Origin of the sequence: Bradyrhizobium roseum (assembly GCF_030413175.1) — a bacterium.
Classification (GTDB): Bacteria; Pseudomonadota; Alphaproteobacteria; order Rhizobiales; family Xanthobacteraceae; genus Bradyrhizobium; species Bradyrhizobium roseum.
Map to the genome: position 1 here is coordinate 6,289,171 of NZ_CP129212.1, position 225,103 is coordinate 6,514,273.

The window sequence follows — 225,103 nt, forward strand, 5'->3', positions numbered from 1 at the left end:
AGGTTGAAGCCGGTATCCGCGAATTCGTTCGCAACGACATCGCCTATCTGCGCCGGCCTTCGGTCCCTGCGGAGACCCCGGCGCTCGACGCCAACGCGGAAGCCACCGTCAACAACGTCAACTCGCTGATCCAGCGCGTCGCCGGCACCTCGCTGGCGGAAATCGAGAAGCTGATTTCCGAACTCGAGAGCCTGCGCGACCTGCTGCATGCCGAAGGCCAGCGCGTGCAGCGCGAGATCTCGGGCTACGCCCAGCTCAGCCAGGCCGCGATGAAGTCGACGCGCATGATCGCCGACAACGTCACGCAGTGGAAGCGCGCCGCCGACGGACTGCGCAACAGCTAAGTCCCATCGTTGCAAAAATCTGACACTCCGCCGCGTTCCGTACCGGAGCGCGGCGGTTTCGTTTGGCACGATTCAATCTGAACTTTATAAACACGGTCGCATCCGTGGACGGATGTCGTCACGTGACGGCAGGCACCTTTTGGGGACTCGAGCGGCGATGCAAAACGTTCAGCCAGACAACATGGATTCCATCCCGCTGCGGCAATCGTCGCACAGCATGGGAACGCTCGTCATCCGCTTCGTCGGATTGCTGACGCTCGCCGTCGTGGCCATGACTCTTATCTGGAGTCGCTGATCCGCGATTGGCGATCCGGATCGCCGCGGGTCATCTTCCGAGCTTGGGTTTGGTCTGCAGCTATTCGCGGACGAACGCGGTATCTTCGATCGTGTAGACGCCGTCGGCGTAGGACTTCACCACCATGCCGGCGGTCAGCATGACGGCCACGGTGACGGTTGCGAAGATAAAGCCGACGAATTTCAGGCTGCTGCGATCTGCCACGATCAATCCCCTCGGTATTCCCCTAATGACGCTTATGGCAGGCCAAAAGTTCAAAATCCGTTAGCAAAAAATCCGTTCCGCGAAGCCATGGATTGCGCGGAACCAACGGCACACTTCGTTAACCATTTGCTCCCGCGTTCCGCCGCGGCACGAAGGCGGTGGCGAGGAACGAGAAAACCACCTCGTTGCGCTGGTTGGTGCCGGTATTGCGGGCCTGCAGGATGCCCCATTCCGGGCGCTTCTCCGACGTCCGCTTGGTTTCGACCTGATTGGAATAGCGGATGGTGTCGCCGGCCAGCACCGGCCTGATCCAGCGCAGTTCACGAAAGCCCGGCGACGGCCCCCACACCGCGACCTGCTCGCCGCGCGCCGCGGCCTCCGCCGACAGGCGCTTGCCGTCGGCGACCAGAAGCTTCATGCAGACCGCGGCGACGTGCCAGCCGGAAGCGGCCAGTCCCCCGAACAGGGAGTTGCGGCCCGCCTCCTCGTCGAGGTGGAAGCGCTGCGGATCGAACTGTGTGGCAAACCTCTTGATGTCGTCGGCGGTAAAGGTGAAAGACCCGAGGTCGCGCCGCGCCCCGATCTCGATATCCTCGAAGAAACGCATCGCTACTTCGCCTCCGCGTGGTCGCGCCGGCGCACGATGATCGGCGATTCCATTTCGCACAGCACCGTACCGGCCGCGTTGCGGATCGTGCCCTTGAAGGTCACGATGCCGGTTTCGGGGCGGCTTTTCGAAACACGGGCCTCCGTGACGTCGACATCGAGCGTCAGGTCGTCGCCCGGGCGCAGCGGCGCCATCCAGCGCATCTCGTTGACGCCCGGCGAGCCGAGCGAAGCGGTTCGGCCGATGAAGCCGTCGAACAGCATTCGCATCATCAGCGAGCCGAGGTGCCAGCCCGAGCCGGACAGCCCTTTCAGCATCGACGCGTTGGCGGCAACCTCGTCCAGATGCATCGGCTGCGGGTCGTATTCAGCGGCGAACGCCAGAATCTCCTCGCGTGTGACGTGCCGCGGTCCGAACGTGCCGAAATGGCCGGGCGTAAAATCTTCGAAGGTCAGCGATGTCATCTATCCGGAATCTGGCTTGAGGATTTGCGGCGGGCAAGCCTGAATGTGGCCGTTATTTGCGGCAATCTCAACCCGTCCACCCGCATGGCTCGTTCGCTGCGGGCGAGCACCGCCTCTGGCGTTCGCCCCTGACTTGCCCGAAGCAGTTTTCGGGGCTAGCCCTGTGCGGTCTGGAACAAGGTTTGTGACTCGCCGGAGAAACCATCGATGTTCGATTTTCAGGATCTGTTTCAGTGGGACCGCTTCATCACGCCCACGATCATCAAGACGTTCTACTGGCTGGTCATCGGCTTGATCGTACTGTTCGGCCTGTCCGGAATCTTTTCCGCGCTGGGCACCATGGCGATCAGCCCGTTCGGCGGATTCATTATGCTGCTGTCCTCGATCGCCGGCGTCATCGTCGGCGTGGTGTTCTCGCGCATCGCCGCGGAATTCATCCTGATCGTCTTCCGCATCAACGAACATCTCGGCGCGATCCGCGACCAGGGCGGGATGCGGTAAGTGGTCTTGCAGCCATAGGTTGGGCAAAGCGCGGCGTACCCACCATTCCGCTCGCACTGGCTGAAAGATCGTGGGCACGACGTGTTGCGCCCTTGCCCACCCACAGGGTCCGCATCCGCGGCACCGATGATCTCAATTATTGAACCTGAAATGCATCACGTCGCCGTCGGCGACGACGTATTCCTTGCCCTCCAGCCGGAGCTTGCCGGCGTCGCGGGCGCCGGCTTCGCCGCCGAGCGTGACATAGTCGCCATAGGCGATGGTCTCGGCTCGAATAAAGCCTTTCTCGAAATCGGTATGGATAACGCCGGCCGCCGCGGGCGCCTTGGTGCCGCGGTGGATCGTCCAGGCACGGGCCTCCTTCGGGCCCACGGTGAAATAGGTGATGAGGTCGAGCAGCTGGTAGCCGGCCCGGATCAAACGGTCGAGGCCGGCCTCTTCCAGGCCCAGCGTCTCGAGAAAATCGGCGCGCTCCTCGCGCGACAGCGTCGCGATCTCGGATTCGATCTTGGCCGAGATCACCACCGCGACCGCGCCTTCCTTCTTGGCGTGCTCGAACACCTGTTTTGAAAAGCTGTTGCCGTCCTTGGCCGAGCCTTCCTCGACGTTGCAGACATAGAGCACCGGCTTCGACGTCAGCAGGCCCAGCATATTGAACGCGCGCTCCTCCTCCGGCTTGCGCTCGAGAAATCGCGCCGGCTTGCCCTCGCGCAGCAGCACCAGCGCGCGATTGACGAGGTCGAGCGCCTCCTTGGCGTCCTTGTCGTTGCCCTTGGCCTTCTTGGCGAGGTTGTCGACGCGCTTTTCCAGGCTGTCGAGGTCGGCCAGCATCAACTCGGTTTCGATGGTCTCGATATCGGCCAATGGCGCGATCTTGCCCTCGACATGGGTGATGTCGGAATCTTCGAAGCACCGCACCACATGCGCCACCGCATCGACTTCGCGGATGGTGGCGAGAAACTGGTTGCCAAGGCCTTCGCCCTTGGAGGCGCCGCGGACCAGACCCGCGATATCGACGAAGGTCAGTCGCGTCGGGATGATCTGCGCGGAGCCTGCGATCGCCGACAACTTGTCGAGCCGGGGATCAGGCACGGCGACCTCGCCGACATTCGGCTCGATGGTGCAGAAGGGATAATTCGCCGCCTGCGCCGCCGCCGTCTCGGTCAGCGCGTTGAACAGCGTCGACTTGCCGACATTGGGCAGGCCGACGATTCCGCATTTGAATCCCATCTTGGCTTCCGATCTTTTGGCGCGAACCCGCCGCTCGTGAATTGATTGAGGTCGTCATACGCGGGCAGAAGGCGCGCGGCGCCGTCTTCCCCATCTAACGCCCCGCGTATCCATCTTCCTTTGAGAGGATGGATCGCCGGATCAAGTCCGGCGATGACGATCGAGCTTATGGCCCGCCGTCTTCCTTCTCGAAAAATCCCTTGGACTGCAGCGCCAGATGCACCTTGTTCTGGAACGTCGAGTCCTTGCCCGTCGCCAATAGCCCGGCATTGTCGGCCACCGCCTCGCACAGCGCTTCCACCCACGGCCGGTCGCTCTTGGCGAAATCCGACAGCACGTGGCTGTGCACCAGTTCCTTGACGCCGGGATGACCGATCCCGAGCCGCACCCGGCGATAGTCGTTGCCGATATGCGAGGAGATCGAACGCAGCCCGTTGTGGCCGGCAATACCGCCGCCGATCTTCACGCGCACTTTCGCCGGCGGCAGTTCGAGTTCGTCCTGAAACACGGTGACGTCGGAGACGGCGAGCTTGAAGAAGTTCGCCGCTTCCTGAACCGCGCGCCCGGACTCGTTCATGTAGGTGGTCGGCCGCAGCAGCACGACCTTTTCGCGATCGAGCGTGCCCTCGGACGTCTCGCCCTGAAAACGGCGGCGCCATGGTGCAAAACCATGACGCCGCTGGATCTCATCGACGACCATGAACCCGATATTGTGCCGGTTATCGGCGTATTTCGAACCGGGATTACCGAGACCGACAAACAGGCGCATGACGCGGCATCCCGCCGCCCGTTACTTCTTCTTGTCGCCACCAGCCGGCGCCTTCGCGCCAGCCGCCGCAGCCGCGGGAGCGGCAGCCGCCGGAGCAGCGGCACCCGCCGCAGGCGCAGCGGCGCCACCGGCCGCAGCCGCCGCAGCCGCCTTCTGTTCTTCGGCGTAGCCGGACGGCGGCACGATAGTCACCAGGGTCGCGTCTTCACGCGACAGCGACTTCACGCCGGTCGGCAGCTTGATCTCGGACAGATGCAGCGAGTGGCTGATTTCCAGCGTGCCGACATCGGCCTCGATGTACGGCGGAATATTGTCGACCGAGCACTCGAGTTCGATGGTGTGGGTGACGATGTTGACGGTGCCGCCGCGCTTGACGCCGGGCGAAACTTCACCGTTCACGACGTGAAGCGGGACGCTGACGCGGATGGTGGCGCCTTCGCCGAGCCGCATGAAATCGACATGCAGCGGGAAATCACGCACCGGATCGAGGTGGAAGTCACGCGGAATCACGCGGTGCTTCTTGCCCTCGAGATCGATGTCGAAAAGCGTGGTCAGGAAGCGGCCGGCCAGGATGCGCTGGCGCAGTTCCTTGTCGTCGACCGAAATGGTCACGGGGGGCTTGTTGTCACCATAGATCACTCCGGGCACTCTCCCGGCGCGACGCTCTGCCCGGGCGGCCCCCTTGCCGCTCTGCGGACGCGCGGTCGCCTTCAATTCCTTGACGGTCGCCATCGTGTTAAGTCCTTGTTTTCTAAAAAGTTAAAGGCCGCATCGCGGCCCGTTGCCGTCCCACAGCAAGCCTCCAGGGGTGCGGGGGCTGCGGACGTGGCGGGCTTTTAGCCTCAAAGGGGCGAAATGACAAGGAAATGAAGGGGTCTTTTGGCGGTTTTGACCGGTTTCAGCCGATGGCGGCCCTCAGCCGTCATGCCCGGCCCCAAGCAGCCCAAGGGTGCTCCGGACCGGGCATCCACGTCCTTGCCGCCGCGACGAAGGACATGGATGGCCGGGACATCCGCGCGAAGACGCGCGTTTGCCCAGCCATGACGATGGGTGAATCCTTATCCGCCGGTGTTCGCGCCACCGGCGTCGGGGGCGGCCGTCGAGATGCCGAGCTTGGCCTCCAGCGCCGCAATCCGGCCCTTGAGCGCCTCGTTCTCCTCCCGGGCCAGGCGGGCCATGTCCTTGACCGCGTCGAACTCCTCGCGCTTGACGAGGTCGAGGTCGCGCAGGATGCGCTCGGCCTGATTGCGCATGACCGTATCGACCTCACGCTTGACGCCCTGGGCGGCGCCGGCGGCATCGTTCATCAAACGGCCGATCTCGTCGAAAAACCGGTTGTTGGTCTGGGTCATCTCAAAACGCTCCGGTCGGTGATCGTTACCGCATGACAATGGCGAGCCCAACGTAAAGGTTCAAGGCAAAGGTGCAAGTGCGCCCTGGAGCATGATCCGGAAAAGTGGGAACCGGTTTTCCGAAAAGATCATGCTCAAACAATGAGATGAGAGCATGATGTGATTTCTTGAAATCGCATCATGATCTCGAGATGCCGGCGCGGCACCCTGCCTTGTCATGCCCCGGTTTCCTTGCAATCGTATCAAGCGCTTGAGCCGAAACCGGAATCACAACCCAAAAATCACAACCAAGAAGAAACGCCCATGATCGACCAGCAGATCGATATTGCGACCAAGGACGGCAAGACCACGACCTTCATCACCCACCCCGAACGCGGCGGACCGTTCCCGGTCATCATCTTCTACATGGACGCGCCGGCGATCCGCGAGGAACTGCGCGACATGGCGCGGCGGCTCGGTACGTCCGGCTATTATGTGATGCTGCCCAACATGTACTACCGGTCCGGCGTCATGGAACTGGGGCCGATCCCGCCGGATCCGGAGGCGCCCGAGCGCAAGCGGATGTTCGGCTTTATGAACTCCATCAACATCCCCATGGTGATGGACGACACCAAGGCGCTGCTCGCCTTCGCCGAGACGCAGCCGGCCGCGAACACAAAAATCGTCGGCACCGTCGGCTACTGCATGAGCGGTCGCTACGCGGTCAACGCCGCGACGCATTTCCCGGATCGGGTCAAGGCCGCGGCCTCGATCTACGGCACCCATCTGGCGACTGACCAGCCCGACAGCCCGCATCTGGCGGCCAGCAAGACCAAAGCCGAGCTCTATTTCGCCTGCGCCGAGACCGACATCTATGCGCCGCAGGAAATCATCGACAAGGTCGCATCCGGCATGAAGGGATCGAACAACGAGGTCGAGGTCTATCCCGGCACCCATCACGGCTTTGCCTTCCCGAAACGTCCGGTCTACCACCGCGACGCCGCCGAACGGCACTGGGAGCGGCTGCTGGCGCTCTATCGCCGCAACCTCGTGCCGTGATCGCGAAACGGCGATGACAGAAATCCGGCTCAGGGATTACCAGAATGCGGACGCGGAAGATCTGAACCGGCTTGCGGTCTCGGCCTTTGAACAGTTCCGGGACCATTACGGCGACTGGCCGGCGATGCTTGCCGGCCTGTCAAAAACGTCGGCACTCAGCGTGGGCGGAGAAGTCATCATTGCCGAGCTCCAGGGCAAACTCGCAGGCGCTGTTGCCTATTTCCGGCCGGACAGTCGAAAAGCCGCGTTCTTCGATCAACGCTGGCCCATCATTCGTATGCTGGTCGTCGACCCCGCGTTTCGCGTAAAAGGAGTTGGGCGAGCCTTGAGCGATGAATGTATTGCCAGAGCCAGCCGCGACGGGTCGCCGATCATCGCGCTCCATACCAGCCCGATCATGTCGGTCGCCCTGCCGATGTATCTGAGGATGGGGTTTGCCAAAGCCTATGACGCTCCGCCGATCTTCGGCGCAGCCTACGCGGTCTACACCAAAGCCCTGTGAGCCAGATGCAATTCCTCACCATCGCCTTTCCGGCAATCGACCCCGTCGCCATCTCAATCGGACCGTTCGCGATCCGATGGTATGCGCTGGCCTATATCTCCGGCATCGTGATCGGGTGGATCTATGCGCGGGCGCTGATTAAAAGCGAGAAATTATGGGCCGGGCCGGCGCCGATCGCGCCCGTACAGCTCGACGACTTTATTCTCTGGGTCACCCTCGGCATCATCCTCGGCGGCCGCACCGGCTATGTGCTGTTCTACAATCTTCCCCTGTTCATCGAGCATCCCCTCGCCATTTTCAAACTATGGGAAGGCGGCATGTCCTTTCATGGCGGCTTCCTTGGCTGCGTCGCCGCGGTGATGTTGTTTGCGCTGAAGAACAATATCTCCATCCTGTCGCTCGGCGACATCACCACTGCGGTCGCGCCGATCGGAATTTTCCTCGGCCGCATTGCCAACTTCATCAAGGGCGAGCTGTGGGGGCGCGAGGCGGATGCCAGCGTGCCCTGGCGGATGATCTTTCCCGACGACGCGAAGCAGCTTTTCCGTCATCCAAGCCAGCTCTACGAAGCGGCCCTCGAAGGCATCCTGCTGTTCGCGATCCTGGCGGTCATGGTCCGGATGGGGGCCTTGAAGCGGCCCGGCCTGATCCTCGGCAGCTTCATCGCGATCTATGGTCTGGCACGTATCACCAGCGAGTTTTTCCGTGAACCGGACCCGCAACTCGGATTTTTGTGGGGCGGGCTGACCATGGGTATGCTGTTGTCGGTGCCGATGATCATCGTCGGCGCCATCCTGATCGTGAGGGCATGGCGCGGCGGGACGCCAGCGCCTATACAGAAGTCGACTTAAGGCGGGCCGTGACCGAACTTTCACCGTTGCAGGCAGAGATCCAAAAGCTGATCCGATCGTCGGGACCGATGCCGGTCTGGCGCTACATGAAGCTGTGCCTGACGCATCCCGAACACGGCTATTACGTATCGCGCGATCCGTTGGGCCGCGAGGGCGATTTCACCACCGCGCCCGAGGTCAGCCAGATGTTCGGCGAGTTGCTCGGCCTGTGGACGGCATCGGTGTGGAAGTCGATCGGCTCGCCCTCGAAGCTGCGGCTGATCGAGCTCGGCCCGGGCCGCGGCACCATGATGGCAGATGCGCTCCGCGCCATCCGCGTGCTGCCGCCACTTTACGAATCGATCGATATCCATCTCGTCGAGATCAACCCGGTGCTGCGCGAGAGACAGCGCGCGACGCTGTCGGGAGCGCGCAACATCAGCTGGCATGACAGCCTCGATGACGTGCCTGATGGCCCCGCGGTCATTCTGGCCAACGAATATTTCGACGTGCTGCCGGTTCATCAGGCGGTTCGACGCGAGACCGGCTGGCACGAGCGTGTCGTCAATCTCGACGACGACGGCAAACTGTCATTCGGCGCTGCGGAAGAACCGATACCTCGCTTCGAGGTGCTGCTGCCGCCGCTGGTGCGCGCAGCCCCGATCGGCGCCGTTTTCGAGTGGCGGCCGGACAGCGAGATGATGAAGATCGCCACGCGGGTACGCGACCAGGGCGGCGCGATGCTGGTCATCGACTACGGCCACATGCGCAGCGACGCCGGCGATACGTTTCAGGCGATCGCCCGCCACAGCTTCGCTGATCCCCTGAAGCATCCGGGCCAGGCCGACGTCACCGCCCATGTCGATTTCCAGGCGCTGGCGCGCGCGGCGGAAGACGTCGGCGCGCGCGTGCATGGCCCTGTGACGCAGGGCGACTTTCTCAAGCGGCTCGGCATCGAGACGCGGGCGATCACGTTGATGGGCAAGGCCACGCCGGAAGTTTCCGACGATATTTCCGCCGCGCTGAAACGGCTGACCGACAGCGGCCGCGGCGGCATGGGATCGATGTTCAAGGTGCTTGCGGTCACCGAGCCCAACCTCGCCATGGTCGCGGGCCTCAGCGACGAACCATCAGCGCCGGCGCCGGGAGACGCAGCAGAATGATGTTCGGATCGTCGCTGCTTGCAGCCATTCCCGGGCTGCGCCACGCGTTCTTCACCCGCGAGGGCGGGGTGTCCAATGGAATCTATCAGGGGCTCAACGGCGGGCTCGGCTCCAGCGACGACCCGGCCCACGTCGCGGAGAACCGCCGACGCATGGCCGAACGGATCGGCGTGACGCCCACGAATTTTGTCAGCGTGCACCAGATCCACTCGCCCGACGTCGTGGTAGCGACCGGACCCTGGCCGGGCGACAGGCCGCGCGCCGACGCGATCGTCACCCGCACCGAAGGCATCGCCATCGGCGTCACCGCCGCCGATTGCGGCCCGATCTTGTTCGCCGACGCCGGCGCGCGCGTGATCGGCGCGGCGCATGCCGGCTGGAAGGGTGCGCTGACCGGCGTGCTGGAATCCACCATCGACGCCATGGAGAAACTCGGCGCCGACCGCTCCTGCATCGTCGCCGCCATCGGTCCCCTGATCCGCCAGCCCTCCTATGAAGTCGGCAGCGAATTCGTCGAGCGCTTTCTGGATGCCGACGCCGAGAACGGCGTATTCTTCATCCCCGCCGATCGCGCGGGCCACGCGATGTTCGACCTCGCCGGCTACATCCGGATGCGGCTGGAAAATGCCGGCATCCTGATGATCGACGATGCCGGCGTCGACACCTATTCCGACGAGCGCTTCTTCAGCTACCGCCGCTCGGTGCACCGCAAGGAGCCGGACTACGGCCGCCACGTCCACGCCATCGCGCTGGAAAGCGAGTAGCTACTTCACCTTCAACACCACCTTGCCCCGCGCCCGGCCGGCTTCGAGATAGCTCAGCGCGTCGGGCAACTGCTCGAAGGCGAATTCGCGATCGATCACCGGCTTGATCGCGCCGCGATCGACAAGGTCCGCGATCTCGCGCAATTGCTCGCCGCTCGGCTCGGTGAAGAACCAGCAATAGGATGCCCCGGCTTGCGCGCTCGCCGCATAGACACTGCGGCTCATCAGCCAGATCGCCGCGCGAACCACAAACCCCTTGCCCTCGCGCCGGGCGAAATCGCGATCGGGCGGACCGCTCAGCGAGATCACGGTGCCGCCCCGCTTCACCACCTTGAAGGCGTCGACGGTGAAGGCGCCGCCCAGCGTGTCGTAGACGATGTCGTAGCCGCCGCCGACATCGAGATAGTTTTCGCGGTCATAAGCAATAACCCTGTCGGCGCCGAGCGATTTGACGAAGTCGACATTTTTCGAGCTCGTGGTCGTCGTCACCTCGAGCCCAAGATGCTTCGCATATTGAATCGCGAAGGTGCCGATCCCGCCGGAGCCGGCGTGGATCAGAATGCGCTGGCCGGCGTGGGCCTTGACGCGCGAAAATCCCTGCAGGGTCGTCAGTCCCACCAGCGGCAGCGCCGCAGCTTGCGCATACGAGACGGCAGCGGGCTTCAGCGCCACGAATTTCTCCGACAGCGCGATCTTCTCGGCAAAGGTGCCGATGGCCTCGCGCGGGGCGCGCGCGTAGACCGCGTCGCCCGGCTTGAAGCGGGCCGCGCGCGCGCCTGCGGCCAGCACGATTCCAGAAGCATCGAAACCGAACGGGCGCGGCAACCGGTAATTCGAGACGCGCTTGAGATCGCCATGCACGATCTTGAAGTCGATCGGATTGAGGCTGGCGGCATGGATGTCGATCAGGACGTCGTCAGAGCCCGGCATGGGTTCGGCAATCTCAGCCAGACGGACGTGATCGGCGATCGCACCATAGCCATCGAGAAGGAAGGCTCGCATCGGTCATCCTGCAGGCGAAGGATTCGGGCGACAACAAGGAGAGCGGGGACAGGCCGGCCGCAATCTTTTTGGCGGGCCGGGACGCCGGCCGCCCTAGACCTTAACAGGTTTTAACGATATCGGAGGGAACCATGAGCGTCCCTGTCCCTGCTTCGTGCCTGCCGGCTTCCCGCGCCCTCATCGCGGCGGCGCTTATTGCCGTCGCGGCCGCCCTGGGTGGCTGCGCCACCAACGGCGGCGCAACAGGCAGCACGTCCAATGCGATGGCTGCCGTGGGCGGCGGCCAGACCGTGACGTTCGAATCGATCGACGGCCCGCCGCCGCAAGTCTTCGACCGCATGGTCAGCGTGCTCGACAGCGAATCGAAGCTGCGCAATTTGTCGATCGTCTCCCGCGAGGGCCGCGCGTCCTATCGCGTGCGCAGTTATCTGTCGGCGCAGGTGGTGCGCGGCAAGGCCGTGATCGCCTGGGTGTGGGACGTCTACGACAACAACCAGCAGCGGACGCTGCGGCTGTCCGGCGAGGAAGCCACCGGCAAGGCCGGACGCGATGCCTGGGCCGCCGCCGACGACCTCGTGTTGCGCAAGATAGCGCAGGCCGGCCTCAGCGGCCTGTCGGGTATGATTAACGGAACGCCTGATGCACCTGTCCCGGCTCCCGAGCGCCGCGGCCCAGCGGTGGCGAGCATGGAAAATGCCGTACCCGCCCAGGATGCGTCCGCGGTCGCCGTGCTCGCCTTTAGCGCCCAGTAACCGATCCCGTAAAAGTCACGAATCGGCCGTTTTTTGACCGGGAAAACCGGGCCGACGGGTTGCCAGCCGAGCCCCCTGCCTGATATCTCCTCGCCCATCGAAACGCGCCGGTTTCCCGAGGATTTCTCGATATGCTGAACGTCGTATCCAGCAAGGCGCGAGGAGAAGCGTCCATGTCGGCCAAGAACGGCTCGATCAAGCTGGTCGCCGGCAATTCCAATCCGGTTCTGGCGCAGGCCATCGCCCAAGGGCTGGACCTGCCGCTGACCAAGGCCAGCGTCCGCCGGTTTGCCGACAACGAGATTTTCGTCGAGGTCCTCGAGAACGTGCGCGGCTCGGATGCCTTCATCATCCAGTCGACGTCGTATCCGGCCAACGACCATCTGATGGAACTCCTCATCATCACCGATGCGTTGCGCCGCTCGTCCGCGCGCCGCATCACCGCTGTGATCCCCTATTTCGGCTACGCCCGGCAGGACCGCAAGGTCGGCTCGCGTGCGCCGATATCTGCCAAGCTGGTGGCCAACCTGATCACCCATGCCGGCGTCGACCGCGTCATGACGCTCGATCTCCACGCCGGCCAGATCCAGGGCTTCTTCGACATCCCGACCGACAATCTCTACGCCTCGCCGCTGATGGTGCGCGATATCAAGGAACGCTTCGACCTCGCCAACGTGATGGTGGTGTCGCCTGACGTCGGCGGCGTGGTCCGCGCCCGCGGCCTCTCCAAGCGCATCAACGCCCCGCTGGCGATCATCGACAAGCGCCGCGAACGCGCCGGCGAATCCGAAGTCATGAACGTGATCGGCGACTGCGCCGGCTACACCTGCATCCTGATCGACGACATCGTCGATTCCGGCGGCACGCTGGTGAACGCGGCCGATGCGCTGCTCGCCAATGGCGCCAAGGACGTCTACGCCTACATCTCCCACGGCGTGCTGTCCGGTGGCGCCGCCGCGCGTATCGCAGGTTCGCGGCTGAAGGAGCTCGTCATCACGGACTCCATTCTGCCGACTGAGGCCGTCGTCAAGGCGCCCAACATCCGCACGCTCTCGATCGCGCCTTTGATCGCCGAAGCGATCAGCCGCACGGCCGCGGAAGAATCGGTATCGAGCCTGTTCGACTGAGTATCAGACCTCATCCCGAGGAGCGCCTCTTCGCGCGTCTCGAAGGATGAATGGCACCAGCCGGGCCACATGGTTCGAGACGCGCGCACGCGCGCGCTCCTCACCATGAGGATTTGACAGTCACTCAAATCCCGGCCGCGGCACCAGGTTCATCAGCATGTTCGCATAGCCGCCGTCGACCATGATCTCGTCGCCGTTGACGTAGGACGCCCGGTCGCTGGCGAGGAACAGGATGGCATCGGCCATGTCCTGCGGCATGCCGACCCGCCGCATCGGCACCACCGCCGAGCGCCGCTCGGTCACCCCGGGCGTATCGTAGAATGCCTGGCTCATCGGCGTGATCACCATGCCGGGGCTGACGACGTTGCTGCGGATGCCGTGCGGACCCCACTCGTTGGCGAGCTGCCGCGACAGCATGATCACGCCGGCCTTGCTGACGCTGTAGGCGCCGCTCTGCCCTTGCGCGTTGCTGCCGGCAATTGAGGCCACATGAACCAGGCTGCCGCGGCCGAGCCCGCGCATCTGCCGGCCGAACGCCTGCGCGCAGATGAAATAGCCGGTCAGGTTGACGGCGAGCACGCTGTTCCATTCGGCAAGCGACAAGGTGTCGAGCGCGCCGGGGCGCAGAATGGCCGCGGTGTTGACCAGCACGCCGCACGGCCCGAGCGACTTTTCGATTCTCTCGGACGCGGCGGTGACGCTCTCGGTGCTTGTCGTGTCGCAGCCGACGACGAGATGCCCGTCGCCGAGCTTGCGCAGCTCGGCCAGCGTCGCTTCAAGCCCGCCTTCGTCGCGATCGATCGCCGCTACGCGGGCGCCCGCTTTGGCAAAACTGACCGCCGTGGCGCGGCCGATGCCGCCGCCCCCGCCGGTCACGACGCAAACGCGGCCCGACAGGCCGAGCCAATCCGACGAATCCATCCCTGCCATGTTCGATCACTCTTGGTTGGTGAACTGATGAGAGCAGCATAGCCGAAAGCACGGGTGCACCAAGCAAGTTGTCAGTGACCCGGGATTGCGTCCTCATAACATGATCGTCTCAGCATGCCCGTCTGCACGGGCATGCCTCTCCCACCGCCGAGTCGATAGACGCGGCGGTGGGAGACAATCAGCCGATCGCGAGAAGCTTACCCCACGATCCCTTTAACCCACGATCCCCGCCGCGACCTGCCCGCGCAGCCTTTCCAGGCTGTGCAGCGTACTGGCGCAGGCTTGCGCGACCTCGATGCCCTTGATGACGAAATGCTTGCGGAAGAACTCGTGGTGCACGGCGCTGTCATGGAACTGCTGCGGCGTCAGCACCGCCGAGAACACCGGCACCTCGGTCTTCAGCTGCACGTCCATCAGCGCCTTGATCACGGTATCGGCGACGAATTCGTGGCGGTAGATGCCGCCATCGACCACGAGGCCGGCCGCTACAATGGCCGTGTAGCGTCGCGTCTTGGCGAGCAGTTGCGCGTGCAGCGGTATCTCGAACGAGCCCGGCACTTCGAACAGATCGACCTGCGCCCGCGAGATATGCCGCGCCTCGATCTCCTCGAGGAACGCGATGCGGCATTCTTCGACGACGTCGCGGTGCCAGGACGCCTGCACGAAGGCGATGCGCTGCGGCTTGACGAAACGCGGATGCACCGGACGCTCGGGCACATCGGGCGTGCCATTGGCCTCCGTGGTCTGCGGTGGGGATTGGACTTCAGGTTCTAGCAACATCTGATTCATGGCTTTCCTCTTTCAGGACCAGAATCAGGGCACACGGAACGACGTCAGCCCGCGCGCAAACGCACGAGGGCCGCCGCAAACCGTTCTCTTTCATCCGGACTGTAACCGTCGGCTTCGGAATCACACCGAATCTGCTGACCCTTCCTCTCGGGAGAGAAGAAGGCGCTCGCGGGCTTGGGCGACGTCACCCTTACCGCCGGTGGGGATTTTCACCCCGCCCTGAGAACATCGGCCGCCCGGAATGGACGACCTGAACAAACAATATGACCAAGGCCGGGGCGTCAGCAAGCACCTTGATATGGGCAACCGTCATGTCTCCATGCCGCCGGGACAGGACGCGCGGACGCCCTTACTTAAAGCGCGGCAATTGGAATAGGCTTGCTGCTAACAGGGGGACGCTCGACATGAATTTTTGGCTTCGCCGCAATATTCTCACGCTCGCCGGCGCACTGCTCGCCATCGCCGTCTCGCCGCAACCGGCCTCCGCGCTCGATTATCCGACGCGGCCAGCGAAAATCGTCGCGGGCTTTTCCGCCGGCGGCGGCGTCGACATCACCGCGCGCCTGATCGGGCAGTGGCTGGCCGACCGTTTCGGGCAGCCCTTCGTGGTCGAGAACCGCACCGGCGCCGCCGGCAATATCGGCACCGAGGCGGTGGTGAACGCCGCGCCGGACGGCTACACGCTGCTGCTGGCGACGGTGCCGAACGCGGTCAACGCTTCGCTCTACGAAAAGCTCAATTTCAATTTCGTCCGCGACATCGCGCCGGTCGCCGGCGTCATCCGCGTGCCGATGGTGGTGCTGGTCAACCCCGCGGTGCCGGCGCAGACGCTTGCCGAATTCATCGCCTACGCCAAGGCCAATCCCGGCAAGGTCAACATGGCCTCGGCCGGCAGCGGCAGCGCGCCGCACATGGCGGGCGAACTGTTCAAGATGATGACCGGCGTCGACATGGTGCACGTGCCCTATCGCGGCCAGGGGCCGGCGCTGACCGACCTGCTCGGCGGCCAGGTGCAGATCCTGTTTGCGGCGGCGCCGGGCACCGCCGACCACGTCAAGACCGGCAAGCTGCGTGCGCTCGCGGTGACCACGGCCACGCGCATGCCGGACCTCCCCAACGTTCCGACGGTCGCGGATACCGTGGCGGGCTATGAAGCGAGTCAGTGGTACGGTTTCGCCGCGCCGAAAAACACGCCGGCCGAGATCGTCGACAAACTCAACAAGGAGATCAACGCCGCGATCGCCGATCCCGGCATGAAGGCAAAACTCGCCGCGATCGGCGGCGATCCGATGCCGGGCCCGCCGGCCGATTTCGGCAAACTGATCGCCGACGAAACCGAGAAGTGGGGCAAGGTGGTGCGCGCCGGCGGCCTCAAGCCGGAATGAGCCTGCGTCGCCTCGACGTCTAACATTCTATTAATTGCATCGCGTTCGATCGACGGCGCGCCCCGCGGCAGCACCGGAATGGACTCGCTTGCGACTCAGAAATTGATGAACAATTAACGCGCCTGATCGATGATTGCCGGCAGAAAAGTCGAACCAAACCCATTGCCGGACGGGCTGCCATTCCAATGCAAATCCAGGACGCGATGCCGCGCCCCGCCAGAATGTTTCTGTCGATCGTTGTGCCCTGCTGCAACGAGGCGGAAGGCCTACGCGAATTCCACCGGCAGATGACGGAAGCGGCGCGCGCGCTGTGCGGGCAGCGCTACGAACTGATCATGATCGACGACGGCTCCACCGACGGCACCTGGAAGCTGATCAACGAACTCTCGGCGGAAGACCGCAACGTCGTTGCCGTCCGGCTCGCCCGTAACCACGGCCATCAGCTGGCGCTGACCGCGGGGCTCTCCACCGTCCGCGGCGACGTAGTGCTCGTCATCGATGCCGACCTGCAGGATCCGCCGGAGCTGCTGACGCCGATGTACGACATGATGGTGCGCGAGAGCGCCGATGTCGTCTACGGCCTGCGCCGCAGCCGCGCTGGTGAAACCCGCTTCAAGAAAAAATCCGCCGAGGCGTTTTATCGCCTGCTCGCGCGCATCACGCGCGTTCACATCCCCGTCGATACCGGCGACTTCCGCCTGATGAGCCGGCGCATCTCCGACCAGCTCGTGCAGATGCCCGAGCACGACCGCTTCATCCGCGGCATGGTCGCATGGCTCGGCTACAAGCAGGTCGCCTATGAATACGACCGCAACCCGCGCTACGCCGGCAGCACAAAGTATCCGCTGGCGAAGATGATCGGCTTTGCGCTCGACGCGCTGATCAGCTTCTCAATGGTGCCGCTGCGGATCGCGACCTATGTCGGCGCGCTGCTGACGACCGGGCTCACGCTGATCGGCGTCTACGCGGTGATCGTCTGGATTCTTTCCGGCGCCGTGCCGGGATGGACCAGCTTGACGCTGCTGGTCGTGATGATTTCCTCGGTCCAGCTTCTCGTGCTCGGCCTGATCGGGGAATATGTCGGCCGCATCTATATTCAATCGAAGAACCGGCCGCTGTTCGTGATCTCGCATATTCACCGGCGCGGACGGCTGCCGCACGCGGCCGCGGACGGACGGGACAATCTCGAACAGGCGCCGCTGATGACGTTGCTGGCCCAGTCGGAATCCGGCATGCGCAGCGAAATCTACGAGGCTTCCTGATGAAGGCGATGATCCTGAGCCACCCCGCGCTCTACCAGGCCTATCAAAGCGCCGGAGGATTCTTCGGCGCCCGCATCAAGGCGATCGCGGATTACCTCACCATGCGGCCGGGCATGCGGGTGATCGATATCGGATGCGGGCCGGGCCACATCGTACAATATCTGCCCGAAGGCACGATCTATGACGGCTTCGACATCGACGAGACCTACATCGCCTATGCCAGGCGTTCGTTCGGCCACCTCGGCACGTTTCATTGCCGCTATTTCGATGCCGCCGCCGCCCGTGAATTCGCCGGCGCCGACCTCGTGATGATGAATGGCGTCCTGCACCACATCGGCGACGACGACCTGAAGGCCACGCTCGCCAATATCCGCGACGTCCTGAAGGACGACGGTGTCCTGTTCACCACCGACCCCTGCTACCGCAACGGCCAGTCGCCGATCGCGAAATGGCTGCTCGACAACGACCGCGGCGAATTCATCCGCAATGAAGACGGCTACAACAGGGTGCTCGGCAGTGCGTTTGCCAAGGTGAAGCTCGCCATTCGAGAGGACCTGGCGCGGCTGCCCTACACGTTTGCGATCGGCGTGATGCAGAAATGACGCCGGCGCGGATCAATCCGCCCGTTTCAGGATGTCGACGCCTTCGACCGAACGTACCAGCGCATACGGCTTGAACAGCTCCGTCAGTTCGGCGTCGGCGCGCACCCAATCGCCCCATCCGTCGCGCAGATTATCGACCAGGATGATGTCGGGCGGCAGCTTCTTGAAATCCTCGATCAGCCATTGGCGCTCCAGCGCCAGATAGCCGTTCAGCCTTGCATCGGTCGCGGCGTCCACGACGGTCTTTTCGCGGGTCAGCCGCGTGAACACCCGGAGCCACAGATTCTCCTGCCGGGAAACCCACACCCCGCCGACGTCGCGCACCAGCGGATGCCCGAGCGCGGCCTCGCCGCTCAGCATCAGGATGCGGGGATTCGGTTTGAGGCCCGCGATGGCTTGCTTGATCGGGCCGACATGGATCTGGATGTTGAACCAGAGCATGCCGAACGCCAAGATTGCTGCCATCACGAGGCCCGATGCCGCCGCAAAAAGGCGCGAGCGCATCGCCGCGCCGTCGGCCGCCGTCAGGACGTAGCCCATCGCCAGCAACGCCACCGCGACCATCGGGTAGGAGTGATAGGCCCAGCCGCGCCGCTGCAGGAAGAACGAGACGGCAAATCCGGCGGAGGCGAGCAGCGCTATCGTCAACGCCGGATCCGGCTTTGATTTCTGCCGCGCCAGCAGCACCGTTACGAGCGCAATGGCCGCTATCAGCGTCGCGTCGTTCAGGAAGATGATCTTGGCCGGCATCGACCACGACAGATAGGTATCGCGAACCAGCGGATAGGTGATCGTAAAATACTCGGAATAGAGGACATACGTTCCGAGACTGACCGACGCCACGATGGCGCCCGCGATGATGTTTTCCGGCGCAAACAGCACGCGCCAGGATCGCGAACGGATGGCGGCAAACAGGATGCACAGCGCCACCGGCACGACGAAGAACGGTTTGAAGGCGAGCGTGATGCCGGCCCCGCCGCCGGCGATCAGGATCGCCCACAGCGGCAACGGTTCGCGGTTGCTGCGCAGCGCATAAACCGCCAGCGCGGGCAGGAGGGTGAGCAATGCGATATGTTCGCGCTGCGCGAAGACGTGCATCGGCAGGATCGTCACGACGGCCGCGGCCCAGACCGCGAACATGCCCGATAGCGACGGCGCCGTTGCCGGCGAGCGCCGCAGGATGCGCGACGCCGCGAACAGCGAACCTGCCGCCAGCAGCAGAAGCTGCGCATCGATCACATGCCGCGGGTCGACGCCGAGAAGTCGCGCCAGCGCCACGCCCGGCAGATAGGCGAACGGCGCCATCGGTGGATTGATCTCGACGATATCGCGAAACAGCCGCTGCCCGTCCAGCATGCGTTCGCCGATGACGAGCAGCCAGCTCACGTCGGTGTTGAGCGGAACGACCTGCCGGAGCCCGATGGCGATGACGAAGACGGCGCAGATCGGCAGCCACGGCATCGGCGCCAGCCCTTCCCGCCCCGCGGCACCTGCCGGCGAGCGAAGCGAAGCGGCTGAGAATTCCGTGGTCATGGGTCCATCCTGCCTGGAAGCTTTCGCGACGCTAGCCAAGGAGCGTTAACGCACGATTTGCGAACGATCCGCGACGCATCGGCGCAGGCCGAACCATTCACGAATCCTTAAAGCCGGCATCCTAGTGGTATCTATCGCGCCCCATTTCAGATCGCCCGCGCGACGCACAGGAAACATGCGTGACAGACGCCGCTGAGGTTGCCGGAGCGGATGCAGCAGGGCCCGCGCCGCGGACCTGGCGGACGCCTCTCGTTCAAACCAGCGTTTTGGCGCCGATCGCCATCGCGCTCGGTGCGCTGCTGGCAGGCGCGATCTACACCTGGTTCGTTGGCGAAGACGTCAACTGGGACTGGATGAACTACCACGAATACAATGTCTGGGCGGTCATCAACGACCGCTACGGCATCGACGCGATGCCGGCGGGCTTCCAGACCTATTTCAATCCGATCGTCTATTTCCCGATCTATTATCTGCGCCATGTGCTGCCGCTGCCCTACGGCATGATGATCATGGGCGCGGTGCACGGCCTCAATCTGCTCCTGATCTATTTTCTCGTCCGCGTCCTGTTGCGCGAAGCGGCAGCCGCGAGCGCGATCGGTGCGGCGATCCTGATCGCCGCGGTCGGGCCGATGACGCTGTCGGAGGTCGGCACCAGCTTCTCCGACATTCTCACCGCGCTGCCCATTCTCGCCGGCTGCGTTTTGATCCTGTCGGCACGTGAATCGAATCAGGGGCGCTACGTTCTCGCCGGCCTCCTGATCGGCGCGGCCGTCGGGCTGAAGCTGACCAATGCCGTCTACGCCTTCGGCGCCGCCGCGGCCGTGCTCGCCGCCGGCCGGCCGGTGCGGGCGACGATCTGCCTTGGCATCGGCGGCGCAGCCGGTGCGCTCTTAACCGGCGGCGCCTGGAGCCTGATGCTGTGGCGCGAGTTCGGCAATCCCGTCTTCCCGATGTTCAATGCCGTGTTCCGCTCGCCCGAATTGATGGCGGCCAACATCATGGACTGGCAGTTCCTGCCGCGGGGCCTGCTCGATGCGCTCGCCTATCCCTTCTACTGGCTGGTCGGCGACAACAGGAGCTCGGAATATCCGTTCCGCGACGCGCGCTTTGCGGTCGCCACCGTCCTGATCGTGCTCGGCATCGGCCGCGGCCTCGTCACGCGCACGGATATCTTCACGCGGCGCGACACCCAGTTCCTGCTGTTCTTCGGCGTCTCCTACGCGGCATGGCTCGGCGTGTTCGCGATCCAGCGCTACGCGGTGGCGCTGGAGCTGTTGTGCGCGCCGCTGATCGTGCTCTTGATCGCGCGAGTCTTGGCCGGCAGCACGGCCCGCCTGTCTCCGCTGCGCCTGAATGCGGCGTTGCTGGCGGTGGCCGTGGCCATCGCGCTGTGGTCGCAACCGGGCGACTGGTTCCGCCGCCCCTGGTCCAGTCCGTACCAGCCGGCGATTTCGAAATCGCTCGAACGGCCCGCGAACTATCTGCTGCTCGACAAGCCGCTGGCCTATATCGCCCCGCGGCTGCCGCCGCAGTCGCGGTTCTATCAGATCGCCGACATCGCCCTGCCGATCATGCAAGGCGGCAGGTTCGACCGCCGCATTCGCGCCGCGTTGCAGGACCCGCCGCCGGGCGGCACATGGGGACTGCACACGCGCGACAAGCCGATCCGCGAACCGCTGCTGGAACGCTATGGTCTGCGCGTCGACGCGTCCCGCCCCTGCGTCGAAATCGAGGGTGCGTGGCTGGGGACGGCCATGCAGGCGTGTCCGCTGGTAGCGCGCGACAAATAGCCCACATCGGGTCGGGACAGGATCCTGTAGCGTCGGGGGCGCCGGCCGGCCAAATGAGGCCGGTCCGCCATAATAGTTAAGAGATCGTTAATTTCGCCGGGATATGACCCCACGACGCTGAAAATCGATTCCGGTTTGTTCTCACAAACCTAATCATCGCCGCGATCTGCTGTGGACGACGGCGCTTTGCCCTGTGGACGGACTCCCGGGTCAGTTGCGCGGATTCCGCAAATCACATCAGTTGAGCTTCGGCAGCCCCGGGAGGATCAGCGATCGGGGGGATTGCAGCCGGCGGCGGCGCACGGTTCTACGGCGCGCCGTGCTCCGTGTGCGTATCAGAAGAATTCAAAAACAAGGTCGAGACGGCATGTCCCTCCTCGAAGGCATTATCGATTCACGGAACAACCCGCTCGCGGCAGTCGAGGACATTGCCGCCGAGAACAACTGGCCGTTCGAGCGTTCCGGCGAAGACGAGGTCACCATCGTCTCCAAAGGCGACTGGACCGACTATCAGCTCTCCTTCACCTGGATGGGCGAGATCGAGGCGCTGCATCTGGCCTCCGCCTTCGACATGAAGATTCCCCCCGCCCGCCGCGCCGAGGTGCAGCGGCTGATCGCCGCCATCAACGAGCAACTATGGGTCGGCCATTTCGACATCTGGACCCATACCGGCATGATCATGTACCGGCAGGCGCTGGTGCTGCCGGGCGGGCTGACCGCCTCGACCGCGCAATGCGAGGCCATGCTGGCCGGCGCCATCCATGCCTGCGAGCGCTATTACCCCGCCTTCCAGTTCGTGGTGTGGGCCGGCAAAACCGCGCCGGAAGCGATGAGCGCGGCGATGTTCGATACCGCGGGCGAGGCGTAGTTAGTTCGCTGCAGCGCTTCTACACCCTCGCCGTCGTTCCTGCGAACGCAGGAACCCATACGCCGCGGCCTATCGGCTTAGGCAAAATGCTTGTAGCCCCTTCCTCGCTTCACTAAAACGCCTGTGGTTATGGGTCTCTGCGTTCGCAGGGACGACAGCAGGCGTATGGTGGTAGCTGTGAGCAACAACACCCTTCAATCCCTCCACGGCACCCTCGCGCTGGCCGGCGCCGGCAAGATGGGCGGCGCGATGCTGACCGGCTGGCTGGCCGGCGGCCTCGATCCGAAGCGCGTCGTGGTGATCGAGCCGCAGCCCGCCCCCGAGATCGCCGCGCTGGCGGCGCAAGGCATCCGGCTCAATCCCACAGCAAAAGAGACCGGCGAGGTCGACACGCTGGTGGTCGCCGTCAAACCGCAGTCGTTCCGCGAGGCCGGCGCCGCCTTCAAGCCGTTCGCCGGGGCGTCGACGCTGGTGGTCTCGATCATGGCCGGTACGCCGATCGCCGTGCTCGAAGCGGTCTGCGGCGGCAGCGTGGTGCGCGCCATGCCGAACACGCCCGCCGCGATCGGCCGCGGCATCACGGTGGCGGTGGCGGCAAAAAGCGTCAGCGCCGCGCAGCGCGCGCTGGCCGACGCGCTGCTGCGCGCCACCGGTTCGGTGGAATGGGTCGACCAGGAAAGCCTGATGGACGCCGTGACCGCGGTCTCCGGCTCCGGCCCGGCCTATGTGTTCCTGCTTGCCGAAGAACTCGCGCGCGCCGGTGTCGCCGCCGGCCTGCCGGCGGAACTGGCCGGGCGGCTGGCCCGCGAAACCGTCGCCGGCTCCGGCGAGCTCTTGCATCGCTCAGAGCTCGCGCCCGCCACGCTGCGCCAGAACGTCACCTCGCCCGGCGGCACCACAGCCGCCGCGCTCGATGTGCTGATGGGCCCGAACGGCCTGCAGCCGCTTCTGACGCGCGCGGTCGCCGCGGCCACGCAGCGCTCCAAAGAGCTGGCGAAGTAGATCTCTCTCGCATGTCATTGCCGGGCTTGGCCCGGCAATCCATCGAGAGAAAATTTTCGTCGTCATGCGCGGGTCAAGCCCGCGCATGACGACCGTTCAAAATCGTCCGGTTACGTCCCCGCCAGCCGTTTCGTAAACGTCTCGGCATTGACCAGCCCGCGCGCGTGACGGCCGTCGCCGATCTTCCGCTCGCCCTCGAAAGCCTCGACCTCAAAACGGATCACGCGGCGCTCCACCGCAACAACCTTGCCGGTGACACGCACCGCAGCCCCCACCAGCGCCGCGCCGAGATGGCGGATATCGACCTCGGTCCCGACCGTGATCCAGCCTGGCTGCAGATGCGGCCGGATCGCATCGCTGGAGGCCATCTCCATTTCCAGGATCATCATCGGCGTCGCAAACACCAGCGGCATGCCGGGCACGAAATGCCCGACCGTGCGCTCCGCCGGCACCACCAGCGTGCGTTCGGCGCTCATGCCGATGGTGATAAAGTCGCGTGCGTCCATGGGACTGCTCTTTATCCTCCCCTGGAGGGGGAGGATCGGTTCGCAAGCAATGCGAACCGAGGTGGGGTGACGGTCTCTCCACGTCCAACAGTGCTCGAGTGGAGAGATCACCCCACCCCGTCACGCATCTTGCGATGCGTGCCGACCCGCCCCCTCAAGGGGCGGGTAAGCGAGAAAGAGCCCTACTTCTTCGCCGCCGCCGCGCGCTCCACGAAGGTCTTGCCGCCCTTCATCTTGTGGGCCAGCGGCGCTTCGTTGATCTGGATCACCACCGCATCGGCATCGACGCCGAGGTTCTTGACCAGCGCCTGGGTGATGTCGCGCATCATGCCGGCCTTCTGTTCGTCGGTGCGGCCGAAGGCCATGCTCACGGTAATCTCAGGCATTGTGGTCTCTCCCTTTGCTCTTGCTCACATCGTCATCGCCGGGCTTGACCCGGCGATCCATCATTTTGAAAATGGATACGCGGGTCAAGCCCGCGTATGACAACTTCAATTGCTCCACGTCACGTCATGGCGCGCCAGCACTTCGCGCACGGCATCGACGAGCCTGGCTTGATCGACCTCGTACTGGGCCTCGGCCTGCTTCTTCAAATACTCTTCGCGGTCCTTGATCTCGGTAAGGCCGGCGCCAAGGATGAGGTCCTTGATCTGGATCTTGCCGTTCGCGCGCTCATCCGAGCCCTGGACGATCGCGCACGGCGCGTTTCGCCGGTCGGCATATTTCATCTGCTGGCCAATGCTGTGTTTTGGATTTCCAAGATACAGCTCGGCGCGGATATTCGCGTTGCGAAGCGTCGCGACCATCTTCTGATAATCAGCGATTTCTCCGCCGAATACCGTGACGATCACCGGGCCGAATGCCGGCTTGGTGTCGAGCTTGCCGAGCATCGTCAGCGCCGCCTGCAACCGCGACACGCCGATGGAGAAACCGGTGGCCGGCACCGGCTCGCCGCGGAAGCGCGAGACAAGGCCGTCATAGCGGCCACCGCCGCCGACCGAGCCGAAGCGAACGGGCCGGCCCTTTTCGTCCTTGGTTTCGAGGGTGAGTTCGACCTCGTAGACCGGGCCGGTGTAATATTCGAGGCCGCGCACGACGGAGGGATCGATGACGATCCGATCCGACCCGTAGCCCGATGCGGTGACGAGCCTGCTGATCGCGTCGAGTTCGTCGCGACCCTCTTGCCCGATCTTGCTGTCGCGCAGCCGCGCGTCGATCTGGGCGCCCGGTTCGATCGCACCGACGACCAACGCGATATCGTCAGGCTTCAGGCCGGCGCCCTTGGTGAAATCACCCGAATCGTCCTTACGGCCCTCGCCCAGCAATTGCTGCACGCCGGAAATGCCGAGACGGTCGAGCTTGTCGATCGCGCGCATCACGGTCAGCCACTGCCCGTCATCGGCTATGCCGAGCGCATCGCGCACCCCATCGAGCACCTTGCGGTTATTCACCTTCACCACATAAGAGCCGCGCGGAACGCCGAGCGCCTCCATCGTGTCCGCCGCCATCATGCACATCTCGGCATCGGCCGCCGGCGACCCGGAGCCCACGGTGTCGGCATCGAACTGCATGAACTGGCGGAAGCGGCCAGGGCCCGGCTTCTCGTTGCGGAACACGTAGCCGAAACGATAGCTGCGATACGGCTTTGGCAGCGCGTCGAAATTCTCCGCCACGTAGCGCGCCAATGGCGCGGTCAGGTCGTAGCGCAGCGAGATCCACTGCTCGTCGTCGTCCTGGAACGAGAACACGCCCTCGTTCGGCCGGTCCTGGTCGGGCAAAAATTTACCGAGCGCATCGGTGAACTCCATCGCCGGCGTTTCCACCGGCTCGAAGCCGTAGCGCTCGTAGACCTCGCGGATTTTCTCGACCATCCGGCGTGTGGCGGCAATCGCTGCCGGGCCACGATCTTCCAGCCCGCGCGGCAGGCGGGCGCGGAGTTTCTGGGGTTTTTTCGGTTTCTCGGTCATTTTCGGTCCACAACGCCTGGGGCGCGTTGGTACCAGCCAAGGCCCGGACGGGCAACCGTGGCTTCTTCCCTTCCCCCTCATGTCCGCCAAGGCCTTGGCGCAGGCGGATGTCGGAGAAGGTGGCGCGAGGCCGTTTAAGGCGTTTCCATTCTCGCCCGAAGCGCGTCGGCGTCGGCCTTCGGCATTAATTTGAGCATTGGCCTGATGGTCTCGCCGCCGACGATCTTGCCGTTCCGCGTGAACATCCAGTCCGAGATATCGGCCTGCTTGAACTCGGCGACGTCCCCCGCCCGCTTGCCGGGCAGATCGCGCGGCTGATTGGCGAATTTTCCCGAATAGCGGCCGTCCGCGATCTTCATTACATCGGCGACCCAGATGTGCTCGCCGCCACTCGTCGGCTTCGGGAAACGCACCTTGAGGGAGTGGCCGGTCTCCGATGGTCTCGAAGCGTCGTAGGAGGCCCAGAACGCCGGTAGCGTACGACGCGCCTTTGCGATCGCGGCATTCATCTCCGCGTCGCCGCTGTTGACGTCGATTACCGAAGAGCGACCTTCGGCCGTGGCGGCGGCCGGGAGAGCGTTGAGACCCGCGAGAGCCGCCACGACGGCGGCCACCATGATACGTCTGGAATATATTGAGAGGGCTGAAGTCATCGTCGCCATTTCCCGCGTTGAAATTCGCAATTCGGGGAATTGGTCGCATAAAGCCATCAACCAGTTCACGACTTCATCCCGCCCTGCGGGCGCCCTCGCCGCGCGGCCCGGTACTTGAACGGAAGTCGCCTGTCGTGAAAGCGGCGAAAAATTCCGCCGTTAAAGGCCGGTCCTGATTTGATCAGAACCGGGCTTTAGCTTCTTGTTCTGACGCGTTTTATTCAGCGAACCGGTGCCCGCTTCGCTCTAAAACTCCCCTCACAGGACCTTCCTGATCCACTCGTGCGGGTCTTCGGCGCGGCCGTACTGGATGTCGACCAGCTGCTTGCGCAGACCCATCGCGACCGGGCCGGCGGCGCCGCCACTGATTTCGAAATCGCCGCTCGCCGAACGCACCTTGCCGATCGGCGAGATGACGGCCGCGGTGCCGCAGGCGAAAGCTTCCTTCAGCCTGCCGCTGGCGGCATCCTTGCGCCACTGCTCGATCGTATACGGCTCCTCGCGCACCACCTTGCCGGCATCCCTGGCCAGCGCGATGATGGAGTCGCGGGTGATGCCGGGCAAAATAGTGCCGAGCGGCGGCGTCGAGAGCGAGCCGTCGTCGAACACGAAGAACACGTTCATGCCGCCGAGCTCCTCGATGTAGCGGCGCTCGATCGCATCGAGGAACACCACCTGGTCGCAACCATGCTCGATCGCTTCCGCCTGCGCGCGCAGGCTGGCGGCATAGTTGCCGCCGCACTTGACGGCGCCGGTGCCGCCGACCGCAGCGCGCGTGTAATTCTCCGACACCCAGATCGACACCGGCGCGGGGCCGCCCTTGAAGTAGGAGCCGACCGGCGAGGCGATGACGGCAAAGATGTATTCCGCCGACGGCTTGACGCCGAGGAAGATCTCGCTCGCGATCATGAAGGGCCGCAGATAGAGGCTGCCCTCGCCGCCCGGAATCCAGGCGCTGTCGATCCGCACGAGCTGTTCGACCGCCTCGATGAACACATCCTCGGGCAGCGGCGCCATCGCCATGCGATCGGCCGAATTCCTGAACCGCCGTGCATTGGCGTCGGGCCGGAACAGGTTGACGCCGTTGTCGCGCTTGTAGGCCTTGAGGCCCTCGAAGATCTCCTGCGCGTAGTGCAGGACCGCCGTGGCCGGATCGAGCGGGAAATTGGCGCGGGATTCGACCCGCGCGTCGTGCCAGCCCTTGGCCTGGTTGTATCGGACGATCGCCATGTGATCGGTGAAGATCCGTCCGAACCCGGGGTCCGCGAGCTTGGCCGTGCGGTCCTTCTCGGGCGTCGGGTTGGCCGCCGGCTGAATGTCGAATTTCAAACTCATCGTCGTCGCTTCCTGCCCTTGGCTTTCCCTTGGCTTTCGCCCTTGATCTTTCGCCGCCGGAACCGGCGCGATGGCGTCGCCGGCCTGCCTTTTCCGGGCCGGCCTGCTCAATAGGTCTGGACTTCACAGCGCTCCGGACTTCATCATCGCCAGCCTTGCGGCCGGCTTCCGTTGCCGTCATGTCGGGTGAGGACATGCTTTTGCGGGATGCCGAAGTCCAGTATGTTTGCCGAAATGCCGCTCGACAATCGCACGGTAGTCCATTTGCGGCCGTTGCCGCCATCGCTGGCTTTTCCCGGCTGCCTGACACGTCACCATGTTCGAAACGACTTAAAGTTTCGTCGTGGCTGGCAGTTTTGTAACATTGAACCCAAGATATGTCAACATGACTGACATAAATTTCTCACGGGATCCCTCCACCCCTGATTCGCAGGCGGCATCCGGCACAACCCCTGCCCCGCGGGCCGGTGAATTGCGCTGGGATATCATCGAGCTCCTGTTCTTCGCCTACCGCGACTTCGTGGGCGATGCCGACCAGGAGCTGGAGGCATTCGGCTTCGGCCGCGCCCATCACCGGGTGATGCATTTCGTCTACCGCTATCCCGGCCTCAAGGTCGCCGATCTCCTGGACGTGTTGCGGATCACCAAGCAGTCGCTCGGCCGGGTGCTCAAGCAATTGCTCGATGAGGACTACATCATCCAGAAGACCGGCAATAACGACCGCCGGCAGCGCCTTCTTTACGCCACCCCCAAGGGCGAAGCCTTGGTGGTGAAGCTCGCAGGGCTGCAGACCGATCGCATCACCCGCGCGCTCCGGGACATCAGTCCCGAGGGCGTCGCCGCGATCAGCCAGTTCCTGCGCGCGATGATCGATCGCGATGACCCCGACAAGGTGTTGGAAGCGATCTTCGGAACCGGCGCCAGGAAGCCGCGGGAGTGACCGTGGCGCAAGGAGCAACCATGGCTACAGCCGCCGCGCGCGCCCCCCAACAACTGGCCGATGACGCCCCGCATCTGCTGCTGGTCGACGACGACCGCCGCATCCGCGACCTGTTGTCGCGGTTTCTGTCCGGCGAGGGTTATCGCGTCACCACCGCCTCGAGCGCCAGCGACGCCCGCGCAAAGCTGCTCGGCCTGCATTTCGATCTGCTGATCCTCGACGTCATGATGCCCGGAGAAACCGGTTTTGATCTCGCGCGATTCATCCGCACCTCGTCCTCGGTGCCGATCATCATGCTGACCGCGCGGCACGAGGCGGAGGCGCGGATCGAGGGCCTGCAGATCGGCGCCGACGACTACGTCGCCAAACCGTTCGAGCCGCGCGAACTGATCCTGCGCATCGGCAACATCCTCAAGCGCTCCGCGCCGCCGCCGGTGGAGGCGCTGGAGCAGATCGCGTTCGGCCCTTACCTGTTTCATCTCGAGCGCGGCGAACTGCGCCAGGGCGAGGAGATCATTCATCTGACCGATCGCGAGCGCGAAATGTTGCGCATCCTCGCGGTCGCGCCCGGCGACACCGTGCCGCGCGCGGCGCTGACCGGCGGCGGCACGGTGAACGAGCGCGCGGTCGACGTGCAGATCAACCGCCTGCGCCGCAAGATCGAGCGCGATCCCGCCAATCCGCTGTTCCTGCAGGCCGTGCGCGGCATCGGCTATCGCCTGGTCGCGTCGCCCTGAGCCGACATGAACTTCGCGCCATGAGCACGCTCGACACCGGCCTGACGATCATCCGCAACGCGTCGCAGCGCGTGTCGAAGGCCAACGGCTGGATGGGCAACGCGTTCAAGGGCTGGATGCCGACCGGCCTCTACGCCCGCGCGCTCTTGATCATGATCGTGCCGATGGTGATGCTGCAGACGGTGGTCGCCTTCGTGTTCATGGAGCGGCACTGGAACACGGTGACACGGCATCTGTCGGCCGCCGTGGTAGCGGATATCGCGGGCCTGATCGACATCTACAAGACCTTTCCGCAGGACAAGGATCGCACGCAACTCAAGCGCATCGCGCAGCAGCGGCTTGGGCTCGTGATCGATTTCCTTCCGCCGGGCGACATGCCCTCGCCGGGACCAAAGCCGTTCTTCTCACTGCTCGACCAGTCGCTCTCCGGGCAGATCAGCCGCCAGGTCAGCCGTCCGTTCTGGATCGACACCGTCGGCAAGTCCAACCTGGTCGAGATCCGCATCCAGCTCGACGATGCCGTGATGCGGGTGTTCGCGCAGCGAAGCCGGGCCTACGCGTCGCAATCGGAGATCTTCATCTTCTGGATGCTCGGCACCTCCTCGATCCTGCTGATCGTCGCGGTATTGTTCCTGCGCAACCAGATCAAGCCGATCCTGCGGCTGGCGGACGCCGCCGAAAGTTTCGGCAAGGGCCGCGAGGAGCCGAATTTTCGCCCACGCGGCGCGCGCGAGGTGCGTCGCGCGGCGCAGGCATTTCTGGAGATGAAGGCCCGCGTCGAGCGCTCGATCGAACAGCGCACCGCCATGCTGGCCGGCGTCAGCCACGATCTGCGCACCATCCTGACCCGCTTCAAGCTCGAACTCGCACTGATCGGCGACAGTCCCGAGGTCGACGGCATGCGCAAGGATGTCGACGAGATGTCCGGCATGCTGGAGGCCTATCTCGCGTTTGCGCGCGGCGACAGCGGCGAGGTCGCGCAGCCGACCGACATGGCGATGGCGCTGGAGGAATTGCGCAGCGATGCGGAACGCCATGGCCATGTCGCGACGGTGACCTTCCACGGCCTGCCTGTGGTGACGGTGAAGCCGGCCGCGTTCAAGCGCTGCATCGCCAACCTCGTCACCAACGCCGCGCGTTATGCGAAAACGGTCGCCATCACCGGCCACCGCGATCACCGCTATCTGACCGTCACGATCGACGACGACGGGCCGGGCATTCCCGCCGACATGCGCGAGGAAGTGTTCAAGCCGTTCCTGCGGCTCGACGACGCCCGCAACCAGGACGAAGGCGGCACCGGCCTGGGGCTCGCCATCGCCCGCGACATCGCCCGCTCGCACGGCGGCGACATCACGCTGAGCGACAGCCCGATGGGCGGCCTGCGGGCAGCGGTCAGGGTGCCGGTGTAGCCCCCCTCTCCCCGTTCTTCACGGGGAGAGGGTCGGGGTGAGGGGCTGCCTCAGCAAATTCGATAGACGTGAGTACGCGGAGCCTCCCCTCACCCGGCGCTATGCGCCGACCTCTCCCCGCAAGAGCGGGGCGAGGTTGAAGACACCGCGGGACCGCTACGCGCCGTTCCAATCCTACTGTGCATGGGGTTGTTTTCGATATTTTGCATTCGGGCGCCTGCAGCGCCCTACTTCGCCGCCTTCGGGATCAGCGCCTTCAGCTTGTCCATGTCCTTGATGTTTATCTTCATGCCGCCGGGCATCATGATGTCGCCGGCCTTCTGGTCACCCTTGCAGGCGCCGAGCCACTTCGCTTCAATCGTCGTCGCGTTGTCGCGCCCGGTGCCGGCCATGCCGCCTTCGCTGTGCGAGGTCGACTTCACCGTGTAGGCCGAATTGAAATCGCCGATGATCTCGGCACGCGACTTGATCGTCATCCCGGCGACGCCGCAGACGGAATCGCTGACATAGCCGGTCGCGGTCTTCTGGATGTCCTGCTTGGAGCAGATCTCCTTGGCCATCGGCGAGAACGACGTGCTCATGTCCTTGTCGGTGGTCTCGTCGGTGCATTGCTGCATCGTCATCTCGGGCTTCGACGCGCCCGCGCTCTGCACCTTCATCTCCCAGAGCCCGGCCTTGCGTACCGGCAGTTCCACCGCGCCGGCGCTGAGCGGGGCCAGCAGGCCGGCGGCAGAAAGGGACCAAACAAAAAATCGTCTCATGGGCGGGCTCCCGCTAAATCTTCAATGACATATCCTCGCGCGACGTGAACACACGCCTCGCGTGGCAAAAACATGTCAGCTCGGAAAATCAGGGCCGGCAGCGCTCAATACAGCGCGCGCAGCGGCCGCTCGGCGGCGCCATAGGGCACCCAGCGGCAGGCAAAGGAGACGTAGCCGCCATAATTTGCCTGCACGCCGAGGAACTTCACCACCTTGCCATAGCGGGCGCAGTGGTCGACGGCGATCTGGCGGGCATCGGCCTGCATCGCGAGCGGATAGGCGATGATCCCGCCGGTGTCATTGCCCTTGACCGGCGGTACGGTGTCGATATCGAGCCAGAACGCCTGCGCTGGCGCACCCGCCATCACGACCAGGGACATCGCGACCAGACACGCCGCCATAATTTTTCGCATCGCAGACTCCGTTTCGCTCAACCCTCACCATAGTGTGCGCCGATGGCCGTGAAAAGAATGGTTGAAGCACGAGGCGGAGTTGGCCGTCAGGTGTTGCCGTGCTGCACTTGACCTCATCAGGGCTTCGCGGCACCGTCTCGCGCGTTGGCTTACCGGCGGATTCCCCATGCGCAACCCATTCACATTCTTGCGATCATTCGGCCTGATGGCGGCAGCTTTCGCCGTGCTGGCCTGCAGCCCCGCCGCGCAGGCCGCCAACCCGCTGGAGCTCAATTTCGGGCTGTTCGGCCCGAAATATGACGGTCGCGTCGGCGAATGCGAGCGGGCACTGCCGACGATCGCTTCGCAGTTCCAGGAAAAGGAAGGCAAGTTCTGGAATTCGTCGCTCGTCATCACCGGCTTCGGACGGGTCCGTGAGACCGCGTTCCGACCCTGGCAGTCCGACAACATCCCGCGCCGCTATTGCAGCGGTGACGTGATGCTGAGCGACGGCAAGATGCGCGCGGTGCACTTCTCGATCGTCGAGGATGGCGGGTTCGCCGGTTTTGGACAGGGCGTCGATTGGTGCGTGGCCGGGCTCGACCGCAACTGGGCCTACGGCCCCGGCTGCCGGGCTGCGAAGCCCTGATTTCCGGCGGCCAGTCGAATTTTGTTCTTGAAATGTTCCTGTTCTCTGCTAGGCTACCGGTAGTCGGGTAGAGGGCCGTCCAATGTATCGATTCCTCGTTATTTCGCGGATTGTGATTTCCCTGGCGCTTTTTGTCGTGTTCGCCGACATGGCGCGGGCGCAGGACCGCCGGCAGAACGCGCCGGGCGAGTTCGATTTTTACGTCCTTGCCCTGTCCTGGTCGCCCTCGTTCTGCGAGGCGGCGGCCGAGCGCGGCAACAGCGGGCGCGCGCAGGTGCAGTGCGAACGGCCCTACTCGTTCGTGGTCCACGGGCTGTGGCCGCAATATGAGCGCGGCTTTCCTGAATATTGCCAGCGCCCGTCGCCGCGGCTCGACCGCAACATCATGACTTCGATGCTGGACCTGATGCCGGCGCCCGGGCTGATCTTCAACGAGTGGGACAAGCACGGCACCTGTTCCGGCCTCGGCGCGCGGGCCTATTTCGAGAGCGTCCGCAAGGCGCGCGCCGCGGTGAAGATCCCGGAGGAATTTCTGCAATTGGCGACGCAGAAGACCATCGCGCCGGACGATCTCGAAGAGGCCTTCATCAAGATCAACCCGGGACTCAGCCGTTCGGCGATTTCAGTGATGTGCCCCAGCCGCCGCCTCAGCGAGGTGCGGATCTGCATGAGCAAGGACATGCAATTCCGCGCCTGCGAGGAAACCGACCGCCGCGCCTGCCGCCGCGACGAGGTGGTGATGCCGCCGGTGCGAGGCGGCTGAATTTCCCTTCCGCCATGCCGATGCGTGGCGGCCTGTTCTACGCAGACAGCCTTCGGGCATCTGCGGTCCCGGTCATCCACGGCCTTATCGTCGTCTGCAGGGCACGTGGATGGCCGGGCCTTATCTCCGCCAAAGCCTGTCAGGCCTTGATATCCACGCTGCCGCCAGCGAAGCTGAGTCGTACCGACCCAGCACCGCCGAGATCGAACGTCAGTGAATCGCCGGAGCCTTTGAAGTTCACGACGGCCTGGCCATTCTGCTGCGTGAGGACGACGTCGTTCAGCGAATAGCCGCTGATCGCGAGATCGACATTGTGGCCATTGACGTCAATGACGTCGTTGCCGTCACCATTGGCGAAATGGACCGTGGTGCCTTCGCCCGTGACGCTGATGCTGTCGTTACCGGCGCCACCGGTCACCGTGGAAGAACTGCGGACCTGGATCGCATCGTCGCCGGCGCCGGCGTCGACAACGGAATGATCATCGGTCGCCACCCGGTCATTGCCATCGCCGGCCGACACCGTTGCATATGAGTAGGTTCTGACGACGTCATTGCCGGAGCCGGCATCGACATCGGCATGGTTGTAGGCTTCGATGAGGTCATTGCCGGCGCCGCCGGTCAGGCTGGCGTTGTCATAGGCGCTGAGGCTGTCGTCGCCGTCGCCACCGTCGAGCGTGGCATTGTCGTAGGCGCTGAGCTTGTCGTCGCCCGCACCCCCGCTCAGAAGCGAATTGGCATAGGCGCTGAGAACGTCGTCGCCTGCGCCCCCGTACAGGACGGAGTCACCATAGGTGGCGATCTTGTCGTTTCCGTTGCCGCCCGAAACGCTGGCATGGTCGTAGGTATTGATGAGATCGTTGCCATCGCCGCCTTCGACGGTCGAATGACCATAGGTGCTCACAGTATCATCACCCGCGCCGGCGGAGACAACGGCCTGGCCGTATGTGTCGATCAGATCGTTACCGGCGCCGGCTTCGATCGCGACCGGCCTAGCACCGGTCCTGATGATGTCGTCCCCGCTACCACCGATGATCTTGAAGAAGTCCAGGCTGGCGGACGCTCCGGCCTCACGGCCGCGGCGCGCGCCCGACCTGTCGGCAAGAAGGGCGTCGATCTGTGCCTGCAGCCGATCGACCACGGGCCGTTCCGCCGATGCCCGGGCGTACAGCTGCTTGGCTCGGTGAGAGATGGTGACGTTGGTGACCGACACGGACACCGATGAAGACGAGAGTGACGATGCGGTGCTTGCGGCAACGCCCTTGCTGGTACCTGCATCCGCCGCGGCGGTGCTGGTTTGGGAAATCGAAAAGGCCGTATAGGACAAATAGGCGGCTGCAATCGTACTCATAAGCAACTTCCCTCGTCTGTTCTGGACGGAACCGGAGAATACGCTCGAGACCGAAATGATCGGTTAAGGCTAGCGATCGACGGCCTCCGGCAATCTACTGACTTCCGTTACGGACACGTCGTCCCGCCGCGCGCGGCTTTAACGACACGGGTTACTTTTCGCGCCGCAATGTCGTAACTGCTTAACAATGAACTACCGACACGCCTTCCACGCCGGCGGCTTTGCCGACGTCATCAAGCACATCGTGCTGGTGCGGATGCTGACCTACCTCCAGGAGAAGCCGGCGCCGTTTCGCGTCATCGACACCCATGCCGGCGCCGGCCGCTACGATCTGACCAGCGATGAAGCGCGCCGCGGCGGCGAATGGCTCACCGGTATCGCACGGGTCATGCAGGCGCGGTTTTCGGAAAGCGCGCTGCCGCTGCTGACCCCTTATCTGGATATCGTCCGGGCGTTCAACGCACCGGGCAAGCTCGAGGCCTATCCCGGATCGCCCCTGATCGCCCGGGCGCTGCTGCGACCGCAGGACCGCCTCACGGCTTGCGAGATCGAGCCAAATGCCCGCCGGCAGCTGATCGACGCGCTGCGCCGCGACGCCCAGGCGCGGGTGGTCGATCTCGACGGCTGGACGGCGTTGCCGGCCTTCGTGCCGCCCAACGAACGGCGCGGCCTGGTGCTGATCGATCCCTCGTTCGAGCAAAAAGACGAGTTCGAAACGCTCGCCGACGGCTTCGCCGAGGCCTACGCGAAATGGCCGACCGGCAGCTATCTGATCTGGTATCCAGTGAAAAGCCGCCGCGCCACCGATACCCTCGCACGGCTCGTCGCGGCCGCAGCCGGCGCCAGCAAGCCGCCCGGCAAGTGCCTGCGGCTCGAATTCAGCGTCGCACCGCAGGCGGCCGGCGGGCCCCTCACCTCCACGGGGCTTTTGATCGTCAACCCGCCATGGACGCTGGCGGCCGAGTTGAAAACCATCCTGCCCGAACTCGAAAAGCCGCTCGGCCAGGGCGGCGCCGGCAGGTTCAGGCTGGAGACGCCCAAGCCCTGAAGACCCCGCCGGTCACGCGAAAAGTGCTATTCGCCATATAGGCAATTCGCGCAAACCCGTATTATGCTCAGACCGTTGGGACTGGCTTTACGTTCCGCTTCCGCGAATGGTTGCGGCGGAGTGATCAAGGCCGAAATAAAATCCAGGTCGGTCGGGGACGTGATTCCGGCCGGCTCAGGTGGCCACAGCTTCCGGCAGCGAATGTCCGGTCGGCGGTTACGCGAATTGCGCGTAGCGGCGGAGCAATACGGGGGAGGAGTTTCCCGATGGCCATGACTGGAACAGTCAAGTTCTTCAATGGAGAACGCGGCTACGGCTTCATCAAGCCCGATGATGGCGGCCGCGATGTGTTCGTTCACATCACCGCCGTCGAGCGGGCCGGACTGAAGGATCTGGCGGAAGGACAGCGCATTACGTTCGAGGTCGAACCGGACAAGAAGGGCAAAGGCCCCAAGGCGGTCAACCTGATGATTTCATCGTAAACGCCGCTTGCTTGGACGCGGACTGATTTGGCTTCGAATGTTTCGCTGGGCACGGCATGGCCACCCAGAGCGTTGCGCCATGCGACGCGCGCACGGCTGACCCAGCCTGCAGACAAAAAAATCCCGGCGGCTTGCGGCCGCCGGGAGTCGATAGAAGGCCGTTTCTTTGTTCTCAGAACCGATAATTCACGCCGGCGCGAACCACACCGAACCGATAGCCATTTGACGCGCCTGTAATGACGAAGTTGCTGTTGGCCAGATCGACATAGAGGTATTCGATCTTGGCGCTCCAGTTCGGGGCAAAACCCATCTCGGCGCCGGCACCGAGCGTCCAGCCCGCATTGGTGTGGGATTCCGACAGGCCGAAGGTGGTGGCGCGCAATTCGCCGAAAGCAAGACCGCCGGTGCCGAAGAACATGATGTTGTTGAAGGCATAGCCGGCGCGGCCGCGGACCGTACCGAACCAGGGGTTGGAGAATTTCCAAGGCGCAAAGGTTTCCTCGGCGCCGGTGGCCTGAATGTCGCCTTCGAGACCGAACACAAAGCCGCCGTTCTGCCAGTTGTAGCCGGCCTGGACACCGCCGACGAAGCCGGACGGCTTGGTCGGATTGTTGGCGACCGAACCCCAGGCATAGCCGAGGTTGCCGCCGAGATAGGGACCGGCCCAGCTATAGGCGTTGAGCGGCTGGTTGACGGTATAGGGTGCGCGCGATCCGTAGAAGTCGGCCGCCCCTGCGGGCATAGTCCAGCAAGCGGCGGTCAGCGCCAGTGCGCCAAATACAGACCTTTTCATCACGCAACTCCACGCAACCGCCGCGAACCAGGCCAGGCAAGACACCGGCGTGGTTACGGAACTCCATGCTTTTCGTGTAAGATTTATCGAGAGTTTTAAGTTAAAGGCTTGTTAAGCCGGGTTACCGCCCGCTCATCATTCTTAACAATGGGTTACCGACGCATTCGCAGGTTCGACGCGAGCGCTGGCGATGCCGCCCCTCAGCGCTTAATTTAGGCCCATGGATCACGATTCGACCGACCGACCGGAGCCCCCGCGCAAGGCGCGGCGGGGTTCTCAGCCGGATCTTCCGCCGCAGGAACTGACCGCCGCCGACGTCGACCCCGCGACGACAGTCGCCGAGGAGGACGACGAGGCGCGGCTGCCGGAAACGGCTGAAGATGCCGGCGATGAAGCGGCTGAGGCGATGGCCGAAGGCACGCTGGCGGTCGGACACGCCGCCATCGAGAACGCGGTGCGGCTGGCGCCGACCTCGCCCGGCGTCTACCGCATGCTCAATGCCGCCAGCGACGTGCTGTATGTCGGCAAGGCCAAAAACGTACGCAAGCGGCTCTCGTCCTACGCGCGCGTCAACGCGCCGCTGCCGGCGCGCATCCTGCGGATGATCGCCGCGACCGTGACGGTGGAGATCATCTCCACGACGACAGAGACCGAAGCGCTGCTGCTGGAAGCCAATCTGATCAAGCAGTTGCGGCCGCGCTTCAATGTGCAGCTGCGCGACGACAAGTCGTTCCCCTACATTCTGATCACGGGCGACCATTGGGCGCCGCAGATCCTCAAACATCGCGGCGCGCAATCGCGACCCGGGCGTTATTTCGGACCGTTCGCAAACGCCGGCGCCGTCAACCGCACCATCACGGCGCTGCAGCGCGCCTTCCTGATCCGCTCCTGCACCGACGGCTTTTTCGAAAGCCGCACCCGGCCCTGCCTGCTCTATCAGATCCGCCGTTGCTCCGGCCCCTGCACGCGCGAAATCGACTTCCCCGGCTACGGCGAGCTGGTGCGCGAGGCGAGCGACTTTCTGTCCGGCCGCAGCCATGCCGTGAAGCAGTTGCTCGCCGGTGAGATGGAGAAGGCGTCCACCGAGCTCGAATTCGAGACCGCGGCGCTGTATCGCGATCGCCTCGCCGCACTGTCGGCGATCCAGTCGCAGCAAGGCATCAACCCGCGCACCGTGGAAGAAGCCGACGTGTTCGCGATCCATCAGGAGGGCGGCTATTCCTGCGTGGAAGTGTTCTTCTTCCGCACCGGCCAGAACTGGGGAAACCGGGCCTATTTCCCGAAGGCCGAGAAATCGTTCACGCCGGAGGAGGTGCTGGGCGCATTCCTCGCGCAATTCTACGACGACAAGCCGCCGCCGAAGCTGATCCTGCTGTCGCACGAGATCGAGGAAAGCGCGCTGCTGGCGGACGCACTCTCGGTCAAGGCCGGCTTCAAGGTGGAAGTCTCGACACCGAAGCGCGGTGAGAAGAAGGAACTGATCGCCCACGCCCTGACCAATGCGCGCGAGGCGCTCGGCCGCAAGCTCAGCGATACCGCGACCCAAAGCCGGCTGCTGCAGGGCATGGCGACCACGCTCGGGCTGCCGCAGGTGCCGAAGCGCATAGAGGTCTATGACAACAGCCACATCCAGGGCACCAATGCCGTCGGCGCAATGATCGTGGCCGGACCGGACGGCTTCATCAAGAACCAGTACCGCAAGTTCAACATCAAGTCCGAGGGACTGACGCCCGGCGACGACTACGCGATGATGCGCGAAGTCCTGGAACGGCGCTTCAAGCGGCTGTTGAAGCCGCCGGAGGGCGACGCTGCAACGGCCAAGGCCGACGATGATTCATTTCCACAATGGCCCGATCTCGTCATCATCGACGGCGGCCGCGGCCAGCTCAATGCCGTGCGGGAGATTTTCGAGGGCCTCGGACTTGCCCGGGTCTCGCTGATGGCCGTGGCAAAAGGCCCGGAACGCGATGCCGGGCGGGAGACGCTGTTCATGCCGGACCGTGAGGCGATCAAGCTGGAGCCGCGCGACCCGGTGCTGTATTTCATCCAGCGGCTGCGCGACGAGGCGCACCGCTTCGTGATCGGCTCGCACCGCAAGCTGCGGAAAAAGGACATCCGGGAGGCGGGCCTGCAGGAAATTCCGGGCATCGGCCCGTCACGGAAACGTGCCTTGCTGCATCATTTTGGAACGCTGAAGGAGATCGAACGGGCATCGATTGCGGACCTTGGCAAGGTTCCCGGCGTCAGCGCCGAGAGTGCCCGCAAGATTTTCGAGTTTTTCCATGCACAGCCGGGTTAAATGGAGTGCGGGTTTCACATGGGCGTCTCCTGCGACAGATGAATTAGGCCCGCACGGTTGACCTTCACGCTCCAGCGGTATTGGTAAGACGGATGAACATTGCGACCACCAGGGGACAAACCAAGAGTCTGTCCCTGCCGAATATCCTGACCTACGCGCGCATCGCCGCCATTCCGGTGGTGGTCGGCTGCATCTATTGGCAATCCATCATGGATGGCCCACTGTGGCTGCGCTGGGTGGCGCTGGCAGTCTTTCTCGCCGCGGCAGTCACCGACTATCTCGATGGCTATTATGCACGAATCTGGGACCAGCAATCGGCCTTCGGCCGGATGCTCGATCCGATCGCCGACAAGCTGTTGGTAGCATCCTGCCTCCTGATGCTTGCGGCCGACGGCAGCATCAATCGCTGGACGCTGTGGGCGGCGTTCGTGATCCTGTGCCGCGAAATCCTGGTTTCGGGTCTGCGCGAGTACCTCGCCGCGTTGCGCGTCAGCGTACCCGTGACCCAGCTTGCGAAGTGGAAGACCACGGTGCAACTGGTGGCGATCGGCTTCCTGATCGCCGGCGAGGCCGGCGAAGCGATACTGCCCTGGACCACGCTGATCGGCATCATCCTGCTGTGGATCTCGGCGCTTGTCACGATCTACACCGGCTGGGATTATTTCCGCGCCGGCATCCATCACCTCATCGAGGAGGATGAGGGATGAGGGTGAAATATTTCGCCTGGGTGCGCGAACGGGTCGGCGTGGCCGAGGAAACCGTCCAGCCCCCTGCCGACGTGCGCACGGTAACCGACTTGATTGGCTGGCTCTCCAGCCGCGGCGAAGCCTATGCCTACGCGTTTGAGAAGCCGAAGGTGATCCGCGCCGCGATCGACCATGCGCATGTCAAGCCGGACGCGGCGATCGCGGGCGCGCGCGAGATTGCGTTTTTCCCGCCGATGACCGGCGGCTGAACCCCAGCCATGTCCGTCACCGCGACCATCCGAATCCAGGAAGCCGATTTCGACGTCGCGCAGGAGATCGCGGCGCTGAGCAAGGGCCGCACCGACGTGGGCGCTATTGTTACCTTCAGCGGCGTCTGCCGCGGCAGCGAAAACGGCGAACCGATCGCCGCGCTGACGCTGGAGCACTATCCCGGAATGGCCGAGGCCGAGATCGGGCGCCACGCCGACGAGGCGCTGGCGCGCTGGCCCTTGCAGGGCCTCACCATCATACACCGCTTCGGCCGCATCGCGCCGGGCGAGAACATCGTGCTGGTCGTGACGGCGTCGTCGCATCGGCAGGCAGCGTTCGAGGCGGCGGACTTCCTGATGGACTACCTCAAGACCAACGCGCCGTTCTGGAAGCGCGAGGAAAGCGAAAAAGGCACGAGCTGGATCGAAGCGCGCGACCATGACGATGCCGCCGCCGCGCGCTGGACCAAACCCTGATGGCCAAACGCACCAAGCCCCCGGCAAAGCGCGGCCCGGCCGTTTCGAAACTCCCAAAGGTCGGTGCGGGCGAATTGCTGACGTTGCTCGATTTCGTCCGCTACGCCGCCAGCCGCTTCCTCGAAGCCAGGCTGGTGTTTGCGCATGGCACCACCGATCCGGTCGCGGAAGCCGCCTTCATCGTTTGCGAGGCGCTGCATCTGCACCCCGACCAGTTCGAGAGTTTTGCGATGGCACGGGTCACCGCGACCGAGGGCAGAAAGATCCTCGACCTGATCGCGCGCCGCGTCACGACGCGAAAACCCGCAGCCTACCTCGTCAACAAGATCTACATGCGCGGCCTGCCGTTCTATGTCGACGAGCGCACCATCGTGCCGCGCTCGTTCATCGGCGAATTGCTGGAGGATCATTTCGGCGGCAGCGACGACGAGGATGCCGGCTCGCTGATCTCGGACCCGGGGAGCGTGGAAAGCGTGCTCGACCTCTGCACCGGCTCGGGCTGCCTTGCCATTCTGGCGGCGCGGAATTTTCCCAATGCCGAAATCGACGCGGTGGATATTTCAAAGGGTGCCATGGAAGTCGCCGCACGCAATGTCCGGGATTACGGGCTGGAGCACCGGCTGACGCTGCACCGCGGCGATCTGTTCGAGCCGCTGGACGGCAAGCGCTACAATTTGATCATTTCCAATCCGCCCTATGTCGATGCGGAAGGCATGGCCGATCTGCCCCGCGAGTGCCGTGCCGAGCCAAAACTTGCCTTCGACGGCGGGGCTGACGGGCTCGACATCGTCAGGCGCATCCTCGGCCAGGCCAAAGCGCATCTGACGCCGCAGGGCGGGCTGTTATGCGAGATCGGCCGCTGCCGCCCGCAACTCGAAGACGCCTATCCGCATCTGCCGCTGCTCTGGCTCGACACCGAGGATTCCGAGGGCGAAGTGTTCTGGATCGCCGCCGCCGACCTCTGATCCGGCGGATTGCGCGGAAATATCACGGCCCGTTGGCGTTCCGGTTTGGCGGCGAAACTGGTAGCTTGGCGGCAATCCGCCCCCAAACTGAAAAGAGGCCGCCATGCTGGACAAGAGCCCCCGCCCCGCCGGTGTCAGCGTTCCGAACGACCTCGCCGCGCATTGGATGCCGTTCACCGCGAACCGCGCCTTCAAGAAGAACCCGCGGTTGCTCGCCGGCGCGAAAGGCATGCACTACATCACGGTCGACGGCCGCAAAATCATCGACGGCGCCTCGGGCATGTGGTGCACCAATGCCGGTCATGGCCGCACCGAGATTGCATCCGCCATCGCCAAGCAGGCCGAGGCGCTCGACTATGCGCCGCCGTTCCAGTTCGGCATCCCGCAGGCGTTCGAACTCGCCAGCCGCATCGCGGAGCTCGCGCCCGATGGCCTCGACCATGTCTTCTTCTGCAACTCCGGCTCGGAAGCCGCTGACACGGCGCTGAAAATCGCGCTGGCCTATCACCAGATCAACGGCCAGGGCAGCCGCATCCGCCTGATCGGCCGCGAGCGCGGCTATCATGGCGTCGGTTTCGGCGGCACGTCGGTCGGCGGCATCGTCGGCAACCGAAAGATGTTCGGCTCGCTGCTGACCGGCGTCGACCATTTGCCGGCAACCTATGACCGCGACAAGCAGGCGTTCAGCAAGGGCGAGCCCGAGTATGGCGCGCATTTCGCCGACGAGCTGGAACGCATCGTCAATTTGCACGGCGCCAACACCATTGCGGCCGTCATCGTCGAGCCGATGGCGGGATCCACCGGCGTGCTGCCGGCGCCGAAGGGCTATCTCAAGCGGCTGCGCGAGATCACCCAGAAGCACGGCATCCTGCTCATCTTCGACGAGGTCATCACCGGCTATGGCCGGCTTGGCTTCGCCTTTGCCGCCGAACGCTATGGCGTGACGCCCGACATGCTGACCTTCGCCAAGGGCATCACCAACGGCGCCGCGCCGATGGGCGGCGTGCTGGTGCGCGACACCATTCATGACGCCTTCATGAGCGGACCGGAACACGTCGCCGAACTGGCGCATGGCTACACCTATTCGGCGCATCCGCTGGCCTGCGCTGCGGGCCTGGCCACACTCGACATCTATCGCGACGAAAAGCTGTTCGAGCGCGCCAACAAGCTTGAGCCGAAATTCGCCGACGCGGTGATGTCGTTGCGCAATGAGCCCGGTGTCGTGGATATCCGCACCGTCGGCCTGACCGCCGGCATCGATCTCGCAGCCGTGGCGGACGCGCCCGGCAAGCGCGGTTTCGCCGGACTGAACAGCGCCTTTCATGACAATGATCTGATGGTGCGAGTCGCCGGCGATACACTGGTGCTGACCCCGCCCTTGATCATGACCGAAGACCAGATCGGCGAGATCGTCGAAAAGGTCACCAAGGTGATCCGCGCGACCGCGTAGGCGCGGGCGGGAACCTTCGAAACCACCCGGCGTTCATCCCGGCGGCAGAGGCGATCATGCCTCCCGCCGCTGGAGGATGACGGAAGATGCTTGCGCTCTCGGGTAACCTGCTGCGCGCCGGGATCGGACTGAAACTCAGCCAGATCAAGATAGCGACGCGATCCTATTTTCGCGACCGGACCAGCCAGGCTACCGGGACCATGACATCGTATGCGGTAGCTGCGGGACTGTTTGCTGCGGCCGGCGTTTTCCTGATCGCCGCCAGCCTCGTCGGCACCATCGCGCTATATCGCTGGATCGCTATCCATTACGGGCAATTTTGGGCTTTCGGTGCGATCGGCGGCTTGCTGGTGATACTGGCTGCCATCTGCGCCGGTGTGGCCGCGGCCCGACTGAAACGACCCCCGCCGCACTTTCCCTCCCTCACCAGCCGGCTTCGGGTGGCGATCAAGTCCAATCCACTCAAACCCGACCAGATCGAAGCCGCGCGCGACAGCGCCGCTGCGGTCGCGTTCGCGCCCTCGGCGCCACCATCCGGCACGCGCGCATCGACCAGCGCACCGCAATCAAAGCCGGCGCTCAGCAACAGGAACATTCAGGCCGGCCTCATCGTGGCGGCGACGTTGTTGGGCTGGGCGGCCACGCGAAGGCGAGCGCAGGCACGGCAAACGGGCGTTTGATGCCACGCGCGCGGCATGAGGATAATCGTCTGCTGCTGATGGCGGCGACCGCCATCCTCGTCCTGACCGCACAGCGCTATTTTCGGGCCGGATCGCGCGGCCAGTCGACGGATTTGTCGATTGTGCCTGCCGGCGCCCTGCCTCGCGAACAACTTGTGCAGGCCCGCAACCCGCCCGCGGCGGGGCGCGCGCGTTGGAAAGCGATCCTGTGGCGCCTGTACGAACGCTCCAATGATGACCGTCTGCTCGCCACCGCGGCGGGCGTGGTGTTCTACGGACTGCTGGCGGTGTTTCCGGCCGTGACGGCGCTGGTGTCCTCCTATGGCCTGTTCGCCGATCCCGCCACCATCGGGTCCAACCTGCAAACGCTGGCGCTGATGCTGCCCGAGGGCTCTTTCCAGATCGTGCAGGACCAGATTGCCCGGGTGCTTGCCAAGGGGCCGGCGGCGCTCGGCGGAACGTTCCTGTTCGGCCTCGCGCTTGCCCTCTGGAGCGCCAATGCCGGGGTCAAGGCGATCATCGACGCGCTCAACGTCGCGCATTCGGTGCGCGAAACGCGCAGCTTCATCCGGCTCAATTTGCTGTCGCTTGCGCTGACGGCCGGCGCCATCACGGCCTTGCTGCTGATGGTCGGCGCGGTGGTGGCGTTTCCGCTGGCGTTCGATCGCGTCGGCCTTGGGCCGGTCGGCGGATTCATCCTCAGCCTGGCCCGCTGGCCATTGCTATTCGCGGTGCTGCTCGTCGCGTTGAGCGTCCTCTACCGGTTTGGGCCGGACAGAGCTGCGGCGCGGTGGGAGTGGATGGAAGCCGGCACGCTCGCGGCGGCTGTGCTGTGGATCGTCGGCTCCTCAGCGTTGTCCTGGTATCTTTCGAATTTCGGCGACTACGACGCCACCTACGGCTCGCTTGGCGCCGCCATCGGCCTGATGGTGTGGATGTGGATGTCGACCACCATCGTGCTGTTCGGGGCGGAGCTCAATTCGGAGATCGAGCGTCAGTCCGCTTGATGCTGCAGCCGCCAGTTCCGGCCGTGTCAAAAGAACACTAGCTCTGCGAATCAACATTGATGCTAAGGTTGCCTGCGCTCGGGGAGCGCAGGGCGAACCATGTTCGAAACTTCCGTGTTTTCCCGGGCAACTAAAGTTCGGACCTGAGAGCGTAGCGCGCGCATGATTCGCATTTCGACGATTTTCATCGCCATCTGCATGGTGCTGGTTGCAGCTTCCCTCGGCCTGGTCCTGCACGCGGTAGCCGGCTTCAACGGCACGGAATCGGCGATCGTGGCGCTCACCGCGCTGACCTTCCTGATCCTCTACAACGCCGTGTCGATGCGGCTGCGCGACCGTTCCGACGTCGGCGGCCAGATCGCGGATCTTTCCCGCGGTACCGCCGACCTCGCCCGGCAGGTCGCCGAATTCGGCCGCCGGCTCGCCGCGATCGAGGGCCGGGTGGTATCGGCGAACTCCACCAACTCCGACCGCATCCAGGCCGTGCTCGGCGAGATCAACGAACTCGGCGGGCTGGTCAAGCAACTGGCCATCTCGGTGGCGAGCCATGAGGATCTGATTGCCAGCGCGGCGGCCGCTCCCCCCGCCCCATCTGTCAGGCCGCATCCCGAGCCGGCGGAACAACCGGCGCTTGCCGAGCGGGCATCGCTCCATGCCAGGCCCGTGCCGGTCGCCCCCGTCAAGCCGCCCGCTTCGGTGGTTGCCGTGGAAGCTGCGCCCTCGCGCAGCCAGCCGCAGCTGTTGGCCGCGGTGAAGAACGCCGTCGAGGAAAACCGGCTCGACATCTACCTGCAGCCGATGGTGACGCTGCCGCAGCGCAAGGTTCGGTTCTACGAGGCGGTGACGCGGCTGCGTGACGACAAGGAGCAGATTCTCGCCGCCGACGATTTCATCTCGGTGGCCGAGGCCGGCGGGCTGATCGGCAAGATCGATCACATGGTGATGCTGCGCTGTGTCCAGGTGTTGCGTCGCCTGATGGTGCGCAACAAGGACGTCGGCGTGTTCTGCAACGTCTCGGCGGCCACGCTCGGCAATCCCGCCAATTTCTCCCAATGCCTCGACTTCCTCGAGGCCAACCGGGCGCTGGCGCCGTCCTTCATTCTCGAATTCAGGCAGGCCACCTTCCGTCAGCTCGGCCCGATCGAAATCGAGAATCTCGCGGCCTTGTCGCAGCGCGGCTACCGCTTCTCGATCGACCACGTCACCGATTTGCGGATCGAGCCGCGCGACCTCGCCGACCGCGGCGTCCGTTTCATCAAGGTACCGGCCGCATTGTTGCTCGACCCCAAGCAAGCCTCGACCGCGGACATCCACCCGTCCGACCTTTCCGACCTGCTCGGCCGCTTTGGCATCGACCTGATCGCAGAAAAGATCGAGGGCGAGCGCGCGGTAGTGGACCTGCTGGACTACGACGTCAGGTTTGGCCAGGGCTTTCTATTTGCGCCGCCGCGGCCGTTGCGGCCCGAAGGGGCATCTGCTACCGGCGGGGCGCCCGCAACCAAGGAATCCGGCGCGTCCAATGGCTCCAGCAACACCGTTCCCATGCCCGGCCCGGCCGCCGAGCCCCCGATGCGGGCGACCGGCAATGCCGCACTGGCACGCCGCGCCGCGGGACCGGGCTAACGGGCTTTCAAACCCATGACCTCATTGCGTTTCGTGGAGCGGCTGAGCGACCTCGTGGACGGCGTGGAGGTCATCCTCTCCGACATCTGGGGCGTGGTGCATAACGGGCTGGAGTCGTTTCCCGAGGCCTGCGCGGCACTGCATACCTATCGTCAGCGCGGCGGCACCGTCATCCTGATCACCAACGCGCCGCGGCCGGCGGATTCCGTGCAGCGCCAGTTGCGCAAGCTCGGCATCGCCGACGAAACGTATGACGCCATCGTCTCTTCCGGCGACCTGACGCGGAATTTCGTTGCCGACCATCCCGGCAAGAAAATTTTCTGGATCGGTCCGGAGCGCGACTCGTCGATCCATCGCGGGCTCGACGCCGTCATGGCGCCGCTGGAGCAGGCCGACTACATCGTCTGCACCGGCCTGTTCGATGACGAGACGGAGTCGGCGGAAGACTATCGCGGCATGATGCTGCAGGCGCGCGAGCACAAGCTGCCGCTGATCTGCGCCAACCCCGACATCGTGGTCGAACGCGGCGACCGCCTGATCTATTGCGCCGGCGCGATCGCCGAGCTGTACCGCGAACTGGGCGGCGAGGCGATCTTTTACGGCAAGCCGCACCGGCCGATCTATGAACGCGCCATGGCGCTCGCCGCCGAACGGCGGGGCAAACCGACCCCGCTCGACCGGGTGCTGGCGATCGGCGATTCGGTGCGGACCGACCTCACCGGCGCGCTCGGCTTCGGGATCGATTGCCTCTTCCTCACCCGCGGCATCCATTCCGAGGAGTTCGAGGGCATCGACCAGCTCGATCCGGCCTCGGTGAAGGAGTTGTTCGGCCATCCGCCCCGGGCGCTGATGCGCGAGCTCAAATGGTAGCGAGCGGCGGCTAGCGCTGCGTCGTCATGGCCGGGCTTGTCCCGGCCATCCACGTCTTCTCAGGTTGCGGCAGCAAAAACGTTGATGCCCGGGACAAGCCCGGGCATGACGGAAATTCTTGCTGATGAAGCGGAGTGTTCGCGGCGTCTTACGCCGTCGCCATGTCCGGGAAGACCGCTTCGATCTTGGTCTTCAGCGTCGCCGCGTTGAACGGCTTGACGATGTAGTTGTTCACGCCGGCCTTCTTGGCGGCGATCACGTTCTCGGTCTTGGATTCCGCCGTGATCATGATGAAGGGCGTGGTGGCCAGGTTGGGATCGGCACGGACCTCCTTGAGCAGGTCGTAGCCGGTCATGGGCTCCATGTTCCAATCGGAGATCACGAGGCCATACTTCTTGCCGCGCATCTTGTTCAGCGCCGCCGAACCGTCGCTGGCATCGTCGATGTTGTCGAAGCCGAGCTGCTTCAGAAGATTTCGGATGATGCGGATCATGGTGCTGTAGTCATCGACCACCAGAACCGGCATGGACAAATCAACCGCCATCTTTTCCCCCACTCAACGCTAACGCCACAATCTATCGATAGCCCTGCGCGACCCGCAGTCCTCTCCCAAGCTGTAACATCAGCCGTTAAACAGCGCGTTAATCGGGGAACGGCGGATTGCATTCGTTTTAGCTCGATTTGCCCGGCTTGACTTCGAAGGGCCCCCCGCGCCACGGTCCGACCGTGCGCCCCCGAGATCCCAAATCCCCTAAAGAATCCTTGAAATGACGACTGAATTCACCGTTATCCGAGACACCACGCCTGCCGCCGCGATTCCCCGGGGGGCCGTGGTCGCCATGGGCAATTTCGACGGCGTCCATCTGGGGCACCGGGCCGTGATCGACGCGGCCCTGCGGATGGGCCGGGCCGGCGGCAAGCCGGCCTTTGCCGTGACCTTCGAGCCGCATCCGCGCAGCTTTTTCAGCCCGAACAGCCCGCAGTTCCGCCTCTCCGACGAGGCCAGCAAGCTGCGGCTGCTGGCCGGGACCGGGCTGGACGGGGCCGTGGTGATGACCTTCGACAAGACCCGCGCCGGGACCTCGGCGCAAGATTTCATTCACCATGATCTGATCCAGCGCCTCGGCGTCAGCGGCATCGCGGTCGGCTACGACTTTCATTTCGGCAAGGGCCGCGCCGGCTCGCCGAGCCTTCTGGTCAGCGAGGGGCCGCGGCTCGGTATCGAGGTCGACGTCCAGGCCCATATCGACATCGAGGAGCGGCCGGTATCGTCCAGCGCGATCCGGATGGCGCTGGCGGAGGGCCAGATCGACGAGGCCACCGCCATGCTGGGCGGGCCGTGGTTCGTCAGCGGCGAGGTGATCCATGGCGAGAAGCGTGGCCGCGATCTCGGCTACCCCACCGCCAATATCCGCCTCGACAAGAATTGCAGCCTCAAGCACGGCATCTATGCGGTGCGGGTCGGTCGCGGTTCCGAGCGCATCGACGGCGTGGCGAGCTTCGGCCGCCGCCCCACTTTTGATAATGGTGCGCCGCTGCTCGAGGTGTTCCTGTTCGACTTCAAGGGCGACCTTTACGGAACCGCGCTCGACGTCGCCTTCATCGCCTTCATCCGTGACGAGCTGAAATTCGACACCATCGAAGCGTTGATACGCCAGATGGATGACGACAGCGCGAAGGCGCGCGCGGCACTGGCCGCGGCGCCGGACGCCTTTCCCCGGCTGGGAGCGATCGGTTGACCAAAACCGAAAAGCAGAAAATGCTCGCGGGCGAACTCTATCGCACGGACGAGGAACTCGGCGCCGAACAGGCTGCGGCCAAGACATGGATGGTGCGCTACAACGCGGCGTTGGCGGCACCGGTTTCCGAGCGGCACGCCTTGCTCAGCGAGCGTCTCGGCCGCGTGGGCAAGGACGCCGTTATCCGTCCGCCCTTCCACTGCGACTACGGCTACAACATCCATCTCGGCGATGGCGTCTTCCTCAACTTCAACTGCGTCATCCTGGACGTCGTCGAAGTCACGATCGGCGACCGCACCCAGATCGGACCGGCCGTGCAGATCTATGCCGCCGACCACCCGCGCGACGCCGAAACCCGAAAGACCGGCCTCGAGTTCGGCCGCCCGGTGCGAATCGGCAGCGACGTCTGGATCGGCGGCGGCGCCATCATTCTGCCGGGCGTCACGATTGGCGATGGAGCGGTGATCGGCGCCGGCAGCGTGGTCACCCGGGATGTCGGCCCGGGCGTCACAGTTGCTGGAAACCCGGCCCGGCCGCGGCAGACCTGATACGGCGCCTGGCCGCTCGCCCTTTGCGCTTCGGCCCTCCCCCTGCTATGGAAAGCCCCCATGTTTGCGCGGCGCATCATCAGCATTAGCGGCCCGGCTTCCGCCTGAGCGTTCAGCTCGGCGCAAGACCGGGATTTTGCTGTTCACCGCTTTCCCAGCGCCTTTCGCGCCGTCTTCGAGCCAAACCAGAGCTTTCATGTCCCAGAATCCGCAAAAGTCCGACGCCGCTGACTATTCCAAGACGCTGTTCCTGCCGCAGACGGAATTCCCGATGCGGGCCGGCCTGCCGCAGCGCGAGCCTGAAATCCTCAACTACTGGAACGAGATCGACCTCTACGAAAAGCTGCGGAAGGACGCTGCCGGCCGCGCCAAATTCGTGCTGCATGACGGCCCCCCCTACGCCAACGGCAACATCCATATCGGCCACGCGCTCAACAAGATCCTCAAGGACGTCGTCACCAAGAGCCAGCAGATGCTGGGCTTCGATTCCAACTACGTGCCGGGCTGGGACTGTCACGGCCTGCCGATCGAATGGAAGATCGAGGAAGAGAACTACCGCTCCAAGGGCAAGCAGAAGCCGGATTTTCGCGACTCCACCGCGATGGTGGCGTTCCGCAAGGAGTGCCGCGCCTATGCCACGCACTGGCTCAACGTGCAGCGCGAGGAATTCAAGCGGCTCGGCATCATCGGCGACTGGGACCATCCCTACGCCACCATGAGCTATCCGGCCGAAGCGCAGATCGCGCGCGAGCTGATGAAGTTCGCCGCCAACGGCACGCTCTATCGCGGCTCCAAGCCGGTGATGTGGAGCGTGGTCGAGAAGACCGCGCTGGCCGAAGCCGAGGTCGAATACGAGGACTACACCTCCGACATGGTGTGGGTGAAATTTCCGGTGACCTCGCCGGCGCATGGCGCGCTGGCCGAAGCGTCGGTGGTGATCTGGACCACGACGCCGTGGACGCTGCCCGGCAACCGCGCCATCTCGTTCTCGCCAAAGATCGCCTACGGTCTCTACAAGGTCACCGAGGCGCCCGCTGACAACTGGGCGAAGACCGGTGATCTCCTTATCCTGGCCGATGCGCTGGCGGAAGAAGTCTTCAAGCAGGCGCGCGTCACGGCGTACGACAAGGTGCGTGACATTCCGGGCGACACGCTCGACGCGGTGGAATGCGCGCATCCGTTGAAAGGTGTCGGCGGAGGCTACGAATTCACGGTGCCGTTATTGCCCGGCGACCACGTCACCGACGACACCGGCACCGGCTTTGTCCATACCGCGCCGGGTCACGGCCGCGAAGACTTCGACGTCTGGATGGCGAACGCGCGCGAGCTCGATGCACGCGGCATCAACACCACCATCCCCTACACCGTCGACGAGAACGGCGCCTATACCGACCACGCGCCGGGCTTCGAAGGTAGGCGTGTGATCAACGACAAGGGCGAGAAGGGCGACGCCAACGAGGCCGTGATCAAGGCGCTGGTCGAGGGTGGCAAGCTTCTCGCGCGCGGCCGGCTCAAGCATCAATACCCGCATTCGTGGCGCTCCAAGAAGCCGGTGATCTTCCGCAATACGCCGCAATGGTTCATTGCGATGGACAAGGACATCGCGGTGGATGGCAGGGCGAAACCCGGCGACACGCTGCGCGCCCGCGCGCTGCATGCGATCTCGGTGACCCAATGGGTGCCGCCCGCCGGACAGAACCGCATCAACGGCATGATCGCCGGCCGGCCGGACTGGGTGATCTCGCGCCAGCGCGCCTGGGGCGTGCCGATCGCGGTGTTCGTGCGCGAGAACGGCGACGGCTCGGCGGAAATCCTGCAGGACGAAATCGTCAACCAGCGCATCGTCGAAGCCTTCATGGAGGAAGGCGCCGACGCCTGGTACACCGACGGCGCGCGCGAGCGCTTTCTCGGGGAACGCGCGGCCGAGGAGTGGAAGAAGGTCGACGACATCTGCGACGTCTGGTTCGATTCCGGTTCGACGCACGCCTTCGTGCTGGAGGACCGCCAGAACTTTCCCAATCTCGGCAATATCGTTCGCAAGATCGACGGCGGCGACGATACTGTGATGTATCTTGAAGGCTCGGACCAGCATCGCGGCTGGTTTCATTCCTCGCTGCTGGAGAGCTGCGGCACCCGCGGCCGCGCGCCGTATGACGTAGTGCTGACCCACGGCTTCACGCTCGATGAGAACGGCCGCAAGATGTCAAAATCGCTCGGCAACACCGTCGAGCCGCAGAAGGTGATGAAGGATTCGGGTGCGGATATCCTCCGCCTCTGGGTCTGCGCCACCGACTATGCCGACGACCAGCGCATCGGTCCGGAGATCCTCAAGAACACCATCGAGACCTATCGCAAGCTGCGCAACTCGATCCGCTGGATGCTCGGCACGCTGCATCATTTCAATCCGGCCGACGCGGTCGCGCATGGCGAGATGCCCGAGCTGGAACGGCTGATGCTGCACGAGCTGGCCAAGCGCGCCGTCATCGTGCGCACGGCTTATGCCGAGTTCGACTACAAGACGGTGGTCGCGACGCTGGCGGCGTTCATGAACACCGAATTGTCGGCGTTCTATTTCGACGTCCGCAAGGACGCGCTGTATTGCGATCCGCCGTCCTCGGTCACCCGCAAGGCGGCGCTGACCACGATCGACATCATCTGCGATGCGATCCTGCGCTGGCTGGCGCCGGTGCTCAGCTTCACCTGCGAAGAGGCGTGGCGGATGTACCGGCCGGACGCCGAGCCCTCGGTGCACCTGACGCTGTTCCCGGAAGGCTTTGACGACTTCCGCGACGATGCGCTTGCCATGAGATGGGAAACCATCCGCAATGTCCGCCGCGTCGTCACCGGCGCGCTTGAGCTCGAACGCGCCGCCAAGAACATCGGTTCGTCGCTGGAGGCGTCGCCGCTGGTCTATGTGTCGGATGCGAGCATCTTCAACACGCTGTTCGATCTCGATCTGGCCGAAGTCTGCATCACCTCGAACGCGATGGCGACCAACGACGAAGCGCCGGCCGGCGCGTTCACCCTGCCCGACGTTCCCGGCGTTGCCGTGGTGGTCGAAAAGGCCGTCGGCACCAAATGCGCCCGTTCCTGGAAGATCCTGCCGACCGTCGGCGAAGACGCCGAGTATCCCGACGTCTCGCCGCGCGATGCGCAGGCCCTGCGCGAATGGAAGGCGCTGGCCGGGGGCGAGAAGCCGGCTGATGCCGAGGAAGCACCCGCCGCGCCGGTCCAGTTGGTTGAGACGCAGCCCGTCGAACCGGAGCAGCCGTCAACCGAAACGCCTGAGCAAGCCGTGCCGGAAGCCGTAACGGCTGCCAAGCCGACGAAGATCCGGCCGAAGAAGGCTCCGGATAGCACGGAAGCCGTCAAGGCCGAGACACCGGCCAAGGTCACCAAGGCCGCGGCGGCCAAAAAGGTCGTCGAGGCCGAGGAGCCCAAGGCCAAAAAGACCAAAGCCAAAACGCCGAAGGCTCAAAAAGCAAAAGCCAAGAAGTCGGCCAAGAAAAACGTAGCCAAGAAAGCCAAGGCCAAGAAGGCGACTAAATCCAAAAAGGCGCCTTCGGCAACGAAGGGGGCCAAGAAGGCAGCCACAAAGAAGGCGGCTGCAAAGGGCACGGCGAAGAAGGCGAGCAAGAAAAAGGCCATCAAAAAGCCGGGCAAGAAGCCGCCGGCGCCCAAGGCAAAGAAGAAAAAGAAGGCCAGGTAAGTGTCTGGCCTCGAACAGCCGCGAACGTCTCACCTTCGCGCCGGCATCTTGGCCGCCGTCATTGCGCTGGCGCTCGACCAGGCCTCGAAGCTATGGCTGCTCTACGTGTTCGACCTCGGCAATCGCGGCGCGGTCAGGGTCACGCCGTTCTTCGACCTGGTGCTGGCCTGGAACGTCGGGATCAGCTTTGGCTGGTTCCAGACCGACAACCAGCTCGCCCAGGTCGCCCTGATGGGCATCAAGGCGGTCGCGGTGATCGTGCTGGGGGTCTGGATGGCACGCGCCGGCACCCTCGTAGCGACGCTGGCACTAGGCCTGATCATCGGGGGGGCCATTGGGAACGGCATCGACCGCTTCCTGCATGGCGCGGTGGTCGATTTCGCCCTGCTCCATATCGAAATCGGCGGAAAAACCTTTAACTGGTATGTGTTCAATCTGGCCGATGTGGCCATTGTTGCCGGGGTAGCGGGCCTGTTGTATGACTCGTTCCTGGGGGTACCCGCCGCAAAAGCGCCCTGATCCCGGCGGATACGGATCGTTGCGGTATGGAGCCACAATGCGTCCCCAAGCCGGCCCCCGCGTATTGCAGAAATGATGAATGGGAACAGCGCGATGCTCGATATCGATGCCCGCTTCCGGATGCTGCCGAACACCTCGCTGAGCCGGGTCCTGCGGCTGGCCGCCATAGCCCTCGGCGTCGGCCTCGTGATGGCCGCCGGTCCGGTGCGCGCAGCCGATGACGATGACGAGGACGACAAGACCTTCGAGGAGAAGATCATCGAAGGCATCATGCGCGGCATCGGCGGCACCAACATGGAAAACCGCGGCATCGAGTACCGCGAGCGCTCGCCTCTGGTCGTTCCCCCCAAGCTGGACCTGCCGCCGCCGGCCGCGACCGCGGCCGAAATCAAGGCGCCGAACTGGCCGAAGGATCCCGACGAGCAGCGCCGCAAGGCGGCCGTCGCCGCGCGCAAGAAAGAGAACAAGGACCCGCGCGAGCAGGCCCGCATCCTGACGCCGGCCGAACTCGCCGTGGGCAAGACCGCCGCAACGGCGCGCAAGGACAACGATCCGGTGCAGCCAGGCACCTCGAATAACAATCCGATCCTGAGCCCGTCCCAGCTCGGTTACAGTGGCGGCTTCAGCGGCCTGTTCGGCGGCAGCAAGACCGAGACGGCGACCTTCAAGGAAGAGCCGACGCGAGACTCGCTGACCCAGCCGCCGCCGGGCTACCAGACACCGTCGCCGAACTACGCCTACGGCACCGGGCCGAAGGAATCGCTCAATAAGGAATACAACCCCTCGAAGGGCAAGTATGGCGAATAAAGCGTTTTGAGGTGAAGACCGGTTCTCAGAGAAACCCGATCTTCCATCAGAACCGAAAAGGCTCCGGTTAAGTATGGCGATTAGTTAAGCTGATCTCTCGCCTTCGTGACGATTATTGGTGCCGGCTGCGGTGTACGATGCCGCGGCTTGATCCCGGGCTGTTGTGTCGGGTTACTTCTAACGTTCGCGCGAATTCCTGCCGCGGGGCCGGTCACCGGTTTTGCGGCACGCGCGCCAGATAGGTCATGATGTCCTTACAGCGATTTGCCGCCTTTCTCGTTGCGGCCTCGACATTTGCATTTTCCGCCGGCAGCGCCTTCGCCCAGACCACGGTCACCTCGGAACGGCCCGCCAGTTTCACGCTGGACAATGGCCTGCAGGTCGTCGTGATCCCGGATCGCCGCACGCCGGTCGTCACCCAGATGATCTGGTACAAGGTCGGCTCCGCTGACGAGACGCCCGGCAAATCCGGGCTGGCGCACTTCCTCGAACATCTGATGTTCAAGGGCACGGCGAAACATCCTGCCGGTGAATTCTCCCAAACCGTGCTGCGGATCGGCGGCAACGAAAACGCCTTCACCTCGCTCGACTACACCGGCTATTTCCAACGCGTGCCGCGCGAGCATCTGGCGAAGATGATGGAGTTCGAGGCCGACCGCATGACCGGCCTCATCCTCAAGGATGAGAACGTGCTTCCCGAGCGCGACGTCGTGCTGGAAGAGTTCAACATGCGCGTCGCCAACAATCCGGATGCGCGGTTGTCCGAACAGATCATGGCGGCGCTCTATCTCAACCATCCCTATGGCCGCCCCATCATTGGCTGGCGCCAGGAGATCGAGAAGCTCGATCGCGAAGACGCGCTGGCGTTCTACAAGCGCTTCTATGCGCCGAACAACGCGATCCTGGTGATCGCGGGCGACGTCGACGCCAAGGAAGTCCGCCCGATGGTGGAAAAGGCCTATGGCGGCATTCCGGCGCAGCCGGCAATCTCGGCGCATCGCGTCCGTCCGCAGGAGCCGGTGCCGGCCGCGCCGCGCACGGTGACGCTATCCGATCCGCGCGTCGAGCAGACCAGCCTGCGACGCTCTTATCTCGTCCCCTCCTCCACCACGGCGGCCGCCGGCGAAGGCCCCGCGCTCGACGTGCTCGCGCAGTTGATGGGAGGCGGCTCCAACTCCTATCTCTACCGCACACTGGTGGTCGACCGTCCGCTCGCGGTCAACGCCGGCGCAGGTTACCAGGGCACCTCGCTGGATCCCTCGCAGTTCTCGATCTCCGTTTCGCCCAAGCCCGGCGTGGAATTTTCGCAAGTCGAGCAGGCGATCGACGGCGTGATTGCCGATGTGATCCAGAATCCCGCCCGCGCCGAGGATCTCGAGCGGGTCAAGACCCAGCTGATTGCGGAGGCGATCTACGCCCAGGACAATCAGGCCACGCTGGCGCGCTGGTATGGCGGCGCGCTGACGACGGGGCTTTCGATCGACGACATCAGGAGCTGGCCGGACCGGATTCGCGCCGTCACCGCCGAACAGGTGCGCGGCGCTGCGCAGAAATGGCTCGAAAAGAACCGCTCGGTGACCGGCTATCTCATCAAGGACACCACGCCGAAACGCGAGGAGAAGCGCTCGTGATCCGTTTTTCGATTGGCGCACAGCGCCTCACGTCCGCCCTGTTTGCCGGCGCCGTGCTGTTGTCGCTGGCAGCGACGCCGTCGTACGCCGCGGCAAAAATCCAGCGGCTGGTCTCGCCCGGCGGCATCGAGGCGTGGTTCGTGCAGGACGCCACCGTGCCGCTGATCGCGATGGAATATGCCTTCGGCGGCGGCGCCGCCCAGGACCCGGCCGGCAAGTCCGGCGTCGGCAGCATGGTGGCCGGCCTGCTCGACGAGGGCTCCGGCGATCTCGATTCCAAGACCTTTCACGAGCGCCTTGAGCGACGCGCCATCGAGCTGAGCTTCTCCTCGACCCGCGACACCTTCCGCGGTTCACTCCGCATGCTCAAGGACAACAAGGACGAGGCGTTCGACCTGTTGCATCTGGCGCTGACTTCGCCGCGTTTTGAGGCTACCGATGTCGAACGCATTCGCGCGCAGGTGCTCTCCGGGTTGCGCCGCGAAACGACCAACCCGACCTCGCTGGCAAGCCGCAAATTCCTGGAACTGGCGTTCGGCGATCATCCCTATGGCCGGCAGTCGAACGGCACGCTGGACAGCGTGCCGAAGATCGACGTCGCCGACATGAAGGACTACGTCCGCCGTGTGATCGCCAAGGATACCCTGCGCATCGCCGTGGTCGGCGATGTCGACGCCGACACGCTCGGCAAGCTCCTGGACAAGACATTTGGTGCGCTGCCGGCCAAGGCCAGCCTGACGCCGGTCGCCGATGTCGAGGCTACCAGTCCGCCGCAGCGTGCCTTTGTGCCGCTCGACGTGCCGCAAACGGTGGTGACGTTCGGCGGCCCCGGCATTCGCCGCCACGATCCGAATTTCATGGCCGCCTATGTCGTCAATCACATCCTCGGCGGCGGAATGTCGTCGCGGCTCTACAAGGAAGTGCGCGAAAAGCGCGGCCTCGCCTATTCGGTCTATGAATCCCTGCTCTGGATGGACCGCTCCGCGCTGTTCATCGGCAACACCGGCACCCGCGCCGATCGGGCCGGCGAAACCGTCGATGCCGTCGAGAAGGAAATCCGCCGCATCGCCGAGGAAGGCCCGACCCAGGAGGAACTGGACCAGGCAAAATCCTACCTCAAGGGCTCGCAGATGCTGGCGCTCGATACCTCCTCGAAACTTGCCCAGGCGCTGCTGCAATATCAGCTCGACAAGCTGCCGATCGACTATATCGAAAAGCGCAACGCGATCGTCGACGCGGTGACGCTCGACGACGCGAAGAAGGCCGCCCAGCGCCTGTGGGGCAAGGGTCTGCTCACCGTGATCGTCGGCCGCGCCCCGCAGGCCGCCGCCCAGCCGGTGGCAGCGCAGCCGAAGGCGAACTGACGGCTATTCCGCCGTCATGGCCGGGCTTGTCCCGGCCATCCACGTCTTTCATGATGCTGTGCTACGAGAACGTGGATGCCCGGGACGAGCCTGGGCATGACGAATTGGTGTTCCCATGCTGCGGGTTTCCCGCGACCTTGCGATCGACGAAAATGATATCGAGATCGGCTTCGTCCGTGCCTCCGGCCCGGGCGGGCAGAACGTCAACAAGCTTTCGACCGCGGCCCAGCTCCGCTTCGACACGCGCAAGATCACGCTGCCGGAGGATGCGGCCCTGCGGCTGAACCGGATTGCCGGCCAGCGCATGACCAAGGAAGGCGTGATCGTGATCCACGCCCAACGCTTTCGCACCCAGGAGCGCAACCGCGCCGACGCCATCGACCGCCTGCTCGAAATACTGCGCGAAGCCATGGTGCGGCCGATTCCGCGGCGCGCGACCAAGCCGACCTTCGGCTCCAAGCAGCGGCGGCTAGAAGGCAAGAAGCGCCGCAGCGACGTCAAGGCAAAGCGCAACACGGCGCGGTTCGACGATTAGAGTTTCTAGTCGCGATCAAGATACTCCCGGATCATCAGCCGCGCGCGGTGAATCCGCGCCTTGACGCTTTCGCGCGTCAGACCGAGTGAACACCAGCGTTTTTCCCCGATAGAGCCGTCCCGCCGCCCTTTCGGTTCGCGGACACGTGACCAAAACGCAAAAAAACCCCGGCCGCCGATTGCGACCGGAGTTCTGTGTGGAGAGCCACCCGTTGGAGGAAAACGGGCTTCCTCCAGACGGTGCTTATCGGCCGGATACCGGCGGGGTCGTGGTCGTACCCTTCGCGCCGCTGCCGGTGCCGACGGTGGTCTTCGCGCCGGGCTTGGCGCCCGCGGCCTTGGTGCCGCCAGCCGGCGCATCGGCGTCCATGCTGCCGGCCGCGCCGCCTTGCATCTGCGTCTTGCCCATTGCACCGCCGCGGGCCGGCGCGTCGGATGAGGCGCCTTGCGCCAGCACCGGACCGGCAAGCAGCGCCAAGATTGCAACCGCGATCGCCGAGGTGTTCACTAGCTTCATCGAAATCTCCTAATTGCTGGCGACAAGCGCTCGGTTACTCCAGCCGTTCGCTCCGAGCATGCTCATCGCCGGATCACTCATTCGCGAACGGCACGCGCCATGCAAGCCGCGCCATGTGGTGATCGTGCAGGGATTTCGGGGTCATTTTGCGAATCCTTGGCCATCGACCCACCGCATATGCGGCGACGGGAACTTCGCGTCTGCGAACTGAAGTTGGAAGCTTCGATCGGAAGCGCGCTGCTTTTGTCGTGCGGTGAAACAGCCCGCTACTACCACAGCAGATTTTTCGCGACCTACAGTCTGTGCACGCCGATGGTGGAGCACATGACGAAACTGCGCGCGCTAGGGGCAATCGGACTTGGATTTTGCATCGCACAGCCTGTCGTGACGATGGCCGTCGCACAGATACCGTTACCGTCAGCCAAGCCAGCGGACGGGTCGACACTGTTCAAGCAGCAATGCGCAACGTGCCATACCACCAACCTGTCCGATCCGGGTCGCCAGGGACCATCGCTGTTCAAGATCGTCGGCAGGCCGGCAGGCAAGGCCGACGGCTTCCGCTATTCAGCCGGCTTCACCGAGGCCAGCTTCGCCTGGGACGACGCCAGGCTGGATGCCTATCTCACCAATCCGCAATCGGTAATCCCGGGCTCCAACATGGCCTACCGCCAGGCCAAGGCAGAAACCCGCGCCGCCATCATCGCTTACCTGAAGGAGCTGAACTGAATGGCAAAGCCTGTTCATTCGATGATCCGCGTATTCGACGAGGCGAAGTCGCTCGACTTCTACGCACGCGCGTTCGGGCTCGAGGTCGCCGATCATCTCAAGTTTGCGGATTTCGCGCTGATCTACCTGCGTCACCCCTCCTCGCCGTTCGAGGTCGAACTGACCGTCAATTACGATCGCAAGGAGCCCTATGCGCTCGGTGACGGCTACGGCCACCTCGCCGTCGTCGTCGACGACCTCGACGCCGAACATGCGCGGTTCGAGCGCGAACGGCTGTCGCCCGGGCCGCTGCGCGACTTCAAGCATGATGGCAGGACGCTGGCGCGCTTCTTCTTCGTCAGCGACCCCGACGGCTACAAAATCGAGGTTATCCAGCGCGGTGGACGGTTCGGTTGATCGCAATCAACAAGCCATTGAGGGAGGACATCCATGAGAGAAGTCGATCGTCGGAGCAAATACGACCGCCGCGTTTTTCTGAAGGGCGCGGCCACGGCGGTGCCCGCCACGGCCATTGCAGCCAGCGCGGGATTGAGCATCAGCGACGCCTGGGCCAATGACGCCACCGCGCTGACGCCGGCGACACTCAAGACGCTGGTCAAGGTCGCCCGCGATATCTATCCGCACGATTTCCTGGGCGACAGCTACTACATTACCGCGATCAAGCCGTGGGACGGCAAGGCGGCGAAAGACCCGGCCACCAAGGCGCTGATCTCGAACGGCGTCGCGCGCCTCGATCAGGAAGCCAATGAGCGCCACAAGGTGCCCTACGCGCAGGTGCCGTGGGAAACCGACAGGGTGGCGCTGCTGCAGCGCATCGAGCAATCCGATTTCTTCCAGAAGGTCCGCGGTGACCTCGTCGTCTCCCTTTATAACCAGAAGGAGCTCTGGCCGAAGTTCGGCTACGAGGGCTCCTCTGCCGAGCACGGCGGCTATATCAAGCGCGGTTTCGCCGACATCGACTGGCTCCCGAAGGCTTGAACAGCCGCGGTCAACGAACAGCAGGGGAGGAAATCAACATGGCAAAATTCGATCTGAACGACAGCGGCGTGGTCGTAATCATCGGCTCCGGCGCCGGCGGCGGAACGCTCGGCAACGAACTGGCGCAGAAGGGCGTCAAGGTCGTGATCCTGGAGGCCGGGTCGCGCATCGAACTGCAGGACTTCGTCAACGATGAATGGGAGAGCTTTACCCAGCTCGCCTGGTCCGACATGCGAACGACCTCGGGAAGCTGGCGCGTCGCCAAGGATTTCCCGAATCTTCCAGCCTGGATCGTCAAGGCGGTCGGCGGCTCGACCACGCATTGGGCCGGCGCTTCGCTGCGCTTTGAAGAGCACGAGTTCAAGGACAAGACCACCTACGGCAACATCCCCGGCGCTAATCTCCTGGATTGGCCGATCACGCTCGCCGAACTGGAGCCGTGGTACGCCAAGGCCGAAGACAAGATGGGCGTCACCCGCACCAACGGCATCGCGGGCCTGCCCGGCAACAACAATTTCAAGGTGCTCGAAGCCGGCGCGAAGAAGCTCGGCTACAAGACCGTGCACACCGGCAACATGGCGATCAACAGCGCGCCACGCGACGGGCGCGGGGCCTGCCAGCAGATCGGCTTCTGCTTCCAGGGCTGCAAGTCGGGCGCGAAATGGTCGACGCTCTATACGGAGATCCCCAAGGGCGAGGCGACCGGCAATCTCGAGGTGCGCCCCAACAGCATGGCGATCAAGATCGAGCATGACGCATCCGGCAAGGTCACGGGCGTGGTCTATGCCGACGAGAACGGCGCGATGCAGCGCCAGAGGGCGCGCGTGGTGGCGGTCGCCGGCAATTCAATCGAAAGCCCGCGGCTGTTGCTCAACAGTGCCTCGAACCACTTCCCCGACGGCCTCGCCAACTCGTCCGGCCAGGTCGGCCGCAACTATATGCGACACATGACCGGCAGCGTCTATGCAGCGTTCGAGAAATCCGTGCACATGTACCGCGGCACCACCATGGCCGGCATTATCCGCGACGAGGCCAGGCACGACCCCAAGCGCGGCTTCGCCGGCGGCTACGAGATGGAGACGCTGTCGATCGGCGTGCCCTTCATGGCGGCGTTCCTCAACCCCGGCGGATGGGGACGCTCCTTCAGCTCAGCGATGGAGTCCTATCCGCGCATGGCGGGCATGTGGCTGGTCGGCGAGGACATGCCGCAGGAAACCAACCGCATCACGCTAGATCCAAAGGCCAAGGACAAGTTCGGCATGCCGGTGGCGAGCGTGCATTTCGACGATCATCCCAACGACGTCGCGATGCGCAACCACGCCTACAAGCAAGGCACTGCCGTCTACGAGGCCGTCGGCGCCACCGTGACCTATCCGACCCCGCCCTATCCGAGCACGCATAATCTCGGCACCAACCGGATGAGCGAGAAGCCGAAAGACGGCGTCGTCAACAAGTTCGGACAGGCCCATGACGTCAAGAACCTGTTCGTCTCCGACGGCAGCCAGTTCACGACCGGCGCCGCCTGCAATCCGACGCTGACGATCGTCGCCCTGGCGATGCGGCAGGCGGACCATATTGCGGGGGCGATGCAGCGGAAGGACATCTAGATCGAAAAATTGGAAGCGGCCCGGTCCGATATCGGCCGGGCCGTTTTTCGTCGATCGTGTGGAACTTATTCGGCTGCGTCGAGCATCGCGGGGCGACCGCCGCGGAATTCCGCAACAGCGGCCGCACTCTTGGCCCGATAGATCATGCAGGAACAACGCAGCAGTGACGCGAAATTCCTGACCTCGCCGTGATGGTCGAGCACTTCGTCATGCAGCGTGGTGAGGAACTTGGCGAGGCTCATCCCCTCCTTCGCCGCGATTTCCTCCAGCGTATCCCAGAATGACATTTCCAGCCGGATCGAGGTGCAATGGCCGCCTATCCGCAGCGATCGCGTCTGCGATTCATAGTCGCGTTGGGGCTGGTGCGCGAACAGACTGCACATGGCGTTCCTCCGGGCAGATTATAATTTTTCTAAACGATATACCGGCCCTCACGACCCCACAATCCCAAGTTCGATCGATGCGATCCTAACGCAGGGCGCTCCATCGGAGCCGAACCTCAGCATCTTCAATGCGATAGTCCGGTTTCATCCCCAGCCGGTCACGGCTTCGCCTTCTTCCCATGCATTTGCCGGCTCGGCCGCCTACAATACCTTTCCAGCCCTCGAATCGACGTTTCCGCCCCATGCCCGTCCGCCAGCTTCCCGAACAGGTCGTCAACCGCATCGCCGCCGGCGAAGTGGTCGAACGTCCCGCGAGCGTCGTGAAGGAGCTGGTAGAGAACGCCATCGACGCCGGCGCCAGCCGCGTCGACATTTTTACCGATGGCGGTGGAAGGCGGCGGATCGGCATCACCGACGACGGCAGCGGCATGACGCATGCCGATCTCGCGCTGGCCGTCGATCGCCACGCCACGTCCAAGCTCGACGACGAGGATCTGCTGCACATCCGCACGCTTGGATTCCGCGGCGAGGCGCTGCCCTCGATCGGCGCGGTGGCGAAGCTCGGCATCACCACGCGGCATCGCAGCGAGCCGCATGCCTGGTCACTGTCGGTCGAAGGCGGAGAGAAATCGCCGATCATGCCGGCGGCGCTCTCGCAGGGCACCCGCGTCGAGGTCAGCGATCTCTTTTACGCGACGCCGGCACGGTTGAAATTCCTCAAGACCGATCGCACCGAGGCCGAAGCGATCCGCGAAGTGGTACGGCGGCTGGCGATGGCGCGGCCCGACATCGCCTTCACATTGGCCGGCGAGGAACGCGCGCCGGTGACCTGGGCCGCCGCGCTGCCCGGCGCGGCCGGCCGGCTGACGCGGCTTGGCGATATCCTGGGCAGCGATTTTCGTTCCAGCGCCATTGAAGTGCGCGCCGAGCGCGAGGGCGTCGTGGTCGAAGGCTTTGCCGCGGCGCCATCACTGACGCGGGCGAACGCGCTCGGACAGTATCTGTTCGTCAACGGCCGCCCGGTGCGCGACAAGCTGATCCTCGGCGCGGTACGCGCGGCCTATTCGGATTACCTGCCGCGTGACCGTCATCCCGTGGTGGCGCTGTTCGTGACGCTGGAGCCGCAGGAGGTCGACGCCAATGTGCACCCGGCCAAGACCGAGGTGCGGTTTCGCAACGCGGGCCTCGTCCGCGCCCTGATCGTGCACGCGCTGAAGGAAGGCCTCGCCCGCGAGGGCAGGCGCACCGCCGCCAATACCGACGGCGCGGCGCTGTCAGCGTTTCGCCCGTCGTTTGCGCCGCGCCCAACCAATTGGGACTGGCGCAGCTCGCCTTCCTATCCGGTCAATTCAGCACCTTCGTTCGGCGGCGCGATGGCGTCGGCCCTCGCGGAAGCCGGACAGGCCGCGTTCGATGTTGGTACACCGACCGCCGACGTGCGCTTCGAGGCGCAGCCCGCACCCGATATGCTCGACCGCCCGCTCGGCGCGGCGCGCACGCAGATCCACGAGACCTATATCGTGTCGCAGACCCGCGACGGGTTAATCGTCGTGGACCAGCACGCCGCGCATGAGCGCATCGTCTATGAGCGGCTGAAGGCCTCGCTGGCGAAGAACGGCGTACAGCGGCAGATCCTGCTGATTCCCGAAATTGTCGAGCTTGACGAGGCGACCGTCGAAAAACTGCTGGATCGCGCCGAGGAGCTGGCATCGTTCGGCCTGGCGATCGATTCCTTCGGCCCCGGTGCGGTGGCCGTGCGCGAAACGCCGTCGTTGCTCGGCAAGGCCAACGCGGCGGGACTTCTCCGCGATCTCGCCGAACACATGAGCGAATGGGACGAGGCGCTGCCGCTGGAACGGCGTTTGATGCATGTCGCCGCCACCATGGCCTGCCACGGCTCGGTCCGCGCCGGCCGCCGCCTCAAGCCGGAAGAGATGAATGCGCTGCTGCGCGAGATGGAAGACACGCCGAACTCCGGCCAGTGCAACCACGGCCGGCCGACCTATGTGGAATTGAAGCTGAGCGATATCGAGAAGCTGTTCGGGAGACGATAGGCACAGCACTTCCACACATTCAACTGTCATCGCCCGGCTTGACCGGGCGATGACAAGCATAATTGTGGGGGCAGCGGTTACGGACCTCGCAAAAACACGAACTCCGTATCGTCATACGCGCGCCGCTCCAGCTCCTCGAAGCCTTGGGGCGCGACGAACGCCGCGGCCTTCGCTTCCTCCACCACCGCAAGCGCCCCCGGCGTCAGCCAGCCGCCATCGCGCAGCGAGGCCAGCGCTTTCTCCGCTAGACCCTTGCCATAGGGCGGATCGAGGAAGGCCAGCGAGAACGGCTCCATCGGATGCGCCGGGCCTAGGTTGGTGGCGTCGCGGCGATAGACCTTTGTCACGCCGCCGAGGCCGAGCGCCTCGACATTGTTGCGCAACAGCGCCCGCGCTTCGGCGCCGTTGTCGATGAACAGCGTGAACGCCGCCCCGCGCGAGACCGCCTCGATGCCGAGCGCGCCGGTGCCGGCGAACAGGTCGAGCACGCGCGCGTCTTGAATCGGATCGTCGTAGGCGTGGATCAGGATGTTGAACACGGACTCGCGCAGCCGGTCCGCCGTCGGGCGGATCGCCTGCGTGGATGGCGACGCCAGATTACGGCCCTTCAGTCTTCCGCCGACGACGCGCATAACCCAACTACTCGTCCCGCGGCGTCAGATCGCGCTTGCCGTGATAGCCGCGCTTGGGGCGACGCGGCGGGCCGTAGCCGTTGGCCTCTTCCTCGTTGCGGGCGCGGGCTTCCTCGCTGCCGGTGCGCTGCACCAGCACGCGGCGGCCCTTGCGGTCGGCGATCAGCGCGCTCTTGCCCGCCGGCTTGACCGGCTTCTTGGCGCGCGGCGCCTCCGTCCCTTCGTCGTCGGATTTTTCGCCAGATTGTTCACCCGGCATCGGCCGGTTGAAATCCGCCCCCGCGAGCGTGGCGATCTTTTCCCCGAGCTGCTCGCGCAGCACCCGCGTCTTGACTTCCTCCACCTGGCCTTCCTCCAGCTCGCCAAGCTGGAACGGCCCGTAGGAGACGCGGATCAGCCGGTTCACCTCGAGGCCGAGATGCGCCATGACGTTGCGGACCTCGCGGTTCTTGCCTTCGCGGATCGCGAACACCAGCCAGACATTGGCACCCTGGTCACGCTCCAGCGTCGCGTCGATCGAGCCGTATTTGACGCCGTCGACCTCGACACCCTTCTTGAGCTCATCGAGCTGCGCCTGCGTGACCTCGCCATGGGCGCGCACGCGATAGCGCCGCAACCAGCCCGTATCAGGTAGTTCGAGCGCGCGCGCCAAGCCGCCGTCATTGGTCAGCAGCAGCAGGCCTTCGGTGTTGAAATCGAGCCGGCCGATCGAGATCAGCCGCGGCAGGCCCTCGGGCAGATTGTCGAACACGGTCGGCCGCCCCTCGGGATCGGCATGCGTGGTCATCAGCCCGCGCGGCTTGTGATACATGAACAGCCGCGTGCGCTCGCGCGGCGGCAGCACCTTGCCGTCGACGGCGATGGAGTCGTTCGCGGTGACGTCAAGCGCCGGCGAATTGATGACGCGGCCGTTGACGGTGACGCGGCCCTGCGTGATCCATTCCTCGGCGTCGCGGCGCGAGGCCAGGCCAGCGCGGGACACCACCTTGGCGATGCGCTCCCCGGATTTCTTGGCGCGCGGCGGTTGCGGCGCGCGCTTGTCGAATTCAGGTTGGCGTTCACGATAGGCCCCCCGGCCGCCGAAAGCCGGGCGTTTTGCGAAAATCTTGCTGTCGTCCTCGTTCTCGCGGCGCGGCCGATCGTCACCCACTTCACTGCGCGGATGTTCCTGCCAATCGGTGCGGCCCGCCGGCCGCTCGCGCGGACGGTCGAATTTCGGGCGATCCTCGCGCGAACGCGAAAAGCGCGGACGCTCCTCGCCGCCGCGGTCGTCGCGGGAGCGGTCAAAGCGCGGCTTGTCGAAACTGCGCGCACCGTCGCGGGCGGGACGCGAGTCGCGTTCGCCCCGATCCTCGCGCTTCTGCCACGGTTTTGAATCGCCACGATCGGGACGATCGCCAAAATCCTTACGCGGGCCACGATCGGGCGCGCCGCGCGAGGAGAATTTGCGCTCACCGCCGAATTTTCTGTCAGGCCTGTCGCCACGAGGGCGATCGCCGTCGCGCGATGGCCGGGCACTAAACGGCCGATCGCCACGCGGACGGTCGCCGTCCTTGCGAAAGCCTTCGCCGCGCGGCGTATAGGGCCGCTTTTCGCCGCCGCCTTCGCGCGGGGTATAGGGCTTCCTGTCGCTGAACTTTCGATCGGACGAACGTCCCGCCGGACGCGCATCGTCGCGCTCCCCAGGGCCGCTCGTGCGGCCCCGCCGCGGCGGACGGTCGTCGCGGTTGAAATTCGGACGGTCGCCGCGCGGCGTGTACGGGCGTTTCTCGCCACCGCCGCGATCTTCACGCGGCTTGAACGACCGCTTTTCACCATCTTCACCGCGTGACGGCCGGGCGGCATATGGCCGATCGCCGCGCGGACGCGGGGCATCTCCAAAATCCCGGCGCGGCGGACGGTCGTCGCCGTCGCGCTTGCCGGCGTAAGGCTTTCGATCCCCGGAATAGGGCTTCTTGCCGAACGATTTCGCGCCGTCGGACTTTCCGGCATAGGGACGCCGCTCGCCGTCGCCTTCACTCTTGCCGGCAAACCCGCGCTTGGCGAACTTCTTCTCCGGCCCCCTCGCAGCCCCGGAGCGGCCCTTGCCGTCTCCGGAGCGACCCTTGCCGCCGGGCCGGTCGCGCCGGCCGCGGGAATCGTTGTTTTTGTCGCTATCGCGGGGCATGAATGGTCTCTCGGGTACGAATGAATTGGCAATCAGAAGCGGATGGGCTGTCATAGCGATAACGCGCGCGCACTTTGCTCAAGGCGCATTCTCACGCAAAACCGGTATCCGCGTTTGCTGAAGGCGGCTCTCTTAGCAGGTTTCTTGCGATGATACGAGGCATGACTGCCCCTTCTTTCATGGATTTGGCGCTCGAAATGGCCGAAAACGCCGGAAAATCCGGCGAAGTGCCGATCGGGTGTGTCATCGTCAGGGGCGATGAGGTGATCGCTAGCGCCGGCAACCGGACCCTGACCGACCGCGACCCGACCGCGCATGCCGAGATTCTGGCGATCCGGCAGGCCGCCAAGGCGATCGGGAGCGAGCGACTGGTCGATTGCGACCTCTACGTCACGCTGGAGCCCTGCACGATGTGCGCGGGTGCGATCTCGTTCGCCCGGATCCGGCGGCTCTATTACGGCGCCGCCGACCCCAAGGGCGGCGCCGTGGATTCCGGCGTGCGGTTCTTTGCCCAGCCAACCTGCCATCATGTGCCGGAGGTCTATTCCGCAGTGGGCGAGACCGAGGCCGCGACGCTGCTCAGGGATTTTTTCAAGGTGCGGCGGTAGGCCCATTGCTCCCCACCCACCGCTGTCATCATCCGCGAAAGCGGATGATCCAGTATTCCAGAGACGGCAGCGATTGAACCGAAAGGCCGCGGCGTACTGGATCCCCGCCTGCGCGGGGATGACGAGTTGGGCTCATACGGGCCACGAAGCTAGCCTTTGAGAAAAAACTCCCGCAGCAGCTTCGCCGTCACATCCGGGTTCTCCTCGGGCAGAAAATGCCCCGAATCCACCGCCGCCCCCTCCACCTTCGTCGCCCATTTCTTCCACGTGTCGAGCGGCGTGGTCGCGGCACTCGCCACACCGGCATCGCCCCACAGCGCCAGCATAGGGACCGTGATCTTCTTGCCGGCCTCGACATCCGCCTTGTCGATCTCATAGTCGGCATAGGCACCCGCGCGATAGTCCTCGCACATCGCGTGGATGCGCGCGGGATCGCGGAACGGCGCGAGATAATGCTCCAGTGCCCGCGGATCGATTTCATCCAGTGTCTGCGATTTGGTCTGGCTCGCCATCTTCTGCCGGAGAAAAAACTCGCCATTGCTTGCGACCAGGGTCTCCGGCAGCGGGTATGGCTGCGCCAGAAACGCCCAGTGATAGATCTTCAGCGCGGAGAGCCGGTTCAGCTTTTCCCAGTAATCATAGGTCGGCGCGATATCGAGCACGGCCAATTTCGACAGCCGGCCGGGATGATCGAGCGCCAGCCGGTATGACACCCGGCCGCCGCGGTCGTGCCCGGCGAGTGCGAAATGCACATGGCCAAGCTGCTCCATCGTCTCCACCATCACCTTCGCCATCGCGCGCTTGGTGTAGGGCGTGTGGTTGTCGTCGCTGTCGGGCATGTCCGACCAGCCATAGCCAGGCAGATCAGCAATGATCAGCGTGAACTTGTCCGCCAGTTGCGGCGCCACCGGGTGCCACATCACATGCGTTGACGAGAACCCATGCAGCAGCAGCAGCGGTGGGCCCTTGCCGCCGACGCGGGCGAAGATGCGGCCCGACGAGGTGTTGATCCATTCGGAAGCGTATCCGGGGAATAGATCGGCGAGATCGGGCATGGGCGCTCCTTGGTGGGCTGCGGCGCTGCCGCTTCAAACTTTGTTTGCCGTTGCCGCTGGCAGGTCGCAGGTTTAAGCCATTCCCCAAGACCGACCAACAGGAACAAGAACCGAGGAAACCACAATGTCGATCGATTTCGAAATCCCGGCCGAAGCCAAGGCGATCCGCGAAAAGGTCCGCCAGTGGGTGCATGAGGAATGCATCCCGGCGGAGAAGGAACTCGACACCAGGCCGCTCGCCGAGGTGCTCGGGCCGCTCCGTGCAAAAGCCCGCGCGCGCGGCCTGTGGTGCCCGTGGGTTCCGAAGGAATATGGCGGCATGGGGCTCGGCCCGCTAGCGAACGCGCTGGTGCAGATGGAGCTCGGCGAGAGCATGCTGGGCGCGCTGTCGATGAATACGCAGGGCCCCGACGACGCCTCGATGATGACGATCCTCGCCCACGGCACGGAATATCAGAAGGAAAAATTCCTCAAGCCGCTGCTGAATGGCGACAAGCGCATCTGCTTCTCGATGACCGAAAAGGCCGCCGGCGCCGACGCCACCGGCATGCAGACCACGGCGGTGAAGGACGGCAACGAGAATTACATCCTGAACGGCGAGAAGTGGTTTTCCTCTTCCGCCAGCGTCGCCGACATGGCGCTTGTGATGGCCAAGACCGACCCGAACGCGCCGCGCCACAAGCAGTATTCGACCTTCATCGTCGAACTGCCGAACCCCGGCTACAAGATCAAGCGCAACGTCGCCAACATGGCGATCGAAGGTCCGCATGACCACGCGATCCATGGCGGCCACTCCGAGATCGAGATCAAGGATCTGAAAGTGTCGGCCGACAACCTGGTCGGCGGCGAAGGCAACGGCTTTGCCATGGGCCAGCACCGCCTCGCCTATGGCCGGCTGCGCCACGGCATGCACAACGTCGCCAAGGCGCAGCGCGCGCTCGACATGGCGGTCGGCCACATCACCACGCGCTCGACCTTCGGCCAACTGATCTCCGACCGTCAGGCCGTCCAGTTCATGCTCGCGGACTGCGCCGAACAACTCTACATCGGCCGCCTGATGCTGCTGCATATCGCCTACAAGGCGGAAAAGGGCCTCGACATCCGGCAGGAGAACTCGATCGCAAAGATCTTCCATGCCCACATGGTGCACAAGGTGATCGACACCGCGATCCAGCTCCACGGCGCGCTCGGCTTCAGCCAGGATACGCCGCTGGCGAAGTGGTACACGCAGGTGCGCGCACAGCGGCTGGTCGATGGTCCGGACGAAGTGCACAAATGGAAGATCGGCAAGAACGTCATCAAGGCGTTCCGCGAGCATGGTACGACGGCGAGTGCCGTGGGTGGCGATTTGCTGTAACAGTTTGAAACATGTCATTGCCGGGCTCGACCCGGCAATCCATCCAAGGACTCACGCGAAGAGCGATGGATGCCCGGGTCAAGCCCGGGCATGACCAGCGAAAGGCGCGTGGGCGCTTAGCTTCGCTCCTGCTCCACGGCCTGCCAGGCGATGTCGCGGCGGCAGAAACCGTCCGGCCATTTGATGCGATCAACAGCTTGATAGGCGCGCTGCTGCGCCTCGCGCACGGTCTTGCCCATCGCGCACACGTTCAGCACGCGCCCGCCATTGGCGAGAATGGCGCCGTCCTTCGCCACCGTGCCGGCATGGAAAATCTCGACACCCTCGATGCCGGCGGCGTCATCGAGGCCGTCGATGCGCGTGCCTTTCTTGTAGTCGCCGGGATAACCCTTCGCCGCCATCACAACCGTCAGCGCCGGATCGGGAAACCAGCGCAGGCCAAAATGCTTCAGTTCGCCGTCGCAGGCCGCCAGCAACGCCGGCACGATGTCGGACATCATCCGCAGCATCAGCACCTGGCATTCGGGATCGCCGAAGCGGACGTTGTATTCGAACAGTTTTGGACCCTGTGCCGTCAGCATCACGCCGGCATAGAGCACGCCCTTGAACGGCATGCCGCGTTTCTTCATGCCGGCGACCGTCGGCAGGATGATCCGCGCCATGATCTGGTCGTGCACTTCGGGCGTGACGAACGGCGTCGGCGAATAGGCGCCCATGCCGCCGGTGTTCGGGCCCTCGTCATGGTCGAACACGCGCTTGTGGTCCTGCGCAGAGGCCAGCGGGATCGCGGTCTCGCCGTCGCATAGCGCGAAGAAGCTGATCTCGCGGCCTTCGAGAAATTCCTCTATCACGACTTCCGCGCCGGCCGACCCGAACCCGCCGTCGAACATCATGGCGATGGCCGCCTCGGCTTCGTCGAGCGTCTTGGCGACGACGACGCCCTTGCCGGCGGCCAAGCCATCGGCCTTGACCACGATCGGTGCGCCCTGTTTGCGCACATAGGCCAACGCATCGTCCGCCGTGGTGAAGCGGCCATAGGCGCCGGTCGGAATATTGAACTCGCTACAGAGGTCCTTGGTAAATCCCTTGGACCCTTCGAGCTGCGCCGCCTGCCTGCCTGGCCCGAACGCCTTGATGCCGACTTTCGCGAGGTCGTCGACGATGCCCGCTGCCAGTGGCGTCTCCGGGCCGACCACGACGAAATCCACGGCGTTCTGCTTGCAGAAATCGATCACCGCCGAATGATCAGCAACGTCAAGCGCCACGCACTCGGCTTCGCGCGCAATCCCGGCATTGCCCGGCGCGCACCACAGTTTGGTCAGCAGCGGAGAAGCGGCGATCTTCCATGCGAGAGCGTGTTCGCGGCCGCCGGAACCGAGCAGGAGGATGTTCATGACAAGAGCCAGATACGGGTGGAAATGTGGCCTCGGTCGCACAAAACGGCACCTCGCCGCAAGGGGATATCAACAGGCCTCCTTCCCGACGGCGCTCCATGCGCGCCGATCCGGAAGCTCGGGCTGTTAGGCAGAAGCACGGCTAAGCTGGAGATTCCGGGTTCGATGCTTTGCATCGCCGTAGAATGACCGGTGAGAATTATGTCTGCCTTCCCGAGGCGGCGATGATTTCCTGCAGCATCGCGACGTGGCGGGCGAACGCGCCCCGCCCGGCGGCGGTGGCGGTCACCGTGGTCTGCGGCTTCTTGCCGACAAAGGCCTTTGCGACCGCAACATAGCCTGCTTTCGAGAGCGTTTCGATATGGGCGCCGAGATTGCCGTCGGTGGCGCCGGTCAATTTCTTCAGCTTGGCGAACTCCAGCCCGGCATTTGCCGGCATGGCGTTCAATGCCGCCATGACACGCAGGCGCAACGGCTGATGGATGATGTCGTCGAGGCCCGACATCGCGCTAGCTCCGGCGCATCCACAAGCCGCCGACCACGAGGCCGCCGCCATTGACGAACGCCATCCACAGGTCGAAGGCGGCGCCGATGAAGAAATAGCCGATCAAGGTCAATGCCGACACGCAAAGGCCGATCGTAATGAATGCGTGCCCGACCCACAGTCCAGCGATGCCGTAGACCAGCATGAAGTAGATCGGCCAGAACGTGCCCATCTGCCGCGACGTGAAGTGGCCCAGCCAGCAGGTGAAGAAGCCGAAAGCCATGAAGAAGAGAAATGCCAGCAGCATCCGCGCGTCGAACGTGCGAACACCGGATTGCGAATATTGGTATGCGCTGATGGCAACGGATACCGCAGCCCCGGCGACGTAGACCGCGATCCACGCGTAACCCGCGTGACGCGGCGACAGATAGGTCACGAGATAGCCGGCAAATGTCAGCGCTCCCCACATGATCATCATCAGACTGGCGAGGCCGTAGATCAGCGATTGACGGACGCGACGGGCGACGTCGTTGATCTCGGCCAGCGATTCGGCGGCCTGCTGGCTGTCCATCATGGAGCACCCTTCATGCTCAGCGCGGTCATCGCCGTTCAACTCCCCGTCATGCCGCGCGTAGCGACGTCCTCGACAATGACGGAGATTGCCTTGGGCACGCTGACGATACCCATGTGATCGATACCGTCGATCAGCTTCACGTCGACCGGCGGCACGATCCCGCGCACGGCCTCGGCGTATTTGTCTGCGAGCATCAACTCATCGTCGGCGCCCGAAATGATGGTCAGCGGTCTCTTCGCTGCCATGAGATTGCTGCGGTAGTCCAGATGGTTCGCGAAGTTGCGCATCAGCCGGTCGCTGTAGGTCGGCACCAGGTTTTTCTCCGAGTTCGGCGGCACTGCAAAAGCCAGCGCAGGCAACGCGTCACAGCAGCTTATGCCGATCTCGCGCAGCAGCGACAAGGCGACGATGCGCGGAACATCAGCGTTGGCCCAGCCTCCGGAGTTCGGCCGGTTGGTCGGCGCCTGGTAGCCGAGATACGGCGCGAGCAACACGGTGCGTTCGAACATGGTCTGGATCGGCGAACCGGCGATCCGCAGCGCGAAGCCGCCACCGGCGGAATGGCCGATCAGGGTCAGCGGCAGCGTTGGCGCGGTCTTGCGCAAGACGGCGACGAAATCGGCGAGGTCGTCCTCGAGTTGACCGACATAACCGATATCGCCGCGCGTGCCTGAGGTGCCGTGGCCGCGGATATCGACCGCCCAGCTCTAGACGCCGCGGCTCGCCAGCGCTGCCGACAACGCATGGATGGTGCCGCCGCTGGACCCCGACGAACCGTGCACCACAATGGCGCCGCGGCCGGTGACCGGCCCGCTCGGGGGATAATGGCGGAACCCGAGAGCGCTACCGTCCCTCGCCTGGAACCGCTCGACGGGCGGTAAGGCGCTGAAGTCAACGGTGCCGCGGGCCGATGAGATCGATCGCAGCTCAGGCGGCTGCTTGAGTGGCCAGGCCACCAGGGCGGCAAGCAGCAGCGCTGCCGCGCCGACGGCGCACAGCGCCCATTTCAGGAGGTGCAGAGGGCCGAGAACAAGGGATTTCAACATGGGCAACCTCACCACATTTCATATCTAGAGTACTCTGTATTACAGAGTTATGGTGCCTGCAAGACCTGGATTGGCGGGCAGGGTTAAAAATCCCTACGTTGCGGCGACGCCTCCAACATTCGAATCAGTTGCCGATGCCTGTTGCCCAAAACCTCATCAACGCGCCCGAATTCACCGTCTCGGAACTGTCCACCGCCCTGAAACGGACGGTCGAGGACACCTTCGGCCATGTCCGCGTCCGTGGCGAAATCTCCGGCTTCCGCGGGCCGCATTCCTCCGGTCATTGCTATTTCGCGCTGAAGGACGAGAGCGCCAAGATCGAGGCGGTAGTCTGGAAGTTTGCCCATGCGCGGATGCGCTTCAAGCCGCAGGAAGGGCTGGAGGTCATCGCCACCGGCAAGCTGACGACCTATCCCAATTCCTCAAAATACCAGATCGTCATCGAGTCGCTGGAGCCCGCCGGCATCGGCGCGCTGATGGCGCTGATGGAAGAGCGCAAGAAAAAGCTTGCCGCCGAAGGGCTGTTCGACGAGGCGCGCAAGCAATTGCTGCCCTGGCTGCCGGAGGTGATCGGCGTCGTCACCTCGCCGACGGGTGCCGTTATCCGCGACATCCTGCACCGGCTGGAGGATCGCTTTCCCCGCCGCGTGCTGGTGTGGCCGGTCAAGGTGCAGGGCGACGGCTCGGCCGAACAGGTGGCTGCCGCGATCCGCGGTTTCAACGCGCTGCCGGCAGGCGGGCGCGTTCCACGGCCGGATCTGTTGATCGTTGCGCGCGGCGGCGGCTCGCTGGAGGATCTGTGGTCGTTCAACGAGGAGATCGTGGTCCGCGCCGCCGCCGAAAGCATGATCCCGCTGATCTCGGCCGTCGGGCATGAGACCGATATCACGCTGATCGATTTCGCCGCCGACAAGCGCGCCCCGACGCCGACGGCGGCGGCCGAAATGGCCGTTCCCGTCCGCAGCGAATTGTTCGTCGAGGTCGAGAGCCTGGCGCGGCGCACGATGGTGTGCTGGCAGCGCGGGCAGGAGAGCCGCCGCAACGAATTGCGCGCCGCGGCCCGTGCGCTGCCGGGTTTGAGTGAATTGCTCGCGATCCCCCGGCAGCGGCTGGATCACCTCGGTGCCGCCCTGCCCCGCGGGTTGAAGGCCAATACGCACGCCCACCACCGCCGCTTCTCGCATCTTGCCGCCGGCCTGACGCTGAAGGTGCTGCGCGGACAGGTGGCGCAGGCCAACCATCGTCTCACCGTGTCGGGGGAACGTATCCGGCTATCCGCCCGCGCCCTGCTGCGCAGCCGGCGCGATCGTTTCGCCGGGCTCGAGGTCCGGCTGAAGGCGTCACGACTCTCCAACGCCCAGGCGCAGCGCAATGCCATCGCGCGCGCCAATGAGCGCACGCAGCGGCTGGCCGAGCGTGCCCGCCGCGCGCTTCTGACCGCCATGCAGCGCCTCGATGCGCGTGTCGCCCACAGCGGCCAGTTGCTGTCGGCGCTGTCGTATCGCAGCGTACTCGCCCGCGGCTTTGCGCTGGTGCGCGACGAACAGGGACACGCGGTACATGCCGCCGCCGCGATCGGGCCGAACGCGCGCCTGTCGATCGAATTCGCAGACGGCCGCGTTGGCGCCATGGCCGATGCGGATCGGCCGCAGGCCACGGCGCCCGCCGCGAGCACGAAAGCGACGACGCACGAGGCGAAGCCGGCGACGCCGAAGCGCGCCGTCAAGCCGGCTGATCAGGGCAGCCTGTTCTAGCTTAGCGCGCCAGCCACTCGTTGACGCGGCGCTGCGCGTCCTTGCGTGCTTCCGCATCGGTGCCGATATGGCCGCGCTCGGGCAAGGCGGCGTCGGCGCCCGCGATAGCCCGCAGCGGCAGGTTGGCGCGATCGAAATCATGGGCCGCACCGGGATAGACGACTATCTGCGCCAGTGCGCTGCGGCCACGCGCGCCTTCCACGACCTGGCGGCAGGCGGATGGCGAACTGATATCGTCCTGCGCGCCGATCAGGAGCAGCGTCGGCACCCGCGTGCTCCAGCCGAGGCCGGACGAGATCCGGCAATCCGGATAGAATGCGATGGCCGAGCGGAAATCCGGCGCGATCCCGCGCGCCAGTGATTGCGGACGCACCGCCCACAGCACCGCGCTGGCGCCGTTCGCCCATCCCATCAGGCTGATCCGCGCGCGCGCGGCCCACGGCTGCTGCGTTAGCCATTGCCGCGCTGCATTGATATCGGCAACCCGCTCGCGGCGGGCGAGCACCGGGCGTTCCTTGGCGCGGCATTGCGGGCCAAGTTCGCGCGAACCGTAGCTATCCGGCAGCAGAACGGCGTGGCCGGTCTTCAACAGTTGCTCCGCCCAGTCGCGGTAGCGCGGCTGCACAGGCTCCGATTGGCCCCCTAAGCCGCCGCAGCCATGCAGCGCGATCACGGTTGGAAACGGGCCGTCGCCATCGGGCTTGTAAAGCTGGGCATGCAGGGTCAGGCCGCCCGCCGGGATATCGACCTGTAGCGGCGCGGCCCCGGCCGCGCAGGCCGTCGCGAGGAGTATAAGGGATAATGTGGCTGGCAACAGGCGCATCGGTCTCGGTCGGATCGGCATGACGCGGTGGGCACCGGCGGAGTTAACGCTATCATGCAGCCGGACCCGAAATCATCACAATCAGGTCAGTTTGCGTGGCGGACAGCACGACCTATTTATGATAGATCGAACCTGGAAAAGACATTCAAGGCCAGCCGTTGCGGGCGGGCTGATCGGAGAGTTTGACGTGCTCAATAAATTCGGCTCCTCGGGCCATGGCGAAGCGCAGGTGCAATATCTGGACGGCGATTTCCGCGTGATCTCGCCCGGAACCTATGTACGCTGCGCCATCACCGACGTGCGGATTCCGCTCGACGAATTGAAGTACTGGAGCGTCGACCTCCAGGAGGCCTATTCCGTCCCGAGCGCCGTGCTGCAGCGGCATTTTCCGGATGCACTGAAGACGCAGGGCTAACAACAATTGAGAGCCAGCAAGCGCGTGGCGCCTTGTCTGGCGCTCCGCAGACACTTTGCATCGGTCCCCATGCTGCTACGCGCCGCCCTGCTCTTTTGGATGGTCTTCATCGCGCCTGCCGCGGCACAATGGCGTGCCGATGTCGTACCGACATCGGGTCGCGTGACGGCAATCGACGTTGACGGCGCCGCCGTCCGGATCGCGGTCGGAGCCAGTTGGTATCAGCTCGCAAACGATGCTGCAAAGCTCGTTCCTGCGAGTCCTCCCGATCGACCCAGGCTTCCGCGCGACGCCCTTGCCGACGGCCGAATGATCGTCGGCACCGCGCAGGTCGCCCGCGCCTGGCTTGCGGCGCCCACCAGCCGCTACGACCACGGCGTTCTCGGCGATGCGATCGAAGCCGGCAGTCTGGTGATCGAGCGGCGTGATGGACGGCACGGCAGCGTAACGCTCGGCCGCGATGCGGTGTTCGAGGATCTCTCCCCGCGCATCGCTTCGATCGACGGACGCGACTGGATCGTGGCGGTAAAATCATATCTCGATCGCGGATCGGCGCTCGCGATCATCGACACCGACAGCATGACCATCGCCGCCGAAACCCCGCCGATCGGTCGTGCGCATGCGTGGCTGAACCCGGCGGGGATCGCAGACTATGACGGCAACGGTACCACCGATATCGCGCTGGTTCGGCAGCCGCATGTCGTCGGACGTCTCGAGCTATGGTCATGGAAGGACGGGAAGCTGACCAAGGTCAACGAGATTACCGACGTGGCGAACCATTTCATCGGCTCGCGCGCGCTCGGCTTGAGTTGGACGGCCGATTTCGATGGAGACGGCCATCCCGATCTCGCGGTGCCCAGTCTGGATCGGAGAACGCTGCGGATCGTCAGTTTTACGCCTGAAGTCCGCGACATAGCTCGCGTGCGATTGCCTGCGCGAATAGTGACAAACATCGGGGCCATTGAATTCGGCGGCAAGCTCGCGCTGATCGCCGGCGTCGACGACGGCCAGTTGATTCTTGTCCGGAATCAGTAAGGGTGAACTCACTTCTCGCGTGCCTTGAACAGGCGGGCCGACACGTATTTTCGCAGTAGCGCCGCGTCGTCGAATTCGAGCGTCACCGCGAACGGCACGATCTGCTGCGACCACCCCCTTAAGCGCGCCAGATCCTTTTCCGTCGTGACCAGCGTCAGCCCATCGCGTTTGGCCTCGGCGATCAGGCTTTCGATCTCGGTCGGTGAATACGCATGATGATCGGCGAAGGCGCGCTGCCGGGCGACGTCGATGCCGCTGGCGCACAGCGTGCTGAAAAATCGCGTGGGATCGCCGATGCCGGCAAACGCCAGCACGCGCCTGCTCCGAAGCTGCGCGACCTGCGCCTCATCCGGCTTCAGATGTGCACGCAACACCGGCTTGCCTTGCGCCGCGATCTCGGCCGCAATCGATTCAGCAGCACTGCCGTTGCCGACGATGATGAGCGCGTCGGTGCGCGCCAGTTGCGGCCGTAACGGCGCACGCAGGGGGCCGGCGGGAAACACCTGGCCGTTGCCGATGCCGCGCGCGCCGTCGATCACGATCAGCGAGGCATCCTTGACGATCGCCGGGCTCTGGAAACCGTCATCCATCAGGATCACGGTGGCGCCTTGCGCCCGCGCCAGCGGTACGCCGTCCGCGCGCCTGCGCGACACCACCACCGGCAGCGTATCCGCCATCATCAGGGGCTCGTCGCCAACCTCGGAAGCCGCGTGCCTGCCGGGATCGACCCGGACCGGTCCGCGTAATTTGCCGCCATAGCCGCGGCTCAGCACCACCGGCGTCTCGCCGAGCTCGCGCAACAGTTTCGCCAGCGCCAGCACCGTCGGCGTCTTGCCGGCACCGCCGACGTGATAATTGCCGACACAAAGCACCGGGATGCCGGCGTTCAATCCCTTGCGCCGCAGCTGCTGCGCGGCGACGGCGCCGTAGAGGGCCGCGAGCGGTTTCAGGAGATGCGCGTTGAGCGAGGCCGGGCCGTGCCAGAAACCCGGCTCACGCATTGGCCGCTCCCATCTCGATCTGCAATTGCAGCAGATATGGCTCGAGCGCGGAGAGCGTACGCTCCAGCGCGCCGCCGAGCCGGGCGACCACGTGTTCGGAGGCGACCAGCGCGGCGTCGCGCGCCTTGGGATCGGCGAGCAGCTGCCCGAACTGCTTGACGAGCGCTTCCTGCGTATCGGCCCGCCGCGCACCACCGGCAGCATCGAGGGCTTCATAGACATCGGTGAAGTTGAAAACGTGGGGCCCATGGATGACCGACGCGCCGAGCTTGATCGCCTCGATCGGATTCTGCCCGCCATGCTCGACCAGCGATCCGCCCATGAACACGATCGGCGCCAGCCGGTAGAACAGCCCGAGTTCGCCCATGGTGTCGGCCACGTAGATATCGGTGGTGGCGGTTGGCAAATCCTCGCGCGATCGGAGGGTCGGGTTGAGGCCGGACGCAAAAATCATGCGCGCGATGGCCTCACCACGGTCGGGATGCCGCGGCACGATGACGGTCAACAGGCCTGGAAAATAGCCGGCCAGCATCCGGTGTGTTTCGGTCAGGATTTCCTCTTCGCCCGGGTGCGTCGAGGCCGCGAGCACGACCGGGCGGCCGCGCGTCATCGTCATCAGCCGCTCCAGCCTGTTTGCATCGGCCGGCGGCGCGGGCACGTCGAGCTTGAGGTTTCCCGTCACGACGACGTTGCGGCTGCCGAGCGCCGAAAAGCGATCACCATCGGTCTGCGATTGCGCCAGACAGATGTCGAACTTGTCGAGCAGCGCCGAGATGGTGCCTTGCACCCGCTGCCAACGCGGAAACGAGCGCTGCGACATTCGCCCGTTGATCAGCACCATCGGAAGCCGCCGCGCGGCGCTCGACAGGATCAGGTTCGGCCACAGGTCGGATTCGATGAATAGCGCCAGCGAGGGCTGCCAGTGATCGAGAAACCGCCCAACGTAGCGCGGCGAATCATACGGCACATATTGATGGATGACGTCGCGCGGGAACCGCTTGGCGACGATCGCCGCCGAGGTCACCGTGCCCGAGGTCAGCAGGATGCGCAGGTTAAGTCCGCGCAGGCGCTCGATCAGACCCGCCGCGGCCAGCACTTCACCGACGCTTGCGCCGTGAATCCAGACCAGCGGACCTGCGGGACGGACATCGGCACTCACGCCGCGGCGCTCGCCGAAGCGCGCCGGATCTTCCTTGCCGAGCTTCAGCCGCCGGCTGATCAGCGCGGGCGACAGCGGCACCATCGCGTACGACAGTTTCCGGTAGACGCGCAGCGTCAGCGGCAGTGGGTCAGCCAAGAGCGGCCTCCGGACGCCCGACGGCCACATAGGCGCGGCGGGTCGCTTCGTTCAGGTAAGCTTCTACCTGAAGACGGAGCTTTTCCATAGTCTCGGCATCTGCATCCGGTGGGACATGCACAGCCTCGATGCCGACCACAGCACCGCGTCCGAACGGTAAATTGATGGTGGTGGAGTCCCAGTTCTTCAACCGGATGAATCTGGAGGTCACCATCGCAAACGGCATGATCGGCCGGCCCGATTCCCGTGCCAGCATGATGATGCCGAGGCCCACCACCCGCGCCCGCTTCGGCACGTCAGCGGTGGTCGCGACATTCCACTGGTCTTCAAGCGCCTGCAGCATTTCGCGGAATGCGCCGACACCGCCCTTGCGGTGAAAGGCGCCGCCATGATCGCCGGAGCCGCGGATGGTTCCAATGCCGAGCCGCTCGGCGGCGATCGCATTGAACTCGCCGTCGCGATGCCGCGAGATCAACACCTTGGCACGGTGGCTCTCCTTGGTCTTGATGAAGGGCGTCATGAAATGCTGGCCATGCCAGAACGCGAAGATCGCCGGCATTTCCGGCTCGACCTGCGCATAGACATCGGCCGGCTCGTAGCTGAAGCGGTTGGTCAGCCAGACCAGCCGCAGGTACTCGGCCGCGAGTACCCCGAGCGCGCGCTGAACCGAAGCGCTGCGCAGCAAATCGCGAAAGAAACGTTTCAAATGCAGGACTTCTTAGCCGGAGGACTTCGTGTCTTGGCCTGGATCGAGCAGGCGATGGAGGTGAACCACGAAGTAGCGCATGTGGGCGTTGTCGACGGTCTGCTGCGCCTTCGCCTTCCAGGCCGCAAGCGCCGATGCGTAGTTCGGATAGACGCCGACGATCTCGACCTGGTCGAGGTCCTTGAACGTGACGTGTTCGAGGTCGGTCAGTTCGCCGCCGATGACGAGATGCAGCAATTGCTGCGGAGGGCTATCTGGCATGATGATCTTTCCTAACGAGATGCCCGGCAAGCAAACAGCGACACGATCAACGCGATATCAACGGAACCACATGTGGCACGGATTTCGACCGATTCAGGGCAGTCGGTGATCCCGGAAGTGCGCGACAATCCGACTGTGTCTATCCTGCCCCGCCGCCACCAGCACCCCGTGCACCACCTCCCGGCGATTATACTCGATCGCATCCCCGGAAAGCGCGGTCATTCTACCATCGGCTTCCTGCACGATCAAATTCGCGGCGGCAAGGTCCCAATCGCGGCTCTGGCCGCCTGCAAAAGCGGCATCGAGGCTGCCATCCGCGACCCGGCACAGCCGCAGCGCCAGCGATCCTATGCGCGGATGCAGCGTGATCTCCTCCGCCGAAGGGCTCAGCCGCTGCACCAGTGGCTTTGGCCCGGCCATCCGGGAAAAATCCAGATCCGCGCCGGGCGCCGCACGCACCGGCCTTTCATTATGCGTGGCGCCGCGCCCACGGACAGCGAAGAAGAATTCGTCCGTGGCCGGCGCGAACACCGCCGCCAGCACCGGCGCCGAACCGGCAACCAGCGCCACGCTGACGCACCAGTCCTCGCGGTGGGCAAGATAGGCGCGGGTGCCGTCGATCGGGTCGACGATCCAGGCCAGTTCCTTGCCGAGGCGGCTGTCGTCATCGACGCTCTCTTCCGACAGCCAGCCGTAGTCCGGTGTCGCCGCGCGCAGCCGCCGCTCGATGAGGTCGTTGACGGCGATGTCGGCCTCGGAGACCGGCGACGAGGCGCCCTTGGTCCAGTTCTTCAGCTCGGTGCGAAACAGCGACAGGGCCAACGCGCCGGCCTCGCGAACCGCGTCTCTCAGCAGCGCAGCATCGCGCGCCCAAACCCTGTCGGCGATATCAGCGTCCGCCAAGCGTCAGGCCCTCGATGCGCAGCGTCGGCGCGTTGACGCCGAAGCGGAATTCCAGATCGTTGGCGGCGACCAGCGATTTGAACATCGCCAGCAAATGGCCCGCGATCGTCACCTCGCTGACCGGATAAGTGATCTCGCCGTTCTCGATCCAGAAGCCGGAGGCGCCGCGGCTGTAATCGCCGGTGACGCCATTGACGCCGGAGCCGATCAGGTCGGTGACGTAAAAGCCCTGTTTAATGTCCGAGATCAGCTCTTTCGGAGTCATCGCACCGGCTTCGAGATGCAGATTGTATGCTCCCGGCGACGGCGAGGACGAGACGCCGCGATGGGCGTGTCCGGTCGTGACCAGCCCGAGTTCGCGCGCGGTCGCGCAATCGAGCAGCCAGGTGGTCAGCACGCCTTCGTCGATCAGCGCGGTCTTCTTCACCCTGACGCCCTCGGCGTCGAACGTCTGCGAGCGCAGGCCGCGCACCCGCAAGGGATCGTCGATGATGCGGATTTCCTTCGCGAACAGCTGCTCGCCCATCCGGTCCTTCAAAAAGCTCGTCTTGCGCGCGACCGAGGCGCCGTTGATGGCGCCGACGAGATGTCCGACCAGCGATCCCGACACCCGCGGATCGTACACGACGGGCACCTTGCAGGTTTCGACCTTGCGCGGGTTGGACCGCGCCACGGTGCGCTCGCCTGCCTTGCGGCCGACGCTTTCGGGCGAAGCGAGGTCGGAGGCATGCGGCGCGGAGGTGAAATCGTAGTCGCGCTCCATGCTGGTGCCTTCGCCCGAGATCGCGGTCATCGAGATGCCGTGGCTGGAGCGCAGATAGGAGCCGTGGAAGCCGGTCGAGGTCACCAGCACCATGCCGCCGATGCCGCCCGAGGCGGACGCGCCGCCGGACTTGGAGACGCCCTTGACCGCAAGGCCTGCGGCCTCGGCCTCGCAAGCGCGGCGCTCCAGTTCGCCGGTGGTCGGGATATTGCGATCGAGCAGATCGAGATCGGCGAAGTCGCGCGCAAGCAGCGCGGGATCGGCGAGGCCGACATATTTGTCGTCGGGCGCCACGCGGGCCATCGCGACCGCGCGCTCGGCGAGCTTTGCAATGCCGTCGCCGGAGACGTCATTGGTCGAGACCACGGCCTGACGCTGCCCGACCAGCACGCGCAGACCAACATCGTCGCCTTCGGAACGCTCGGATTCCTCGACCCGGCCATCGCGCACCTCGACGCCCTGCGACACGCCGCGCACCGCAACCGCGTCGGCAGCGTCCGCGCCCGCACGTTTCGCAGCCTCGACGAGGCGCTGCGCCAGCGTCGAGAGCGCCGATTGGTCGAACAGGTCGGAAGTCGCGCCGGAAGACTTCGATTGTGGCGAAGTGCTGGATGGTGAAGAGTTCACAAACAAAATCCCTGACATTGAAGAGAGCGGGAAACGCAAGCCGGCAACGCCCTCACAGATGTGCCTGATTCACTTGGATTTCAAGCATTTTGCGCCGCCAAATGTCAGGCAATTTCGGCATCTGCGCAAGGTCTCGTCAATCATGTGCGCCAAGGTCTTGTCAATCATGCTGCCAGAAGCACGGCGGGTGACATCTCCTTAACCAGGCTTTTTAAGGCGATACGGAAATCGCTCCGCTACGGTCTCGCGTATCGACCGGGCACATAATCCCGGCGGGGAGATCAAAACTGTGGGGCGTCAAACAGCAACAAGCGGGATCAATCCCGCCGGGTCGAGCCGTGTCACGCGGCTCGACCCTCTCTCTCTTCCGCTCAGCTTCCATGCGCATGATACCCGCGCGGACGGCGGCGTGCGGCGGATCGAACTTCATCGCGAACGCGTCGTGCTGCACCGTGCCGTTCAGGGCATGCGGATGGCAATCAACGTTCGCGTCCAGGACTTTCTCGGCGTCGCGCTGCGCAGCGTCGATGACGATGCGCAGGTGCTGGTGCTGGTCCATCGCGACCCCGCGCTCAACATTCCCCTGTGCGAGAGCGCCGATCGCGAGGAGATCGTGTCGGCCTGGCTGACATGGAGCGACATCTTCGCGCTTCCGCAATTGATGGAAGACGATCATTACGAACCGGCCGCCCGTCGCCGCCGCCACAATGCCATCCGCGCCCGCCGCCCGAAATTTCTGGTGCGCCGCCGCCTCGGCAATCTGACCAATACCGAGACCATTCACCGCGACGAGCGCGAGATCATCGCGCGGGATTGAGGCTAACCCGTCATTGTGAGCGCAGCGAAGCAATCCATATCCCCGCCCAGGGATGGATGGATCGCTTCGCTGCGCTCACTATGACGAAGCCATCAGGCCGCGCGCATCACGGCATCGACTAGCAAGCCCGCGAACAGAAGCAATCCGGCGTCGCGGTTGGATTTGAAAATGCGCAGACACAAGGCGCCGTCGGCAATGTCCAGCTGCTTGATCTGCCAGACCAGATGCACCGCGAACACCGCGAGTCCGATCCATGCCGCCCAGCGCGCGCCGGCGAGCACAAGCGCCGCACCGATCAGCATAACCGCGAGCGCATACAACACAGCCAGCGCCCGGTGAGTGCGCGCGCCGAACAACCGCGCGGTGGATTTGACCCCGATCAGCGCGTCGTCCTCGGCGTCCTGATGTGCGTAGATCGTGTCGTAGCCGATCACCCAGGCGATCGAGCCGGCATAGAGCGCGAGCGCGGGCGGATCGATCCGCCCGAGCGTGACGGCGAACCCCATCAGCGCGCCCCATGAAAAGGCGAGGCCCAGCACGACCTGCGGCCACCAGGTGATGCGCTTCATGAACGGATAGATCGCGACGATGGCGAGCGAGGCGATGCCGGTCAGAATCGCAAACCGGTTGAACTGCAGCAGCACGGCAAGGCCGATCAGCGCCAGCAGGACCAGGAAAGCCAACGCCTGTGCCACGCTGATCTGGCCGGCGGGCAATGGCCGGGATCGCGTCCGCTCGACGCGCGCATCGAGATCACGGTCGGTGATGTCGTTCCAGGCGCAGCCAGCGCCGCGCATCACAAAGGCGCCGATGAAGAACAGTACGATCGTGAGCGGCAGTTGCGAAACGTCGCGGGCAACGCCGGCGGCCAGCGCTGCCGACCACCAGCACGGCATCAGCAGCAGCCAGGAACCGATCGGACGGTCGAAACGGGAAAGCCGCAAATAGGGCCGCGCCCAGGAGGGCGCGTGCGTATCGACCCAGTTGCCGGTCGCGTCGGCAACCGGGGCGGTCACCTCGCTCATCGGCGCGGGGTCATCGCGTGAGGACGTTGCCGTTCAGCGTATCGAAGGTACTGCCGCCCTTCTTGACGGCCTGCGCCTCGGGGAGCGATGAGGAACCGAGCACTTCGCTCAGGCTGGGACCGGCCGGGCCTCGCGTAGCTGCCTGCTGCGCGACGGCACAGACCTGATTCTGCATCTTCTCGGTGTTCTTGTGGCCGTTCTTGAGTTGGTCGGCGATCTGCGGCGGAATTCCGCATTTGGCGGAATTGGTCTGCACATAGGCGATCATCTTCAATTCGGCCTGGCCGAAATTCCTGATCAGCTTGCAGGCCTCGTCCGGCGGCGCCTTGCGGTCGCTCGCGGCCTTGATCATCTTGCCGCGCTTTTCCGCCTCTTCGCGCAGTGGAACAAACCCCTTCATGCAGGCGTCTGCCGCGCCGCCCGCCTGCGGCGGCCCGCCGGCTTGCGGCATTCCGCCCGCTGGCGACGCTCCGCGATCGAAGACCGAGCCGCCGGAAACCGGAGCCGCACTCTGGACCGGCGCGCCGCCAACGCCATTCACCGGCGGAAACGGCGAAGCGTTCGCGGGCGCGGCACTCTGGTTCGGGAGTGGTGCCGGAAACGGCGTTTGCGCAAAGACATGGCCCGCGTGAAGGCCCACAACGGCAGCGGTCAACGGCACAATCAGGCGACGGATCATCAAGAGCGGTTCTCCGGCGAGGTCAGGCAAGCCCCAACGCGTCCGAACGAAGCAGATTTGCGAAAAGGCCTTTTACGATTCCTGCCGGCGCTTAACAACCCGCCGATTGGGGCAGCAGCGCGGCGCAGCGTCGCTGGAACGCCAAAAATTGCGCCAGATCCACCCGCTCGCGGCTGAAAGCGCTCGATAACGGAAGCTTTACCGTTGGCTGAACGATTTCGCAACGCGTTCACCAGACCCAAGGGTCAGCGGACGATCCGAAAATCGCCGGCCGGCCCGGATGCGGGCCAGAAGTCGCCCGGCCCCAGCACTTTGTCCAGGTCCGGACCGGCTGACGGGTTCCGACGCGCCATGGTGCAGACCTGCTTCTGCAACTGCTCGGTGTTCCTGTGGCCGGTCCTGAGCCGCACGGCGAACTGCGGCTGTATTCCGCATTTGGCCGAATTAGTCTCGACATATTTGACCAACTTCAATTCGGCCTGGCCGAAATCGCCGATCAGCTTGCATGCCTCGTCCGGCGGCGCCTTGCGGTCGCCCGCGGCCTTGATCATCTTGCGGCGCCGCTCGGCTTCCTCGCGCAAGGGAACGAACCCTTTCATGCAGGCGTCGGCCGAATCGCTGCCCTGGGGTGGCGGCCCGCTGAATCCGCTGGAAACCGGGGCGGGGCCTTGCCACTCGAACCCCGATGGGGCGCCATTCACCAGCGGGAACGGCGAACCGTTTGCAGGTGCTGCGCTCGGATCGGGCAACGGCGCTGGGAACGCAGCCTGCGCAAACACTTGCCCAGCGTGAAAGGCCACGACGGCAGCGGTCAGCGGCCAAATCAGGCGGCGGATCGTCAAGGTGTTTTCTCCGGCGGGGACCATGGAATCCGAATCGTCTGCCGAGCGAGGCGTGACCTTCAATGTTACAACCGAAAATAGATCGTGGAATGAGACATTAGCGTGTCGTCACGTGACGCCAAGGCAAAAATCCCATCCGGATTCTGGCGCGTTGGGCTAAAAGCAGGCCCGATTTGGATTACCAGACATGCCTGAACTCGACTTCGCCGCCCCGCGCCTGTTCGTCGACGCCGCCTTGGCCGAGGGCGTGCGAATCGAACTCGAGCGCAACCAGAGCAATTATCTCGGCAACGTGCTGCGGCTTTCCGCCGGCGAATCGATCCTGGTGTTCAACGGCCGCGACGGCGAATGGCAGGCGCAGATCGACGGCCGCAAGCGGCCGGATACGCTGATGATCGTCGCGCGGACGCGGCCGCAGGATCGGCTGCCCGACATTGGCTATGTGTTCGCACCGCTGAAACACGCGCGGCTCGATTACATGGTGCAGAAGGCGGTGGAGATGGGGGCCTCGGCACTGCAGCCGGTGTTGACGCGGCATACGCAGGTCTCAAGGGTCAACGTCGAGCGGATGCGCGCCAACGTGATCGAGGCCGCCGAGCAATGCGGCATCCTGAGCCTCGCCGAGGTCGCCGAGCCCGTCGCGCTCGATCGTTTCCTCGACAGGCGCGGGACCAGCCGCCTGCTGGTGTTCTGCGATGAAGCGGCCGAGATCGGCAATCCCATCGAGGCGTTGCAACGGGGACTGGCTGCGGCCGACGGGATCGACGTCCTGATCGGCCCCGAGGGCGGCTTCGCCGAAGAGGAACGGGCGCTGCTGCTGCGGCAGCCCAGGACGCTGCGGTTGTCGCTCGGCCCCCGCATTTTACGCGCGGATACCGCCGGCGTGGCCGCGTTGGCGCTGGTTCAGTCTACGTTGGGGGACTGGCGGGGTTCGGCATAGCTCAAGCGGTCGCGGCACTTCCGGTAAGCCCACCTTCCATTAATTCAGTTGGCCAATCCCTGTCGAAACGCCACGCTGGCCATGCTAAGGCCTGCGCCAACGAGGCCTCTGGGAACCCCACAGCCCCCAAATCAACCCTAAAACCCGGTTTTTCCGGATAATTGGACGTAAAATGACCGCGACCGCCGCCGACAGAGGTGCTGCCGGATCCGCTTCCTGGGCGGACGCCCTGCTATTGTCGTTTGCACAAGGCGGCTACGTGCAGGCCCATCCCGGCATCCTGCAGCCGGCCGAGCCGTTCCTCGACCTTTCCGGCGAGGACATCCGCAAGAGCCTTTACCTGACCACCGACGCCTCCGGCGAGGAACTCTGCCTGCGTCCCGACCTCACCATCCCGGTGGCGCGCGATTATCTGGCGTCTTCCGGCGCCGGAAAGCCCGCGGGCTTCAGCTATCTCGGACCGGTGTTCCGCTATCGCGGCGGGCAGCCGAGCGAGTTCCTGCAGGCCGGAATCGAATCGTTCGGCCGGCACGACCGCGCCGCGGCGGATGCCGAAATGCTGGCGCTGGCGCTCGAAGCGACCAGCGCTTTCGGACTGAAGGATGTCGAAATCCGCACCGGCGATGTCGCGCTGTTCACCGCGCTGATCGACGCGCTCAACCTCTATCCGGTGTGGCGACGGCGGCTGATGAAGGATTTCAACCGCAAGCTCAGCCTCACCGACGATATCGAACGGCTGACGCTCGCGGCCGCTCCCGGCCGCAACGAATATGAGGGCGTGCTGGCGGCGCTCGCCGGCTCCGACCGCAAGGCGGCGCTGGCGCTGGTCACCGACCTGATGTCGATCGCGGGCACCACCAATGTCGGGGGACGCACGGTCGCGGAGATCGCCGACCGCTTCCTCGAACAGTCGACGCTGAAGGGCGGCGCGCTGCCGCGCGACGCGCTCGACATCATCAAGCGCTTCCTTGCGATCGCGGGCGACCCGGATGAATCGGTGGCGCAGCTGCGTACCCTCGCCGCCGACGCCAGGCTCGATCTCACGGCCGCCATCGACGAGCTCGAAAGCCGCGTCGGATTCATGGCCGCGCGCAGCATCGACACCAAGCGCGTGCGGTTTTCCACCTCGTTCGGCCGCGGCCTCGATTACTACACCGGCTTCGAGTTCGAACTGCATGCAAAAGGTAATGGCGTTGAACCGCTGATCGCCGGCGGACGCTATGACGGCCTGATGACGCAACTCGGCTCTTCCTCGCCGATCCCGGCGGTCGGCTTCTCGGTGTGGATCGAGGCATTGACGCAGCACGCCAGGCAAGGGAGCGCCGCATGACCGCCCCCTTCGTCCTCGCCGTTCCCTCCAAGGGCCGCCTGCAGGAACACGCCGAGGCGTTTTTCACCCGCGCCGGGTTGTCATTGGCGAAACCGCGTGGCGCGCGCGACTACCGCGGCACCATTGCCGGCCTCGACAATGTCGAGATCGCTTATCTCTCCGCGAGCGAAATCGCTTCGCAGCTGGCGCGCGGCATGGTGCATCTCGGCGTCACCGGCGAGGATCTGCTGCGCGAAAGCATTCCCGACGCCGACAAGCGCGTGTTGCTGATCGACAGCCTCGGCTTCGGCAGCGCCAATGTCGTGGTCGCGGTGCCGCAGGCCTGGATCGACGTCCGCACCATGGCCGATCTCGACGACGTCACCACCGGTTTTCGCGCCCAACATAACCGCCGCATGCGGGTGGCGACCAAATACATCAACCTGACGCGCAACTTCTTCGCCACCCACGGCGTGGTCGATTACCGCATCGTCGAAAGCGCCGGCGCCACCGAGGGCGCGCCCGCCGTCGGCACCGCCGAGATGATCGTCGACATCACGACCACGGGGGCTACGCTGGCCGCCAACGGGCTCAAGGTGCTGGACGACGGCGTAATCCTGCGCAGCCAGGCCAACCTCGTCGCCGCCAAGGACGCCGACTGGTCGCCCGCGGCCCGCGAGACCGCGCGCGTCATCCTCGACCACATCGCCGCCCGCGCGCGGGCCAGCAAATACCGCGAGGTGCGCACGCGTTTTGCCGGTTGCAACGACAAGCTGCTAGCCGAGGCGCATAACCGGTTCGGCGTGGTGGCGCCGTTCGGCGGGCCGAGTTCGTCGGGCATGCTGACGCTGCACTGCCCCCCGATGAAACTATACGCCCTCGGCAGTTTTCTGCGTGAACACGGCGCCGACACCGTCTCGGTCGCCTCGCTCGACTATGTGCTCGACCGGGAAAACCCGCTGTTCGCCCGGCTGGAGGCGTTCCTGCGGCAATAAGGCTGCCGCTTCGTTCATCGTTGCGACAGCCGGCGTCAGATAGCATATACGATTGGATGACCCTGGGGTTGGAAGACCCCCGGAGCTCAATTGGGACCTGATCGATGACGCTCGGCTCTGACGTTTCCCGCCTGACGACGACCCCGGCCGGTGCCGCGGCGCAAGGGCTATCGATTGTCGTGCCGCTGTACAACGAGGCGGCCGGACTTGTCGTGCTGCACGAGCGGCTGACCGGCCTCGCCCGTACGCTGAAGGCGCGCTACGGCTTGGTCTGCGAAGTGGTCTATGTCGATGATGGCAGCGCCGACAACACGCTGGCAATCGCGCGCACGCTTGCCGCCGACGCCCTCGACATCCAGGTGGTGTCGCTGTCGCGCAATTTCGGCAAGGAAGCGGCGCTGATGGCGGGGCTGGACCATGCCAGGCGCGGCGCGGTTCTGTTCATGGACGGCGACGGCCAGCATCCGCCAAGCCTGGTCGAGAAGCTGGTCTCGCACTGGATCGATGACGGGTACGACGTCGTCTACACCGCGAAGGCGCATCGCGACAACGAGACGTTCCTGCGCCGCCAGGCGGTGCACGGCTTCTACGCGCTGGTCAACTGGGGTGCGCGGCAGAAGATTCCCGAGGATGCCGGCGACTTCCGCCTGTTGTCGCCGCGCGCGGCCAATGCGCTGCGCCAGCTTCCCGAACGCAACCGCTTCTTCAAGGGCCTGTCGAACTGGATCGGCTTCCGCCAGGTCCGCGTCGACTACGAGCCGGCGCCGCGCGCGCACGGCGTCACCACGTTCAGCCCCAGCCGCCTGATCGGGTTGTCGATCGAGGGACTGACCTCGTTCTCGGTGGCGCCGTTGCGCTTTGCCAGCATGCTCGGCGTGCTGCTGGCGTTCACCGCTTTCATCTTCGGCCTGACCATTCTCTGGGAGGTTTTGACCACCGGCAAGCAGGTGCCCGGCTATCCCTCGCTGATGATCGGGTTGATGACGATCGGCGGCGTGCAGCTGATCATGATCGGCATCGTCGGCGAATATATCGGCAAGATTCTCTCCGAGCTGAAAGCGCGTCCGATCTACTTCGTCGCCGAACATTCCGAAAAGCGCGCCGATGGCGGGACGGCGGCGCGTTCGCCTGAGCGGACCGCCGCGGAATGAACGACGACGCGCCGCCGCGCCGCATCTGGCTGTGCGCCGACGATTACGGGATGGCCGAGGGCGTCAACCGTGCGATACGCGATCTGATCTCGCGTGGCCGTCTCAACGCCACTTCGGTCATGGTGGTGGGCGCGGCGATCGGGCGCACCGAGGTCGCCGCGTTACAGGAGGTCGCAGCGAGCAGCCCGCGCTGCGCCATCGGCCTGCATGCGACGCTGACCGCGCCGTTTCGTCCGCTGACCATGTACTTCCGCCCGCTCGATGGCGGATTGTTCCTGCCGTTTCCGAAGTTGCTGCGCGCAGGCCTGTTGCGGCGGCTCGATCCTGGTTTGATCGAGGACGAGCTTTCGGCACAGTTCGCCGCCTTCAAGGAGCTGTTCGGCCGCGCGCCCGATTTCGTCGACGGCCACCAGCACGCCCAACTCTTTCCGCAGGTGCGCGACGCCTTTCTGCGTGCGGTCAAGGAAGCCGCCCCCACGGCCTGGGTCCGCCAGGGCGGGCGGCTGCAGCCGTTGGCAAGGCGGCTCGGCGCACCCAAGGCGCTGGTGCTCGACGTTCTCAGCGCGCAATTCCGCAAGCGCGCCACGGCTTCCGGCCTCGCGTTCAACCCTGCTTTCGCCGGCGCCTATGATTTCTCGAAAGCCTTCGATTTCGGCGAGCTGATGGGTGATTTCCTCGACGGACTGCCGGATAGCGGGCTGGTGATGTGCCATCCTGGATTTGTCGACGAAACCCTCGAAAGCCTCGACCCCCTCACCACCCAGCGCGAGTCGGAGCATGCCTTTCTCGCCGGCGATCGATTCCCGACATTGCTGGCGGCGAATAAGGTTACATTGGGTTGATAACGTCGGGAAAATCCTGACATTTTGTCGCATACCAAAATTTAATTCGGCTTCCCACTACTTGGCACCCAAAGCCTGCCCTACATCTCGGCGGCGCGTCGATAATCCGGCGCGAAGGAGAGGGCCATGACACCGCAAGAACGCCAACTGATTGACGATCTTTTCGGCCGGCTCGCCAAGCTGGAAAGCGCCAAGCGCGATCCGGAGGCGATGTCGGCAATCATGCAGGGCCTGCGTAACGCGCCCAATGCCGTGTATGCGCTGGTGCAGACCGCGCTGGTGCAGGACGAGGCGTTGAAGCGCGCCGACATGCGCATCCAGGAACTGGAAGCGAGCGCAGGTCAACAAGACCAAGGTCAATCCGGCGGCTTCCTCGATTCGATGCGGGATGCGATCTTCGGACAGAACCAGCAGCACGGTTCGGTGCCGAACGTACGTGCGCCCGAGATCGCCGGCGGCAGGCGCCCGGCCTGGAATACCGGTCAGGTCTTGCCGCAGGGTCAGCCGCCCGGACAATACAACCAGCCGGCCTATGCGCAGCCTTATGGCGGCGCACCGCAGCAGCAGCCTTCGGCCTTTGGCGGCGGTGGCGGCTCGTTTCTCGGCACTGCTGCGGCGGCCGCGGTCGGCGTGGTCGGCGGCTCGATGCTGGCCGGCAGCCTCCGTTCGATGATGGGCGGCGGCGGCAACCACCAAAGCTTCGGCGACACAGCCGGCCACAGCGGCGGGATCGAAGACCGCCGGCCGTGGAGCGACCAGCAGCCCGGCGGCGATCTGGCGCGGGAGGCCGGGATCAACGACATCGGTTCGCGCGGCTCGTCGGGTCAGCGCGCCGATAACAATGATGGCGGGTCGCGGCAGGGATTTTTCGACCAGGCCTCGAACGACGATGACGACATGGACCACGATTCCGACGGCTTCGACGGCGACGATGGTGATGGCGACAGCGATTACGCGTGAGTCGTGTTTGAGTAGAAAGGAAACGGCCGCCCCCATCGGGCGGCCGTTTTTGTTTTCCAGTCGTCCTGCGGCTCAGATTACGACCACCCTGGCGCCGACATTCACGCGGCCGTAGAGATCGATGACATCTTCATTGCGCATCCGGATGCAGCCGGACGACACGTTGGTGCCGATGGTCCACGGCTCGTTGGAGCCGTGGATGCGATAGAGCGACGAGCCCAGATACATCGCGCGCGCGCCGAGCGGATTTTGCGGGCCGCCCTCCATGTGCCGCGGCAGATCGGGGCGACGCAGCAGCATTTCCGGCGGCGGGGTCCAGGCCGGCCATTCCTTCTTGGCAGACACCGTCTTGACACCCGACCAGGTGAAGCCGGGGCGGCCGACACCGACGCCGTAACGCAACGCCTTGCCGTCGCCCTGCACCAGGAACAGGAACTTGTTCGGGGTATCGATCACGATAGTGCCGGGGCTTTCCTTGCCGTGATACTCGACCACCTGCTTTTCGTATTTCGGATCGAGCCGTTGCTGCGCGGGATCGATCTCTTCCTCCTCCCGGCGCATCGACTGCTGCGGGTCCATCGGCGGCAGCAGCATGCGCCGTCCGCCATAGCCGTAATCGGGCTGCGGCTGGTAGGCCTGATCGCGCTGATAGCGATTGCCCTGCGGCGCATCGCCGAACAGGAACTCGATGAAGCCGCCGCCCATGTTGGAGCGTTCGGCCGAGGCCATCCGCACCGGCGCCGGCGGCACCGGTTCCCTGGCATAGATTACGGTGGGTTGGGATGCAGGTGCAGCGTCGATCGCGCTGGCCTGACTGGCAAAGCAAATACACGACGCGCTCGCAAGGAGCGCAAAATAGATTTTTCCGGACATCGACGTACTCTGTACTGTTCGTCACTGCGGGTTCGCGGCCGCGGCGCGACGGACGCCGCTGCGTGCGATCAATACAAATCAAAACCTGATCGGTTTGGTAAACGGATCGGCCGTTTCGATTCACCATTCCGGCAAGCGCCCCCGGATTTGGCCGGTAGCGTTTATTTTGCGTGAACGCGGAGCCTCATGGTTAATCAATGGTAGGCGCCGGGGGGCGCGGCGGCGCCTCGACACGTTCCCGCGTGAACCTCGCGTTAAATGACGCTGGTTTACAACACCCGGATTGCAAGGGTGGGAAAAGCTCATGTCCGTCAGTCGCAAGCGTTTTCGTATCGAACAGGCCCTCTTGGGCGACGCGCCAATCGTCATGCCTGCCGAGGGCGGAGAGATCGGCCCGATGCATCGTGAGATCATGGCCGAGTTGCGCGCGATCCGCGCCCAGATGGCCGGCTTCGGACACGCCGGCGGTACCGCCGGGGGCGACGCCACGGTCGCGACGGTGGCTGCGGAGGTCAACCGCGAGGTCGCCGACGCCCAGGCGCTGCTGGAAACCTATCGGGCCCAGATCGAGCAATGCGAGAAGCTCAAAGTCGAGCTCGACCTGATTCATGACGCCATCAACCGCACGAAGCGCGAAATCGCCACCCTGCACGGCACCAGCTTCGACGGCGAGGAAATGGCCAAGGTCAACGGCGAACTCGGCGCCGTCGTCGGCGGCACCGAACAGGCCACGCAACAGATTCTCGAGGCCGTCGAGGCGATCGACCAGGCCGCCACCGCGCTGTCCAAGAACATCTCGCCCGACCAGCAGAAGCTGCTCAGCGAGGATATCCAGGAAAAGGTCGTCGCGATCTTCGAGGCCTGCAACTTCCAGGACCTGACGGGCCAGCGTATCAGCAAGGTGATGAACACGATGAAGTTCATCGAAAAGCACATCATCGAGATGATGGAAATCTGGGGCGGCGTCGACGCCATCAAGGCCCACGCACCGCCGATCGTGGATACCCGCGAAGGCGACGCCAAGCTGCTCAATGGCCCGAAGCTCGACGGCGACGTCGGTCACGCCTCGCAGAACGACATCGACGCCCTGTTCGATTGATCGGACTGGTTAACAGCGAATACACAAGACGCCGGCAGCGATGCCGGCGTTTTTGTTTGGTGAGCCATTCTCCGCTGTCATCATCCGCGAAAGCTGATGATCCCGTATTCCATGGACGTCAGGATTCGGGCGAGAAGCCACGGCGTACTGGATACCCGCCGAAGCCTGTCATCGGGCGCGCCGAAGGCGAGGCCCGCTGGCGGGCATGACGCGCGCGGGGTGCCCCCGCTTTTAAGCCCGCGGGGCGCAGCGGACATAGACCATGTTGCCATAGCGGACCGCAGCATCCTTGTCGATAAAGCGGGTGATCAGCACGCGGCCATCGAACGAGATGATCTCGCGGTCCTGCTCGCCAGGCGTCGGGCCGGCCGGGCCGATGTAATTCTTGCCGCTTGGCGAACCCTTGAGGCGAAGTTCTTGCGGGGTGGCCTGGTCGGCCAGATGCATGACCACGCCGCCGGATTGGCCGGCGCCGATCACGTAGGGCTGCTTGCACTGGCCGCGCGCCGCGGCTTCGGTGCGGGCGCGGTCGTTGGGATTTTGGAAAGAGGCGAGGCCCCAGCGGCCGACGATCTCGTCGGGGCGGATGGTCGCAGGCATCTCCGGAGCTTCAGCAGGTTCGACTGGAGTCGGCGAACCCGACATCGGACCCAGGCTCATGCCTCCACCACACGCGGCCAGCAAAACCGTGAGCGCCGACGCGGCAGCCCAATTGGCAACCGTACGCGCATTACGTGAGCTGATCATCGCATTCCCCCGAGCAATTCGCTGGCAAATCCCTGGCCGCTCCCGTCAAGCAGCCGCCGCGCAACCAAGCGCAAAAAGCCTGCCGGAGCAACGACGTCCCTCAAAATTACGCCGCTGCGCCGATTTGGTTTCCGAACCACCATCCTATATTGGCCTCACCAAGGCCTTAACCCCCTTGTTTGCTTGACAGGATCGGCGCCAAGCCATATTCCCCGGCCCCACGTTTAGCACTCAAACGCAGTGATTGCTAAGGGGCCCGCTGTCCCGCCTGGGACGGCGTCGAATACACGCCAATATCAGCCATTTCCGATGGCACCGAGCTGAACCACGCCTTCCCACGGAACTTCAAGAGGAGACGTCATGTCCAAGTCCAAATTCCGTCCGCTGCACGACCGCGTCGTTGTGAAGCGCATCGATGCCGAGGAGAAGACCAAGGGCGGCATCATTATTCCCGATAGCGCCAAGGAAAAGCCGTCACAGGGCGAAGTCACCGCCGTGGGCCCAGGCGGCCGCGACGAGGCCGGCAAGCTGATTCCGATCGACATCAAGGTCGGCGACCGCGTGCTGTTCGGCAAATGGTCGGGCACCGAGGTCAAGCTCGACGGCGAGGAACTCCTGATCATGAAGGAGAGCGACATCATGGGCGTGCTGAGCTGAGCCACGCTCGCTTCCTTCCTTCTCCCCTTGTGGGAGAAGGTGGCGCGCAACGCGCGCCGGATGAGGGGTATCTCACCGCGCTTGCGGCGTCGCGGAGAGAACCCCTCACCCGTCCACGATGCTTCGCATCGCGTCCACCCTCTCCCACAAGGGGAGAGGGGAAGAAGAGCCGGCGACGACCGCGATCCATCCCATCCAATCCAGGAGTAACCCCACATGGCTGCCAAAGACGTTAAATTTTCCGGAGACGCCCGCGATCGCATGCTGCGCGGCGTCGACATCCTCGCCAACGCGGTGAAGGTGACGCTCGGCCCGAAGGGCCGCAACGTCGTGATCGAGAAGAGCTTCGGCGCACCCCGCATCACCAAGGACGGCGTCACCGTCGCCAAGGAAATCGAACTCGAAGACAAGTTCGAGAACATGGGCGCGCAGATGCTGCGCGAAGTCGCCTCCAAGACCAACGACACCGCGGGCGACGGCACCACCACCGCCACCGTGCTGGCGCAGGCGATCGTGCGCGAAGGCGCCAAGGCGGTCGCCGCCGGCATGAACCCGATGGACCTCAAGCGCGGCATCGACATCGCCGTGCACGCCGTCATCAAGGACATCGAAAAGCGCGCCAAGCCGGTCGCGGCTTCCTCGGAAGTCGCCCAGGTCGGCACCATCTCGGCCAACGGCGACGCCGCCATCGGCAAGATGATCGCGCAGGCGATGCAGAAGGTCGGCAATGAAGGCGTGATCACGGTCGAGGAGAACAAGTCTCTCGAAACCGAAGTCGACATCGTCGAAGGCATGAAGTTCGACCGCGGCTATCTCAGCCCCTACTTCATCACCAACGCCGAGAAGATGACGGCCGAACTCGAAGACGTCTACGTGCTGCTGCACGAGAAGAAGCTGTCCGGCCTGCAGGCGATGCTGCCGGTGCTGGAAGCCGTGGTGCAGTCCGGCCGTCCGCTGCTGATCATCGCCGAGGACGTCGAGGGCGAGGCGCTGGCGACGCTGGTGGTCAACCGCCTGCGCGGCGGCCTCAAGGTCGCCGCCGTCAAGGCGCCGGGCTTCGGCGATCGCCGCAAGGCGATGCTGGAGGACATCGCGATCCTGACCGGCGGTCAGCTGATCTCCGATGAGCTCGGCATGAAGCTCGAGAGCGTCACCGTCAACATGCTGGGACGCGCGGGCAAGGTGGTGATCGACAAGGAGAACACCACCATCGTCAAGGGCGCGGGCAAGAAGAAGGACATCGAAGCCCGGGTCGGCCAGATCAAGGCGCAGATCGAGGAAACCACCTCGGACTACGACCGCGAGAAACTGCAGGAACGTCTGGCCAAGCTCGCCGGCGGCGTCGCGGTGATCCGCGTCGGCGGCGCGACCGAGATCGAGGTCAAGGAAAAGAAGGACCGTGTCGAGGACGCCCTCAACGCGACCCGCGCGGCCGTGCAGGAAGGCATCGTGCCGGGCGGCGGCGTGGCGCTGCTGCGCGCCAAGAAGGCCGTCGGCCGCATCCACAACGACAACTCCGACGTCCAGGCCGGCATCAACATCGTGCTGAAGGCACTGGAAGCCCCGGTTCGCCAGATCTCGGAAAACGCCGGTGTCGAAGGCTCGATCGTTGTCGGCAAGATCCTCGAGAACAAGTCCGAGACCTTCGGCTTCGACGCCCAGACCGAGCAATATGTCGACATGGTCGAGAAGGGCATCATCGACCCGGCCAAGGTGGTGCGTACCGCCCTGCAGGACGCCTCGTCGGTCGCAGGCCTGCTGGTGACCACCGAAGCCATGGTCGCCGAGCTGCCGAAGGAGCCGGCGCCGGCAATGCCCGGCGGTGGTGGCGGCATGGGAGGAATGGGCGGCATGGGCTTCTGAGCCCCGCGTTCCCAAGCAAACCGATCGAAGGCCGCCTCCGGGCGGCCTTCTTTTTGGCTGAAGACATCGGCGTTTACTGATACGACGTCACCGCTTTCACTGCATCCCGGGAATTTCACATGCGCGCGCGCTTCCTTCTGCTGCTCGGCCTGGCGACGGCCACGCCTCACCTCGCTGTCGCCCAGATGAAACTCCCCGCCAAGACGGCGCCCGGCGCGGTCGAGAACCGCTATTTCACCGCGATCGACGGCCTGATGGGCGGCAATGCCGACGTCGTGCTGAAGGAAACCCGCCAGGGCAAGACCGTCACCGCGGCCACCCTCGACGTCTGCTATCCCGTTGCAAAAGGTTCCGACCGCAAGGACCGCTTCGTCGCCAACCTCACCGTCAGCGGCCAGAACCTGACCGGCACCGCGCAGAGCGTCGGCGACAAGCTGCCGGTCACCGTCAAGCTGTTGCGCAAGCCGACCGGAGATACGTTCGAGTTCCGCGGCCAGATCACCATCGGCCAAAGCGTCACCGAGGTGGCCTCGACCGACAATTCCGATCTCAGCGAGAAGGAGTTTCTGGACAACCAGACCAGCGACGACGGCATCACCCCGGCACCGAAGGATTTTACCGATGTTTCGCCGGAGGCGTTCGGCGTACGGGTCAAGCTCGACGCCGCGCTCGACTTTCTCAAGAGCCTGAAGGGCGAGGCCGTCGAGATCGGGCTGTCGAGCCTGTCGATCTCCTGCGATGCGCTGCGCGCCGGCGAACAGACCATCAACCTCACCGCCGATCCGGAGCGCACGGCCGCGCTGATCGCGAAGGCCAAGTCGATGCCGGGCGTGGTCGCGGCGGGATGGACCAGCGGCAGCTTCGAGATGGACCGCACCATCCGCTTTGCTGCGGCCGAATGGCGCGACGGCGACAAGATCAACCGGGAAAAGATCGTATCGGCGGTATCGGGCGTGCTGGCCAGGACGCTTGCCGCCAAGGCGGCCGGCGCCGACTGGGACGCCAATACAGGAAAACTGACATTGGCCTTCAAGCGGCCGAGCCCGGTCTATCCCCCGCTCGCGCTTACCGAAAACGTCGAGGTCACCGCGTTGGTCTCGCCCGACAAACCGGGCGCGACCGACCGTCTGATGCTGTGGATCTCCAGCCCTGCGATCACGACCGTGGATGAAGGCACCGGCGCCAAGCTGAACCTGTCGGAAGAACCGACCGGCGACGAAGAAGGCGGCGAGCCAAAGGACGACAATGGTTCGGTCGAAGCGCTGGCGAAGGAATTCAAGGGCCAGCGCTGGGATGCCGACAAGAGCGTGTGGAAGTGATCCGGCGGTAACTGATCGCGTCGACCATGGATGGGGTTGATATCGCAGGGCATTGCGGACCAATGTGCAATGATCGGTGTGCAGGCTCCGATTGTTAAGATTCGATTCAGCTTAGAGAGACATCATCAGTTCTCTCAAATCTGGGTCACAGCATGCAACACCGCGAGCCAAGCACCTTTGAAATCTGGTCGGGCAACGTGGTTGACCATCACCGGTCGCAGCAGCTTTCAAGTCCGTGGAACTTCCTCAAGTCCGATCGCGACGCGGTATTGGTGGTACGCGAGCCCTTTGCCGAGCGGGCGCGCGCCGCGGTGCTGATCACGGCAATGATCTTGGCGAGCTTTGGCCTGGGATGGGCCGGCGGCCTGAACTGGCCGCAATTCGCCAGTGAACTACGTCTGCTAGAGCTTGCGTTGAAAGAAGCGCCTGCGCCGCACGTCGTCGAAGCACGGTCAACCGGCAAGATCGAAGCCGTCCGGAAGGCCGCATCGGCGGCGGACCCTGCCATTGTCGGCAGCATTCCCAAGCCTCCCGTGCTTTTGCCGGCCGCGCGCCCGGCGTTGCAGGCCAACGGGCCTGCCCCCATTATAGCGATGCGGCAGCCCTCCGTGGCAGCACCGGAAACCAAACCTGCGACGATTCCCGGCTGGACGGTGGTCGATGTCCGGGACGGCACCGCCGTATTGGAAGGTCCCGACGGCATTCGGATGGCCGCACGCGGCGACACCATTCCCGGCGTCGGACGCGTGGAATCCATCGTGCGCTGGGGCAGCCGCTGGGTCATCGCCACCGCCAACGGATTGATCGCCACGCCGTAACGGCGTGCGCATCGCCGGCCGATCGCGGCAGCCTCAGCGATCGAGCGCGATCTGGTAGCGCTCGGCGATCGCCGACAGCTGGCTCCAGGTTTCCTTGTCGATCTCGATGCCGTTCACGAGCCGCTCGGCCCGCGCAATGCGCTCTGGCTCGCCCGCCACCAGCACCGGCAGTTCCGGATCGGACGGCTTGGCCGACTTCACCCACGCGATCATGGCATCGATCTCGCTCATCATGCTGTCGCGCGCGGAAAGCCGCGCAGGATCGATGACAATGCTCAGCATGCCGTTGATGATGCCGCGATCGGGCGGCGAGCTCGTCGTCACGCTTGGCGAGCCCACGATGGCGCCGGCCAGCAATTCGCAAACCAGCGCGAGCCCTGAGCCCTTGTGTTCGCCGAACGGCAGCACGACGCCGCGCGGCTCGGTGTACATCACCGACGGATTCGTCGTGGCTTGCCCCGCATGGTCGAGCAAGGCCCCCTCCATCATCGGCTTGCCGGCGTTGTGCGCGACCCTCACCTTGCCGAGTGCGACGCGGCTGGTCGCAAAATCCAGCAGGATCGGCTCATTGCTCGACGTGCCGGGGATGGCGATGCAGACCGGATTGGTCAGGAACCGCCCTTCCCGCCCGCGAAACGGCGCCACGCCGGGCGCGCCTGAGGCCACGTTGACGAAGTGCAGCGCGACCATGCCGGCGCGGGCGGCAACCTCGCCATAGGCGCCGACGCGGCCGATGTGGTGCGCATTGCGCAGCCCGTTCACCGCGACGCCATGTTGCTTCGCGGCCTTGACCGCCCACTCCACCGCCTGATGCGCGATCACCTGGCCATAGCCGGCCCGCGCGTCCCAGACCGAGATCGTGCCGGTGTCGGAGACGATCTCCGGGGTCTGGTTCGCCTTCAGCGTGCCGGCCTCGAAGTCGCGCACATACGCGACCAGCATCCCGACGCCGTGGCTGTCATGGCCGCGCAGATTGGCCTCGACGAGATGATCGGCAACGAACGCCGCCTCATCCGGTGAACTGCCGCCCGCCGCGACGATGCGGTTGGCAAACGCACGCAATCTGGTGTGGTCGATGATCATGTTTTCTCCCCATCGCGGCGCTTGATTGTACAACGCATCACGCCGAACGCCGGTCGCCTGCGATGCCACGCCTGTCAGTTGGTATTGATGCGAAACCGCAGCGTCTTCGGGCCCATGAACGTAACCAGATCATCCTGCCGCTTCCAGGTTGCGACGGCGGTCAGCGCTGCGATCAGTTCGTCATCGGCTTGCGCGCGGTCCGGCGGACAGGACCGGTTCTCCATCGCACCGGCGACGAAGATCACGGTGTTGCCCGCCACCGAAAACTGACCCTTGCCGCCCTTGCACCAGAGTTCGATCACCACCTCGCCAGCCTCGCCGATGTCCAGATTGGGAATCCGCTTCGATCCGGGCATGCGGTTCACATCGAGCTGCATCTGGGTTTCGAACGGAAAGCCGTCCTCGGCGCGCGCCGGGTTCAACGACGCGGCGCTGGCGATCAACAGGAGCGAAGCGACGCCTGCCCGGGACATATATGCGAACGAAACCATGCGACCTCTCGGATACCAGACCCACCGCGCCGCGCGCCGTTCTATTGGACAATGGCGTGATTGGCTAGGGCGCAAGGCTGAATCTATAGGCAAGGAAGCTATTTTTCATTCACGTCGTGCCGCAGCAACGCTTTGACAGCTGCGAATAACCGAGGTGGGATCGGAGCGTGCGCCTGAAGCGTTTCATATCGGGGAGTGACAGCATGTGTGCAGGTGACGACAAGAACTGTCCGGACTTCGAATTACACCACCGCAACTTCAAGGACACGCTTGATCGGGAACGCCGATCGTTCCTGCGATCCGGCTTCGCCGCGGCCGGGGGCGTCGCAGCGATGACGGCGGGCGGCATTTCCCTGGTGACGCCGCAGATGGCGGCGGCCGCCGAAAAGAACCAGCCAGCCAAGCGCTCCTATCATCATTTGCCTGCGAATGCCGAGACGGTGCATTGGGGCTATTTCAGCAAGAAACTCAAACCGCAGGTCGAAATCGATTCCGGCGACTTCATCACCATTGAGGCATTGACCCATCACGCCAACGACGACGCCGAGCGCATGGTGAAGGGTGATCCCGGCGCCGAAAGCGTGTTCCTGTGGACCAAGGAGAAGAAGGGGGTCAACCGTCGTGGCGCCGGACCGATGGATGCCTCGCTGTTCGGGCGCGGTGCCGGCGAGGGCCTTGGCGTGCACATCTGCACCGGCCCCGTCTACGTCCGCGGCGCCCAGGAGGGTGACGTGATCGAGTTGCGCATCATCGACGTCACGCCCCGGCCATGCGCCAATCCGCAGTATCGCGGCAAGACCTTCGGCAGCAACGCAGCGGCATGGTGGGGTTTCCACTACAAGGACTTGCTGACCGAGCCCAAGCCGCGCGAGGTGATCACGATCTACGAGGTCGACGCGACAGGCGAACGCAACTGGGCGAAGGCCGTGTACAATTACCAATGGACCCCGCAAACCGATCCTTCGGGCGTGGTGCACAAGACCATCGACTATCCCGGCGTTCCCGTCGATCACACCACGATCAAGGAGAACCACGGCATTCTGAAAAATGTGCGCATTCCGATACGTCCGCATTTCGGCGTCATCGGCCTGGCGCCAAAGGAAGCTGATATCGTCGACTCGATCCCGCCCAGCTATACCGGCGGCAACATCGACAATTGGCGCATCGGCAAGGGCGCCACGATGTATTATCCGGTGGCCGTCGAAGGCGCCCTGCTTTCCGTTGGCGATCCACACGCTTCGCAGGGAGACTCCGAGCTGTGCGGCACGGCCATCGAGAGCTCGCTGAACGGCACTTTCCAGATCATCCTGCACAAGAAGGCCGATCTCGTCGGCACGGCCCTCGAAGCCCTCGACTATCCGATGCTGGAAACCAGGGATGAGTGGCTGGTGCACGGCTTCAGCTTCGCCAATTATCTCACCGAATTGGGAGACAAGGCGCAGTCGGAGATCTACTCGAAATCGTCGGTTGACCTCGCCTTGCGCGACGCGTTTCGCAAAATGCGCAAATTCCTGATGACGACCAAGAAGCTGACCGAAGATGAGGCGATTTCGTTGATTACGGTCGGCGTTGATTTCGGCATCACCCAGGTGGTCGATGGAAACTGGGGCGTCCATGCCGTCATCAAGAAGGATATATTCGCCGGCGGCGAGGCCTGACCGAATCCGCGCATACGAAGAATCTCCGCGGCGCGGGCCGCGGGGATCGTCGGCGGATCGTTTCAATCGCGGCGTTATTTCAGGACCTGAGCCGATAGACACCAGCCGGCGAGGCAGGCCAGCCCGATCGCGTACCGAAAGGTGAGAAGCCCATCAGAATCCGGAGATGATCGCCGCGATCAGCATGCCCGCTCCTGGATCGGCGTGCCCCGTGCGCCATAGGTGACGGGCGCGGTGTTGGCGATCCGCGAGCGGCCAGAGGCTTGCAGCAGCGACCTTGCAAGCCGACGCTGGCCTGGATTAATCCGGCCGACACTCACAAACTTGCGAAGTTCGATGGTGGCCGCCCCTTGCCGTTACAGCCATGCTAGGGTCTCACCGGCACCTGCGACAGGCCGCCGCATGCCATTCTTCCGATAACCTTGGTCGTAGAGCCAAATTCCCCCGCTTTCTCAGGTTCTTGAGGCCCATTTCCGGAGACGCTGATCTGTGAATAATACCCGTTCGACGCTCGCCACCGTATGGCGCATCGCCGCCCCCTATTTCAGCTCCGAGGACAAATGGGCTGGCCGCGGCCTGCTGGCGGCGGTCATCGCCATCGAGCTTGCGATCGTCGGCCTCAACGTCATGTTCAATTTCTGGAATAGCCGTTTTTACAACGCGCTGCAGGATCGCAACTGGGACAGCTTCGTAACCGAGATCATCTTTTTCAGCGTGCTGGCCGCGACCTTCATCGCGCTGGCGGTCTATCAGCTCTATCTCAATCAATGGCTGCAGATTCGCTGGCGGCAATGGATGACCAAACAATATCTCGGTGAGTGGCTGCATCAGGCCAATCATTACCGGATGCAGCTTCAGGGCGATGCCGCCGACAATCCCGACCAGCGCATGACCGATGACGTGAAACTGTTCGTCGATCGCACGCTCAACATCGGCCTTCAGTTGCTGAGCTCGATCGTGACGCTGGCGTCCTTTGTCGGCATCCTCTGGGGGCTTTCGAACGCCGCGCCATTGCAGCTGTTCGGTCAGGAATATTTCATTCCCGGCTATCTCGTGTGGATCGCTCTGATCTATTCGGTGCTCGGCACGATCCTGACCCATCTGATCGGCTGGCGGCTGGTCGGGATCGATTTCAGGCAGCAGCAATATGAAGCGGATTTCCGCTTCAACCTGGTGCGGGTGCGGGAAAATTCCGAACAGATCGCGCTGCTGCGCGGCGAGACCGCCGAGCGCGAGCGCCTGCTGGTACGCTTCGGACGCGTGGTGGAAAACTGGCTCGCCATCATGAGCCGGACCAAGAAACTGACGGCGTTCACGGCCAGCTATAATCAGGCTTCGGTGATCTTTCCTTATATCCTGGTGGCGCCGGCCTATTTCGCGAACAAGATCCAGCTCGGCGCCGTCATGCAGACGGCCTCTGCGTTCTCAAGCGTGCAGGGCGCACTCTCTGTCTTCATCACCATTTATCGCTCGTTCGCGGAGTGGCAAGCGGTGGTCAGCCGCCTCGACGGATTCGAGGTCGGGATCGCATCGGCGCGCGAGCTTGCCACCGGCCGCGACGGGATTCGTGTCGTCGAGGCGGCGGGCCACGGCGCGATCGATCTCAAGGGACTGGCGCTGCGACTGCCGAACGGCACGCCGCTGGTCAACGCCGAGCAGTTCAGTCTGCGCAAGGGCGAGCGCACGCTGATGACGGGCCCCTCGGGCTCCGGCAAATCGACGCTGTTCCGCGCCATTGCCGGCATCTGGCCGTTCGGGGCGGGCTCGATCACCATTCCTGCGGGGGCGACATTGATGTTGCTGCCGCAGCGGCCGTATTTCCCCACCGGATCGCTGCGCGGGGCGGTGGAATATCCCTCCACGGAAGGCAGCTTCACCGACCTGCAGATCAGCAGCGCCCTGGAGCAGGTCGGACTGCCCAGGCTCGCGGCGCAGATCGGCGAGCACGGGCACTGGAACCGGACGCTGTCGCTCGGCGAGCAGCAGCGCCTCGGGCTTGCACGCGCGTTGTTGCATGCGCCGCACTACCTGTTCCTCGACGAGGCCACCGCCTCGCTCGACGAGCCTTCGGAGGCGGCACTGTATCGGCTGCTCGAGGAGACGTTGCCGCAAACCACGATCGTTTCGATCGGCCACCGCTCGACGCTGGACGCCTTCCATCAGCGCAATGTCAGCCTGGTGCGCGATGGCGAGCGATTCACACTCGGGGACGCCGGCGAGCCGTCCAAGCCGTAGTCCGCTTGCATGGGGGCGCAGCGCGATCCGGCGCTGCACCGCGCGCACCAGAAACAGCGAAGCGCGGTCAACAGCACCGCACCGGCCGGCTCGACGAGATCCAAAACAAAAGGGGCGGCAGATTGCTCTGCCGCCCCTTCGTCTTGGAAAGATGGAGCTTACTTGAGGTTGGTCATCGCGGTCAGGTCAGCCGACAGCTTGACGATACCAGCGGCGCCGCACCACTTCGAACCAACGCCGGTCGGATTGATCGGCGTGAAGCTGCCGTTGAACGTTGCGGTGAAGTCGCTGGTGAAGGCGTTACAATTACCCTGCGACAGGTCGGTGTCGGAGTAGCGGATGTCCAGCGTGAACACCTTGTAGGTGAAGCCGATGCCGATGTTCCAGGTGTTGTAGTCGGCGTAGTTGATGCCGTTCGGGAATGCGGCGACGCCGTAGAACGAGTCCGAAGTGCCCAGCCACTGACGGCCGAATTCACCCGAAACGTACATGCCGATGCCGCTGGCGCCGAACCAGGTGCTCGGCGCAATCGCCTTGCCGGTGATCGAGGCGTAGGTGCCTTCGGCGCCGCTGTTGAGGAAGCTCGGCGTATAATAGACGTTGCCGCCCATCGAGAAGTTGTCGTTGAAGGTGTAATTCACCTTGCCGTAGACTTCGAAGAAGCTGACGTCCTTTTTCAGAACGTTGGCGTTCACCAGCGCGTTCTGCAGACATTCGCCGCTAAGCGGAACGCCGGCGGCATCCGTCGTGCCGCCATTGAATGCGTTGGCTGCGCCGTATTGGCAGGTTCCACCCGGATAGATGTAGCCCCAGGCGCCGACGTCGAAGGCGAACTGGCCGACCGTTAAGCGGGCGCCGCCGTAGACGTCGACTTCAGCTGCGGCGCGGTTCGGGAACGAGATGCTCGCTGCACCGAGACCGACATAGAGCTGGAAGTCCTTGGTGAGGTTAAGGCGCGGCTCGAAATAGGCGTTCACCGACGGCTTGTGGTTGGACTGGGTAATGCCGCGGAAAATGTAGTCGTTGGTAATACCTGCGCCGAAGGCGATATCCCAGGGATCGAAGGCCGGCGGCGGCGGGGCCTTGACGGCCTTCACGCGCATGTCCGCGGCGACAGCAGAGCCCGATACCATTGCCAGCGCCGTTGCTAACAAAACCAGTTTCTTCATGACAATCCCCATTCCACCCTACATTGACAGTCCGGTTCCGACGCCCCCAAGGCAACCAAACAACCGACTGCGGCCAAATGTCTTAACGTGGTCACACAGTGGTCTGTGGTGCCGCGGTCGTGAAGCAAAAAAGGCAAGCATGTGCCGCCTTTTTAGGCGTTCTGACGTTTTCGCTACATGTTCTGCGCGTGTGTTGCATTCTCACAACAAATTTGAGGGCGTGGGCTCCGGCGCAAGGTACCAGAAGAAGGAGGATGCGCGGAGAGCGTGTGCCAGCCTGCGGGCCACCTGTCGCGAATCACCATTCCCGTCAAAACACGGTGCAGGCCGCGCACGAAAAAGGCCGCAGCGCTGGAAGCCGCGGCCTTCTCTGAAACGTTGTTCGGTCAGGCGACCGTTTGGATCATGATGCGATTTGACGGCGTCGCATCATGATCCAAACTCGTTGGCTGAGCACGATCCTTTCGGAAAACCGGTTTCCGCTTTTCCGGATCATGCTTAGTTGTGGTCGCCGCCGTTGGATGAACCTGAGCCCCAAGACGGAGCCGACGGTTCCGGGGTAGCCCAACTCGGTGCCGGTGCGGGCTCCGGCTCTCGCACGGGCGCCGCCATGGCGGGCTCCGCCTTGGCCGACTTTGGAGCCGCCCTCTTTTTCCTTGCCGGACTCTTCTTTGCAGCCTTTTTCGGCGCGGCTGCCTTTGACTTCTTTGCGGCCTTCTTGGCTGATTTCTTTGCGCTCTTTTTCGCAACCTTCTTCGCCGATTTCTTGGCGGCCTTTTTCGGCGCCTTCTTGGCGGACTTCTTCTTTTTCGCCACTACGGCCTTCTTGGCCTTTTTAGCCTTCTTGCCCTTCTTACTCTTCTTCGCCATCTGGTCCTCCTGTTGCGGCTGTCCGTATCCGTCGAGCGCTCCGAATAGTCCGTGGGCCAGACCGGGGCGGCACTTCTTCGAAGTGCCCTCCCGCTCCATCCCTTGTCCGGGCGCGATATCGGGACAAACGCTTCTTGTCTGTCCCAAGCAAACCGGATGCCGATCGCGCCATCACATACGGGCCGACGCTCCGGATCGCGCCCTAAGGCCGTCGATCAATTCACTCCTCGGAATGATCCAGGCTTTGGACCTCCTGTCGCCCAATCGAGAAGCTCAATCGTGTGCACCACAGGAACTGATGTACCGCCGGCAATTTGAATCATGCATCCAATATTGCCCGCAGCGATCATGTCCGGTTTGACTGTCGCAATATTGGCGATCTTCCGATCGCGCAATCTGCTCGCAATGTCAGGCTGGAGAATGTTGTAGGTCCCCGCCGAACCGCAACACAAATGGCTCTCGGGCACATCTTTCACCACGAATCCATTCTTGGAAAGCAATTCTTTCGGAAGGCCTGTGATTTTCTGGCCGTGCTGTAGCGAACATGCCGAGTGATACGCGACCGTGATGTCGCCGTTCTGGCGCGATGGCACGAGCGAAAGGCCTGCGAGATATTCGGTGATATCCTTTGCCAGCGCGGAAATCCGCGCAGCGGGGCCGGCGAAATCGCGGTCCTCGCGCAGCATGAAACCATAGTCCTTGATGACCGTGCCGCAGCCCGATGCGGTGACCAGGATGGCGTCGAGGCCGCCCTGGTCCGCCTCCTTTTGCCACACGGTGATGTTGGCGCGCGCTCGCGCCAGCGCGTCGCCGTCCTGCCCGAGGTGATGGGTGAGCGCGCCGCAGCATTGCTCGTCCCTGACCAGGACGACCTCGATGCCGTGGCGCGTCAAAAGGTTGATGGCGGCCTGGTTGATGCGCGGCGCCAGCACCTGCTGGGCGCAGCCCTGCAGCAGCGCGACCCGCCCGCGCCGCTCGTCAATGGCCGGAAACACGCTGCCGGCTGCAGGCCCCGGCGCCGGCAGAGCCTTCGGCGCCAGCGCCAGCATCGCCTTGATCCGCCGCAGCAGGCCGGGATTGGCCGCCGCATTCGACGTCGGCAGCAGGGCCGCGAAAGGCCGGGCGAGCCGCGCCATGATCATGCTGGCGCGGAACAGTTTTGGCCGCGGCAGCACCCAGGCCAGCACCGCGCGCAGCGCCCGTTCCGGCAAAGGCCGCGAATAGTCGCGCTCGATCCGGACCCGCGCCTGATCGACCAGATGCATGTAGTGCACGCCCGACGGACAGGTGGTCATGCAGGCGAGGCAGGACAGGCAGCGGTCGATATGCTTGACGACGTCGGCGGTCGGCGGCTTGTCCTTTTCCAGCATCTCCTTGATCAGATAGATGCGCCCGCGCGGGCTATCGAGCTCGTCGCCGAGCAGCACATAGGTCGGACAGGTCGCGGTGCAGAAGCCGCAATGCACGCAGGCGCGCAGGATCTTGTCGGCTTCCGCGATATCGGGATCGGCGAGTTGCGCGAGCGAGAATTCTGTTTTCATGACGCTGATACCCGCACCATCCGGCCGCGGTTGAGGATGATTTTGGGATCGAAACTGTGGCGCACGCGCTGGCCCAAAGCGGCGACACCGGCGGCCTGCGGATGGAACACATCGACGTTCCGCCTGATATCTTCGGACGCACGCACCAGCATCGCATGGCCGCCGGCTGCTTCGACCTGCTGGCGTACCGGGCCGGCCAGCGCGTCCGGCCGCGGTGGCACGGCCGCCCAGATCAGCCCGCCGCCCCAATCGTAGATCACGTCGCCCTGGGACCCGTGCGCCAGCGCCTGGCCGAGCGCGCCGCCCGAGGCCGGCGGGCAGACGATCCGCCAAACCGGCCACAGCCCGCGCGCGCCGCTGGCGGCGAACGGCTCGACGTCACGGATCCCGGCCCACACCGCTGCGGAAGCGTCATCCTGCAGCATCTCTACCGCGCCGAACGCCGCGAGCGCCTTACTGAGCGAACCAGCCCGGTCCGCCACCGACGCCGCGATGCCTTCCAGCCGCAGCAGGGTCAACGCCCGTCCGCCAGCCCCCAGGCCCGCCAGCACGCCGGTTGAGGACCCGAACACCGAAGCCGGCAGGTGCGCCGCGCCGGATACGTCGTAGGGCGACCCGAGGGCTGCGGTCATCGCCCGACCCGCAGTGACGTCGTCGAGCCCGGCAAGCATCAGCGACCGCTCGCTCTCCGGCTTCGGCATCACCTTCAGCGTCACCTCGGTCATGACCGCCAGCGTGCCCCACGACCCTGCCAGCAGCTTGCAGAGATCGTAGCCGGTGACGTTTTTCACCACCCTGCCCCCGGTCTTGAAACTGTCGCCAAATCCCGACACCGCATGCGCACCGAGCAGATGGTCCCGCGCGCCGCCGGCCTTGATCCGGCGCGGGCCGGCAAGCCCCGCCCCGATCATGCCGCCGATCGTGCCGCTGCCGGACGCGCCGAGCAGCACGGACGTATCCATCGGCTCGAAGGCGAATTGCTGATTCTTGGAATCGATCAGCGACTGCACGTCTGAAAGCGGCGCGCCTGATTGCACGGTGATGATCAGCTCGTTCGGCTCGTAGGCGGAGACGGCGTTCAGGCCTGAGAGGTCGAGCACCGCATTGGTCGCCATCGGATGGCCGATCTGCCGCTTGGTGCCATGGCCGATGATTTCCAGCGGCTGGTCGCCGGCGATCGCCGCGCGCACCACCTCTTCGACGTCTTTGGCGTCTCTAACCTTAAGCGTATCCACGACTGAGCCGGTATCCAAGTTTAAAGCGGAAAGCAAATCTGTAGCATCGGGCGCCCTGCCTCAAGCTGTCGATTGGCTGGACGCATCCACGTCAGTCCAATCTCCATTCCGCACGCGCTGTCGAACTGACTCCTGATCGTTGACCTTCCGGGTGTGAACCTCAGCGAGGACTTCTCCCGAGACGGCATCGACATAAACGGCCCAGAAGGAGGACGATCCGATCTTGCCCCTGTTGCCAGCGACCAAAACCTCCCAGAGGTGCGGATGGTCATTCAATGATCTGAGAGCCATGGCTCCCATGCGCCCTCCGTCAAATCCGTCGGGAATGGGCAAGTCTGCCATGATCGACGTGATGTCCGGACTGTCGAGCCACTTTTCGGGCAAATGAATTGCTCTCGCCATCCTGTCCGTCGCGTAAGACGGTACGGAATCTGCATCGAACAGCAATCGGCCATCGTTCGCGAGGACTGCCGTCACCGTGTCACCGCTGTCACCGTAGCGCCACCAAACTTTCCAAACGCCGCGACCTTCGGGCACATCGAAGCCCCAGGTCGTCACCCTCGTCAGGCTCCAAGGCGGCTTGAAGTGCGCCATGAACGGGGCGATGAGGTTCAGGGCCTCGCGCGCGGTAGGAGCAGGCTCCGGGAAGGCGATCTTCCGATTTGGAGGAAGCTGGAACCGCACTGCTGCGCTGGCCGGCTTGGCTCCGAGCTTCCGACCGCCCCTGCCGAGAAGGTCTTGCGTGTGATCCTGCGCCAGATCGGGGGATAGCCATTGGTACTCGGGAAGTCCGAGCAACTCACCGAACCGAACGGCTGGTCGCACACGCACTGCCTCCTCGTTGTTGAACGGACGGAGGAGCGGTTCGAGCGCCTCCGTTGCGATAAAAGGAGCCAGCGCGAGCGGATCGAACTGGTCGCGTTCGACAGCCGGCTGCGGGTCCCACCAGCATGCGAATTGGACCAGGGGGCGCTCCTTACCTGCGAGTGCGAAGCTCCAGCCGTGATCTTCGGCGTGGCAGTAATACAGGACCGGAAGGCCGGTCAGCGTCGCGAGATAATCCGCGAAACGCGCTTCACCGGCACTCTGGTACGCGGCCAGACCAGCATAGGGAACGAAGGTCAGCCATCCATTCGCCGGTCCGAAGACAATGCCCGCGACTTTGGCCTGACGCAGCAGCTTCTGCGCATCGATGCCTTCGGCGAGACGAATATGATAGCTGACGCTGAACTCGCTCATGGCGCCGCTAGAACCGCGGAATGTCCGGAAACGCCAGCCTGCCGGCATGCACATGCATGCGGCCGAGTTCGGCACAACGGTGCAGCGTCGGAAACACTTTTCCGGGGTTGAGCAGGCCCTGCGAGTCAAAAGCACATTTCAGCCGCTGCTGCTGGTTGAGGTCGATCTCCGAAAACATCTCCGGCATCAGGTCGCGCTTCTCGATGCCGACGCCATGCTCGCCGGTCAGCACGCCGCCGAACTCGACGCAGGCGCGCAAGATGTCGGCGCCGAAGGCTTCCGCCCGCTCGATCTCGCCCGGCTTGTTGGCGTCGTAGAGGATCAAGGGATGCAGATTGCCGTCGCCGGCGTGGAACACGTTGGCGCAGCGCAGGTCGTATTTCACCGAGAGGTCGCGGATGCGCGCCAGGGCCTTGGGCAGCGCGCCGCGCGGAATGGTGCCGTCCATGCAGAGATAGTCCGGCGAGATGCGGCCGACTGCCGGGAATGCCGCCTTGCGGCCGGCCCAGAACAAATTGCGTTCGGCCTCCGACGTCGAAATCTGGCAGGTGGTCGAGCCGCAGGCTTGCGCGATCGCCTCGACGCGCTTGATCAGTTCGTCGACCTCGACGGCGGGGCCATCGAGTTCGATGATCAGAAGGGCCTCGACGTCGAGCGGGTAGCCGGCGTGCACGAACGCCTCGGCGGCGTGGATCGCGGGCTTGTCCATCATCTCCATGCCGCCGGGGATGATGCCGGCGCCGATGATCCGCGCCACGCATTCGCCGGCCGCCTCGACCTCGGCAAAACCGACCATCAGAGCGCGGGCGGTCTCGGGCTTCTGCAGGATCCGCACCGTGATCTCGGTGATGACGCCGAGCAACCCCTCCGAGCCGGTGATGATCCCCATCAGGTCATAGCCAGAATTCTCCGCGGTCTTGCCGCCGATGCGCAGGATCTCGCCGGACATCAGCACGATCTCGCAGCCCAGCACGTTGTTGGTGGTCATGCCGTATTTCAGGCAATGCACCCCGCCAGAATTTTCCGCGACATTGCCGCCGATCGAGCAGGCGATCTGCGACGACGGGTCGGGCGCGTAGTAGAAGCCGGCATGGGCCACGGCCTGGCTGATCGCGAGGTTGGTGACGCCGGGTTCGGTCACCACCACGCGGTTGTCGAAATCGATCTCGCGGATGCGCTTGAACTTGCCCAGGCCCAGCAGCACGCCGTCGGCCAGCGGCAGCGCGCCGCCCGAGAGCGAAGTTCCGGAGCCGCGCGGCACCACCTTGATGCCCTGCTCGCCGCAATATTTCAGAACTTTCGAGACCTGTTCGGTGGTATCGGGCAGCACGACGACCATCGGCGGCTGCCGGTAGGCCATCAGGCCATCGGACTCGTAGGGCAGCATCTCGGCGGCGCTGTCGATCACGCCCTCGCCCGGCACGATCGCGCGAAGCGCCGCGACGATGGCGTCCCGGCGATCCAGAACCGCCTGATCGGCAGCCGGCATCATGATGGCCATGCGTATCCTCCAGGCCCGCGAATAACGATTTGTGGTGGCAAATCAAGCACGTCTGCCGCGCTTTGGGTAGGCCGTCCAAAGGTCGGATTGCCACGGCCCGGCCGATCAGTTCTCTCTGGGACAAGTTTGCGATAGTGAAACCTGTCAAGGTTTCGTGGCTTGTCCTGTTGAAACAGGCCTGCCACAAGAACCTGCCTCTGTGACCCGGGAAGAAACGAAGAGCACCGCATGAAAATATCGATTTTGAGCACGCTGGTTGTCGCCGCCTCGTTGACCGCAACATCCGGCGCGCTGGCGCAGGACGTCGCCGCCGGCAAGACGTCATTCAACAAATGCCTAGCCTGCCACGCGATTGGCGAAGGCGCCAAGAACAAGGTCGGCCCTGCGCTGAACGGGCTGGACGGCCGCAAGTCCGGCACTGTCGAGGGCTACAATTATTCAGATGCCAACAAGAATTCCGGCATCACCTGGGGCAAGGACGTATTCCTCGAATACATCAAGGACCCAAAGGCAAAGATTCCCGGTACCAAGATGGTGTTCGCCGGCATCAAGAACGAGAACGAGGCCAACAATCTCTGGGCCTATGTTGCCTCGTTCGACAAGGACGGCAAGCAAAAGTGAGGACCGCGTTCACCCTGCCCTGCACGGGCAGGGGGGCGATGTGAGCGGCCAACCGCCTCAATGCGCCGCCGCTTCTGCGCCTGGCGCCAGCACCGAGATCATCATCTCGACCTCGGCAACGACGCGATCGGGAACGGCATACTGAACCATGTGGCCGACATCAGGCAGCACGATCAGTTTGACGTTCGGCGCGGCAGCCGCGAACGGGCGCGAGTGGATGTTGGTCGATACCGTCTTGTCGACAGCGCCGGTGATGATCGTAACCGGCGCCTGGATCTCGGCATAGCGCGACGCCTGCGCGGCGACCGCCGCCTTCAGCGTCATCAGGTCGTGCGCATTGGCGATGAATTCGCGTGGTCGCAGCAACAGGGGCGTGGCGGTGTTTTTGACGAAGCCGTCCGGCATCGGCTGGGGTTGGAATACGCTCCGCGCGCCCGGCTCTGCCAGCAGGAGGCCAAGCGGCAGCGTGATGGTATGGGCCAATAGCGGGCCGATCACCGGGGTGGCGATCAGCCGGTTGTAGCTCCCGACACCGCCGGGCCATGGGTAGGCCACCGGCGCCAGCATCACCAGGCCGGCCACGGAAGCCGGGTAGTCCAGCGCGATGCGTCCCCCCAGTGCGCCGGCCCAGGAGTGCACCACGAAGATCGCGCTGCGGACGCCGAGCTTGCCCAGCCCCTCTTCGATCATGCGGGCCTGAATCTCGGGGGTCGAGTCCTCCGTACGGGCGCGGGTGCTCCAGCCATGCCCGGGACGGTCGATCAGGATCACGCGGTGCCTGCGGGCCAGCCGCTCGCCGACCGGCTGCCGCATCACCTCGAGATTGGAGCTTGCGCCGTGGATCATCACGATCGGCGGACCGGCCGCCTCGCGCGGGCCGATGTCGAGAATATGGAGGGTGCCGCCCGCCACCTCGACCATGGTGCCCCGGGCGGGATGGTCCCGCTCGCTAAGGAAGACGCCGGCTCGCGTGACCAGCGCCAGCACCGCCAACGCCGCCACGAAAATCACCACCAACATCGACGATTCCCGGCCAATTTTCTGCACCAGCGAGTTACGGGCCGGACCGGTGCCGGTTTCGGACGTTGTCCACAGGACCTGAAATCTGTGGATAGCGGGGTCATCATGACGTCATCAGCAACTTTATACAGTGGCGCTGACACTTTCGCCATTTCTGCGCGCGCCTCATGGCCAAGTAGTCGGGCGCCTGCGACACACCCGGTATCCACAGGAGCAGGGTCTCACTACAAATTGTTCCAGCGTAAACTCGGAGAAGTACCCATGATTTCCGACGCAAGCGAAGCGGCCATCGATCAGATCGTCGCGAGCTGCAATGGCGACATCCGCGGCGCCCTCAAGGCGCTGTTGCGTGTCAACGAGCAGCTTGAAGCGGAATTGGCGCAGTTCTACGCCGCCGTAGGCCTCGACGGCATGGCTCGCGGCAGCAACGCGGTGCACTAGGTTTTTTTGGGGCCGAAGCGTTTTCTGACGCGAAGCGGCTCGAAAACGGCTTGATCGGATTGTTTCTCGTGATCCTGCGTGGTTGCGGGCGGCTCTTTCACCGCCGGGCAACCGGAAATGGTCGAACGGGCCAGCTTGGCATGGTCGGGCGACCGATAGGGTCCGTTTCCGAACCAGATTCACCACCGACCTGACGGGGTTGCTCGTGACGATCTCGCACGTCCAGCGGTGCGACGTTCCCGCCGGCAGGGCCGGATCAGGCACGCCTCAGATATCGCGGCCTTCGACCTTTTCGGTCAACGTCTTGACCAGGTCCGGCACTTTTTCGAGGTGCGGGTTGACCGCCAGCGCCTTGCGGAATGCGTCGAGCGCGCGCTTTTCGTCGCCGATTTCCTGCATGATCATGCCGAGGCCCGCCAGCGCGCCGAAATGCCGGGGCTCCCGGATCAGCACTTGCCGGATATCCTCCAGGGACCGGTTGTAGTCGTTCTTCAGGTAATGCAGCGTCGCGCGCCGGTTCCAGGCCTCGACATAGTCGGGGCGCAGCTTGATGACAGAATCGAGCAATTTCAGCGCGACGTCGACTTTCTGCGCCTCCATCGCGCTCTTGGCGCGCAGCATCAACAGCGCCGCCGTGTCGCTCGGGGTCTTCATCCACAACGCCCAGATCCGCGCCTCGACATGCTTGGCGCTGGCCTCATCGGGGGCGGCCTTGAGTGCGCCGAACAGGAAGTCCAGCCCACGGGTGCGATCCGCGCCGATATTGGGAAGCTTGCTCGGCGGTTCCGGCAATTTCTTCTGGGCTTTTGGCGGAGGAACGACCTGGGCGTTGTTCTGCGCGTAAGCCGGCACGGCTGCCAGGACAGCAGCGGCCACGAAAACGGCTGTGGTGACGGTCCGGCAGCTACCTGGGAATCTGAAAACCATGCGCCAAGTCTAGACGTACAAAATCGCGCCGCAAGGGCAGCGCGTCGTCAAAGACTTGTGAAACGTGGAAAAAACCGCGCGGCACCGGCGAGCCTGACCAAGCCTCGGGCTTAACCCTGGCGGGCCTTGAAGCGGCGCTGCACCTTGTTGATCACGTAAACCCGGCCCTTGCGGCGGACCAGACGGTTGTTGCGGTGGCGACCACGCAGCGATTTCAACGAGTTACGGACCTTCATGGGACAATCCTGATGCTTTGAAAGGCCGTGTTGAAGGCCGAACCTGAGCTACCCGAAAGTGGCAAATGGGATTTATCCCGAAAGCGGCCAACCGCCCGGGACAGCGGGGTTTCTAAGCCATCGCAGGCCTTGATGTCAATTAACCCGTCGCAACTCTCGGGACGCCGCAACAATCACTGGTCTCAAACGTTATGCAGCTGATTCAACGGCCGTTTTTGGGCAGACCGCAGCGTCAAATAGCCTCGGATTTATGAACGCGATCCAGGCTCCGCCCCCCGTATAAGACGAATCGGCCCGGAACGACGCCCGCCAGAACTCCGATAGAATGGAACCGATTTCGGCATGACGACCGCTCCAAGGCCGCCCACAAGAATCGCTGTTCTCGCGCCCGACGCCCCTCTCCCACCGCTCAAAGGCTTCCGGATGTCGCTGCCGGCGGGGGTCCACCCGTTCAAGCTGAACTGGCCTTACATCATCGGCATCGGCGCCTATCACGCCGTGGCCGTGCTGGCCTTCATGCCCGGCTATTTCAGCTGGAGCGGTCTCCTCGTCGCGATCGTCGGCACCCATCTGTGCGGGCTGCTTGGCATCAACCTCTGCTACCACCGGCTTCTCACCCACCGCGGCCTGAAATGTCCCAAATGGCTCGAGCACGCCATGGTCGTCATCGCGATGTCCTGCCTGCAGGAAACCCCGGCGCGCTGGGTCGCCATTCACCGCCGCCACCATCAATTCGCCGACGAACAGCCGGACCCGCACTCCCCGCTGGCCGGCTTCTTCTGGAGCCACATTGGCTGGCTCCTGGTCCATCAGCCGGAGCTCTCGCGGCTCGGCATCTACGAACGCTATGCCAAGGACATCCTGCGCGACCGCTTCTACGTCGCGCTCGAACGCCATCACGGGCTGATCTGGATCAATCTGCTGCAAATGCCGCTGTTCTTCGGCGCGGGCTTCGCTGTCGCGTGGCTGTCAGGAGAAACCGCGGCCGCGGCGGCCACCACCGGATTGAGCATCCTGATGTTCGGCGTGTTCGTGCGCACGGTGCTGGTCTGGCACATCACGTGGGCGATCAACTCGGTGACTCATGTATGGGGATATCGGAACTACGAAACCGACGAGGACAGCCGCAACAACCTCGTGGTCGGGCTGATCTCCAACGGCGAAGGCTGGCACAACAACCACCACGCCGATCCACGTTCGGCGCGACACGGCCATCGCTGGTGGGAGATCGACAACACCTGGCTGACGATTCGCTTCCTGGCCTGGCTTGGCCTCGCCAAGGACGTCGTGCCGCCGAGCGCTCACCTTGCGAAGCAGGCGACCGGCAGCAAGCTGACGACCCGGGGGCAGACCGGCGTGCCTGAATAGGCTTCGTCGGGCGGGGCGCCCGAATCAAAAACATCGAAAACAACCCCATGCAAAGTAGAAAAGCCCCGCCCGCCCGGAGGTGTTTTGATACCTCGCGTTAACGGCGCCCTTCTTGAAAAATGATATCATTTATCCTATTTTGATAGCATCGCAGTCATTCCATGGAGGCCGCCATCATGGCCGCTGTCACCATCCGCAACCTCTCCGAGGAGGCGCATCGGGCGCTGAAGGTCCGCGCGGCCAAGCACAATCGCAGCACCGAAGCAGAAATGCGCGCCATTCTGGAGGCCGCCGTCCGTCCCGAGGGCCGCTTGCGGCTCGGCACCGCTATGTCGGAGATAAGTCGGAAGATGGGTCTCACCAATGCCGATATCGAGGCCCTCGAACAGGTCCGCGATACGCGTCCCGCCGAGCCTATCAAGTTTGAATGACTTCGCGCTCGAATGGTGCTGCTCGACACCAATGTCGTCTCTGAGGCGATCAAACCCGAACCCCACCCATCGGTCATGGCATGGCTCGATGCCCAGGCGGCAGAGACGCTGTTCATTTCCAGCATCACCGTGGCCGAACTTCTCTTCGGCATCGGCGCGCTGCCGGACGGCAAGCGAAAGGATATGCTGGCAGCGCGGATCGACCGCTTGCTCGACCAGTTCGCCGGCCGCGTCGTCGACTTCGATACCCCGGCGGCACGGCGCTATGCCGATCTCGCCGTCAAGGCACGCGCGGCCGGAAAGGGTTTTCCCACGCCCGACGGCTATATCGCCGCGATCGCTGCCGCGCACGGCTTCGCCATCGCATCGCGCGACACCAGTGCGTTCAATGCCGCCGGTCTGACGGTGATCGATCCCTGGACCGTGACGAGCTGATAGGGCGTCAAGCGGCGCCTTTCCGCGCCATGACCGCCACTTGCACCGGTTCCTTCCGCCACAAGCCGAGATAGCCGGGAACGTAACCCGCTCTCGTCGCTTGTCACGCGCACACATCCATTACCATTGGAGAGATCATGATCCGCCGTTTCATCGGAATTGCTGTCGTTGCCGCCAGCGTGGCGTTGCCGTTCGCCGCCCAGGCGCAGGGCGTCCCCGGAGGCGTCGAGCGAGGCTCGCGAGAGGGCGAGCGGGCCGCAGGTCCGGTGGGCGCCATCGTTGGCGGCGTGGTGGGTGGTGTCGTCGGCGGCGTGAACGGCGTGTTGGGCATCGACGAGCGTCCGCGCTTTCGCAGCTACGTCGTCGAACAGCGGCGGCCGTCTTACCAGTATCGCGAAGATGTGCGGGTCGGCGTCGTCTTGCCGGAACAAGGCGTCACCTATTACGACGTCCCGCAGGAATATGGCGTTCGCGATTATCGCTACACGGTGGTCAACGGCCGCACCGTGCTGGTCGAACCGCGCAGCCGACGGATCGTCGAGATCGTCGAATAAATACGTCGCAGGACGGATCAAGGGCCACCTTTCGAGGTGGCCCTTTTTTGTTGGCGCTTCAGTGCTCGGCCTCCTCCGGGAGATCATCCGGGAACGCGCCGAGCCTGGCGATCATGTCGTCGGCATGAGGTCCGCCGGCCACGGCTTCGGTCAATTCGAAGAACAACGTCTTGTACGATACAAAGATGACACCGGCGGCTTTCAACCGCTCCACGGCCGCGTCGGTGCGGCTGGCGGAGGAAAACAGCAATTCCTCGACGGCGAAGACATCGAACCCGAGATCGAGCAGGCCAAGGCACGATTGCAGGACGCACACATCGGTTTCACATCCCGCGACAACGATCTGCTTCCTGTTCAGGCGCTTGAGGTAGCTGCGAATGGGCTTCTCCTTCGTGAGATCGAAGAAGCTCTTCTCGAATGACTTTGCGGCGCTGCCGAGCGTGGCCGTGACACCCGCCGGCACCGCGCCCTTACGGTCAACCGGGCGCTCCAGCGTGACGATCGTCGGAATGCGCATATAGGCGAGCAGGCGCGCGAAGCTTCCCATGTTCCTGCCCAGCCGCGCGCGGCTGCGCGGCTCGAGTTGCGCCAGGAAGTAATCCTGATAGTCGATGATCGCGCCACAACACTGATCGCCGAGGATGCGCTTGGTGCCTGTCATGGGGTGACGATAGTTCATTCGCCGCTGTTCGGCTAGAGAAGAGCGAACCAGCAGCCGCGGCGATGCCGCTGCAATCAGCGCGAATACCACTCGCGCAGCGTCGACTCGTGGCGACGACATCTAACTATTTAATGCACTGTCACCGTAATCCTGGGCTTGGCCCCCGTTCTGCGGTGCAACGCTGTTGCTCGATCTCCTGCTGGTCATCACCGCCCGTTCACCTTCTACGAAGGTTCTCGCGCCGGGGTAGAGATTGCTGGTGACGCCGCCCCGGCCTTGTGCAACTATTTACCGCCCCTAAAGAGGTCGGTGATGGACGAGCTCGTCCCAGAAGCGCTGCAAGACGGCGAACTGCGCTTTCGCGTGATTAGCCCTGTCGGCGGCGACGGGAATGTCTCTGCGAGCCTCTTTGCCGAGAAGCTGAAACGGCTAGTCTCAGCACTGCGTGCCGCCGATAAGGCACTCAATGAGGTCGTTACTCACGACTACAAGATTGCCAAGCTCTCGTCCTCAAACCCGACCGTCGTGCTTGCCGAGGCCGCACTTCCGAAGTTCGAGCATATCATGGCCGCTCGGTCGGCTATTGCGGGGTTTGAAGATTGTGCAGACGCCATCATGCGAGGTGATCGCGACAGGGCACTTCAATACGGTAATTGTGCGCATCACATTGCGAAGCTCGGTCGCGGCTCTCGTAAGAACTTCAGCTATGCAGAAGTTTGGATTGGTACGGAGATCATCCGGGTTGATACAATGCTCGTCGATCAGGCCGACACAATCACGCACATTGACCTTTACGAAAAACTGTTCGCGCCCGATGAAGAAGCAAGTTGGTTTAGGGGCTCTGCGTATGGTTCGTTCGATGGAACGATCCTCGAAGTAGACCTGCGAGGCGCTCTGCCCGAAGTTAAACTCGTACTCAACGCAGGAGGGGCCGAGATCGCCTGCGTGTTCAAGCGCGAAGATCTTGAAAAGGTTCGGGCGGCTATCGACAAGCGAGCGCGGGTTTATGGTACCGCCGTCTATGATGGCCGGTCGGGTCTGCCAGCCCGCATTAACATCGTTGACATTCAACCGATTTCACCCAAGGGCGACCTCGCGTCCTGGGCCAACACGTTTGACCCATACGAGCACCCCAGCTGGGACGAGGACCTCGGTGATTGAACATTTTTACTGGGACTCGTGCATCTTCTACTGTCTGCTGACGGGACAGCCCCCGCACCATCAGGCCGACGTGCTCGAGCTTCTTAACGACGCGAGGAATGGCAAGGCCAAAATTTATACTTCAACGATTGCGCTGGCTGAGATTAAGCCAAGGTTCCTCAAACAAAAAGGGCATCGGTCGATCAATGCATTCTTCGACACGATGCAAGGCGCGGTTTCCCTGATCGACGCAAACCCGAACATTATGACGGCAGCGGGCATATTGCGAGACTGCATTCCGACCAATCCGTCGGATGCGACGACGCAAAACCTGCGTTCTATAGGGCTTGGCGACGCCATTCATCTGCAGACCTGCCTCCATCTCAGGGACGTGTTGGGTGTGAAAGGTATTGTTTTTCAAACGTTCGATAACGGCAAGGGTAAGACATGGGAAGGGCGGTGCGTGCCGCTGCTCACTTTTGAGAAGTGGTTCCCTCAGCCACCTAAGTCTGTCGCCGATGTGTGCAGCCTGACGCGAATACTGCCTAGGTCGACTCAATCAAACCTGTTTACAACCCCAGCTATTGGCGCCGGCACGCCTGCCTTAATCTCAGGTGGCAACACTCCCGCTAAGCCTTCCTAGCGCATCATGAGTGACGAAGACGGCCGCGACCAGCTTGAGACAGACCAAGTGTTTATCGACACGCAGGTTTGGGTGAAGGAGCGGCTGAATTGGAATTCAAAATCATGTAATCGTCTTCGGGAGCTAGTTCGAACTCGTCATGTGCAGGTACTCACCACAAGCGTGACGCGCTCCGAAGTCCATAGCAAGATTGAGGAAGCCCTCCAAAATGCTCGTGGGGCAATGGACAAGCATGACGTAGTGTTGCGCCAACTTAACTGCGCCTCCGCAATGGAAGCGTTGGAAGCGCCGGACGCGTCGGCCATGCTTCATGAGCGATTTGACGCGTATATGCAATCGTTGAACGCCGTCGATGTGCCGTTGAGTAAGGATGTTTCGCAGGTGTTCGACGCGTATTTCAACGCACGACCGCCATTCAGCGCAAAGAAGAAGTCAGAATTTCCGGATGCATTTGTGGCGTTGTCACTGCAGGAACGAGCAAGGACAATTGGAAGGCAAATATACGTGGTCTCCGGAGATGCTGACTTGAAGGCTTGCTGCGCTCGCATCTCGGAGCTGATTGCCGTTGATAACCTCTCGGAAGTCATATCGAGAGCGACGGTTACGAAGGCAATTCACGACAGCATCCTGTCGTTCATGCAACGTAATCAGCAACTGGAGGCCAAATTGATCGCGTGCCTGGAGCGTGCGGACATTGCTGTACGAGGCTTGGCGAGGGTCGACGGCCGCGTAAGCATCGCTAGCAGCGAAGTGCAGTCTGTGGACCAAGTTGCAATTGCAAACCTGAATGTCATCACACGGCAAGGTGACAAGTTTACATGCGATGTGGAGTTCGAGGCGATCTTGAATATCTGGCTAGATGTTGACGTAGAACGAGTCGTCTACTACGGCGATGACGATTACGAAGAAACTAACAATTTCAGCTCTATCGTGCCGCATGTTGGTCTCTATACGGCTGAGGTGGATGTCAGGTTTGATAATGGCGCACCTGAGCGGTCTGAGATCGAATTCGTTCAATGCGAAGTCGAGATCGAGATCGACGCTGTTGAGATAGACGAGCTGAGGCGTCACAGGTAGAGGAGTGTCTGCGAGCGGCGGTCTGCACAACACGATTGATTGTGGAAGTCGCCCGTTCGGCCATGTTAATACGAACGTAAAGTGAAATTGCATTCATAAGTCATTGTGATCATTCGCTTTGATCATTTGCCTAGTGCTGGGGTGTTTTTGCAGTTCACGCCGTACAGCGCCCCATTCAAGCCGGTGTGAAAACGACACGCGTCCCCAGTCATTACGGTGACAGTGCACTTAACTCTCGTCGATGCCCGGAGTTGTCGCGATAACCCGGGCTGCCATCCCGCATACTACGAGCGCGGGCTGGCAACACATCAGAACACCGCAAAAAATAAGTGACGTTCGCATACTCCCCATATTTTGCGCAATCGAACGCAACTTGTCGTGGGGAGCAAGCCCGCAGGGTACGCGTCCCGAAGGGGAGGTATCCTTGGTCTTGGCCTTCAGCCAAGCTCGACCAGCCTTCCGATCACGTCCAGCTTGAATTACCGAGGAACCGACCGGCGCGCGCGCCAGTTTATCTCCGAATGCATCAACGGAGGTGCTTATGCGCCGGTCCAAAGCAGTTCTCACGACACTCTTGATTGCCTGGCTGTCAACCGGAGCTTCCTTTGCGCAAGGTGGGGGAGGCGGTGGCGGCGGTGCGGGCGGTGCCGGGGCGGGCGCTGCCGGCAGCGGCAGTGGCGGCGCTGGTGCGGCAGGCGCAGGAGGCGGACAAGGAGGCACGGGCACGGCCGCCGGTGCTGGTGGCGCCGCTGTGGGAGGCGGCCCTCCGGCCGGCCCCGTCGGCGGCGGGGCCCCGGCTGGAGCTGTCGGTGGTGGAGCTCCGAGACCCGCGGCGGCAGCCACTTCACCCGCCGCTCCTCAGTCTCCCCCAACGTCACCAAGCCAAAATCCCCCGACCAGCGGCGGGGTCATCGGCGGAACGACAGGTACGCCACCCGTGGGCGCAGGCGGCCCTGCTCCGGCGGGGTCTGCACCGGCCTCAGGGCAGGCATCGACTGCACCAACGCCCCCCGAAACCTCGAAGAGGGGACTGTCCGTGCCTGCAGAAGATGGCGTGTCCTCAAAGACCGTCCCCGCTCGTCCATGCAGCACGGCGGCGCGGGAAACCGACGGCACGACGACGTGCGTGGGTCTTCCAGAACGCAAATGAATATCCGCACCGCCGGTACTAACGCGGAAACTCCACCATCGCCTCGCCGGTCGCGACCTTCTCGCCGGCCTGGTTCTTCACCATCACGTCGATCAGCACCCAGCGTGAATTCTGCGTGGTCTGCTTCGACTTGATGATTCCAGTCGGCTGGATGGTGTCGCCGGGCTTCACAGGCTTGACCCACCTTGTTTCCAGCCGGCGATGGATCGCGCCGGCCGGATAGGACCAGTCGGTGATCATCCGCGAGATCAGCCCGAAATTGTTCATGCCGTGCATGATGATGCCGCCGAAATTAGTCTTCCCGAACGAGCCCTTCATGTAGTCGTCGTCGAGATGCAGCGGGTTGTAGTCGAGCGAGGCATCGCAAAACAGGCGGATGGACTCGCGGCTGACGGCGAAGCTGGGGCCGTCGATGACGTCGCCGGCGGTGAGATTTTCGAACGTCGTGGTCATGGCGCCCTCCCCTATACCGGCCGGATGGTCCAGCCGCGGCCGGAGCAGATCACGTCGCCGCGCTGGTTGAAGAAGACGTTGTCGTGCACCACGAACAGCCGCTCGCGCTTGATGAACTTGTCGAGCGCGCGGGCCTGCAGGGTGATGACGTCGCCCGGCCGCGCCGGGATGTTGTAGCTCCAGGACTGCCCGGCATTGACGGTGCCCGGCGAGCGCATCCAGTCATCCGCCGGCGTGCAGGAGAACATCAATAGGATATGGATCGAGGGCGGCGCGATCAGCCCGCCATAGCGGGTGGTTTTGGCGTAGGCCTCGTCGAAATAGATCGGGTGATCCTCGCCGACCGATTTGCAGTACAGTTCGATCGCTTCCTTGGTGAGCGTGTAGGGAATGGTCTTGCGCGGCTCGCCGGGAACGATGTCGTCCCAGGACTTGCGCAGATTGGCGTCTTTCCAGAAATCGGTCTCGAAGGCCGCTATGCCTTCAGAAGAGACTTGGCCATCCGACGAAACTTGGGCCATGCCACGCTCCCTTGTTGTTTTTCTTCTGCCGCCTTGCGGAATTTGTTATATAGTATAATCAATTTTCCAGAACCAAAAATCAAGCGCCGGGGAAGCCAGATGCCCAAGCTCAAACTGCCCGATATCGAGAAAGTGGTGGCGATCGACATCCACACCCACGCGGAAGAGCCCTGCGGCATGCATGGCGACGATGGCTACGACGATTTCCAGGCGCAGATGGCCGACTATTTCAAGTCGCCGCACAAGCATCCGCCGACCGTGCCGGAGACCGCGGCCTACTACCGCTCGAAAAACATCGCCGCCGTGATCTTCCCGGTCGATGCCGAACGCGAGACCGGTTTCCGCCGCTACAACAATTACGAAATGCTGGAGGTCGCCTCCGACCATCTCGACGTCCTGATCCCGTTCGTCTCGATCGATCCGCACAAGGGCAAGCTCGGCGTGCGCGAAGCGCGCAAGCTGATCGAGGAATACGGCGTGCGCGGCTTCAAATTCCATCCGACCATGCAGGGATTTTACGCCAACGACCGCATGGCCTATCCACTGTACGAAGCGATCAACGAGGGCGGCGCGATCGCGCTGTTCCACACCGGACAGACCGGCGTCGGTTCGGGCATGCCCGGCGGCATGGGCATGCGCCTGAAATATTCCAACCCGATGTACATGGACGACGTGGCGGCGGACTTCCCCGATCTGAAGATCATCCTCGCCCACCCCTCCTTCCCCTGGCAGGAAGAGGCGCTGTCGGTCGCGACCCACAAGCCGAACGTCTATATCGACCTCTCCGGCTGGTCGCCGAAATATTTTCCGCCGATCCTGGTCCGCTACATCAACTCGATCCTGCAGGACAAGATGCTGTTCGGCTCGGACTGGCCGGTGATCACGCCGGACCGCTGGCTGGCGGATTTTGCCAAGCTCGAGATTCGGGAAGATATCCGGCCGAAGGTGCTGAAGGCCAACGCAAGGAAGATTTTAGGGATCTGAAGGCATATCATCGGCGCCTGTCCGGTTCATGACCAACCTGATCGACGCACGAAAGCATCAATCATGACCATCAAAGCCGTCGTCTTCGATGCCTATGGCACATTGTACGACGTCCAGTCGGTGGCTGACGTCACCGAGGAGGCGTTTCCCGGCTATGGCGGGATCATCACGCAAATCTGGCGCATCAAGCAGCTCGAATACACCTGGCTGCGCTCGCTGATGCGGCGCTACGAGGATTTTTCGGTCGTGACGCGCGACGCGCTGGCCTACACGCTCGGCAGCCTCGGGCTGGAATATGACGACGAGACTTTTGCGCGCATCATCGACAAATATCTGCATCTCGATCTCTATCCGGATGCGCTCGCGGCGCTTTCAGCGATGAAGGATCGCAAGCTTGCGATCCTGTCCAATGGCAGCCCTGATATGTTGAATGCGCTGGTGCGCAACAGCGGGCTCGACCTATTGCTCGATGCGGTGATCAGCGTGGACGCCAAGAAGAGTTTCAAGCCGAGCCCCGAAGCCTACATGCTGATCGAGGAGGTGCTGCATGTGCCGCCGGCAGAGGTTTTGTTCATCTCCTCCAACCCCTGGGACGCCTGTGGCGCCAAGGCGTTCGGGCTGAACGTCGCGTGGATCGAGCGGGTGACGCCGGAAAAGATGGCACTGGCCTGCCTCGAAAGCGAGACGCTGCCGCCATTGACGATGTTTTGGGCGCTGCGTACCCAGATGGATGAACTCGGCGTCGTCCCCGATCACCGGATCCACGGCCTCGCCGAACTGCCCGCGCTGCTGTCTGCATAAGGTCCCGAAATGAGTCTTGAGTCCGTCCGCGCCTTCTTCGCCGAGAAGGCACCCGATATTGCGGTGATCGAGTCCGAGATGAGTTCCGCGACGGTGGCACTGGCCGCCGAAGCCTATGGCGTCGAGCCGGCGCGGATCGCCAAGACATTGAGCTTACGCGTCGGCGAGCGCGTCGTGCTGATCGTGGCCGCCGGCACCTCGCGGATGGACAACAAGAAGGTGAAGGCGCTGTTCGGCGTCAAGCCGAAGATGCTGGGGCTCGACGAGGTCGCCGAGATCACCGGGCATGAGGTCGGCGGCGTCTGTCCGTTCGGATTGAAGACGCCGCTGCCGGTTTATTGCGACGTCTCGCTGAAGGCGTTCGACATCGTGGTGCCGGCCGCGGGCTCGACCCACAGCGCGGTCAAGATCACGCCAATGCGCATGGCCGAACTGACGTCGGCCGAGTGGGTCGACGTCTGCGAACTCAGGCCCGCGCCGGAAACGCCAGCCTACTCGTCTTCCTCATAATACGGTCTCGGCTGCGGCTGCACGGCCGGCGGAGGCGGTAGCTGTTGCTGCGCGCGGCCGCGCGGCGCCATCTGCTGTCCACGCGGCGGCGGCATGCGGCTGGCCTGCTGCTGTTCGGCGCTGGAGTCGAACACCGCGCGGCAACCACTCGAGAGCTGCGGCGTGTTCTGCTGCAAGCAGGCCACGATGCGGCCGACATCGGGAACCTTGTCGCCGCACAGACGCCAGACGTCCGGCGTGCAGGCCATCTGCTGTTCCCAGGTTCCGCGATTTTCCTGCGACGATGCGGAGGTAGCGGCGCCGATGCCGGCGATCGCAACGGCAAGGCTGAGGACAATCCGCTGCGTTGGCATGGATGGCGTCCTTTCTCTTCGGTTTTCAATTGACGCGGGAACTCCGCGGCGATGAGCATCAAGCCTGCCGAATGAATGCGGCCACGCGACGTTGGTGCAAACAAAAAAATGTGAAGCGGTTCCCTATTCCACCTTGCCGATCTTCTTCACTGCTGCGACCAGGCGCGCACTGTCTTCCGCGACGAATTTTGAAAACGCCGGCGCGTCCTGATAGGCAACGGGGCTGCCCGCGGTCTCGAACGTCTTGACCACTTCGGGGGCTTTTACCGCCTGCGCCATCGCTTCGCGCAGTTGCGTCATGATCGGCGCCGGCAACGCCGCCTGCGCGAACAGTCCCGCCCAGATGTAGAACTCGACATCCTTGTAACCGAGTTCGCGGAAGGTCGGCAGATCGGGAAAACTCCTGACGCGTTCGGCGCCCCAGTTGGCGAGCACGCGCATTTTGCCGTCATCGACCTGCTGCTTCAGCGTACCCGGCGCCGACGCCACCGCCTGCACGGTGCCGCTCAAGAGCGCGGTCAGCGCCGGGCCGGCGCCGCGGAACGGCACGTGCAGCAGCTTGATGCCGGCGCTCGCCGCAAACATTTCCATCGCCACATGCAGCGTGCCGTAGGGACCGGACGAGCCGTACGGAATCTGCCCGGGACGCTTCCTGGCGTCGTCGACGAATTCCTGCAGCGTCTTCCACGGCGCCGACGCCGGCACGGCCAGCAGCGTCGGATCGGCGAGCACGCGCGCGATCGGCGCGAACTGCGAGACTTCATAGGCGACCGGCCGATCGAACAGCCGGTCGGCTTCCGGCAGCACGGCGAGCGAGGACAGCGTCATCAAGAGCGTATGGCCATCCGGCTCGGCGCGCGCGGCCGCCGCATTGCCGACCGATCCGCCGCCACCGCCGGCGCGGTTGTCGACGATCACGGGCTTGCCGAGAATCCGCTCCAGCGCGAGCGCCACCGGCCGCGCCGCCAGATCGGCCTGGCCGCCGGGCGGGAACGGGACGATCATGGTGACGGTGCGCGAGGGGTATGGGCTTTGCGCGAAGGCGGTGTGGAAGAGCGCGGTGTGCGCCAGCGGCAGCGCGGCAGCGGCTTTCAGAAGTTCGCGGCGGTTCATGGGTGGTTGCCTCCCGGATTATTTTCGTTGTTGAAGGCAGCCTAGCTCAATCAACAGGTCTCGCGATAGTGCTCGGACCCACCCGCCCCTTGAGGGGGCGGGTCGGCTCACATGGAGCGCAGCGCCATGTGAGACGGGGCGGGTGTGACAGACTATCCGCGCATTCTCTTTTGGACGTGGAAAGATCGTCATCCCAGCCAACGGACCATGCGCGGATAGTCTGTCACCCCACCCCGCCACGCATCTTGCGATGCGTGACGACCCGCCCCCTCGAGGGGCGGGTGAAGAAAACAACTCACGGCTTCCGCTTCTTCCCTTTCGCAAACTGCTTCGTCAAAAAATCCGCCAGCACTTCCACGCGCGCGGGACGCGGGCCGCCCGGCGGCGTCACCAGATGCACCGCGCCTTCGGGCTGATGCCAGCCTTTCAGGATCACCTCGACCTCGCCGGACGCGATCGCATCGCCGACGATGAAATCCGGCAGATCGGCGATCCCCAATCCCGCGATCACCGACGGCAGCAGCGCTTCGCCATTGTTGACGCGGAGCTGGCCCGCGGGCCGGACGCTGGCCTGCTCGCCGGCCGAATTGGTGTAGTGCCAGACACCGGGTGTGGAGAGATAGGCATAGCCGAAGCATTTGTGCTGCGCGAGATGCATCGGATGCGTCGGCCGGCCGTGCTGTTTGAGGTAGGACGGTGCGGCCACCGTGAAGCGCGGCATCGCGCACAGCCGCCGCGCGATCAGCGACGAATCCGGCAGCCGCGCGATGCGCAGGCCGGCGTCAAACCCCTCGCCGATCAGATCGACTGTCGCGTCGCTCAGATGAAGATCGATCGAGACTTCCGGGTAGGCCGCGAGAAACTCCGGCAGCAGCGGCGCGACGGCCTTGACGCCAAAAGTCATCGGCACCGCGAGCCGGACCAGGCCGCGCGGCGCCGTCGATTGCGACAGCGCTTCGCTCTCGGCCGCTTCGCCGTCGGCCAGCAGGCGCGCCGCGCGCTCGGCGAGCTTTTGGCCGGCATCGGTGAGCGCCAGCCGCCGCGAGGTGCGGTTGAACAGCCGCGCGCCGAGCCGCTGCTCCAGCCGGCTGACCGCCTTCGACACCGTCGCCTTGGACAGCATCAGCTCGGTCGCTGCCGCCGCAAACGACCGTAATTCCACGACTTTTGCGAAGATCGCCAATCCCTCGAAATCCGGGAGCTTCGACATGGGTCCGCCTTAAGGCTCGCTTTTGGAAACAATGAGTTTCAATAGTTTCTATTTCTATACCGACGCCGCAGGCATATCAAATGCCCATCGAAGTTGAGGCAACGGAGAAATCCAATGATCGAACTCAGACCATTCAACAAACTGGGCGGCGCTGACCACGGCTGGCTGAAGGCAAAACATCACTTCTCGTTCGGCAGCCACTACGATCCTGACAACATGGGGCACGGCAGCTTACGGGTGTGGAACGATGACGAGATCGCTCCGAACACCGGCTTCCCCGCGCATCCCCACGCCAACATGGAGATCATCACCTATGTCCGCGAAGGCGCGATCACGCACCAGGACTCGCTCGGCAACAAGGGCCGCACCGAGGCCGGCGACGTGCAGGTGATGAGTGCCGGCAGCGGCATCCGTCACTCCGAGTACAATCTGGAACCGTCGAAGACAAAAATCTTCCAGATCTGGATCGAGCCGACGACGAAAGGCGGCCAGCCGACCTGGGGCGCCAAACCGTTTCCGAAGTCGGACCGCTCCGGCAAGCTCGTCACCATCGCCAGCGGGATCGAAGGCGACACGGATGCATTGCCGATCCGGGCCGATGCGCGGGTGCTCGCCACCACGCTGAGGGCTGGCGAGAGCGCAGAATACGACGCGAGCAAGGCGCGTCACCTCTATCTGGTGCCGGCGGCCGGCAGCGTCGAAGTCAACGGCGTGCGCGTCAACGCCCGCGATGGCGCAGCGATCCGCAACGAGGCGAAGCTGACGATCACCGCACTGGAGGATTCCGAACTGGTGCTGGTCGACGCGGCGTAGGCCTCACCCTCCGAACTGTCATGCCCGGGCAAAAGCGCGAAGCGCGTTTTCGCGCAGGTGACCCGGGCATCCATCCTCTTCGTGAGACTCTTTCCAGGGTGATGGATTGCCGGGTCAAGCCCGGCAATGACACCTCAACACATCAACAACAGCCAGATCAAACCCAAAGGATAACCATCATGGCCAAAGTTCTCGTGCTCTATTACTCCGCCTACGGTCACATCGAAGCGATGGCGAATGCCGTTGCCGCGGGCGCGCGCGAAGCCGGCGCGACCGTCGATATCAAGCGCGTGCCGGAACTGGTGCCCGCCGAGGTCGCCAAGGCGTCGCATTACAAGCTCGACCAGGCCGCGCCGATCGCCAAGATCGAGGATCTCGCAAACTACGACGCGATCATCGTCGGCACCGGCACCCGCTTCGGCCGCATGGCGTCGCAGATGGCGAACTTCCTCGACCAGGCCGGCGGGCTGTGGGCCAAGGGCGCGCTGCACGGCAAGGTCGGCGGCGCCTTCACGTCCACCGCGACCCAGCACGGCGGACAGGAAACCACGCTGTTCTCCGTGATCACCAACCTGCTGCATTTCGGCATGACCATCGTCGGCCTCAACTATGGCTTCGCCGGCCAGATGAAGCTCGACGAAGTCACCGGCGGCTCGCCCTACGGCGCCACCACGATCACCGGCGGCGACGGCAGCCGCCAGCCGAGCGAGAATGAACTCGCCGGCGCGCGCTACCAGGGACGCGTGATCGCGGAAACCGCCAGCAAGCTGCATGGCTAAGCTTCACGGCTGATGCGACGAGGGCGGCAATCTCCACCGAGATTGCCGCCCTCTTTGTAGATTCCATGGGGCGGTGAGCGTGGCCTTTCCGATAGGTTTGGGTTTGCACACTCGAACCATCGGAGAAGTCAGATGCAAGCATCGACCGCAGTCACGCCCACCGCGGACCATATTGGCACAATTTTCGTTTCGATCGAACTAAGTCAGAAGACCTGGCTGGTGACGCTGCACAGCCCGGTTCGTGACCGGATCTCCCGCCACAAGCTCGAGGGAGGCAATCAGGTCGAGTTGCTTGCCCTGATCGAGAAGATCAGGGCGCGGGCGGCCGAGAAGCTGGGGTCTGTGCCGCGCGTCGTGAGCTGCTACGAGGCCGGCTATGATGGCTTTTGGCTGCACCGGCTGCTGCTGACGGCAGGCATCACGAACTACGTCTTTGATCCCGCCAGCATTGCCGTGGACCAGCGGTCGCGGCGGGCGAAGACGGACCGGATCGACGGCGAGTTGATGCTGCGGACCTTGATGGCCTATCTGCGGGGCGAGCCACGGGTGGTCCGCATCGTCCGCGTCCCGAGCGTGGAAGCCGAGGATGCCCGGCGTGCGAGCCGGGAGCGGGATCGTCTGGTCAAGGAACAGACGGCCCATACCAACCGGATCAAGGCGCTGATGCGTCTGTCGGGCATGGCGGTCGGCAACCCGCGCCGACGGGACTGGCTCAGCTTTCTGGAGCAGCAGCGGGATTGGGAGGGGCAGCCGTTGCCGCCTCATTCGTTGGCCGAAGTGAAGCGCGAACACGCGCGCCTGACCATGGTACGCGAGCAGATTGCGGCGTTGGAACAGGTACAGACTGCACAGGCCTGTCCCGTTCCTCCTCCGATGGCGGAGCGGCGATCAAGCCTGCAGCGGCTCAAGGCGCTCGGCCCGGCCTTCACCGCGACGCTGGTGAACGAACTGTTCTACAAGGACTTCCGCAACCGGCGCGAGGTCGCCAGCTACTGCGGATTGGTGCCGAGCCCCTGGAAGAGCGGCGGCATCGACCGCGAGCAAGGCATCAGCAAGGCTGGCAACCCGCGGGCGCGCAACAAGGCGATCGAGCTGGCCTGGCTGTGGCTTCGCCATCAGTCGGACAGCGCGCTCAGCCGCTGGTTCCGCACCCGCACCGCCAATGCCGGCAAGCGCGCCAAACGCGTCGCCATCGTCGCCCTGGCGCGCAAGCTGATCGTGGCGCTGTGGCGCTACCTCACCACGGGCCTCATTCCGGAGCAGGCAATCATGAAGGCATAAACCAACACCTCGCCGCGCCCGTGCGGGGATGGATGATGACCGTGCCATCCTAGGGCTTCAAACGTCGTTTTGTAGATGGGTCTCATCCTAGCCAGGCTTCCTTGCCGCAAGCATGCGGAAGGTGGGTCCGGATCTAACGATCCGACCGGATATGAGGTGATGCAGTGAGCTGCAGAAATCTTCGGAAGCCAATCCTCGCCCGGAGCCCGGTCGGCGCGCTGCGCTACGCATGGCTCCACGCGCCGCCCTACCACCGTCAAACCCCTAACCCAAACCAGGAGAACAGCCTTGACTCTCAAATTCCCATATGAGGATGGGTAGTCAGGAGCTAGTGCTCCGATTCCGGTTTGACGATCGTCTTCCGCGCCTCCGTGCCACAGCCGGCACATTCGTAGGTGAAATCGATCCTCGCCTTGCTCCAATGCGGCTCGACATCGCGCACGAACATCGGAAGCCCCACGCAGCTCGGGCAAATCATGAAGGGGGGCTCGATATCATCGTGCTGATGCATGTAGGCTGGCATGTCGGCTCTTCCCCGGAACAACATTCAAGAAAGCGTTCACCGCTCGTCCGTGACTCGGCGCGAAACATACGCCTCCGGCGCGCTGGCGGTCATGAACTCTCGCGAACACAGGAAGAACGTCCGCACAATCCTGATACGTGTTGCATGCCTGCACGACCGTGACTGTACGGCCACAAGGCCTTAATTTTGCCTTCGCGGGACAGCGGCTTGCCGGATGCACGTTTCAGCCGAACATCGAGCTACGGACCGTTGCGCACGGCAGGCACCATATGATCGCGCCGCGTACCGTTGTAGTTGCAGCACCCGGCCTTCGAACGGGCCTCGTGCATCCAGTTGAAGCCCGCCCCGCCTGACCTGTCGCGATTTGACGACCAATCCGCGTTCACTCTATGTGTTGCAACCAAGGCAATCGACCGGCACAGGCAGGAGACAGAAATCAATGAGCCGCCGCCCAGGCATTCTCGTTACCGGCGGTGCCGGCTATATCGGCTCGCACTGCGCCCGGGCGCTGGATGCCGCAGGCTACCGGCCTGTCGTTTACGACAACCTTTCAACCGGCCATCGCGGCTTCGCCACGGGCGCGCTCGTGGTCGGCGACATCGCCGACAAGGCGACGCTGACGCGGACCTTTGCCGAGCACGACATCGCCGCCGTCATGCATTTCGCCGCATCGAGCCTGGTCGGCGAGTCCATGACCGATCCGCAGAAATACTACATCAACAACCTCGCTGGAACGCTGACGCTTCTGGAGACCATGCGCGAAGCCGGCTGCCCCCGCCTGGTGTTCTCGTCGACCGGCGCGGTCTATGGCAACGCCGACAGCAAGGCGCTGCCGGAGAATTATCCGTGCGCGCCGATCAATCCCTATGGCAGCTCGAAATGGATGATCGAGCGCGTGCTGGCGGATTATCGTTCGGCCTATGGTTTCGGCTCTTTTGCGCTGCGCTACTTCAACGCCGCCGGGGCCGATCCTGCCGGCGGCATCGGCGAACTGCGCGAGGTCGAAACCCATCTCATTCCGCGCGCCATGATGGCGCTGCAGGGGCATGTGCCTGACTTCGCCGTGTTCGGCGACGATTACGACACGCCCGATGGCACCGCGATCCGCGACTACATCCACGTCACCGATCTCGCGGCAGCCCACGTGCTGGCGATCAAGCTGCTGCTGGAAGGGCATGCCGGCGGCGCGTTCAATCTCGGCACCGGCCAAGGCTTTTCGGTGCGCGAAATCCTCGCGGCGATCGCGGCCGAGACCGGCCGCGAGGTCCCGCATGTCGTCAAGCCGCGGAGAGCGGGCGATCCGACCTATTTGGTCGCCGATCCCTCCGCCGCCCGTGCGACGTTGAACTTCCAGCCCGGCCATTCAGACCTGGCCACGATCATCCGCACCGCCTGGGCCTGGCACAGCAAGGCCCACCCGCTGAAGACGGGTGCGCCCTCGTAAGCAACGCCGAGCCCGATCAGGCGATCGCGCAGCGGCTTATAGGGGCTTGATCTGCACCTTGCGCCACTTGATCACGCCAGACCCGTATTGCAGCGCGAACGGGCCGCTGGCGTGTTTTGAATCCTGGACATCGACGGTTTTCTGACCGTTCAGCACCACGACGAGCTGAGGGCCCTTGGCCGTGATTTCGTAGGTGTTCCATTTGCCGCCCGCCTTCGGCATCGGATCGACCTTCGCGATATCGACGATGGCGCCGGTGCCGTAGGTCGGATCGGGCCGCTTGTCGAAGATGTTGACCTCGTAGCAGATCTTGGCGTCGATCTTTGCCGATTGATCGCAGCGGATGAAGATGCCGCTGTTGGCGTCATCGTCGGCCCAGAACTCGGCCTTGATCTGGAAATCCTTGTAGGACTCCTTGCTGACGAGATAGGAGGGGTCTTTGCCCTCGGTGATCTTGTCGGCGACCAGCGCGCCGTCCTTCATCGCCCAATTCGCCTTGCCGACCTCGGTCCAGTCGCCCATCTTCTTGTCATCGACGAGCGTGATCCAGCCATCGCTCTGGCCGGACGCCGGGCCGGAAAATTGAACCGCGGCGGCGCCGACCAACAGGCCGGCGGCAAGTATCGATAGGCGCTTCATGAACGTAGCCCTCCATGGCTGCTTTTGGTTGGGCGGAAACCTATCACCGAGAGGCGCGGCGTAAATCTGTTTTCCATGCTGCAGTTGCGTACGACAGTAGACACCGATACCGGCGGGCAGCCTCGTTACCCGTTTCATCGAGCCGGTGAACCATTTCGGCGGCGGCGCGTTTTACGTCCTTCTCCCATCAAGGACATGAAAAATGGCTTCTGCTTCAGATATCCGGGAACACATGGACGTCATCTCGTCGGACAAAAAGACGGTCGGCAAAGTCGACCACATGGAAGGCGCCGACCAAATCAAGCTGACCAAACAAAGTTCGCCCGACGGTCAGCATCATCATTTCATTCCACTGTCGTGGGTCGACCACGTCGATCAGCATGTCCATTTGAACAAGTCGGGCGCCGACGTGACTTCGCACTGGCAGCACGGCCAGTAGTAGTCCCGCAGGCGCATTGCGCTAGCTGCGGATACCGATATCATCGGGTTTCAGGAGATGAAATGCATCCAGCGGCGATACTGCAACTCGATCGCATAATCGGCGAATACAGCGCGTGGCAGGCTGTCCCCGATGGGGAACGCTCGCCCGCGCCCGCTTGGTGGTGGGGACCCGCAATGGAAATGCGGACCTCCTCCGAATTGCTCCCCGCTGGACGGGGTGTGGAACTCGGCCTTTCCCGGCCAGCGACCTATGCGTCCGCCGCGCAGATTTTGCTCGGGGCGTTCGCCGGCCAGACGGCCGTGCCCCTGCACTACGAATTCCCTCGCAAAGCGAGCATTCCGGACCCGCCGGCCATCCGCGAGTTGCAGCCGCAGCCGTCAGACGACAGCGCCTTTCAGCCGTGATCCGACGTCCGGCTGCAACGGCGGCGCGACGACCGGCGACTCCGCGCGAAGCAGGTCGGCCATTTGCGTTGCCGGCAGCGGTCTGGAAAACAGAAAGCCCTGCATCTCGTCGCAGGCATGATTGCGGAGGAATGCCTCCTGTTCGGGGGTTTCGACACCCTCGGCGATGACGGTCATGCCGAGCGCCTTGCCCATGCTGATGATCGCCTGCGCGATGGCCTGGTCTTCCGAGTCGACCGGCAGGTCACGGATGAAGGAGCGGTCGATCTTGATCGTATCGATCGGAAACTGCTTCATCAGCGACATCGACGAATAGCCGGTTCCGAAGTCATCGATCGCAAGGCGAATGCCGCGATCCTGGATCGCATCCAGTATCTTGATCGCGCGCGCGACGTTGCGCATCACCATGCTCTCGGTGACTTCGAGCTGTAAAAGCACCGGCGACATGCCGCTGGCTGCCAGCGCCTCGTCGACGTCCTGCAGCAGATGCGGATCTGCGAATTGCCGTGGCGACAGGTTCACCGCCATCGTCCCCGACCGCAAGCCGAGCCGATGCCATGCCATGTTCTGCGCGCAGGCTTCCTTGAGCACCCAGCGCCCGATCGGAACGATCAAGCCGGTTTCCTCTGCAAGCGGGATGAACTGCCCCGGCGACACGGCGCCGAGATCGGGGTGATTCCAGCGCAGCAACGCCTCGACGCCGGTGATCTGGCGGCTCGTCATGTCGATCTTGGGCTGATAGTTTAGCGAAAACTGGCCGCGCTCCAGCGCGCGACGCAACGCCGTTTCCAGCGTCAATCGCTCGATCGACTGCGTCTTGATTTCCTTGGTGAAGAATCGGAAGCCGTTCTTGCCGTCCTCCTTGGCGAGATACATCGCCATGTCGGCGTTCTTGGTCAGGGTCTGTATGTCGGCGCCGTCGGACGGATACATCGCGATTCCGATCGATGCCGTGGTGTGGCACTCGTGTCCGCTGAGCAGCAAGGGTTGGCTCAATACCGAAAGCAGTTCGCCGGCAATACGCTCGACTTCGTGACGCTCCGCCGCCTCTTCCAGGATCACCACGAACTCGTCGCCGCCGAGCCGTGCCACGACATCGCTCGCACGTAGCGATCGGCGCAGTCTGCCGCCGATCTCCACCAGCAACATGTCGCCGGCGTCGTGCCCCAGCGAGTCGTTGATGACCTTGAACCTGTCGAGATCGATGAACAGCAGGGCAAACTGCCGCTGGTAGCGCGCGGCGGCATCGATCGCGCGGCGCAACACGCCGTTGAACATTTCCCGGTTCGGAAGGTCGGTCAGGCTGTCATGCGACGCCAGGTATTCGATGCGTTCGTCGGCCCTGGCCTTTTCATCGACGCGGTCGAAATTCTCCAGTGCAAAAGATACGTTGTCGACCAGCCGCTGCAGCAGCTCGGCAAATTCGGGCGTGAACGTGTCTTTTTCAAGCGACATGAACGACATCGCGCCGACCACCTCGCCTTGCACCAGCAAAGGGAATGACGCGCCGGAATTGGTGCCGTCGATCCGTGCCCGATGGTGAAAGGCCTCGGCATTGGGATCGGCAAGGTAGTCGTTCATGATGCAGGGCCGCCGCGACCGCATCGCCTGCCCGCACAGCCCGCGCCCCTCGGGCCGCATCTCATCGACCGATATCGTCGCCAGCCGTGCGCTCGGACCGGTCGGACCGGCCGCCGCCACGACGTCCAGATAGTCGCTGTCGGCCTTTCTCAACGCGACGGAGGTCAGAGTGAAGCGGCCGCCGTTGGCCGCCGCTTCGCATACAAGATCGAACAATTCCGACCGTGAGGTCGCGCGGACGATCGCTTCGTTGGTGTCACTTAACGCCGCGAGCATCCGGGTCAGGCGGTCCTTCTGGACCTCGGTACGCGCCTTGTCGTCGGCACGGTCGAAGTTTTCCAGCGCGAATGCCACGTTGTCGGCCAGGCGTTGCAGCAGTTCCGAAAACTCCGGTGTGAAGGTGTGCTTGTCGAGCGACATATAGATCATGACGCCGACCGGCGCGCCGCGAACCAGCATCGGAAAGGCAGCGCCCGACTGCGCGCCGTAGGTACCGACGACGCCCTGAAATGCAGTCACGCGCTGGTCGGCAACATAATCGTTTGCGATACAGGCACGCCGGGTACGAAACGCAGTGCCGCTCAGTCCACGGCCCTCCGGACGGCTTTCGTCCACCGACAGCCTGACGTGACGCGTCGCCTCGGCAGACGGACCTGCCGCGGCCACGATCCTGAGCAGGTCGCTGGCGGGATCGGACAGTGCGATGGTCGCCGAGGTGAACCGGCCCCCGTTCACCGTCGCCTCGCACACCATGTCGAATAATTCGTCGCGGGATTTGGCCCGCATGATGGCTTCGTTGGTCGCGCTGAGGGCAGCGAACATCCGCGTCAGGCGCTCCTTCTGAATTTCGCTCCTCACTTTTTCGTCCGCTCGATCGAAGGTGGCGATCGCAAACGACACGTTGTCGGTGAGCCGCTGCAGCAGCTCCGCGAATTCAGGCGTGAACGTATTCTTCTCTGAAGAAACGAAGAACATCACGCCGACCGCCCGGCCGGCCACCATCAGCGGGAACGCCGCGCCCGACATCGCGCCGTCGCTGTGGATGAACTGATGAAACGCCGACCCACGGCTGTCGGCGCGCATGTCGTTGGAGATGCGGGCCTGGCAGGCGCGCAACGCGTTGCCGCACAGCCCGCGCCCTTCCGGATGATCCGCGTTGATCGAAATCCTGACCCGTCGCATGTTGTCGGCCGTCGGTCCCGCCACGGCCACCATGTCGGTATAGTCGCTGTCCGGGCGCGCCAACAAGATGCTGGTCGAGTTGAACCGACCGCCGGTCGCGGCAGCCTCGCATACCAGTTCGAACATTTCCGTCCGCGACGTCGCGCGAACGATCGCCTCGTTGGTCGCGCTGAGCGCCGCCAGCATGCGCCCCAGACGCTCCTTCTGGGCGTCCGCCCGCGCCTTCTCGCCGGCGCGCTCGAAATTCTCCAGCGCGAACGAGACGTTATCGCCGATCCGCGCCATCAGCGCGACGATCTCTTCGTCCTCCGCCCACGATCTACCGACAAAGAACATCAGCACCCCGATGCTCTCACCGGCCATGATCAGCGGAACCGCGACACAGGCGCTGACGCCCGTCTCACGCGCGGTTTGATACCAGGGCTGCCCCTGGCTCGAGTTGAGAATATCGGTGTTGACGGCTGGCCGCTGTGTCCGGAAGGCCTTGCCGCAGACGCCTGCACCATATGCATTTTTCGCATCGATCGAGAACGGCGCGCGAATAATCTGTTCCACGATCACGCCGGTCCCGGCGACAGGCTTCAACCAGATTGAATCCGGCTGCGCCATCAACACCACGGTAGCCGCGGACTTGCCGCTGTGAACTGCCGCATCGCAGACCCACTGAAAGAGATCTTGTTCGGTCTTGGCGCGTAGAATGGCTTCATTCGTCGCGCTGATGGCTCCGAACATCAGGTTCAGACGCCGCATCACGCGCTCGCCGTTCTTGCGCGCCGCCTCATGCTCGAAATTGTCAAGCGCGAACGAAATGTTGGCGGAAACGCGATCGAGCATCGCGACGATCTGCTCGTCGATCGAATGCGGTTCACGCCGTGAAACCAGCAGCACGCCGACACTCTCGCCATTTCGGATCAGCGGCAGCGCCGCTGCCGCACCGATCTGCCCGGCTCTGGCCCCGTCACGCCAGGGCAGCGAGCGCGGATCATTCAGGAAGTCGTTGCTGACGCATATCTTGCGGCTGCGGAACGCTTCCCCGGCAACCCCGGACCCCTCCGGCTTGCCGGCCACGATCGAGATGTCGATGCTGCGCAGTCGCGGAACATCATCGCCAAAGCCGGCGGCGAAGCGCAGCAGATTAGTTTCGGGATCGAGCAGGAACACTGCCACGGCAAGGAAGTCGCCGACCGAGAATGCGGCTTCGCACACCTTCGCGTACAACTCATCGGGCGATTTGGCGTACAGAATCGCCTCGTTGGTCGCATTCAACGCCGCGAATGTACGCGCGATGTCGGTCGTCACCGTCCCCAAGCTCCTGCCGTCAACACCTGGCTGCTCTACCGCGTTTATACGTGCAGGAGCCCTAAATGCCCGTTATTGGCGTCCGCCGGATCGAGTTCAGAGTAAATGTCAGGCCAACAGAACTCGGGTTCACTCAGCAGAACTACGGACTATTTCACGATTTGTCAGGCATACCGCCGGACTCGCCATGGAAAGCGATTGCCGAATTCTGCAGCTTGAAATTCGCACGCCGGCGAGAACCCTGTCTGCGGCATGGCTAACAGGATATTTCCGCGCTTGCCCTGCCCGCGCTGCTTTGCCAGCATGCCGGGCGCAGCAACAATCAAGACCCGCTCTTACGCGGGCGCTCAAGGTGAGGAAATCCCATGCCGATCGTCCAGGCCGACCGTCTCACGCGCATCGGCGCGGCGCTGCTCAGGGCCGCGGGCGCTTCCCAGGAAGAGGCCGACGCGGTCGCTGTCGGCTGCGTCAATGCCAATCTCGCCGGCCACGACTCGCACGGGGTGATCGCGATCCCGACCTATATCGATCGCGTCAAGGCCGGCCATATCGTACCGGGCGCGAAATGGACCGTCGTGCAGGAATCGCCGACCACCACCGTGATCGACGGCCATTGGGGCTTTGGCTTCCACGTCAACGCCAAGGCGATGGCGCTGACGATCGAAAAGGCGAAGACCGCCAACGTCGCCGCCTGCACCGTGTTCCGCCAGAGCCATGTCGGGCGGCTCGCCGCCTATCCACTGATGGCGATGCGGGCCGGCATGATCGGCATCGCCGCGGCCGATTCCGGCCGCTCGCCGAAACACGTCGCGCCGTTCGGCGGCCGCGAGGCAAGGCTCGGCACCAACCCGATCTCGATCGCGGTGCCGTCCGATCTCGAAGCGCCGTTCTACCTCGACATGGCAACGTCCGCCGTCGCGGCCGGCAAGATCGCGCTGTCGATCGCGCGCGGCGAACAGATTCCGCAGGGCTGGATCATCGATGCCGAGGGCCGGCACACCACCGATCCCACGGAGTATCGCAAGGGCGGAGCGCTGCTGCCGCTCGGCGGCACCGAGGGCTACAAGGGAAGCGGCCTCGCCGCGATGGTCGAAGTGCTGTGCGGCCTGCTCACCGGGCTCGGCTTTGGCGTCGAGCCGACCGGCCGCCACAACGACGGATGCTTCATGGCGGTCTTCAATGTCGCCGCCTTCCGTCCGCTGAAGGATTTCGAGAAGGAGGTCGGCGAGTTCGCGCGCTATCTGAAATCGACGCCGCCGTCCGAGGGCTCTCCGGGCGTGTTCTATCCCGGCGAGGTCGAACATATCCGCGAGCAGCAGCGCCGTCGCGACGGCATCACGATCGAGGACGCGACGTGGGACAAGCTGAAAGCGCTGGCGACCGACTACAAGCTGGCCGCCGAACTCGACCTGACATGAAGCCGGCCAGCACAAGGAGAACGGCATGACACGGCAAATGGCGCTGGTGGGATTCCTGCAGGCGCAGAACTGCACCAACCTGCCGAGTTCATGGCGGCATCCGGAATCGCGCGACGATTCGATGTCGGCCGATTACTATCAGGAGATTGCCCGAATTCTCGAAGCCGGCAAATTCCACATGGCGTTCTTCGACGACCGCCTGGCGATGCCGGACCGTTACGGCAACGACCATGCCCACACCGTCGAATATGGCATCCGCTGCGTGAAGATGGACCCGCTGGTGGTGCTGACCACGATGGGCATGGCCACGACCAAGCTCGGGCTGGGATCGACCGCCTCGACCACCTATTTCGAGCCGTTCGACGTCGCCCGGCGCTTCGCCACCCTCGACCTGATGTCGGGCGGCCGCGCCGGATGGAACGTCGTCACCTCGCTCAATGACGGCGAGGCGCAGAACATGGGCAAGGACGCCCATCTCGAACATGACCACCGCTACGATCGCGCCGACGAGTTCATGGAAGTCGTGCTCGGCCACTGGGACACCTGGGAAGACGGCGCGCTGATCATGGACAAGAAGACCGGCCGGTTCGCCGATCCGTCCAAGGTGAAGCGGCTCGACCACAAGGGCGTTTTCTACAAGTCGCGCGGGCCGTTCACCGTGCCGCGCTCGGCGCAGGGCCACCCCGTCATCATCCAGGCCGGCGCCTCCGGCCGCGGTCAGCGCTTTGCGGGGCGATGGGGCGAGGTGATCTTCACCGCCGCGCGCACCGTCGCCGCCGCCAAGGAAGGCTATGCGGCGGTTCGCAACGAGGCGGCGAAAGCCGGCCGCGATCCGGACCAGATGCGGCTGTGCAACCTTACGACGCCGGTCTGCGCCGCGACCAGGGCCGAGGCCGAGGACAAGATGGCCGTGATCAACAAGCTGCCGCTCGAGATCGACGCGCTGTCCCTGCTCGCGGAAGCGCTCAACTTCGACTTTGCATCAAAACCGCTCGACGAGCCGCTGACATCGGAAGACCTCAAGAGCATGCAGGGCATTTTGGGCATTCGCGACGGCGTGCTCAAGACCTCGGGCAAGTCGAATCCCAGCGCGCGCGATTTCGTGACCTTCTCCGGCCGTGGCCAAGTACATGACGCGATCGTCGGCGGCCCGAAGGAGGTCGCGGATAGGCTCGAAGAGATGTTCGTCGAGCGCGGCTGCGACGGCTTTGTCATCGCGGCGACCATCGTGCCGGGCTCGTATTCCGATTTCGTGCAACACGTCGTGCCGGAACTGCAGCGTCGCGGCCTGTTTCACAAGGACTATGCCGGCAAGACCTTGCGCGAAAATCTCGGCCTGACGCGGCCCACCGCCGGTGCCTGGAAATCCACGCCGCGGGTCGCAGCCGAATAGCAACAACAAGAGGTCATTCCATGCGTTGGCTCCAATTCACCGCCGCCGGCAAGACATCCTGGGGCATCGTCGAAGGCGACCAGGTGATCGCCGTCAACGGCGATCCCTTTGGCGAGTGGCAGCGCGGAACGCAGTCGCACGCGCTGAAGGACGTCAAGATCGAACTGCCGCTGATCCCGCGCACGTTCTATTGCGTGGGCCTCAACTACCTCAAGCATCTCAAGGAAGCCGCCGACAAGGCCGGCACGGTGCCCAACGTGCCCGACCGGCCCGAAATCGGCTATCGCGCGCAGAACGCGCTGATCGCCCATGACGAGGATGTCGTAATCCCGGCGAGCGCGACCGAGAAGATCCACTACGAGGGCGAACTCGTGGTCGTGATCGGCAAGAAGGCAAAGCATCTCACCGAGGCCAACGCGATGGATTGCGTGTTCGGCTACACCATCGGCAACGACGTCAGCGAGCGCAGCTGGCAGAAGGCCGACCGCAGCCTGTGGCGCTCCAAGAACGCCGACACTTTCAAGCCGATGGGGCCATGGATCGAAACCGAGGCTGATCTCGCCAGGATGGAAACGGTGATCCGCGTCAACGGCAAGGAGACCGGCCGCTTCCACACCAACGACATGATCTTCGGCGTCGTGCCGTTTCTGGTCGAACTGTCCAAGTACTTCACGCTGTCGCCCGGCGACGTGATCTGGATGGGCACCGACGGCGCCTCGCCCGACCTGAAAGACGGCGACGTGGTCGAGATCGACATCACCGGGATCGGGACGCTGCGGAACCGGTTTGTGAAGGCGAAGGTTTGAGGTTCGCTGCGCCGCCCCCGGCTTGTTCTTCCGTTCGAATCTCTCACTGTCGTGACCCGCGCAGGCGGGGCATCCAGTACGCCGCGGCATCTCGGTCCAGCATTGACGTCTCTGGAATACTGGGTCACCCGCCTGCGCGGGTGACGACACCGGGCAGGAGGCGCGGCTAAACCGCCGTCGCCTTGGCAAACTCGACGTAGATCTCGCGCAGGCGATTGGTCATCGGGCCGGGCTTGCCGTCGGCGACCTTCTTGCCGTCGATCGATACCACGGCCTGTACGAACACGGTCGCGCTGGTGATGAAAGCCTCCTTGGCGGCCAGCGCCTCCTCGACCGAAAACGCCCGCTCCTCGACGCGGAGCTGGCGCTCTTCGGCCAACGCGATCACCGCCTTGCGGGTGCAGCCGGGCAGGATGGCGCTGCCGTTCTGCCGGGTCACGATGACGTCGTCCTGGGTCAGGATGAAGCAGGACGACGAGCCGCCCTCGGTCACCTTGCCGTCCTCGATCATCCAGGCCTCGCCGGCGCCGGCCACCGCCGCCGCCTGCTTGGCCAGCACCTGCGCCAGCAGCGCGACGCTCTTGATGTCGCGCCGGGTCCAGCGCAGGTCGGGCACCGTGATGACGTCGATGCCAGTCTTGGCCGAGGGTGCGTTGATGATGTCCTTGGTCGAGGTGAACATGATCAGCGTCGGCTTGACGCCCTTGGGAAACGCAAAGTCGCGCCCGGTATCGGCGCCGCGTGTCACTTCCAGATAGACCATGCCGTTGACGAGGTTGTTGCGCTTGACCAGCTCATGCTGAATCTCCTCGATGCGCGCGGTCGTCTCCGGCAGCGCCAACTCGATCTCGCCGACCGAGCGCTCCAGCCGCGCCAGATGCGAGGCGTTGTCGATCAGCTTGCCGTCCAGCACGGCGGCGACCTCGTAGATGCCGTCGGCAAACAGGAAGCCGCGGTCGAGGATCGAGACCTTGGCCTCTGAGAGTGGGACAAACGAGCCGTTGACGTAAGCGATCGGTTCCAAAGTCGGGTCTCCTGGAGATAGCAAAAGGCGGTGTGGCGGACCTTATAGGCAATTTGGCGAGGGCGAGGAACCCCTCGCCGCGTCATCCCGGCGCAATGACAGGTTGGGCAGCCATGCCTCAATGCGACAAAATCTTCGACAAGAAATGCTGCGCGCGCTCGCTGCGGGGACTGCCGAAGAATTCGTCCTTTTGCGCATCCTCGACGATCTCGCCCTTGTCCATGAAGATCACGCGATGCGCGACCTTGCGGGCAAAACCCATCTCGTGGGTGACGACCATCATGGTCATGCCTTCGCGGGCGAGGTCGACCATGACGTCGAGCACCTCGCTGATCATCTCGGGATCGAGCGCCGAGGTTGGCTCGTCGAACAGCATCGCGATCGGGTCCATCGCGAGCGCCCGCGCGATCGCGACGCGCTGCTGCTGGCCGCCGGACAGTTCGGCCGGGTATTTGTTCGCATGCACCGTCAGCCCGACGCGCGCGAGCAGCTTTTCGCCCTTGGCCATTGCGGCGTCGTGCGAGCGGCCCAGCACCTTCTCCTGCGCCAGGCACAGGTTCTCGATGATCCGCAAATGCGGAAACAGCTCGAAGTGCTGGAACACCATGCCGACGCGGGCGCGCAGTTTCGGCAGATCGGTCTTGGGGTCGTTGACCGTGATGCCGTCGAGCACGATCTTGCCTTCCTGGAACGGCTCCAGCGCGTTGACGCACTTGATCAGCGTCGATTTTCCCGAGCCCGACGGACCGCACACCACCACGACCTCGCCCTTGGCGACGCTGGTGGTGCAATCCTTCAGCACCTGGAAAGTCGGCCCGTACCATTTATTGACGTGGCTGATCTCGATCATGAACTCTTCCTACCGAACAATGGAAATGCGCGCCTGCAGGCGCCGGACGCCATAGGACGCGATACTGGAAATCGCGAAATAGACCACCGCCGCGAACAGGTACATCTCGACCAGCCGGCCGTCGCGCTGCGCCACCTTGCTGGCGGCGCCGAGGAAGTCCGGGATCGACAGCACATAGACCAGCGAGGTGTCCTGGAACAGCACGATGGTCTGCGTCAGCAGCACCGGCAGCATGTTGCGGAATGCCTGGGGCAGCACGACGTAGCTCATGGTCTGGCGGTAGGTCAGGCCGAGGGCGTACGCCGCAGCCGGCTGTCCCTTCGAGATCGACTGAATGCCGGCGCGCATGATTTCAGAGAAATACGCCGCCTCGAACATGATGAAGGTGATCAGCGAGGATGCGAACGCGCCGACTTTGATCGGCCGTGATGCGCCGGTCAGCCACTGTCCGATATAGGGCACCAGGAAATAGAACCAGAAGATCACCAGCACCAGCGGCAGCGAACGCATCAGGTCGACATAGAGGCCGGCGATACGACCCAGCAGCTTGAAGCCGGACAACCGCATCAGCGCCAGCAAGGTGCCCAGCACCAGGCCGCCGACCGCGGAGAGCGCGGTCAGCGTCAGGGTGAAAGTCATGCCGTCGAGAAACAGGTATCCGAGCGACCGGCGGATGACGTCAAAGTCGAAATTGCTGAACATAGGGTGCCCTTTACTTCCCGGAAATGTAGCCGGGGATGGCCACCTGGCGTTCGAGAAGACGCATGCCGATCACGACAACGATGTTGACGAGGAGATACAACACCGTCGCGGCCGTGAAGGCCTCGAACACCTGAAACGAAAACTCCTGCATGGCGCGCGCCTGGCCGGTCAGCTCGATCAGGCCGATGGTGATGGCGACCGAGGTGTTCTTGATCGTGCTGAGAAACTCCGATGTCAGCGGCGGCAGGATGACGCGGAACGCGATCGGCAGCAGCACATAGCGATAGGCCTGCGTCGTCGTCAGTCCGAGCGCGGTCGCCGCCATTTTTTGCCCGCGCGGCAGCGAACCGATGCCGGCGCGGAGCTGCTCGGCGACGCGCACCGACATGAACAGGCCGACGCCGATCGATGCCGTCCAGAACGGCGCGTTCGGCATTTGCTTCAACCACAGCCCGGCGGTGCGCGGCAGTAGTTCCGGCAGCACGAAGAACCACAGGAACAGCTGCACCAGCAACGGAATGTTGCGGAAGAATTCGACATAGCAGAAGCCGATCGCGGATGCGGTCTTCGACGGCAGCGTGCGCATGACACCGACGATCGTTCCGATCACCAACGCGATGATCCAGGCCAGCAGCGCCGTCTCGATCGTCAGCACCAGACCTGACAGCAGCATATCGAGATAGTTGCCGGTGCCGTTCGGCGACGGCTGCCAGAAGATGCCCCAATTCCAGTTATAGTTCACTTTCGCCCCCGCGTAGCGCCGCCGATATCACGCGCCAACGCCACCAGATTAGCGTTTATCGGAACAACGTCCATGCAAATCTCCGGCCATTTCCCGAGAGGAATGGCCAAGTCGACCCCTTCGAGCCCGTCATCCTGAGGAGCCCGCAAAAAGCGGCGTTTCGAAGGATGCAGGCCCGCCCGTGGCCTCATGGTTCGAGACGGCGCGAAGCCTGTCATCGGGCCGCGCTACGCGCGGACCCGGTGGCGCCTCCTCACCATGAGGAGATGGTTCCTACTTGTAGGAATCCGGATCCGGCGAATCCGAAGGCTTGGCGAACGCGTTCTTCAGCTCGGCGCCGATCGGAACATTGAGGTTCAATCCCTTCGGCGGGATCTTCTGGGTGAACCACTTGTCGTAGATCTTCTGGCCCTCGCCGCCGGTGTAGAGCGCGGCGGTGGCGCCATCGACCAGCTTCTTGAACGCCGGATCGTCCTTGCGCAGCATGATGCCGTAGGGCTCCGGCTTCGAGAACGCGTCGCTGGAAATCACATAGGCATCCGGATCCTTCGATCCCGCGACGAAGCTGGCGAGCAGGATGTCGTCCAGCACGGCCGCGACCGCACGGTCGGTTTCGACCAGCAGGAACGACTCGGCATGCTCCTTGGCGGGAATGATGTTGATGCCGAGGTTGCGCGCCGCGTTGGTCTCGGTGAGCTGCTTGATGTTAGTGGTGCCCGAGGTGGAAGCCACCGGCTTGCCCTTGAGATCGTCGATCGAGCCGAGCTTGCTCGACTTCTTGGAAACGAATCGGGTGGCCGTCAGGAAATGCGTGTTGGTGAACGCCACCTGCTTCAAGCGGTCGGTGTTGTTGGTCGTGGATCCGCATTCGAGGTCGATGGTCCCGTTCGCCATCAGCGGAATCCGCGCCGACGAGCTCACCGGGTTGAGCTTGACCTCGAGCTTGTCGAGCTTCAGCTCCTTCTTCACGGCATCGACGATCTTGTAGCAGATGTCCATGGCGTAGCCGACCGGCTTCTGGCTGTCGTCGATATAGGAAAACGGGATCGAGGATTCACGGTAGCCGAGCGTGATGGCGCCGGTCTCCTTGATGTTCTTCAGTGTCCCGGTCAATTCCTGCGCGCCGGCCTGTCCGGCGCAGCCGGCGATCGCCAGCGTGCAGGCGATCATACGCCATTGTCTCATACGAATATTCTCCTCACTGGATGGCTTCGGACCATTCGACGACGGCCTGCGCAGCCCTCCATGATCGAACCCGACATAAACGTCAAATGCCCATGCAATGACCGGGCCATTGCATGGGCAGCAAGACGTCGTCTGCTGGAGCCCGTTCCGATGGAATCGGGATGGGCTCCAGGTTTCCTGGTCTGACGCGTTTTCTCGACGCGAACGGCCCTCCCGGATCAAGTCCGGGGCTGGCTTTCGCCGGAAAACGCCCTGGTGCTTACTTGTACGAATCCGGATCCGGCGAATCGGACGGCTTGGCGAATTCGTTCTTCAGCTCGGCGCTGATCGGCGTATTCAGGTTCAGACCCTTGGGCGGGATCTTCTGCGTGAACCACTTGTCGTAGATCTTCTGGCCCTCGCCGCCGGTGTAGAGCGCCGCGGTCGCGGCATCGACCACCTTCTTGAAGGCCGGATCGTCCTTGCGCAGCATGATGCCGTAGGGCTCGGGCTTGGAGAACGCATCCTTGGAGATCACGTAATCGTCCGGCGCCTTCGAGCCTGCCACGAGGCTCGCCAGCAGGATATCGTCCATCACGAAGGCCACCGCGCGGTCGGTCTCCACCATCAAGAACGCTTCGGCATGGTCCTTGGCCGGGATGATGTTGGCGCCGAGCTTGCGCTCCACGTTAGCTTCGGTCAGCTGCTTGATGTTGGTGGTGCCGGCGGTGGAAACCACCGACTTGCCCTTGAGGTCGTCAATCGAATTGATCTTGCTCGACTTCTTCGAAACGTAACGGCTCGCGGTCAGGAAGTGGGTGTTGGTGTAGGCGATCTGCTTCTGGCGCTCGACATTGTTGGTGGTCGAGCCGCATTCCAGATCGATGGTCCCGTTGGCGAGCAGCGGGATGCGGGTCGACGACGTCACCGGGTTGAGCTTGACCTCGAGCTTGTCGAGCTTGAGCTCCTTCTTCACGGCATCGACGATCTTGTAGCAGATGTCCATGGCGTAGCCGATCGGCTTCTGGTTGTCGTCGAGATAGGAGAAGGGAATCGAGGAATCGCGGAAGCCGAGCGTGATGGCGCCGGTGTCCTTGATGTTCTTCAGCGTCCCGGTGAGCTCCTGCGCCGCCGCCGGTCCAGCGCAGAGCGCGGTGGCAAGCAGACAACCAATCATATGACGATGTTTCACGTATCTTCTCCTCTAAGGCTACAGATGATTGCTCATCGACAAGAACTGGCGACTTGCCAGTTAGCTTACGAACCGGATTGCCGGAGGGTTTCGCCGGCAACCTGGAAACTGTCTTCTCACAACCGCCGGTCGTTATCCGGCTTTTTTTCTTGCACGATCCGGGCCAAAACGTATCCGGTGGCGCTGGCCGTGCGGGCGCCCGCGCCTACCTTTGACCGGCGCGCTCCGCTTCGAGGGCCACGATCCGATCGAGCACCGGCGAAATGTAGCGGCGAAACTGTTCTGGATTCTCACTCATCGGAAAATGCCCGAGCTGCTCCATGATGGTGACGCTGGCGCCCGCGATGGCAGCGGCGGTCCGTTCAGTATCCTCCGGCGTACAGGAGAAATCATACTCGCCCGTGAGCAAAAACAGCGGACATACTTTAGTATCGATCCTCTCCACTCTTCCCCGCAGATCGCCGTCGACCCGGTAAAAATACAAATCGCCTTTGAACACGCCCGGCCCGCCCTGCTTGTAGGCCCATAGCGTCTCGGCCCGGGCGTTGGCCGGGCTTTGCGGAGCCATCAGGCCGGAGACCAGTGCGGCACAGACTTCCCCGCCATGGACGTCGGGACGGTTCAGCCAAGATGTATCATACCACGGCGCCTGGAAGTCCGCCCCCTCCAATCCTATGAGGGCGCGGAATTCGGCGGCATGGTCAATCGCCAGGTTGAGGACGATGCGGCCGCCGATCGAGCAGCCCATCACCACCGGCTTGTCCAGTTGCAACGCCTTGCAAAAGGCGCGGATGGTCTGGGTGTAGCGCGCGGTGGTGAGTTGATATTCCGTGCCGTCCCAGCTTGCCGGCGGGTTCGATTTTCCATGCCAGGGCATGTCGAAGGCGATGATGCGGAAGTGCTTCGCGAATTCCTCATCCGCGAGCAGATGCCGCCATTGCCGGCCATCGGAGCCGGCGGTGTGCAGGCAGACCAACGGAATGCCCGCGCCACTTTCCTCGAAATAGATGCGGCACATCTCGCCGTCGATATCGACATGCAGGTAGCGGCCGACGATCGGTTCGATCATGCCGTTCATGACACGGCCGTTGCGAAATGACGACGGGGCAACGCCAGCACGTCCTTGAAGTACTGCAAATTCGTCATGAACGGATGCAGGTCGCCCTCCAGCGTGGCCTCTCCGCGCTTGGTCAGCGCCAGCAGGTCGTGAAAACCCGGACGCGGTGCCGGCTGCCAATATTCCGCGAAAGCCGTGGCCGAGGCGCGATAGGAAAAGCGCCAGGAGCGCATCAGCACCGGCGACAGGGTCAGTTCGACGATCCGCCCCTGCCGGATCGAGACATGAAAAGCATGGCTTTCAGGGCCGAGCAGACATTCGCAGTCGAGGAAGCGACCGCGCGCGATCAGCGCCGGCGTCTGGTCGAGCAGTGCAGGAATGTTGGCGAACGCCTCGGTGATGATGGCGTCGGTTGCGTTCGAAACTGAATTCATGGGCTCCAGGCGGGGCGGCTCCAGGCGGGGGCTTCCTGCGACGCCGCCATCGGCATGGGAACGGAACCGGTCTTGCCGGCCGCCCATGATGACCCGAATACCCCCGGGCTCGCAAGCTATCCCGGCCTTGAGCTTTCCTTGATTATCGCTTGGGCCGATTTCCCTTCCGGGGCGCCGGAATGGATCAAATTCCGCACCTCGGGAGGCCGACGGCAGACCAATTGTCGCATGGGTGGTTTTCAGCCCGCCGGGCTTCCCGCAGCAACCGTTGTCGCGGTCAATAAGCTTTTCTTCTCAGGCAATTTCAGGGAAGATTGGCAAGGGAACAGTAACGCGCCTCCCATCAACGAGGTCGCAAGGGGAGGATTTTGACATGTCAGGACGACATCCTTTTGGCATCGCCATCGCCGCGCTCGGCGTGCTGATGTCCGTCGCCGCCGGCGCACAAGAATATCCGACAAAACCGATCACGCTGATCGTGCCATGGCCGGCGGGCGGCTCGACCGATATCTCGATGCGGGCGATCGCCGAGAGCGCCTCCAAACTCCTCGGTCAGCCGATCGCCATTGACAACAAGGCCGGCGGCGGCGGCACGGTCGGCCCGGCCACGATGGCCGCGGCGGCCAAGCCGGATGGCTACACCATCTCGCAGATTCCGATCACCGTGTTTCGCCTGCCCTTGATGCAGGATGTGTCATGGAATCCGGACAAGGATTTTACGTACATCGTTCATCTCACCGGCTACACGTTCGGCGTCACCACCAGCGCCGAGTCGCCGTTCAAGACCTGGCAGGACGTCGTCGACTTCGCCAAGAAGAATCCCGGCAAGGTGACCTATGCAACGCCGGGTGCCGGCACGTCGCTGCATATCGGCATGGAGCAGATCGCAGGCCTTGCGGGCGTCAAGCTGACGCAAGTGCCTTTCAAGGGCGGCGCGGAAACCAATGCCGCGGTGCTGGGACAGCACACCATGCTGCAGGCGGACTCGACCGGCTGGCGGCCGCTGGTCGACGCCGGCAAGCTGAAACTCTTGATGGTGTGGACCTCGGTGCGCTCGCCGAACTATCCCGATGTGCCGACGCTGAAGGAACTCGGCTATCCGATGGTCTATGATTCACCGTTCGGCATTGCCGGACCGAAGGGCATGGACCCGAAGATCGTCGCCAAGCTGCACGACGCTTTCAAGAAAGCGCTGGAAGATCCGGCCGTGATCGCCACGCTCGCGAAATTCGACATGGTGCCGAACTACAAGAATACCGAGGACTACAAGAAGTTCGTGGTCGAAGTGACCGAATCCGAACGCCAGGTGATCGACAAGCTCGGGCTGACCAAGAAGACGAACTGAGCTCCCGGGACGCTGGCGACGTTCTGCAGCTATTCCTGTCGTTGCGAGGAGTTCTGCGACAAAATTGCAAAAGGCAATTTTGCGCTGAAGCGACGAAGCCATCCATACTCTCCATACGCCCGGTGACGATGGATTGCTTCCGCCTTCGCTCTTTGAGCTACGGCGGACAAGTCGCTTCGCTCGCAATGACGGAATTCAGACAGAAGCCCTGATGGTTACGACAAGACGGACGACATCCGAAGGCATCGCGCATGAGTAACGACACCAACGTCAAATTCCGCCTCAACAATTCCGAATTGTGGGGCGGGCTGATCGGGCTCGGGCTCGGCGCCTTCGTGGCCTGGTCCGGGATGAAGCTGAAGCTCGGCACCATCAACGATCCCGGCTCCGGCTTCGTGCTGTTCTATACGGGCATCCTGATGTGCCTGTTCGCTGTCTCGATCATCTTCGGCGCACTGACCGAGGGCGGGCCGACGCTCGGATCGCGCTGGGAAAACGCCCGCTGGGGCAAGCCGTTGCTGATCATCGTCTGCCTGATCGTGTTTTCCTTTGCGCTCAACCCGCTCGGCTTTCTGTTGTCGGCGATCCCGCTGATGCTGCTGCTGTTGCGCGTGGTCGATCCGGTGCGCTGGACGCTCGCCGTTCCGATTGCAGTTCTCGTTCCGCTCGGCATGTGGTGGGTGCTCAAGCGCCTGCTTTTGATCCAGTTGCCTTCGGGCCTCTTCGAGATCGGCTGACCGCACATGGAAACGCTCCTCAATGTCGCCCATGGTTTTGGCGTCGCACTACAGCCGGTCAACCTGATCTACTGCTTCATCGGTGTCTTCATCGGCACGCTGGTCGGCGTGCTGCCCGGCATCGGTCCCATTTCGGCGATGTCGCTGCTGCTGCCGATCACGCTGTCGGGCACGCCGGAATCCGGCATCATCATGATGGCCGGCATCTACTACGGCTCGATGTATGGCGGCTCGACCACCTCGATCCTGGTCAACATTCCCGGCGAAGCCGCCTCCGTGGTCACCTGCATCGACGGTCACCAGATGGCCAAGCAGGGCCGCGCCGGGCCGGCGCTCGGTATCTCCGCCTTTGGCTCCTTCATCGCCGGCACCTTTGCGCTGGTCGCGCTGATGCTGGTGGCGCCCAAGCTCGCCAGCGTTGCGATTGCGTTCGGACCGGCGGAATATTTCAGCCTGATGGTGCTCGGCCTCGTCGTGCTGACCTTCCTGACGCAGGGCTCGATGGCCAAGGCGCTGCTGATGGCCTGCATCGGCGTCGTGCTCGGCGTGGTCGGGCTCGACAGCATCACCGCGCAGCCGCGCCTGACCTTCGGCCGGGTCGAGCTGATCGACGGCATCGGCCTCGTGCCCGTGGTGATGGGCCTGTTCGGCGTCGCCGAGGTGCTGCTCAACACCGAGCAGGCGATCAAGCGCGACGTCATCAATGCGAAGATCACCAACCTCTTGCCGAGCAAGGAGGACTGGAAAGCCAGCGCCGGGCCGATGGCGCGCGGCACGATCATGGGATTCTTCCTCGGCATCCTGCCCGGCGGCGGCGCGGTGATCTCGTCGTTCGCGTCCTACGCGCTGGAGAAGCGGCTGTCCAAGACGCCGGAGCGCTTCGGCAAGGGCGCGATCGAGGGCGTGGCGGGGCCTGAGGCCGCCAACAATGCGGCGGCGGGCGGCGCGTTCATTCCGCTGATGACACTCGGCATTCCGCCGAACGTGGTGATGGCGCTGCTGCTCGGCGCCTTTGTGATTCACGGCGTGCAGCCCGGCCCGCTGATGATCACGCAGAACCCCGGCCTGTTCTGGGGCATCGTCGCCAGCATGTATATCGGCAATGTGATGCTGCTGGTGCTGAACCTGCCGATGATCGGGATGTGGGTGCAGCTGCTTAAGCTGCCCTACAACATCCTGTTCCCGTTGATCATCCTGTTCACCATCATCGGCGTCTATTGCTCCAGCAACAACGTGTTCGACGTCTATGTGATGATCGCGTTCGGCATTATCGGCTATTTCATGCGCAAACTCGGCTACGAGCCGGCGCCGCTGGTGCTGGCCTTCGTGCTCGGCCCGATGCTGGAGAACAATTTGCGCAAATCGCTGATCCTGTCGCAGGGGGATCTGATGACGTTTGTGGAGCGGCCGATCTCGGCGGTGTGTCTGGCGTTTGCGGTCGTGCTCTTGATCGGCCCGCTGCTGCCGGCGCTGCGCAAGAAGCGCGAGATGGTAGCGCTGGATGAGGGGGTGTGAGTTCTCTTCTCCCTCGCCCCGCTCTTGCGGGGAGAGGGTCGGGGTGAGGGGCTCCCTCCGCGAGGCGTGTGCAATCGATAGACCTGTACCCCCTCACCCGGAGCGCTTCGCGCTCCGACCTCTCCCCGCAAGCGGGGCGAGGTTAAGCCAGCGGCAACCTTCAACTCAGAACGCTCTCTTCTCGCCGAGGTCCCAGAACACGCCCGCCATGATGGCAAGCGCCTCCTCCGTCACCGGCAACAGGATATGCTCGTCCGGCGCATGCTGCGAACAGCCAGGATAGGAATGCGGCACCCAGATCGTGGGCAGCCCCAGCCCTTCGGCGAACACGTCGTTGGGCAGCGAACCACCAAAGTTCGGCAGGATCGCCGGCGCCTTGCCGGTGGTGTTGCGGATCGAGTCCGCCGTCCAGTTCACCCAGGGGCTATCGACATCGGTGCGCGACGCGCCAAAGCGCTGCGCGCCGCTGACTTCCACCATCGGAAAGCCGTTGCTGTGCAGATAGGCGCGCACGGCATCGATCACTTCTTCATATCGGGTGCCGACGACGAAGCGAAGCTGCAGCACGGCATTGGCGCGGCCGGGAATGGCGTTGGCGGGCTTTTCGATATTGCCCGACGACATCGCCAGCACTTCCAGCGTATTCCATGCGAACAGCCGCTCGGCCGGCGTCAGCCCCTCCTCGCCCCAGTCTTCCGCCAGCTGCGGCTCGTCGGCGGTCGGCTCGATCCTCACGTCCGCGAGCGCGGCACGGACCGCGTTCGAGATCCGCGGCGGCTTCAGCGCGTCGAGCTTCATCCGCCCCTTGCCGTCGACCAGGCTCGCGATGGCGTTGCACAGGATCGTCGCAGGATTGGCGAGCACGCCGCCCCAATTGCCGGAATGGTTGCCGCCCTCGCGCAGATTGACATCGAGATGGATGCGGTTGCCGCCGCGGCAGCCGAGGAAGATGGTCGGGCGGGCGGCCGAGAGCCGCGGCCCGTCGGAGGCGATGAACAGGTCCGCCTTCAGTTCCTCGCGATGGGCCTCGCACACCTGGCGCAGATCGGGCGAGCCGATTTCCTCGCCGGTCTCGATGATGAATTTCACGTTGAAGCCGAGCTTGCCGCCGCGGGTCTCGCGCACGGCGCGCAGCGCTGCGAGGTTGATGCTGTGCTGGCCCTTGTTGTCGGCGGTGCCGCGGCCATACGCGCGCTCGCCCTTGGTCGTGATGGTCCAGGGATCGAGATTGTCGCGCCACTCGCCCTCCATGCCGTCGACGACGTCGCCATGGCCGTAGGTCAGCAGCGTCGGCAGCGAGGCATCCTCGCGATAGTCGGCGAACAGATACGGCCCGGCGCCAGTCGGCGATTCAATCAGGCGGGTGGTGAAATCGAGCGCGGCGAAGGCAGGTTGCAAATCCTCGACGAGATAGGCGCGCAACGCCGCGCCGCTGTCCGGGTTCTGGCTCGCGGTGCGGTAGCCGACCCTGCGGCCGAGTTCGGCGAGAAACGCGCCGGAATTGAAGTGTTCGCGCACCCGCGCAATCGCGTCGGCTCGATCAGCCATATTTTTCTTCCTTGTTTGTCACTAGGTGGCGCGCAACCTATCGGGATACGCCGCCCGCTGGAAGTGGCATTGCCCGCGCAATAAAGCTTGCTAAAAGCAGCGTGGGTGCAACAAATTCAGGCAACTGCCCGGCGTTCAACCGGGCGATGGTGCGAGGCTCCCGCGCACATCCGAGGTTCGTTTCATGACCAAAGAAATCCGGCTCAACGCCTTCGCCATGAACTGCGTGGCGCATCAATCGCCGGGGCTGTGGACCCATCCGCGCGACCGCACGCTGGGCTACAACCGCCTGCCCTACTGGCTCGATCTCGCGAAGACGTTGGAGCGCGGCCGGTTCGACGGGCTGTTTCTGGCGGACGTGCTCGGCGTCTATGACGTGTACGGCGACAGCCCGGACGCAGCACTGCGCAATGCCGCACAGACGCCGGCGAACGAGCCGTTGATGCTGATCCCGGCGATGGCGGCGGTAACGAAAAATCTCGGCTTCGGTGTCACCAGCAATCTCTCGTTCGAGCCGCCCTACCCGTTCGCACGACGGATGTCGACGCTCGATCACCTCACCGAGGGCCGCGTCGGCTGGAACGTGGTGACGGGCTATCTCGACAGCGCCGCGCGCGGCGCCGGCAAGGACAAGCAGACCGCGCATGACGACCGCTACGAGATCGCCGACGAATATATGGAGTTGGTCTACAAGCTCTGGGAAGGCAGCTGGGAGGACGGCGCCGTGCTGCGCGACCGCGCCCGCGGCATTTTTGCCGATCCGTCGAAAGTGCATCGCATTGAACACGAGGGAAACAACTATCGGCTCAACGCCATCCATCTTAGCGAGCCGTCGCCGCAGCGGACGCCGGTGTTGTACCAGGCCGGCACCTCGCCGCGCGGACGGCAGTTCGCGGCTCAGCATGCCGAATGCGTGTTCATGTCGGGCCCGTCGGCCAAGATCATCGGCCCGCGCGTGGCGGCGATCCGCGCGGCTGCAAAGGAGATCGGGCGCAACCCGGCCGAGATCCTGATGTTCTCGATGATGACGATCATCCTCGGCTCCACCGAGGCCGAGGCGAAAGCGAAATACGCCGACTATCGCCGTCACATCGCACCCGAGGGCGCCTTGGCGCTGATGTCGGGCTGGATGGGCATCGACTTCTCGGGGTACGACCTCGACCAGCAGGTGCGCCATGTGCAGAACGATGCGGGACGCACCGCGCTCGACAACGTCACCCGCGCCGATCCGGACCGGGTATGGACCGTGCGCGAGGTGGTCGAACATGTCGGCATCGGCGGCGCCGGCCCGGTCGTGGTCGGCACCCCCGAAAAGGTCGCCGACGATATCGAGGCGTGGTTCGAGCAGACCGATGTCGACGGGCTCAACGTGGCGTTCGCCACCTCGCCCGGCGATTTCGAGGATATCGCCGATATGCTGGTGCCGGAGTTGACGAAGCGCGGGCGCTACAAGAGCGAATACGCCAAGGGGACGTTGCGGGAGAAGCTGTTCGGTGCCGGGCGGGCGCGGGTGGCGGAAGGGCATCCGGCGGCGAGTTATCGCGCAAAGGCAAGGGCGGCGGCGGCGGAATGAGGCTTGTAGCCCGGATGAGCAGAGCGACATCCGGGAAATCCTCTAACAGCGGCCCCGGATGTCGCTGCGCTCATCCGGGCTACAAGTAAACGTAATCAATTCACCGAATTGCTCACGACCACCTCGATCAGTTTCGCACCGGGCCGGCTGATCGCGGACGACAATACCGACTTCAACTCGCCGGGATCGGTCACCTTCGTCGCTTCCAGCCCCAGCGATTTCGCCAAGCCCGTGAAATCCACCGGCGGATCGATGAAATCCATGCCGACGTAATTGTCATCGCCATGGAAGGCGAGCAGGCGCTGCTTGATGATGCGGTAGCCGCCATTGTTGACGATCACGAATGTCAGCGGCAGCTTGTGGTTGGCCGCCGTCCACAACGCCTGGATCGAATACATCGAGCTGCCGTCGCCGGAATAACACACGACCGGCCGGGTCGGGTTGGCAAGACTGACGCCGACGGAGGCCGGCAGGCCCCAGCCGATGCCGCCGGAAGCCAGCGCATGATAGCCGTAGCGGTCGCGGTGCGGGCGCAGCGCGATCATTTGCCGCGACGAGGTCAAGCCTTCGTCGACCAGGATGGCGTTGTCGGGCATCGCCTCGACCACCTGCAGTGCCAGCCAGTCGGGATCGATCGGCGTGGTTTTGGCGTGTTTCGAGATCTGCTCGACCAGCGGCTTGCGCCGCGCCGCCCAATTCGTCGACGCCAGCGCGGCGAGACCCTCTTTCGCACGCGACTCCAGCGCGCGACCGCCTGCGGACTTCAGCGCGGGCACCAGCGCACGCAATGTCTCCCGCACATCGGCCTTCACCGCGACGTCGGCGCCGTAGTTCTTGGCGATCTCCCAGTCGACCAGGCCGACCTGGACGATCGACAGCCCGTCCGGCAACGGATCGATTTCGCTGTACACCGACATCCGCAACGGATCGCCGCCGAGCGCAATGATGAGGTCGTAGGGCGCCAGCGTGTCGCGCGCGATCTTCTGGATCCGCGCCAGCGGACCGACGAAGCACGGGCTTTCGGACAGGAATTGCGCGCCATAGGGCGTCGAGGACTGATACGCCGGGCAGCCCAGCGTTTCCGCCAGTTCGGCGGCTTCCTTCAGCGCGTCGCTCTTGACGATCTCGTCGCCGACGATGATGACCGGCCGCTCCGCCTTCAGGATGCGCGCGGTCAGCGCCTGCAGCGAGTCCTCCGACGGCCTGACGCGGGTGTCGATGCGGGTCGCGCGGCCGAGCTCGATACCGGCTTCGGCGTTGAGGATGTCGCCGGGCAGCGAGATGAACACCGGCCCGGTCGGCGGCGTGGTCGCGATCTTGGCGGCGCGGCGCACGATGCGCGGCAGATCCTCCAGCCGCGTCACTTCGACCGCCCATTTCACCAGCGGCTCGGCCATCCGCACCAGCGGGCCATAGAGCACCGGCTCGGTCAGGCCATGGCCCTGCTCCTGCTGGCCGGCGGTCAGGATCATCGGCGTGCCGGTGAAGCTGGCGTTGTAGAGCGAGCCCATCGCGTTGCCGAGGCCGGGCGCGACGTGGACGTTGCAGGCGACAAGCTTGCCGGAGGCGCGGCTGAACCCGTCGGCCATCGCGACCACGAGGCTTTCCTGCATCGCCATCACATAGGTGAGATCAGGATGCTCCTTCAGCGCGTGCATAATCGGCAGCTCGGTGGTCCCGGGATTGCCGAACAGATGCGTGACGCCCTCGTCTTTCAGCAATGCCAGGAATGCGGAGCGGCCGGTGATCTTGTTCTTCATCATTCCTCCTGCCCGCCGGTTCGTTGGCCGCGGGATGGGGCAGATGACCAAACTTGGCGCGTGGTGGCAATGGAGTGCGGGTTATGGCTGCTCTGCAGCTGCGCTTTTCCGTATTCCGGACGTGCCGCACGGCGATCGGGGCACGAGACTAGCGAACGCAGTTAAGCCATCCCCTCACGGTCCGCCCGCTTCTTCTTTTTCGAGCGCTGCCACACCACGCCGGGAAAACCCTTCAGCGGCACCAGCGGTTCGCCGGTCCAGGCCCATTCCTGCAGTTCCTCGATCGCGATGTGGTACAGCGGTTGCCGCCCGGTGCGGCCTGAAAACAGCGCTCGGGGGATGTTGACCATGTGCGGCGAACGCGGACGTTCGTAGGCGATCGGCGTGCCGCAGTTCGAACAGAAGCTTCGTGCGGTTTTGGTCGCCGCGTCCTCATAGCGCGCAAGGCTGGTCTTTCCTTTGGTGATACGAAAACGTTTGCGCCAGCTTCCGACATAGGTGGCATAAGCCGCGCCGTGCGCGCGGCGGCTTGAGGCGGAGTGATCGTGCCAGGCCCAGCGGGCCGGCACGTCGATCTCGAACGCGACCTTGCCGCACAGGCATTGGCCGGCCGCGGGTTTGCCCAGCGAGACGGCTTTTGTCTTCTTTTTCTCGAATTCCACTTCGGGGAACATATCTGCCGCCCTAACGTCGTTGCGCCGAACGTAGCAAAGCAATCGCCGTCATTCCGGGATGGTCCAAAGGACCAGACCCGGAATCCATTCACCGCATAACGCGCCGAGCGATGGATTCCGGGTTCGATGCTTCGCATCGCCCCGGAATGACGGACAAAATTACGCCTGCTCCAGCTCGTTGTACGCCGGATAATCCGTATATCCCGCCACGTCGCCGCCATAGAATGTCGCGCGGTTGTAGGGCGTGAGCGGAAAACCACGCTGCAGGCGACGCGGCAGGTCCGGATTTGAAATGAAGATGCGGCCGAACGCGATCGCATCGGCATGGCCATCCCGGATTGCCGCGTCCGCGGTCTCGCCCGTGAAACCGCCGGCGGTGATCAACACGCCTTTCCAGATCGGGCGGAACAGGACCATGGCCGACGGCACGTTCTGGTGGTTGACCTCGGCACGCCCGGCGCCCGAGGAGCGCGGCTCGATGAAATGCAGATAGGCGAGACCGAGCGGATTGAGCTGCTCGACGACATAGGTGTAGAGCGGCATCGGGTCCGGTTCGCCGCTGCCATTGGCGACGCCATAGGGCGACAGCCGCACGCCGACGCGATCGGCGCCCCAGACCTCCACCACGGCTTTCGTCACCTCCATCAGGAAGCGCACCCGGTTCGGGATCGAGCCGCCATATTGATCGGTGCGCAGGTTGGTATGGGACTGCAGGAACTGCTCGATCAGGTAGCCGTTGGCACCGTGAATTTCGACGCCGTCGAAGCCGGCCTGGAGCGCATTCTTCGCCGCCTGCCGGTAGGCTTCAACGACGCTGGCCACTTCGGCGGTTTCCAGCGCCCGCGGCGTTTCGTATGAAACCGCCTTGCCGTCGGCCGTACCTGTTTTCAGATCGGCGATCGGGACCGCCGAGGGCGCCGCCGGCAACACCCCGCCCGGCTGGAACGAGGAATGCGAGACGCGGCCGACGTGCCAGAGTTGCAGAAAAATGATTCCGCCCTTGGCGTGAACGGCGTCGACCACCTCGCGCCAGCCCGCGATCTGCTGCTCGGTATAGATGCCGGGGACGCCGGGGCTGCCGAAGGCGGTATCCATCACCGGCGAGGCCTCGGCGATCAGCAAGCCGCCCGGGGTGGTGCGCTGGGCGTAATATTCCGCGTTGAGCGGCCGCGGCGCCAGCGACGGCTTGGCCGCGCGCATCCGCGTCAACGGCGCCAGCGCCAGGCGATGCTCGAGCTGATACGGGCCGACCTTGAGCGGCGAAAACAGCGATGGATAATTCATGTCTCTTCCTAAACCCCGTGTTGATACGGATATGTAACTGCCTCAGCTTGTTCGTAAAAGGCCGCGGTGGCAATCTCGCCGCACGGTACAAGAAAGCAAGTCCTCCATGCCGAAATCGAACGCCAGCTCACTTCCTTCCCTGAGCGTCCGGATCGATCTGGCGGACGACGGACGCATCGGACCGGGAAAGATTGAACTGCTGGAGAGCATCGAGGCCTGCGGCTCGATCTCGGCGGCCGGCCGGGCGATGGAGATGTCCTACAAGCGCGCCTGGGATCTGGTCGACGAGATCAACCGGATCTGCCGCCAGGCCGCGGTGGAGCCGCAGACCGGCGGCAAGAACGGCGGCGGCGCGGTCCTGACGCCGTTCGGCGCGTCGCTGATCGCGCGCTACCGCAAGATCGAACGCAACGCCGCCACCGCCGCGCGCAAGGAGCTCGAGGCGCTGCGCAAGGATATCGGGCGGCCGAAGAAAGCCGCGCGCCGATAAGCGCTCCCGCCCGGTCCCTCGCCAGGTAACAATTCACCCAGACCGGCCGGCGCGCAGCGCCCTGGCGACATGGTCCGCCTTGCCGACATGGCTGGTCCAGACGCCTGAGCGAGACCGAACGTCGTGACGGCCATGCCTGCTTCTCCCGCATGTTCGATCGAAAATGTCGCCGCCCGTTATATTCGTATATCCATAACGATAGTACGGAACCGCAAAGCGGGCGAACGGGCTGTAACCGAAGCGAAGACCTGCCAAGTCCATCCGGGCATGGTAGGCTGGAGCCGTCGGCCTGCGAAACCATGCCCCCTATCTGTCCGGAGAATGAACCATGCCCCATCCTGCGATGTCACCCGATCATGTCGCCGTCATCACGGGAGGTGCTTCCGGCATCGGGCTTGCCGCCGCCACGCGCTTTGCCGGCCTCGGCATGAAAGTCTGCATTGCCGATATCGGTGAAGACCGGCTCGCGGAGGCTGCGGCCAGGCTTGCCTCCACTGCCAAGGGCGGCGCCGCCGATGTGATGACCGCGACCGTCGACGTCAGCCGCTTCGACGACCTCGCAGGACTCGAGGCCGCGGTGCAAAAGCGGTTCGGCGGCACCGACATCCTGATGAACAATGCCGGCATCGGGCCCGACAGCACCAGTTTTGGGCCGCTGGAGAACTGGCAACGCATCCTCGCGGTCAATCTGTGGGGCGTCATCCACGGTACGCAGGCCTTTGCGGCCCACATGATCGAGCGCGGACGGCCCGGCCTGATTATCAACACCGGCTCCAAGCAGGGCATCACGACGCCGCCGGGCAACCCCGCCTACAACGTCTCGAAGGCCGGCGTGAAGGCGCAGACCGAGGCGCTGCAGCACGAGTTGCGCAACATTCCGGGCTGCAAAATATCAGCGCATCTGATGATCCCCGGTCACGTCTTCACGCCGCTGACCGCGCGCGGCCGCACCGAGAAGCCGCCGGGCGCCTGGACGGCGGAGCAGACCGTCGACTTCATGATCGCGCGGATCGACGACGGCGACTTCTACATCCTGTGCCCGGACAATGACGTGCCGAGGGCGCTCGACGAACGGCGCATGCTGTGGGCCGCCGGAGATATCGTGGCAAACCGCCCCGCGCTGTCGCGCTGGCATCCGGATTATGCGGACGCGTTTGCGAAATTCGTGAAGGGGGAATAATTCGTAGGGTGGGCAAAGCGCAGCGTGCCCACCCTACAAACTAGGAACGCAAATCCTACAGCGTCACCTGCTTGTCGCCGCACTGCTTGCAGACGTATTTGACGCGGGTGGCGCCCTTTTCGGCCTGGACGCGGTTCGGCGCGCCGCATTTGCCGCACACCGCCTCGATCCTCGTGTTGCCCTGCTTGATGACGAGGGCTTTCTTTTCCATTGTCTCGCGGATCAGGCGCTCGGCCTCCTCGCGCATCGCTTGCTTCGACATCGGCCTGCCCCGTGATGAACCGTTACGGCGGCGGTCTTATCACACTCGCGATGCCGTTCGTAAGCCGGGCAAGAAAATTTGCGTGACGGGTGTCAGGCGGTCTCCGGCGTCAGCGCCAGCAGACGGCGCACCAGCGCCAACGCGGTTTCCGTGGCCGGATCGGCCGAAATGACGGGAACCGCGAGCGCGATGACGTCGATCGGATCGTGCGACAGCACGATGAGATGGGTCGCGTGGTTCGCGGCCAACAGCGACATCACGCGTTCGACGGCCGGATCGGACAATGTCCGGCCCCACGGCGCGGCGGCGCGGCGCAGTACGCGGACCTCGGACAGGAATTCGCGCAAGAGCGGCGGATCGTATGCCCGCAGTTCGTCCTCCCGATAGCGCCGCGCGCTCTCGAAGATCGGGTGACGCGCCAGTTCTGCGATCAGCGCGTCGCGCGTGGTCGCCGGCGACGCCGCGACCGAATTCAGCACACCCGGCACCTGGGCTTCGAAATGGGCGCGCAGCGCGTCCACCGCGAGGCCGATGGTGAGAACGCCCGCGATCGCGATGGCGCAAAACCGCATCACCTGCGCCGCATCGACGTCCGGCGCGACAAAGGCCGCGGCCATCCCGAGCAGCGCCGAACCCGACAGCCGCAATAGCGTCATCAGCAGCGCTTGACGCTGCGTCTCGGCGCCGCGCTCCGCGATCAGGATCGCGGTCACGACCAGCAGCGCCCCCAAGGCGCCGAGTCTCACCGGAATATCCGGCATCAGCACCCGGAAGTCGGTGAAGATAAAGGGGATCACGAGGACGGCGCCCACCGCAAGGCGTCCAATGCTGCGATTTTCGGACGCCATCAGCGTCGCCTGGTCGCGCGTTGCCAACAGCCACGCGCAGACGGCAAAGCCGACCAGCTGGAACAGGACGAGCAACACGGCATAGGGGGTGGCAAAACGTTCCGGCCCGATCGCGCCGGCGAGACCGAGCACGATGCCGCCGGTCAGAATGGCGATCTTGGCGGCGCACGGCGCATGACGCCGCAAAATCCCTTCGGTAACGAGCAAGGCGCCGAGCGGGATCAGCGCCGCCGGGATCATCGACCCATTGTCGAGCACGTCGCTGCCGCTCCACCACGCAATCCCGCGCATCAGGAACAAAAGCGCGATCAGGCCAAGCGCCATCACAAGCCGGCGCGTCAGCGGGCTCCTTGGGTCGCGCCGGTAGAGCGTGAGCATGGCGACGGCCAGGCCGATCGCGCCACACAGGTTCACGATGGAATCGGCGATCAGTCCCGGCGTCATGGGCTGTTCCCGTTTCGAGGGACGCGCGGTCGCAGGATGCCGAACGGCCGCGTGTCGTCCAGCCAGTGAACGGCGGGAAGCACCAGCCGCTGCAGCGCCAGCGCGGCGCCGGTTGCCAGCAGCGCCGGCAGCGATCCGGAGGGCACCTCGCTCAGGAGATATCGGCGCGCGCCGGCGAGATCGATACGGCCGATCTGAAGGACGTCGTCGCCCCGTTCGTAGTCGAGCTCGCGCGCGCAAAAGGAATTGTATTGCTCGTCGCGATGTTTTGGCGCGGCTTCGAACGTCTTCTTCAGCCCGTCGGATCCGCCGGTATAGGCGTTGGTGATGATGAATCCGGCTTCTTCAAAACCGGCTTCCGCACCGACCCCGAACACGGCGCGATGACGCGCCATGATGCCGCGCGCCAGTTGCAGATGTGCGAAGCTTCGGCGCGCGTCCGGATGCGGCGAGGGAAAGACATCCGAAAAGGTCTGACTGACCATGCCGACGACGGACGGCACCTGGGTGACGTTCGAAACCCATTTCTGACGCAAGCCATCTCGGGCGAACAGCACCAGCGCGGTCAGGCCGTAGAGCACCCAGGACAGCCCCCGCCCCCGCTCGTCAGGATCGACCATGACGAGGCCGAGATGGGTGACTTCCACAGGCTCGCCATCGAGTTCGACATCCATCACCGACAGCGCGTTGAAGGCGATCGGGCGCCCGGTGGCTTCCTCGGAGATCAGCGTGACGATGGCGCGCGCCAGCCGTTCACGGTCGCCGGAGAAAATGCCGTAGGCGAGGTTCTCCTCCGGCAATGTCCTGGCGGCGACGACGCGCAGTTGCGCGACCAGTTCACCGAGTTCAGCCTCGGAAAGCGAAAGGCCAGGGGTTTCGACGATGCGCGTGATCAGGCCGGCATGGGTGCGCAAGGTGAGATCGATGGTCGGCTGGCGCAGCGCCTTCAGCCAGAACACGCCATAGCCGCCCAAACGTCCCGCCGCGGCGCGGACCTTCCCCAGGGTCTGCACAAAGGCATGACGGATCGCCGAATTGCCGCTCGATAATGACGCCATGCCACTGCCCGCACTCGATCCGGATGTGTGCGCCAAGCCCGTTAACAAGCCTGTCAAGGAGTCATGAGTGCGGCGCGCTGCGGTGGCGGAAAGGTAAACGATATGTTGGCGGCGTCAAACTTGACGGGCCAACGGGAAACGGCGGATGCCGAAGCACCCGCCGTTCCTTCGCCAGCACGCGTCACAGGATTACGCGCTTGGAAACGAGGAAGATCTGGAAATCTTGCGACGGCGCGTCGTGCCGTAGCGTCCTCGAAGCCGTCCTCAGCCACCCGTGTTTCTACCGTCCCGGCTGTAAAAAAGCCATACCTCATCATCCTCAGGTTGCATCACGGTAAACGATACATTGAACGCCGATTTCAAATGATTCATGACAACGAAAAGCGGGTTCCCGCCAAGTGGAACCAGCCGCTTTTCCTCGATTTATCCGGCTCCCTGGTGGTGTCCTGCCGGCCGCTATAGTCATGCGACAACAACGAGCACGCGCCCATGACGCTGGCCCCGCCAATAGTCAGCGCCATCACCAGGGACGACGGCAGAAGGCTACTGAACACCGCGGCCTCGCCCGTGGCGATCGCGGCGCCGACAATCACACTCAGGTACACCCGCAAGGAGATCGGACAGGTGCGTGCCAAAAATCCATCGACGGCTGCAGCGGTCGCCGACATCGGCAAGGTGAGGATGGATAGCGCCGTTGCGCCGAACCAGGCGAAGCCGAAGAATTTCGTGCCAACCATGGCGAGACAGATCAGCAGGACCGTGAGGAACACGGCAACAGGCGCTAACACCAGGAATACGAGCGCTCTTTTCATGGAAATCATTCCTTTGCTATCTGCACTAGAGCCTTTTCGGTTCTGATTGAATCAGAACCGGGTTCTCGATTCTTGTTTTGACGCGTTTTCTTCACGCGAACCGGTATCCACTTCGCTCGAAAACGCTCTAATCCCGATGCCCCACTAGCCTGGACGGACGGCGGAGAGATTTTCCGCCGCCCGCCTCGCCAGCGCCGCGCCACAGGTTACGCGGCCTTGGAAACTTCCATCAGCAGCCGTTCGGCCTTGGCGTCCTCGATGCGGTTCACCAGCTTGCCGCTCTCGTGCATGTCGCGAATGGTCTTGGTCAGGGTGACGCAGGACTGGACCAGCATGACGATGCCCATCGCCAGATAGCCCTTGATCCAGAGATCGAGCGGCAGGAAGAACACGCCGACGGCGACCATGAAGGCCGAGGCGGCAAACGAAGCATAGGTAAAGGTAACCCAGCCGCCGCTGTGGGGTTGGACGTTCTGGTTCATGACAAAATCTCCTGTTTGATATGGGTTAATCGATCGACTTCAGTCTCAGGCAGCTTGCGTGCGTTTGGCGTTCAGCCGCGCGAGCACGTCGTCCGCGGTTGATTTCAGCCGGGGGCCGAAGCCCTGTTCGGCGAGTTTCTCGGCGGTCGCCAGCGGCCCGGTGGCGACATCGAGTTCGACCAGGGCGTCAGAGGCGGCCTGGGCCTCGATCTGCCGCTCGCGCAGCCGCCTCAGCGTGTTCTCCGCTTCCGGCAGCGTGGACTCGTAGGGACGCGCGGCTTCGATACCGCCCCTTCGAAGATTGCGCACCGCCTCCGCCGCGCGGGCGATGCGGCGGCCGCGATCGAGTGCGGTAATCCGCGCCTCGGCATTGGCGACCTGGCTCTTCATGCGCGTGATCTCGGAAGCAAACAGCGTCCGCGCGGTCATCGCGGCGTCGCGGTCGGCTTCGAGATTGGCGATCGCCTGCGCCGCCTCACGGGCGAGATCTTCCCGGCCGCCATCGAGGGCTGCGGTGGCGCGGACTTCGAGGTCGGCGATCCTGGCATTGGTGGCGTCGAGACGGCGGCCCTCCTGCTGGTCGCCGGCAATCGCCAGCGCCAGCGAGCGCTTGGAACGCTCGACGGCCGCACCCGCATCGCGCATCTGCTGGTCGAGGATCAGAAGCGCCGAGCGGTCTTCCAGTTCTTCCTCCACGGCAGCCACGCTGCCCCGGAAGAGCGTAAAAACAGTTTTGAACATCGTTGGCTCCATGTGCTATGAGCGTCGCTCATGAACGATCTGTAGCACCAACGTGAGCATTGCTCAAGTATTATTTTGAACATCGCTCAAGAAATTTGGATACGATGTCTAAGGCATTGATACGACGTGCAAAATTTCGCGAAGAACTGATCCTGGCAGCGGAACGGGCCATTGCTGCTGGCGGATTGGCCGCCCTGAAGACCCGAGAACTGGCCCGGGAGATCGGGGTCGCCAACGGCGCGGTCTACAATCTCGTCGAAGACGTCGACGAATTGATCCTGCGGGTGGGATCGCGGACGCTGGCGCGGCTGGATGCCGCCCTTACATCCGCCGAAAGCAATGGCCCGGCCTCGCCTCGGGAAACGCTCGTCCGGATTGCGCTGGCCTATTGCAACTTCGCCGCCGAAAATCTCGAACTATGGCGCGCACTGTTCGAACACCGGATGGCGCCGGGCAAGCCGGTGCCGGAATGGGCAGTCGACGAACAGATGAACCTGTTCCGTCACATCTACCGTCCGCTCGCCGAACTGTTTCCGAAGCGAACGCCGGCCGATCTGGGCGTGACGGCGCGCAGCCTGTTCTCCGCCGTGCATGGCATGGTGCTGCTTGGCCTGGAGCAAAAGCTGATCGCGGTGCCGGTGATCGAACTGCGCAAGGAAATCGCGGTGATCGTCGGCGCGATGGTCGACGGGCTGACAGAGCAACGGCCGGTCCAATAGAGGACCAGCCGTTTCTCCGCACGACTTTACACCGTCAAGACCGTCGACCCCGTGGTCTTGCGCGCGGCAAGATCGGCATGGGCTTTGGCGGCGTCCTTGAGCGGATAGGTCTGATGGACCTCGATCTTGACCGCGCCTGACTTGACGACCTCGAACAGTTCGTTCGCCATCGCCACGAGGTTTTCACGGCTCGCCGCATAGGTATTGAGCGTGGGGCGGGTGACGAACAGCGAACCCTTCGCGGCCAGGAGACCGAGGTTGAGCGGCTCGACCGCGCCCGAGGACGCGCCGAACAGCGCCGCGACGCCAAGCGGCGCCAGACAGTCGAGCGATTTGAGGAAGGTGTCCTTGCCGACGGAATCATAGACCACCGGCACTTTCTTGCCGCCGGTGATCTCGTCGACGCGTTTGACGAAATCCTCGCGCGAATAGACGATGGTGTGGGCGCAGCCATGCGCCTTGGCCAGTTTCGCTTTTTCATCGCTGCCGACGGTGCCGATCACGGTGGCACCGAGATGCTTTGCCCATTGGCTGAGGATCAGGCCGACGCCGCCGGCCGCAGCATGCAGTAGGATGGTGTCGCCGGATTTGACGCGATAGGTCTGGCGGATCAGGTACTGCACCGTGAGGCCTTTCAGCATCATGGCGGCGGCGGTCTTGTCGTCGATGCCGTCGGGCAGCTTGAGCAGGCGATCGGCCGGGATCAAGCGCGCTTCGGCATAGGCGCCGATCGGCGCGCTGCCATAGGCGACGCGATCGCCCGCCTTGAGATCGGTCACGCCGGAGCCGACTTCCTCGACCACGCCGGCCGCCTCGCCGCCGAGCCCGCTCGGCAATTGCGACGGGTACAGCCCGGAGCGGTTGTAGATGTCGACAAAGTTCAGTCCGACGGCGGTGTGGCGGATACGCGCCTGCCCCGGCCCGGGCTTGCCGACCTCGACCTCTTCCCAGACCAGAACTTCAGGGCCGCCGGTTTTGTGAAAGCGGATGGCGTGCGTCATGGAATGCTCCTTCGGCTTGACTCAATCGGATGGAAACCGGCGTTTACGCCTCGACGATGACGTAGCTGTCTTCGACATGCACGGGGAATGTCTCGGCGACATAGGGCCCCTTGGCCAGCGTCTCGCCGTCCTCGATCACGACCGGATAGGTCCTGATCTTGACGCGCTGCGGATCGAACCAGGATTGGCCGTTGCGCATGTCAAACTCCCAGCCGTGCCAGGCACACCGCAGCAATTCGCCGACCCGCGAGCGTTCGTAGACGCCGGGCTCCTTCGACGTCAGCCGCGCCACGCAGGCTGCCTTTTCCAGCGGCGCACCTGCGTGCGGGCAGCGATTGAGCAACGCAAAGTACTCGCCATTGACATGAAACACGACGATGTCGCGGCCGTTGATTTCGACGACCTTGTTGCCGCCAGGCGGGATCTCCGACGTGCTCGCGATGATGTGCCGGGCCATGCTGTCTTTACTGCGGTCAGAACTTGTAGATTCCGCGCGCGTTGGTGTTGAAGATCTTGCGACGCTCGGCTTCGGTCAGCGGCGTCTTGAAGGCGTAGCGCGGATCGTCAAAGTCCCAGTGCGGGTAGTCCGACGAGAACAGCAGGCGGTCGACGCCGACCCACTCGATCAGCGAGCGCAGATGTTTTGCCTCGTCCGGCTCGTCGATCGGCTGGGTCGTGAACCAGAAATGCTGCTTCACATACTCCGACGGTTTCCGCTTGAGGTGCGGCACCTCGCTGCGGAAGGCTTCAAAGTGCCGGTCCATCCGCCAGGTGGTCGACGGGATCCAGCCAAAACCGCCTTCGATGAAGACGATCTTCAGGTCCGGAAAGCGCTCCGGCACACCTTCGAGCACCAGGCTCGTCAGTTGCGCAGCCATGGTGTGCGCGTTCGACTGGTGCTCCTCGACATAATAGGACGGCCAGCCGCTGCCGGTCGGCGAATGCCCGCCATAGCCCCCGACATGGATGCCCAGCGGCAGGCCGAGCTCCTGCGCGCGGGCGTAGATCGGCCAGTAGCGGCGGCGGCCGAGCGGCTCGTTGGCGCGCGGGCAGACATTGATCTGCACATAGCGGCCGATCCTGGCGCAACGTTCGATCTCGGCGATGGCGAATTGCGTGTCGTCCTGGCCGGCGAGGATCGAAGCCTTCAGCCGCGGATCGCGATCGGACCAGAAGGCGAGCTGCCAGTCGTTGATGGCACGCTGGATCGCGGCACCGAACTCGAGATTCTGCTGCGAGAAAATAAAGAGATCGAGCACCTGCAGAATGCCGTATTCGATATCGAGCGGATCGAGATACTGCTTGCGCATGAATTCGAGGTTGGAGCCCGGAGGTCCGCCGGTCGGCGGCCACGCGTCGCGGCGTGCGATCAGCGGCGAGGAGCGCGGATACGGCGTGGTGCCGATATACGGCGTGCGCAAATGGCTGCCATAGGTGCGCAGATGCTCCTGCCAGCGCTTCGGCATGAACTGCTCGATATCGGCATGCGAATGAATGCTCGGATGCACGTCGCAATCGATGATGCGCAGCCGGCTTTTGGCGGCTTCTTCCTCGGCGAGGATGGGGCGGTCGATGACGTCACTCATGCGATCCTCCTTGATGTGTTCCGGTTCATGCCGCGAGCTTCAGCCGCGGAAAGGTCTCTAACGGATTGTCGGCGCACATGCGCGAGGCGATGCTGGCCGGCAGATTCGGCGGCATCGGATCGTCGCCGTCGAACTGCCAGTGCGGATAGTCCGATGCAAACAGGAACATCTTGTCGGAGCCGATCTGCTCGATCACGTCGGCGACCCCTGCGGCATCCGGCGGGCCGTCGAACGGCTGCATGGTGACGCGGATATGGTCGCGGATGATCGCGGCCGGTTCGCGCTCGACCCACGGCACCTCGACGCGCACGCCGCGCCAGGTCTTGTTGGCGCGCCACATGAAGGCCGGCAGCCAGCTCACGCCGGATTCCATCAGCACGACCTTGAGGCCGGGGAATTTGCCGAACACGCCTTCGTAGACCAGGCTCAGGATCTGGGCCTGAAACGCCTGCGCTTCGGCCATGTAATATTCGTAGCGATAGGACGGCCAGCCGATCGAACTCGGCGCGGTGCGATAGGTGCTGCCGGCATGGATCGCCACCGGCAATTTGTGTTTTTCGGCGGCCTGCCACACCGGCCAGAAATGACGGCGGCCGAGAAGCGTCTCGCCCTGCGCCAGCACCAGCACGGACACAAATCGGTTGTCGCCCGCCCTGCGCTCGATTTCCTCCACCGCCAGATCGGGCGCCTGCATCGGCACCACGATCGAGGCGGAGAGCCGCGGATCCTTCGAAAGCCATTCCGCCGCGATCCAGTCGTTGATCGCCTTGCAGAAGCCGGCTGCCATGTAGGAATCGAACACCGCCTGCGCGCCATAGACGACGTTGCAGATCGCGTGGCTCGACCCGAGCTGGTCGAACGCGCCGCGCTGCACCATCTCGAGGTCACTGCCTGGCTTGCCCCTGGCGGGCCGCCAGTCGGCACGGCCGGAGAACGGCATGTTGGGCGGATAGGAATTGAGATCGAGGCCGTCGATGGCGCGGCTGACTACTTGTTCTTTCCAATGGTCGTCGAGATAGGGCAGCAGCGTGGTGCGCGTTCCGCCCACCGCGGGATGAATGTCGCAGTCGATCCGCGTGGCCGCCATGGGATTCCTCGGGCTTTTCATCTCGGCGATCTTGCTGTCGCGCCCGCAAATGTGCCGCCGATGCCGGCGCGGCGCAAGCACATAAGCGGAGGGCCGCCCTGCCCTGGATGCACGGCGGCGCAAGCTTCCATTCCCCCTGGTGTGAGAAGGTGGATCGACGGCGCGAAGCGACGGCGAGACGGTTGAGGGGTTTGTTTCCGCAGGTTTACTCGTTGAGAGAAACCCCTCGTCGGGCGCTGCGCGCCACCTTCTCCCACAAGGGGAGAAGGAAGAAGGCGCGGCGCGATTGACAGAGAAATTGAAGCACATCCAAATGTCCGCACCACGACTGCATCGATTTGGGGGATGAAATGCAAATGAAATCCGGCAGGCTGGCGGTTCTCGCGGCTTCGTTTCTGGCCGTCACTTCGTCCATCGCATCGGCCGCGCCGGCGACCGCCAACGGACCGGCTGCACTCGCACTGGCCGGCATCGTGGCGCTGTATTCGCCGCTATTGACCGCAGACGAGCGCGAAGCCGTCTCGGCATTCTTCGTCGGGCAAACCGGCGTGCGCTACGCGAGAAAAATTTCGGTGACCGCCGACAGGATCGTCTGCAAGGTCAGCAATGTCGACATCACCGCGCGATCCTGCGAACTGACCTTCAAGGGCGCGAAGCAGACCATCACCGGACGCCGCGCCAGCGAAATTTTTGCGACCGAAGCCATGGCCGGCGTTCCCGCCGACGGCGCCGCCGGATCGGTGTCCGAAAGCCTCTCGAAGCTCAGCTGCACGCTCGACCCCGCCGAGATCAGGCAAAAGGCCGGCGGGGGTGCGACATGCACCTTCGAGACGGGGAATTGAGCGTTCTATTCATTCTTATCCCCGGTCGAGACGTGTACCCTCGCAACGAACACATCAGCCCAGACAATAGCAATTCAACCCGGCCGAGATCGGCCGGGTTGTCGTAACGGTTCATCTGCCGAGGCAGGCCTTAATGATGGCTCTTCTTGGCCGGAGCCGGAGGCAGCAAGACCGTATCGATGACATGAATGACACCGTTCGATGCCTCGATGTCGGGCTGGATCACGTGGGCGTCGTTGACCCGCACGCCGAATGTGCCATTGACGTTCACCGGCAGCCCGGCAGCCGTCTTGACCTGCAGCGACTTGCCGGCCACATCGGCGGCTTTCACCCGGCCCGGCACCACATGGTATTTCAGGATGGTGGCAAGCTTGGCCTTGTTCTTGAGCAGAGACTCGACCGTTCCGGGTGGCAATTTGGCGAAGGCCGCATCGTTCGGGGCAAACACGGTGTAGGGCCCCTTGCCTTTCAGGGTCTTCACGAGCCCGGCAGCTTTTACCGCTGTGACCAGCGTCTTGAACGACCCTGCGGCGACTGCCGTATCGACGATATCGGCGGCGCGCGCAAAGGTCGGGGCGAACAGCGTAGCCACCAGTGCGGCACCGGCAACGAATGTACGAATTCCAGGAATCATTAGGGTTCTCCAGTTGAGGTCAAGCAGCGGCGACGTCGCTGTCAGCGAACGCAAAGAATGCCGGTTTGCCTTCCCTGAACGGGTCGAAATCGCGTGTAGATCACTTCAAGCGTTCGATGTGGCGTTTCGCCACGCCAATGCGACAAACAACCCGGTTGCCGTTCGCGGAGCGACTTCAGCGGTGCAGACAGACCATAAAAGTGATCCAAAGCTCGTTTCCCGGCGTTGACGACCTGGTCCGAGGTCTACGCCCGGAGCTTACGTCCAGCGGAGCAATGCTGTGATCCCTCAATTTGAAGACAAATGCCGGGAACTCGCCGGACATGTGCTGGCGAACCAGCGCGGATTGAACACGCCAAAATGCCGGGAGGAACTTGCCGCCTGCATCCAGCGCGCCATCGAAAATTATCTGGCATTTGAGAAGGGCAAGTCCCGCTACAGCTGACCGCAACGACGATGGAGGCCCGTGACGTGTTGCTCGCCCTCTGGGCCGCACGCCCTGTCCGAACGCAGGCCCAAGTTCCACCCAATATGGAACCCATCAAATCCGACCAGGGCCATCCTTGTGGCTTGCCGGTGACAGGATTTCGTCGCGATCAGGTCTAGTCTGCGATTATCGCAAAGGGGACGAAGACATGAAAAAACTCTTGATAATTGGAGCGACCGCCGCGCTCGTCAGCGGCTCGGCCAACGCAGCCGACATGGCCGCGCGGCCCTACACCAAGGCGCCGCCCGCGATTGCAGCGGTGTATGACTGGAGCGGCTTCTACATCGGCGCCAACGGTGGTTATGCGACAAGCCGGAACTGCTGGAACTTCGAAAGCTTCATCGGCGCGCCTTTCACCGCCGGCCAAGGCTGTCACGACGCGGACGGCGCCACGGCGGGTGGACAGATCGGTTATCGCTGGCAATCCGCCGCGTTCGTGTTCGGCCTGGAAGCTCAAGGCAACTGGGCGGACCTCAACGGTTCGAGCATCTCCTCGCCCGCTTTCGTCTTGGCGCCCGGTGACCTCACGATCAATTCCAGGCTGCGTGCGTTCGGCTTGTTCACCGGCCAGGTGGGCTACGCCTGGAACAACGTGTTGCTCTACGCGAAGGGCGGCGCCGCGGTGGTGGACAATCGCTTCTTTCACACCACCACGGTCGGCAACGTGCTGATCAATTCGTCGGACAACACGAATTGGGGGGCAACTGTGGGCGCCGGCCTCGAATTCGGGTTTGCCCCCAATTGGTCCATGGGCGTGGAATACAATCACATCTTCCTGGAGCGTGAGACATACAGCTTTGCCGCCGCTCCACTCGGCGTACCGACCACCAACAGCATCCGTCAGGATGTCGACATGGTCACCGCGCGCATCAACTATCGGTTCGGCGGCTCGGGAATCGGCCGGTACTGACGCTCCGCCGAATTGCACTGCTCGAGAAAAAGGGGCATCGCCAAACGCGATGCCCCTTCTGTTTTGAGGGCCGGCAGGTAGCCCGGCGATTGACAGCCCATTCGATCCCCATCCAAATGCTCCTCCAAAAACAGGCAGGCAGGGGCGGATCGCGTGGCGGGCAGCGAGCAAGAAACCTACGAATGCGACGTGCTGGTGGTGGGCTCGGGCTGCGCCGGCATGTCGGCGGCGGTCACCGCGGGTCATCACGGGCTCAACGTCCTCATCGCCGAGAAGGAGCCGCGTTTCGGTGGCACCACCGCGCGCTCCGGCGGCTGGCTGTGGATTCCCGGCACCTCGCTGGCCAAGGCCTGGGGCATCGAGGAAAGCCCCGACCAGGCGAAAACCTATCTGCGCCACGAGGCCGGCAACAGCTTTGACGCCGCGCGTGTCGATGCGTTTCTGACCGAAGGACCAAAGGCCGTCGATTTCTTCACCACCAAGACGGCGCTGCGGTTCGACATGCCGCTGACGTTTCCGGACTACCACGCCGAAGCTCCGGGCGGCGCGCAGGGCGGGCGCTCGATGGTGACGCGGCCGTTCGACGCGCACGAACTCGGCCCGCACATCAAGGATATCGGCAGTCCCCTGCCCGAGCTCACCGTGTTCGGCATGATGCTGGGCTCCGGCAAGGAAATCATCCATTTCATGCGCGCGACGAAATCGCTGGCTTCGGCATTCTACGTCGCCAGGCGGCTGTCGCGGCACGCGCTCGACGTGATGCGCCACGGTCGCGGCATGACGCTGACCAACGGCAACGCGCTCGCCGGGCGGCTGGCCAAATCAGCGTTCGACCTGAAGATACCGCTGTGGCTGTCGTCGCCGGTGCACGAACTGGTCGTCGAAAACGGTGCGGTGCGCGGCGCCCACATCGAACGTCATGGCAAGCTGATCCGTGTCAACGCAAAACGCGGCGTGGTGCTCGCCTGCGGCGGCTTTCCGCATGATGTGGCGCGGCGCAAGGCGATGTTTCCGCACGCGGGAGACGGCACCGCGCATTTTTCGCCCGGCCCGGTCGGCAACACCGGCGACGGGCTGCGGCTCGCGGAAACCGCCGGCGGACGGATCGAGGACACGCTGCCGAACGCCGCGGCGTGGGTGCCGGTGTCGATCACCGAGCGCAAGGACGGCAGCAAGGGCGTGATGCCGCATTTCATCGACCGCGCCAAACCCGGAATCATCGCCGTGATGCGCGACGGCCGGCGTTTTGCCAACGAAGGCAACTCATACCATGACTTCGTGCAGGCGATGGTGAAGGCAGCAAAGCCCGGCGAGGAGATCACCGCGTTTCTACTCTGCGATCATCGTGCCTTGCGAAAATACGGGCTCGGCTGCGTGCCACCGTTTCCGATGCCGCTCGGCCATCACCTCAAGACCGGCTATCTCAAGCGCGGCACGACGCTCGCTGAACTCGCTGATCGCACCGGCATCGACCGGCAAGGGCTCGAGGCGACGGTGACGGAATTCAACGCGATGGCCGAGGAAGGCCGAGATCCTTATTTCGGCAAGGGTTCGCGCGCCTATAACCGCTACCAGGGCGACGCGCTGCACGGCCCGAACCCCTGCATCGCGCCGATCAAGGACGGGCCGTTCTACGCGATCAAGATGGTGATCGGCGATCTCGGCACCTATGCCGGCATCAAGACCGACGAACACGCCCGCGCACTCGACCAACACGGCCAGCCGATCGCTGGCCTTTATGCCGCCGGCAACGACATGGCCAGCATCATGGGCGGCAACTATCCCGGCGCCGGCATCACGCTCGGGCCGGCGCTGACGTTTGGATATATCGCGGGGAAGCATCTCAGCGCCACTGCGCCCTAGAAAAGCTGGAACGAACGTCCATCGTTTCGATTGTCCCGAATCGAACCGGAGATCGATCCATGCGTGCGCCGTGCCTGTCTGCTGCTGTCATCCTGTTGGGCTTCGTTCCGCAACTCGCCCTCGCCGACGACACCGAATGGCGGCGCTACACGATCCCCAGCACCGGGACCAGCGTCGATATGCCGGTTTCGATCTTCACCAGCGATGCCGGTGCGCCCGACGGCGGAACGGGGCGAAAGTTTTTCACCGAGGACCGCCGCGCCGATTTGACCGTGCAGTCCGTTGCCAATCCATCAAACGTTTCACCCGCGGCCTTCCTCGCCAAGATGCAGCCGCCCGCCGGCATCATCTACAAGCGGGTGACGTCCGACTTCTTCGTGGTGTCCAGCATCCGCAACGACCGGATCTGGTACAATCGCTGCAACCGCGGCAACGGCCGCATGAACTGCGTGATGATCAATTATCCCGCCGCCGAAAAACGCCGGTGGGACTCCGTGGTGACGCGAATCAGCAAAACATTGAAGGGCTGACCAGCCTCCGATTCGTCCCAACAAGAACGGAAAAGAGCCTGCAAGTTCTGCGCGGCACCGTACGAACGCGGTTCCGCGCGCGCCTGGCCTGCATTTGCCGGGGACAAACGACCGTTAATGCTTCTGGATGCTTAAGCGGACTCCACAGCGGCGGTACAAGGGAGCGCCGCCAATCCGAGGACCGCGCCCGTGACCGACCCCCAAATCGTCTGCCCGAATTGCAGCACCTCGATCAAGCTGACCGAATCCCTCGCCGCCCCGCTGGTGGCGGAGACCAGGCGGCGGTTCGAGCGACAGCTTGCGGACAAGGAGGCGCAGTTCGGCCAGCGCGAAGCGAAGCTCAGGCAGGCCGAGCAGGAGCTTGCAAAGTCCCGGGAAGCCATCGACGAGCGCGTGGCGACACAGCTGAAAGCCGAGCGTTCCAAGATCGCCGAAGCGGAGGCCAAGCGGGCCCGTCTGGCGATGGCCGACGAACTCGGAGAACGCGACCAGCGGCTGGCGGAGATGCAGCAGATTCTCGCCGCCAACAGCGAGAAGCTCGCCTCGGCGCAGAAGGCCCAGGCGGATATACTCCGCAAGGAGCGCGAGCTCGACGACGCGCGGCGCGAAGTCGACCTCACGATCGAGAAGAAGGTGCAGGAGTCGCTCATCGCCGTCCGCGACAAGGCACGGCTCGACGCCGAGGAAGCGCTTCGCGGCAAGGTAACCGAAAAGGAAATGCAGATCGCGGGCATGCAGCGGCAGATCGACGATCTGCGCCGCAAGGCCGAACAGGCCAGCCAGCAATTGCAGGGCGAAGTGCTCGAAATCGAACTCGAGGGCATTTTGCGCAGCCGCTTTCCGCGCGATTTGATCGAGCCGGTTCCAAAGGGCGCGTTCGGCGGCGACGTGCTGCATCGCGTGTCCGGTCCCACCGGCCAGAGCTGCGGCACCATCCTGTGGGAATCCAAGCGGACCAAGAACTGGAGCGACGGCTGGCTTGCCAAGCTGCGCGGCGACCAGCGTGCCGCCAAGGCCGAGGTCGCCCTCGTCATTTCAGAAGCCCTGCCGAAAGAGGTGGAAACCTTCGACCTGATCGACGGCGTCTGGGTCGCCCACCCGCGCTTTGCGGTGCCGCTCGCGATCGTGCTGCGGCAATGGCTGATCGATCTCGCCGGCAGCCGCCTCGCGCGGGAAGGCCAGCAAGACAAGATGGAGCTGATGTACCTGTACCTGACGGGACCGCGCTTCCGGCAGCGTATCGACGCCATCGTCGAGAAATTCACCGATATGCAGAACGACCTGGATCGCGAGCGCAAGATGATGATGCGGCTCTGGTCGAAGCGGGAGGAGCAGCTGCGCGGCGTCCTCGACTCCACCGCCGGTCTCTACGGCGACCTGCAGGGCATCGCCGGACGCGCCATGCAGGACATCGAGAGCCTCGATGTGCTGATGATCGAGGCCACGGGCGAGGCGGCGGAATAGTCGACTGACGACTCGCGCATGGTTCGAGACGGCGCTGCGCGCCTCCTCACCATGACGTCGTGGTTTTCCGTCGCCCGCATCTGGACGGATCGAACCAGGAAGAACAGTCCGGGCCTGTCCTGCTGTGGTCCGCCCTACTCCGCCCTAATCTGCGCATCCTTGACCACCTTGGCCCAGCGCGGGCGATCTTTCGCGATCAAATCCGCCAGACGCTGCGGCGGACCGCCTTGCGCGATCAGGCCCTGCTTGCCGAGCAGCGCGCGAACGTTCGGCTCGGCGAGGATCTCGTTGAACGTCGTGTTGTAGCGATCGACGATTTCTTTCGGTGTGTTGGCCGGCGCGAGGACGCCGTACCACAGATCGACATCGAAGTCGGTGACGCCGAGTTCGGCGAGCGTCAGCACATCCGGCGCCTGCGGCGCCCGCTGCTGGCTCCCGACGGCGAGGATGCGGATCTGTCCGGCCTCCACCAGTGGAAGCGCGGTGTGGACCGGCAAGAACATCGCCGACACGTGGCCACCCGCGAGATCCTTCACCGCGCCGGCCGAACCCGAATACGGGATATGCGTGAGATTGATCCGTGCCGTGAGCTTGAACAACTCCATGGCGAGATGCTGCGGCGTGCCGCGGCCGGGAGAGGCGTAGTTGATCTCGCCCGGCTTGCTGCGGGCGAGCGCAAGCAACTCCGCAAGCGTGCTGACGCCGAGCGAGGGGTGAACGACGAGCGCGAGCGCACCGGTCGCGATCTCGGCGATCGGCACGAAATCCTTCTCCGGATCGTAGGGCACCGTCGCATAGAGGCTCGCATTCATCACGAACGTATTGACGGTGACCAGCAGGTTCTGGCCGTCGGGCGCCGCGCGCGCTGCCGCCTGCGTGCCGATATTGCCGCTGGCGCCCGGCTTGTTCTCGACGATGACGGGATGATTCCAGCGCTGCCGCAATTCCTCGCTCAGGAGGCGCGCGAGCAGGTCGGGGCCGGTGCCCGGCGAAAAGGGGACGTTGAGCCGGATCGGCTGCTGTGACTGTGCCCGGACCTGCCCGGACAACATCGGGACAAAGGCCGCGGCGAGAATCCCCAGCACCCTGCGGCGCGCATGCATGCCGCTTGCGGAATCGATCGCCACGTTTTTCTCCTATGTTTTTTACCCGCGAGCTCTCTGGCAGCAGGCCTTCTTAAAATCTCTATATATGAGATTTTGATGTATTATGCGTCGATCGCGTAGCAGTTCAAGGTTGATTCTGTCGCACCAGGAAAAGTATCTGCCATCTGCTCATCGGGGCCAGCGCGCCAAAGGGCAAGCGAAATCAGACCATGCGGCGTGAGGCATGAAGCCGAAGACATGAAACCGAAGAACAGCCTGGAACGGGTGCTTGCCGTCCTCGAAGTGTTTTCCGAGGAACGGCTGGAATGGACGCCGGAGGATCTGATGCGCGAGCTCGGCTACAGCCGGCCGACGCTCTACCGCTATTTGAAGATCCTCAAGGACGCCGGCTTCCTGATGTCGACCCGCAACGCCGGCGTCACGCTGGGGCCGAAGGTCGTCGAGATGGATTATCTGACGCGCCGCTCCGATCCGCTGGTGCTGCGCGGCGCGCCCTTTCTGAAGCAGTTGACGGCCGACCATTCCTGCACCGCGATGGTGCTGCGCTGGTACGGCAACAAGATTCTCTGCGTGGCGTCTGAATCCTCCACGAAAAACCCGATCAGTTCCTATCCGCGCGGCCGGCCGATGCCGCTCGGCCGCGGCGCGATCGCGCGCTCGATCCTGGCGCAATTGCCGCGACCGCGCCTGATGCCGCTGATCGAACGCAATCTCGCCGACCTGCGCGCCGTCGGTCTCGGCGACACCGCCGAGGACGTGCTGAAGAGCCTGCGGAAGGTTCGCAAGGCGGGCTTCTGCGTCGCCTATGGCGAGGTCACGCCAGGCGCCGTCGGCATCGCCGCGCCCGTCGTCGACGATCGCGATTATCCTGTTGCCAGCGTCTGCGTCACCATTGCCGGCAATCTGGTGACGGGCGCGCAGATCGATCAGATCGGCACTGACGTGCGGCGTGTGGCGTCGCAGATTTCGACCGATCCGTTGAATGGCAAACCATAAGCAAAATCTCACATTACGAGATTTTTCTTGACTATAGGCGAAACCTGTTCTCATTTTCCCTGCCCGCGCGCCAATCAGCCAATCGCAAGAAGCCAAGATGAACATGCCCGCCGAAACAGCCACGCAGGTCGTCATTGTCGGAGGCGGGCCTGTCGGCCTCGGTCTGGCGATCGACCTCGGGCAGCGCGGCATCAACTGCGTTCTGGTCGAGCGCTACGTTAGTCCGCAGCCGATCCCGAAGGGTCAGAACCTGACCCAGCGCACGCTCGAACATTTTTACTTCTGGGGCGCGGAGGCGGAGCTTCGGGCGGCGCGGACGATTCCACCCGACTACGGCATCGGCGGCATGACGTCCTACGGCACGCTGCTCAGCGGCTACCGCTATGACTGGCTGCAGCGCGAACTGGTGCGGCCCTATTACTTCGCTGACAACGAGCGACTGCCGCAATACGCCACTGAGGCCGTGCTGCGACAGCGCCTGAGCCAATTGCCGAACGTCGAAACCGTTTATGGCTGGAGCGCTTCCGGCATCGCGCAGGACGCCGCTGGCGCGCAGGTGACGATATCTGAGCGCAACAGCGACCGGCGGCGCACGCTGCGGGCGGACTATGTGATCGGCTGCGACGGCAGCCGCTCGCTGGTGCGCGAGGCGGCCGGCATCACCCAGACCCTGACCGACCATGATCGGCTGATGGTGCTGCTGGTGTTCCGCTCGACCGGGCTGCACAGACTGCTGGAGCGCTTTCCCAACAAATCGTTCTACAATGTGCTGCATCCGGACCTGAAGGGCTACTGGAAGTTCTTCGGCCGCGTCGATCTCGGCACCAGCTGGTTCTTCCACGCGCCGGTGCCGCTCGGCACCACCAAGGACAATTTCGATTTTCGCAGGCTGCTGCATGAAGCCGTCGGCGAGGAATTCGACGTTGAATTCGAGCATATCGGGTTCTGGGAACTGCGCGTCGCGATCGCCGATCAATATCGTATCGGCCGCGTCTTCATCGCCGGCGATGCCGCACATAGTCATCCGCCCTATGGCGGATATGGCATCAACACCGGCCTCGAAGACGTCGCTAATCTCGGCTGGAAACTCACGGCAGCGCTGCAGGGCTGGGCTGGACCGCGTCTTCTGGATAGCTATGGCGAGGAACGCCGGCCGGTGTTCGCGTCGACCGCGCAGGATTTCATCGAGAAGGCCATCGACAGCGACCGCAAATTTTTAGCCGCATTCGATCCCGCGACCGACAAGGCTGCCTTCGAGGCCGAGTGGCAGGCGCGCTCGTCCGGCGCGCGCTCGGAGGTGAACTCGTTCGAGCCGAATTACGAGGGCTCCTCGATCGTCGCGGGCCCGCCCGGCGCCGCCTGCAGCGCGATCGGATCGCATCAATTCGTGGCACGCGCCGGTCATCATCTGGCGCCGCGCCAGCTTGGGTCGGGTCGCAACGTCTTCGAGGAACTGGGCGACGGATTCACGCTGCTCGATCTCGGCGCGGCGGAAGCCGCTACCGCCTCGATCGGGCGTGCCGCGGAGGCCAGCGGCGTGCCGTTGAAGCTCGTCAGGGACGACAGCGCAGAAGCGCGGGAATTCTATGAGGCGGCGCTCGTACTGGTGCGTCCCGATCAGTTCGTCGCCTGGGATTCGGACGGCGATGTCACCGACGCGGAGCGCATCATTCGCCGCGTCGTGGGCGGCCATCCCTGACAGAATACGCCAGCGCCGTCGTCGAACAAGAACAGGCCCAAAGGCCGGCAAGAAAACACAAGGAGAAAGGCCCGTGAGCCGCCGCAGTGCCGCGCATTATTTCCTCGAAGGTCTGGTCGACCTCGGCGTCGACTATATCTTCGCCAATCTCGGCACCGATCATGTCTCGCTGATCGAGGAGATCGCGCGCTGGGATCGCGAGGGCCGCAAGCATCCGGAAGTCATCCTCTGCCCGCACGAGATCGTCGCCGTCCACATGGCCGGTGGCTATGCGCTGGCGACCGGCAAGGGACAAGCGGTGTTCGTGCATGTCGACGCCGGCACGGCGAACGCCTGCATGGCGATCCAGAACCTGTTTCGCTATCGGCTACCGGTCATGCTGTTCGCCGGGCGTGCGCCCTTCACGCTGCACGGCGAACTGACGGGATCGCGCGATACCTATGTGCACTTCGTGCAGGACCCCTTCGACATCGCCAGCATCGTGCGCCCGTATGTGAAATGGGAATACTCCCTGCCCTCCGGCGTCGTCGTGAAGGAAGCGCTCGCCCGCGCCGGCGCCTTCATGCACAGCGATCCGCCCGGACCGGTCTACATGATGCTGCCGCGCGAGACGCTGGCGGAAGAATGGGACGAGGCCCAGATGCCTTCCTACAATCCTGCGCGCTATGGCGGCGTCGCGGCGGGTGGCATCGATCCCGCCCGGGTCGAAGCCATCGCCACGCGCCTGATGGCGGCGGAAAACCCGATCGCACTGACGGCCTACCTCGGACGCAACACGGAGGCGGTCGCGGTGCTGGAGCGCCTGGCGCTGGCCTGCGGTATCCGGATCGCAGAGTTCAACTCGATCGATCTCAACGTTTCGCAGGATTCACCCTGCTTCGCCGGTTTCGATCCGATGCCGCTGCTGGAACATGCCGACGTCGGATTACTGCTCGACACCGACGTGCCCTTTGTGCCGCAATACGCCAAGCGCATCGAGGCCATCGACTGGATCCAGATCGACATCGATCCGCTGAAATCGGATTTTCCGATGTGGGGTTTTCCGACCGACATCAGGGTGCAGGCCGATTGTGCGACGGTCCTGCGCCAGGTGCTGGAAGTGATCGCGGCACGCGCCGATAACGGCTATCGCAAGCGCGTCATCGACCGCATTGCCGGCTGGAGCGGTACGCGCGAGGCCGCTGACAAGCGGCGTGCCGCTGCTGCCGCCAACAAGGGCACGCCGGGCGCAATCGGCGCGCCCTATCTGTTTGCGACCCTGAACCGCGCGCTGTCGCAGGACGATATCGTCGTCAACGAGGCGATCCGCAATGCGCCGCTGGTGCAGGAGCATATCCGCCGCACGCAGCCGGGCAGCTATGTCGGCCTCGCCGGCGGCGGGCTCGGCTTTTCCGGCGGCATGGCGCTCGGGTTGAAGCTGGCGCAGCCGGAGCGGCGCATCGTGCAGATCATCGGCGACGGCGGCTTTCATTTCTCCTCGCCGGATTCGGTGTTCGCCGTCGCCCAGCAGTATCAAATTCCGATTTTCACGGTCGTGCTCGACAATGGCGGCTGGCAGGCGGTGAAATCGTCGGTGCAGCGGGTCTATCCGAAGGGCGTCGCAGCCGAGACCAATTCCTTTCAATCGCAGTTGCGTTCGGGCCGGCAAGGCGAGCGGCGGAGCTTTTCCGACATCGGCCGCGCGTTCGGCGCACATGCGGAATTCGTCCGCGAGCCGGATGAACTCGCGGCCGCCACCGCGCGCTGCCTCGCCGCGGTCGATGGCGGGATCGCCGCGGTCCTGCATGTTCAGATTACGCCGCTGTAGCGGTCAACGTTTTTTGGTCGCGTGCCGCCAAGAGCACGGGCGAAATAACTACTCAGGAGGAAACCATGAAGACATTCTACCGCGTGGCCGTCGCCGCCCTCTGTTCGGGCCTGCCCGGCTACACGCCGGCTCTCGCCCAGGCGCAATATCCTGACCGGCCCATTCGCATCGTTGTCGGTTTCACGCCCGGTGGCGGCAACGACATCATCGCGCGCGTGTTCGGGCAAAAACTGTCGGAAAGCCTCGGCCAACCGGTCATCATCGAGAACAAGCCCGGCGCCGGCGCGATCCTCGCCACCGAATATGTCGCGCGGTCCGCGCCCGACGGCTACACGCTGCTGGTCGGCGCCAGCGGCGCCATGGTGATCAATCCGGCCGTCTATGAGAAACTGAATTACGACACGATGCGGGACTTCAAGCCGGTGTCCGAACTCGGATCGTTTCCGCTGATCCTGATCGTCAACGCGAAATCGCCGCTCAAGTCGCTGGCCGATCTCGTCGCCTACGCCAAGGCCAATCCCGACAAGGCGAATTACTCGAGTTCGTCTGCCGCCTTCCAGCTCGCGACCGAGCTGTTCAAGCAGAAGACCGGCGTGCCGATGCAGATGATCCCCTACAAGGGCGCCAACGATTCCGTGACCGCCGTCATCTCGGGCGAAGTCACCGCGACCATCGCCGATGCAGGACCTGTGACCAGCCAGGTCAACGGCGGAATGGCCCGCGCGCTCGCCGTGGCCGCGCCGGCGCGGGCCGAGAGTTTGCCCGACGTGCCGACGATGAAGGAAGCCGGCGCCGACGTCGAAGCCGTGTTGTGGAGCGGCATCTTCGTGCCGGCGGCGACGCCACCCGAAATCGTCGGCAAGCTGGAGGCCGAATTCGTCCGCATCGCGCGGCTGCCCGACGTGGTCTCCCGCCTCAAGCTGCTCAATATCGATTCGGTCGGCAATTCCTCGGCGGAATTTTCGCGGATCATCGCGGCCGATCTCGAGCGCTGGAAGGCGGTCGCGCGCGCCGGCAACATCAAGATCGCCCAGTAGGACAGGTAAGCTTCATGACGGATCGGGTTGAGACGCAGGTTCTTGTCGTTGGCGGCGGTCCGGTCGGACTGACGCTGGCGATGGATCTGGCGCGGCGGGGAATCCGGACGGTCGTAGCCGAACTGCGGCACAAGGGCGAGCCGCCGAGCGTGAAATGCAACCACGTCTCGGCGCGCTCCATGGAAATTTTTCGGCGTCTCGGCGTCGCCAAGGCGATCCGGGACGCCGGCCTGCCGGCCGACTACCCCAACGACGTTTCGTATCGGGTCAGCTTCACCGGCAAGGAGCTGTCGCGCATCCCGATTCCGTGCCGGCGCGACCGCTACACGGCGACCGGCGGTCCGGACACCTGGTGGCCGACCGCCGAGCCGCCGCACCGGATCAACCAGATCTATCTCGAACCGACGCTGTCCGCCCACGCCGAGACGATCCCCGGCCTCACGCTGCTCCATCGTGTCGAGATCACCGGCTTTGAGCAAACGCCCGACGGCGTCACCGCGCAAGGTACCCGGCTCGACAACAACCAGCCGATCACGATCCGCGCCGACTTCCTCGTCGGCTGCGACGGCGGACGCTCGGCCGTTCGCCGGGCGATCGGCGCCACGCTGGCCGGCACCGCGGAAGTTCAGCGCGTGCAATCAACCTATATCCGCGCGCCCTCGCTGCTTGCGAGGAGCGACCTGAAACCGTCCTGGGCCACGTTCTCGCTCAACCCCGTCCGCTCCGGCAACGTCTATGCGATCGACGGCCGCGAGACCTGGCTGGTGCATAATTACCTGAAGCCCGACGAGCACGAATTCGACTCGGTGGACCGCGACTGGGCGCTGCGAAAGATCCTCGGTGTCGGCGACGATTTTTCATACGAGATCCTGCGCAAGGAGGACTGGATCGGCCGCCGGCTGGTCGCCGACAAGTTTCGCGAAGGCCGCGTGTTCATTTGTGGCGACGCCGCCCATCTGTGGGTGCCGATGGCGGGCTATGGCATGAATGCCGGCATTGCGGACGCGACCAATCTGGCGTGGCTGCTGGCCGCGCATCTGTCGGGCTGGGCGCCCGCCGAAATCCTCGATGCGCATGAAGCCGAGCGCCTGCCCATCACCGAGCAGGTATCGATGTTTGCGATGAACCACGCGCTGTCGCTGTCGCGCCAGCGAAGCGAAGTCCCCCACAATATCGATGCCGACGACGAGGCCGGCACGCAGGCGCGGATGGCGCTGGGCAAACAGGCCTATGATCTGAACGTTCAGCAGTACTGCTGCGGCGGGCTGAACTTCGGCTACTACTATGACAAGTCGCCAATCATCGCCTACGACGAAGCCACGCCGCCGGCTTACGGCATGGCGGACTTCACGCCATCGACGGTGCCGGGCTGCCGCGTCCCGCACATCTGGCTGGACGATGGACGCTCGCTCTATGACGCGCTGGGGCCGGATTACACGCTAATGCGCTTCGACAGCGCCATCGATGTTTCGGACTTCATGTCGGAAGCGGCGCGCGCGCGGGTGCCCATCAAGCTGCTGGATGTGACGGCGAGCGAAGGTGGCGGCGCGTACGATCGTTCGCTGGTGCTGGCGCGGCCCGATCAGCATGTTGCATGGCGGGGCAATCGAGCGCCGGAGAATTCCCGGCAACTGGTGGCATTGATTTCGGGGCGGCAAGCTTAGCTCGCCTTCGGAGGCGGACGACAAGGCGTCCAACTCCGCTCCATGGGGCTGGGGGGCTATGAAAATGGAGCGGAGCTACTCGGGACACAACTAACGCCAACGACACCAATGTGCCGCGAGTTACGGGCGCGCGAGAGGCGGAATTGTGGAGCGCGATCGAGCAAATAGGGAAAGTTGGTGTTGAGCGCGGCCTTCTTTACTAACGAATCGTTAACGCCGGTGCGCCGTCGCAAAATATCGCCTCTGCTGAGCTAGATTGCGTGGGACCAGGTTCGCAAACGCATCGAGGCGCTCGATTCGGTCGTCGCTTTAGCGAGAAAGCTTACGAACGAGCGCCGATGATGGAGCCCGCCTTCGCCAAACGGCTCCGGCGTGGCAGCCTTCGCTTGCTTCGCTACGATAGAGTTGAGGCTGGCTTGCCCAGCCGTGCTTGCGAAGCAAGCGAAGGCTGGTGGGCGCGACAGGGATCGAACCTGTGACCCCTTCCATGTCAAGGAAGTGCTCTCCCGCTGAGCTACGCGCCCTGGATCGGATGACCAAATCATCCCGCTCCAGCTTTAGATCGTATTGGGTGGCGTCCGTATATCGGCTCCAAAGCGCCCCCGCAAGGATGCTTGGACGTAATTTCCGGAGTGTTTCGGACCCAAAAGGCGGCCTGATCAGGCCGCCAGCATCTTGTTCACTTCGCTGACCAGTTCGCGCAGGTGGACCGGCTTGGCCAGCACCTTGGCGTTCTTGGGCGCTTCCGAATCGGAATTCAGCGCGACCGCGGCGAAGCCGGTGATGAACATGATCTTGATATCGGGGTCGAGTTCCGAGGCGCGGCGCGCCAGCTCGATGCCGTCCATTTCCGGCATCACGATATCGGTCAGCAGCATCTCGAAGGGCTCCTCGCGCAGCCGCTGATAGGCCGACAAGCCGTTGTCGTGGGGCGAGACCTGAAACCCGGCGTTTTCCAGCGCTTTGACCAGGAAACGGCGCATGTCGTTGTCGTCTTCAGCGAGAAGGATCTTGTGCATGGCGGTCAGTTATCGAGCCTGGCTTTGAGGGATCGTTGAACCCACTAAGCCTGAGAGGGGGTAAATTTCGGGTGAAGGGTAACTGCTTCCTGGTGACGACAGGCGGAGCTTGCTTCTATAGCGAACGGTACCAAGATCGAACAACGCGGCGCTTTTCGGGCATTTGCGGCGCCTTCGGGGAAAAAGCGCGGGTTTTTTCGCTTGGCAGAATGATTGCGATTACGGACAATGCATCCTTACAAAGCCCGGCCCTTCGGCAGAATCGGTCGCCTGATCGATCGGTCGGACGGGAAAGCGGACGTTCAAGGGACGACGCCCCACGATGACCCAGTTTGACGGCGAGCTGTCGCCCCCGTTCGAGATCGTGGAGCCGGCGCATTGGCGGGCGCCGATCATCTTCAACTCGCCGCACTCCGGCTCGGTCTACCCGGACGAATTCCTCAACGCCTCCCGGATCGACGTCGCCGCGCTGCGCCGCTCCGAGGATTCGTTCATGGACGAATTGATCAGCGACCTCAGCGAACGGGGCTTTCCAACCGTGCGGGTCAATTTCCCCCGCTCCTATGTCGACGTGAACCGCGAGCCCTATGAGCTCGATCCGCGGATGTTCACCGGACGCCTGCCGAGCTTCGCCAACACCCGCTCGATGCGGGTGGCCGGCGGCCTCGGCACCATCCCACGCGTGGTCGGCGACGGGCAGGAAATCTACCGCGAGCGGCTTTCCGTCGACGACGCGCTGGGGCGGATCGAGGCGTTGTACAAGCCATATCACCGGGCGCTGCGGCGGCTGATCAACAAGGCCCATCAGGCGTTCGGGACCGTGATTCTGGTGGATTGCCATTCGATGCCGTCGGTCGGCGTATCCCGAGACGAGCCGCGGCGGCCCGATATCGTGATCGGCGACCGCTATGGCACCAGTTGCGCGGGCCTGTTGCCCGATGTCGTCGAGGAGACCATGAGCGAGCTCGGCTATTCGATCGGCCGCAACAAGCCCTATGCCGGCGGATTCATCACCGAGCATTACGGCAACCCGGCGAGCGGCCTGCACACCGTGCAGCTCGAACTCAACCGCGCGATCTACATGGACGAGCGGCGCCGCGAGCGCAGCCCGCGCTTTGCGCAGGTGGCCGCCGATTTCACCGCGCTCGCGGATGCGCTGGCGCAGGTGCCGCTGGGGGATCTCGGGCCGTTCCAGGCGGCGGCTGAATAAGTGGTCCTCGTCATTCCGGGGCGCGCGAGCGCGAACCCGGAATCCAACTCGCCGCAGAAAAAGTCGAGAGATGGATTCCGGGTTCGCGCCAAGCGGCGCGCCCCGGAATGACGGGCTGAGATTGACGCGCACGCCCCCAAAAGAAAAAAGGGCCGCTTGAATGAACAAGCGGCCCAAGTCTAGGGAGGAAACGCCCAAGGAGGGCAGCGATAGGGCAAGGCCCTACCGCACCGCAACAATATGCCGCCGCGCTGCACAAAAGGCAAGGCTTTTTGGACAGGTTCGGGTCCAATGTGGAACAGTCTGGCGAATTGGCAACACCCTGCCATATCGGAAGTTATATGAGTTAAATCAATACCTTAAATGAGGAGCTCCCTCGAGCTCCGGCTTCACTGCAGTGCTGGTATGCCAAAAATCGCAACTTCGTGATGACTCAGCTAACCAAAAATCCACGCTTAACGAGCCGTTGCGAAAGTCGATTCGAAACTCACCTGGCAATACGGATGGGAATAACGCGCCGCCGGCGGTGCGCATCAGCGCGGATTGAGCTAGGCATGTGGCGGCAATCTCCCTCCACGGTCGGTAAGGAACAGTCGTGACGGTCATCGATTTCACAGCCTTCATCGGCCGCCTTGCCACCGCGTCCGGCGAAACCATCCTGCCGTTCTTCCGCACCTCGCTCTCGATCGACAACAAGAGCGCGAGCGATTTCGATCCGGTCACCGAGGCCGATCGCGCCGCCGAAGCGGTGATGCGCCGCCTGATCAAGGCAAACTTCCCCCAACACGGCATCGTCGGCGAGGAATTCGGCAACGAGCGCGAGGACGCCGAATATGTCTGGGTGCTGGATCCGATCGACGGAACCAAATCCTTCATCGCCGGCTTTCCGATCTGGGGAACCCTGATCGCACTGCTGCACCAGGGCACGCCGGTGTTCGGCATGATGCACCAGCCTTACATCGGCGAACGCTTTTCCGGCGACTCTGGATCGGCGCAATATTCCGGACCTTCCGGCGAGCGGCGGCTGGCGGCGCGGCGCTGCGCATCGCTCAGCGACGCCACCTCCTACACCACGAGCCCGCTCCTGATGAACGCCGCCGACCGCGAGATTTTTGGCCGGGTCGAGCGTTCGGTGAAGCTGTCGCGCTATGGCGGCGACTGCTATTCCTACTGCATGCTGGCGGCCGGACATCTCGATCTCGTGGTCGAGACCGAACTCAAGCCCTATGACATCGCGGCCCTGATCCCGATCGTCACCGGCGCCGGCGGCGTCGTCACCAACTGGGAAGGCAAGCCCGCCCAAAGCGGCGGCCGCATCGTCGCCGCCGGCGACGCCCGCGTGCACGAGGCGGCGCTGAAGCTGTTGAACAGCCAGGATATATGACAACCGAGGCCTGCGATGGACGCGATGATCGTCGTCGACATGCAGGTCGGACTGTTCAACGGGTTGCCTAAGCACGATCTCAACGGTGTCATCGATCGCATCAACCGTCTCGCCGCAAAGGTGCGTCAACGGGCAGGCCACGTCATCTTTGTCCAGCACTGCGGCGGCAAGGACGACGACTTCGAGCCGGAAACGCCGGGCTGGACGCTGCTGCCGGACCTGCACCGCGACCCTGCCGATATCGTCGTTCGAAAATCCCTGAACGATCCATTCGCCGGGACCGACCTCGCGGCGCGCCTGCAGGCGATCGCGCCGGACCGGGTCCTGATCACGGGATGGGCGACCGATTTCTGCGTCGATGCCACCGTGCGGTCGGCCGTCTCGCACCACTACGATGTCGTCGTGGTAACCGACGCCCATACATTGAACGACCGTCCTCACCTCGACGCGAAAGGCGTGATTCGTCACCATCACTGGGTCTGGAGCAATCTGATCACCGCACGATCGATCACGCTCGCCCCGGCGGACGAGCTGCTGCGCTGACAAAACCTGCTTTGGCGTGGCCCAGGTCACGCACCCGCAGACCTTGCATCGCGCGGTTCATCGCGTACGATAGAAGCCAACACCGCACCTCAGATGCGGGATCGGGGAGTATTCATGAGACTGCCGAGCAAGCTGCTGGCTGGACTAACGCTGTTATTGTTGCCTGTTCTATTGTTGCCTGTTCCGGCCTCGGCGCAGGATTTCCCCGCAAAACCGATCAAGTTGATCGTGCCGTTCCCGGCCGGTGGCCCCAACGACATCATCGCGCGGGTGATCGGCCAGCGCATGTCGGAGATCGCAAAACAGCCGGTGTTGATCGACAACCGCGGCGGCCAGGGCGGCGTGCTCGGCACCGACGCGGTCGCAAAGGCCCCGGCTGACGGCTACACCATTGCGATCTCGAGCGCGGGCGCGCTTGCCATCAGCCCGAGCATGGAAAAGGTCGCCTACGACACCCTGAAGGACTTGGCGCCGGTGACGCTGGTCGCTACCGTGCCCGAGATGCTGGTGGTCGCGACCAACGTGCCCGCCAGGGACATGAAGGAACTGGTCGCGCTCGCCAAGGCGCAGCCGGGCAAACTGAATTTCGCCTCGTCGGGTCCCGGCAGCCTGCCGCATCTGGCCGGCGAACTGCTCAAGCTGACGGCCAATATCGATATCGTGCACGTGCCCTATCGCGGCGCGGCGCCGGCGGTGAACGATCTGCTTGGCCAGCAGGTGCAGATGGCTTTCCTCGACCTGCCGGTGCTGCTGCCGCAGGTCAAGGCCGGGGCACTGCGGCCGATCGCGGTCGGCGCGTCCGAACGGGCGCCGACCGCGACGGAGGTGCCGACCACCACCGAGGCCGGCATGCCCGGCATGATCATCGAGAACTGGTACGGCATGGTCGCGCCCGCCGCGACGCCGCCGGCGATCGTCGCGGCATTACACAAGCTCGCCACCGAAGCGATGGCCGATCCGGCCGTGAAGGAAAAGCTCGCCGCCCAGGGCGCGACGCTGGTCGGCGATACGCCGGAACATTTCCGCGGCTTCATCGACGGCGAAATCAAGAAGTGGGCGAAGGTGATCAAGGATGCAGGTGTCGTGACGACGAAGTGATCTCATGACGATGATAGATGGATTGAGGACGTGAAATAGCCGGGACGTCTGGCCCGGCGCTGACAAGTTACCGGAGGCTTCGATGAAGGTTCTTCGCGTGCTTCTCACCGCATTGTCCGTGCTGCTGCCCGCCGTAGCGGACGCGCAGGATTTTCCCAGCAAACCGATCAAGCTGATCGTGCCGTTCCCGCCGGGCGGACCGAACGACATCATCGCGCGGCTGGTCGGCCAGCGCATGTCGGAAATCACGAGGCAGCCGGTGCTGATCGACAATCGCGGCGGCCAGGCCGGCGTGCTCGGCACCGATGCGATCGCGAAGGCTTCGCCCGACGGCTACACGATCGGAATCGTGAGCGCGAGTTCTCTGGTGATCAACCCGACCATGGAAAAGGTGCCCTACGACGTCGCAAAGGATTTTGCGCCGGTCACGCTGGTGACGACGGTGCCGGAAATGCTCGTGGTCGCCAGCAACGTGCCCGCGAGCAACATGAAGGAACTGGTCGCGCTCGCAAAAGCCCAGCCGGGCAAACTCAATTTCGCATCGGCCGGCGTCGGCGGCCTGCCGCATCTGGCCGGCGAATTGCTCAAGCTGACCGCCAATATCGACATCGTGCACATTCCCTATCGCGGTGCGGCGCCCGCCATCAACGACCTGCTTGGCCAGCAGGTGCAGATGGCGTTCCTCGATCTGCCGGTGCTGCTGCCGCATATCAAGGCCGGCACCCTGCGCCCGATCGCGCTCGGCGCGCCCAATCGCGCGCCCACCTCGCCCGACGTGCCGACCACCGCGGAGGTCGGTATGCCGGATATCCTGATCGAAAACTGGTACGGCATGCTCGCCCCTGGCGGGACGCCCGAGCCGATCGTTAGCCTCCTGAACCGCGTCGCCAACGAGGCAATGAACGATCCGCAGGTGAAGCAGAAGCTCGCCGACCAGGGCCTCACGGTGGCCGGCAACACGCCGGCGCAGTTTCGCGACTACATCGGCAGCGAGACGCGGAAATGGGCGCGCGTCATCAAGGCTGCCGGCCTCGACACGGCCAAGTGACACGGCGTCTCGCGTCGTTTCATCGCGGCGCGGATTTGCGCAGGTGCTCGGCCAGTTGCTGCGCGGGCTTGGGCAGCGCCCGAAAATTGCGCGCACAGATCACGAGCTTGCGGTTGGCCCAGGAATCCCTGATCCTGACGACATTGATCTTCATCGACCGCGCGCATCGCTTGGCCGCCACCTCGGGCATCACGCCGATCCCGATGCCGGCGGCGACCATCTGGCCGATCGCGTCAAAGCTGTTCAGCCGCGCACGAAAGCGCAGGCGGGCACCGAGCCGCGCCGCATGTCCGCTGATATGTGCGTGCAGCGCGATCGAGTTGATCAGCCCGACGAAATCGCGCTTCACCACGTCGCTGAAATCGACCTGCCGCCGGTTCGCCAGCTCATCGTCCCGCGCAGCGACCAGCACCAGACGGTCCTGGCTGAACGGCATCCGCTCGATATTGTCGGCCAGCGCGTGTTCGGCGGCGAGGCCTAGATCGGCGGCGCCGACGGCGATGGCGCGGGCAATCTCGGCGCTTTCGCGCTCCTCGACGTCGATCGAAATATGCGGATGCGCCGCCAGGAAGGCCGCCAGCGTCTTCGGCAGATATTCCGAGAGCCCCGATGTGTTGGCGAGGAAGCGGACGGTCGCCTTCGCGCCATGGGCAAAGGCGGCCAGATCGCCGCGCATCGCCTCGACATTGTGCAGCACGACGCGAGCGTGATCGAGCAGGCTTTCGCCGGCCGCCGTCAGTTCGACGCCGCGGCGACCGCGCGTCAAAAGTCCGACGCCGAGCGCTTCCTCCAGCCCCTTGATCCGTTCGCTCGCCGAGGCCAGCGCGAGGTGAACCCGCTGCGCGCCATTGGTGATGCTGCGCGTCTCGGCCACCGCGACGAAGAGTTGCAGATCGACCAGATCAAAACGCATCCATGCCCTCAATCCTCATGGTGAGGAGACGCGATTGCGCCGTGCGCGCGGCATCGATAGCCTTCGGATTTGCCAAAGGCTATCTCCGGAACCTCCAGATTGTGTCCGAAGCGTCGATCGGTCAAGGTCGCGGCCATGTTCGATTCTCTGCTTCTTCTGGTCGCGGCAGCCTTCCTCCTCGCGGGCTTTGTCAAAGGCGCCCTCGGGCTCGGCCTGCCGACGGTAGCGATGGGCCTGCTCGCGGTATCGATGCCGCCGGCCCAGGCGATCGCCATCGTCATCGTGCCGGCGATCGTCACCAACATCTGGCAGACGTTTCGCGGCCCCTATCTGCGCGACATCCTGCGGCGGCTATGGCCGTTGCTGATCGGGACGGCGGCCGGCATCTGGCTCAATGCGGGCGCCCTGACCGGTCCCTATGCGCGCTATACCACCATCGCGCTCGGCCTGCTGCTCGCTGTCAATGCAATCATCGGCCTCACCAAGTTCAGTTTCACCGTCGCGCCCCGCAACGAGAAATGGGTCGGCGGCATCGTCGGGCTGACGACCGGATTGATCTCGGCGGCGACCGGCGTGCAGGTCGTTCCGTCGGTGCCCTACCTGCAGGCGATCGGCATGGAGAAGGAAGAACTGATCCAGGCACTCGGCGTCTTCTTCACGGTCGCGACGTTGGCGCTCGGCCTCAACCTGACCAGCGCCGGCCTGCTGACGGCTGCCACCGCGCTGCCGGGCGCGATCGCGATGGCGGCGTCCTTTGCGGGCATGTTCGTCGGGCAGGCGGTGCGGACGCGGCTGCAGCCGGATGTATTCCGGCGCTGGTTTCAGATCGGCATGATCGTTCTCGGCCTCTACCTCGCCAGCAACGCGCTGGCGAAACTGGTGTCGTAGCCGGCGAACAGCTGGCCTAGCGCGCCTCCAGCATCGCCACGCGGATGCCGAGATAGACGAACAGCCCGCCGAGCGCCCGGTTGATCCAGGCCATCGCACCCGCCGACCGGCGGATGCGGCCGGCGGCCCGCGCGGCGAAGGCCGCAACGGCGAAACACCACAACGTGCCGCCGGTGATGAAGATCAGGCCGAGGGTAAGGAAGGCCAGCGTCTTGTGGGATGATTCCGCCGTCACGAATTGCGGCAGGAACGCCAGAAAAAACAGCGCTACCTTCGGATTGAGCACGTTGGTCAGGGCGCCCTGCCAGAACACGCGGGACAGCGACGTCGCGTTGCCGGCCACGGCCGCCTCAGCCGGCGGGCGCGCACGCGACAGCAGCATCTGGACGCCCGTCAAGAGCAAATAGGCAGCACCTGCCCATTTCAGCACCGTGAATGCGGCCGATGACGTCATCAACAATGCCGACAGGCCAATCGCAGCGCCGAACACGTGAACGAGACAGCCGGTGCTGATTCCGGTTACCGCCGCTGCTCCGCCGCGCCATCCGAGTTGCAGGCTGCGGCCGATAATATAGGCCGTGTCCGGGCCCGGGGTGATGTTGAGCAGCAGCCCCGAAAGGATGAAGAGCCAGAGATCATGGATGCCGAGCGTCTCAACCATCATTTGACAGTTCCATGACTTTGCCAATCCTTAACGGGCGTGTGTGCCAATTCCAGCGATTTGCAGTAGTATCATGAGCAAATCAGGCTTCCACCGGATTGCCGATATTTTATAAACATTGGAATCGGACGGCCGACCACGTAGTGGTTATCTTGCCCGTTCCGGCGCTGGGGATATCGTGGGGGACATGGAAAGACGCCTGGCAGCCATCGTCTGTGCCGACGTCGCCGGCTATTCCCGCATGATGGGGGTCGACGAGGCGGGGACGCACGCCACGTTCAAGGCCCATCGCTCCGCGGTCTACCCGATCATCCTCAATCACGGCGGCCGCCTGGTGAAGAACACCGGCGACGGCTTCCTGCTCGAGTTCCCTTCGATCGTCGGCGCCATCGAGGCCTCGGTCGCCATGCAGATGGTGATGGCGGAGCGCAACGAGCATCTGCCCGCCGATCGATCGATGCAGTTCCGCCTCGGCATCCACATGGGCGACGTGATGGCCGACGAGGACGAGGTGTTCGGCGACGACGTCAACATCGCCGTCCGCCTCGAATCGGTCGCCGCCCCTGGCGGCGTCGCGGTCTCCGGCAAAGCCTGTCACGAAGCGGGCAAGCGCCTCAGCATCCCGCTGGTCGACGCCGGCCCCCACCGGTTCAAGAATATCGAGGAAGCGATCCAGGTCTGGACCTGGCAGCCCGCCGGCACCGATGCGAGCGGCCCTCCGCCGAAAGCCTCGAACGAAACGTCGGCCACCAATCTTCCGGCCCAGTATCGCACCGCGATCGTGGGCGTGCTGCCGTTCGCCAATCTGAGCGAAGGCGCGGAAGAGTATTTTTCCGACGGGCTGACCGAGGACCTGATCCACGCGCTGTCGCTGCAATCGTTCTATCGGGTGCTGAGCCGCAATTCGACCTTCACCTTCAAGGGAAGGAATGTGAGCACGCGCCTGATCGCGCGCGAGATCGACGCGACCTACCTGATCCAGGGCTCGGTGCGCCGCGCCGCCAACAAGATCCGCGTCACCGCCGAATTGATCGCGCCCGAAACCGGCGAGCAGTTGTGGACCGGCAGGTTCGACCGCGACATCGGCGATCTGTTCGCGATGCAGGACGAACTCACCACCAGCCTGTCGGCGGCGATCGCGGCCGAAATCTATCGGGCGGAAGCCTCCGCCCCGCCGCGCTCCTCGTCCAATGACATCACGGCCTGGGACCGTTTCCTCAAGGGACTGTCTTACTATTATCTGCAGACCAAGGCCGACGTCGCGACCTCGGTCGAGCTGTTCAAGGAAGCCATCGCGCTCGATCCGACGCTGTCGATCGCGCGCGCCTATCTCGCCACCATCCAGGTTCAGGGCATCCAGCTCGGATGGATCAAGGGCACGCGCGAAGTGTGGGATTCCACCATGACGCTCGCGGAGAGCAGTGTCCGGCTCGATCCCCGCTCGTCGTTCGCGTTTCAGATCCTCGCCTATGTGAATGCGTCGGAAGGCCACTATGAGGCCGCGATGGATGCCGCCAAGCGGGCGGTCAGCCTCAATCCATATGACATGGGTGCCCGCGGCGTGCTCGGCGTGTGTCATCTCGTCTCCGGCGAACACCGGAACGCCATCGAACTGTTCACCATGGCGGCGCAGAGCGGCAGCAACGATCCGCGCTACCAATGGGCGGCGGTGAACGCGTTCGCGCATTACCTGCTCGGACAGTACGACGCCTCGCTGTCCTGGGCACGCGAGCAGCTCTACATGAATCCCAATCATCTGCAGGCGCTGGCGATCCGGGCCGCGGCGCTGGCGCAACTGGGCCGCACCGCGGAGGCGGTGAACGCCGCCGACGTTCTGCTGGGCAATTATCCCGGCCTGACCGTCGATCGCCACCTGCGCAATTTCCACTGGAAGCTGCCGGCCGATCTTGCCCATTACCGCGACGGCCTTTTGAAAGCCGGCATCCCCCTGGGCAGATTGACGCTTGTCGAACCCTCGCCGACGCTGGCCGCTCATAACTGACGATGCGGCAGGCCGTCGGTTGACTCCGCACGGGATTCCGCCAAAAACTACCTGCACGTAGAAGTAGCACGACGTCGTTTCTTTTCTTAGAACCTTCATCCAGTTCGCTCTGGCATCCCGTTTCGGGCGGCGGACCTATTTTCATACTGGCGCCTCGAGGATTTAAAGCCATGTCGGACGGAACCATCGGCAACGCTCCCCGCGCCACGCCAGCAGGACAGTTTCCCGTTTCGCCCAACAATCCCTGCCCGTTCCTGCGCGCGCTGGTCGCCAACGGCTATGTCGGCGGCCACGTCGTGCCGCTTTCGCAGATCGCCGAAATGGTGGGATTGGCGAGCGGCGAGACCGGTTCGGCGCAACGAGACGTCCGAATAAAAACCAGGTTAGTCGCAGTCATCGCCAACGGCCTCGGACCGCTCAGCGTGCTGAAGAGCGCGACATCAGGCGCTGTTCTCGATGAATTGCGCGATGGTCCGCTCGACAAGCATGGCGGCGGCTCGCGCATCCTCGACGTCGATGCCAAGGTTCACGAGGACGAAATCGCGCGGCTCGCCGGCTTCGGCAAGGACCGCCAAGATCCCGACGGCGGCATCGAGCGCGGCCTGACGGCGGAGGAAATCGACATCTACATGAAGGCCAACCTCAAGCGCGACGGCGACAAGGCGCGTTGGTACTACCCCATGCTAATGAAGGGCGAATGGCCGGTGCTGCTGAAGATACTCGGCAAGGGCAAAGGCAGCGAGCGCTACCTCAGCGTCGCCGAGGTCAGGACGCTGTTTGTCGAACGGCGGCTGCCCGAGCGGATCACGGCGCGGCTGCCGAAGCCGGCGGCTGGAAGATAGTTGCCGCAAGCGAGCGCGGCCGGCCGCGCGCTCGCTACGGCTTCGGCTCGTAACCCATTTTTCATTCTGGGCAAGTCGTCCTGAATTGTCCACCAGGGCGCGCGCGAAGATGTGAATACGTGCAGGCGCGGCCGATGGGATCGTCGTCGGACAACCCGGCTGAGCGAACGCAAGCCGCGACAAGAACTATTTGAACAGCGGCGTGCCCGGCACGAAGGCGTCGAACGCGGCCCAGAATTGCCCGCGGTAGCGGTCCTGCTCCTGCAGGATCTCGTGCTTGGAGCCTGCGATCACCAGATGCGAGCCGGCGCGCAAGTGATAGGCGAACTCCTCGATCGCGGCCGTCGAAACGATGCTGTCGTTGCTGGCCGCCAGCATCAGGATCGGCTGGCGGATTTCGGAGGGGTAGTTGATGCCGCGAAACGTGTGCATCGCGCGGAACGCGGTGTCGGCCCAGGCCACTGTCGGCGAGCCGATGCCCAGCGTCGGGTCTTCTTCCAGGATCGCCGCGTTGCGCGCGTAGCGCACGGGATCGCTGGTGAAGGGGTTGTTGATGAAGGACTCCATTCCGGTCAGCGCGTCGCCGCCGCCGGGCACGTAGCGGCCGCCCTGCCCGATCAGCCGCATCGCGCGAAGCAGCGCCCGCGCCGGGAACGAAGTTTTGCGCCCCGGCAGGTCGATCATCGGTGCCGAGAGCACCATGCGATCGAACCAGCGCTTTCCTGCGTGGGCGAGCCGCAGCATCACGGCGCCGCCCATGGAATGGGCCAGCGCGAAATAGGGCGGCGGGCAATCCGGCAGCACCACCTGCTGCACGAAGGTTTCGACGTCGACCTCGTAATCGGAGAAGTCACGGACATAGCCCTTGCGCGGATCGCGCAGGCGGCGCGAGGAATGCCCCTGGCCGCGCCAGTCGATCATCGCGACCGCGAAGCCGCGATCACGCAGGTCGCGCACGGTCTCGAAATATTTCTCGATCGGCTCGCTGCGCCCGGTGAAGACGCAGACCGTGCCCTTGCGGCCCGCCGGCGGCGCCCAGCGCGCGAACCGCAACTCGGCGCCGTCGGGCGTCTTGATGGTGCCCGAGACGACGTCATCCGGAACCGGATTGGCGGGGATGGAGACGAGCGTCATGGGGAGGCAACCGGCTAGGTAAAAAGGGCTGAAAATCAAGGCTGAGAGCGCAAAAAAGGGGGCTTGTCCGCCCCTCTTGAACGCCGTTTCACCCCTCCCATATCATTTCTGTGCAGGCCGCTACCAGTGTTTCGGATCGCTCCAGACACAAGGCTGCACAGGACTACGGCCCGGCCCGATGGCGGGCGGGTTAACCGAACCAGTCGCTCAATGGAGGACTATCCCATGCGTACCTATGACCTCACCCCGTTCTATCGTTCTACCGTCGGCTTCGACCGCTTCTTCAACCTGCTTGACCAGGTGACCTCTGACGGCAGCCCCGGCTATCCCCCCTACAATATCGAGCGCACCGGTGAGAACGCCTACCGCATCAGCGTTGCGGTGTCTGGCTTCTCGCAAGGCGAGCTTTCGATCGTCGCGAAGGAAAACACGCTGACGATCAAGGGCGAGAAAACCGCCAACGAGAACGGCAAGGACACTTCCGAAGTGCTCTACCGCGGCATCGCGGCGCGCGCCTTCGAGCGCGCCTTCCAGCTTGCCGATTTCGTGCAGGTGAAGAACGCCTCGCTTGAGAACGGTCTGCTCCACGTCGATCTCGTCCGCGAGATTCCCGAGGCCAAGAAGCCCCGCAGCATTCCGATCAATTCCGGCGCCAAGGCGCCGCAGGTGGTCGACGCTTCGGTCGCGGCCTGACACGCTCAGTCGATATTGGCTGAATGCCAAAACGCCCCGGGAAACCGGGGCGTTTTTTTTGCGTGCATCCCTGATTTGCGCAGGAGCGATAGAGGAATTTATTCGAGCCCCTGGGCCTTGGGCATTTCCTCGGTCGGCGCGGTCGAGGGGGCGGGCTTGGCCGCGACGGCATCAGCTGCCGCCGGAGCCGCTGTCTGTGCCTCGGCCGATTTTGGCGCAGGCGCGGCCGCCTGCTGGATCGGCGCCGGCGCGGCCGGTGCGGGCTTGGCCGCGAGCGGGCTGGCCTTCGGCATCGGCACCGCGCGGCTCGCAACCTGGGCCGGCCGTGACGGGCGCACCGCGGCGTGATCTGGCCCATGGGCCTGCGATGCCTGAGCCTGCGGGGCTTGGACTTGCGGCGCTAGAGCCTGCCGTGGCGGAGGCCCAAGAGGACCCGGGACAGGCCGGGGAAGTGCACTCTGCTCCTCATCGAAATTGTCGCTGCCCCAGCGGCGGGGCATAAAGCGGAGGATCCGGCCGTTACGGGCGTCGATCACAAGTCGCCCACCCGAGCCGTCGCGATCGAGCGCGGCGATGGTGTAGACGAAGCCGCGCAGCCGAGGGATGCCGAGCGGCGAGAAGCCATTGTCGCGCAGCACGGAATAGACTTCCGTCGACGGCAGCAGGCTTGGGCCGTATCCATAGCCCGGACCGGCGTCGTATGGCGACGGCGGAGCAACCACGCGGGGCCCGACCACATAGGGGGCCTCGACGTCCGATGCCGCCATGTAACGTCCGGGCCCCTGCGCCTGCGCGCTGCCCGCCAGAAGGACCAGTCCCGCCGCCAAAGATCCCGTGAAAAACTTCATTACCGAAAGCTCCTGTAAGCCCCGTCGCCGCTGGGCCCTGCCACACGGCATCTCGTTCGCTCGCCTGCCGGCCCAAGCTAATATTTCGTCGCGAAATCGGGCGGTCCTTGGGCAGGATCGCGGCGGGCCCAGCCTCAAACGCCGGCCCGCGGGTATTTTTCCCCGCCAACGGGCGCCGATCCGCATGCAAGCGAGGACTTTCACGCGCTTGTGTGATAGATAAAAGTTTGGCATGGTCAGAGTTAGGACAGTATCACTGTCTCAAATGCGGCGCTTTCCCGGTACGGGGATTGCATCGAAACCGTGGTGCGACGAGCTCCAGGGCAGTGCAGGCAAGGCCGTTCCTCAGGGACGTTGAACGCCCAAGTCTGAATTTTAGAAATTGCGGCTCGCGGCGGACGAGCGGTGGCCCGGTGGGTGCCGCAAGCGTCCAAGGTGCGCCGAAGATGCGGTGAGGCCCTTAAGCCTTTTTTGAGAGGATTGAGATGAGCGGGTCGGAATTCGAGCGCGAACACATCGTGGCAGAAACACTGTCGGCGACCGCGGCTTCGAAACCGGCCGACGATTTGTTTGAAGCTTCTCCGCGCGAGCACGATTGGCGGCCGCCGGCCGAGGGTCTGTACGACCTCTCGATGGAGAAGGATTCCTGCGGCGTCGGCTTCATTGCCAACATCAAGGGCAGGAAGTCGCATCAAATCGTCTCCGACGCGATCAGCATCCTGTGCAACCTCGAACATCGCGGCGCGGTCGGCGCCGATCCGCGCGCCGGCGACGGCGCCGGCATTCTGGTGCAGATTCCGCACGCCTTCTTCGCGCGCAAGGCGGCTGCGCTCGGCTTCACGCTGCCGGAGCCGGGCCAATATGCCATCGGCGCATTGTTCATGCCGAAGGAGACGGCGTGGCGGAAGGTGATCCAGAGCATCATCACCGAGCAGATCAAGGACGAGGGCCTCGTGCTGCTCGGCTGGCGCGACGTACCGTCCGACAACGCCTCGCTCGGCGAAACCGTCAAGCCGACCGAGCCCTATCACATGCAGGTGTTCATCGGCCGCAACGGCACCGCAAAGACCGAGGACGAGTTCGAGCGACGGCTTTACATCCTGCGCAAGTCGATCTCGCAGGCGATCTATCAGCGCCGCGAACGCGGACTGGCCGGCTATTACCCGGTCTCGCTGTCGTGCCGCACCGTGATCTACAAGGGCATGTTCCTCGCCGACCAGCTCGGCAAGTACTATCCCGACCTGCACGAACCGGACTTTGAAAGCGCACTGGCGCTGGTGCATCAGCGTTTCTCGACCAACACCTTCCCGACCTGGTCGCTGGCGCACCCGTACCGCATGATCGCCCATAACGGCGAAATCAACACGCTGCGCGGCAACGTCAACTGGATGGCGGCGCGCCAGGCTTCCGTGCATTCGGAGCTGTACGGCAAGGACATCAGCCGGCTGTGGCCGATCTCCTATGAAGGCCAGAGCGATACTGCCTGTTTCGACAACGCGCTGGAATTCCTGGTGCAGGGCGGCTACTCGCTGCCGCATGCAGTCATGATGATGATCCCGGAGGCGTGGGCCGGCAATCCGCTGATGGATGAGCAGCGCCGCGCCTTCTACGAATATCACGCCGCGCTGATGGAGCCGTGGGACGGCCCCGCCGCGATCGCCTTCACCGACGGCCGCCAGATCGGCGCCACGCTCGACCGCAACGGGCTGCGTCCGGCGCGCTATCTCGTGACCAAGGACGACCGCATCGTGATGGCGTCCGAAATGGGCGTGCTGAAGATCCCCGAGGACCAGATCGTTACCAAGTGGCGGCTGCAGCCCGGCAAGATGCTGCTGGTCGACCTCGAACAGGGCCGCCTGATTCCGGACGACGAGATCAAGGCAACGCTCGCCAAGAGCCATCCCTACAGCGACTGGCTGCATCGTACCCAGCTGGTGCTGGAGGAACTGCCCGACGCGCCCGTCAAGGGCATGCGTTCGAACCTGCCGCTCCTGGACCGGCAGCAGGCGTTCGGCTATTCGCAGGAAGACGTCAACATCCTGATGACGCCGATGGCCGCCACCGGCGAGGAAGCCGCGGGCTCGATGGGCAATGACACGCCGATCTCGGCGCTGTCGGACCGGCCGAAGCCGCTGTTCACGTATTTCAAGCAGAACTTTGCGCAGGTCACGAACCCGCCGATCGACCCGATCCGTGAGGAACTCGTAATGAGCCTGGTCTCGATCATCGGGCCGCGGCCGAACCTGTTCGACCTGCAGGGCCTGGCCTCGACCAAGCGGCTGGAAGTGCGCCAGCCAATCCTGACCGATGTGGACCTGGAAAAGATCCGCTCGATCTCCGATATCGCGGACACCCATTTCAAGTCGCGCACGCTCGACACCACCTTCCATGCCGGCTTTGGCGCGGCAGGGTTGGAGCAGGTGCTCGATGAACTCTGCGCGCGCGCCGAGGGCGCGGTGCGCGAGGGCGTCAACATCATCATCCTGTCCGACCGCATGGCGGGCTCGGACAGGATTCCGATTCCCTCGCTGCTCGCCTGCGCCGCCGTGCATCATCACCTGATCCGCACCGGCCTGCGCACTTCGGTCGGTCTCGTCGTCGAATCCGGCGAACCGCGCGAGGTGCATCATTTCGCGTGCCTGGCCGGCTACGGCGCCGAGGCGATCAATCCGTATCTGGCGTTCGAAACCATCATCGCGATGAAGGACCGCCTGCCCGGCGCGCTCGACGACTATGAGATCGTCAAGCGCTACATCAAGTCGATCGGCAAGGGTCTTTTGAAGGTGATGTCCAAGATGGGCATCTCGACCTACCAGTCCTATTGCGGCGCGCAGATCTTTGACGCCGTTGGGCTGAAGGCCGACTTCGTCGCCAAATACTTTGCCGGCACCCACACCCGTATCGAGGGCGTGGGCCTGGCCGAAATCGCCGAGGAAACCGCGCGCCGCCATACCGACGCGTTCGGCGATGCGCAGGTCTACAAGACCGCGCTCGATGTCGGCGGCGAATATGCCTACCGCACCCGCGGCGAGGACCATGCCTGGACCGCGGAATCCGTTTCCACGCTGCAGCATGCCGTGCGCGGCAATTCGCTGGAGCGGTACCGTGCGTTCGCAAAAATTCTCAACGAGCAATCCGAGCGGCTGTTGACGCTGCGCGGCCTGTTCCGGATCAAGACCGCCGAGGACGAGAAGCGCAAGCCCGTGAAACTCGACCAGGTCGAGCCGGCTGCCGAGATCGTCAAGCGCTTCGCCACCGGCGCGATGTCGTTCGGCTCGATCTCGCGCGAGGCGCACACCACGCTGGCCATCGCCATGAACCGGATCGGCGGCAAGTCGAACACCGGCGAGGGTGGCGAAGAGGCCGATCGCTTCAAGCCGCTGCCGAACGGCGACAGCATGCGCTCGGCGATCAAGCAGGTCGCCTCGGGCCGTTTCGGCGTGACGACGGAGTACCTCGTCAACTCCGACATGATGCAGATCAAGATGGCACAGGGCGCCAAGCCCGGCGAAGGCGGTCAGTTGCCTGGTCACAAGGTCGACGCGACGATCGCGCGCGTGCGGCATTCGACGCCCGGCGTCGGCCTGATCTCGCCGCCGCCGCATCACGACATCTATTCGATCGAGGATCTGGCGCAGCTGATCTACGACCTCAAGAACGTCAATCCGGACGGTCAGGTCTCGGTCAAGCTGGTCTCCGAAATCGGCGTCGGCACCGTGGCCGCGGGCGTTGCCAAGGCGCGCGCCGACCATGTGACGATTGCGGGTTTCGAGGGCGGCACCGGCGCGTCCCCCCTCACCTCGATCAAGCACGCGGGTTCGCCGTGGGAAATCGGCCTTGCCGAAACCCACCAGACGCTGGTGCGCGAGCGGCTGCGCAGCCGCATCGTGGTCCAGGTCGACGGCGGCTTCCGCACCGGACGCGACGTCGTGATCGGCGCGCTGCTGGGCGCCGACGAGTTCGGCTTCGCGACCGCGCCCTTGATCGCGGCGGGCTGCATCATGATGCGCAAGTGCCACCTCAACACCTGCCCGGTCGGCGTCGCGACCCAGGACCCGGTGCTGCGCAAGCGCTTCACCGGCCAGCCCGAGCACGTCATCAACTACTTCTTCTTCGTCGCCGAGGAAGTGCGCGAGATCATGGCGCAGCTCGGCTACAAGACGTTCGACGAGATGGTCGGCCAGACCCAGATGCTCGACCAGTCCACGCTGGTGGCGCACTGGAAGGCCAAGGGGCTCGATTTCTCGAAGCTGTTCGTGCGGCAGCCGGAGCTGAAGGGCCAGAAGATCTATCACGCCGAGAACCAGAACCATCATCTGGAAGCCGTGCTCGACCGCCGCCTGATCGAGAAGGCGCAGACCGCGCTGGATCGAGGCGCGCCCGTGAAGATCGAGGAAGAGATCAACAACACCGATCGCTCGGCCGGCGCGATGCTGTCGGGCCAGGTGGCCAAGATCTACGGCCATGCCGGCCTGCCGCTTGACACCATTCAGGTCAGCTTCAAGGGCACCTCGGGGCAGGCGTTCGGGGCGTGGCTGGCGCGGGGCGTCACCTTCGAGCTCGAAGGCGAAGGCAACGACTATGTCGGCAAGGGGCTCTCGGGCGGCCGCATCATCATCAAGCCGCCGCGCAATTCCGGCATCGTTCCGGAAGAATCCATCATCGTCGGCAACACGGTGATGTACGGCGCGATCGAAGGCGAATGCTATTTCCGCGGCATCGCCGGCGAGCGCTTTGCCGTGCGTAACTCGGGCGCGGTCGCGGTGGTCGAAGGCGCGGGCGATCACTGCTGCGAATACATGACCGGCGGCGTCGTCGTGGTGCTGGGCAAGACCGGGCGCAATTTCGCGGCAGGCATGTCCGGCGGCATCGCCTACGTGCTGGACGAGGCCGGAGATTTCGCCAAGCTGTGCAACATGGCGATGGTCGAGCTGGAGCCGGTGCTGTCGGAAGAGTTGATCAACGCCAATACCTTTCACCAGACCGGCGATCTCGAGGCCCATGGCCGGGTCGACGTGTTCCAGAACCTGCTCGATTCCGACGTCGAGCGGCTTCATGTGCTGATCACGCGCCACGCCAGGCTGACCGGCTCGAAAAGGGCCGCCGATATCCTCGCCGACTGGAAGGCTTGGCTGCCGAAATTCCGCAAGGTGATGCCGGTCGAATACCGCCGCGCGCTGAAGGAAATGAAGGCGAACGCGGACGCCGAGCCGAAAATCGCGATCGGAGCTTGATTTCAGACCCGTCATTGCGAGCGCAGCGAAGCAATCCATGGCGCCACAAGCCGAACCATGGATTGCATCGTCGCCAGCGCTCCTCATAATGGCGACGGAAACAAAATAGATACGAACGAGAGATGCAGGGGCATCAGGTTTAATGGGAAAAATCACGGGTTTTCTGGAAATCGACCGGCATGACCGCAAGTATGCGCCGGTCGCCGACCGTCTGAAGCATTATCGCGAATTCGTCATTCCGCTGAGCGAGAAGGACACCCGCGACCAGGCCGCGCGCTGCATGAATTGCGGCATCCCCTATTGCCATGGCACCGGCTCGGTGGCGCCGGGCACGCCGGGCTGCCCGGTCAACAACCAGATCCCCGATTTCAACGATCTCGTCTATCAGGGCAATTGGGAAGAAGCCTCGCGCAACCTGCACTCGACCAACAATTTCCCCGAGTTCACCGGCCGCATCTGCCCCGCCCCGTGCGAGGCGTCCTGCACGCTGAACATCGACGACAACCCGGTCACCATCAAGACCATCGAATGCGCCATCGTCGACCGCGCCTGGGACAATGGCTGGCTGAAGCCGGAGATCGCAGCGATCAAGACCGGCAAGAAGGTTGCGATCGTCGGCGCCGGTCCCGCGGGCCTCGCGGCCGCGCAGCAGCTCGCGCGCGCCGGCCATGACGTCCATGTCTACGAGAAATTCGCCAAGGCCGGCGGCCTGCTCCGCTACGGCATTCCCGATTTCAAGATGGAGAAGCACGTCATCGACCGCCGCCTGGCGCAGATGGAAGCCGAGGGCGTCACGTTCCATTACGGCGTCCATGTCGGCGGCAGCTCGGAGGGCGCGATCGATCCCCGCGAATTGCTCGCCCAATATGACGCGGTGGCCTTGACCGGCGGCGCCGAAGCCGGCCGCGACCTGCCGATCCCCGGTCGCGACCTCGACGGCATCCATTTCGCAATGGATTTCCTGCCGCAGCAGAACCGTCGCGTTTCCTCCGAGCCGCTCGGTGGGGTCAAGGACATCCTCGCCGAGGGCAAGCATGTCGTCGTGATCGGCGGCGGCGACACCGGATCGGACTGCATCGGCACGTCATTCCGGCAGGGCGCGAAATCCGTCACCCAGCTCGAAATCATGCCGGCGCCGCCCGAACACGAGAACAAGGGCATGACCTGGCCGAACTGGCCATTGAAGATGCGGACCTCGTCGAGCCAGGCCGAAGGCGCCAAACGCGAATTCGCGGTGCTGACGCAGAAATTCTCCGGCGCGGACGGCAAGGTGCAGAAGCTGCACTGCGTCCAGGTCGACGACAAGTTCAAGCCGATTTCAGGCACCGAGTTCGAACTCGAGGCGCAGCTCGTGCTGCTCGCCATGGGCTTCGTGCATCCGGTGCACGAGGGGCTGCTGAAGAACCTCGGCGTCGATCTCGACCAGCGCGGCAACGTCCGCGCCAATACGCAGGACTACCAGACCTCGCTGCCCAACGTGTTCTCCGCCGGCGACATGCGCCGCGGCCAATCGCTGGTGGTGTGGGCGATCCGCGAGGGCCGGCTGTGCGCGCGGGCGATCGATCAGTACCTGATGGGGACGACGACCCTGCCGCGGTGAGCGGACCTGGGCAGCCACCTCGAACCGGAACTCGACGAGGCCGATGCGTCGGTCGGCCCACATATGTTGCGGTGCATATGGACAGTGCGCGGCATAACCCGCAATCTCGCTTGATTCAGGTCAATGCCCAATCGTTCCTCAGGCGGGCATCATCATCTGGAATGAAAAAGAAAGGTGGCAAAATGAGAACTCAGGGAACGGGCATTTCCATGCGCCAGCGCTTCGCACGCGTTCTGGCAACCGGTGCGCTGATCTTCATGTACGGATTCGGCATGGTGGCCACGACCGGCGCCTTCGTTGCGGCGGGCGTCTCTCCGGCCTTCGCACAGCGCGGCCGGGGACGAGGCCGGGGCGGCGGCTGGGGCCGCGGTCGCGGTGGCGGCGGTGTCGGCGCCGCGGTCGGCATCGGCGTCGGCGCAGCCATCATCGGCGGTGCGATCGCGGCGAGCGCCGCCGAGCAGCAGCGGCAGCAGGCCGTCGGCTACTGCATGCAGCGCTATCGCTCGTACGATCCCAACAGCATGACCTATCTCGGCCGCGACGGCATGCGCTATTCCTGCCCGTAAGGGCTACAGGTCTTCACGATGTTCCAAGACCCCGGCCGAAGTGCCGGGGTTTTTGTTTGGAGTCCATCACTCAGGCCATCATCACCTGCGCATGCGGGTGATCCAGTATTCCAGAGACGTCGGTGATGTGCGGGTAAGCCGCGGCGTACTGGATGACGAGTGGAGCGAACTCGCACTCAATGCTGCAGCCTCACCCCCAGCATCACCACCGTCGATGCCGTGCTGTTGCCCGCCAGGTTCGAATCCAGCCAGTCGCGGCGCAGCGTGCCGCGGAGCCAGAGGTTGCGGTTCATCTTGTAGATCGCCTCGCCCGACACGGTGTAGATCTTGTCGCGCCGGGGGTTGCCCTGATAGTCGAGTTCGCCCCAGGTGAATTTTCCGATCGCGGTCAGCCAGCGGCGGAAGTCGTGATCGACCTCGACGGTGTAGATGTGCGTCAGCACGCCGGAGGTGCCCGGCAGCGTGGTTTCAGTGACGGTGGTGTCTGAGATGAACTTGGCCGTGGTCAGCGGGGTCGCGGTCCACACCAGCGAGGACGAGACCAGCAGGCCATCGAGGCGGTTCAGCCTGGGATCGACATAGTCGCGCGCGGCGTAGCCGACGCCGATTTCGCCGGTCAACAGCCGCGTGAATTCAAAACTGGTGCCGCCCTTGACGTAACCACCGGTCGAGTCACGGGCGAAACCGGAGCGGTCGAGCTTGACGTCATGCACGCGGTTGTCGGCCTGCACTTCGACAAACGGCTTCAGGCCGGGCATCCAATCGTAGCTGACGCGGCCGACGCCGCCATACTGACTGAAATTGCGGTCGTCGTTGGTGCTCGAACTGCCATCGGTGAGCTTTGAGTTGGTGTAGTCGGTGCGGTCGACGGTGGCGCCGGCGGAAACCTGCAGGCGGTTGAAGCTCTGGTCGATGCCGACGGTTCCGCCGAGCGTGGTGTAGATCGGATAGCGGGCGAGGCCCGCCTGCACGTTCGGGCTGCCCGGATTGTCGGTCGATACGAACAGCCGCCCCTGCCCGGTCAGCCGTGTGTCGCGGCTGACATCGAGCCGGCCGTCAACATGGCCGATGAAACTGGGCCGGTCGATATCGAGCGGCGCCGACAGCGGCGTGCCGTTGGCGTTCGGCGTGAGATTGCCGCCGTAGCCGGTGAAGGAGCCTCGCAGATCAGCGACCAGCGCGTGGCGTTCCCAGTCGGAGACCGCGAGGAATTCCGGCGCGATCACGTAGAGCGGTTTGCCCCGCGCCGCCGCGAGCCGGCCGGGATTGGTATCGTAGCCGCCGGAGACTTCGACCGCCGACTTGATCAAGAAGCTGCCGGCATAGTCGCCGACCGCGCCGAACGGATCGTCATCGACCTTGAGGCGCTTGCGCGGCGGCTGCCCGGCCACCGTGCCCGCCATGGCCGGCGGGAGCGGTGTCTTGTGCGCCGAGTCTGATGGCGGAATCGAGAGCCGCAGCCCGGTGTTCGACGCGACCGGCGGCGGACTCCCGGGACCGACCGGCGGCTTCGGCTTGGCCTGCCCCGGATAGAATTTCGGCTTCTGGCGCTTGCGGTTGAGCGAGTCGTAGCCGGAACTGGCCGCGCCGCTTGCGGCCGGCACGCCGTATTTCGGGATCTGTCCGATCCGTGACGGCGCGGGCCTTGTCCTGTCGGTATCCCCAGGCTTTGGGTTGTTGAACGGGTCGTTCACCTCCGCCGCGGTCCGGCGCAACGGCGAATCCGGCGACATCACCTGGCTGGTGCGCGTCGTGCTGAACAGGTCCGGCGTGACGGTCTGTGCCTTCGCCACGGTTCCCGACAGGGCCGTCAGCACAAGACACGGCAAGGCGGCGCGGAGGAGGCGCGCGCAGCTGTTCCGGCCCGTTGCTGGCCTGGCCATCACGACAGGAAATACCCCAACAAAAACATACGCTTGATAGGTTCGCACATGGCGTACGCGAGGCGCGTTCGTTAACGGAGTTAAAACAACTATGGTTAATGAGCAGTTGAGGCCGCCGCCGCGCGCGTCGCATCGCGGGACGGGTCATGCTATGGAGAGTCCCGGGGACAACGTCCCCTCTTCCCTGGATACAGACATGGCTCATCCGAATCCGCTGATGGCAAAATCATCCGGCACCGACCCCGCTGACGCTGCCGTCCAGTCGGCCCTGCGTACGCTCGACGCCGAAGGCAGCGGGATCGCCGCGCTCACGGCGGCGCTGCAATCCGATCTCCGCGCCCCCTTTGCCGCCGCCGCCGAGCTGATCCGGAACGCCAAGGGCCGGCTGATCGTCACCGGGCTCGGCAAATCGGGCCATGTCGGCCGCAAGATCGCCGCGACCTTTGCCTCCACCGGTACGCCGGCCTTCTTCGTGCATGCCGCCGAAGCCAGCCATGGCGATCTCGGCATGATCACGGCCGACGACGTCATCCTGGCGCTGTCGTGGTCCGGCGAACAACCGGAAATGAAGAATCTGATCAGTTACGCCGCGCGCTTCGGGATTGCCGTGGTCGCGATGACGTCGGAGCGGGAATCCTCGCTCAGCAAGGCGGCCGACGTCGCGCTGACGCTGCCCAAGGCGCGCGAGGCCTGCCCGCACAATCTGGCGCCCACCACCTCCTCCCTGATGATGCTGGCGCTCGGCGACGCGCTGGCGATCGCGCTGCTGGAAGGCCGCGGCTTTACTTCGGTCGATTTCAGCGTGCTGCATCCGGGCGGCAAGCTCGGCGCGATGCTGAAATACACCCGCGACCTCATGCACGCCGGCGACGCGGTGCCGCTGAAGCCGCTCGGCACAAAGATGTCAGACGCGCTGGTCGAGATGACATCGAAAGGCTTTGGCTGCGTCGGCATCATCGATGCGCGCGGCAATATTGCCGGCATCGTCACCGACGGCGATCTTCGCCGCCACATGGACATGGGCCCCGGCCTGATGACGGCCACCGTCGATGAGGTGATGACGAAAAACCCGAAGACGATCGACCGCGACGTGCTGGCCGGTGAGGCGCTGGAGATCCTCAACTCCTCGAAGATCACGACGCTGATCGTCACCGACGCCGGCAAGCCGGTCGGCATCGTGCACCTGCACGATTTTCTGCGTGCGGGTGTGGCGTAGGTTCGTAGGGTGGGTTAGCCGCAGGCGCAACCCACCGCCTTCGAGCCACCGGAGGGAATGGTAGGTTACGCCTGCGGCTAACCCGCCCTACGATTCCTCACTCCGGAAACCGCGCCGCCTTCTCCTCCAGCGGCAGCGCCAGCCCGTTCGCGAGATACGATACGGTGCGGTAGAAGCCGCACAGCAGCATGATCTCCAATATCTGCGCGGCGTCGTAATGGGCAGAAAGCCCAGAGAATTCGGCGTCGCTGAGCGTCGCGCGGTCGTGCAGCGCGTCGACGGCCGCAATCAGCGCCTGCTCGGCCTGCGACCAGCAGGCCTCATTGGCAGTGCCGCGCGCGGTGGCGCGGATTTGCTGTTCGGTCAGGTGCGCGGCTTCGGCGAACGCCGCGACATGCACGCCCCACTCATACTCGCACCCGGTTCGCGCACAGGTGCGGTCGATGACGATCTCGCGCTCGCGCAGCGACAGCGGCCCGCGGTCGAGCAGGCTGCCGCCGCGAAACTTCTCCCAGGCGCGGCCGTGGCCGGCCATGACGCGAAACAGCAGCAGCGGCGGCGCGCCGCGCATGATGCGGTCGAACTGGGAGGCGATATCAGGTGCATAAGGCGGATCGAGCGGCGCGATCCGCGGCATGGTCTGTGACATCGATTGATCCTTATGCTACAAATAACGTAGCAATACGCTACATTATCTGTAGCGACGTGCAAGGGGATTTTCGATGCCGAAAAAGGATGCCGCCGCCCAAAAGACCGCCGTTCGCGGCTCCCGATCAGGCCGGCCGATCATGGCGCTGCTCGATCTGCTGGGGCGGCGCTGGACGCTGCGGATCATCTGGGAACTGCGCGACGGCCCGCTGACCTCACGCGCGCTGCGCACCGCCTGCGACGACGCCTCACCGACGGTGATGCAGGCGCGGCTGTCGGAATTGCGCGAGGCCATGCTCGTGGAGTTGCTGGCCGGCGACGGCTATCGCCTGACCCCGCTGGGCAGAGAACTAATGGAAGGCTTTCAGCCCCTGAATCGCTTTGCGGAGCGGTGGAGCAAGCGAACGTCCAGCTAGGCTGCCGCCACCGTCAGGCTTGCACCGTCGGCCTGCACCACCTTCACCCGGCTGCCGGCCGGCGCATCCGGACCGGCGACGCGCCAGATCGTGTCGTCGATCCGCACGGTGCCCGTCCCGTCGACGATCGGCTTTTCCAGGGTGAATTCGCGGCCGATCAGCGCCTCGGTCCGCCTGTTGAGAAACGGGTTGCTCAGGCTGCGGCTGCCCTCGCTGCGCGCAAAATGGCGCCACGCCGGCACCGCGGCAACCGCAAACACCGCAAACATCAGGATCTGCGTTTGCCAGGACGGGTTGACTGCAAACGACAACAGCCCGACCAGCAACGCCGCGAGCCCGAGCCAGAACAAGAAGATACCCGGCGCCAACAGCTCCAGCGCCATCAGGATGAAGCCGAAGATCAGCCAGTTCCAGGTGCCCAGGGTAGAAAACATCTCGGCCATGACACGAACCTCTCATCAACCAGAATGGTCCTCCGGATCGAACCTCACCGCTGCGGCGCGACCGGCGGCGGGGTGGGGCCGGTGTTCGGCACCGAGGACGCCCGCCGTGCGGCCGTGGCTGATGTCGCAGCTTCGCCGAAGGTCGCCTTGGCGATCTCGCCGATGCCGGCCAGCGATCCCAAAATGCTCATCGCTTCGATCGGCAGCATGACGATCTTCTGATTCGGCGAATCCGCAAGCTGACCGAACGCCTTGATGTATTTGTCGGCGATGAAATAGTTCAGCGCGGCGACGTCGCCTTTGGCGATGGCCTCGGAAACCATCTGCGTCGCCTTGGCCTCGGCTTCGGCCGAGCGCTCGCGCGCCTCGGCGTCACGGAACGCAGCCTCCCTGCGGCCTTCGGCCTGAAGGATCTGGCCCTGCTTGGCGCCTTCCGCGCGCAGGATTTCCGACTGGCGCTGGCCCTCGGCCTGCAGGATGTCGGCGCGCTTGACGCGCTCGGCCTTCATCTGCCGGCCCATCGCCTCGACCAGATCGGCCGGCGGAACGATGTCCTTGATCTCGATACGGTTGACCTTCAGTCCCCACGGCGAAACGGCGGCATCGACCACGCGCAGCAGCCGCTCATTGATCTCGTCGCGGTGCGACAGCACCGCGTCGAGATCCATCGATCCCATCACCGAGCGGATGTTGGTCATGGTCAGGACGATGATCGCCTGATCGAGATTGGATACTTCATAACTCGCCTTGGCGGCATCGAACACCTGATAGAAGGCGACGCCGTCCACCGTCACGGTGGCGTTGTCCTTGGTGATCACCTCCTGCTCGGGAATGCTGATCACCTGTTCCATCATGTTCATCTTGCGGCCGACGCGGTCGAAATAGGGAATGATGAGATTGAGCCCCGGCGACAGCGTGCGGGTGTATTTGCCGAACCGCTCGATGGTCCAGTCGTAGCCCTGCGGCACCGTCTTGACCCCCGCGAACAGCGTGACGATCACGAGCAGAACAAACGCGATCGCGAAGATATCAAAGCCGCTCATAAATCCCTCCAAAGCCGGCAGGAACGCCGCCGGACGCACGATCGTTTGTCGGCGGCGCCACGGCTCCGGTTCAGCCGGCGCTCCCGGGTCCGCACTGTATAGCTAGGGAACGGTTTTTCGGCCACCAGATGTTCGAGTTCGAACGGCGGCAGGGTATCGACACATTCTCGACGGCTTATAGCCAGCCCTGCAGCTCGCGCAGCACGAGCTGGCGGATGACGTCCATGCCGGGATCGCTGTCGTTGAGGCAGGGAATGGCGGAAAAAAGCTCCCCGCCATTATGCTCGAAGATCTCCGCATTCTCCTGCGCGATTTCCTCCAGCGTCTCGAGGCAATCGGCGGAGAAGCCGGGGGTCACGACGGCGATGCGCTTCACGCCATCTTTCGCGAGTTTTTCGATGGTCTTGTCGGTATAGGGCTGCAGCCACTCGTCGAAGCCGAAGCGCGACTGAAACGTAAGGATCAGCTTTGAGGCATCAAGGCCCAGGCGCGCGCGCAATGCGTCGGTCGTTGCGACGCACTGCGCCTGGTAGGGGTCGCCCTTGTCGACATACTTCTGCGGCATGCCGTGAAACGACGCCACGATCAGTTCGGGCTCGAACGGCAACGCCGCCAGATGCGCCTTGATCGAAACGGCGAGCGCCTCGATATACTCCGGGTCATCATAGTAAGGCGGGCTGACCCGCAGCGTCGGTTGCGCGCGCATGTCGGCGAGCGCGCGAAACGCCTCATCGCAGACCGTCGCCGACGTCGCGGCGGAATATTGCGGATAGAGCGGCACCACCAGCAAGCGGTCACAACCCTGCGCGGCCAGCGCCTCGATCCGCGAGCGCATCGACGGGTTGCCGTAGCGCATCGCCCAATCGACCACGACGTGCTTGTGATCGGCGATCGCGGCTGCCAGCTTTTCAGCCTGCGAGCGCGTGATGGTCTTGAGCGGAGACTCGTTCTTCTCGGTATTCCATATCTTTTGATAATCGCGTGCTTTGCGGCCGGGACGCACGCGCAGGATGATACCGTTAAGGATCAGTTTCCAGAGCAGGCCCTGATCCTCGATCACGCGCGAATCGGAGAGGAATTCCTTCAGGTAGACCCGCACGCCACGGGCATCTGCCGTGTCGGGCGTGCCAAGATTGACCAGCAGCACGCCGACGCGGCGCGGCAGGGCAGCCGGTGCCGGCTCGGGATGTTCAATGGGGGCGACCGCGGACATGATGGCGATGGCTTCGCGCGTTGCACCATCCTTGTCAAGATAACCGCCTGGCCGGTACGATTGCCGCGGGCGGGAGGAACCATGACGATCGCCGAATGGTGCGTTTTCGGAACGCTGATGCTTTATCTGCTGACGATCGCCTCGGTCAAATGGGCCTGGCATCGCCAGTTCGACAACGCCAAGCCGCGCGATCCCGCCTTCTACGAGGACGCCATCCGCGCCCGCGCGCTCGGCGCCCACCAGAACGGGATCGAGGCGTTTCCCTTCCTTGCGGCCGCCGTCCTGCTGGCGGAATTCCGCCTGGCCCCCCAGCACCTGATCGATGAACTCGCGATCCTGTTCCTGATCGTCCGGGTCGCCTACGTCTTCACCTATCTCGGCAACCGCCCGACGCTGCGCTCGATCCTGTGGAGCACCGGCTTCGCCCTCAACATCGCGATTTTCTTTCTGCCGGCGATCAAAGCCTATCTGCCGACATAAATTCGTCAGGTTAGGCCTCCAGCTCGCGGGGGTGGCATCGTTCGTATGACGGACGAATAAAGCCTCGATTTGCGTCTCGTTCACCTTCTTGAGAAGAACCAGCGCGGAGGCTCGAACCGGAGAACCTTGAATTCCGGGCTTCCCCGCGATATCTAGGGTGCGCGTGCAACAATAGGGCCGTCATGGCAAAGCAGCAGATCATGCGGGTTTTGGGAGCGGCGATCGTCCTGATCGCGCTTTCGCTCGCGCCGTCTGTTGCCCGGGCCCATACCGGCCATCCGCACCTCGCGTCCGTTCATGACGGCCAAAGCCAAGCCGTATCTCAGGTCGCATCTCAAGCCGCTTTTGATGAGATTGAGCAGTCGGCCGGGTCTGCCTCGTTGCGGCAGGCGCGGTGGAAAGCCGACGGGATGCCGCCGGCTTCCGACCGGAACTGCGCCGGCGACTGCTGCCTGTCCGCATGCGCCGCATGTTGCGCGACCGGGTTGCCCAGTCCCATGGCGTTCATCGCGTTTCCGCGAGCGATAACCCGGATCGCCTTCGGCCCCTCACCGATGTGGCCGGAGCGTGAGCCGGAGTCGCTCAGGCGGCCTCCCAAGACCTTCATCTGAATCCGACCGAACAATGAGTTTGCGAGGCATGCCCAGTGCTGCCCGCAGACGACGGCAATTCAGATTGAAGGACGACCGGTATGCTTTCCCATTTTGGGCGTGCCTTGCGTGCTCTCGCAGCAGCCGCAGCTCTATGCGCTGCGATCGCCCCCGCTTCCGCCCATGAGGGCCATGAACATGGGGAACAGCCGCCCGTCTCGGCGAGCGCCCTGCCGCGCGGCGAGGCCGATTCCGACGCGTTCGAGGTCGTTGCGATCGTCCGCGGCGACAATCTTGAAATTTATCTCGACCGGTTCGCCACCAATGAGCCGGTAACCGGCGCAACGATCGAAGTCGAATCGCCCAACGGTCCGGTGAAAGCTGTGGCAAGCGCCGACGGCACGTACCGGGTGGCGGCGCCGTGGCTGGCAAAGAGCGGACGGACGGAGCTGATCTTCACGGTCACGGCGGGAGACACCACCGACATTCTGCCGCTGGCAATCCAGTCCACCCCCGCAGCTGCGCAAGGCGCAGCACAGCAGGATGCGGCTGCCGGCGGACACATCAACAAGACATCGGTGCTTCTCGTCCTGGGCGGCGCGCTCTTCGGGGCACTGCTCTCCGCCATTGCACTGCGCGGCAGGCGCAGGGTGGCAGCCCTTGTCGTCATGTTCCTTCCCATGCTCCTGGGGGCACGCGAGCCGGAGGCCCATAAAGGCCACGGCCACGAGGAGGAAAAGGCACAGATCGCCATCAGCACGGTCTCGGGCGAGCGCGCCCAGCGCCTTCCCGATGGGGCGGTCTTCGTGCCCAAATCGGTGCAGCGGATATTTGCGGTGCGGACGCTGGTCGCCGAGCCCGCCGGGCACAAGAAGGTCACCGAACTTCCGGGAAGGATCATTCCCGATCCCAATGCCAGCGGCTACGTGCAATCCGCCGTCGGCGGCCGTCTATCCGCGCCATCGGGCGGCTTTCCCCGGCTGGGCACACCGGTGAAGCAGGGCGACATCCTGGGCTATGTCACCCCGCCCATTGCGGCGATCGATGTTTCCGACATGCGGCAGCGCCAGGGCGAACTCGATCAGCAGATCTCGATCGTCGAACGCAGGTTCGCCCGCTACGAGCAGCTCGCGCCATCGGGCGCGATATCGCGCACCCAGCTCGAGGACACACGGCTCGAACTCGAAGGGCTGCGCGACCGGCGCGCATCGATCGAGAAATCGCGGCGCGAGCCCGAAGCGCTGATCGCGCCGGTGGCGGGCGTCATCGCCGAAGGCAGCGCCGTGGCGGGCCAGATCGTTCAACCAAGTTCCGTCGTCTTCAACATCATCGATCCCTCCCGGCTCTGGGTCGAGGCGCTGAGCTTCGAGAGCCTCGAACCGTCGCGCGGCGCGCGGGCGTCGACCTATACGGGCAGGAATTACGACCTTGTCTATCAAGGCACAGGCTTTGCCGATCGCAGCCAGTCCGTGCCGGTGCATTTTGCCGTGACGGGCGACACTGCGGGGCTGAGAGCCGGTCAATTTCTCACCGTGCTGGTCGCGACCGAAGATACCAAGGAAGGCCTCGCGGTGCCGCGCAGCAGCGTCGTTCGCGGCTCCAACGGCCAGGATTTCGTCTACGAGCACATCGCCCCCGAGCGGTTCATGCCAAGGAGTGTGCGCACGGAGCCGCTCGACGGCGATCGCGTGCTGATCGTGTCCGGCTTCACGCCCGGCAAGCGGATCGTGTCGCAAGGCGCGGACCTGCTCGATCACGTCCGCTGAGGAGGCGCGCATGTTCACGTTCCTGGTCAGCGCCTCGCTCCGCAATCGCCTTTTCGTGCTTGCAATGGCGGCCGTCCTCGTTCTCCTGGGCGCCTACACCGCGCGCCAGCTGCCTGTCGACGTCTTCCCGGACCTGAACCGTCCGACCGTCACCATCCTGACGGAATCGGAAGGTTACGCCCCGCCGGAAGTCGAACAGCTCGTCAGTTTCCCGATCGAAACCCAGATGAACGGTGTGCCCGGCGTCAGCCGGGTACGATCGGTCTCGGGCATCGGGCTTTCGATCGTCTATGTGGAGTTCGACTGGGGCACCGATATTTTCCGCAACCGCCAATTGGTCGCGGAACGTCTCGCGCAAGTGCAGAGCCAGCTGCCTTTGAACATCACCCCGCAGATCGGCCCGATCAGTTCGATCATGGGCCAGATCCTCCTGATCGCGGTGACGTCGAAGACGGCTTCTCCGATGGAAGTGCGCGAGATCGCCGACTTCACGATCAGGCCGCGCCTGCTCGCCGTGCCCGGTGTCGCACAGGTCATCCCGATCGGCGGCGAGGTTCGACAGTACCGGATCGCGCCGCTGCCGTCCGCGCTGCGCGCGCTTGCCGTGAGCTATGAGCAGATAGAACAGTCCCTCAGGCAGTTCGGCACCAATACCGGCGGCGGCTTCACCGACCAGAACGCCCGCGAATTTCTGATCCGCAATATCGGGCGCACGACGAGCCTCGAAGACCTGCGCAACATCGTCGTTACCACCATCGAGGGGCGTCCCATCCTGCTTCGGCAGGTGGCGAACGTTGAATTTGCGCCCAAGGTCAAGCGGGGTGACGCCGGCTATATGAGCAAGCCCGCCGTGATCGTCTCGGTGGAGAAGCAGCCCGATGTCGATACGGTGAAGCTGACGCGGCAGATCACGCAGGTGCTCGCGGAGTTGGAGCCCAGCCTGCCGTCCGGCGTCAAGGCCAACGAGATCATCTTCAGGCAGGCGAGCTTTATCGAGAACTCGATCCAGAACGTGGAGCGGGTGCTGCTCGAGGCCGCCCTTGTCGTCGCCGTCATCCTGTTCGCTTTCCTTCTCAACTGGCGTACGACGGCGATTTCGCTGACCGCGATCCCGGTCTCGATCCTGACCACGGCCATCATCTTCAAGCTGCTGGGCCTGTCGATCAACACGATGACCCTGGGCGGGCTTGCGATCGCCATCGGCGAGCTGGTCGACGACGCCGTCGTCGATGTCGAGAACATCTTTCGCCGGCTGCGCGAGAACCGGGAGCAAGGCAATCCGCGATCCGTGTTCGACGTGGTGGTTTCGGCTTCCAACGAGGTGCGGTCGGGCATCGTCTACGCCACGATGATCATCGTTCTGGTGTTCGTGCCGCTGTTTGCGCTTTCGGGCATCGAGGGGCGGCTGTTCGCGCCGCTCGGTCATGCCTACATCATCTCGATCCTCGCGAGCCTGTTCGTCTCGATCACCCTCACCCCGGTGATGGCCTATTACCTGCTGCCGCGGATGAAGCGCCTTGCGGAACGGGAGAGCTGGCTCGTCCGCAGGCTCAAATCCGCGAACCATGCGGCGCTCAGGCTTGCTTTCGCCCACAGGGGATTGCTGCTCGGCGTCACGGCGCTGGCGGTGCTGGGCGCAGGTTTGGGCGCGCTCGGCCTGAAGCGCGCGTTTCTTCCAGCCTTCAACGAAGGTACGTTCACGATCAACATCGCGTTCAACCCGGGAGTTTCGCTTTCCGAATCCACGCGCGTGGGCTCGATTGCCGAACGCCTTCTGCTCGACGTGCCCGAGGTGATCAGCGTCGGAAGGCGCACGGGCCGCGCGGAACTGGACGAGCACGCCGAGGGTATCCATTCGTCCGAACTCGAAGTCGACCTCAAGCGGTCGCAGCGGCCGAAGCCGGAGATTGTCGCGGACATCCGCTCGCGGCTTTCGGTGCTGCCGCTGTCGGTCAATGTCGGGCAGCCGATCTCGCACCGGCTCGATCATCTGCTCTCGGGCGTCCGCGCCGAGCTGGCCCTGAAACTGTTCGGCGATGATCTCGACACGCTGCGCAGCAGCGCGGAAGAACTTCGACTGCGGCTTGCGAAGATCGAAGGTATCCAGGACCTGCAGGTCGAAAAGCAGGTACGCATCCCGCAACTCGAAATCCGCGTCGACTATACGCGCGCCGCCTTGTACGGCGTGCAGCCGGGCGCGGTGACCGATCAATTGTCGCGGCTGTCGAGCGGGCGCGTCATCTCGCGCGTGGTCGACGGCTACAAGCGCTACGACGTCGTGATGCGCCTGCCCGACCAGCTTCGCACGACCGAGAAGCTCGGCGACCTCCTGATCAAGACCCCGTCCGGCTGGATCCCGGCGCGCCAGATCGCCGACGTGAAGGAGACCGACGGGCCAAACCAGATCCTGCGAGAGAACGGCCGCCGCCGCATCGTCATCCTCGCCAACTCGGACGGCAGGACCGACATGGCGGAGATCGTGCGGCGCGTTCGTGCAGAACTGCAGGCGGCGAACCTGCCGCAGGGCGTCACGGCGAGCCTTGAAGGCACGTTCCAGGCCCAGGAGGAAGCCAGCCGCAGGATCGGTATCCTTTCACTCGTCTCGCTGGCGCTGATCTTTGCGATCCTCTACAGCCGCTACCGTTCCGCCGTGCTGGCGCTGATCATCATGGGCGGCGTGCCGCTGGCCCTGATCGGTTCGGTCGCGGCGCTGGCGCTGACTGAACAGCCGTTGTCGGTTGCCAGCATGGTTGGCTTCATCACGCTGGCGGGAATCGCGACGCGCAATGGCATTCTCAAGATCAGTCACTACATCAACCTCGCCCTGCGCGAGGGAATGGCGTTCGGGCCGGAGCTTGTGATCCGCGGAAGCCTCGAGCGCATGACGCCGGTCCTGATGACCGCGCTGTCCGCGGGGCTGGCGCTGCTGCCGCTGCTTATCGCGGCCGACGAGCCCGGCAAGGAGATTCTGCACCCGGTCGCGGTGACGATCTTCGGCGGGCTTGTCAGCGCGACCTTGCTCGATGCCCTGATCACGCCTGTGCTGTTCCTCATGTTCGGCAGGACGCCGCTCATGAGACTGATGCAACGGCAGTCCGAAGAGCGTCCCGGCGATCATGCCGCTTCGCATTCCTACTAATCGACCCCGCCTTGAAAAGGAGACGACGCATGAAGTTCGGATATCTCATCCTCGGCATTGCCTTGCTCGCCGCGCTGCCTGCCAACGCACACGAACCGAAGGCTTCCCATGGCGGACGTGTCGCCGACGCCGGCCCTTACCATGTGGAACTCGTCGCAAAGGAAACCGCCGTTGAAATCTTCCTAACCGGTGAAAACGACAAGCCGGTCGATCCGAAGGGCTTCAAGGGCGTCGCGATCTTCAATCTGCTTGGAAAGGCCGAACGCATTACGCTCGCACCTACGGAAAAGAACAATTTGGCCGGAATGGCGGCTGCGCCCCTCCCGGCCAATCCCAAGGGCGCGATACAGCTCACCGCGCCGGACGGCAGAACTGCAACCGCGCGATTTGATTGAGGCTGCCGAAGGTATGCACCCGCAGGAGCCTTAAAAAAAGCCCGGCGTCACGCCGGGCTTTTCGTTGGCGATCTTGCGGGGTCGAACTACCTCCCGCCCATTGCGCCGAACTTGTAGTTCAGGCCGGCGCGCACGATGTGACCATCGTTCTCGAACCGGCTGTTGTAGCCGGTGCCTCCGCCGCCGTTGCCGGGAACGACCGCAACGTTCACCGTTTCATCCCTGAAATCGTAGTACAGATATTCCGCCTTTACGCTCCAGTTCGAACCGAACGCGTGCTCGATGCCGGCGCCGACGGTGTAGCCGGCCTCGGTACGGCGGTTGTTGCCGGCGAACTGAATCTGTCCGGCAGGACCGAAGAACGTGGCGCTGTTCTCGATATCCGCGTAGGCCAGACCGCCCGTCGCATACAGCAGGGTGCGATCCCAGGCATAGCCGATGCGGCCACGCACGGTGCCGAAATACTCCATCCGCGTGCGGAAGTTATTGTTGAGCGTGCCGATGCCGTTCAGCGGGATCGTCACGACGTTCGTGTCCTTGCGGATATAGACGTAGGAGATGTCCGTTTCCAGGCCCATGACCCAGTTCGGCGTGAGTTGCCAATTGTAGCCGGCCTGGCCGCCGCCGATAAAGCCCTCGCGTTCGAGACGAACCTGTCCCGGGCGCGCACCACCGGCGACGTTGTTGATGTTCGCCAGGACCTGGCCGGTCGTGGAGATGCCGTCGTCCTCTTCGAACGTGTAGCCGGCGTGAACGCCAACATAGAAACCGGACCAATCGTAAGCCGGCGAGACCAACACCGGCGGCGCTTTTGTGACGCGGGCGGGAAGATCCGCGGCAAGCGCAGGAAGCGACAGACACAGCGTCGTCAGCGCCGCGGTGCCGAATTGAAAGCTCTTCATGTTAGTTCCTCTGAAGTACTGAAACGGTCCCGGAGGAACGATCTACACATTCCGAGGTAGAATGCTGTTGCACCGACATCACACCGCACCAGCGGCATGATCGCAGCCGGATTGATCAAAGCGCCGTGTTCGGAGATCAACGCTGATGAGATATCGAAAGTACCTGTGCTGCAGCCACTTCTTTCATTCCTCGGACGTCGCAGAGGGCACGATCATGACATGGATTGACGCCATGAACTCGATGCGGCATCTGGGCGCGCCGCATGTTTGAAACCCATTCCGCTCTTGATCGTACGCGGCCCACTCGCTCTGTGATTGCCGGTCCAACTGGGTTTATTCCGCGATCACGAGATCGTGTCAGGCCAGATGCATCTCGCGTGCCGCGATCCGCTCGCGGATCGCCTTCGGCACCGGGACCGGGCGATGGGTTTGCTGGTTGGTGTTGACCCAGACGATCTCGCCGGTCACCAGCGCTTCGTTGCCGCCCTTGAGGAAGATCGCGAGTTCGAAAACGATGCTCGAATTGCCGATCCGGGCCACGCGTGCGCAAACGTCGATCTCCTGATCGAACCGCACCGGGGCCTTGTACTCGATCAGCGACTTGACGACGTGGTAATCCTCGCCCGTCCGTTTGGCGTCGGCATACTGGTCATATCCGAGCGCGCGAAAATATTCGGTGATGGTCGTGTCGAAGTAGGTCAGGTAGTGCGCATTGAAGACGACGCCCTGGCCGTCGATTTCGGAATAGCGCACCCGAAAAGGATGAAAGAACCAGAACCGCTCACGTGTCATTTGATTCCCGATCTCGCCTTGGCGGCTTTGCTTATTCCATCGCGACGTTCGGAGAAAGCCGCGCCCGCGAAAATGCGGAGCCGCAGCCACGATTAACCTTGTGTTAAGAGATTGTCCGCGCCTACGGCTCGAAAACGGGATTCCTGAGGTACTCTCATTCTCGCAAACGATCCAGCGAGTGGGGGCTCAATGTGATCAGGACTATTTGGCTCGGCTTTACGTTTTTGATCATTGTGGCCGGTGCTGGTTCATTCAGGTTCGCCTTCGGTCATTTCGACGTCGCCAACGCTTCCAGCGTTGTTCCTTCAGAGCACGATCGATCCATCGGCGTGAAAATCGTTGAGGATACTTTAACGAAAGCAGACCAGTTGCCGGTCGCTTACGTCGCTCCTGCGCCCGATGCCGCGGAATTGGCCAAGGCCGCGTACAGCGCCGTTGAGGCGCTGCATCCGATCCCGCAGGCCGTGGTCACTTCCGACATTGTGAAGCCTGCACTGGATATCGTTGAGCTACAGGTGAAGGAGCCGGCCGCCCCGGTCGTTCGGCCCGCACCTCCCGTGGTTCGGAAAGCAAAATCCCAGAAACCCAAGCTCAAGCAGCCGAAGCCCGATGCGCTCGCCAGCAAGTCGACGCCGGCCACTGATCTTCAGGTCTGCCAGTTGGAAGAGTTCGAGGCATTCCGTTACGCATTCAGTCTTCCGACCGGCTGCCACAAAGCTGCAGCGGCTATATCCAATCAGCTCGTTTCAGAGCCAGGAACCTGACCGGGCGAGTTTGGTCAAGCGGCACGCTCGTCATTTTGGGATGACATCCTGATCAGCCGCCATTGCCGCGGTTCGGTGGAGATCGACGGACAATATTAAATAGTTCGCCCGGCGGTATTCGGGCGCGGGATTGCGGCAAACAGTCCGCCGATTCCGCTACGGGCCGACCACGCCGGCCTGTATGCTCCGGCCTGTCGGTGCAGGATCAGCGGAGCTTTCGTTCCCGGAATCGTCGGGCCGAAAAGCACAGCGCGGCCCCGCTCCTTCCAATCAAGCAAAATCCGATGATGGAGGAAGTCATGCCGCTGCCTGTTTCAGTCAACCGCCGCACCTTGCTGACCCTGCTCGGCGGATCAATAGCCGCACCTTTGGCGGCGCCACGCGTTGTCAGCGCGCAGGAAGGCTGGCCCGCACGGCCGGTGCGCTACGTCAACGGCTTCCCGGCAGGCGGAGCAACCGATTCGCTTTCACGCATCCTCTGCCAGAAGATGAGCGAACTCTCCGGACAATCCTTCGTGGTCGAGAATCGTGCTGGAG

Annotated in this window: 220 protein-coding genes, 1 tRNA gene, 4 pseudogenes and 1 riboswitch (2 of these 226 running past the window's edge); of the genes and pseudogenes, 125 read left to right on the forward strand and 100 right to left on the reverse strand. The window is 63.9% G+C overall.

Going from position 1 to position 225,103, the window contains the following annotated elements:
- A protein-coding gene (locus QUH67_RS29750) for a hypothetical protein (protein ID WP_300943055.1) crosses the window boundary here: on the forward strand, positions 1-344 show its 3' portion. The gene continues 73 nt to the left of window position 1, outside the view; 344 of the gene's 417 nt are visible here — the last part of the coding sequence; its start codon lies off the left edge, out of view; the stop codon is at positions 342-344.
- Between the two features lie 355 nt (positions 345-699).
- On the opposite strand, the gene QUH67_RS29755 is transcribed toward QUH67_RS29750, so the two are convergent.
- The 3 genes from QUH67_RS29755 to QUH67_RS29765 all read right to left on the reverse strand — a co-directional run bounded on the left by QUH67_RS29755 (position 700) and on the right by QUH67_RS29765 (position 1,914).
- The gene (locus QUH67_RS29755; RefSeq protein WP_300943056.1) at positions 700-843 is read right to left on the reverse strand and encodes a hypothetical protein; all 144 of its coding nucleotides are present in this window, start codon (positions 841-843) and stop codon (positions 700-702) included.
- A gap of 118 nt (positions 844-961) precedes the next feature.
- Positions 962-1,450, reverse strand: a complete 489-nt coding sequence (locus QUH67_RS29760) for a MaoC family dehydratase (RefSeq protein ID WP_300943057.1) — start codon at positions 1,448-1,450, stop codon at positions 962-964.
- A gap of 2 nt (positions 1,451-1,452) precedes the next feature.
- Positions 1,453-1,914, reverse strand: coding sequence for a MaoC family dehydratase (locus tag QUH67_RS29765; RefSeq protein WP_300943058.1), 462 nt, complete (start codon positions 1,912-1,914; stop codon positions 1,453-1,455).
- A 207-nt stretch (positions 1,915-2,121) separates the two neighbouring features.
- Between QUH67_RS29765 and QUH67_RS29770 the strand changes: the two genes are divergently transcribed.
- Positions 2,122-2,415 (forward strand): DUF4282 domain-containing protein, encoded by a 294-nt coding sequence (locus tag QUH67_RS29770; RefSeq protein ID WP_300943059.1) that lies wholly within the window; start codon positions 2,122-2,124, stop codon positions 2,413-2,415.
- Between the two features lie 132 nt (positions 2,416-2,547).
- On the opposite strand, the gene ychF is transcribed toward QUH67_RS29770, so the two are convergent.
- The 4 genes from ychF to QUH67_RS29790 form a co-directional block, all read right to left on the reverse strand.
- Positions 2,548-3,645 carry a redox-regulated ATPase YchF gene (gene ychF, locus QUH67_RS29775; protein ID WP_300943060.1) on the reverse strand — a complete coding sequence of 366 codons (1,098 nt, stop codon included), beginning with the start codon at positions 3,643-3,645 and terminating at the stop codon, positions 2,548-2,550.
- 166 nt (positions 3,646-3,811) lie between these two features.
- A complete protein-coding gene (pth, locus tag QUH67_RS29780) occupies positions 3,812-4,414 on the reverse strand; it encodes an aminoacyl-tRNA hydrolase (protein WP_300943061.1) in 603 nt (200 codons plus the stop codon).
- Positions 4,415-4,435: 21 nt separating this feature from the next.
- Positions 4,436-5,146 (reverse strand): 50S ribosomal protein L25/general stress protein Ctc, encoded by a 711-nt coding sequence (locus tag QUH67_RS29785; RefSeq protein ID WP_300943062.1) that lies wholly within the window; start codon positions 5,144-5,146, stop codon positions 4,436-4,438.
- Between the two features lie 326 nt (positions 5,147-5,472).
- The gene (locus tag QUH67_RS29790; RefSeq protein ID WP_300943063.1) at positions 5,473-5,766 is read right to left on the reverse strand and encodes an accessory factor UbiK family protein; all 294 of its coding nucleotides are present in this window, start codon (positions 5,764-5,766) and stop codon (positions 5,473-5,475) included.
- Positions 5,767-6,069: 303 nt separating this feature from the next.
- On the opposite strand from QUH67_RS29790, the gene QUH67_RS29795 reads away from it, so the two are divergent.
- Genes QUH67_RS29795 through pgeF form a run of 5 tightly spaced genes read left to right on the forward strand, consistent with a single transcriptional unit; the run spans position 6,070 to position 10,063 of the window.
- Entirely contained in the window at positions 6,070-6,804 is a 735-nt protein-coding gene (locus tag QUH67_RS29795) for a dienelactone hydrolase family protein (RefSeq protein ID WP_300943064.1), read from the forward strand.
- A 13-nt stretch (positions 6,805-6,817) separates the two neighbouring features.
- A complete protein-coding gene (locus QUH67_RS29800) occupies positions 6,818-7,306 on the forward strand; it encodes a GNAT family N-acetyltransferase (protein WP_300943065.1) in 489 nt (162 codons plus the stop codon).
- A 5-nt stretch (positions 7,307-7,311) separates the two neighbouring features.
- Positions 7,312-8,157, forward strand: a complete 846-nt coding sequence (gene lgt, locus QUH67_RS29805; RefSeq protein WP_300943066.1) for a prolipoprotein diacylglyceryl transferase — start codon at positions 7,312-7,314, stop codon at positions 8,155-8,157.
- A gap of 8 nt (positions 8,158-8,165) precedes the next feature.
- Positions 8,166-9,299, forward strand: coding sequence for a class I SAM-dependent methyltransferase (locus tag QUH67_RS29810; protein ID WP_300943067.1), 1,134 nt, complete (start codon positions 8,166-8,168; stop codon positions 9,297-9,299).
- Positions 9,296-10,063 carry a peptidoglycan editing factor PgeF gene (gene pgeF, locus QUH67_RS29815; RefSeq protein WP_300943068.1) on the forward strand — a complete coding sequence of 256 codons (768 nt, stop codon included), beginning with the start codon at positions 9,296-9,298 and terminating at the stop codon, positions 10,061-10,063. Before QUH67_RS29810 ends, pgeF begins: the two co-directional genes overlap by 4 nt.
- On the opposite strand, the gene QUH67_RS29820 is transcribed toward pgeF, so the two are convergent.
- Entirely contained in the window at positions 10,064-11,065 is a 1,002-nt protein-coding gene (locus tag QUH67_RS29820; RefSeq protein ID WP_300943069.1) for an NADP-dependent oxidoreductase, read from the reverse strand.
- A 131-nt stretch (positions 11,066-11,196) separates the two neighbouring features.
- Between QUH67_RS29820 and QUH67_RS29825 the strand changes: the two genes are divergently transcribed.
- Both QUH67_RS29825 and QUH67_RS29830 read left to right on the forward strand, forming a co-directional pair.
- Positions 11,197-11,817: a hypothetical protein gene (locus QUH67_RS29825; protein ID WP_300943070.1), complete on the forward strand. Its 621-nt coding sequence runs from the start codon at positions 11,197-11,199 to the stop codon at positions 11,815-11,817.
- A gap of 173 nt (positions 11,818-11,990) precedes the next feature.
- Positions 11,991-12,944: a ribose-phosphate pyrophosphokinase gene (locus QUH67_RS29830; RefSeq protein WP_300943071.1), complete on the forward strand. Its 954-nt coding sequence runs from the start codon at positions 11,991-11,993 to the stop codon at positions 12,942-12,944.
- 120 nt (positions 12,945-13,064) lie between these two features.
- Here QUH67_RS29830 and QUH67_RS29835 read toward each other — a convergent pair whose 3' ends face one another.
- Together QUH67_RS29835 and QUH67_RS29840 are read right to left on the reverse strand one after the other, a co-directional pair.
- A complete protein-coding gene (locus QUH67_RS29835) occupies positions 13,065-13,874 on the reverse strand; it encodes an SDR family NAD(P)-dependent oxidoreductase (RefSeq protein WP_300943072.1) in 810 nt (269 codons plus the stop codon).
- 213 nt (positions 13,875-14,087) lie between these two features.
- Positions 14,088-14,663, reverse strand: coding sequence for a 6,7-dimethyl-8-ribityllumazine synthase (locus tag QUH67_RS29840; RefSeq protein WP_300943073.1), 576 nt, complete (start codon positions 14,661-14,663; stop codon positions 14,088-14,090).
- 78 nt (positions 14,664-14,741) lie between these two features.
- A riboswitch (FMN riboswitch) is annotated at positions 14,742-14,894 on the reverse strand.
- Positions 14,895-15,067: 173 nt separating this feature from the next.
- Here QUH67_RS29840 and QUH67_RS29845 point away from each other — a divergent pair.
- The 3 genes from QUH67_RS29845 to QUH67_RS29855 all read left to right on the forward strand — a co-directional run bounded on the left by QUH67_RS29845 (position 15,068) and on the right by QUH67_RS29855 (position 17,912).
- Entirely contained in the window at positions 15,068-16,048 is a 981-nt protein-coding gene (locus QUH67_RS29845; RefSeq protein ID WP_300943074.1) for a Bug family tripartite tricarboxylate transporter substrate binding protein, read from the forward strand.
- Positions 16,049-16,269: 221 nt separating this feature from the next.
- On the forward strand, positions 16,270-17,310 hold the full coding sequence (locus tag QUH67_RS29850; RefSeq protein ID WP_407080488.1) for a glycosyltransferase family 2 protein: 1,041 nt from the start codon (positions 16,270-16,272) through the stop codon (positions 17,308-17,310).
- A complete protein-coding gene (locus tag QUH67_RS29855; RefSeq protein WP_300943076.1) occupies positions 17,310-17,912 on the forward strand; it encodes a class I SAM-dependent methyltransferase in 603 nt (200 codons plus the stop codon). The genes QUH67_RS29850 and QUH67_RS29855 overlap by 1 nt, the downstream gene beginning before the upstream one ends.
- 12 nt (positions 17,913-17,924) lie before the next feature.
- On the opposite strand, the gene QUH67_RS29860 is transcribed toward QUH67_RS29855, so the two are convergent.
- Positions 17,925-19,445, reverse strand: a complete 1,521-nt coding sequence (locus QUH67_RS29860; protein ID WP_300943077.1) for a hypothetical protein — start codon at positions 19,443-19,445, stop codon at positions 17,925-17,927.
- 179 nt (positions 19,446-19,624) lie between these two features.
- On the opposite strand from QUH67_RS29860, the gene QUH67_RS29865 reads away from it, so the two are divergent.
- From QUH67_RS29865 to proC, 3 genes are all read left to right on the forward strand, one after another.
- The gene (locus tag QUH67_RS29865; protein WP_300943078.1) at positions 19,625-21,235 is read left to right on the forward strand and encodes a glycosyltransferase 87 family protein; all 1,611 of its coding nucleotides are present in this window, start codon (positions 19,625-19,627) and stop codon (positions 21,233-21,235) included.
- Between the two features lie 367 nt (positions 21,236-21,602).
- Positions 21,603-22,103: a type III secretion system chaperone family protein gene (locus QUH67_RS29870; protein WP_300943079.1), complete on the forward strand. Its 501-nt coding sequence runs from the start codon at positions 21,603-21,605 to the stop codon at positions 22,101-22,103.
- Between the two features lie 165 nt (positions 22,104-22,268).
- A complete protein-coding gene (gene proC / locus QUH67_RS29875; protein ID WP_300943080.1) occupies positions 22,269-23,105 on the forward strand; it encodes a pyrroline-5-carboxylate reductase in 837 nt (278 codons plus the stop codon).
- A 110-nt stretch (positions 23,106-23,215) separates the two neighbouring features.
- Here proC and QUH67_RS29880 read toward each other — a convergent pair whose 3' ends face one another.
- The 5 genes from QUH67_RS29880 to QUH67_RS29900 all read right to left on the reverse strand — a co-directional run bounded on the left by QUH67_RS29880 (position 23,216) and on the right by QUH67_RS29900 (position 27,566).
- Positions 23,216-23,611 (reverse strand): thioesterase family protein, encoded by a 396-nt coding sequence (locus tag QUH67_RS29880; protein ID WP_300943081.1) that lies wholly within the window; start codon positions 23,609-23,611, stop codon positions 23,216-23,218.
- A gap of 182 nt (positions 23,612-23,793) precedes the next feature.
- On the reverse strand, positions 23,794-23,997 hold the full coding sequence (locus QUH67_RS29885) for a tautomerase family protein (RefSeq protein WP_209840070.1): 204 nt from the start codon (positions 23,995-23,997) through the stop codon (positions 23,794-23,796).
- A gap of 105 nt (positions 23,998-24,102) precedes the next feature.
- Complete coding sequence (hisS, locus tag QUH67_RS29890) at positions 24,103-25,578, reverse strand: histidine--tRNA ligase (RefSeq protein WP_300943082.1); 1,476 nt, start codon at positions 25,576-25,578, stop codon at positions 24,103-24,105.
- A 134-nt stretch (positions 25,579-25,712) separates the two neighbouring features.
- Complete coding sequence (locus QUH67_RS29895; protein ID WP_300948222.1) at positions 25,713-26,195, reverse strand: YegJ family protein; 483 nt, start codon at positions 26,193-26,195, stop codon at positions 25,713-25,715.
- Positions 26,196-26,489: 294 nt separating this feature from the next.
- The gene (locus QUH67_RS29900) at positions 26,490-27,566 is read right to left on the reverse strand and encodes a branched-chain amino acid aminotransferase (protein WP_300943083.1); all 1,077 of its coding nucleotides are present in this window, start codon (positions 27,564-27,566) and stop codon (positions 26,490-26,492) included.
- Positions 27,567-27,951: 385 nt separating this feature from the next.
- On the opposite strand from QUH67_RS29900, the gene QUH67_RS29905 reads away from it, so the two are divergent.
- Genes QUH67_RS29905 through QUH67_RS29915 form a run of 3 tightly spaced genes read left to right on the forward strand, consistent with a single transcriptional unit; the run spans position 27,952 to position 30,652 of the window.
- Positions 27,952-28,506, forward strand: a complete 555-nt coding sequence (locus QUH67_RS29905; RefSeq protein WP_300943084.1) for a MarR family winged helix-turn-helix transcriptional regulator — start codon at positions 27,952-27,954, stop codon at positions 28,504-28,506.
- Positions 28,507-28,526: 20 nt separating this feature from the next.
- Complete coding sequence (locus QUH67_RS29910; protein ID WP_300943085.1) at positions 28,527-29,243, forward strand: response regulator; 717 nt, start codon at positions 28,527-28,529, stop codon at positions 29,241-29,243.
- A 20-nt stretch (positions 29,244-29,263) separates the two neighbouring features.
- On the forward strand, positions 29,264-30,652 hold the full coding sequence (locus QUH67_RS29915) for an ATP-binding protein (RefSeq protein ID WP_300943086.1): 1,389 nt from the start codon (positions 29,264-29,266) through the stop codon (positions 30,650-30,652).
- A gap of 227 nt (positions 30,653-30,879) precedes the next feature.
- Here QUH67_RS29915 and QUH67_RS29920 read toward each other — a convergent pair whose 3' ends face one another.
- Entirely contained in the window at positions 30,880-31,413 is a 534-nt protein-coding gene (locus QUH67_RS29920) for a DUF3617 domain-containing protein (protein ID WP_300943087.1), read from the reverse strand.
- Between the two features lie 104 nt (positions 31,414-31,517).
- Positions 31,518-31,826 (reverse strand): hypothetical protein, encoded by a 309-nt coding sequence (locus QUH67_RS29925; RefSeq protein WP_300943088.1) that lies wholly within the window; start codon positions 31,824-31,826, stop codon positions 31,518-31,520.
- A 205-nt stretch (positions 31,827-32,031) separates the two neighbouring features.
- Here QUH67_RS29925 and QUH67_RS29930 point away from each other — a divergent pair, with 205 nt between their 5' ends.
- The gene (locus QUH67_RS29930; RefSeq protein WP_407080489.1) at positions 32,032-32,454 is read left to right on the forward strand and encodes a hypothetical protein; all 423 of its coding nucleotides are present in this window, start codon (positions 32,032-32,034) and stop codon (positions 32,452-32,454) included.
- 148 nt (positions 32,455-32,602) lie between these two features.
- Positions 32,603-33,217, forward strand: coding sequence for a ribonuclease T2 (locus QUH67_RS29935; protein ID WP_300948223.1), 615 nt, complete (start codon positions 32,603-32,605; stop codon positions 33,215-33,217).
- Positions 33,218-33,356: 139 nt separating this feature from the next.
- On the opposite strand, the gene QUH67_RS29940 is transcribed toward QUH67_RS29935, so the two are convergent.
- Positions 33,357-34,541 carry a calcium-binding protein gene (locus QUH67_RS29940; RefSeq protein WP_300943090.1) on the reverse strand — a complete coding sequence of 395 codons (1,185 nt, stop codon included), beginning with the start codon at positions 34,539-34,541 and terminating at the stop codon, positions 33,357-33,359.
- Between the two features lie 211 nt (positions 34,542-34,752).
- On the opposite strand from QUH67_RS29940, the gene QUH67_RS29945 reads away from it, so the two are divergent.
- Together QUH67_RS29945 and QUH67_RS29950 are read left to right on the forward strand one after the other, a co-directional pair.
- Positions 34,753-35,613, forward strand: coding sequence for a 23S rRNA (adenine(2030)-N(6))-methyltransferase RlmJ (locus QUH67_RS29945; protein WP_300943091.1), 861 nt, complete (start codon positions 34,753-34,755; stop codon positions 35,611-35,613).
- A 266-nt stretch (positions 35,614-35,879) separates the two neighbouring features.
- Complete coding sequence (locus QUH67_RS29950; protein WP_300943092.1) at positions 35,880-36,095, forward strand: cold-shock protein; 216 nt, start codon at positions 35,880-35,882, stop codon at positions 36,093-36,095.
- 172 nt (positions 36,096-36,267) lie between these two features.
- Here the strand turns inward: QUH67_RS29950 and QUH67_RS29955 are convergent, their stop codons facing one another.
- Entirely contained in the window at positions 36,268-36,888 is a 621-nt protein-coding gene (locus QUH67_RS29955) for an outer membrane protein (RefSeq protein WP_300943093.1), read from the reverse strand.
- Between the two features lie 220 nt (positions 36,889-37,108).
- Here QUH67_RS29955 and uvrC point away from each other — a divergent pair, with 220 nt between their 5' ends.
- The 10 genes from uvrC to QUH67_RS30005 all read left to right on the forward strand — a co-directional run bounded on the left by uvrC (position 37,109) and on the right by QUH67_RS30005 (position 47,214).
- Positions 37,109-39,187, forward strand: coding sequence for an excinuclease ABC subunit UvrC (uvrC, locus tag QUH67_RS29960; protein WP_300943094.1), 2,079 nt, complete (start codon positions 37,109-37,111; stop codon positions 39,185-39,187).
- Between the two features lie 92 nt (positions 39,188-39,279).
- The gene (pgsA, locus tag QUH67_RS29965; RefSeq protein WP_300943095.1) at positions 39,280-39,894 is read left to right on the forward strand and encodes a CDP-diacylglycerol--glycerol-3-phosphate 3-phosphatidyltransferase; all 615 of its coding nucleotides are present in this window, start codon (positions 39,280-39,282) and stop codon (positions 39,892-39,894) included.
- Entirely contained in the window at positions 39,891-40,142 is a 252-nt protein-coding gene (gene moaD / locus QUH67_RS29970) for a molybdopterin converting factor subunit 1 (RefSeq protein WP_300943096.1), read from the forward strand. Before pgsA ends, moaD begins: the two co-directional genes overlap by 4 nt.
- Before the next feature lie 9 nt (positions 40,143-40,151).
- Positions 40,152-40,619 (forward strand): molybdenum cofactor biosynthesis protein MoaE, encoded by a 468-nt coding sequence (locus QUH67_RS29975; protein WP_300943097.1) that lies wholly within the window; start codon positions 40,152-40,154, stop codon positions 40,617-40,619.
- The gene (prmB, locus tag QUH67_RS29980; protein WP_300943098.1) at positions 40,619-41,584 is read left to right on the forward strand and encodes a 50S ribosomal protein L3 N(5)-glutamine methyltransferase; all 966 of its coding nucleotides are present in this window, start codon (positions 40,619-40,621) and stop codon (positions 41,582-41,584) included. The genes QUH67_RS29975 and prmB overlap by 1 nt, the downstream gene beginning before the upstream one ends.
- Before the next feature lie 103 nt (positions 41,585-41,687).
- Positions 41,688-43,034 (forward strand): aspartate aminotransferase family protein, encoded by a 1,347-nt coding sequence (locus tag QUH67_RS29985; RefSeq protein ID WP_300943099.1) that lies wholly within the window; start codon positions 41,688-41,690, stop codon positions 43,032-43,034.
- 86 nt (positions 43,035-43,120) lie between these two features.
- Positions 43,121-43,714, forward strand: coding sequence for a phage holin family protein (locus QUH67_RS29990; protein WP_300943100.1), 594 nt, complete (start codon positions 43,121-43,123; stop codon positions 43,712-43,714).
- Positions 43,714-44,721, forward strand: coding sequence for a YihY/virulence factor BrkB family protein (locus QUH67_RS29995; protein ID WP_300943101.1), 1,008 nt, complete (start codon positions 43,714-43,716; stop codon positions 44,719-44,721). The genes QUH67_RS29990 and QUH67_RS29995 overlap by 1 nt, the downstream gene beginning before the upstream one ends.
- Positions 44,722-44,883: 162 nt before the next feature.
- Entirely contained in the window at positions 44,884-46,344 is a 1,461-nt protein-coding gene (locus QUH67_RS30000; RefSeq protein ID WP_300943102.1) for an EAL domain-containing protein, read from the forward strand.
- 15 nt (positions 46,345-46,359) lie between these two features.
- Positions 46,360-47,214 carry a TIGR01459 family HAD-type hydrolase gene (locus QUH67_RS30005; protein WP_300943103.1) on the forward strand — a complete coding sequence of 285 codons (855 nt, stop codon included), beginning with the start codon at positions 46,360-46,362 and terminating at the stop codon, positions 47,212-47,214.
- A gap of 148 nt (positions 47,215-47,362) precedes the next feature.
- Here the strand turns inward: QUH67_RS30005 and QUH67_RS30010 are convergent, their stop codons facing one another.
- On the reverse strand, positions 47,363-47,758 hold the full coding sequence (locus QUH67_RS30010) for a response regulator (protein WP_057835874.1): 396 nt from the start codon (positions 47,756-47,758) through the stop codon (positions 47,363-47,365).
- A 223-nt stretch (positions 47,759-47,981) separates the two neighbouring features.
- Here QUH67_RS30010 and QUH67_RS30015 point away from each other — a divergent pair, with 223 nt between their 5' ends.
- The 8 genes and pseudogenes from QUH67_RS30015 (at position 47,982) to arfB (ending at position 58,066) form a co-directional block, all read left to right on the forward strand.
- Entirely contained in the window at positions 47,982-48,953 is a 972-nt protein-coding gene (locus tag QUH67_RS30015) for a bifunctional riboflavin kinase/FAD synthetase (RefSeq protein WP_300943104.1), read from the forward strand.
- Entirely contained in the window at positions 48,950-49,501 is a 552-nt protein-coding gene (locus tag QUH67_RS30020; protein WP_300943105.1) for a sugar O-acetyltransferase, read from the forward strand. Before QUH67_RS30015 ends, QUH67_RS30020 begins: the two co-directional genes overlap by 4 nt.
- A 196-nt stretch (positions 49,502-49,697) precedes the next feature.
- Positions 49,698-52,682 (forward strand): annotated as a pseudogene (gene ileS / locus QUH67_RS30025) (isoleucine--tRNA ligase); the annotation flags it as partial.
- A 528-nt stretch (positions 52,683-53,210) separates the two neighbouring features.
- Positions 53,211-53,729 (forward strand): signal peptidase II, encoded by a 519-nt coding sequence (gene lspA, locus QUH67_RS30030; RefSeq protein ID WP_300943106.1) that lies wholly within the window; start codon positions 53,211-53,213, stop codon positions 53,727-53,729.
- Between the two features lie 93 nt (positions 53,730-53,822).
- Entirely contained in the window at positions 53,823-54,536 is a 714-nt protein-coding gene (locus QUH67_RS30035; protein ID WP_300943107.1) for a hypothetical protein, read from the forward strand.
- A 245-nt stretch (positions 54,537-54,781) separates the two neighbouring features.
- A complete protein-coding gene (locus QUH67_RS30040; protein WP_407080365.1) occupies positions 54,782-56,167 on the forward strand; it encodes a M16 family metallopeptidase in 1,386 nt (461 codons plus the stop codon).
- Positions 56,164-57,531 (forward strand): M16 family metallopeptidase, encoded by a 1,368-nt coding sequence (locus QUH67_RS30045; protein WP_407080366.1) that lies wholly within the window; start codon positions 56,164-56,166, stop codon positions 57,529-57,531. The genes QUH67_RS30040 and QUH67_RS30045 overlap by 4 nt, the downstream gene beginning before the upstream one ends.
- Before the next feature lie 115 nt (positions 57,532-57,646).
- Positions 57,647-58,066, forward strand: a complete 420-nt coding sequence (arfB, locus tag QUH67_RS30050; RefSeq protein ID WP_300943109.1) for an alternative ribosome rescue aminoacyl-tRNA hydrolase ArfB — start codon at positions 57,647-57,649, stop codon at positions 58,064-58,066.
- A 243-nt stretch (positions 58,067-58,309) separates the two neighbouring features.
- On the opposite strand, the gene QUH67_RS30055 is transcribed toward arfB, so the two are convergent.
- Positions 58,310-58,582, reverse strand: a complete 273-nt coding sequence (locus tag QUH67_RS30055) for a hypothetical protein (protein WP_300943110.1) — start codon at positions 58,580-58,582, stop codon at positions 58,310-58,312.
- A gap of 390 nt (positions 58,583-58,972) precedes the next feature.
- On the opposite strand from QUH67_RS30055, the gene QUH67_RS30060 reads away from it, so the two are divergent.
- From QUH67_RS30060 to QUH67_RS30075, 4 genes are read left to right on the forward strand one after another with little or no spacing between them, the layout of a single operon-like run.
- The gene (locus QUH67_RS30060) at positions 58,973-59,308 is read left to right on the forward strand and encodes a c-type cytochrome (RefSeq protein WP_320416157.1); all 336 of its coding nucleotides are present in this window, start codon (positions 58,973-58,975) and stop codon (positions 59,306-59,308) included.
- Positions 59,309-59,704 carry a VOC family protein gene (locus tag QUH67_RS30065; RefSeq protein ID WP_300943112.1) on the forward strand — a complete coding sequence of 132 codons (396 nt, stop codon included), beginning with the start codon at positions 59,309-59,311 and terminating at the stop codon, positions 59,702-59,704. It abuts the gene before it with no gap.
- A 33-nt stretch (positions 59,705-59,737) separates the two neighbouring features.
- Positions 59,738-60,286, forward strand: coding sequence for a gluconate 2-dehydrogenase subunit 3 family protein (locus QUH67_RS30070; RefSeq protein ID WP_300943113.1), 549 nt, complete (start codon positions 59,738-59,740; stop codon positions 60,284-60,286).
- 38 nt (positions 60,287-60,324) lie between these two features.
- Entirely contained in the window at positions 60,325-61,893 is a 1,569-nt protein-coding gene (locus tag QUH67_RS30075; protein WP_300943114.1) for a GMC family oxidoreductase, read from the forward strand.
- A gap of 65 nt (positions 61,894-61,958) precedes the next feature.
- Here QUH67_RS30075 and QUH67_RS30080 read toward each other — a convergent pair whose 3' ends face one another.
- Complete coding sequence (locus tag QUH67_RS30080; protein ID WP_300943115.1) at positions 61,959-62,276, reverse strand: ribbon-helix-helix domain-containing protein; 318 nt, start codon at positions 62,274-62,276, stop codon at positions 61,959-61,961.
- Positions 62,277-62,518: 242 nt separating this feature from the next.
- Here QUH67_RS30080 and mutL point away from each other — a divergent pair, with 242 nt between their 5' ends.
- Positions 62,519-64,330, forward strand: coding sequence for a DNA mismatch repair endonuclease MutL (gene mutL / locus QUH67_RS30085; RefSeq protein ID WP_300943116.1), 1,812 nt, complete (start codon positions 62,519-62,521; stop codon positions 64,328-64,330).
- 77 nt (positions 64,331-64,407) lie between these two features.
- Here the strand turns inward: mutL and rsmD are convergent, their stop codons facing one another.
- The gene (gene rsmD / locus QUH67_RS30090) at positions 64,408-64,962 is read right to left on the reverse strand and encodes a 16S rRNA (guanine(966)-N(2))-methyltransferase RsmD (RefSeq protein ID WP_300943117.1); all 555 of its coding nucleotides are present in this window, start codon (positions 64,960-64,962) and stop codon (positions 64,408-64,410) included.
- A gap of 7 nt (positions 64,963-64,969) precedes the next feature.
- The gene (locus QUH67_RS30095) at positions 64,970-67,129 is read right to left on the reverse strand and encodes a pseudouridine synthase (RefSeq protein WP_300943118.1); all 2,160 of its coding nucleotides are present in this window, start codon (positions 67,127-67,129) and stop codon (positions 64,970-64,972) included.
- 161 nt (positions 67,130-67,290) lie between these two features.
- Between QUH67_RS30095 and QUH67_RS30100 the strand changes: the two genes are divergently transcribed.
- Positions 67,291-67,737, forward strand: a complete 447-nt coding sequence (locus QUH67_RS30100; RefSeq protein ID WP_300943119.1) for a nucleoside deaminase — start codon at positions 67,291-67,293, stop codon at positions 67,735-67,737.
- A 149-nt stretch (positions 67,738-67,886) separates the two neighbouring features.
- Here the strand turns inward: QUH67_RS30100 and QUH67_RS30105 are convergent, their stop codons facing one another.
- Positions 67,887-68,792, reverse strand: coding sequence for an alpha/beta fold hydrolase (locus QUH67_RS30105; RefSeq protein ID WP_300943120.1), 906 nt, complete (start codon positions 68,790-68,792; stop codon positions 67,887-67,889).
- Between the two features lie 124 nt (positions 68,793-68,916).
- Between QUH67_RS30105 and QUH67_RS30110 the strand changes: the two genes are divergently transcribed.
- Positions 68,917-70,149 (forward strand): acyl-CoA dehydrogenase family protein, encoded by a 1,233-nt coding sequence (locus QUH67_RS30110; RefSeq protein ID WP_300943121.1) that lies wholly within the window; start codon positions 68,917-68,919, stop codon positions 70,147-70,149.
- 116 nt (positions 70,150-70,265) lie between these two features.
- On the opposite strand, the gene purD is transcribed toward QUH67_RS30110, so the two are convergent.
- From purD to QUH67_RS30130, 4 genes and pseudogenes are all read right to left on the reverse strand, one after another.
- Complete coding sequence (purD, locus tag QUH67_RS30115) at positions 70,266-71,543, reverse strand: phosphoribosylamine--glycine ligase (RefSeq protein WP_300943122.1); 1,278 nt, start codon at positions 71,541-71,543, stop codon at positions 70,266-70,268.
- 199 nt (positions 71,544-71,742) lie between these two features.
- Complete coding sequence (locus QUH67_RS30120) at positions 71,743-72,048, reverse strand: winged helix-turn-helix domain-containing protein (protein WP_300943123.1); 306 nt, start codon at positions 72,046-72,048, stop codon at positions 71,743-71,745.
- 4 nt (positions 72,049-72,052) lie between these two features.
- Positions 72,053-72,601: a hypothetical protein gene (locus QUH67_RS30125; RefSeq protein ID WP_300943124.1), complete on the reverse strand. Its 549-nt coding sequence runs from the start codon at positions 72,599-72,601 to the stop codon at positions 72,053-72,055.
- A 35-nt stretch (positions 72,602-72,636) separates the two neighbouring features.
- Positions 72,637-73,647 (reverse strand): annotated as a pseudogene (locus QUH67_RS30130) (alpha/beta hydrolase).
- 134 nt (positions 73,648-73,781) lie between these two features.
- Here QUH67_RS30130 and xseA point away from each other — a divergent pair.
- Positions 73,782-75,401 carry an exodeoxyribonuclease VII large subunit gene (gene xseA / locus QUH67_RS30135; RefSeq protein WP_300943125.1) on the forward strand — a complete coding sequence of 540 codons (1,620 nt, stop codon included), beginning with the start codon at positions 73,782-73,784 and terminating at the stop codon, positions 75,399-75,401.
- Between the two features lies 1 nt (position 75,402).
- Here the strand turns inward: xseA and QUH67_RS30140 are convergent, their stop codons facing one another.
- On the reverse strand, positions 75,403-76,224 hold the full coding sequence (locus tag QUH67_RS30140) for a dienelactone hydrolase family protein (RefSeq protein ID WP_300943126.1): 822 nt from the start codon (positions 76,222-76,224) through the stop codon (positions 75,403-75,405).
- A 187-nt stretch (positions 76,225-76,411) separates the two neighbouring features.
- On the opposite strand from QUH67_RS30140, the gene QUH67_RS30145 reads away from it, so the two are divergent.
- A complete protein-coding gene (locus tag QUH67_RS30145; RefSeq protein WP_300943127.1) occupies positions 76,412-76,639 on the forward strand; it encodes a DUF2093 domain-containing protein in 228 nt (75 codons plus the stop codon).
- A gap of 69 nt (positions 76,640-76,708) precedes the next feature.
- Positions 76,709-77,674, forward strand: a complete 966-nt coding sequence (locus QUH67_RS30150; RefSeq protein WP_300943128.1) for an FG-GAP repeat domain-containing protein — start codon at positions 76,709-76,711, stop codon at positions 77,672-77,674.
- A gap of 8 nt (positions 77,675-77,682) precedes the next feature.
- Here QUH67_RS30150 and lpxK read toward each other — a convergent pair whose 3' ends face one another.
- The 6 genes from lpxK to QUH67_RS30180 form a co-directional block, all read right to left on the reverse strand.
- Positions 77,683-78,675 carry a tetraacyldisaccharide 4'-kinase gene (gene lpxK / locus QUH67_RS30155; protein WP_300943129.1) on the reverse strand — a complete coding sequence of 331 codons (993 nt, stop codon included), beginning with the start codon at positions 78,673-78,675 and terminating at the stop codon, positions 77,683-77,685.
- Positions 78,668-80,002, reverse strand: a complete 1,335-nt coding sequence (locus QUH67_RS30160; protein ID WP_300943130.1) for a 3-deoxy-D-manno-octulosonic acid transferase — start codon at positions 80,000-80,002, stop codon at positions 78,668-78,670. The genes lpxK and QUH67_RS30160 overlap by 8 nt, the downstream gene beginning before the upstream one ends.
- The gene (locus QUH67_RS30165) at positions 79,965-80,678 is read right to left on the reverse strand and encodes a lysophospholipid acyltransferase family protein (protein WP_300943131.1); all 714 of its coding nucleotides are present in this window, start codon (positions 80,676-80,678) and stop codon (positions 79,965-79,967) included. The genes QUH67_RS30160 and QUH67_RS30165 overlap by 38 nt, the downstream gene beginning before the upstream one ends.
- A gap of 12 nt (positions 80,679-80,690) precedes the next feature.
- Positions 80,691-80,939, reverse strand: a complete 249-nt coding sequence (locus QUH67_RS30170; RefSeq protein ID WP_300943132.1) for a DUF4170 domain-containing protein — start codon at positions 80,937-80,939, stop codon at positions 80,691-80,693.
- 93 nt (positions 80,940-81,032) lie between these two features.
- A complete protein-coding gene (locus tag QUH67_RS30175) occupies positions 81,033-81,842 on the reverse strand; it encodes an inositol monophosphatase family protein (RefSeq protein WP_300943133.1) in 810 nt (269 codons plus the stop codon).
- Complete coding sequence (locus tag QUH67_RS30180) at positions 81,829-83,232, reverse strand: TldD/PmbA family protein (protein ID WP_300943134.1); 1,404 nt, start codon at positions 83,230-83,232, stop codon at positions 81,829-81,831. The genes QUH67_RS30175 and QUH67_RS30180 overlap by 14 nt, the downstream gene beginning before the upstream one ends.
- Before the next feature lie 289 nt (positions 83,233-83,521).
- Here QUH67_RS30180 and QUH67_RS30185 point away from each other — a divergent pair, with 289 nt between their 5' ends.
- On the forward strand, positions 83,522-84,049 hold the full coding sequence (locus QUH67_RS30185) for a DUF6101 family protein (RefSeq protein WP_300943135.1): 528 nt from the start codon (positions 83,522-83,524) through the stop codon (positions 84,047-84,049).
- Positions 84,050-84,141: 92 nt separating this feature from the next.
- Here the strand turns inward: QUH67_RS30185 and ubiA are convergent, their stop codons facing one another.
- From ubiA to QUH67_RS30200, 3 genes are all read right to left on the reverse strand, one after another.
- On the reverse strand, positions 84,142-85,074 hold the full coding sequence (ubiA, locus tag QUH67_RS30190) for a 4-hydroxybenzoate octaprenyltransferase (RefSeq protein WP_300943136.1): 933 nt from the start codon (positions 85,072-85,074) through the stop codon (positions 84,142-84,144).
- 10 nt (positions 85,075-85,084) lie between these two features.
- Complete coding sequence (locus tag QUH67_RS30195) at positions 85,085-85,753, reverse strand: hypothetical protein (protein ID WP_300943137.1); 669 nt, start codon at positions 85,751-85,753, stop codon at positions 85,085-85,087.
- A 245-nt stretch (positions 85,754-85,998) separates the two neighbouring features.
- On the reverse strand, positions 85,999-86,352 hold the full coding sequence (locus QUH67_RS30200) for a hypothetical protein (RefSeq protein WP_300943138.1): 354 nt from the start codon (positions 86,350-86,352) through the stop codon (positions 85,999-86,001).
- A 430-nt stretch (positions 86,353-86,782) separates the two neighbouring features.
- Here QUH67_RS30200 and QUH67_RS30205 point away from each other — a divergent pair, with 430 nt between their 5' ends.
- From QUH67_RS30205 to QUH67_RS30230, 6 genes are all read left to right on the forward strand, one after another.
- The gene (locus tag QUH67_RS30205) at positions 86,783-87,535 is read left to right on the forward strand and encodes a 16S rRNA (uracil(1498)-N(3))-methyltransferase (protein WP_300943139.1); all 753 of its coding nucleotides are present in this window, start codon (positions 86,783-86,785) and stop codon (positions 87,533-87,535) included.
- A 172-nt stretch (positions 87,536-87,707) separates the two neighbouring features.
- Entirely contained in the window at positions 87,708-88,865 is a 1,158-nt protein-coding gene (locus tag QUH67_RS30210; protein ID WP_300943140.1) for an ATP phosphoribosyltransferase regulatory subunit, read from the forward strand.
- On the forward strand, positions 88,862-89,839 hold the full coding sequence (gene hisG / locus QUH67_RS30215) for an ATP phosphoribosyltransferase (protein ID WP_300943141.1): 978 nt from the start codon (positions 88,862-88,864) through the stop codon (positions 89,837-89,839). Before QUH67_RS30210 ends, hisG begins: the two co-directional genes overlap by 4 nt.
- Before the next feature lie 104 nt (positions 89,840-89,943).
- Positions 89,944-90,990, forward strand: coding sequence for a glycosyltransferase family 2 protein (locus QUH67_RS30220; RefSeq protein WP_300943142.1), 1,047 nt, complete (start codon positions 89,944-89,946; stop codon positions 90,988-90,990).
- Complete coding sequence (locus tag QUH67_RS30225; protein WP_300943143.1) at positions 90,987-91,832, forward strand: ChbG/HpnK family deacetylase; 846 nt, start codon at positions 90,987-90,989, stop codon at positions 91,830-91,832. The genes QUH67_RS30220 and QUH67_RS30225 overlap by 4 nt, the downstream gene beginning before the upstream one ends.
- Before the next feature lie 126 nt (positions 91,833-91,958).
- Positions 91,959-92,792, forward strand: a complete 834-nt coding sequence (locus QUH67_RS30230; protein ID WP_300943144.1) for a DUF2076 domain-containing protein — start codon at positions 91,959-91,961, stop codon at positions 92,790-92,792.
- Positions 92,793-92,864: 72 nt separating this feature from the next.
- Here QUH67_RS30230 and QUH67_RS30235 read toward each other — a convergent pair whose 3' ends face one another.
- On the reverse strand, positions 92,865-93,665 hold the full coding sequence (locus QUH67_RS30235) for a L,D-transpeptidase (protein WP_300943145.1): 801 nt from the start codon (positions 93,663-93,665) through the stop codon (positions 92,865-92,867).
- Between the two features lie 304 nt (positions 93,666-93,969).
- Between QUH67_RS30235 and QUH67_RS30240 the strand changes: the two genes are divergently transcribed.
- Positions 93,970-94,764 (forward strand): protein phosphatase CheZ, encoded by a 795-nt coding sequence (locus QUH67_RS30240; RefSeq protein WP_300943146.1) that lies wholly within the window; start codon positions 93,970-93,972, stop codon positions 94,762-94,764.
- Between the two features lie 231 nt (positions 94,765-94,995).
- On the opposite strand, the gene QUH67_RS30245 is transcribed toward QUH67_RS30240, so the two are convergent.
- Complete coding sequence (locus tag QUH67_RS30245; protein ID WP_300943147.1) at positions 94,996-95,511, reverse strand: hypothetical protein; 516 nt, start codon at positions 95,509-95,511, stop codon at positions 94,996-94,998.
- Between the two features lie 360 nt (positions 95,512-95,871).
- Here QUH67_RS30245 and QUH67_RS30250 point away from each other — a divergent pair, with 360 nt between their 5' ends.
- The 4 genes from QUH67_RS30250 to QUH67_RS30265 all read left to right on the forward strand — a co-directional run bounded on the left by QUH67_RS30250 (position 95,872) and on the right by QUH67_RS30265 (position 100,168).
- A complete protein-coding gene (locus QUH67_RS30250; RefSeq protein ID WP_300943148.1) occupies positions 95,872-96,168 on the forward strand; it encodes a co-chaperone GroES in 297 nt (98 codons plus the stop codon).
- Between the two features lie 216 nt (positions 96,169-96,384).
- Positions 96,385-98,031 (forward strand): chaperonin GroEL, encoded by a 1,647-nt coding sequence (gene groL / locus QUH67_RS30255; RefSeq protein ID WP_300943149.1) that lies wholly within the window; start codon positions 96,385-96,387, stop codon positions 98,029-98,031.
- A gap of 119 nt (positions 98,032-98,150) precedes the next feature.
- Positions 98,151-99,350, forward strand: coding sequence for a hypothetical protein (locus QUH67_RS30260; RefSeq protein WP_300943150.1), 1,200 nt, complete (start codon positions 98,151-98,153; stop codon positions 99,348-99,350).
- A gap of 152 nt (positions 99,351-99,502) precedes the next feature.
- On the forward strand, positions 99,503-100,168 hold the full coding sequence (locus QUH67_RS30265; protein WP_300943151.1) for a hypothetical protein: 666 nt from the start codon (positions 99,503-99,505) through the stop codon (positions 100,166-100,168).
- 33 nt (positions 100,169-100,201) lie between these two features.
- Here the strand turns inward: QUH67_RS30265 and QUH67_RS30270 are convergent, their stop codons facing one another.
- Together QUH67_RS30270 and QUH67_RS30275 are read right to left on the reverse strand one after the other, a co-directional pair.
- Complete coding sequence (locus QUH67_RS30270; protein ID WP_300943152.1) at positions 100,202-101,251, reverse strand: malate/lactate/ureidoglycolate dehydrogenase; 1,050 nt, start codon at positions 101,249-101,251, stop codon at positions 100,202-100,204.
- 74 nt (positions 101,252-101,325) lie between these two features.
- Positions 101,326-101,742: an META domain-containing protein gene (locus tag QUH67_RS30275; protein ID WP_407080367.1), complete on the reverse strand. Its 417-nt coding sequence runs from the start codon at positions 101,740-101,742 to the stop codon at positions 101,326-101,328.
- A gap of 203 nt (positions 101,743-101,945) precedes the next feature.
- Here QUH67_RS30275 and QUH67_RS30280 point away from each other — a divergent pair, with 203 nt between their 5' ends.
- On the forward strand, positions 101,946-103,400 hold the full coding sequence (locus tag QUH67_RS30280; protein WP_300943153.1) for an acetamidase/formamidase family protein: 1,455 nt from the start codon (positions 101,946-101,948) through the stop codon (positions 103,398-103,400).
- Positions 103,401-103,889: 489 nt separating this feature from the next.
- A complete protein-coding gene (locus tag QUH67_RS30285) occupies positions 103,890-105,635 on the forward strand; it encodes an ABC transporter ATP-binding protein/permease (protein WP_300943154.1) in 1,746 nt (581 codons plus the stop codon).
- A 158-nt stretch (positions 105,636-105,793) separates the two neighbouring features.
- Here the strand turns inward: QUH67_RS30285 and QUH67_RS30290 are convergent, their stop codons facing one another.
- The 6 genes from QUH67_RS30290 to QUH67_RS30315 all read right to left on the reverse strand — a co-directional run bounded on the left by QUH67_RS30290 (position 105,794) and on the right by QUH67_RS30315 (position 113,190).
- Positions 105,794-106,804: a TorF family putative porin gene (locus QUH67_RS30290; protein WP_300943155.1), complete on the reverse strand. Its 1,011-nt coding sequence runs from the start codon at positions 106,802-106,804 to the stop codon at positions 105,794-105,796.
- A 498-nt stretch (positions 106,805-107,302) separates the two neighbouring features.
- Positions 107,303-107,773, reverse strand: coding sequence for a histone (locus QUH67_RS30295; RefSeq protein WP_407080368.1), 471 nt, complete (start codon positions 107,771-107,773; stop codon positions 107,303-107,305).
- A gap of 116 nt (positions 107,774-107,889) precedes the next feature.
- Complete coding sequence (gene glcF / locus QUH67_RS30300) at positions 107,890-109,215, reverse strand: glycolate oxidase subunit GlcF (RefSeq protein WP_300943156.1); 1,326 nt, start codon at positions 109,213-109,215, stop codon at positions 107,890-107,892.
- Entirely contained in the window at positions 109,212-110,450 is a 1,239-nt protein-coding gene (locus QUH67_RS30305) for an FAD-binding protein (RefSeq protein ID WP_300943157.1), read from the reverse strand. Before QUH67_RS30305 ends, glcF begins: the two co-directional genes overlap by 4 nt.
- A gap of 60 nt (positions 110,451-110,510) precedes the next feature.
- The gene (locus QUH67_RS30310) at positions 110,511-111,689 is read right to left on the reverse strand and encodes a hypothetical protein (protein WP_300943158.1); all 1,179 of its coding nucleotides are present in this window, start codon (positions 111,687-111,689) and stop codon (positions 110,511-110,513) included.
- Between the two features lie 7 nt (positions 111,690-111,696).
- Entirely contained in the window at positions 111,697-113,190 is a 1,494-nt protein-coding gene (locus QUH67_RS30315; protein WP_300943159.1) for an FAD-linked oxidase C-terminal domain-containing protein, read from the reverse strand.
- Between the two features lie 228 nt (positions 113,191-113,418).
- Between QUH67_RS30315 and cycA the strand changes: the two genes are divergently transcribed.
- Positions 113,419-113,811: a cytochrome c-550 CycA gene (cycA, locus tag QUH67_RS30320; protein WP_300943160.1), complete on the forward strand. Its 393-nt coding sequence runs from the start codon at positions 113,419-113,421 to the stop codon at positions 113,809-113,811.
- 57 nt (positions 113,812-113,868) lie between these two features.
- On the opposite strand, the gene QUH67_RS30325 is transcribed toward cycA, so the two are convergent.
- Positions 113,869-114,831 (reverse strand): alpha/beta fold hydrolase, encoded by a 963-nt coding sequence (locus QUH67_RS30325; protein ID WP_300943161.1) that lies wholly within the window; start codon positions 114,829-114,831, stop codon positions 113,869-113,871.
- A 261-nt stretch (positions 114,832-115,092) separates the two neighbouring features.
- Here QUH67_RS30325 and QUH67_RS30330 point away from each other — a divergent pair, with 261 nt between their 5' ends.
- Positions 115,093-115,272 (forward strand): hypothetical protein, encoded by a 180-nt coding sequence (locus QUH67_RS30330; protein WP_212417885.1) that lies wholly within the window; start codon positions 115,093-115,095, stop codon positions 115,270-115,272.
- Here the strand turns inward: QUH67_RS30330 and QUH67_RS35045 are convergent.
- The 3 genes and pseudogenes from QUH67_RS35045 to ykgO all read right to left on the reverse strand — a co-directional run.
- Positions 115,269-115,491 (reverse strand): annotated as a pseudogene (locus QUH67_RS35045) (hypothetical protein); the annotation flags it as partial. The gene QUH67_RS30330 and the pseudogene QUH67_RS35045 sit on opposite strands and share 4 nt — an antisense overlap.
- Before the next feature lie 48 nt (positions 115,492-115,539).
- Positions 115,540-116,199, reverse strand: a complete 660-nt coding sequence (locus tag QUH67_RS30335; RefSeq protein ID WP_300943162.1) for a tetratricopeptide repeat protein — start codon at positions 116,197-116,199, stop codon at positions 115,540-115,542.
- Positions 116,200-116,309: 110 nt separating this feature from the next.
- Positions 116,310-116,435, reverse strand: coding sequence for a type B 50S ribosomal protein L36 (gene ykgO, locus QUH67_RS30340; protein ID WP_002718645.1), 126 nt, complete (start codon positions 116,433-116,435; stop codon positions 116,310-116,312).
- Positions 116,436-116,858: 423 nt separating this feature from the next.
- Between ykgO and QUH67_RS30345 the strand changes: the two genes are divergently transcribed.
- The 4 genes from QUH67_RS30345 to QUH67_RS30360 all read left to right on the forward strand — a co-directional run bounded on the left by QUH67_RS30345 (position 116,859) and on the right by QUH67_RS30360 (position 119,223).
- Positions 116,859-117,803 (forward strand): acyl-CoA desaturase, encoded by a 945-nt coding sequence (locus QUH67_RS30345; RefSeq protein WP_300943163.1) that lies wholly within the window; start codon positions 116,859-116,861, stop codon positions 117,801-117,803.
- Between the two features lie 176 nt (positions 117,804-117,979).
- The gene (locus QUH67_RS30350) at positions 117,980-118,234 is read left to right on the forward strand and encodes a FitA-like ribbon-helix-helix domain-containing protein (protein WP_300943164.1); all 255 of its coding nucleotides are present in this window, start codon (positions 117,980-117,982) and stop codon (positions 118,232-118,234) included.
- Positions 118,235-118,246: 12 nt separating this feature from the next.
- On the forward strand, positions 118,247-118,669 hold the full coding sequence (locus QUH67_RS30355) for a type II toxin-antitoxin system VapC family toxin (RefSeq protein ID WP_300943165.1): 423 nt from the start codon (positions 118,247-118,249) through the stop codon (positions 118,667-118,669).
- Between the two features lie 137 nt (positions 118,670-118,806).
- Entirely contained in the window at positions 118,807-119,223 is a 417-nt protein-coding gene (locus QUH67_RS30360; RefSeq protein ID WP_300943166.1) for a DUF1236 domain-containing protein, read from the forward strand.
- Between the two features lie 58 nt (positions 119,224-119,281).
- Here the strand turns inward: QUH67_RS30360 and QUH67_RS30365 are convergent, their stop codons facing one another.
- On the reverse strand, positions 119,282-120,004 hold the full coding sequence (locus QUH67_RS30365; protein ID WP_300943167.1) for an isochorismatase family protein: 723 nt from the start codon (positions 120,002-120,004) through the stop codon (positions 119,282-119,284).
- A 192-nt stretch (positions 120,005-120,196) separates the two neighbouring features.
- On the opposite strand from QUH67_RS30365, the gene QUH67_RS30370 reads away from it, so the two are divergent.
- From QUH67_RS30370 to QUH67_RS30380, 3 genes are read left to right on the forward strand one after another with little or no spacing between them, the layout of a single operon-like run.
- Positions 120,197-121,045: a hypothetical protein gene (locus QUH67_RS30370; protein ID WP_300943168.1), complete on the forward strand. Its 849-nt coding sequence runs from the start codon at positions 120,197-120,199 to the stop codon at positions 121,043-121,045.
- The gene (locus tag QUH67_RS30375; RefSeq protein WP_300943169.1) at positions 121,038-121,667 is read left to right on the forward strand and encodes a type II toxin-antitoxin system VapC family toxin; all 630 of its coding nucleotides are present in this window, start codon (positions 121,038-121,040) and stop codon (positions 121,665-121,667) included. Before QUH67_RS30370 ends, QUH67_RS30375 begins: the two co-directional genes overlap by 8 nt.
- A 6-nt stretch (positions 121,668-121,673) precedes the next feature.
- Positions 121,674-122,744, forward strand: coding sequence for a PIN domain-containing protein (locus QUH67_RS30380; protein ID WP_300943170.1), 1,071 nt, complete (start codon positions 121,674-121,676; stop codon positions 122,742-122,744).
- A 1,168-nt stretch (positions 122,745-123,912) separates the two neighbouring features.
- Here QUH67_RS30380 and QUH67_RS30385 read toward each other — a convergent pair.
- Together QUH67_RS30385 and QUH67_RS30390 are read right to left on the reverse strand one after the other, a co-directional pair.
- Complete coding sequence (locus QUH67_RS30385; protein ID WP_300943171.1) at positions 123,913-124,347, reverse strand: MaoC family dehydratase; 435 nt, start codon at positions 124,345-124,347, stop codon at positions 123,913-123,915.
- Between the two features lie 11 nt (positions 124,348-124,358).
- Complete coding sequence (locus QUH67_RS30390; RefSeq protein WP_300943172.1) at positions 124,359-124,868, reverse strand: MaoC family dehydratase; 510 nt, start codon at positions 124,866-124,868, stop codon at positions 124,359-124,361.
- 99 nt (positions 124,869-124,967) lie between these two features.
- On the opposite strand from QUH67_RS30390, the gene QUH67_RS30395 reads away from it, so the two are divergent.
- From QUH67_RS30395 to QUH67_RS30405, 3 genes are all read left to right on the forward strand, one after another.
- Positions 124,968-125,852 (forward strand): amidohydrolase family protein, encoded by an 885-nt coding sequence (locus tag QUH67_RS30395; protein WP_300943173.1) that lies wholly within the window; start codon positions 124,968-124,970, stop codon positions 125,850-125,852.
- A gap of 63 nt (positions 125,853-125,915) precedes the next feature.
- Positions 125,916-126,653, forward strand: coding sequence for a haloacid dehalogenase type II (locus tag QUH67_RS30400; protein WP_300943174.1), 738 nt, complete (start codon positions 125,916-125,918; stop codon positions 126,651-126,653).
- A 9-nt stretch (positions 126,654-126,662) separates the two neighbouring features.
- Positions 126,663-127,163 carry a YbaK/EbsC family protein gene (locus tag QUH67_RS30405; protein WP_300943175.1) on the forward strand — a complete coding sequence of 167 codons (501 nt, stop codon included), beginning with the start codon at positions 126,663-126,665 and terminating at the stop codon, positions 127,161-127,163.
- Here QUH67_RS30405 and QUH67_RS30410 read toward each other — a convergent pair.
- The 3 genes from QUH67_RS30410 to QUH67_RS30420 all read right to left on the reverse strand — a co-directional run bounded on the left by QUH67_RS30410 (position 127,145) and on the right by QUH67_RS30420 (position 129,839).
- Positions 127,145-127,516 (reverse strand): cysteine rich repeat-containing protein, encoded by a 372-nt coding sequence (locus tag QUH67_RS30410; protein ID WP_300943176.1) that lies wholly within the window; start codon positions 127,514-127,516, stop codon positions 127,145-127,147. The two genes, QUH67_RS30405 and QUH67_RS30410, sit on opposite strands and share 19 nt — an antisense overlap.
- 123 nt (positions 127,517-127,639) lie before the next feature.
- A complete protein-coding gene (locus QUH67_RS30415; RefSeq protein WP_300943177.1) occupies positions 127,640-128,629 on the reverse strand; it encodes a tripartite tricarboxylate transporter substrate binding protein in 990 nt (329 codons plus the stop codon).
- Between the two features lie 295 nt (positions 128,630-128,924).
- Positions 128,925-129,839 (reverse strand): LysR family transcriptional regulator, encoded by a 915-nt coding sequence (locus QUH67_RS30420; protein ID WP_300943178.1) that lies wholly within the window; start codon positions 129,837-129,839, stop codon positions 128,925-128,927.
- A gap of 114 nt (positions 129,840-129,953) precedes the next feature.
- Here QUH67_RS30420 and QUH67_RS30425 point away from each other — a divergent pair, with 114 nt between their 5' ends.
- The 3 genes from QUH67_RS30425 to QUH67_RS30435 all read left to right on the forward strand — a co-directional run bounded on the left by QUH67_RS30425 (position 129,954) and on the right by QUH67_RS30435 (position 132,712).
- Positions 129,954-130,652, forward strand: a complete 699-nt coding sequence (locus QUH67_RS30425; protein ID WP_300943179.1) for a pirin family protein — start codon at positions 129,954-129,956, stop codon at positions 130,650-130,652.
- Between the two features lie 179 nt (positions 130,653-130,831).
- Positions 130,832-131,431, forward strand: a complete 600-nt coding sequence (gene wrbA, locus QUH67_RS30430) for an NAD(P)H:quinone oxidoreductase (protein WP_300943180.1) — start codon at positions 130,832-130,834, stop codon at positions 131,429-131,431.
- Positions 131,432-131,563: 132 nt separating this feature from the next.
- Positions 131,564-132,712 (forward strand): IS110 family RNA-guided transposase, encoded by a 1,149-nt coding sequence (locus QUH67_RS30435; RefSeq protein ID WP_300943181.1) that lies wholly within the window; start codon positions 131,564-131,566, stop codon positions 132,710-132,712.
- 328 nt (positions 132,713-133,040) lie between these two features.
- Here the strand turns inward: QUH67_RS30435 and QUH67_RS30440 are convergent, their stop codons facing one another.
- A complete protein-coding gene (locus QUH67_RS30440; RefSeq protein ID WP_300943182.1) occupies positions 133,041-133,235 on the reverse strand; it encodes a hypothetical protein in 195 nt (64 codons plus the stop codon).
- Positions 133,236-133,674: 439 nt separating this feature from the next.
- Between QUH67_RS30440 and galE the strand changes: the two genes are divergently transcribed.
- Positions 133,675-134,679, forward strand: a complete 1,005-nt coding sequence (gene galE, locus QUH67_RS30445) for a UDP-glucose 4-epimerase GalE (RefSeq protein ID WP_300943183.1) — start codon at positions 133,675-133,677, stop codon at positions 134,677-134,679.
- 36 nt (positions 134,680-134,715) lie between these two features.
- Here galE and QUH67_RS30450 read toward each other — a convergent pair whose 3' ends face one another.
- The gene (locus tag QUH67_RS30450; protein ID WP_300943184.1) at positions 134,716-135,318 is read right to left on the reverse strand and encodes a 3-keto-disaccharide hydrolase; all 603 of its coding nucleotides are present in this window, start codon (positions 135,316-135,318) and stop codon (positions 134,716-134,718) included.
- 202 nt (positions 135,319-135,520) lie between these two features.
- On the opposite strand from QUH67_RS30450, the gene QUH67_RS30455 reads away from it, so the two are divergent.
- Together QUH67_RS30455 and QUH67_RS30460 are read left to right on the forward strand one after the other, a co-directional pair.
- On the forward strand, positions 135,521-135,757 hold the full coding sequence (locus tag QUH67_RS30455) for a DUF2171 domain-containing protein (protein ID WP_300943185.1): 237 nt from the start codon (positions 135,521-135,523) through the stop codon (positions 135,755-135,757).
- Between the two features lie 176 nt (positions 135,758-135,933).
- Positions 135,934-136,164, forward strand: coding sequence for a hypothetical protein (locus QUH67_RS30460; RefSeq protein WP_300943186.1), 231 nt, complete (start codon positions 135,934-135,936; stop codon positions 136,162-136,164).
- Here QUH67_RS30460 and QUH67_RS30465 read toward each other — a convergent pair.
- Positions 136,138-140,226, reverse strand: coding sequence for a GAF domain-containing protein (locus tag QUH67_RS30465; RefSeq protein WP_300943187.1), 4,089 nt, complete (start codon positions 140,224-140,226; stop codon positions 136,138-136,140). The genes QUH67_RS30460 and QUH67_RS30465 overlap by 27 nt on opposite strands.
- Positions 140,227-140,591: 365 nt before the next feature.
- Between QUH67_RS30465 and QUH67_RS30470 the strand changes: the two genes are divergently transcribed.
- From QUH67_RS30470 to QUH67_RS30480, 3 genes are read left to right on the forward strand one after another with little or no spacing between them, the layout of a single operon-like run.
- Positions 140,592-141,644 (forward strand): Ldh family oxidoreductase, encoded by a 1,053-nt coding sequence (locus QUH67_RS30470; protein WP_300943188.1) that lies wholly within the window; start codon positions 140,592-140,594, stop codon positions 141,642-141,644.
- A 25-nt stretch (positions 141,645-141,669) separates the two neighbouring features.
- The gene (locus tag QUH67_RS30475; protein ID WP_300943189.1) at positions 141,670-143,037 is read left to right on the forward strand and encodes an LLM class flavin-dependent oxidoreductase; all 1,368 of its coding nucleotides are present in this window, start codon (positions 141,670-141,672) and stop codon (positions 143,035-143,037) included.
- 20 nt (positions 143,038-143,057) lie between these two features.
- A complete protein-coding gene (locus QUH67_RS30480; RefSeq protein ID WP_300943190.1) occupies positions 143,058-143,843 on the forward strand; it encodes a fumarylacetoacetate hydrolase family protein in 786 nt (261 codons plus the stop codon).
- A 166-nt stretch (positions 143,844-144,009) separates the two neighbouring features.
- Here the strand turns inward: QUH67_RS30480 and QUH67_RS30485 are convergent, their stop codons facing one another.
- The 8 genes from QUH67_RS30485 to QUH67_RS30520 form a co-directional block, all read right to left on the reverse strand.
- The gene (locus QUH67_RS30485; protein WP_300943191.1) at positions 144,010-144,867 is read right to left on the reverse strand and encodes a D-amino-acid transaminase; all 858 of its coding nucleotides are present in this window, start codon (positions 144,865-144,867) and stop codon (positions 144,010-144,012) included.
- 118 nt (positions 144,868-144,985) lie between these two features.
- Entirely contained in the window at positions 144,986-145,717 is a 732-nt protein-coding gene (locus tag QUH67_RS30490) for an amino acid ABC transporter ATP-binding protein (protein ID WP_300943192.1), read from the reverse strand.
- A gap of 9 nt (positions 145,718-145,726) precedes the next feature.
- A complete protein-coding gene (locus tag QUH67_RS30495; protein ID WP_300943193.1) occupies positions 145,727-146,419 on the reverse strand; it encodes an amino acid ABC transporter permease in 693 nt (230 codons plus the stop codon).
- Between the two features lie 10 nt (positions 146,420-146,429).
- Positions 146,430-147,161 carry an amino acid ABC transporter permease gene (locus tag QUH67_RS30500; RefSeq protein WP_300943194.1) on the reverse strand — a complete coding sequence of 244 codons (732 nt, stop codon included), beginning with the start codon at positions 147,159-147,161 and terminating at the stop codon, positions 146,430-146,432.
- A gap of 273 nt (positions 147,162-147,434) precedes the next feature.
- Complete coding sequence (locus QUH67_RS30505; RefSeq protein WP_300943195.1) at positions 147,435-148,346, reverse strand: amino acid ABC transporter substrate-binding protein; 912 nt, start codon at positions 148,344-148,346, stop codon at positions 147,435-147,437.
- A gap of 259 nt (positions 148,347-148,605) precedes the next feature.
- A complete protein-coding gene (locus QUH67_RS30510; RefSeq protein WP_300948227.1) occupies positions 148,606-149,502 on the reverse strand; it encodes an amino acid ABC transporter substrate-binding protein in 897 nt (298 codons plus the stop codon).
- Positions 149,503-149,722: 220 nt separating this feature from the next.
- On the reverse strand, positions 149,723-150,595 hold the full coding sequence (locus tag QUH67_RS30515) for an alpha/beta fold hydrolase (RefSeq protein ID WP_300943196.1): 873 nt from the start codon (positions 150,593-150,595) through the stop codon (positions 149,723-149,725).
- Positions 150,592-151,008: a hypothetical protein gene (locus QUH67_RS30520; RefSeq protein WP_300943197.1), complete on the reverse strand. Its 417-nt coding sequence runs from the start codon at positions 151,006-151,008 to the stop codon at positions 150,592-150,594. The genes QUH67_RS30515 and QUH67_RS30520 overlap by 4 nt, the downstream gene beginning before the upstream one ends.
- A 72-nt stretch (positions 151,009-151,080) precedes the next feature.
- On the opposite strand from QUH67_RS30520, the gene QUH67_RS30525 reads away from it, so the two are divergent.
- From QUH67_RS30525 to QUH67_RS30540, 4 genes are all read left to right on the forward strand, one after another.
- Positions 151,081-151,380, forward strand: a complete 300-nt coding sequence (locus QUH67_RS30525) for a hypothetical protein (RefSeq protein WP_300943198.1) — start codon at positions 151,081-151,083, stop codon at positions 151,378-151,380.
- A 1-nt stretch (position 151,381) separates the two neighbouring features.
- Entirely contained in the window at positions 151,382-152,353 is a 972-nt protein-coding gene (locus QUH67_RS30530; RefSeq protein ID WP_300943199.1) for a tripartite tricarboxylate transporter substrate binding protein, read from the forward strand.
- A gap of 251 nt (positions 152,354-152,604) precedes the next feature.
- Positions 152,605-153,090, forward strand: coding sequence for a tripartite tricarboxylate transporter TctB family protein (locus QUH67_RS30535; RefSeq protein WP_300943200.1), 486 nt, complete (start codon positions 152,605-152,607; stop codon positions 153,088-153,090).
- Positions 153,091-153,096: 6 nt separating this feature from the next.
- On the forward strand, positions 153,097-154,605 hold the full coding sequence (locus QUH67_RS30540; protein ID WP_300943202.1) for a tripartite tricarboxylate transporter permease: 1,509 nt from the start codon (positions 153,097-153,099) through the stop codon (positions 154,603-154,605).
- A gap of 165 nt (positions 154,606-154,770) precedes the next feature.
- Here the strand turns inward: QUH67_RS30540 and QUH67_RS30545 are convergent, their stop codons facing one another.
- The gene (locus QUH67_RS30545) at positions 154,771-156,153 is read right to left on the reverse strand and encodes a M20 family metallopeptidase (protein WP_300943204.1); all 1,383 of its coding nucleotides are present in this window, start codon (positions 156,151-156,153) and stop codon (positions 154,771-154,773) included.
- A gap of 184 nt (positions 156,154-156,337) precedes the next feature.
- Between QUH67_RS30545 and QUH67_RS30550 the strand changes: the two genes are divergently transcribed.
- Entirely contained in the window at positions 156,338-157,726 is a 1,389-nt protein-coding gene (locus QUH67_RS30550; protein WP_300943206.1) for an LLM class flavin-dependent oxidoreductase, read from the forward strand.
- 95 nt (positions 157,727-157,821) lie between these two features.
- Here the strand turns inward: QUH67_RS30550 and QUH67_RS30555 are convergent, their stop codons facing one another.
- The 3 genes from QUH67_RS30555 to QUH67_RS30565 all read right to left on the reverse strand — a co-directional run bounded on the left by QUH67_RS30555 (position 157,822) and on the right by QUH67_RS30565 (position 161,444).
- Positions 157,822-159,486, reverse strand: coding sequence for a thiamine pyrophosphate-binding protein (locus QUH67_RS30555; RefSeq protein ID WP_300943208.1), 1,665 nt, complete (start codon positions 159,484-159,486; stop codon positions 157,822-157,824).
- A 161-nt stretch (positions 159,487-159,647) separates the two neighbouring features.
- Positions 159,648-160,160: a GFA family protein gene (locus QUH67_RS30560; protein ID WP_300943210.1), complete on the reverse strand. Its 513-nt coding sequence runs from the start codon at positions 160,158-160,160 to the stop codon at positions 159,648-159,650.
- A 159-nt stretch (positions 160,161-160,319) separates the two neighbouring features.
- A complete protein-coding gene (locus QUH67_RS30565) occupies positions 160,320-161,444 on the reverse strand; it encodes an alkene reductase (RefSeq protein ID WP_300943213.1) in 1,125 nt (374 codons plus the stop codon).
- A gap of 106 nt (positions 161,445-161,550) precedes the next feature.
- Here QUH67_RS30565 and QUH67_RS30570 point away from each other — a divergent pair, with 106 nt between their 5' ends.
- A complete protein-coding gene (locus tag QUH67_RS30570; protein ID WP_300943215.1) occupies positions 161,551-161,934 on the forward strand; it encodes a winged helix-turn-helix domain-containing protein in 384 nt (127 codons plus the stop codon).
- Positions 161,935-162,262: 328 nt separating this feature from the next.
- Positions 162,263-163,114, forward strand: coding sequence for an SDR family NAD(P)-dependent oxidoreductase (locus QUH67_RS30575; RefSeq protein ID WP_300943217.1), 852 nt, complete (start codon positions 162,263-162,265; stop codon positions 163,112-163,114).
- 55 nt (positions 163,115-163,169) lie between these two features.
- On the opposite strand, the gene QUH67_RS30580 is transcribed toward QUH67_RS30575, so the two are convergent.
- The 6 genes from QUH67_RS30580 to QUH67_RS30605 form a co-directional block, all read right to left on the reverse strand.
- Entirely contained in the window at positions 163,170-163,376 is a 207-nt protein-coding gene (locus tag QUH67_RS30580; RefSeq protein WP_028350436.1) for a hypothetical protein, read from the reverse strand.
- A gap of 92 nt (positions 163,377-163,468) precedes the next feature.
- On the reverse strand, positions 163,469-164,668 hold the full coding sequence (locus QUH67_RS30585) for a hypothetical protein (protein WP_300943223.1): 1,200 nt from the start codon (positions 164,666-164,668) through the stop codon (positions 163,469-163,471).
- The gene (locus tag QUH67_RS30590) at positions 164,665-165,726 is read right to left on the reverse strand and encodes a hypothetical protein (RefSeq protein ID WP_300943225.1); all 1,062 of its coding nucleotides are present in this window, start codon (positions 165,724-165,726) and stop codon (positions 164,665-164,667) included. The genes QUH67_RS30585 and QUH67_RS30590 overlap by 4 nt, the downstream gene beginning before the upstream one ends.
- 368 nt (positions 165,727-166,094) lie before the next feature.
- The gene (locus QUH67_RS30595) at positions 166,095-166,538 is read right to left on the reverse strand and encodes a hypothetical protein (protein WP_300943227.1); all 444 of its coding nucleotides are present in this window, start codon (positions 166,536-166,538) and stop codon (positions 166,095-166,097) included.
- 206 nt (positions 166,539-166,744) lie between these two features.
- The gene (locus tag QUH67_RS30600; RefSeq protein ID WP_300943229.1) at positions 166,745-167,020 is read right to left on the reverse strand and encodes a YiaA/YiaB family inner membrane protein; all 276 of its coding nucleotides are present in this window, start codon (positions 167,018-167,020) and stop codon (positions 166,745-166,747) included.
- Positions 167,021-167,065: 45 nt separating this feature from the next.
- The gene (locus tag QUH67_RS30605) at positions 167,066-167,761 is read right to left on the reverse strand and encodes a PspA/IM30 family protein (protein ID WP_300943231.1); all 696 of its coding nucleotides are present in this window, start codon (positions 167,759-167,761) and stop codon (positions 167,066-167,068) included.
- Positions 167,762-167,865: 104 nt separating this feature from the next.
- Here QUH67_RS30605 and QUH67_RS30610 point away from each other — a divergent pair, with 104 nt between their 5' ends.
- Complete coding sequence (locus QUH67_RS30610) at positions 167,866-168,480, forward strand: TetR/AcrR family transcriptional regulator (protein ID WP_300943233.1); 615 nt, start codon at positions 167,866-167,868, stop codon at positions 168,478-168,480.
- A gap of 26 nt (positions 168,481-168,506) precedes the next feature.
- Here the strand turns inward: QUH67_RS30610 and QUH67_RS30615 are convergent, their stop codons facing one another.
- Genes QUH67_RS30615 through QUH67_RS30630 form a run of 4 tightly spaced genes read right to left on the reverse strand, consistent with a single transcriptional unit; the run spans position 168,507 to position 172,154 of the window.
- A complete protein-coding gene (locus tag QUH67_RS30615; RefSeq protein ID WP_300943235.1) occupies positions 168,507-169,481 on the reverse strand; it encodes a quinone oxidoreductase family protein in 975 nt (324 codons plus the stop codon).
- 43 nt (positions 169,482-169,524) lie between these two features.
- The gene (locus tag QUH67_RS30620) at positions 169,525-169,938 is read right to left on the reverse strand and encodes a Rieske (2Fe-2S) protein (protein ID WP_300943237.1); all 414 of its coding nucleotides are present in this window, start codon (positions 169,936-169,938) and stop codon (positions 169,525-169,527) included.
- 16 nt (positions 169,939-169,954) lie between these two features.
- Positions 169,955-171,067 carry an amidohydrolase family protein gene (locus QUH67_RS30625; RefSeq protein WP_300943239.1) on the reverse strand — a complete coding sequence of 371 codons (1,113 nt, stop codon included), beginning with the start codon at positions 171,065-171,067 and terminating at the stop codon, positions 169,955-169,957.
- 25 nt (positions 171,068-171,092) lie between these two features.
- Entirely contained in the window at positions 171,093-172,154 is a 1,062-nt protein-coding gene (locus tag QUH67_RS30630) for an amidohydrolase family protein (RefSeq protein WP_300943241.1), read from the reverse strand.
- A 350-nt stretch (positions 172,155-172,504) separates the two neighbouring features.
- Between QUH67_RS30630 and QUH67_RS30635 the strand changes: the two genes are divergently transcribed.
- Positions 172,505-172,996 carry a hypothetical protein gene (locus QUH67_RS30635; RefSeq protein ID WP_320416109.1) on the forward strand — a complete coding sequence of 164 codons (492 nt, stop codon included), beginning with the start codon at positions 172,505-172,507 and terminating at the stop codon, positions 172,994-172,996.
- Positions 172,997-173,126: 130 nt separating this feature from the next.
- Here QUH67_RS30635 and QUH67_RS30640 read toward each other — a convergent pair whose 3' ends face one another.
- The gene (locus QUH67_RS30640; RefSeq protein ID WP_300943243.1) at positions 173,127-173,630 is read right to left on the reverse strand and encodes a fasciclin domain-containing protein; all 504 of its coding nucleotides are present in this window, start codon (positions 173,628-173,630) and stop codon (positions 173,127-173,129) included.
- A gap of 280 nt (positions 173,631-173,910) precedes the next feature.
- Here QUH67_RS30640 and QUH67_RS30645 point away from each other — a divergent pair, with 280 nt between their 5' ends.
- From QUH67_RS30645 to QUH67_RS30665, 5 genes are all read left to right on the forward strand, one after another.
- A complete protein-coding gene (locus tag QUH67_RS30645; protein WP_300943244.1) occupies positions 173,911-174,075 on the forward strand; it encodes a hypothetical protein in 165 nt (54 codons plus the stop codon).
- Between the two features lie 190 nt (positions 174,076-174,265).
- Positions 174,266-175,027 carry an outer membrane protein gene (locus QUH67_RS30650; protein WP_300948229.1) on the forward strand — a complete coding sequence of 254 codons (762 nt, stop codon included), beginning with the start codon at positions 174,266-174,268 and terminating at the stop codon, positions 175,025-175,027.
- A gap of 153 nt (positions 175,028-175,180) precedes the next feature.
- Positions 175,181-176,890 (forward strand): FAD-dependent oxidoreductase, encoded by a 1,710-nt coding sequence (locus QUH67_RS30655; protein WP_300943246.1) that lies wholly within the window; start codon positions 175,181-175,183, stop codon positions 176,888-176,890.
- A gap of 59 nt (positions 176,891-176,949) precedes the next feature.
- Positions 176,950-177,420 carry a hypothetical protein gene (locus QUH67_RS30660; RefSeq protein ID WP_300943248.1) on the forward strand — a complete coding sequence of 157 codons (471 nt, stop codon included), beginning with the start codon at positions 176,950-176,952 and terminating at the stop codon, positions 177,418-177,420.
- 189 nt (positions 177,421-177,609) lie between these two features.
- Positions 177,610-178,884, forward strand: coding sequence for a DUF2130 domain-containing protein (locus QUH67_RS30665; protein WP_300943250.1), 1,275 nt, complete (start codon positions 177,610-177,612; stop codon positions 178,882-178,884).
- A 134-nt stretch (positions 178,885-179,018) separates the two neighbouring features.
- Here QUH67_RS30665 and QUH67_RS30670 read toward each other — a convergent pair whose 3' ends face one another.
- A complete protein-coding gene (locus QUH67_RS30670; protein WP_300943252.1) occupies positions 179,019-180,011 on the reverse strand; it encodes a Bug family tripartite tricarboxylate transporter substrate binding protein in 993 nt (330 codons plus the stop codon).
- Between the two features lie 216 nt (positions 180,012-180,227).
- On the opposite strand from QUH67_RS30670, the gene QUH67_RS30675 reads away from it, so the two are divergent.
- The 5 genes from QUH67_RS30675 to QUH67_RS30695 all read left to right on the forward strand — a co-directional run bounded on the left by QUH67_RS30675 (position 180,228) and on the right by QUH67_RS30695 (position 187,193).
- On the forward strand, positions 180,228-180,986 hold the full coding sequence (locus tag QUH67_RS30675) for an IclR family transcriptional regulator (protein ID WP_300943254.1): 759 nt from the start codon (positions 180,228-180,230) through the stop codon (positions 180,984-180,986).
- A gap of 103 nt (positions 180,987-181,089) precedes the next feature.
- Positions 181,090-182,685 (forward strand): FAD-dependent monooxygenase, encoded by a 1,596-nt coding sequence (locus QUH67_RS30680; protein WP_300943256.1) that lies wholly within the window; start codon positions 181,090-181,092, stop codon positions 182,683-182,685.
- A 73-nt stretch (positions 182,686-182,758) separates the two neighbouring features.
- Positions 182,759-184,492 carry a thiamine pyrophosphate-requiring protein gene (locus QUH67_RS30685; RefSeq protein WP_300943258.1) on the forward strand — a complete coding sequence of 578 codons (1,734 nt, stop codon included), beginning with the start codon at positions 182,759-182,761 and terminating at the stop codon, positions 184,490-184,492.
- Positions 184,493-184,557: 65 nt separating this feature from the next.
- On the forward strand, positions 184,558-185,529 hold the full coding sequence (locus QUH67_RS30690; RefSeq protein WP_300943260.1) for a Bug family tripartite tricarboxylate transporter substrate binding protein: 972 nt from the start codon (positions 184,558-184,560) through the stop codon (positions 185,527-185,529).
- A gap of 14 nt (positions 185,530-185,543) precedes the next feature.
- Positions 185,544-187,193 (forward strand): FAD-dependent oxidoreductase, encoded by a 1,650-nt coding sequence (locus QUH67_RS30695; RefSeq protein WP_300943262.1) that lies wholly within the window; start codon positions 185,544-185,546, stop codon positions 187,191-187,193.
- Between the two features lie 449 nt (positions 187,194-187,642).
- On the opposite strand, the gene QUH67_RS30700 is transcribed toward QUH67_RS30695, so the two are convergent.
- Positions 187,643-187,717: transfer RNA gene (locus QUH67_RS30700), tRNA-Val, on the reverse strand.
- A gap of 135 nt (positions 187,718-187,852) precedes the next feature.
- Complete coding sequence (gene cpdR, locus QUH67_RS30705) at positions 187,853-188,212, reverse strand: cell cycle two-component system response regulator CpdR (protein WP_074823489.1); 360 nt, start codon at positions 188,210-188,212, stop codon at positions 187,853-187,855.
- Positions 188,213-188,534: 322 nt separating this feature from the next.
- On the opposite strand from cpdR, the gene QUH67_RS30710 reads away from it, so the two are divergent.
- The 5 genes from QUH67_RS30710 to QUH67_RS30730 all read left to right on the forward strand — a co-directional run bounded on the left by QUH67_RS30710 (position 188,535) and on the right by QUH67_RS30730 (position 193,495).
- Positions 188,535-189,422 (forward strand): N-formylglutamate amidohydrolase, encoded by an 888-nt coding sequence (locus QUH67_RS30710; protein ID WP_300943269.1) that lies wholly within the window; start codon positions 188,535-188,537, stop codon positions 189,420-189,422.
- 595 nt (positions 189,423-190,017) lie between these two features.
- Positions 190,018-190,806 (forward strand): histidinol-phosphatase, encoded by a 789-nt coding sequence (gene hisN, locus QUH67_RS30715; protein ID WP_300943271.1) that lies wholly within the window; start codon positions 190,018-190,020, stop codon positions 190,804-190,806.
- Positions 190,807-190,821: 15 nt separating this feature from the next.
- Positions 190,822-191,349 (forward strand): isochorismatase family protein, encoded by a 528-nt coding sequence (locus QUH67_RS30720; RefSeq protein ID WP_300943273.1) that lies wholly within the window; start codon positions 190,822-190,824, stop codon positions 191,347-191,349.
- Between the two features lie 114 nt (positions 191,350-191,463).
- A complete protein-coding gene (locus QUH67_RS30725; protein ID WP_300943275.1) occupies positions 191,464-192,447 on the forward strand; it encodes a Bug family tripartite tricarboxylate transporter substrate binding protein in 984 nt (327 codons plus the stop codon).
- An 82-nt stretch (positions 192,448-192,529) separates the two neighbouring features.
- Positions 192,530-193,495 (forward strand): Bug family tripartite tricarboxylate transporter substrate binding protein, encoded by a 966-nt coding sequence (locus QUH67_RS30730; protein ID WP_300943277.1) that lies wholly within the window; start codon positions 192,530-192,532, stop codon positions 193,493-193,495.
- A 19-nt stretch (positions 193,496-193,514) separates the two neighbouring features.
- Here the strand turns inward: QUH67_RS30730 and QUH67_RS30735 are convergent, their stop codons facing one another.
- Entirely contained in the window at positions 193,515-194,408 is an 894-nt protein-coding gene (locus QUH67_RS30735; RefSeq protein WP_300943279.1) for a LysR family transcriptional regulator, read from the reverse strand.
- 135 nt (positions 194,409-194,543) lie between these two features.
- On the opposite strand from QUH67_RS30735, the gene QUH67_RS30740 reads away from it, so the two are divergent.
- Positions 194,544-195,296 carry a sulfite exporter TauE/SafE family protein gene (locus QUH67_RS30740; protein WP_300943281.1) on the forward strand — a complete coding sequence of 251 codons (753 nt, stop codon included), beginning with the start codon at positions 194,544-194,546 and terminating at the stop codon, positions 195,294-195,296.
- A 16-nt stretch (positions 195,297-195,312) separates the two neighbouring features.
- Here the strand turns inward: QUH67_RS30740 and QUH67_RS30745 are convergent, their stop codons facing one another.
- Positions 195,313-195,960, reverse strand: coding sequence for a LysE family translocator (locus QUH67_RS30745; RefSeq protein WP_300943283.1), 648 nt, complete (start codon positions 195,958-195,960; stop codon positions 195,313-195,315).
- A 184-nt stretch (positions 195,961-196,144) separates the two neighbouring features.
- On the opposite strand from QUH67_RS30745, the gene QUH67_RS30750 reads away from it, so the two are divergent.
- Both QUH67_RS30750 and QUH67_RS30755 read left to right on the forward strand, forming a co-directional pair.
- Positions 196,145-197,959: an adenylate/guanylate cyclase domain-containing protein gene (locus QUH67_RS30750; protein WP_300943285.1), complete on the forward strand. Its 1,815-nt coding sequence runs from the start codon at positions 196,145-196,147 to the stop codon at positions 197,957-197,959.
- Between the two features lie 170 nt (positions 197,960-198,129).
- Positions 198,130-198,789, forward strand: a pseudogene (locus QUH67_RS30755) (di-heme-cytochrome C peroxidase); the annotation flags it as partial.
- Between the two features lie 198 nt (positions 198,790-198,987).
- On the opposite strand, the gene QUH67_RS30760 reads toward QUH67_RS30755, so the two are convergent.
- The gene (locus tag QUH67_RS30760) at positions 198,988-199,935 is read right to left on the reverse strand and encodes an alpha/beta fold hydrolase (RefSeq protein WP_300943289.1); all 948 of its coding nucleotides are present in this window, start codon (positions 199,933-199,935) and stop codon (positions 198,988-198,990) included.
- A 225-nt stretch (positions 199,936-200,160) separates the two neighbouring features.
- Between QUH67_RS30760 and QUH67_RS30765 the strand changes: the two genes are divergently transcribed.
- Positions 200,161-200,628, forward strand: a complete 468-nt coding sequence (locus QUH67_RS30765) for an Hsp20 family protein (RefSeq protein WP_300943291.1) — start codon at positions 200,161-200,163, stop codon at positions 200,626-200,628.
- A 98-nt stretch (positions 200,629-200,726) separates the two neighbouring features.
- On the opposite strand, the gene QUH67_RS30770 is transcribed toward QUH67_RS30765, so the two are convergent.
- The gene (locus QUH67_RS30770; RefSeq protein ID WP_300943293.1) at positions 200,727-201,476 is read right to left on the reverse strand and encodes a hypothetical protein; all 750 of its coding nucleotides are present in this window, start codon (positions 201,474-201,476) and stop codon (positions 200,727-200,729) included.
- A gap of 485 nt (positions 201,477-201,961) precedes the next feature.
- On the opposite strand from QUH67_RS30770, the gene gltB reads away from it, so the two are divergent.
- The 3 genes from gltB (at position 201,962) to QUH67_RS30785 (ending at position 208,876) form a co-directional block, all read left to right on the forward strand.
- The gene (gene gltB / locus QUH67_RS30775; protein ID WP_300943295.1) at positions 201,962-206,710 is read left to right on the forward strand and encodes a glutamate synthase large subunit; all 4,749 of its coding nucleotides are present in this window, start codon (positions 201,962-201,964) and stop codon (positions 206,708-206,710) included.
- Between the two features lie 142 nt (positions 206,711-206,852).
- Positions 206,853-208,310 carry a glutamate synthase subunit beta gene (locus QUH67_RS30780; protein ID WP_300943297.1) on the forward strand — a complete coding sequence of 486 codons (1,458 nt, stop codon included), beginning with the start codon at positions 206,853-206,855 and terminating at the stop codon, positions 208,308-208,310.
- Between the two features lie 209 nt (positions 208,311-208,519).
- On the forward strand, positions 208,520-208,876 hold the full coding sequence (locus tag QUH67_RS30785; RefSeq protein WP_300943299.1) for a BA14K family protein: 357 nt from the start codon (positions 208,520-208,522) through the stop codon (positions 208,874-208,876).
- Between the two features lie 176 nt (positions 208,877-209,052).
- On the opposite strand, the gene QUH67_RS30790 is transcribed toward QUH67_RS30785, so the two are convergent.
- Complete coding sequence (locus QUH67_RS30790; RefSeq protein ID WP_300943301.1) at positions 209,053-210,759, reverse strand: outer membrane beta-barrel protein; 1,707 nt, start codon at positions 210,757-210,759, stop codon at positions 209,053-209,055.
- A 196-nt stretch (positions 210,760-210,955) separates the two neighbouring features.
- Between QUH67_RS30790 and QUH67_RS30795 the strand changes: the two genes are divergently transcribed.
- Positions 210,956-211,975, forward strand: coding sequence for a KpsF/GutQ family sugar-phosphate isomerase (locus tag QUH67_RS30795; RefSeq protein ID WP_300943303.1), 1,020 nt, complete (start codon positions 210,956-210,958; stop codon positions 211,973-211,975).
- A gap of 97 nt (positions 211,976-212,072) precedes the next feature.
- On the opposite strand, the gene QUH67_RS30800 is transcribed toward QUH67_RS30795, so the two are convergent.
- A complete protein-coding gene (locus QUH67_RS30800) occupies positions 212,073-212,624 on the reverse strand; it encodes a carboxymuconolactone decarboxylase family protein (RefSeq protein ID WP_300943305.1) in 552 nt (183 codons plus the stop codon).
- 73 nt (positions 212,625-212,697) lie between these two features.
- On the opposite strand from QUH67_RS30800, the gene QUH67_RS30805 reads away from it, so the two are divergent.
- On the forward strand, positions 212,698-213,039 hold the full coding sequence (locus QUH67_RS30805; RefSeq protein ID WP_300943307.1) for a winged helix-turn-helix transcriptional regulator: 342 nt from the start codon (positions 212,698-212,700) through the stop codon (positions 213,037-213,039).
- Here the strand turns inward: QUH67_RS30805 and QUH67_RS30810 are convergent.
- The 3 genes from QUH67_RS30810 to hemH form a co-directional block, all read right to left on the reverse strand.
- Complete coding sequence (locus QUH67_RS30810; protein WP_300943309.1) at positions 213,036-213,482, reverse strand: NfeD family protein; 447 nt, start codon at positions 213,480-213,482, stop codon at positions 213,036-213,038. The two genes, QUH67_RS30805 and QUH67_RS30810, sit on opposite strands and share 4 nt — an antisense overlap.
- A gap of 44 nt (positions 213,483-213,526) precedes the next feature.
- Positions 213,527-214,525: an SPFH domain-containing protein gene (locus QUH67_RS30815; RefSeq protein WP_300943311.1), complete on the reverse strand. Its 999-nt coding sequence runs from the start codon at positions 214,523-214,525 to the stop codon at positions 213,527-213,529.
- Between the two features lie 175 nt (positions 214,526-214,700).
- Positions 214,701-215,738 (reverse strand): ferrochelatase, encoded by a 1,038-nt coding sequence (gene hemH / locus QUH67_RS30820; RefSeq protein ID WP_300943313.1) that lies wholly within the window; start codon positions 215,736-215,738, stop codon positions 214,701-214,703.
- An 81-nt stretch (positions 215,739-215,819) separates the two neighbouring features.
- On the opposite strand from hemH, the gene QUH67_RS30825 reads away from it, so the two are divergent.
- From QUH67_RS30825 to QUH67_RS30845, 5 genes are all read left to right on the forward strand, one after another.
- On the forward strand, positions 215,820-216,218 hold the full coding sequence (locus QUH67_RS30825; protein WP_300943315.1) for an MAPEG family protein: 399 nt from the start codon (positions 215,820-215,822) through the stop codon (positions 216,216-216,218).
- A 182-nt stretch (positions 216,219-216,400) separates the two neighbouring features.
- On the forward strand, positions 216,401-216,829 hold the full coding sequence (locus QUH67_RS30830) for a hypothetical protein (RefSeq protein ID WP_300943317.1): 429 nt from the start codon (positions 216,401-216,403) through the stop codon (positions 216,827-216,829).
- Between the two features lie 80 nt (positions 216,830-216,909).
- Positions 216,910-218,574, forward strand: coding sequence for an HlyD family efflux transporter periplasmic adaptor subunit (locus QUH67_RS30835; RefSeq protein WP_300943319.1), 1,665 nt, complete (start codon positions 216,910-216,912; stop codon positions 218,572-218,574).
- A gap of 10 nt (positions 218,575-218,584) precedes the next feature.
- Positions 218,585-221,713: an efflux RND transporter permease subunit gene (locus QUH67_RS30840; RefSeq protein WP_300943321.1), complete on the forward strand. Its 3,129-nt coding sequence runs from the start codon at positions 218,585-218,587 to the stop codon at positions 221,711-221,713.
- Positions 221,714-221,742: 29 nt separating this feature from the next.
- The gene (locus tag QUH67_RS30845; protein WP_300943323.1) at positions 221,743-222,108 is read left to right on the forward strand and encodes a hypothetical protein; all 366 of its coding nucleotides are present in this window, start codon (positions 221,743-221,745) and stop codon (positions 222,106-222,108) included.
- A gap of 86 nt (positions 222,109-222,194) precedes the next feature.
- Here QUH67_RS30845 and QUH67_RS30850 read toward each other — a convergent pair whose 3' ends face one another.
- Positions 222,195-223,010 carry an outer membrane protein gene (locus QUH67_RS30850; protein WP_300943325.1) on the reverse strand — a complete coding sequence of 272 codons (816 nt, stop codon included), beginning with the start codon at positions 223,008-223,010 and terminating at the stop codon, positions 222,195-222,197.
- 357 nt (positions 223,011-223,367) lie between these two features.
- Positions 223,368-223,802, reverse strand: a complete 435-nt coding sequence (locus tag QUH67_RS30855; protein WP_300943327.1) for an acyl-CoA thioesterase — start codon at positions 223,800-223,802, stop codon at positions 223,368-223,370.
- Positions 223,803-223,993: 191 nt separating this feature from the next.
- Here QUH67_RS30855 and QUH67_RS30860 point away from each other — a divergent pair, with 191 nt between their 5' ends.
- Positions 223,994-224,566, forward strand: a complete 573-nt coding sequence (locus QUH67_RS30860; protein ID WP_300943329.1) for a hypothetical protein — start codon at positions 223,994-223,996, stop codon at positions 224,564-224,566.
- A gap of 299 nt (positions 224,567-224,865) precedes the next feature.
- A protein-coding gene (locus tag QUH67_RS30865; protein WP_300943331.1) for a Bug family tripartite tricarboxylate transporter substrate binding protein crosses the window boundary here: on the forward strand, positions 224,866-225,103 show its beginning. It continues 761 nt past the right edge of the window; only the first 238 of its 999 coding nucleotides appear in the window; it begins with the start codon at positions 224,866-224,868; the stop codon falls past the right edge of the window.

Excerpts from the sequence above, each read along its gene's own strand:
- QUH67_RS29760 (WP_300943057.1), bottom strand. The coding sequence starts at position 1,450 with ATGCGTTTCTTCGAGGATATCGAGATCGGGGCGCGGCGCGACCTCGGG.
- QUH67_RS29765 (WP_300943058.1), bottom strand. The coding sequence starts at position 1,914 with ATGACATCGCTGACCTTCGAAGATTTTACGCCCGGCCATTTCGGCACG.
- QUH67_RS29770 (WP_300943059.1), top strand. The coding sequence starts at position 2,122 with ATGTTCGATTTTCAGGATCTGTTTCAGTGGGACCGCTTCATCACGCCC.
- ychF (WP_300943060.1), bottom strand. The coding sequence starts at position 3,645 with ATGGGATTCAAATGCGGAATCGTCGGCCTGCCCAATGTCGGCAAGTCG.
- pth (WP_300943061.1), bottom strand. The coding sequence starts at position 4,414 with ATGCGCCTGTTTGTCGGTCTCGGTAATCCCGGTTCGAAATACGCCGAT.
- QUH67_RS29785 (WP_300943062.1), bottom strand. The coding sequence starts at position 5,146 with ATGGCGACCGTCAAGGAATTGAAGGCGACCGCGCGTCCGCAGAGCGGC.
- QUH67_RS29790 (WP_300943063.1), bottom strand. The coding sequence starts at position 5,766 with ATGACCCAGACCAACAACCGGTTTTTCGACGAGATCGGCCGTTTGATG.
- QUH67_RS29795 (WP_300943064.1), top strand. The coding sequence starts at position 6,070 with ATGATCGACCAGCAGATCGATATTGCGACCAAGGACGGCAAGACCACG.
- QUH67_RS29800 (WP_300943065.1), top strand. The coding sequence starts at position 6,818 with ATGACAGAAATCCGGCTCAGGGATTACCAGAATGCGGACGCGGAAGAT.
- lgt (WP_300943066.1), top strand. The coding sequence starts at position 7,312 with ATGCAATTCCTCACCATCGCCTTTCCGGCAATCGACCCCGTCGCCATC.
- pgeF (WP_300943068.1), top strand. The coding sequence starts at position 9,296 with ATGATGTTCGGATCGTCGCTGCTTGCAGCCATTCCCGGGCTGCGCCAC.
- QUH67_RS29820 (WP_300943069.1), bottom strand. The coding sequence starts at position 11,065 with ATGCGAGCCTTCCTTCTCGATGGCTATGGTGCGATCGCCGATCACGTC.
- QUH67_RS29825 (WP_300943070.1), top strand. The coding sequence starts at position 11,197 with ATGAGCGTCCCTGTCCCTGCTTCGTGCCTGCCGGCTTCCCGCGCCCTC.
- QUH67_RS29830 (WP_300943071.1), top strand. The coding sequence starts at position 11,991 with ATGTCGGCCAAGAACGGCTCGATCAAGCTGGTCGCCGGCAATTCCAAT.
- QUH67_RS29835 (WP_300943072.1), bottom strand. The coding sequence starts at position 13,874 with ATGGCAGGGATGGATTCGTCGGATTGGCTCGGCCTGTCGGGCCGCGTT.
- QUH67_RS29840 (WP_300943073.1), bottom strand. The coding sequence starts at position 14,663 with ATGAATCAGATGTTGCTAGAACCTGAAGTCCAATCCCCACCGCAGACC.
- QUH67_RS29845 (WP_300943074.1), top strand. The coding sequence starts at position 15,068 with ATGAATTTTTGGCTTCGCCGCAATATTCTCACGCTCGCCGGCGCACTG.
- QUH67_RS29850 (WP_407080488.1), top strand. The coding sequence starts at position 16,270 with ATGTTTCTGTCGATCGTTGTGCCCTGCTGCAACGAGGCGGAAGGCCTA.
- QUH67_RS29855 (WP_300943076.1), top strand. The coding sequence starts at position 17,310 with ATGAAGGCGATGATCCTGAGCCACCCCGCGCTCTACCAGGCCTATCAA.
- QUH67_RS29860 (WP_300943077.1), bottom strand. The coding sequence starts at position 19,445 with ATGACCACGGAATTCTCAGCCGCTTCGCTTCGCTCGCCGGCAGGTGCC.
- QUH67_RS29870 (WP_300943079.1), top strand. The coding sequence starts at position 21,603 with ATGTCCCTCCTCGAAGGCATTATCGATTCACGGAACAACCCGCTCGCG.
- proC (WP_300943080.1), top strand. The coding sequence starts at position 22,269 with ATGGTGGTAGCTGTGAGCAACAACACCCTTCAATCCCTCCACGGCACC.
- QUH67_RS29880 (WP_300943081.1), bottom strand. The coding sequence starts at position 23,611 with ATGGACGCACGCGACTTTATCACCATCGGCATGAGCGCCGAACGCACG.
- QUH67_RS29885 (WP_209840070.1), bottom strand. The coding sequence starts at position 23,997 with ATGCCTGAGATTACCGTGAGCATGGCCTTCGGCCGCACCGACGAACAG.
- hisS (WP_300943082.1), bottom strand. The coding sequence starts at position 25,578 with ATGACCGAGAAACCGAAAAAACCCCAGAAACTCCGCGCCCGCCTGCCG.
- QUH67_RS29895 (WP_300948222.1), bottom strand. The coding sequence starts at position 26,195 with ATGGTGGCCGCCGTCGTGGCGGCTCTCGCGGGTCTCAACGCTCTCCCG.
- QUH67_RS29900 (WP_300943083.1), bottom strand. The coding sequence starts at position 27,566 with ATGAGTTTGAAATTCGACATTCAGCCGGCGGCCAACCCGACGCCCGAG.
- QUH67_RS29905 (WP_300943084.1), top strand. The coding sequence starts at position 27,952 with ATGACTGACATAAATTTCTCACGGGATCCCTCCACCCCTGATTCGCAG.
- QUH67_RS29910 (WP_300943085.1), top strand. The coding sequence starts at position 28,527 with ATGGCTACAGCCGCCGCGCGCGCCCCCCAACAACTGGCCGATGACGCC.
- QUH67_RS29915 (WP_300943086.1), top strand. The coding sequence starts at position 29,264 with ATGAGCACGCTCGACACCGGCCTGACGATCATCCGCAACGCGTCGCAG.
- QUH67_RS29920 (WP_300943087.1), bottom strand. The coding sequence starts at position 31,413 with ATGAGACGATTTTTTGTTTGGTCCCTTTCTGCCGCCGGCCTGCTGGCC.
- QUH67_RS29925 (WP_300943088.1), bottom strand. The coding sequence starts at position 31,826 with ATGCGAAAAATTATGGCGGCGTGTCTGGTCGCGATGTCCCTGGTCGTG.
- QUH67_RS29930 (WP_407080489.1), top strand. The coding sequence starts at position 32,032 with ATGGCGGCAGCTTTCGCCGTGCTGGCCTGCAGCCCCGCCGCGCAGGCC.
- QUH67_RS29935 (WP_300948223.1), top strand. The coding sequence starts at position 32,603 with ATGGCGCGGGCGCAGGACCGCCGGCAGAACGCGCCGGGCGAGTTCGAT.
- QUH67_RS29945 (WP_300943091.1), top strand. The coding sequence starts at position 34,753 with ATGAACTACCGACACGCCTTCCACGCCGGCGGCTTTGCCGACGTCATC.
- QUH67_RS29950 (WP_300943092.1), top strand. The coding sequence starts at position 35,880 with ATGGCCATGACTGGAACAGTCAAGTTCTTCAATGGAGAACGCGGCTAC.
- QUH67_RS29955 (WP_300943093.1), bottom strand. The coding sequence starts at position 36,888 with ATGAAAAGGTCTGTATTTGGCGCACTGGCGCTGACCGCCGCTTGCTGG.
- uvrC (WP_300943094.1), top strand. The coding sequence starts at position 37,109 with ATGGATCACGATTCGACCGACCGACCGGAGCCCCCGCGCAAGGCGCGG.
- pgsA (WP_300943095.1), top strand. The coding sequence starts at position 39,280 with ATGAACATTGCGACCACCAGGGGACAAACCAAGAGTCTGTCCCTGCCG.
- moaD (WP_300943096.1), top strand. The coding sequence starts at position 39,891 with ATGAGGGTGAAATATTTCGCCTGGGTGCGCGAACGGGTCGGCGTGGCC.
- QUH67_RS29975 (WP_300943097.1), top strand. The coding sequence starts at position 40,152 with ATGTCCGTCACCGCGACCATCCGAATCCAGGAAGCCGATTTCGACGTC.
- prmB (WP_300943098.1), top strand. The coding sequence starts at position 40,619 with ATGGCCAAACGCACCAAGCCCCCGGCAAAGCGCGGCCCGGCCGTTTCG.
- QUH67_RS29985 (WP_300943099.1), top strand. The coding sequence starts at position 41,688 with ATGCTGGACAAGAGCCCCCGCCCCGCCGGTGTCAGCGTTCCGAACGAC.
- QUH67_RS29990 (WP_300943100.1), top strand. The coding sequence starts at position 43,121 with ATGCTTGCGCTCTCGGGTAACCTGCTGCGCGCCGGGATCGGACTGAAA.
- QUH67_RS29995 (WP_300943101.1), top strand. The coding sequence starts at position 43,714 with ATGCCACGCGCGCGGCATGAGGATAATCGTCTGCTGCTGATGGCGGCG.
- QUH67_RS30000 (WP_300943102.1), top strand. The coding sequence starts at position 44,884 with ATGATTCGCATTTCGACGATTTTCATCGCCATCTGCATGGTGCTGGTT.
- QUH67_RS30005 (WP_300943103.1), top strand. The coding sequence starts at position 46,360 with ATGACCTCATTGCGTTTCGTGGAGCGGCTGAGCGACCTCGTGGACGGC.
- QUH67_RS30010 (WP_057835874.1), bottom strand. The coding sequence starts at position 47,758 with ATGGCGGTTGATTTGTCCATGCCGGTTCTGGTGGTCGATGACTACAGC.
- QUH67_RS30015 (WP_300943104.1), top strand. The coding sequence starts at position 47,982 with ATGACGACTGAATTCACCGTTATCCGAGACACCACGCCTGCCGCCGCG.
- QUH67_RS30035 (WP_300943107.1), top strand. The coding sequence starts at position 53,823 with ATGCTCGATATCGATGCCCGCTTCCGGATGCTGCCGAACACCTCGCTG.
- QUH67_RS30040 (WP_407080365.1), top strand. The coding sequence starts at position 54,782 with ATGATGTCCTTACAGCGATTTGCCGCCTTTCTCGTTGCGGCCTCGACA.
- arfB (WP_300943109.1), top strand. The coding sequence starts at position 57,647 with ATGCTGCGGGTTTCCCGCGACCTTGCGATCGACGAAAATGATATCGAG.
- QUH67_RS30055 (WP_300943110.1), bottom strand. The coding sequence starts at position 58,582 with ATGAAGCTAGTGAACACCTCGGCGATCGCGGTTGCAATCTTGGCGCTG.
- QUH67_RS30060 (WP_320416157.1), top strand. The coding sequence starts at position 58,973 with ATGGCCGTCGCACAGATACCGTTACCGTCAGCCAAGCCAGCGGACGGG.
- QUH67_RS30065 (WP_300943112.1), top strand. The coding sequence starts at position 59,309 with ATGGCAAAGCCTGTTCATTCGATGATCCGCGTATTCGACGAGGCGAAG.
- QUH67_RS30070 (WP_300943113.1), top strand. The coding sequence starts at position 59,738 with ATGAGAGAAGTCGATCGTCGGAGCAAATACGACCGCCGCGTTTTTCTG.
- QUH67_RS30075 (WP_300943114.1), top strand. The coding sequence starts at position 60,325 with ATGGCAAAATTCGATCTGAACGACAGCGGCGTGGTCGTAATCATCGGC.
- QUH67_RS30080 (WP_300943115.1), bottom strand. The coding sequence starts at position 62,276 with ATGTGCAGTCTGTTCGCGCACCAGCCCCAACGCGACTATGAATCGCAG.
- mutL (WP_300943116.1), top strand. The coding sequence starts at position 62,519 with ATGCCCGTCCGCCAGCTTCCCGAACAGGTCGTCAACCGCATCGCCGCC.
- rsmD (WP_300943117.1), bottom strand. The coding sequence starts at position 64,962 with ATGCGCGTCGTCGGCGGAAGACTGAAGGGCCGTAATCTGGCGTCGCCA.
- QUH67_RS30095 (WP_300943118.1), bottom strand. The coding sequence starts at position 67,129 with ATGCCCCGCGATAGCGACAAAAACAACGATTCCCGCGGCCGGCGCGAC.
- QUH67_RS30100 (WP_300943119.1), top strand. The coding sequence starts at position 67,291 with ATGACTGCCCCTTCTTTCATGGATTTGGCGCTCGAAATGGCCGAAAAC.
- QUH67_RS30105 (WP_300943120.1), bottom strand. The coding sequence starts at position 68,792 with ATGCCCGATCTCGCCGATCTATTCCCCGGATACGCTTCCGAATGGATC.
- QUH67_RS30110 (WP_300943121.1), top strand. The coding sequence starts at position 68,917 with ATGTCGATCGATTTCGAAATCCCGGCCGAAGCCAAGGCGATCCGCGAA.
- purD (WP_300943122.1), bottom strand. The coding sequence starts at position 71,543 with ATGAACATCCTCCTGCTCGGTTCCGGCGGCCGCGAACACGCTCTCGCA.
- QUH67_RS30120 (WP_300943123.1), bottom strand. The coding sequence starts at position 72,048 with ATGTCGGGCCTCGACGACATCATCCATCAGCCGTTGCGCCTGCGTGTC.
- QUH67_RS30125 (WP_300943124.1), bottom strand. The coding sequence starts at position 72,601 with ATGATGGACAGCCAGCAGGCCGCCGAATCGCTGGCCGAGATCAACGAC.
- xseA (WP_300943125.1), top strand. The coding sequence starts at position 73,782 with ATGCCTGTTGCCCAAAACCTCATCAACGCGCCCGAATTCACCGTCTCG.
- QUH67_RS30140 (WP_300943126.1), bottom strand. The coding sequence starts at position 76,224 with ATGCGCCTGTTGCCAGCCACATTATCCCTTATACTCCTCGCGACGGCC.
- QUH67_RS30150 (WP_300943128.1), top strand. The coding sequence starts at position 76,709 with ATGCTGCTACGCGCCGCCCTGCTCTTTTGGATGGTCTTCATCGCGCCT.
- lpxK (WP_300943129.1), bottom strand. The coding sequence starts at position 78,675 with ATGCGTGAGCCGGGTTTCTGGCACGGCCCGGCCTCGCTCAACGCGCAT.
- QUH67_RS30160 (WP_300943130.1), bottom strand. The coding sequence starts at position 80,002 with ATGTGGCCGTCGGGCGTCCGGAGGCCGCTCTTGGCTGACCCACTGCCG.
- QUH67_RS30170 (WP_300943132.1), bottom strand. The coding sequence starts at position 80,939 with ATGCCAGATAGCCCTCCGCAGCAATTGCTGCATCTCGTCATCGGCGGC.
- ubiA (WP_300943136.1), bottom strand. The coding sequence starts at position 85,074 with ATGAGCGAGGTGACCGCCCCGGTTGCCGACGCGACCGGCAACTGGGTC.
- QUH67_RS30195 (WP_300943137.1), bottom strand. The coding sequence starts at position 85,753 with ATGATCCGTCGCCTGATTGTGCCGTTGACCGCTGCCGTTGTGGGCCTT.
- QUH67_RS30200 (WP_300943138.1), bottom strand. The coding sequence starts at position 86,352 with ATGAAAGGGTTCGTTCCCTTGCGCGAGGAAGCCGAGCGGCGCCGCAAG.
- QUH67_RS30205 (WP_300943139.1), top strand. The coding sequence starts at position 86,783 with ATGCCTGAACTCGACTTCGCCGCCCCGCGCCTGTTCGTCGACGCCGCC.
- QUH67_RS30210 (WP_300943140.1), top strand. The coding sequence starts at position 87,708 with ATGACCGCGACCGCCGCCGACAGAGGTGCTGCCGGATCCGCTTCCTGG.
- hisG (WP_300943141.1), top strand. The coding sequence starts at position 88,862 with ATGACCGCCCCCTTCGTCCTCGCCGTTCCCTCCAAGGGCCGCCTGCAG.
- QUH67_RS30220 (WP_300943142.1), top strand. The coding sequence starts at position 89,944 with ATGACGCTCGGCTCTGACGTTTCCCGCCTGACGACGACCCCGGCCGGT.
- QUH67_RS30225 (WP_300943143.1), top strand. The coding sequence starts at position 90,987 with ATGAACGACGACGCGCCGCCGCGCCGCATCTGGCTGTGCGCCGACGAT.
- QUH67_RS30230 (WP_300943144.1), top strand. The coding sequence starts at position 91,959 with ATGACACCGCAAGAACGCCAACTGATTGACGATCTTTTCGGCCGGCTC.
- QUH67_RS30235 (WP_300943145.1), bottom strand. The coding sequence starts at position 93,665 with ATGTCCGGAAAAATCTATTTTGCGCTCCTTGCGAGCGCGTCGTGTATT.
- QUH67_RS30240 (WP_300943146.1), top strand. The coding sequence starts at position 93,970 with ATGTCCGTCAGTCGCAAGCGTTTTCGTATCGAACAGGCCCTCTTGGGC.
- QUH67_RS30245 (WP_300943147.1), bottom strand. The coding sequence starts at position 95,511 with ATGATCAGCTCACGTAATGCGCGTACGGTTGCCAATTGGGCTGCCGCG.
- QUH67_RS30250 (WP_300943148.1), top strand. The coding sequence starts at position 95,872 with ATGTCCAAGTCCAAATTCCGTCCGCTGCACGACCGCGTCGTTGTGAAG.
- groL (WP_300943149.1), top strand. The coding sequence starts at position 96,385 with ATGGCTGCCAAAGACGTTAAATTTTCCGGAGACGCCCGCGATCGCATG.
- QUH67_RS30260 (WP_300943150.1), top strand. The coding sequence starts at position 98,151 with ATGCGCGCGCGCTTCCTTCTGCTGCTCGGCCTGGCGACGGCCACGCCT.
- QUH67_RS30265 (WP_300943151.1), top strand. The coding sequence starts at position 99,503 with ATGCAACACCGCGAGCCAAGCACCTTTGAAATCTGGTCGGGCAACGTG.
- QUH67_RS30270 (WP_300943152.1), bottom strand. The coding sequence starts at position 101,251 with ATGATCATCGACCACACCAGATTGCGTGCGTTTGCCAACCGCATCGTC.
- QUH67_RS30275 (WP_407080367.1), bottom strand. The coding sequence starts at position 101,742 with ATGGTTTCGTTCGCATATATGTCCCGGGCAGGCGTCGCTTCGCTCCTG.
- QUH67_RS30280 (WP_300943153.1), top strand. The coding sequence starts at position 101,946 with ATGTGTGCAGGTGACGACAAGAACTGTCCGGACTTCGAATTACACCAC.
- QUH67_RS30290 (WP_300943155.1), bottom strand. The coding sequence starts at position 106,804 with ATGAAGAAACTGGTTTTGTTAGCAACGGCGCTGGCAATGGTATCGGGC.
- QUH67_RS30295 (WP_407080368.1), bottom strand. The coding sequence starts at position 107,773 with ATGGAGCGGGAGGGCACTTCGAAGAAGTGCCGCCCCGGTCTGGCCCAC.
- glcF (WP_300943156.1), bottom strand. The coding sequence starts at position 109,215 with ATGAAAACAGAATTCTCGCTCGCGCAACTCGCCGATCCCGATATCGCG.
- QUH67_RS30310 (WP_300943158.1), bottom strand. The coding sequence starts at position 111,689 with ATGAGCGAGTTCAGCGTCAGCTATCATATTCGTCTCGCCGAAGGCATC.
- QUH67_RS30315 (WP_300943159.1), bottom strand. The coding sequence starts at position 113,190 with ATGGCCATCATGATGCCGGCTGCCGATCAGGCGGTTCTGGATCGCCGG.
- cycA (WP_300943160.1), top strand. The coding sequence starts at position 113,419 with ATGAAAATATCGATTTTGAGCACGCTGGTTGTCGCCGCCTCGTTGACC.
- QUH67_RS30325 (WP_300943161.1), bottom strand. The coding sequence starts at position 114,831 with ATGTTGGTGGTGATTTTCGTGGCGGCGTTGGCGGTGCTGGCGCTGGTC.
- QUH67_RS30330 (WP_212417885.1), top strand. The coding sequence starts at position 115,093 with ATGATTTCCGACGCAAGCGAAGCGGCCATCGATCAGATCGTCGCGAGC.
- QUH67_RS30335 (WP_300943162.1), bottom strand. The coding sequence starts at position 116,199 with ATGGTTTTCAGATTCCCAGGTAGCTGCCGGACCGTCACCACAGCCGTT.
- ykgO (WP_002718645.1), bottom strand. The coding sequence starts at position 116,435 with ATGAAGGTCCGTAACTCGTTGAAATCGCTGCGTGGTCGCCACCGCAAC.
- QUH67_RS30345 (WP_300943163.1), top strand. The coding sequence starts at position 116,859 with ATGTCGCTGCCGGCGGGGGTCCACCCGTTCAAGCTGAACTGGCCTTAC.
- QUH67_RS30350 (WP_300943164.1), top strand. The coding sequence starts at position 117,980 with ATGGCCGCTGTCACCATCCGCAACCTCTCCGAGGAGGCGCATCGGGCG.
- QUH67_RS30355 (WP_300943165.1), top strand. The coding sequence starts at position 118,247 with ATGGTGCTGCTCGACACCAATGTCGTCTCTGAGGCGATCAAACCCGAA.
- QUH67_RS30360 (WP_300943166.1), top strand. The coding sequence starts at position 118,807 with ATGATCCGCCGTTTCATCGGAATTGCTGTCGTTGCCGCCAGCGTGGCG.
- QUH67_RS30365 (WP_300943167.1), bottom strand. The coding sequence starts at position 120,004 with ATGTCGTCGCCACGAGTCGACGCTGCGCGAGTGGTATTCGCGCTGATT.
- QUH67_RS30370 (WP_300943168.1), top strand. The coding sequence starts at position 120,197 with ATGGACGAGCTCGTCCCAGAAGCGCTGCAAGACGGCGAACTGCGCTTT.
- QUH67_RS30380 (WP_300943170.1), top strand. The coding sequence starts at position 121,674 with ATGAGTGACGAAGACGGCCGCGACCAGCTTGAGACAGACCAAGTGTTT.
- QUH67_RS30385 (WP_300943171.1), bottom strand. The coding sequence starts at position 124,347 with ATGACCACGACGTTCGAAAATCTCACCGCCGGCGACGTCATCGACGGC.
- QUH67_RS30390 (WP_300943172.1), bottom strand. The coding sequence starts at position 124,868 with ATGGCCCAAGTTTCGTCGGATGGCCAAGTCTCTTCTGAAGGCATAGCG.
- QUH67_RS30395 (WP_300943173.1), top strand. The coding sequence starts at position 124,968 with ATGCCCAAGCTCAAACTGCCCGATATCGAGAAAGTGGTGGCGATCGAC.
- QUH67_RS30400 (WP_300943174.1), top strand. The coding sequence starts at position 125,916 with ATGACCATCAAAGCCGTCGTCTTCGATGCCTATGGCACATTGTACGAC.
- QUH67_RS30405 (WP_300943175.1), top strand. The coding sequence starts at position 126,663 with ATGAGTCTTGAGTCCGTCCGCGCCTTCTTCGCCGAGAAGGCACCCGAT.
- QUH67_RS30410 (WP_300943176.1), bottom strand. The coding sequence starts at position 127,516 with ATGCCAACGCAGCGGATTGTCCTCAGCCTTGCCGTTGCGATCGCCGGC.
- QUH67_RS30415 (WP_300943177.1), bottom strand. The coding sequence starts at position 128,629 with ATGAACCGCCGCGAACTTCTGAAAGCCGCTGCCGCGCTGCCGCTGGCG.
- QUH67_RS30420 (WP_300943178.1), bottom strand. The coding sequence starts at position 129,839 with ATGTCGAAGCTCCCGGATTTCGAGGGATTGGCGATCTTCGCAAAAGTC.
- QUH67_RS30425 (WP_300943179.1), top strand. The coding sequence starts at position 129,954 with ATGATCGAACTCAGACCATTCAACAAACTGGGCGGCGCTGACCACGGC.
- wrbA (WP_300943180.1), top strand. The coding sequence starts at position 130,832 with ATGGCCAAAGTTCTCGTGCTCTATTACTCCGCCTACGGTCACATCGAA.
- QUH67_RS30435 (WP_300943181.1), top strand. The coding sequence starts at position 131,564 with ATGCAAGCATCGACCGCAGTCACGCCCACCGCGGACCATATTGGCACA.
- QUH67_RS30440 (WP_300943182.1), bottom strand. The coding sequence starts at position 133,235 with ATGCCAGCCTACATGCATCAGCACGATGATATCGAGCCCCCCTTCATG.
- galE (WP_300943183.1), top strand. The coding sequence starts at position 133,675 with ATGAGCCGCCGCCCAGGCATTCTCGTTACCGGCGGTGCCGGCTATATC.
- QUH67_RS30450 (WP_300943184.1), bottom strand. The coding sequence starts at position 135,318 with ATGAAGCGCCTATCGATACTTGCCGCCGGCCTGTTGGTCGGCGCCGCC.
- QUH67_RS30455 (WP_300943185.1), top strand. The coding sequence starts at position 135,521 with ATGGCTTCTGCTTCAGATATCCGGGAACACATGGACGTCATCTCGTCG.
- QUH67_RS30460 (WP_300943186.1), top strand. The coding sequence starts at position 135,934 with ATGGAAATGCGGACCTCCTCCGAATTGCTCCCCGCTGGACGGGGTGTG.
- QUH67_RS30470 (WP_300943188.1), top strand. The coding sequence starts at position 140,592 with ATGCCGATCGTCCAGGCCGACCGTCTCACGCGCATCGGCGCGGCGCTG.
- QUH67_RS30475 (WP_300943189.1), top strand. The coding sequence starts at position 141,670 with ATGACACGGCAAATGGCGCTGGTGGGATTCCTGCAGGCGCAGAACTGC.
- QUH67_RS30480 (WP_300943190.1), top strand. The coding sequence starts at position 143,058 with ATGCGTTGGCTCCAATTCACCGCCGCCGGCAAGACATCCTGGGGCATC.
- QUH67_RS30490 (WP_300943192.1), bottom strand. The coding sequence starts at position 145,717 with ATGATCGAGATCAGCCACGTCAATAAATGGTACGGGCCGACTTTCCAG.
- QUH67_RS30495 (WP_300943193.1), bottom strand. The coding sequence starts at position 146,419 with ATGTTCAGCAATTTCGACTTTGACGTCATCCGCCGGTCGCTCGGATAC.
- QUH67_RS30505 (WP_300943195.1), bottom strand. The coding sequence starts at position 148,346 with ATGAGACAATGGCGTATGATCGCCTGCACGCTGGCGATCGCCGGCTGC.
- QUH67_RS30510 (WP_300948227.1), bottom strand. The coding sequence starts at position 149,502 with ATGATTGGTTGTCTGCTTGCCACCGCGCTCTGCGCTGGACCGGCGGCG.
- QUH67_RS30515 (WP_300943196.1), bottom strand. The coding sequence starts at position 150,595 with ATGAACGGCATGATCGAACCGATCGTCGGCCGCTACCTGCATGTCGAT.
- QUH67_RS30520 (WP_300943197.1), bottom strand. The coding sequence starts at position 151,008 with ATGAATTCAGTTTCGAACGCAACCGACGCCATCATCACCGAGGCGTTC.
- QUH67_RS30530 (WP_300943199.1), top strand. The coding sequence starts at position 151,382 with ATGTCAGGACGACATCCTTTTGGCATCGCCATCGCCGCGCTCGGCGTG.
- QUH67_RS30535 (WP_300943200.1), top strand. The coding sequence starts at position 152,605 with ATGAGTAACGACACCAACGTCAAATTCCGCCTCAACAATTCCGAATTG.
- QUH67_RS30540 (WP_300943202.1), top strand. The coding sequence starts at position 153,097 with ATGGAAACGCTCCTCAATGTCGCCCATGGTTTTGGCGTCGCACTACAG.
- QUH67_RS30545 (WP_300943204.1), bottom strand. The coding sequence starts at position 156,153 with ATGGCTGATCGAGCCGACGCGATTGCGCGGGTGCGCGAACACTTCAAT.
- QUH67_RS30550 (WP_300943206.1), top strand. The coding sequence starts at position 156,338 with ATGACCAAAGAAATCCGGCTCAACGCCTTCGCCATGAACTGCGTGGCG.
- QUH67_RS30555 (WP_300943208.1), bottom strand. The coding sequence starts at position 159,486 with ATGAAGAACAAGATCACCGGCCGCTCCGCATTCCTGGCATTGCTGAAA.
- QUH67_RS30560 (WP_300943210.1), bottom strand. The coding sequence starts at position 160,160 with ATGTTCCCCGAAGTGGAATTCGAGAAAAAGAAGACAAAAGCCGTCTCG.
- QUH67_RS30565 (WP_300943213.1), bottom strand. The coding sequence starts at position 161,444 with ATGAATTATCCATCGCTGTTTTCGCCGCTCAAGGTCGGCCCGTATCAG.
- QUH67_RS30570 (WP_300943215.1), top strand. The coding sequence starts at position 161,551 with ATGCCGAAATCGAACGCCAGCTCACTTCCTTCCCTGAGCGTCCGGATC.
- QUH67_RS30575 (WP_300943217.1), top strand. The coding sequence starts at position 162,263 with ATGCCCCATCCTGCGATGTCACCCGATCATGTCGCCGTCATCACGGGA.
- QUH67_RS30580 (WP_028350436.1), bottom strand. The coding sequence starts at position 163,376 with ATGTCGAAGCAAGCGATGCGCGAGGAGGCCGAGCGCCTGATCCGCGAG.
- QUH67_RS30585 (WP_300943223.1), bottom strand. The coding sequence starts at position 164,668 with ATGACGCCGGGACTGATCGCCGATTCCATCGTGAACCTGTGTGGCGCG.
- QUH67_RS30590 (WP_300943225.1), bottom strand. The coding sequence starts at position 165,726 with ATGGCGTCATTATCGAGCGGCAATTCGGCGATCCGTCATGCCTTTGTG.
- QUH67_RS30595 (WP_300943227.1), bottom strand. The coding sequence starts at position 166,538 with ATGAAAAGAGCGCTCGTATTCCTGGTGTTAGCGCCTGTTGCCGTGTTC.
- QUH67_RS30600 (WP_300943229.1), bottom strand. The coding sequence starts at position 167,020 with ATGAACCAGAACGTCCAACCCCACAGCGGCGGCTGGGTTACCTTTACC.
- QUH67_RS30605 (WP_300943231.1), bottom strand. The coding sequence starts at position 167,761 with ATGTTCAAAACTGTTTTTACGCTCTTCCGGGGCAGCGTGGCTGCCGTG.
- QUH67_RS30610 (WP_300943233.1), top strand. The coding sequence starts at position 167,866 with ATGTCTAAGGCATTGATACGACGTGCAAAATTTCGCGAAGAACTGATC.
- QUH67_RS30615 (WP_300943235.1), bottom strand. The coding sequence starts at position 169,481 with ATGACGCACGCCATCCGCTTTCACAAAACCGGCGGCCCTGAAGTTCTG.
- QUH67_RS30620 (WP_300943237.1), bottom strand. The coding sequence starts at position 169,938 with ATGGCCCGGCACATCATCGCGAGCACGTCGGAGATCCCGCCTGGCGGC.
- QUH67_RS30625 (WP_300943239.1), bottom strand. The coding sequence starts at position 171,067 with ATGAGTGACGTCATCGACCGCCCCATCCTCGCCGAGGAAGAAGCCGCC.
- QUH67_RS30630 (WP_300943241.1), bottom strand. The coding sequence starts at position 172,154 with ATGGCGGCCACGCGGATCGACTGCGACATTCATCCCGCGGTGGGCGGA.
- QUH67_RS30635 (WP_320416109.1), top strand. The coding sequence starts at position 172,505 with ATGCAAATGAAATCCGGCAGGCTGGCGGTTCTCGCGGCTTCGTTTCTG.
- QUH67_RS30640 (WP_300943243.1), bottom strand. The coding sequence starts at position 173,630 with ATGATTCCTGGAATTCGTACATTCGTTGCCGGTGCCGCACTGGTGGCT.
- QUH67_RS30650 (WP_300948229.1), top strand. The coding sequence starts at position 174,266 with ATGAAAAAACTCTTGATAATTGGAGCGACCGCCGCGCTCGTCAGCGGC.
- QUH67_RS30660 (WP_300943248.1), top strand. The coding sequence starts at position 176,950 with ATGCGTGCGCCGTGCCTGTCTGCTGCTGTCATCCTGTTGGGCTTCGTT.
- QUH67_RS30675 (WP_300943254.1), top strand. The coding sequence starts at position 180,228 with ATGAAACCGAAGAACAGCCTGGAACGGGTGCTTGCCGTCCTCGAAGTG.
- QUH67_RS30680 (WP_300943256.1), top strand. The coding sequence starts at position 181,090 with ATGCCCGCCGAAACAGCCACGCAGGTCGTCATTGTCGGAGGCGGGCCT.
- QUH67_RS30690 (WP_300943260.1), top strand. The coding sequence starts at position 184,558 with ATGAAGACATTCTACCGCGTGGCCGTCGCCGCCCTCTGTTCGGGCCTG.
- QUH67_RS30695 (WP_300943262.1), top strand. The coding sequence starts at position 185,544 with ATGACGGATCGGGTTGAGACGCAGGTTCTTGTCGTTGGCGGCGGTCCG.
- cpdR (WP_074823489.1), bottom strand. The coding sequence starts at position 188,212 with ATGCACAAGATCCTTCTCGCTGAAGACGACAACGACATGCGCCGTTTC.
- QUH67_RS30710 (WP_300943269.1), top strand. The coding sequence starts at position 188,535 with ATGACCCAGTTTGACGGCGAGCTGTCGCCCCCGTTCGAGATCGTGGAG.
- QUH67_RS30720 (WP_300943273.1), top strand. The coding sequence starts at position 190,822 with ATGGACGCGATGATCGTCGTCGACATGCAGGTCGGACTGTTCAACGGG.
- QUH67_RS30725 (WP_300943275.1), top strand. The coding sequence starts at position 191,464 with ATGAGACTGCCGAGCAAGCTGCTGGCTGGACTAACGCTGTTATTGTTG.
- QUH67_RS30730 (WP_300943277.1), top strand. The coding sequence starts at position 192,530 with ATGAAGGTTCTTCGCGTGCTTCTCACCGCATTGTCCGTGCTGCTGCCC.
- QUH67_RS30735 (WP_300943279.1), bottom strand. The coding sequence starts at position 194,408 with ATGCGTTTTGATCTGGTCGATCTGCAACTCTTCGTCGCGGTGGCCGAG.
- QUH67_RS30740 (WP_300943281.1), top strand. The coding sequence starts at position 194,544 with ATGTTCGATTCTCTGCTTCTTCTGGTCGCGGCAGCCTTCCTCCTCGCG.
- QUH67_RS30745 (WP_300943283.1), bottom strand. The coding sequence starts at position 195,960 with ATGATGGTTGAGACGCTCGGCATCCATGATCTCTGGCTCTTCATCCTT.
- QUH67_RS30750 (WP_300943285.1), top strand. The coding sequence starts at position 196,145 with ATGGAAAGACGCCTGGCAGCCATCGTCTGTGCCGACGTCGCCGGCTAT.
- QUH67_RS30760 (WP_300943289.1), bottom strand. The coding sequence starts at position 199,935 with ATGACGCTCGTCTCCATCCCCGCCAATCCGGTTCCGGATGACGTCGTC.
- QUH67_RS30765 (WP_300943291.1), top strand. The coding sequence starts at position 200,161 with ATGCGTACCTATGACCTCACCCCGTTCTATCGTTCTACCGTCGGCTTC.
- QUH67_RS30770 (WP_300943293.1), bottom strand. The coding sequence starts at position 201,476 with ATGAAGTTTTTCACGGGATCTTTGGCGGCGGGACTGGTCCTTCTGGCG.
- gltB (WP_300943295.1), top strand. The coding sequence starts at position 201,962 with ATGAGCGGGTCGGAATTCGAGCGCGAACACATCGTGGCAGAAACACTG.
- QUH67_RS30780 (WP_300943297.1), top strand. The coding sequence starts at position 206,853 with ATGGGAAAAATCACGGGTTTTCTGGAAATCGACCGGCATGACCGCAAG.
- QUH67_RS30785 (WP_300943299.1), top strand. The coding sequence starts at position 208,520 with ATGCGCCAGCGCTTCGCACGCGTTCTGGCAACCGGTGCGCTGATCTTC.
- QUH67_RS30790 (WP_300943301.1), bottom strand. The coding sequence starts at position 210,759 with ATGGCCAGGCCAGCAACGGGCCGGAACAGCTGCGCGCGCCTCCTCCGC.
- QUH67_RS30795 (WP_300943303.1), top strand. The coding sequence starts at position 210,956 with ATGGCTCATCCGAATCCGCTGATGGCAAAATCATCCGGCACCGACCCC.
- QUH67_RS30800 (WP_300943305.1), bottom strand. The coding sequence starts at position 212,624 with ATGTCACAGACCATGCCGCGGATCGCGCCGCTCGATCCGCCTTATGCA.
- QUH67_RS30805 (WP_300943307.1), top strand. The coding sequence starts at position 212,698 with ATGCCGAAAAAGGATGCCGCCGCCCAAAAGACCGCCGTTCGCGGCTCC.
- QUH67_RS30810 (WP_300943309.1), bottom strand. The coding sequence starts at position 213,482 with ATGGCCGAGATGTTTTCTACCCTGGGCACCTGGAACTGGCTGATCTTC.
- QUH67_RS30815 (WP_300943311.1), bottom strand. The coding sequence starts at position 214,525 with ATGAGCGGCTTTGATATCTTCGCGATCGCGTTTGTTCTGCTCGTGATC.
- hemH (WP_300943313.1), bottom strand. The coding sequence starts at position 215,738 with ATGTCCGCGGTCGCCCCCATTGAACATCCCGAGCCGGCACCGGCTGCC.
- QUH67_RS30825 (WP_300943315.1), top strand. The coding sequence starts at position 215,820 with ATGACGATCGCCGAATGGTGCGTTTTCGGAACGCTGATGCTTTATCTG.
- QUH67_RS30830 (WP_300943317.1), top strand. The coding sequence starts at position 216,401 with ATGGCAAAGCAGCAGATCATGCGGGTTTTGGGAGCGGCGATCGTCCTG.
- QUH67_RS30835 (WP_300943319.1), top strand. The coding sequence starts at position 216,910 with ATGCTTTCCCATTTTGGGCGTGCCTTGCGTGCTCTCGCAGCAGCCGCA.
- QUH67_RS30840 (WP_300943321.1), top strand. The coding sequence starts at position 218,585 with ATGTTCACGTTCCTGGTCAGCGCCTCGCTCCGCAATCGCCTTTTCGTG.
- QUH67_RS30845 (WP_300943323.1), top strand. The coding sequence starts at position 221,743 with ATGAAGTTCGGATATCTCATCCTCGGCATTGCCTTGCTCGCCGCGCTG.
- QUH67_RS30850 (WP_300943325.1), bottom strand. The coding sequence starts at position 223,010 with ATGAAGAGCTTTCAATTCGGCACCGCGGCGCTGACGACGCTGTGTCTG.
- QUH67_RS30855 (WP_300943327.1), bottom strand. The coding sequence starts at position 223,802 with ATGACACGTGAGCGGTTCTGGTTCTTTCATCCTTTTCGGGTGCGCTAT.